This is a genomic window from Morganella psychrotolerans, assembly GCF_001676155.1.
GTDB lineage: Bacteria > Pseudomonadota > Gammaproteobacteria > Enterobacterales > Enterobacteriaceae > Morganella > Morganella psychrotolerans.
In genome coordinates, this window is sequence record NZ_LZEW01000001.1 from 57,672 (window position 1) to 288,357 (window position 230,686).

The window sequence follows — 230,686 nt, forward strand, 5'->3', positions numbered from 1 at the left end:
TCGGAAATCCTGTGCGCGAAGACCTGCTGGTGTTGCCGGCACCTGCGCAACGCTTTGCCGGGCGCGAAGGACCAATCCGGATACTGGTGATCGGCGGTAGTCAGGGCGCACGAATTCTGAACCAGACAGTGCCGGAAGTGGCGGAATTAATGGGTGATGCAGTCTGTATCCGCCATCAGGCCGGAAAAGGCAGTATGGAAAGCACACTGGCACTGTATAACGAACACAATTCAGCGGATAATGTCACTGTCACTGAATTTATTGATGATATGGCGGATGCTTATACCTGGGCGGATGTGGTTATCTGCCGCTCCGGTGCACTGACCGTCAGTGAAATTTCTGCCGTGGGTCTTGGCGCTGTTTTTGTGCCGTTTCAGCATAAAGATCGTCAGCAGTACCGGAACGCGCTGCCGCTGGAAAACGCCGGTGCCGCGGTTATCCTTGAGCAGCCTGCATTTACGGCGCAGGCGGTGGCAGGATACTTACAGGAGTGGGACAGACCGCGCCTGCTGAAAATGGCAGAGCAGGCAAACAGTGTGGCCATTACCGATGCCACCAAACGAGTGGCAGATGCAATTATTGCGGCTGCAAAAAAACACTAACGAATTGATATAGCGAATAATTAACGTGAATACACAGCAACTGGCGAAATTACGATCCTTCATCCCGGAAATGAAACGCGTCCGGCGCATCCACTTTGTCGGTATCGGCGGCGCCGGTATGGGCGGGATAGCGGAAGTGCTGGCGAATGAAGGCTATGAGATAAGCGGGTCTGACCTGGCGCCTAATGCAGTGACAAAACAACTGACTTATCTGGGCGCGACTATTTTCTTTAATCACCGCCCTGAAAATATTGCAGATGCCAGTGTTGTTGTTGTCTCCACGGCGATTTCACAGGATAACCCTGAACTTGTCGCGGCGCGTGAAGCTCGTATTCCGGTTATCCGCCGCGCGGAAATGCTGGCAGAACTGATGCGGTTCCGTCACGGCGTGGCAATTGCCGGGACTCACGGCAAAACCACAACTACTGCGATGATCTCCGGTATTTACGGACGCGGTGGTCTGGACCCGACTTTTGTTAACGGCGGACTGGTTAAAGCTGCCGGTGTGCATGCGCGTCTGGGATCAAGCCGTTACCTGATCGCGGAAGCAGATGAAAGCGATGCCTCTTTCCTGCATCTGCAACCGATGGTGGCTGTTGTTACTAATATTGAACCGGATCACATGGACACCTATCACGGCGATTTTGAAACGCTGAAAGATACGTTCATTACATTTCTGCACAACCTGCCATTCTACGGTCTTGCGGTGGTGTGCATGGATGACCCGGTTATCCGTGAGCTTCTTCCGCGAATCGGACGTTATGTGATTACCTATGGTTTTCATGAAGATGCTGATGTACGAATCGGTAATTTTGAACAGCGCGGCGCTCAGTGTTTCTTCACGGTTTATCGTGAAAACATGCCTGATTTGCATGTGGAACTGAATGCACCGGGTCGTCATAATGTGCTGAACGCGACTGCCGCGATCGCCGTGGCGTCCGAGGAAGGCATTGCTGATGACGATATCCTTGCATCACTGCGTGAATTCCAGGGAACCGGGCGCCGGTTTGATTTCCTCGGGAATTTCCCGCTGGAACACGTTAATCAAAAACCGGGCAGTGTGATGCTGGTGGATGACTACGGACATCACCCGACAGAAGTTGATGCAACCATTAAAGCTGCACGCGCAGGCTGGCCGGATAAACGCATTGTGATGATTTTCCAGCCACACCGTTATACCCGTACGCGTGATTTATACGAAGATTTTGCTAATACGCTGGATCAGGTGGATGTTCTGCTGATGCTGGATGTGTATTCTGCCGGTGAACCTGCTATTCCGGGCGCAGACAGCCGCTCATTGTGCCGGACAATTCGTCAGCGCGGCAAGCTGGATCCTATTTTAGCCACCGATCCCGGCAAAATTTCATCCGTATTAGCACAGGTTCTTGAAGATAATGATTTAATACTGGTTCAGGGCGCCGGAAATATCGGTAAAATAGCGCGTACATTGGCTGACACAAAATTGCGGCCGGTTTTGAGTGAGGATAACTAAGAATGACTGATAAAGTCGCGGTACTGATGGGCGGTACATCCGCAGAGCGTGAAGTTTCCCTGGCGTCGGGTGCCGCTGTACTTGCCGGGTTAAAAGAAGCCGGTATTAATGCGTTTGGTGTGGATACAAAAGAGTACGCGGTTACCCGTCTGAAAGAAGATGGTTTCACCCGTGTATTTATTGCGCTGCATGGCCGCGGTGGTGAAGACGGTACATTACAGGGCTGTCTGGAACAACTCGGTATTCCTTACACCGGCAGTGGTGTCATGGCGTCCGCACTCTCAATGGATAAACTGCGCACCAAGCAACTGTGGGCGGGAGCCGGTCTGCCGATCGCACCTTATTTTGCCATCAATGCTGCCCGTTTTGCGGTTATCAGTGATGATGAATTACAGCAGGGTGTTGCACCTTTAGGTTTTCCTGTCATTGTAAAACCAAGCCTGGAAGGCTCCAGCGTGGGTATGTCCAAAGTAGACAGCGCGCAGGCATTGCGTCCGGCACTGGAACTGGCATTCAAACATGACAAAGACGTACTGATTGAAAAATGGCTGAGCGGCCCGGAATTTACCGTCGGTTTTCTCGGTGAGCAAATGCTGCCGTCTATCCGCATTCAGCCTGCTGCTGTTTTTTATGATTATGAAGCCAAATATATCTCGGATGACACGCAGTATTTCTGTCCGGGTCTTGAAGGCGCGCGGGAAACTGAAATCCGCGACCTGGCAAAAGCAGCGTATAAAGCTGTCGGCTGTGAAGGTTGGGGACGCGTGGATGTTATGCTCGACAGTGACGGACAATTTTATCTGCTGGAAGTCAATACCTCACCGGGTATGACTAACCACAGTTTAGTGCCGCAGGCGGCACGCGAGGCAGGCATGAGTTTCTCCGTGTTTGTTGCCAACGTCCTGGCACTGGCGGACTGATATGTCACAGGCTGCACTGAATATGCGTGAACCGGAGCCGGAGTTCGACGGTTCACGTCCCAGTAACGGCACTTATCTCTCCGGCCTGTTGTTTTTCCTGATTGTATTGGGAACACTGGTCTGGGGCGGTCTGATGGTGCTGAACTGGATGAAAGATGCAGACCGTCTGCCTATGTCAAAACTGGTTTTAACCGGTGAGCGGCATTACACGAAAAATGATGATGTGCGCAAAGCGGTATTATCCCTCGGGACGCCCGGCACCTTCATGACACTGGATGTCAGTGAAGTGCAGCAGCAACTGGAGCGGATCCCGTGGTTACGTCAGGTGACTGTGCGTAAGCAGTGGCCTGACGAACTGAAAATACATCTGGTGGAGTATGTGCCTTATGCACGTTGGAACGACGCCCAGATGATAGATGACGCCGGACGGGTTTTCAGCCTGCCGGTGCAACTGACTGAAAAAGAATCCTTTCCCATGCTGTACGGGGCACAGGGCAGTGAAAAGGATGTATTGAAAGGGTATCGTGAGATAGCGCAGCAACTGGCGGGCGCGCAACTGAAGCTGAAATCAGCCTCAATGTCACCACGCCATGCCTGGCAGTTGGTTCTGGATAATGATATCCGGGTTGAACTGGGGCGCCTGGATACAGAAGGGCGGTTACGACGGTTTATTGAGCTGTATCCGACGCTGACCCAGGTTCAGGACAAACGGGTCGATTATGTCGATCTCCGCTATGACAGCGGCGCTGCGGTTGGCTGGGCACCATTACAGATCGATCCTTTCGCAAACGGAAATCAGGACTTTACAGGTAAAGAAGGCAGGCAGAATAACAATGATAAAAGCAACGGATAGAAAATTAGTCGTCGGCCTTGAAATAGGCACCGCCAAAGTATCTGCGCTTGTTGGTGAAATTCTGCCGGACGGTGTGGTGAACATTATCGGGGCGGGAAACTGCCCGTCACGCGGCATGGATAAAGGCGGCGTCAATGATTTGGAGTCGGTGGTGAAATGCGTTCAGCGCACCATCGACCAGGCAGAACTGATGGCCGACTGCCAGATTTCGTCTGTCTACCTGGCGCTGTCCGGTAAGCACATCAGTTGCCAGAACGAAATCGGTATGGTGCCGATTTCAGAAGAAGAAGTGACACAGGAAGATGTGGAAAATGTCGTGCATACGGCAAAATCTGTCCGTGTCCGTGATGATCACCGTGTCCTGCATGTTATCCCGCAGGAATACGCCATCGATTATCAGGAAGGTATTAAAAATCCGGTCGGATTATCCGGCGTACGGATGCAGGCGAAAGTCCATTTGATTACCTGTCATAATGATATGGCAAAGAATATTGTGAAAGCCGTTGAACGTTGCGGACTGAAAGTGGATCAGCTGATTTTTGCCGGACTGGCATCAAGCTTTGCCGTGCTGACAGAAGATGAGCGTGAGCTGGGCGTCTGTGTGGTCGATATCGGCGGTGGCACAATGGATATTGCAATTTACACCGGTGGTGCTTTACGTCACACCAAAGTTATCCCTTATGCAGGGAATGTGGTGACCGGGGATATCGCTTACGCATTCGGCACACCGCCGAATGATGCAGAAGCGATCAAAGTCCGCCACGGCTGTGCGTTAGGGGCGCTGGTCAGTAAAGATGAAACGCTGGAAGTCCCGAGTGTCGGCGGGCGTCCGCCGCGCAGTCTCCAGCGTCAGACATTAGCTGAAGTGATTGAGCCGCGTTATACGGAATTACTCAATCTGGTTAATGATGAAATTTTGAAAGTACAGGAACAATTACGTCAGCAGGGTGTCAAACACCATTTGGCCGCTGGTATCGTGCTGACAGGTGGTGCGGCTCAGATTAACGGATTAGTTGAGTGCGCCCAGCGGGTTTTCCATACGCAGGTTCGTATCGGACAACCGCTGAATATAACCGGCTTAACGGATTATGCGCAGGAACCGTATTATTCTACAGCGGTAGGGTTACTGCATTACGGAAAAGAATCTCACCTGGTCGGCGATACCGAGACGGAAAAACGTGCCTCGGTTGGCAGTTGGTTTAAAAAATTAACGGGCTGGCTCAGAAAAGAATTTTAATTTGCATTAAGGCTGGCGATAATAGCCGCTATTGCCGCTATTAAAGAAAGGCACAAAACGGAGAGAGATTATGTTTGAACCGATGGAATTGACCAACGATGCGGTGATTAAAGTCATCGGCGTCGGTGGGGGCGGCGGTAACGCTGTTGAGCACATGGTCCGCGAACGCATTGAAGGCGTTGAGTTCTTCGCTGTGAATACGGACGCTCAGGCGCTTCGTAAAACCGCCGTCGGGCAGACTATTCAGATTGGTAACGGGATTACCAAAGGGCTGGGCGCCGGTGCTAATCCGGAAGTCGGCCGTAATGCAGCAGAAGAAGATCGTGAAGCTCTGCGCAGCGCCCTGGATGGCGCAGATATGGTATTTATCGCAGCAGGTATGGGCGGTGGTACAGGAACAGGTGCTGCACCGGTTGTGGCTGAAGTTGCAAAAGAGCTGGGTATTCTGACCGTTGCGGTCGTGACCAAGCCGTTCAACTTCGAAGGTAAAAAGCGCATGGCGTTTGCTGAGCTGGGGATCACCGAGTTATCCAAACACGTTGACTCACTGATTACCATCCCGAATGACAAACTGCTGAAAGTGCTGGGTCGTGGTATTTCACTGCTGGATGCATTTGGTGCAGCGAATGATGTATTACGTGGCGCAGTGCAGGGTATTGCAGAACTGATTACCCGCCCGGGTCTGATGAACGTTGACTTTGCGGATGTCCGCACGGTAATGTCAGAAATGGGTTATGCAATGATGGGTTCCGGTGCGGCACGCGGTGAAGACCGTGCTGAAGAGGCCGCTGAAATGGCGATCTCCAGTCCGCTTCTGGAAGATATTGACCTGTCAGGTGCGCGTGGTGTGCTGGTTAACATCACGGCGGGCTTTGACCTGCGTCTGGATGAGTTTGAAACGGTGGGTAATACTATCCGTGCATTCGCATCTGATAACGCGACCGTGGTAATCGGGACATCTTTGGATCCTGAAATGAACGATGAACTGCGTGTGACTGTGGTGGCAACGGGTATCGGCATGGACAAGCGTCCTGAAATTACGCTGGTAACCAATAAAGCTGTCCAGACCAACAACATGGAACATCGTTATGCTCAGATGCAAAACAGCATGACAACAATGGATGAAAGCAAATCCGTCGCACAGGTTGTAAACGATTCATCAGTGCAAAGTAATAAAGAGCCGGACTATTTAGATATTCCTGCCTTTTTACGTAAACAGGCTGATTAATTGCGAAAAGGTTTGCATCTCCGCTTTTTGTGCTAAACTATCTCCCCTGCTGTTAGTTTATAATAGCAGGTGAGACAGTTAATCAAACGAGACAGACACGATGATCAAACAAAGAACATTAAAGCGTATTGTTCAGGCTACGGGTGTAGGTTTACATACCGGCAAAAAAGTTACGCTGACAATGCGTCCGGCTGCGGCAAACACCGGGGTCATCTATCGCCGTACTGATCTTAATCCGCCTGTCGATTTTCCGGCAGATGCGAAATCCGTGCGTGATACGATGTTATGTACGTGTCTTGTAAATGAAGACAATGTACGTATATCCACGGTTGAACATTTAAATGCAGCACTTGCGGGGCTTGGCATTGATAACATTGTTATCGAAGTCGACGCGGCTGAAATTCCTATTATGGATGGCAGCGCGAGTCCGTTTGTGTTTCTGTTACTGGATGCGGGTATCGAGGAGCTGAACAGCGCCAAGAAATTCCTGCGTCTGAAAGAAACCGTCCGTATTGAAGATGGCGATAAGTGGGCTGAGCTCTCTCCGTTCAACGGATTCAGCTTAGATTTCACAATCGACTTTAACCATCCGGCGATTGATGCCAGCACACAGCGTTACGCGATGAATTTTTCCGCGGAAAACTTTGTGAAAGACATCAGCCGTGCGCGTACTTTCGGCTTTATGCGGGATATCGAATACCTCCAGTCCAAAGGGTTATGCCTGGGCGGAAGTTTTGATTGCGCAATCGTTGTTGACGATTACCGCGTACTGAACGAAGACGGGCTGCGTTTTGAAGACGAATTTGTTCGTCACAAAATGCTGGATGCAATTGGTGACCTGTTTATGTGCGGCCATAATATCATTGGTGCGTTTACCGCATTCAAATCCGGTCATGCACTGAACAACAAGTTATTGCAGGCTGTTCTGGCAAAAGAAAGTGCCTGGGAACTCGTCACATTTGAAGACGAAGCTCAGATGCCGGTTGCATTCCGTGCGCCGTCAACCGTACTGGCATAATCAGTGTAATGGCACCACAACTTGTTGCTCTTACACTGACACTCTTGTCACTGACGTTATTAACTAAATAACCGTCTATTTATCAGCTGCACCGGTACTCTCTCCGGCCAGTGCAGCTAATCTTTCCAGTCTTTTCCTCAGTTTTTCCGGGCTTCTCTGCGCCAGCGCTTTCAGTGCATTGGCACTTTCAGTACTTAACTGACGCCCCGGTTCCTCTCTTTTTCCGCTTCCACCCTGCAAACTGCTGTTTTTTTCTCCGGTTGATGATGATATTGACTCTGATTTCATCAATGACGGGTTGATTTTGATGTCGATGGACGATAATGATGGTAAAATCTGCTGACGTAATGCGGAACGCAGCGCGGGAAGTTCGTAACGCAGGCGGGTCATCCAGCTTGCATTCGCCACTTCCAGTATTAACAGTTGTTTGCGATAATTAGCAACACGGCATTGTGGTTGCAGTTGAGCAGGTAAAAGCGCAATTACTGTACGGTTGAGTTTCAGTAAAGTGACCGCGCGCTGTTGAATACTTTTAAGCGTATTATTATCCTGAGTGCCTTTTTCAAACAGGCTTTCAAGGGAAACTGGCTGACTATCGCGCATCACATATACTCCGGATCTCGTGAGGGAAACACTATTTTAAATCTTTGGCGGCAACTTGGCAGGCGTTATTTCTGGTGCCATCTCTTTATAGGGATCGTGGCGACCGGTTTTGGCCTGCCTGCTGTACTGACTGGTGGTGATGTTACCACAGCCGGTGCCGGGACAACACAAAACCGCCAGAGCCAGGCATTATCCGTCTTTGACAGTATTTTTCTGCAAACCTCATCACCGGCGAGAACATCACAGAGTGTTAATTACTGGCAACAGCATGCAGTGCGCAATGCTATCCGTCAGATCTCGTTTGCCTTTTCCGGACCGGAAGATGCATCTGAAGATAATTCTCCGGTAAAAAACCGCCACTCCGCTTCTGCTCAGAATATGCTGGCGGCACTGCACGCTATTTTAACCAAATCCCCGGCGCTGCCTGTTTACCATCCGGCAGTTATGCCACAGGAAATCCTTGCCGATAACCCGGTTCCTTCTTTTTCTGTTCAGTGGATAGCCCGTACGGGCGGGATCCGCGCAGGCCCTGCACAATCAGCATAATTCCCTTTTTTACATTCTTTCTATATATACCCAACCATTTTATTTACCGGGCCTGATTGAGCCTGAACAGAGATGTTTAAATATGCTAGTTAAATTACTGACCAAAATCTTCGGTAGCCGTAATGACCGTACTTTACGCCGCCTGCGTAAATCAGTTGAAGCAATAACCCGTATGGAACCTGAGTTCGAAAAACTCAGTGATGACGAATTAAAAGCAAAAACACAGGAATTCCGTGCGCGTCTTGAAAAAGGCGAATCAGAAGAGAGTATTTTACCGGAAGCGTTTGCCACTGTGCGTGAAGCCAGTAAACGTGTATTCGGTATGCGTCACTTTGATGTGCAGTTAGTCGGCGGTATGGTTCTGAATGAGCGTTGCATTGCAGAAATGCGTACAGGTGAGGGTAAAACCCTGACCGCAACACTGCCTGCCTATCTCAATGCACTGTCCGGCAAAGGGGTTCATGTCGTCACCGTGAATGACTATCTGGCACAGCGCGATGCCGAAAATAACCGTCCGCTGTTTGAATTTTTAGGGATGACGGTTGGTATTAACCTGCCGAATATGCCGGCTGTAGCAAAACGTGAAGCCTATGCAGCAGATATTACTTACGGTACTAATAATGAGTACGGTTTTGACTACCTGCGTGACAACATGGCGTTCAGCCCGGAAGAGCGTGTTCAGCGCAAACTGAATTATGCGCTGGTGGATGAGGTTGACTCCATCTTAATCGATGAAGCGCGTACCCCGCTGATTATCTCCGGTCCGGCAGAAGACAGCTCTGAGCTGTATATGAAAGTCGATAAACTGATCCCGCACCTTGTGCGCCAGGAAAAAGACGACTCAGACACATTTAAAGGTGAAGGTCACTTCTCTGTGGATGAGAAAAGCCGCCAGGTCACACTGACTGAACGCGGTCTGGTGCTGGTGGAAGAATTACTGTCAGAAGCAGGTCTGATGAATGAAGGGGAATCCCTTTACTCACCGGCCAATATTATGCTGATGCACCATGTAATGGCCGGTCTGCGTGCGCACTCTCTGTTTGTCCGCGATGTGGATTATATTGTCAGCGAAGGTGAAGTTATCATCGTTGATGAACACACCGGACGTACCATGCAGGGTCGCCGCTGGTCTGATGGTCTGCATCAGGCAGTGGAAGCGAAAGAAGGGGTGGATATTCAGAATGAAAACCAGACCCTGGCGTCGATTACATTCCAGAACTATTTCCGTTTATACACCAAACTGGCCGGTATGACCGGTACAGCGGATACGGAAGCCTTTGAATTCAGTTCAATTTATAAACTCGATACCATTGTTATTCCGACAAACCGTCCTATGATCCGTAAAGATTTACCGGATCTGGTTTATATGAATGAAGCGGATAAATTTGCCGCCATTATTGAGGATATCCGTGAGCGCACAGCAGGCGGGCAGCCGGTACTGGTCGGTACTATCTCTATCGAAAAATCAGAGCTTATTTCTAATGCACTGAAAAAAGCGAAAATTGAACACAGCGTACTGAACGCTAAATTCCATGCTATGGAAGCAGATATTGTTGAACAGGCCGGTCGTGCCGGTCACGTCACCATCGCCACCAATATGGCAGGTCGTGGTACGGATATCGTGCTGGGCGGTAGCTTGCAGGCCGATCTTAATGCACTGGATGAGCCGACAGAAGAGAATATTGCTGCTGCAAAAGCGCAATGGCAGGCGCGTCATGATGAAGTACTGGTTTCCGGTGGTCTGCATATCATCGGTACTGAGCGCCATGAATCACGTCGTATCGATAACCAGTTGCGTGGTCGTTCCGGTCGTCAGGGGGATGCGGGCTCATCCCGTTTTTATCTCTCCATGGAAGATTCACTGATGCGTATTTTTGCGTCAGACCGCGTTACCGGCATGATGCGTAAACTGGGAATGAAAGAAGGTGAGGCAATTGAGCATCCTTGGGTGACAAAAGCTATCGCCAACGCACAGCGTAAAGTGGAAAGCCGTAACTTTGACATCCGTAAACAACTTCTTGAATACGATGATGTGGCAAGTGACCAGCGCCGTGCCATTTATACCCAGCGTAATGATCTGCTGGACAGTCAGGACATCAGCGAAACTATCGACAGCATCCGTGGTGATGTCTATACAACAGTGCTTGATTCTTATATTCCGCCGCAGTCTCTGGAAGAAATGTGGGATATCGAAGGGCTGGAAAAACGTCTGGAACAGGATTTTGATTTACATCTGCCAATCAAAGAATGGCTGGATAAAGAGCCTGAGCTGCACGAAGAAACATTACGTGAGCGTATCCTTGAACAAGCTGCTGAGGTATACAAGGCGAAAGAAGAGGTTGTGGGTGCAGAGATGATGCGCCACTTTGAGAAAGGCGTGATGCTGCAAACCCTGGATACACTGTGGAAAGAGCATCTGGCGGCGATGGATTACCTGCGCCAGGGTATCCACCTGCGTGGTTATGCGCAGAAAGATCCTAAGCAGGAATATAAGCGTGAATCATTCTCTATGTTCTCTAACATGTTAGAAGCACTGAAATATGAAGTCGTCAGTACGATTTCCAAAGTTCAGGTTCGCATGCCGGAAGAAGTGGAAGTTCTGGAGCAGCGCCGCCGTGAGGAAGCAGAACGTCTGGCACAGCGCCAGCAATTCAGCCACGGAAATGACAATGCGGCACTGATGACAAAAGAGGAAGCAGAAGTTGCCTCCGGAGTCCGTAAAGTAGGTCGCAACGACCCATGCCCTTGTGGATCAGGTAAGAAATATAAGCAATGCCACGGTGCGCTGAAATAATCAGATCCCGGTAAAAGTTAAAACAGGAAGACGGGGAAACCCGTCTTTTTTATGTCAGTAAAATGGATTGGTAATCATGGAAAAACAGCACTTATTCATTGCCGCCGGTGTTATCCGTAACCCGGAAGGTGATATTTTTATTGCTCAGCGTCCGGCTGATTCACACATGGGCGGATACTGGGAATTTCCCGGTGGTAAGCTGGAAGACGGTGAGTCACCGGAACAGGCACTTGTCCGTGAATTGGATGAAGAGCTGGGCATTATTGCAACACCGGGTGTTCGGTTACAGACAGCAGAGCACGAATTTCCTGAGCGTCTGATAACGATTTATTTTTTTCTGGTTGAAGAGTGGCAGAATACACCATACGGACGGGAAGGGCAGGCAACACGCTGGGTAAAACAGCAGGATCTTATTGCAGATGAGTTTCCGCCGGCTAACCGCGGTATTGTGGCATTGCTGACGAAATAACACGTTTAACTGTATTACAGACCGGTGATGGCGGCTGTTGAACAGCCGCCCGCCGGGCTCAGTACGGAGATGTATCTTCCGGTTCACTCCAGGCTTCAGTATCAGAAAGATCACTCTGACTCGCTATCCGCTTCTCTTCTGCCGCCCATTCCCCTAAATCAATTAACTGGCAGCGTTTGCAGCAAAATGGACGATAAGCACTCTCCGGCTCCCAGACCACCTCTTTTTTACAGGTGGGGCAATTGACAATGATGGCTTCAGACATAAAGGATTTCCTTTTAACAACAGGCGATTTCAAACGGTAACTGAGTTGGTATTATACCGTGTTCGCTGTCCATATGCAGAAAACGTATTGCAAATCGCGATTTATGTCCTGAAACCTGAGGGTAGATCCGGTAGTCCACCGGAATACGCAGGCGCAGTAAATCCGCACCTTCCGCATTATCCTGATAAAACCCGTTATGACTTTCGACCGCATTGAAACGGGCGGACTGGCGCAGCAGTGTCAACAGGCTGCCGAGTGCGTTCTTCAGTGGCTGTAAGCCTTCCAGCCAGCCGCTGAGAGTGGTGTCCCGCACATCCTGTGATAAATTAAGCCACAAATGAAGGTAGGGTAAATCAAAACCACAGCAGCCACCCGGGATACTCAGCCGCTGGCGGACGATAGCAATAATTTTATCGTCTTTCAGGTGTTGTGCTATGCGGGGGGCGTTGCTCAGTGCAGCGGACTGTTGTTTTAAATCATCAGATAAACCCTGAATAAGCGCCGGATCAGCATTAGGTGCTTCGGCCCACTTCATGAGTTTCTTCTGCTGTTTTTCCAGTTCTTTTAATATTTCGGAGCGGACTTCCCCGCGATCGGTCACTTCAATAAATTCAGCGGCAGCGCGAAAAAAGGCGAGGCTGGCGGGGAGCGAATCCAGTGGTGTCAGTGTATGCATCTGTTGCAGTGACGTTTCGATACGCAGCCATGAACGGGTTCGTTCGTTTAACGGATGTTCAAAAATGACTGACTGACAAGTTTCATTCATAGTGATCCCTATTTTGGCTGACGGGCCAAAGCTAAATATTGTTCATGTAATGCGCAGACGCGGGGCATCAGGGAATCATCATTATCATGATTCGTCAGTATGTCGTCAGCAATCGCCAGGCGTTGTTCCCGGGATGCCTGTGCCTGCAACATTTTTTCAGCAAGCTCTGCGGTGACGGCATCACGGCGCATTGTCCGGGCTATTTGCTCGTGTGGGTATACATCCACAACCAGTACACGGTCAGCAAGTGGCGCTAAGTTATTTTCAGCCAGCAAAGGTACAACCCAGAGGGCATAGGGTGCAGTGACATTATGTAACTGCTGCTGTGTTTCCTGATGGATTAGCGGGTGCAGCAACTGGTTAATCCATGTTTTATCTGCCGGATTATCAAAAATTTTCCGGCGCAGGGCCGCTCTGTCGAGATGATTATCCGCAGTCAGTATGTCATGACCAAAGTGCCGGGCTATGGCCTGTAAAGCAGACGTTCCGGGTTCAACGACCCGGCGGGCAATAATGTCCGCATCAATGACGGGGACGCCGAGACGGGAAAATATATCGGCAACGGTACTTTTTCCGCTTCCGATCCCACCGGTTAACGCAACGATATAAGCCATTGTGTTCCTGTATTGATTGCAACTATAGATAAATTGTACCTGATGAATTTAATTTCGCCTATGGTAAAAATAAATTAATACAGATGTATTTCACAGGATTGATATTTAATAATTCACAATAGTTTGTTCAGACTAAAATTTCACCTAGTTTGAATAGTGGTAAATACATGGAAATTAATAAGAGAGCGACGATAATTGCCAGCAGAAAAAAATAAAGCAGGTTTAAGTATCTTAAAAAAAATGTTGAATTTGATTTAAGGCGAGAGATTTAAACCAATCTGATGTATAGGTAAAGAAATGATCAAATTTTCCGGTTGCTTCACCGGTAGCAATGAATTCACAGCATAATTCAGGAAATAGCCCGGACTGTTTAATTGATTTACTGAATGATTGCCCTCTCAGCAATTCAGCTCTGATTGTGGTTAAGGCTTGTTTGTAAAGCGGGTGTTCAGTAGTCATAATCAGGGTATCCATACCCGCTATCAGCGTAATTCCGGCACGTTGTGTTATTGCCAGCATCTGAAATATTTGTGCGGTTTGAGTATAAATAATAATATTTCCAAAAAAATGGAGCAGATAAAAAAACAGCGGGACTCTTTTATTTTTATATATGTAAATTTCTTTCGTAATACCCGATAAATGGATAAAATAATAATAAGTAAACCTGAAAGGAGTAATGCGTAGTCAGTAATTGTTTCAGAAATAAGAATTAATTGTCGGGTCAACAGAGGTAGCTCGGCATTAAATGACTGATATATTTGTGCGAATTCAGGAATAACAAAGAGAAACATAAGTGTAACCATAAGTGTGCTGACGATTAATAAGGTAACAGGATAGCGGATTGCTGTTATTAGTGATGTGCGGTGATGTTGCTGATCATGAATATGCTTTGAAATATGGTGTAAACATTCAGGTAATTTACCTGTTTCTTCACCGACAGTAATCATCTGACAATAAAAAGAATTAAATATATCAGGATACAGACTGACTCCCTGAGTGAATGTTTTCCCCTGTTGTAATTGCCGGGTAAGATCATCAATAACCTGTTTCCAGAGCGGAAGCCGACATTCATTGTGAAGTAATACCAGCGCCCGTAACAGCGGCAACCCGGAAATAAGTAATGTTGCCAGTTGCTGTGTGAAATGCGGTAAATACAATTTTTCTTTGTGTGAATATGCCAGACGGCTGTGGCAGCGGAGTGAAACAGGTGTGATACTCTGCGAAATTAACTGGTGCATGGCTTCATTTTCTGTACGGGAAAGAATAGTACCGGACAGGATCTGATTAAGTTGTGTCAGACCGGACCAGTGATAAAGCCGGAAAATACGCATAGCATCACTCCTGTTTGTCAGGTCTCCTCAGATATCCTGCATATAATGAATTTCACTGAGTGTGGTTATGCCTGCCTCCGCCAGTTTGATACCTGCATCAAACAGGGAGTCAGGCGTGGTGCGGAGAGCGGGGGATATATTCTCAGTACATTCCGGTTCCCGCGCGTAAAACATGGTTCTCCCTGCGGGCGGGTTATCTTCCGGTGCCAGAAAGGCAAAGCAGGCGGTACGCCCGTAAAAACCGGAAAAACAGTCCCCGCATCCGTTTGCCTGCCACACAGTAATATTACGGATTTCCCCGTTGTGCCGTGTTACGGGCACCGGTTCTGATACCGGTGTTTTGCAGTGCGGGCACAGAACTCTGACTAATCGCTGGGCGATAACCAGTTTGATGCAGGTCCGGATAAAATAGTCATCAATACCCAGTTGTTGTAAACGGGAAAAGGTGTCTTCCGGAGAATTGGTATGCAGTGTGGACAGTACAAGGTGCCCGGTATGAGCCGCTTTAATCGCCATCTCTGCGGTGGCTTTATCCCTTATCTCACCAACCATGATGACATCAGGGTCCTGACGCAGAAGTGCGCGCAGTATAGTGGCAAAACCCAGTTCAATTTTCGGATTGATTTGTGTCTGCGTTATACCCCGCAGCGGAATTTCCACCGGGTCCTCAACACTGCAGATATTCCGGTTGTTTTGATTCAGATATTGCAGGCAGCCATAAAGTGTGGCGGTTTTACCGCTACCGGTCGGGCCTGTCAGCAGAATAATTCCCTGAGAACCATTCAACTGCGTGTGAAGTGTTGTCAACTGTGTCGCGGTCAGCCCGGATTTTTCCAGCGCCAGGTTTTGTGAGGTGCTCAGCAGACGAAGTACGATTTTTTCACCATAGATAGTCGGCAGTGTGGCGATACGCACGGCATAACGGACATCCCTTTCCAGCCATTCAAACTGACCATCCTGGGGTAACCTTTTTTCGGCAATATCAAGACCTGCAATAATTTTCAGTCTTATAGATATTTCACTGCTGATTTCCGGCGGTGGTGAGTTCAGTGTATGCAGTTGTCCGTCTATCCGCGCGCGGATCCGGTAACCTTGATGTATTGGTTCTATATGGATATCAGAGGCCCGTTTGGCAATGGCATGTGTTATCAGCTGATTCACAAACCGGACTGCCGCAGATTGCTGCTCTGCGGGATAATAATCTGCATCAGTCCGGGGGGGCTGGCTCTGCTGATGGTGAGCCTGCGGTGGATGACAACGCAGCAACGGGTGCCGCTTGTGACCGGAGCCGGTTTGCCGGAGAACTGGGCCCCGGTGATACGCCCGGAAAAAGTACCGGTTCCGGCAATGGTGTATTCTGCCGGCAATAGGCCAGTTTTTCACTGTGCCATAATTCAATATCAACGCGTTTCCCCGCAAGAAAACGGATGGCGGAAACAACATCCCTGCGGGGTTGTTGTGCGGCGGCTATCCGGACCGCATCCGGATTATAGTCAATCAGCATCAGCTCATTCCGTTCACAGAGAGCATGAACCTCAGCAAATAAAAGCTGGTCTTCCCCGTACAAGTGGGTAACGGGAGATACAGTACCCGGTTGCATAATGAATTCCTTTTCATATCAGTATGTTATTTTATGACATCGAGACAAAGTTTTTTCAGGCTTTCCTGAGGGGATTCACAGGCTGTTGTCCAGCGGGTGACTCCGTTCGCGTTGTTTCCGGCCGGTGTTGCGGTAAGTGTGAGGGAGGCGAGTGAACTGTTTCCCTCCGCTGAGATAACCCCGTTTTCAGCTTTAATTGTCCGGAGGTAACGCCCGGGTGAATCTTCAGGAATCGTTCCCTGACCACTGTTGCATCCGGCAAATAACGGGCTGTCAAAACTGCACAGCTCAATGCCGGTTTTAAATGCAGTGACGGTACGCAAAACATCGATAAGTGCGGCTTTGCGAATATAGTTTTGATAGCCGGGAACGGCTATCGCACTGAGAACAGCGACAATGGCAACAACGACCATCACTTCAATCAGGGTAAATCCGTGTTGATTCATACTGGCTCCTTTGTGTGTGAATGTGTATGTGAACGGGTTACTTAATTAGCGTGATGCACTTTATTCAATGACGGATCAGCAAAAAAGAGAGGTATATGTTTTTTTCGGTACGGATGGAAAACTGTGATGTAATAATGAAATTCAGCAAATTTTTTTGCGTTCTGAGCCGCAGAAAAAAGCGCGGGAAATTCAGGATATTCCTGACGGGGGCTCCGTTGCGTATACTGAGCAGCACAAATTTGTACTTACTATCCGGTTCAGCAGACAGACTATGTTCACAGGAGAGCAGATGGAAATTAAGGAAGGCAGACTGACAGTCGCCCGGCAGGTTATTTCACCGCACTGTGATACCCGCCCGGCAGATACGGTTCCCCGCCTGTTGGTTATCCACAATATCAGTCTGCCGCCGGGGCAATTTGGCGGCCCGTATATTGATCAGCTTTTTCAGGGAACATTGGATCCGGATGAGCATCCGTTTTTTGCTGAAATTCAGGCTCTGCGGGTATCAGCACACTGTCTTATCCGTCGTACCGGGGAGATTGTTCAGTATGTTCCGTTTCATAAGCGCGCCTGGCATGCGGGGCTTTCCTGTTATCAGGGAACAGAAAAATGTAATGATTTTTCTGTCGGAATTGAACTGGAGGGGACGGATACACAGGCGTTTACGGATGAGCAGTATCAGGCGCTGGCGCAGGTGACACAGGCGCTTTTATCTTACTATCCGCAAATAAAAGGGCACATTACCGGACACAGTGATATTGCCCCCGGGCGTAAGACGGATCCGGGCCCGTATTTTGACTGGAATCGATACCGGAAGTCATTGGCACAGACAGATACGCCTGCCACATTGCCGGTAAAATAGCGCAGAGACGGGTAAAAAAGGAGAAGTGAAAAACTACCTGTTTATGTATTTCCGGCTAAAATCAGTACAGCAGCAATATATTGCCAAATTTTTATTACTGCCAATGATAGTTACGGGCGTTGCGGGTAAGTAAGTGTGACGGCCGGTGATATCTGCGCTTATTTTGAGCGGCTAAAAATGCATAATAAAAGCTTAAATATTCACTTGGTTGGTTACTGTAACGGTTCAGTTTGCGTATTTATCTGAATTTTAAACGTTAAATCCTGTAACATCTGCGATACGACATGTAGCCGTATCGGTTATCAATTTATGCTAATTTTTAAAATAAATTGTTAAAACTTGCAGGTTTTTATGATTTAGCTCAAGGTCTTTATAGACAGTTGGTGAATACTTTGTTACTTTAAGAGCCTGTAAAAAGGAATTGGTATTACCAATTGACTACAAACCCATGAAGCACTATTTATCCATATCGATGGTTCTGATGCAATTATGGCTTACAGCAAAATCCGCCAACCTAAATTAGCCGACGTGATCGAACGGCGCCTGGAACACTTAATCCTCGATGGCTCTTTAAGCCCGGGGGAGAAGCTTCCGCCTGAACGCGAGCTGGCCAAACAGTTCGATGTCTCACGTCCCTCACTGCGCGAAGCAATTCAAAAACTTGAAGCGAAAGGCTTTTTGCTGCGCAGACAAGGCGGCGGCACATTTGTACAGAATAATCTCTGGCAAAGCTTCAGCGATCCGCTTGTCCAATTACTTGAAGGGCACCCGGAATCCCAGTTTGATCTGCTCGAAACCCGCCATGCCCTTGAGGGTATCGCTGCCTATTATGCGGCACTGCGCGGAACTGAAGCCGATTTTATCCGTATCCGCAGCAGCCATCAGGCGATTATTGATGCCAGTAATGAAGGCAATGTGGATACCGAATCTCACGCGGTACTTCAATATCAGCTGATTGTGACAGAAGCGGCACATAATGTTGTGCTTCTGCATTTATTACGCAGTATGGTGCCGATGCTGGAAAAAAATATCCGGCAGAATTTTGAATTTCTTTATACCCGGAAAGAGATGCTGATGATGGTCAGTGAGCACCGGGAGCAGGTTTTCCAGGCCATCATGGGACGGTCGCCGGAGAAGGCGAGGGAAGCATCCCACCGCCATCTGGCGTTCCTGGAAGATGTATTGCTGGATATGAGCCGTGAACATACCCGACGGGAACGTTCATTGCGTCGTCTTCAGCAGTACATGGAATAAGTAACATTTTTGGGGTTTACAGATCCGAATGCTGCGTCTGTAAGCTGACCTTAGCATCAGCGGCAATATATAGCCGGGCCTATCTTCACGTCGCCCGTCACGAATGGCGTGAAACGTGAAGATAGGCTCCGAATACATCAGAAACAAATAAACTATAAGGAATACACCATGTCAGACATTTTGAACAATGACGTGGATCCGATCGAAACTCGCGACTGGTTACAGGCGATCGAATCGGTCATCCGTGAAGAAGGTGTTGAGCGTGCACAGTTCCTGATCGATCAGGTTCTGAATACTGCACGTCAGGGCGGTGTTAGTGTTGCAGCAGGTGCTGTAAACCGTAACTATATCAACACGATTCCTGTTGAGGATGAACCAGCTTACCCGGGCAACCTTGAGCTGGAGCGCCGGATTCGTTCAGCTATCCGCTGGAATGCGGTCATGATGGTTCTGCGTGCATCCAAGAAAGACCTGGATCTGGGCGGCCACATGGCATCTTACCAGTCTGCTGCAACCATGTATGAAGTGTGCTTTAACCACTTCTTCCGTGCGCAGAACGCGAAAGACGGCGGTGATGTTATTTTCTTCCAGGGCCACTTAAGCCCGGGTTACTACGCACGCGCATTTATGGAAGGTCGTCTGACTGAAGAGCAACTGAACAACTTCCGTCAGGAAATTGACGGTAAAGGTCTGCCTTCATATCCGCATCCTAAACTGATGCCAAACTTCTGGCAGTTCCCGACCGTTTCTATGGGTCTGGGGCCGTTGTCTGCAATTTATCAGGCTAAGTTCCTGAAATACCTTGATAACCGTGGTCTGAAAGACACCTCAGAACAAACCGTTTATGCCTTCCTGGGCGACGGTGAGATGGATGAGCCGGAATCTAAAGGTGCGATTAACATCGCAGTCCGTGAAAGCCTGGATAACCTGATTTTTGTTATCAACTGTAACCTGCAGCGCCTTGACGGCCCTGTAAACGGTAACGGTAAAATCGTTAACGAAATGGAAGGTATGTTCTCCGGCGCGGGCTGGCAGGTCATTAAAGTCATGTGGGGCGGTCGCTGGGATGAACTGCTGAAGAAAGATACCAGCGGTAAACTTATCCAGCTGATGAACGAAACCGTTGATGGTGACTACCAGACCTTCAAATCAAAAGACGGTGCTTACGTTCGCGAAAACTTCTTCAATCGTTACCCGGAAACAGCTGCATTGGTCAAAGACTGGACTGATGAGCAGATCTTCGCACTGAACCGCGGTGGTCACGATCCTAAGAAAATGTTCGCAGCACTGAAAAAAGCGCATGACACCAAAGGCAAACCAACACTGATCCTGGCCCAGACCGTTAAAGGTTATGGCATGGGTGACACTGCTGAAGGTAAAAACATCGCGCACCAGGTGAAGAAAATGAACATGGACGGCGTCCGCCATCTCCGTGATCGTTTCGACATCAATGTTGCTGATGACCAACTGGAAAAACTGCCGTTCATCAAGTTTGACGAAAACTCTGAAGAGCAGAAATACATGATGTCACATCGTGAAGCGCTGCATGGTTCAGTTCCTTCACGTCGTTCGCACTTTGATGAAAAACTGGATATTCCTGCACTGAGCGATTTCAGCCAGTTACTGGAAGAGCAGAATAAAGACATCTCCACCACCATTGCATTCGTGCGCGCACTGAATGTAATGCTGAAAAACAAATCCATCAAAGAGCGTATCGTTCCGATTGTTGCGGATGAAGCACGTACCTTTGGTATGGAAGGTCTGTTCCGTCAGATCGGTATTTACAACTCCAAAGGTCAGCTGTACACCCCGCAGGACCGTGAGCAGGTTGCCTATTACCGTGAAGATGTGAAAGGTCAGATTCTGCAGGAAGGTATCAACGAACTGGGTGCCGGCGCATCCTGGTTAGCGGCTGCGACATCTTACAGCACCAATAACCTGCCGATGATCCCGTTCTACATTTACTATTCAATGTTCGGTTTCCAGCGTATCGGTGACCTGATGTGGATGGCAGGCGACCAGCAGGCGCGCGGCTTCCTGATCGGCGGTACATCCGGTCGTACCACACTGAATGGTGAAGGCTTACAGCATGAAGATGGTCACAGCCACATTCAGTCACTGACTATCCCTAACTGCCTCTCTTATGACCCGTCTTTCGCTTATGAAGTTGCGGTTATCATGCAGAATGGTTTAGAGCGTATGTATGGTGAAGCTCAGGAAAACATCTATTACTACATCACCACACTGAACGAAAACTATCACATGCCTGCTATGCCGGAAGGTGTCGAGGAAGGTATCCGTAAAGGTATCTATAAACTCGAAACACTGACAGGCGACAAAGGTAAAGTTCAGTTACTGGGTTCAGGTGCGATTCTGCGTCACGTGCGTGAAGCGGGCCAGATCCTGTCTTCTGAGTACGGCATCAGCTCTGATATCTACAGTGTTACCTCGTTCACCGAGCTGGCACGCGAAGGTCAGGATTGTGATCGCTGGAATATGCTGCATCCGTCAGAAACACCACGCGTGCCTTACATCGCTCAGGTGATGAATAACGCACCTGCGGTTGCATCTACTGACTGGATGAAACTGTACGCTGAACAGGTTCGTTCTTATGTGCCTGCAAGCGACTACCGCGTTCTGGGTACTGATGGTTATGGTCGTTCAGACAGCCGCGATAATCTGCGTCATCACTTTGAAATTGATGCCGGTTATGTTGTTGTTGCTGCACTGGGTGAACTGGCTAAACGTGGCGAAGTTGAAGTGAAAGTGGTTGAAGAAGCCATTAAGAAATTCAGCATCAATCCGGAAAAAGTTAACCCGCGCGTGGCATAAGAGGTAATTATTAATGTCTATTGAAATCAATGTACCTGATATTGGTTCAGATGAAGTTGATGTGACTGAAATTATGGTCAGTGTCGGCGATAAAGTAGAAGCAGAACAATCACTCATCACTGTTGAAGGTGACAAGGCGTCGATGGAAGTTCCGTCGCCGCAGGCAGGGATTGTTAAAGAAATTAAAATCGCTGTGGGCGATAAAGTCAGCACCGGTTCTTTCATCATGGTCTTTGAAGCAGAAGCAGGGGCAGCAGCTCCCGCTCCTGCAGCACAGGCGACTGCTCCGGCAGCACCGGCAGCGGCATCTGCATTACAGGAAGTTCATGTGCCGGATATCGGCGGTGACGAAGTTGATGTGACTGAAATTATGGTCAGCGTCGGCGATACAGTGACTGAAGAACAGTCTCTGATTACTGTTGAAGGCGATAAAGCCTCAATGGAAGTCCCGTCTCCGATGGCAGGTGTTGTGAAAGAGATTAAAGTGACTGTCGGCGATAAAGTCAGCACCGGTTCTCTTATCATGATCTTTGAAGTTGCGGGTGCTGCATCAGCAGCACAACCAGCCGCAGCTCCGGCTCCGGCAGCAGCGCCTGCTGTTGCGGCAGATAAAGAAATTCATGTTCCGGATATCGGCGCGGATGAAGTCGATGTGACTGAAATTATGGTCAGCGTCGGCGATACAGTGACTGAAGAACAGTCTCTGATCACTGTTGAAGGCGACAAAGCCTCAATGGAAGTCCCGTCTCCGATGGCAGGCAAAATCAAAGAAATCAAAGTCGCGGTCGGTGATAAAGTGAAAACCGGCTCGCTGATTATGGTCTTTGAAGTTGCAGGCGCCGCTCCGGCTCCGGTCGCTCAGGCGGCAGCAGCACCAGCGGCGGCAGCACCTGTTGCAGCACCGGCGGCGAAAGCGGCTCCGGCACCTGCGACCGGCAATGATTTTGTTGAGAATGACGCTTATATTCATGCAAGCCCGGTTATCCGCCGTCTGGCGCGTGAATTTGGTGTGAATCTGGCGAAAGTCAAAGGTACAGGCCGTAAAGGTCGTATCCTGCGCGAAGACGTTCAGGCTTATGTGAAAGATGCGGTTAAACGCGCTGAAGCGGCACCAGCTGCAACCGGCGGTGGTTTACCGGGTATGCTGCCATGGCCGAAAGTTGATTTCAGCAAGTTCGGTGAAGTGGAAGAATTGGAACTGAGCCGTATTCAGAAGCTGTCCGGTGCTAACCTGAGCCGTAACTGGGTCGTTATCCCGCACGTTACGCTGATGGATGAAGCGGATATTACGGATGTTGAAGAATTCCGTAAGCAGCAGAATAAAGAAGCTGAGAAAAAACAGCTGGGCGTGAAAATCACCCCGCTGGTCTTTGTGATGAAAGCCGCTGCCAAAGCGCTGGTTGATATGCCGCGTGTAAACAGCTCAATCACTGAAGACGGTCAGCGCCTGATTCTGAAGAAATATGTCAATATCGGTATCGCGGTTGATACCCCGAATGGTCTGGTTGTTCCTGTTATTAAAGATGTGAACAAAAAAGGCATTCTGGAGCTGTCCTACGAGCTGGCTGAAATCTCCAAAAAAGCGCGTACCGGTAAGCTGACATCGTCTGATATGCAGGGCGGGTGTTTCACTATTTCCAGCCTCGGCGGTATCGGAACAACCGGTTTTGCGCCGATTGTTAACGCACCGGAAGTTGCTATCATGGGTCTGTCACGTTCATCCATGAAACCGGTCTGGGATGGCAAACAATTTGTTCCGCGTCTCATTCTGCCAATGTCACTGTCCTTCGACCACCGTGTGATCGATGGTGCTGACGGCGCCCGCTTTATCACGCTGATTAATCAGTACATGAGTGATTTACGCCGTCTGACGATGTAATTTGTAAGTAACCTCACCGGGATCGGCATTGCGCCGGTCCCGCTGATGCAGGCTGAAACGAGACCATCCCGGAGAACGGGAGTCAGGTCACGGAACTGCGTCTTTTCAGGTTATTAACAATTCTGTAAACTACTCTCAGTGTGTACGTCCCGGTGGAGTATTATTTCGTCTGATCGCCGGACAAACAAATAAGAGGTCACGATGAGTACTGAAATTAAAGCCCAGGTAGTTGTACTTGGTGCGGGCCCTGCAGGGTATTCAGCGGCTTTCCGCTGTGCTGACTTAGGTCTGGAAACAGTTCTGATTGAGCGTTATTCAACTTTAGGCGGTGTGTGTCTGAACGTGGGTTGTATCCCGTCCAAAGCATTACTGCATGTTGCGAAAGTGATCGAAGAAGCAAAAGCTCTGGCTTCTCACGGTATCGTTTTCGGCGAACCTAAGACTGATATTGATAAAGTCCGCCTGTGGAAAGAGAAAGTTATTTCTCAGTTAACCGGCGGTCTGGCCGGTATGGCGAAAGGCCGTAAAGTAACTGTTGTGAATGGTCTTGGCCAGTTCACCGGTGCGAATACTATCGATGTTGAAGGTGAGAAGGGTAAAACCACAATCACATTCGACAACGCAATTATTGCTGCGGGCTCACGTCCGATTCAGCTGCCGTTCATCCCGCATGAAGACCCGCGTGTGTGGGATTCAACTGATGCACTGCAACTGAAAACTGTCCCGGGCCGTCTGCTGGTCATGGGCGGTGGTATTATCGGTCTGGAAATGGGGACCGTTTATCACGCGCTGGGTTCAGAGATTGATGTGGTTGAAATGTTCGACCAGGTCATTCCTGCGGCGGATAAAGATATCGTTAAACTGTTTACCAAACGCATCAGCGGCAAGTTTAATCTGATGCTGGAAACCAAAGTGACCGCCGTTGAAGCAAAAGAAGACGGTATTTATGTCACGATGGAAGGCAAGAAAGCCCCTGCACAGCCACAGCGTTATGATGCGGTTCTGGTGGCTATCGGCCGTACACCGAACGGTAAAACGCTTGCTGCGGATAAAGCGGGTGTTGAAGTTGACGATCGCGGTTTCATCCACGTTGATAAACAAATGCGCACCAATGTACCGCACATCTTTGCTATCGGCGATATCGTCGGTCAGCCGATGCTGGCACACAAAGGTGTTCACGAAGGTCACGTTGCCGCAGAAGTTATTTCCGGTCTGAAGCACTATTTCGACCCGAAAGTCATTCCTTCTATCGCGTATACCGAACCGGAAGTCGCATGGGTTGGTCTGACCGAGAAAGAAGCGAAAGAGAAAGGGATCAGCTACGAAACAGCTACGTTCCCATGGGCGGCTTCCGGCCGTGCTATCGCGTCTGACTGCGCTGAAGGCATGACCAAACTGATTTTCGACAAAGAATCTCACCGTGTTATCGGTGGTGCGATTGTCGGGACTAACGGCGGCGAGCTGTTAGGTGAAATCGGTCTGGCAATCGAAATGGGCTGTGATGCAGAAGATATCGCACTGACCATTCACGCTCACCCGACACTGTACGAGTCAATCGGTATGGCGGCAGAGATTTACGAAGGCAGCATTACTGACCTTCCGAATCCGAAAGCGAAAAAGAAAAAATAATCAGTTAATTATGATGATGTCCTGACATCATCAAAACAAAAATCCGGCTGCTGTTATGGCGCCGGATTTTTTTTGTTTATTATCCGTGTTACGGCAATCATTATCTGCATCCTGAATGACATTGGGTATACACCTGTCGGCATAGACAAATTGATATTATTCAGATATTAATAAATTATGTGCATCCTGATGGCGGATCAGCCGTTTTTCTTCATGCAGGCATAATGAATTATCGGGCAAAATCCTGCTTAAAGCAGCGCAACGCCGGGGTAACGGGTTAATCGCAAGTTTAATTCACTAATGTTATTCAGCTCACAAATTGTTTATGTTGCTTTAATGTGAATGAATTAACAATGTGTTTAAATTTTGATATGCTGAAACCCCGTTGCCGGGCACTCATAAAAAACAATGAAAGCAAGGAGTATGTCGTGCTGGAAAATTATCGTAAGCATGTTGCCGAGCGTGCAGCACAAGGGATCGCCCCTGTACCACTGAATGCGGCTCAGGTCGCAGGCCTGGTCGAACTGCTGAAATCCCCGCCGCAAGGCGAAGAAGCATTTCTTGTTGATCTGATTACCAACCGCGTTCCGCCGGGTGTTGATGAAGCGGCGTATGTTAAAGCCGGTTTTCTGGCTGCGCTGGCAAAAGGTGATGCCCGTTCACCGCTCATTTCAGCGGAAAAAGCGATTGAATTACTGGGAACAATGCAGGGGGGATATAATATTCATGCCCTGATTGACGCCCTTGATAACGAAAAACTTGCGCCTGTTGCGGCGAAAGCACTGTCTCATACACTGCTGATGTTTGATAATTTTTATGACGTGGAAGAAAAAGCCAAAGCCGGCAATCTTCACGCCAAAGCGATTATTCAGTCCTGGGCAGACGCCAAATGGTTCCTGGATCGTCCGAAATTAGCTGAAAAACTAACAGTGACGGTGTTTAAAGTCTCCGGCGAAACCAATACGGATGATTTGTCTCCTGCGCCTGATGCCTGGTCGCGTCCCGATATCCCGTTACACGCGCTTGCGATGTTGAAAAACCCGCGTGAGGGTATTGATCCGGATGAACCCGGCAACATCGGTCCTGTTAATCAAATTGATTTACTCAGCAAAAAAGGCTTTCCGCTGGCGTATGTCGGGGATGTGGTCGGTACGGGGTCTTCCCGTAAATCGGCAACCAACTCTGTTCTGTGGTTTATGGGCGATGATATCCCGTATGTGCCGAACAAACGCGGCGGCGGTATTGTACTGGGCAGCAAAATCGCCCCGATTTTCTTCAATACTATGGAAGATGCGGGCGCGTTGCCGGTAGAAGTGGATGTTAATAACCTGAATATGGGCGATGTCATTGATGTTTATCCGTATAAAGGTGAGGTCCGCAATCATGAAACCAATGAATTGCTGGCAACATTTGAACTGAAAACCGATGTACTGCTCGATGAAGTTCGCGCAGGCGGGCGTATTCCGCTGATTATCGGACGCGGGCTGACGGCAAAAGCGCGTGAGTCTCTTGGTCTGCCGCCGGCAGATATTTTCCGTCAGGCGAAACCGGTTGAAAAAAGCAGCCGGGGTTTCTCGCTGGCACAAAAAATGGTCGGGCGCGCCTGCGGTGTTGCCGGTATCCGTCCGGGTGAGTACTGCGAGCCGAAAATGGCCTCTGTCGGCTCTCAGGATACCACCGGTCCGATGACCCGCGACGAGCTGAAAGACCTCGCCTGTCTGGGCTTCTCTGCTGACCTCGTGATGCAGTCTTTCTGCCATACGGCGGCGTATCCGAAACCTGTGGATGTAAATACGCACCATACCCTGCCTGATTTTATTATGAATCGCGGGGGCGTTTCGCTGCGTCCGGGCGACGGTATTATTCACTCCTGGCTCAACCGTATGTTGTTGCCGGACACTGTCGGTACAGGCGGGGATTCTCACACCCGTTTCCCTATCGGTATCTCATTCCCGGCAGGCTCCGGTCTGGTGGCATTTGCCGCTGCTACCGGGGTGATGCCGCTGGATATGCCGGAATCTGTACTGGTTCGCTTTAAAGGTAAAATGCAGCCGGGTATTACCCTGCGCGACTTGGTTCACGCTATTCCGTATTATGCGATACAGGACGGGCTGCTGACGGTTGAGAAAAAAGGTAAAATAAATATTTTCTCAGGTCGTATCCTGGAAATTGAAGGGCTGCCTGAACTGAAAGTTGAACAGGCGTTTGAACTGGCCGATGCTTCTGCGGAACGCTCTGCGGCGGGCTGTACCATTAAGCTGGATAAAGCACCGGTCACCGAATACCTTAATTCCAATATTGTGCTGCTCAAATGGATGATCGCGGAAGGTTATGGCGATCGCCGGACTATCGAGCGCCGCATTCAGGGTATGGAAAAATGGCTGGCAGATCCGCAATTGCTGGAAGGTGATGCGGATGCAGATTACGCCGCCGTGATTGATATTGACCTTGATGCGATTAAAGAGCCGATTCTGTGTGCGCCGAATGATCCGGATGATGCACGTCTGTTATCTGATGTGGCGGGCAGCAAAATCGATGAAGTTTTCATTGGTTCCTGTATGACCAACATCGGGCATTTCCGTGCGGCGGGTAAACTGCTCGACAGCCACAAAGGCCAGTTGCCGACCCGTCTGTGGGTTGCTCCGCCGACTAAGATGGATGCAGCTCAGCTGACAGAAGAGGGCTATTACAGCATCTTTGGCAAGAGCGGTGCGCGGGTCGAAATTCCGGGCTGTTCACTCTGTATGGGCAACCAGGCACGGGTCGCGGATAACTCAACCGTCGTGTCCACATCCACGCGTAACTTCCCGAACCGTCTGGGAACCGGTGCTAATGTCTATCTGGCATCAGCGGAACTGGCAGCGGTAGCATCATTACTGGGACGTCTTCCGACACCGGCAGAGTATCAGACCTATATGAATAAAGTGGATGAAACGGCAGAAGATACCTATCGTTATCTGAACTTTGATAAGCTGGATCAGTATACGAAAGTGGCTGACGGCGTGATTTTCCAGACTACGTTATAAGCAGTAACTGACCGCTTCCGGCGGACAGAATAAAACAGGCACTCATGATGATGAGTGCCTGTTTTTTTTTGTGTGAATACCAAAATACATTTATATTTAATTAATTATGTTTGATTTATTGTGGTTGCCAGCTATATCAATATGTATTAATAGCGTCTTCTATAACAGGAGACGAAACCGCATGCAAATATCTGCTGTATCCGGAGCAACATCTGCCAGTCCGGAAATAATGAATGATAAAACGACTAATCTATGTAAATTTGGGGCAGAGATTAGCTGTGTGAGAAATACATCAGAGCCGGCAGGTTCACCAAAAACACACTCACTTTCTCTTATTGAAAGCATCAAAATGCTGTTTGAGAAACTGAAATCAATAATATGCGGGAAAAATGACAGCACAGGTCATCTGAGCAAGCCCGTTTCTTCACCACAACGGTATGAAGCTAAGAGTGCTGACCTGAGCCGGTTATCGCCTGCATTCCCGGATGTCCCGGATAAGCCTGAATTGTTCTCTGCCGGGGATCATAAAGACATTTATTCTGATTATGATTTTAATCTTTACCTTAAACAGGATAATAATTATTACCCCGTCAGTTTTGCCGGTGAAGATCAACGTATTATCCATATAGGCCTCCCCGGGGAAGAACGCATCACCTGCATTCGTAACCCTGACGGGACACTAAAACCGGCGGGAAAGGGAGTGAGTGATAAAACGCTCACATTTAATAAAACGATGAATCTTTATAAACAATCTGAACCGGATGGCAAAAAAACGGTTTTTTTACGATTCGATAAAGCAGCAAATGAATTAATGAAAACGGATGTCAGCAATATTACGCAGTTGGATAGCAAGGTCACACAGGTTTCATTCAGACATTTTGATATTTTTGTGCCGGGAAATGCGCCTTCAGAGGTGTATATTGCCGCTCATGGTGAACAGGCATTGTTTGCAAAAAACACTATTCCGGACAGCATGTCTCTCAGTTTTTATACAGAGAAAGGAAAGGCGCTGGATGGTCATATGGATGACATCCTTAAGCTGGCTGAAGGTCAGTTTTCGGCGACAGAGCGTCATAATGCCGGAGAAAGGCTTGAGGGATATAATATTACTCAGGGGAATGAAGAAAACATTGATTATGCCGCGCTGACAAAGAAAACCGGTAATACACTTATCAGTATGAAAAAAGGCGAAAGTGATACGCTGAGTAATGTGATGAAATCGGTTTCAGATATTTTCCATGATAAAAAAATAAATCTGAATCTCTATATGTGTCGTACTTCTTTATAATTGCTTAACAGCCGATCGGCATCCAAACGGACTTTCTCAGGAATGTCCGTTTTTTTTTTGTGCCGGAAAGCGTGATAACCCGCTAATATAGAAGTATATGACAGAAAATATTGCGCTAAAGCATCAATAAGAGGTACACAGCGATGGAGTATGAATTTTTACGGGGAATCGACGGGAACGTGGTAGTTAAGCTGTCAATGGATCACGAAGCGGTCGGTCACTGGCTGAATGAAGAAGTAAAAGGGGATCTCTCAGTCCTTGATGAGATAGTCAGCGCCCGCGAGCTTGTCAGAGGGCGGGAGCAGCAATGGCAGCGGGTGGGGCATGAATATACGCTGCTGCTGGATGATGAGGAAGTGATGGTTAACGCGAATCAAATCGTGTTTGAAACTGACGAACCGGAAGATGGCATGAGCTATTACGATAATGAAAGTATTGCCTTTTGCGGAATCGATGACTTTATGATTTTACTGGAAAATTACCGTAAATTTGTTACGACTGACCGGTGAGGGTGACACCTTTTATTCTGAATTTTTCATTTTTTACGGTAATATAAATCAGTAATTTAATCATCCGGCATAATCAAACTGATTATAGTCGTGACTATTGTTGTGAATAGCATTTTGCTTTTTTTTTGATAACACATTGAGGTGGAAGAATGAATGAACAACTCCTGACGGATGGCCTGAATCAGGCTACCGGCTGGCTGGCAAATAACCAGACATTATTGCTGGAATATGCTGTGAACCTTGTTGCCGCAGTTCTGATCCTGATTATTGGTCTGTTTGTCGCAAAAATGGCAGGTAAAGCGGTATCACGCCTGCTGGCTATACGCGGCGTTGATATCACCGTTTCTGATTTTCTCTCGGCTATCGTCCGTTATGCGATGATTGCATTTACGCTGATTGCTGTACTGGGTCGCCTTGGTGTGCAAACGACATCGGTGATTGCGGTCATGGGTGCGGCAGGTTTAGCCATTGGTCTGGCCTTGCAGGGCTCACTTTCAAACCTGGCGGCGGGTGTATTGCTGGTCGTTTTCCGCCCGATCCGTGCCGGTGAATATGTGGTGATTGGTGCCGCGGAAGGGACTGTTCAGACGGTACAGATTTTCTCCACAACACTGCGCAGTGCTGACGATAAAATCATTGTTATCCCGAATGGTAAAGTTATTTCCGGTGATATTATCAATGTGACCCGCGAGCCAAACCGTCGCCGCGATATTATTGTGGGAGTGGCGTATAACGCGGATATTGACCTGGTGAAGAAGATCCTGACCGATATTGTAGAAGCCGATCCACGCGTGCAGCAGGATAAAGGTATCGTGGTCCGTCTTAATGAAATGGCGCCGTCTTCCCTGAACTTTATTGTCCGTTACTGGACGGTTAACGGCGATTTTCTGAGTGTGAACTGGGATTTACTGGAAAATTTCAAACGCGCACTGGATAAACACAATATCGGCATTCCGTTCCCGCAGCTTGATGTTCATATCAATCCAAACGGCAAACAAGAAAACGCATAATGGTATTATATTATAAGCGGCACCAATTCGCAGGTGCCGCTTTTTTTGACCGTACCGGTGGCAATCTGGTGAGCGAACATTTGCTCCATTTCATTCCTGTGTCACTGACCTATATTCCGGACGCTGAGCAGCAGCAGGCGGCAGAGCAGTATCTGAGTGAATGGATGGCGCCGGAAGATATCACGCATCAGACACAGACCGACTTAATCCTCTGGTCCGGCAGCGAAAATTTTCGTTACCCTCTTTGTCCTGCCTGTCGTTATGCCGTTTCCGGTTTATGGTGGAGCGCACAGGTGAATGATATTGTCAGGCATGAAGGACAGGCACGTATTTCTGCTGCATTATCACCCCGCCAGACGCCCTGTTGCGGCGCACCGGCGGTGATCCCGGATATGGATTATGATGAAACTGCCGGTTTTGCCTGTTACGGGCTGACCGTCCGCTATAACAACAGTTTCGTTGTTTGCATGAATAACGGGCGGGATGAAATCATCAGCCGTGTGAGCCGGTATCTGGGCACACCGGTGCGTCTGGTTTGGGAGTGGATCTGACGTTTGGTATATACCCTTATTCATTCAAGCTGCAGGTTCGTTGGCGGTACTCAGCTAGTCGGGTCACATACTCATGTATGCTCCCCGTCTATCTTCCCTTGCCGCCTGCCTGCATCTGGAATGACGTTGGGTATAGGATATTAGGCATGTTAATGACCCATTAATTGTATTAATTTCACTAATAATAAAATCCCGGTAATATTCATTCCATCTGAAGCGAAATGAATATTTATCGGGATTTTTTGCATGTTACAAACGTATTTTCAGGGATTATTGCTTGGTGCGGCAATGATATTGCCGCTGGGACCACAAAATGTATTTGTTCTGCAACAGGGCTGCCGGAAGCAGTATCACCTGATGAGTGCATTTTTATGCACGCTCAGTGATGTGTTACTGATCGCAGCCGGTGTCTTCGGCGGCAGTGCGCTGCTGAGTCAGTCTGTCTGGTTGATGGCGCTGGTGACCTGGGGCGGGGTGGCGTTTCTGTTGTGGTATGGATTCGGGGCATTACGCTCAGTTTTTACAAATGATATTGCACTGACAATACAAGAGCAGGTTGTCCGCAGCCGCTGGCGGGTGATTATGACGCTGGTGGCAGTGACCTGGCTCAATCCGCATGTCTATCTTGATACCTTTGTGGTGCTGGGCAGTATCGGCGGGCAACTGGGCGCGGATCTACGTATCTGGTTTACCGCCGGAGCTGTGTGCGCCTCTGTTCTGTGGTTTTTCGGACTGGCGCTGTTATCTGCCTGGTTCTCTCCGGTATTGCAAAAACCGGTATCACAGCGGATTATCAATCTGTTTGTCGGTTCAGTTATGTGGTATATCGCAATACAATTGGCCTTAAAAGGATTGGATATTTCTTATTAATCCGAAATATTCTTTTGTTAATCTATGTTAGTGTTAATGATTCCGGCATAACGTTCTGTTATGTGACCGGATCTTAACAGAAGGAGGATATGTGAAACTTAAATCTCTTGCCCTTGCCGCCATGGTTGCTTTAGGGAGTTATTCGGTTGCTGCGCAGGCAGCGGAAACCCCGGCTGGTCCGCATATCTCAACTTCCGGTAGTGCGGTCATTCAGGCTGAGCCTGATATGGCGACACTGTCTATCAATGTGACAGTGAAGGATAGCGGGGCAGCGGGTGCCAAAGCACAGGCAGATAAACGCGTTGCACAGTATTTTGATTTCCTGAAAGCGCAGGGAATTGAGAAAAAAGACATCAATGCGGCAAATATTAATACCAGCCCTGACTATGTCTATGATAAAGAAAAAGAAGAGTCGGTTATCCGTGGTTACAATGCGTCCCGCTCTGTGACGGTAAAAGTGTACGACCTTAATAAGTTAAACACATTGCTGGATGGCGCACTGAAGAGTGGTCTGGATGATATTCGCTCTGTGGAATTCGGGGTGAATAATCCGGAAAAATATCGCGCGGATGCACGTCAGAAAGCCATTGATGATGCGGTATCACAGGCAAAATCCGTCGCAAAAGGTTTCGGCTCTGAGCTGGGTGCCGTGTACAGTATCGGTTATAACGCACCACAGCCGGTTCCGGTTATGGCACGCGGTAAAATGATGATGAACATGGACGCGGCACCTGCGGGTGCAACGGCCGATGAAACCTATGAACAGCAGACCGTTGATTTCCGTGATCAGGTGGATGTTGTGTTTGAACTGAAACGTTAATCTGTTTCGGGCGGCGCCTGCCGCAATGTCTGACGCCCGTGTTTGATCAGGGCGTCAGTCACCCGGCGCATGGTGGCGCTTTCCGGTGAAAAACGGTGCCAGTACAGCATCCGGCGCTGGAACAGACCCGGTGTCAGATCGACCAATTCTCCCCGCTCCAGCTCGCCCGCAATCTGTAAATGCGGGATCATACAACAGGCCGAACTCTGCTTTGCCAACTGCACAAAAGCTTCTGATGAGTTAAGAACGTGGCTCGGCACACTGCCCGGCGCCAGGTCAAAATTGGTCTGCAGGAATGCCATGTGCATATCATCAAGATAGTCAAACGCCACCGCCGGAGCTTTGAGAAGCGCACTGCGGCTTACGCCGTCAGGAAAATAACGCGCGGCAAATTCCGGGGAGCCGACAAACAGGTAATCCAGCGCACCCAGTTGATCCGCAAGGCATCCCGGTAACGGGCGCGGCTGAATACTGACTGCACCGACCACCTCTCCGCGCCGCAGGCGTTCATGCGTACGTGATTCATCTTCCACCTGAATATTCAGCCGGATAGCAAGATCTGCCAGCACATGACGCAGCGCCGGAAGCAACCAGGTCGCCAGGCTGTCTGCGTTGACGGCAAGTGATATCAGCGGCGGTTCAATATTTCCGGCATCGTCGCCCAGCCATTCGGCTTCCAGCAACTCCACCTGATGCAGTAATCCCAGTAATTTTTGCCCTTCTTCTGTCGGGCGCGGCGGCACGGTGCGTACCAGCAGCGGCTGACCAAACAAATTTTCCAGCTGTTTGATCCGCTGTGACACCGCAGACTGGGTAATACACAGTTTCTGTGCTGCCCGCTCAAAACCGCGTTCACGGATAACTGCATCCAGCGCCTGAAGAGCCCGGTAGTCCGGTCGTCTCATTACTGCCGTCTCCTCTTTTCATTGGTAAGCGAACAGATTGAAAATCTGTAGTGAAAAATGATTTCATTTGTGACTAAGTCACAATATGCCACAATTCGCATTCTGCCGGAGAAATAATTGCTATACCCAACGTCATTCAAGATGCAGGCAGGCGGCAAGCTCCGATTGCCGGGGAGCATACATCAGTATGTGACCCGGCTGGCGGAGTGAAGCTAACGAACCTGCAGTTTGAATGAATAAGGGTATATAATTAATCTGGGCTATGCGGTGACATCTCATGAATAATAAAGGGCAAAACAATGAATCAGGATGAATTAAAAAAAAGCAGTTGGCTGGGCGGCATTAGACTACGTGAAGCCGGGAACCATTGTCGGAGTGGGTACGGGTTCTACCGCATCACACTTTATTGATGCACTCGCCACGATGAAAGGTCAGATTGACGGTGCAGTGTCCAGCTCTGAAGCATCTACTGCAAAACTGAAAAGCTACGGCATCCCGGTATTTGACTGCAACGATGTCGACGGTCTGGATGTGTATGTGGATGGTGCGGATGAAATCGACCATCATATGAATATGATCAAAGGCGGCGGTGCAGCACTGACCCGCGAAAAAAATTATTGCGGCAATCGCAAAAACCTTTATTTGTATCGTTGATGACAGCAAGTATGTGGATTTACTGGGTAAATTTCCGCTGCCGGTTGAAGTTATTCCGATGGCGCGTTCTTATGTTGCCCGTGAACTGGTCAAACTGGGCGGACAGCCGGAATATCGTCAGAATGTGGTGACAGATAACGGCAACGTGATCCTGGATGTATATAATCTGGAAATTCTCAACCCGGTTGAGATGGAAAACAAAATTAACGCGATTGCAGGCGTTGTGACTGTGGGTTTATTTGCTAACCGTGGCGCTGATGTGGTGCTGATGGGGACGCAGGATGGCGTGAAAACCATCAAATAAATCAATGTGATATATAATGTGATAGGTATTGATATCAGCATTACGGAAAGGAGCGGATAACCGCTCCTTTTTTTATTTTTTTTTAAATCATAAATTTCGGTGATATATATCACAATTTTGTCTTTGATATGACCAAAATATCATCACTCTCCGGCATTTTTTCATTTTCTCCTGTAAATCCCTTCTTTTCCTGCGATTTGTGCTGAGCACCTACGGAGACGTGTATTGCGGAGCCGTCATTTTTTGTTATTTTGGTGTATACCCAACGTCATTCAAGATGCAGGCGGGCGTCGTTCCGCCAACGAACCTGCAGTTTGAATGAATAAGGGTGTGGGGACAGACACATTCGGGAACTAATAAAGGGCAGGGTCATGGTAAAAGTATCACTGGAAAAAGAGAAAATTAAATTTCTGCTATTGGAAGGCGTACACCAGAGTGCAGTAGACAGCCTTAAAGCAGCGGGTTACAGCAACATTGAATACCATAAAGGGGCATTGTCCACGGAAGAATTAAAAAACGCGATCCGTGATGCCCGCTTTATCGGGATCCGCTCCCGGACTCAACTGACGGAAGAGATTTTTGCCTGTGCCGAAAAACTGGTCGCTGTCGGGTGTTTTTGCATCGGCACCAATCAGGTTGATCTGACTGCGGCAGCAAAACGCGGTATTCCTGTCTTTAACGCACCTTTCTCAAACACCCGTTCCGTGGCTGAGATGGTACTGGGACAGTTATTACTGCTGCTGCGCCGTATTCCGGAAGCCAATGCCAAAGCCCACCGTGGTATCTGGGATAAACAGGCGAAAGGTTGCTATGAGGCGCGGGGTAAAAAACTGGGGATTATCGGCTACGGGCATATCGGTACGCAACTGGGTATCCTTGCGGAATCCATCGGAATGAATGTCTATTTTTATGACATAGAGAATAAGCTTCCTCTCGGCAATGCCACCCAGGTGCGCCATCTCTCTGAGCTGCTTAATATGAGCGATGTGGTGACGCTGCATGTGCCGGAAATAGATTCCACTAAAAATATGATTAGTAAACATGAGTTTGAGCTGATGAAGCCGGGCTCCATTTTTATTAATGCTTCACGCGGGACGGTTGTTGATATCCCGGCACTGAGCCAGGCGCTGGCATCAAAGCACCTTTCCGGGGCTGCTGTGGATGTGTTCCCGTCAGAACCTGCGGCAAATAATGACCCGGCCGATCCGTTTATTTCTCAGCTGATTGGTTTCGATAATGTCATTCTGACGCCGCATATCGGCGGCTCCACGCAGGAAGCTCAGGAAAATATCGGTTTTGAAGTGGGCGGCAAACTGGCGAAATACTCAGATAACGGCTCGACGCTCTCTGCGGTCAATTTCCCGGAAGTTTCATTGCCGGGTCATGCCCAAAATGCTAATCGTCTGCTGCATATCCATGAAAACCGTCCGGGAATGCTGACCAGTATCAACCAGATATTTACTGATCGCGGGATTAATATCGCGGCGCAGTATTTACAAACGGCGGGCGAGTTGGGTTATGTGGTTATTGATATGGTGGCGAATAACCCGCAGGAAGCTGATGAGGTATTACTTCAGTTAAAAGCCTTGCCGGGAACGGTTCGCGCGCGCCAGCTTTTCTGATATTAGTCGTTTTTGTTATTGATAGTTAAAGTACACGAACGGTAACGGGCAGAGGAACGAAAAGCATCCGCGCCATGGATGGCGCGGCTGAGCTTACACGGATGTATTTACAGCGTCTTTTCGTTTTGCCCGTTGCCGGTAGCTTATCCGGCGTAAAGACATACGCTGTGCAATCTCATAACGTTACATCTTATTTATTTATGTTCAGTCCACAACCACCGGCGTGACGGTGTGAGTATTTCCGGCAACGGAATGTCCCATTGTGCGGCGGGTAATTCACTGACCTGCTGACAATCATGTGCCAGCCCCACCGGGTAAAATCCTTTCGTTTGCCAGTTAGTCAGCATACGGTCATAAAAACCGCCACCCATTCCCAGCCGTTCTCCCTGTGAATCAAATGCCACCAGCGGAATAAACATCAGATCCAGTTTTTCCGGCGGAAGCACTTGTGTGACATCCAATGCCGGTTCTGAAATTGAAAATTTATTTTTAATCAGCGGGGTATCAGGGCGATAAGCCAGAAATAACAGGTGATGGCGGCTGAACGGGTGCAAAACAGGTAAAAATACGTGCTTTCCCTGTGACCACAGCCATTCTGTCAGCGGACCGGTATCAATTTCACCATCAAAAGAAAGAAACAGGGCAATATTATTTGCATCACTGATATCAGGATGATGAACGATTTGCTGAAGCAGTGCGTGAGCGGCATCAGATTGCTGTTGCGGATTGAGTGCACGGCGCTTTTGGCGGATTGACTGACGCAGATGATGTCGCGTTTGTAACAACGTTTCATTAGTCATAGTAAGGTCAGGGAGTAAACGAAGAGTGGAGATGGAGATCTCCGGAATGCCGTCGCAGGCTGTTACCCTTGAACCCTTGGTTCAAGGTGAACGCAGTGTTGCTTCCATTAGGCTGCCTGAACGAATCAGGTATGCTCACCGGTGACAAATCACCACATTCTGTCTGTATCAATATCGGCTCAGGGGACTCGCCCGCTGACAAACATTCCAGAGAATTTTTTGAAACTTTCGTTAAATCTTTTCTTAGGTTCATTGTATGAATCTGCGCTGAGATTGCAACCTAATTTCACTATTTTTTTTTGTCTAGTGACTGATTTCTAAACAAATTTACTCAATAGATGTTACCTGGCGCTCAGTGATTCGTGTTTGATCATGAAGTGCCTGCTCGATAGTCTGCTGTAACAATTTTATCTTCTGTTCCATGTTATAGGCATAATCGCGCGTTTTCAATTTTTCTTGTGTCAGTTCGTGACAAATGTTCAATGCGACGATAAAAACGAGCTGCTCGGTATTAGTCACTTTACTGCGTACTTTCAGGTCCTGCAGCCGTTGTTCAAGCTCCGCAGCAGAAGCAACCAGTGCTTCTTTCTGTTCCGGTGGACAATTAACGCGCATGGAACGCCCGAATATTTGGATATCAACGGGTTGTGCAGACATGACATCTTCCTTTAGTTCTGCTACAGGATATTTTATCCTGTGTATCGTGGATTTTGTACGATATACCAGCAGGCTGAAGCCCTAATCTGGTACAGCGGCGCCTCTTGATGGTAGCATATCACGAACTAAAACCCGACTGGTGAGCAAAATAATGACCCCGGATAAAACACTGCCTGATTTTAAAACACTTGATGAACTATTACGCCAGCAGGCCGTCGCAATGACTGCGTCGGAAATGCATGGCCTTATCACGGGCTTACTGTGCGGCGGGAATACTGATGATACCTGGCAGGCACTGGTTCATGACCTGACGAATGAAGGAATGGCATTCTCTCAAATTTTATCACAGCCGTTACGCGCTCTGTTTAACACCACATTTGAACTGCTGGATGACACCGAATGTCAGTTCAATCTGTTACTACCGGATGATGATGCCGGTGTATTTGCCCGTGCAGATGAACTGGCGGGCTGGGTGAATCACTTTTTATTGGGTCTGGGTGTGGCGGATCCAAAACTGAGTGAGCGTAAAGAAGTGCAGGAGATAGTCACAGATTTACGTGAAATCGGTATGCTCGGCTATGATGAGGCAGAAGATGCGGAAGAGCTGGCTGAGGCGCTGGAAGAAGTTATTGAGTATATTCGCGTAGTGGTGCAACTTTGCTATATTTCACTGGCAAAACCACGCAGCGCACAAACGGCTGATGCGGTGGAGCAGAAACCCACATTACACTGAGTCTTACTCACACATGTTCCGGTCTGACTGCGCTGATAAATTATAATCTGCCGGTTTCAGGAAAACCGGGGCAGTCTGAACACTCACATTACACGGCTGAATATCATGTATACCCAACGTCATTCAGGATGCCACCAACGAACCTGCAGTTTGAATGAATAAGGGTATAGTACAAGGAGAGCGGATATGAACAGGCAAGAATTTATCTCACGTCGTCAGGCATTGCTGGAAAAAATGGTACCGGCGAGTGCGGCGGTTTTTTTTGCAGCACCACCGGCGCAGCGCAATGCGGACAGTGAATATCCCTACCGCCAGCACAGTGACTTTTTGTATCTCACCGGATTCAGTGAGCCGGAAGCGGTATTGGTACTGATTAAAAGTGATGAAACCCATAATCACAGTGTCCTGTTCAACCGTGTGCGTGACCTGACTGCCGAAATCTGGTTCGGGCGTCGTCTCGGTCAGGATGCCGCCCCTGAGAAACTGGGGGTTGACCGTGCGTTGCCGTTTGATGATATCAATGAACAGTTGTATCAGCTGCTCAATGGTCTGGACACGCTCTATTTCGCACAGGGTGAGATGGCGTATGCGGATACGATTGTCTTTAATGCCCTTGAAACGCTGCGTCAGGGAAGCCGTCGTAATCTCTGCGCACCCGCCACGCTGGTTGACTGGCGTCCGGTTGTTCACAATATGCGTTTGTTTAAATCTCCTGCGGAGCTGGATATTATGCGCCGCGCCGGAAAAGTCAGCGCACTTGCTCACACCAGAGCAATGAAAATCTGTCGTCCGGGCATGTATGAATATCAGTTACAGGGTGAGATTGAACACGAATTTGTCAGCAATGGTGCGCGTTTTCCGTCTTATAACACCATTGTCGGCAGCGGCGAAAACGGCTGTATTCTGCATTACACCGAAAATGAAAGCCGGATGAAAGACGGCGATCTGGTTCTGATTGATGCCGGATGTGAGATTGAAGGATACGCAGGTGATATTACCCGCACCTTCCCGGTCAGCGGGAAATTCTCAAAAGAGCAGCGCGAAATTTACGATATCGTCCTGAAAACGCTGGATGTGTCTCTTGAACTCTATCGTCCGGGCACCTCTATTGCGGCGGTGACAGACCGGGTGGTTGAAATTATGACCGAAGAGCTGGTGAAACTCGGATTATTAACTGGTGATGTACCGCACTTGATCGAAACCAAAGCGTACCGCGCGTTTTTCATGCATAGTCTGAGCCACTGGTTAGGGCTGGATGTGCATGATGTCGGGCATTACGGCACAGACCGGGATCGCATTCTGGAACCGGGTATGGTGCTGACTATCGAGCCGGGGCTGTATATCGCGCCGGATGCCGATGTGCCGGAAGCCTACCGCGGGATTGGCATCCGTATTGAGGATGACATTGTTATCACAGAGCAGGGTAATGAAAACCTGACCGCCACAGTGGTGAAAACGGCTGATGAGATAGAAGCTCTGATGGCGAAAGCAAAACAGGCTGAATAATTAATGAGTGTTATTATCGCCGGAGGCGGAATGACCGGTGCGACACTGGCACTGGCACTTTCCCGCCTCAGTCACGGCAGGCTTCCGGTCGCGATCGCGGAAGCAAAACGACCGGATGACAGTCACTCGGGCTTTGATGCCCGGGCGATTGCGCTTGCTCACGGCACCTGTCAGCGGCTGGACAAAATCGGTCTGTGGTCTTATCTGAAACCTTATGCCGCACCAATCACCCGGGTTCATGTGTCCGATCAGGGACATACCGGCTGTGTGAATATGGCGGCGGCAGATTATGATATTGATGCCCTGGGTCAGGTTATTGAATTGCATGATGCGGGACAGGCGCTGTTTGCCCGTCTGGCACAGGCGGAAAATGTCACATTATATTGTCCGGATACCGTAAAAAGCATTACGCGGACAACCGATGCGGTTACCGTCCGGCTGAATGACGACCGGGAACTGACCGGACACATTCTGATTGCCGCCGACGGCAGTCATTCTGCCGTTGCGCAGCAATGCGGCATACAGTGGACTGATACGCCGTATGAACAGGTGGCGGTGATAGCCAATGTGATGACAGAGCTGGACCCTGCCGGGCGTGCGTTTGAGCGATTTACCCCGCAGGGACCACTGGCGATGCTGCCGATGACACAAGGACGCAGCTCGCTGGTCTGGTGTCATCATGCAGACATGGCGGACACAGTGCGCGGATGGGATGATGAAACATTCCGCCGTGAATTGCAGAAAGCATTCGGCTGGCAACTGGGTGAAATTCTGACTGTCGGCACCCGGCACAGCTATCCGCTGACACTGAGTGCGGCACAATCACAGATTTCCCACCGTCTTGCACTGGTGGGAAATGCCTCCCAGACACTGCATCCGATTGCCGGACAGGGTTTTAATCTTGGCATGCGTGATGTGATGGCATTGGCTGAGGTTATCAGTCAGGCATTCTTATCACAGGAAGATATTGGTCAGTACCGCGTGCTGATGCAATATCAGGCAGCGCGTGAAGCCGATCGCCAGACGACCATGACCTTAACAGATGGTCTTGTCCGTCTGTTTTCCAACCGTTGCTTTCCGCTGGCAGCAGGGCGGAACCTGGGTCTGATGGCAATGGAAATGCTGCCGTTTCTGCGCAACCGGCTGGCACAACAGACTCTTGGCCGGACACAAAATTCCGTTCACCCCACCACAAAATAAGGATAAACAATGCAGTCGTATGATGTGGTTATTGCCGGTGGCGGCATGGTTGGTCTGGCACTGGCCTGCGGATTGCAGGGCAGCGGGCTGCGGATTGCCGTTATTGAAAAACAGGCGCCGGATACCCGGTTTGACCCGCAGTCACCGTTTTCTGTCCGGGTTTCTGCCATTAACAGCGCCAGTGAGCGCTTACTGGGACGCCTTGGTGTCTGGCAGGATATTCTGGCAAAACGTACAGCACCCTATCAGGGTATGGAAGTACGGGATAATAACAGCTTCGGGCGCATTGCATTCAGTGCGCAGGAGGCTCACTGCGGGCATCTTGGTCACATCATTGAAAATGATATTATCCGCAATACGCTCTGGGAACACGCACAGAAACTGCCGGATATCACATTGCTGACCGGCACGCAGATCCGTCAGGTGGCGTGGGGTGAAAATGATGCCTTTATCACGCTGGAAAATGATGAAATGCTCAGTACGCGGCTGGTTGCAGGTGCTGATGGTGCTAATTCGTGGTTGCGTCAGCATGCGGATATTCCGATCTCTTTTTGGGATTATGAACATCACGCGCTGGTCGCGACTATCCGCACTGAATTACCGCATGAAAATATCGCGCGGCAGATGTTCCACGGCGACGGCATTCTGGCCTTTCTGCCGCTGCCGGACGCACATCATTGCTCGATTGTCTGGTCACTGCCCGGGCTTTCTGCACAGCACTGCCTGGATCTGACTGATGCTGAGTTTAATCACAAACTGGCAGCAGCGTTTGATGTACAGCTGGGGTTATGTGAGGTTGTCAGTGAGCGGCTGGCTATCCCGCTGACCGCGCGCTATGCCCGTCAGTTTGCCGCACCGCGTCTGGCGCTGTTGGGGGATGCCGCGCACACTATTCATCCGCTGGCAGGTCAGGGGGTGAATCTCGGCTTTATGGATGTTGCTGAACTGATCGGAGAGATCCGCCGTCTGACTGCTGAAGGAAAAGATATCGGTAACTATTTCTGGCTGCGCCGTTTTGAACGCCGCCGCAAACAGAGTGCCGCACTGATGCTGGCGGGTATGCAGGGTTTTCGTGAACTTTTTGAGGGTAATAACCCGCTGAAAAAACTGGTACGCGATGTCGGTTTAGTGCTGGCAGACACATTGCCCGGGATAAAACCGGCGCTGTTGCATCACGCCCGGGGTCTGAGTGATATGCCGGACTGGCTGCGCGAATCTGACACGGTATCAGTTGAAAAAATCTAATCTCAGGCTATTTTTCACATTAGTTTTATTCATAATGCACTAAAATTTAACCGGCAGATCCGTCCGGTGTTTTAGTGCAATCCCGCCGCATAATTCAAAACTATCTTCCGTTAATACTGTTTTGCGTATTAAGCCGCAGAATGGCAGATGAAAAAACTGCATACTAAGCGCTCATATTTTTCCGCCCGATTACACGGTCACAATTTTTCCTTATGGTTACGTTTGTGATTCGGTGATAACGTCAGGAAAAGGGTATCGTTTGCGCGGTACAGGCTGCGCACTATGTCTGACTGAAAGGGGATAGAATGGCACAACACACTCCACTGTCCGGTGAGCATGTTGCCTGCGGGGCAAAAATGGTGGATTTTCATGGCTGGATGATGCCGCTGCACTACGGCTCCCAGATAGAAGAGCACCATATTGTCCGCAGCGACGCCGGTATGTTCGATGTTTCCCACATGACAATCGTTGACTTTCACGGTCCGCAATGTCAGCCGTTTCTCCGTTATCTTCTCGCCAATGATGTGGCAAAACTCACCGAAAAAGGTAAAGCGCTCTACACCGGGATGCTCAATGCCTCCGGCGGGGTTATTGACGATCTTATCGTTTACTATTTTTCGGATGATTTTTACCGGCTGGTGGTGAACTCCGCCACCCGTGAAAAAGATTTGGCGTGGATTGATGAGCATCGCAAAAACTTCGCTCTTGAGATGACAGTCCGCGATGATTTAGCGATGATTGCGGTTCAGGGACCCATGGCGAAAGCCAAAGTGGCAACTATACTGAACGCGGAACAAAACGCCGCTGTTGCCGGGATGAAACCGTTTTATGGCGTGCAGAGCGGCGACTATTTTATTGCCACCACCGGTTACACCGGCGAAGAAGGTTATGAAATAGCACTGCCCGCAGAGCAGGTTGTCAGCCTCTGGCAAAAATTACTGGCAGCAGGCGTGAAACCGGCGGGATTAGGCGCGCGGGATACATTACGCCTGGAAGCCGGCATGAACCTCTACAGCCAGGAAATGGATGAAACCGTTAATCCGCTGGCAGCGAATATGGGCTGGACGATTGCCTGGCTGCCGGAAGATCGCAAATTTATTGGTCGTGAGGCGCTGGAAAAAGCCCGCCGTGACGGAACGCAGAAACTGGTCGGTCTGGTGATGCGGGAAAAAGGCGTACTGCGCGGTGAGATGGAAGTTCGTTTTACGGATGATCTTGGTAAGCAGCAAAGCGGAATAATCACCAGCGGAACGTTTTCGCCGACATTAGGGTTCAGTATCGCCCTTGCGCGCGTTCCGCAGGGAATTGGTACCACCGCCGTCGTTCAGGTGCGTAATCGCGAAGTGCCTGTTGAGGTTGTGAAACCGGGGTTTGTCCGTAACGGAAAAAAAATTAGTCTGAAACTGAATAACAGGAGCGGTTGGTGATGAGTAATGTACCTAAAAATCTGAAATATACAGAAGAGCATGAGTGGGTTCGTCACGAGGGTGGCGATGAATATGTTGTCGGGATCACTGACCAGGCTCAGGAATTGCTGGGTGATGTTGTGTATGTTGAATTACCGGCAGTTGGTGATGAGATAGTATTTGGTGATGCATTCGGCTCTGTTGAGTCGGTAAAAGCGGTTTCTGACCTGTTTGCACCGCTCTCCGGTATCGTTCTGGCCGTCAATGACACGCTGGAAGATCAACCCGAGCAGGTTAACAGTGAGCCTTATGAAGGCGGGTGGATAATCCGCGTCAAAGCTTCTGATCCGGACGAGTTTGAAGGTCTGATGGATGCGGAAAATTACGCGCAATTGCTGGAAGAAGAAGACGACTAACGAATACCAAAACCCTGTTCTGCTTGCATAACAGGGTTTTTTTTCGGGATTTTATCGATTAAGTAACTTCAGGAACCGGAGAACAATGACTCAAACATTAACCCAGCTTGAAAACCAGGGGGAGTTTATCCGCCGTCACATCGGTGCATCCCCTGAACAACAACAAAACATGCTGACCACTGTCGGTGCCGTGTCACTTGACGACCTTATGCACAAAATTGTGCCCCGCGATATTCAGCTTGAGATCCCGCCCGCAGTGGGTGACGGCGCGACAGAACAAGATGCGCTGACTGAACTGAAAACCATTGCCGGTCTGAATCAGCAGTTTACCTCTTATATCGGGCAGGGATATTCACCGACTATTCTGCCTGCGGTCATTCAGCGTAATCTGCTGGAAAATCCGGGTTGGTACACGGCGTACACGCCGTATCAGCCGGAAATCTCCCAGGGCCGCCTGGAAGCACTGCTGAATTTTCAGCAGGTGACGATTGATTTAGCCGGGCTGGAGCTGGCTTCTGCCTCACTGCTGGACGAAGCCACTGCCGCTGCGGAAGCAATGGCAATGGCAAAACGCATCAGCAAAAAGAAAAATGCCAACCGCTTCTTTATTGCAGATGATGTCCATCCGCAAACACTGGATGTGATCCGCACCCGTGCCACCTATTTCGGGTTTGAACTGACCATCGACAGTGCTGAGAAAGCGCTTGATTATGATGATATTTTTGGCGTATTGCTGCAACAAACCGGTACGACCGGGCAAATTCATGACTACCGTGAATTACTGGCGCAATTACATCAGCGCCAGGTAATAACCAGCGTGGCGGCTGATATTATGGCGCTGGTGCTGCTGGAAGCGCCGGGTAAACAGGGTGCGGATATTGTATTCGGCTCCGCCCAGCGCTTTGGTGTGCCGATGGGCTACGGTGGTCCGCATGCGGCTTTCTTTGCCTGCCGTGATGAATATAAACGCGCAATGCCGGGACGACTTATCGGGGTGTCCATTGATGCCGCCGGAAACCGGGCGCTGCGTCTGGCGCTGCAAACCCGCGAGCAGCATATCCGCCGCGAAAAAGCCAACTCCAACATCTGTACTTCCCAGGTTCTGCTCGCCAATATTGCCGGGATGTACGCGGTGTATCACGGGCCGGAAGGTCTGAAGCAGATTGCCACCCGCATCCACCGTCTGACAGACATTCTGGCGAAAGCCGTAACCGACGCCGGTCTGCATCTGCGCAATACCACCTGGTTTGATACCCTGACCATTGAAGTAAAAGATAAACCGGCGGTGCTGGCGCGGGCAAAAGCCGCGCGGATTAACCTGCGCACCGATCTCCATAATGCTGTCGGGGTTACGCTGAGTGAAACCACACAGCGTGAATGTCTGGAAAATCTGTATGCGGTACTGACCGGACATGAACCGGTATTAGATATTGATGCGCTGGATGCACAGGTTGCAGGCGTGTCCGGATCTATTCCTGCGGCAATGTGCCGTGAAGGTAAGATTCTGGTTCATCCGAACTTCCACCGCTATCACAGCGAAACAGACATGATGCGCTATCTGCACAGTCTGGCACGAAAAGACCTGGCGCTGGATCAGGCAATGATCCCGCTCGGCTCCTGTACCATGAAACTGAATGCGGCAGCGGAGATGATCCCGATCACCTGGCCCGAATTCGGTAACATGCACCCGTTCTGCCCGCCGGAGCAGGCGCAGGGCTATTATGTGATGATTGAACAGCTCTCCCGCTGGCTGGTTCTGCTGACCGGATATGATGCCATGTGTATGCAGCCGAACTCCGGCGCGCAGGGCGAATACGCGGGTCTGGTGACTATCCGCCGTTACCAGGAGAGCAAAGGCGAAGGGCATCGCACTATTTGTCTGATACCAAGCTCGGCGCACGGCACCAATCCGGCGTCTGCCAATATGGCGGGCATGGACGTGATCGTGGTGGGCTGTGATGAAGACGGCAACATTGACCTGGCTGATTTGCGTGCAAAAGCAGAGCAGTACAGTGAAAAGCTCTCCTGTGTCATGATTACCTATCCGTCCACTCACGGCGTGTACGAAGAGGGTGTGCGCGAGGTGTGTGAGATTATTCATGAATTCGGCGGACAGGTTTACCTTGATGGCGCAAACATGAATGCTCAGGTCGGGATCACCACACCGGGCTTTATCGGCGCGGATGTTTCTCATCTTAACCTGCACAAAACATTCAGCATTCCGCACGGCGGCGGTGGTCCGGGTATGGGACCTATCGGGGTGAAAAAACACCTTGCACCGTTTGTGCCGGGACACACCATTGTGGCTTCAGAACTGCTGACGTCACAGGGTGCGGTATCAGCGGCCCCGTTCGGCAGCGCCTCAATTTTACCGATAAGCTGGATGTATATCCGTATGATGGGCGCGCAGGGTCTGCGTCAGGCAAGTCAGGTGGCTATTCTTAATGCCAACTATATCGCCGCACGGCTGAAATCTGCTTATGATGTGTTATATGCAGGGCGTAATGGTTATGTGGCGCATGAATGCATCCTGGATATCCGTCCGCTGAAAGCGAAGTTCGGCATAACAGAAATGGATATTGCCAAGCGACTGATTGACTATGGTTTCCATGCACCAACCATGTCCTTCCCCGTTGCAGGAACCCTGATGGTGGAGCCGACTGAATCAGAAAGTCAGGCTGAACTGGATCGCTTTATTGATGCGATGCTGGGAATTCGCAGTGAAATGGAGCGGGTCGGCAGTGGTGAATGGACAGCGGATGATAACCCGCTGGTCAATGCACCACATGTTCAGACTGAACTGGCAGAGGTTTGGGCGCATCCGTACAGCCGTGAAACAGCGGTGTTCCCGACTCAGGCAACCCGTGAAAATAAATACTGGCCGACAGTTAAACGCCTGGACGATACTTATGGTGACCGTCATCTTCAGTGCTCCTGTGCACCGATGAGTGATTATGAGTGACCGACAGGATAGCGGGAGCGATGAGAGTCGCAAAATAGTGTAAACTCTCCTGTTATTGCTGCAAGGCTGTAACAAAAAATCCGGAAATGTACATTGTTTCCGGATTTTTTGTTTAAAAGCAGCCTGTTAATAAAGGAATTTATCATGCTGGTCTTCAACTGCACCAAAGCGGCCGTAGAGTTTTTTACGGTTACCCGGCACGGCAAACAGCATTCTCCGCTGCAGGCACCGCAAACAGACACGGTGGACGATTCCGGCACGGAGACACAGCCGGTCAGCCAGTGGCTGGTACATGCAATTAAAGTCAGGCGCAAACATGTCTTGATTGCAATGCACATCCATACCCGTTACGCGATGGTGTTCTGCGATTTAAAAAAAAGCGGATAAGAGCACATTTCTCACTCTGTTCACGGAGCGGCTGTTTAATAATATGCTGTTTTTCGCAGAGGAATTTGCGTTATGCGATGAAAGTGATTTCAGGCAGATATTCGCCGGGTTTGATGAATATCACCGCGATGTCTGTTTTTGCCTGCGGGGAGATCGCAGTGTACAAAATCACATCAATGATGTGGCATGGCAATTTGAAGAGTCCGTAAATGATGTCGGGAGCTTTCCGGATAATTACGCAGAGGGTGCATTATTTGATGAATGGGTAAACAGTACAATCCGTTCAGTCAGACAGAGTAAAGACTATTTTTTCCCTGATGAAGCCATGTTTACCCGGTGGTTTACGCGCTACAGCGGACGGGGTAACAGCGATGAAGCAGTCATACTCCGCAGTTTTGATGCGTTACGCAGACGACCATTGAGCCATGAAGAAAGTGACGAAGAAAGTCATGAGGAAAGCTGTAACGTAAGTCATGATAAACATCACGATGAGCTGCTTCCTGACAATGTGATTGATCTGGCAAAAGCACGCGCAGAGCGAAATAAGCGATAATTTACTGTTTTTTATTGTATAAATATCCGGCGCTACTCTAAATGATTCGGAGTGCACTCAATATACCCGGCATCCTGAAGTATGACGGGTATATTGAACGCCGGATGCTGAATTACCGGATTACTTCAGCCAGCCTTTCTCCTGTGCCGCGTCCAGCTCAGGGCGCAGCCAGTCCCAGAATTGCGGATGTACATCAGCGATAAACTGTGTCCGGTCAATCACCTGCGCCAGGGAAATATTATGTTCCACCCAGCTCTGACCTTCATTATGCAGATTCATCAGTACCGGCATCACGCGATCCAGCATATTTGCAATGCGTGATTCACGGGTTTCTCCGGCATCATACTCATTCCACAGCGCCAGAAATTCATCTGCCTGCGGCTGTGGCAATAAGCCGAAAATACGATGCGCTGCCGCGACTTCCTGTTCCGCAATGGCTTCGCGTGCCGCTAAATCAAACACCAGCACATCACCGGCATCAATCTCCACCACATCATGCAATAACGCCATTTTCAGGATCCGCAGCATATCTGCATCCTGCACATAAGGGGCAAATGCCATTGCCATCATAGCGAAATGCCAGCTGTGTTCGGCTGAATTTTCCTGACGCTCGTTATTCAGTAACCGGGTTTTGCGGTAAATACTTTTGAGCTTATCCAGCTCCATGACAAAGGTGATTAATTGTGAAAACGGAATAACCTGCGGTGTGACTGGTGCGGAAACTGCTGATGACATAACAACCTCAGATATACCCTTATTCATTCAAACTGCAGGTTCGTTGGCTGCATCCTGAATGACGTTGGGTGTAAATCATACAAAATACAAGCGCATTAACAGCGCGTTTTACGGCACCGTTAATGCGCGGGTAACGGAAAATCAGGCTTCTTCGTTAAAGGAGTACGGCAGCGGGAAAAGCGCCAGGCGGCTATCTTCATCTTCCCGGATACGGAAAACGCTGTCTGCTTCCATATCATTATTCATAACAATCTGCACCAGTACGCGCGCATCCTGCAAACGGACTGCCGCCAGCACGGTTCCTGTCCGCCGCCAGTTTTCACCTAACTGCCACTCAGCATCGTTTCCGGGCTGCGGCACATGGCTGCTTTCGCCAATCAGAGTGTACATGGCGCGTTTATTGGCTCCGCGGAATTTGGCGCGGGCGACCATTTCCTGCCCGGTATAGCACCCTTTTTTAAAGCAGATCCCGCCCGGTAAGGACTGTAAATTGGTTGCCTGCGGAATAAACTGATCAATATTCGCAGGATCAATAACCGCATAACCGGCTTCAATATCCAGGCTCAGCCATTGCTCACCGGTGATACGCGGCAGGGAAAGTACAGCAGAGAGTGCATCTGCCTGTGTTTGTGTGTGGATCAGCACAAAACGCGCCTGCGGCAGTGGCAGATAAAGCACGGTGCAATCTTCGCTGTTTACCACCTGCGTGTCCGCATCCGGCAACTGCGCCACATGCGCACGCAGTGCATCAGCCGCACCGGCACCGGCAAGCCCGGTTAAGGTAACGGTTTCATCAGCGGCAATCGTTACTTTGGAAAATACCGCGTATTTTTTCAGCTCGGCAAGCTGGGTATCCAGCGCACTCCGGCGGATAAGATAAGCATACCCGTCTTTGTAATGAAACAAACGCAGGTCACTCCACATTTTGCCTTTTGCATCACAATGGGCGCAGAGCACATGCTGACTGTCGGTCAGGGCATCAATATCCGCCGTGACCTGACCCTGAAGATATTTCTGACTGTCCGGGCCTGTGATAGTGACCAGTGCAAGGTCATTCAGGGCCATCAGTGTCAGGGGAAGTGCATCACTCAACTGAGGGAGCATTACAGTCGTTTCTGAATTCATGTGTGTTACCTGTCCGGAGAACAATAATAATTATACCCTTATTCATTCAAACTGCAGGTTTGTTGGCTGCATCCTGAATGACGTTGGGTATATGGTAAAAGAGATAACAGACATTGCAAGGAAATATATTGCCCCTTTGTGCGCTGCAACTGTGTGCTGCGACCGGTGCGGAGAAAACATGAAACCGGGCAGAGAAAATGACATTATTTTTCCGGATATACTGTATTTTTTACCGGTGTGTGCGGCAGACGATTTTCTTTATACTCAGGGCTTGATAGGCTGTGTTGGTACCGATATACCATCTTCAATAACATAAAAGGATATTCAGGTGCTGGATATTGAAAATAAACCCCGCATCCACTGGGCCTGCCGTCGCGGCATGCGGGAACTGGATATTGCGGTTATGCCGTTTTTTCAGCATGAATACGATACACTGACGGATGAACAAAAGCGGAATTTTGTACAGTTACTTACAAGTCCTGATCCGGACTTGTTTAACTGGCTGATGAATAAAGGCCGACCGGATGATGATGCGCTTTATGAGATAATCAGGCTGATTCAGGAACGCAATCAGGCACGAATGGCTGCACAGACTGCGGCATATTATCCCGACTGACCGCCGGAGTTGTCTCTGTGGTATGACCCGGATAACCGGGTCACTGTCTTTTCACAGAACGGCTGCACAGAACTGCTGCACGGTACTGTTGCATACAATCGTTGTACGGATAGCAATCGCAGGGTAATAACTGGTCACAGTTATTATTTAGTATTTATACCCTTATTCATTCAAACTGCCCTGAATGACGTTGGGTCTGTACGCTGCATGGCTTATATTGCCTTTGTGTGTCAGGTAACGATATCGTTGTATATAATTAACCGTGCGGCGAATTGCGCTGCTGTTTTTGATGATGACGGAAGGAGCCTGATCGGTGATTTTGTGGAAATCAGTATTACGCGTCTCATTTAAGACACAGGTTTACTCTACACTGATTTATGGTGCGCTTGCGATGGGGCTTTTATTTGCACCGTGGCCGGCTGAAACCTCGTTTATATGGCTGCCGGTTATCCTGCTGATTATTGCCGGATGGGGACGGACGCAACATAAAATCAGTAAGCGGACAGGGTCTGTCAGCCTGTATAATCAAAACCGGATCCTGTGGCGTAAAAATGAGTGGGAGATAATTAAACCCCCCTATATTACCCGGTTTGGTATCCGCCTGCTGTTGCGCTCACTGGCCTCAAAACGGCAAAAACACCTCTGGATTGCCTCTGACAGCCTGCCGAAAGAGGCATGGCACAGTCTTAATCAGCTGCTCCCGCAATATCCTGATATTTAAACTGACGCCGGTTACCGCTTTAATGAATGCTATTTACAGATTAGTGCCATTTACACACGTGGTGGTTTACAACAGGGCTTCTGTTTCTTCCAGCACCTGCATACACCAGGTTGCAATGCGCTCTTCGCTTTCGTCATATTGATTGACATCATCCAGTGCCAGGCCGACAAAGTGCTTTCCATCCGGCGTGAGCGCCTTCGGGCTGGTAAAGGTATAGCCGTCAACCGGCCAGTAACCGACAAACTGTACGCCGGTTGCCAGTAATTGCTGATGCAGATAGCCCAGAGCATCCAGGAACCAGTCACTGTAATCCACCTGGTCACCCATGCCGTACAGGGCAACAATTTTACCGGAAAGATTAAGCTGCGGCAGGCTTTCCCAGATAGCCAGCCAGTCCTCCTGAATCTCCCCGAAATCCCATGTCGGAATACCTAAGATCAGTACCGGATAGGTTTCCATCAGCCCGGGCGCGGCGTCTTTCACATCATGGAGTTCAACAAGATCTTCACCTAAAATATCGCGGATTTTTTCTGCCGCCATTTCGGTGTAGCAGGTACTGGAGCCATAAAAAAAGACCAATTTTCATTTATTTATTCTGCTGTATGTCAGGTCAGAGAATGAGAGCATGCCTGTCACCGGCGCTGCTTTCACGGCAATATTAAGGTATTGTAACAGAAGATAAGTGAGTTCTGACACGGGTAATTCAAACGGGAGGGCGGTCGTGAACGACGCCGGACAACACAGAGAAAGTGATGCACTGACAGAGTTGTTTCTTGATACTATCTGGCTCGAACAGAATTTATCAGAAAATACTCTGGCAGCTTACCGCCTGGATCTTCAGGCACTGGCGGACTGGCTTGCGCCACAAAATCTGGACTGGTTATCGCTGACCACAATGGATTTACAGGCATTTCTCGCCGTCCGGATGGACGGCGGCTATAAAGCAACCAGTTCTGCCCGGCTGCTGAGTTCCCTGCGACGCTTTTTCCAGTACTGCTACCGGGAAAAGCTGCGCCCGGATGACCCGACCATTCAGCTTGCTGCCCCGAAATTACCGGCGCGGTTGCCGAAAGATTTAAGTGAAAGCCAGGTGGATGACCTGCTCAGCGCACCGAATCTGTCTGATCCGATTGAACTGCGTGATAAAGCGATGCTGGAAGTATTGTATGCATGCGGTTTGCGTGTCACGGAGCTGGTATCGCTTTCGCTGCCGGATATCAGCCTGCGTCAGGGCGTTATCCGCGTTATCGGTAAAGGCAATAAAGAACGGTTGGTGCCGATGGGTGAAGAAGCTGTTTACTGGGTCGAGGTGTATCTGGCACAGGCGCGTCCGGCGTTATTAAACGGACAGACGCAGGACGTGCTTTTCCCGAGTAAACTCGGGCGGCAGATGACCCGCCAGACATTCTGGCACCGGATCAAACGCTATGCGGTTGTCGCGGGGATCGCGACTGAAAAATTATCTCCCCATGTTCTGCGCCATGCATTTGCCACACATCTGCTTAATCACGGCGCAGATTTGCGCGTGGTACAGATGTTGCTGGGACACAGTGATTTATCCACCACACAAATTTATACTCATGTGGCAACCGAACGGTTACGCACACTGCATCAACAGCACCACCCGCGGGGCTGATAAGGAATAACGGAACAGTATTATGATGAAAAAATTATTATCCGTGCTGGCTTTTCTGCTGGTGGTCAATCAGAGCGCACTTGCCGGGGAAAGTGAGATTAAAGCCGCCTTTGCCAAAATGGACATAACAGTGCAGCAGATCCAACCTTCGCCGGTTACCGGTGTTGCTGTGGTGAGCACGTCACAGGGCATTTTTTTATATCAGTGATGACGGTCGCTATCTGGTGCAGGGACCTATGTTTGATATGAGCGGAAAAACACCGAAAAACATAACAAATCAGGTATTAGTGGATGAACTGAACAGCCTGAAAAATGAAATGATCATTTATAAGTCTCCCCATGAAAAGTATATCATTACGGTATTTACCGATCTGACTTGTCCGTATTGCCTTAAATTGCATAATGAAAACAATGAACTGAATAATAAAGGCATTACTGTCCGTTATCTGGCGTTTCCGCGCAAAGGGCCGGGTTCGGTTGTCGGAAAAGAGATGCAGTCTGTCTGGTGTAACGGCTTTAAAACCAAAGCGTTGAACGGTGCCTTTAAAAATGAGCCTATTGCGCCGATTGAAAAATGTAATATTGATATCAGCAAACACTATAATCTGGGTCTTAAATTTGGGATCACCGGCACACCGGCCATTGTGCTTGAAGATGGTACGCTTATTGCCGGCTATTTATCTGCGGATAAACTGGCTGAAGTAGTAGCAAGTAAATGAAATATCATCAATATAATTAGGTTGTTATGATTAAAACTGAACTCCGCCGCCGCGATGTGGCGGACGGCTCTGCATTGTCAGCGCCTGAACGTTCTCCGCTGCTGTGCCGCCTGTATGCGGCGCGCGGAATATCCTCTCCTGAGCAGTTAGATCGCGGCGCCCGCGGGTTGCTGAATTACCGGCAACTGAACGGAATTGAACAGGGCGTTGCACTGCTGAAAGAGGCGCTGCATCAGAACCTGCATATTGTTATTGTCGGCGATTTTGATGCAGATGGCGCGACAAGCACCGCGCTCTCTGTCCGCGCCCTGCGCCTGATGGGATTTCGCCGTATTGATTTTCTGGTGCCGAACCGGTTTGAAGACGGGTACGGGCTCAGCCCGCAGGTTGTGGAGGAAGCCCGCAAAAAAGGGGCGGAACTCATTATGACCGTCGATAACGGTATCTCTTCCCATGATGGCGTTAGTGCCGCGCATGCTGCGGGAATTCGCGTCATTGTGACTGACCATCACCTGCCGGGCGAGACTCTGCCGCCGGCGGAAGCCATCATTAACCCGAACCTGGCTGACTGTGAGTTTCCGTCCAAATCGCTGGCGGGTGTCGGCGTGGCGTTTTACCTGATGTCTGCGCTGCGCGCGTCACTGCGTACCGATAATTGGTTTGCGGAGCAGGGGATCACTGAGCCGAATCTGGCTGAGTTGCTGGATCTTGTGGCGCTGGGTACGGTGGCGGATGTGGTGGGATTGGATCAGAATAACCGCATTCTTGTGCATCAGGGGCTGAACCGTATCCGTGCCGGGCGCTGTTGCGCGGGTATCACCGCACTGCTGGAGATAGCCAAACGAAATGCTCCTGCGCTGGTGGCAAGTGACCTCGGCTTTGCGCTGGGACCGCGCCTGAATGCGGCCGGACGACTGGATGATATGTCTGTCGGCGTGGCATTACTGCTGACAGACGATATGGCTCAGGCGCGTATGGTGGCGCATGAACTTGATGCGCTGAACCAGACCCGGCGTGAGATTGAGCAGGGGATGCAGCAGGAAGCGCAGGTCTTATTTGATAAAATCGAACGCAGCACAACGCAGATGCCATCCGGTATTGCGCTGTATCATCCTGAATGGCATCAGGGCGTGGTCGGCATTCTGGCATCACGCATTAAAGAGCGTTATCACCGCCCGGTGATTGCCTTTGCACCCTGCGGTGACGGGATGCTCAAAGGCTCCGGGCGCTCAGTACAGGGATTGCATCTGCGCGATGCACTGGAGCGGCTGGACACGCTGAATCCGGGAATGATCCCCGCGTTCGGCGGACACGCGATGGCGGCCGGTTTGTCGCTGCCGGAAACCTGTTTTCCTGATTTTCAGGAAAAGTTTGCCGCGCTGGTCAGCGAAATGGTGGATCCCGCACAGCTTCAGGGGGTTATCTGGAGTGACGGCGCACTGGATACACAGGAAATGACACTGGAAACCGCCGGGCTGCTGCGGGAAGGTGGTCCGTGGGGGCAGGGCTTCCCTGAACCGTTGTTTGACGGATACTTTCGCCTGCTGCAACAGCGCATTGTCGGTGAAAAACACCTGAAAGTAATGGTGGAGCCGGAAGGCGGTGGTCCGCTGCTGGACGGTATTGCCTTTAATGTCGATGTGAATTACTGGCCTGATAACAGTGTACAGCGGGTCAGGCTGGCTTATAAACTGGATGTGAATGAGTTTCGCGGACAGCGCAGCGCGCAGTTATTAATTGAGCATATCTGGCCGGATTAATTTTAGTCTGAAAGCGGCTCCCGGTGCTGTCATGATGGGCGGATATTCGTTACAATGTCCAGCTCTCACATTATTAGCCGATAATCAACAAAAAGATAAAAGACATGTTTGAAATTAACCCGGTAAAAAATCAGATCCAGGATTTGACTGAACGTACTTCGGTACTTCGGGGGTATCTTTGACTACGATGCCAAGAAAGAGCGCTTAGAAGAAGTTAACGCCGAGCTGGAACAGCCCGATGTCTGGAACGAGCCGGAACGTGCGCAGGCACTCGGTAAAGAGCGCGCCTCACTGGACGCTATCGTAGAGACCATTGATGTGTTGGATCAAGGGCTTGAAGATGTCAGCGGACTGCTGGAACTCGCCGTTGAAGCTGACGATGAAGAAACCTTTAACGAAACGATTGAAGAGCTGCGCGGGCTGGAAGAGAAGCTGGCGAAGCTGGAATTCCGCCGGATGTTTTCCGGTGAATATGACAGTGCGGACTGCTACCTTGACCTCCAGGCAGGCTCCGGCGGCACAGAAGCCCAGGACTGGGCGAGCATGTTGCTGCGTATGTATCTGCGCTGGGCAGAAAGCCGTGGTTTCAAAACGGAAATTATTGAAGAATCTGACGGCGATGTCGCCGGTCTGAAATCAGCAACAATTAAGATTATCGGCGAATACGCATACGGCTGGCTGCGGACTGAAACCGGGGTTCACCGCCTGGTGCGCAAGAGTCCGTTTGACTCAGGCGGCCGTCGTCATACCTCATTCAGCTCTGCATTTATCTATCCTGATGTGGCTGATGAAATTGATATCGAAATCAATCCGGCTGATATCCGTATTGACGTCTACCGCGCCTCCGGTGCCGGTGGTCAGCACGTAAACAAAACAGAATCCGCTGTGCGCATCACGCATATTCCGACCGGACTTGTCACTCAGTGCCAGAACGACCGTTCGCAGCATAAAAATAAAGATCAGGCTTTCAAACAAATGAAAGCAAAACTTTATGAATATGAAATGCAGAAGAAAAACGCTGATAAACAAGAAATGGAAGATAATAAATCAGATATCGGCTGGGGCAGTCAGATTCGCTCCTACGTTCTTGATGATGCACGCATTAAAGATCTCCGCACCGGCATTGAAACCCGTAATACCCAGGCGGTATTAGATGGTGATCTGGATAAATTTATTGAGGCCAGCTTAAAAGCAGGTTTATAAGGATTAAAAATGTCACACGATCAACAACCTGCTGAGCAGGCACCTGATTTAAATAACGAATTAAAAGTACGCCGTGAGAAATTAGCGCAGTTGCGTGAAAAAGAATCTGTTGCGTTTCCGAACGATTTCCGCCGTGATGCCGTCTCTGGTGAGCTGCATGAAAAATATGGTGAGAAAACAGCGGAAGAGCTGGAAGCACTGAACATTGAAGTCGCGATTGCCGGTCGTATGATGACCCGCCGCATCATGGGTAAAGCCTCTTTTGCCACATTACAGGACACTGCGGGTCGTATTCAGATCTACGTTTCCCGTGACGACCTGGCGGAAGGCATTTATAACGAGTCCTTTAAAAAATGGGATTTGGGCGATATCCTGGCAGCTCGCGGTAAACTGTTTAAAACTAAAACCGGTGAACTGACGGTTCACTGTACCGAAGTGCGCCTGCTGACCAAAGCACTGCGCCCGTTACCGGATAAATTCCACGGTCTGAATGACCAGGAAACCCGCTATCGCCAGCGTTATCTGGATCTCATCGCCAATGATGACTCCCGTCATACTTTCGCTGTCCGTTCACGCATTATGGCGGAAATCCGCAAATTTATGGTGAACAAAGGCTTTATGGAAGTTGAAACGCCAATGATGCAGGTTATCCCGGGCGGGGCAACCGCGCGTCCGTTTGTCACGCATCACAATGCGCTGGATATCGATATGTACCTGCGCGTTGCGCCGGAACTGTATCTCAAGCGTCTGGTTGTCGGTGGTTTTGAACGTGTGTTTGAAATCAACCGTAACTTCCGTAATGAAGGTGTGTCACCGCGCCATAATCCTGAATTCACCATGATGGAACTTTATATGGCGTATGCCGATTATAAAGACCTCATCGTGCTGACGGAAGAATTGTTCCGTATCATTGCGCTGGATGTCACCGGTAACCCGGTTGTGAAATATGGCGAGCAGGAATTTGATTTCGGTAAGCCGTTCGACAAACTCACAATGAAAGAAGCCATTTGCAAATACCGTCCGGAAACCAATGTGGCAGACCTGGACGATATGGATAAAGCCGTTGCGATTGCTGAGTCTCTGCGTATTAAAGTAGAGAAATCCTGGGGTCTGGGTCGCGTACAGTGTGAAATCTTTGAGGAAGTGGCAGAAAGCCATCTGATCCAGCCGACATTCATTATTGAATATCCGGCAGAAGTGTCACCTCTGGCGCGCCGCAATGACGATAATCCGTTTGTAACGGACCGTTTTGAGTTCTTTATCGGCGGTCGTGAAATCGGTAATGGTTTCTCTGAACTTAATGATGCAGAAGACCAGGCAGAACGCTTTGCTGAACAGGTTCGTCAGAAAGACGCCGGTGATGATGAAGCGATGTTCTACGACGAAGACTACGTTGTTGCGCTGGAGCACGGTCTGCCGCCGACAGCGGGTCTGGGTATCGGGATCGACCGTATGGTGATGCTGTTTACCAACAGCCACACTATCCGCGATGTCATCCTGTTCCCGGCAATGCGCCCGGGTAAATAAAATCGTATTTTATTTTAAAAGAAACCAAGCCTCACAAATTTGTGAGGCTTTTTTTTAACTATCCTCTTGATATACAAGATAACCAGCGTATAATCCTTTCATCCCAAGCGGGCGTAGTTCAATGGTAGAACGAGAGCTTCCCAAGCTCTATACGAGGGTTCGATTCCCTTCGCCCGCTCCAGATTTCCTTCTTCAGCACCCATCTTATTGAATCCTTTAGGGACATGGCATAAAGCCTTCTTTCAGTAGCGGACTGTAACCTACTGTGTCACCCTTATCAGGGCTGAAACATTGGTTCAATCACACTCCCGGTTCTGTCAGCGTAATGGTATCTACTATTTCAGGCTCCGGTTTCGTAATAGATTATGTAAATAGCTAACATTAATTATCAAAATTAGATTAATTATCTAATCCGTAAGTACCTGCCATCGGATCTTCCCACGAATTATCTTTTTGGAAAAAATAAATTGAATCGTCATTATCCAGGATGACCATACCAAGACCACTGGATTGCAGAACCCACTCTCCGGACACGCCATTTTTGAATTCAACATTTCCGGTTGATACACATGAAGAATAATATTCATGCAACCATTTATTTTCTTTCGATACTTCAGATGATTTAAAAAATTCTATAAGTTGGTTTTTATTCGGTTTGAACTTTTTACAGGCACTTATTTCACCTTCGCCGGGAGCTTTAGTAACCGTAATACCAGTGTTTTTAATTTCTATATTTTTCACAGCCATAGCATTCAATAAATTAGGTATTATAGCTATTAAAAATATTAAAATGTATTTCTTCTTTACCATGATGCGGTGCTCGCTTCGGTTTCATTTTTTTCTGCCAACGTCAGGATGTCTGTACACCTCAGATGCTGAAATATCCATAGAATCTATTAATTCAGACACAAGCCATCTAAGGGATGCATTTTGTTTTGGATTAATATTCTCATATTCTTCTACAGTTTTTCCTTTAATACCGTATGCTTTACCGACTATTTCGATACCAATACTATCAATGTTACCCGGATAACGATCTGGAAATGGTCTGATTTTTTCTATATCAGAAATTTCCTTGGTTTTTCCTTTTAATTCAAGGTTGGCCATTTTTGTTAACTCTGAAGGCTCACATTTTTTTTCAATCAAACAGCGTGATTTCATTTTTCCTACATGCCATGTTACCTTAAACAAAGAGGCAGTTTGATAAATAACACCATCTTTATCTATTAAAAAATGAGCGCCATTACTACCAGCGTGACTATAACTGTTAAAAACATGAGTCTCCGCGGGAGTATTGGTTTGGTGAACAACAATGCCGTTCACCTTATCCATTCTTCCTCGTTCAATATGGCTAAATATCTTGGTTTTTATACGATTTGATTTTACGATTCCATTATCATCTATATACAGCATATATAACCATCCTATAGTAAAGCACCTTACTAACTTATATCATATCGCCATATCAGCAACTATAGGGTGGTTACGTAATAAAGCCTTCTTTCAGTAGCGGACTGTAACCTACTGTGTCACCCTTATCAGGGCTGAAACATTGGTTCAATCACACACTCCTTTTCCTGTCAGTGGAATACGGAAAACTGTTATTTCTAGCTCGTCAAAAATGTCGAAATCCGATATAAAACCTCTTCTTTAAATCATATCCAACTGATTATTATCTATATTTTCATTGGCACATAATATGCATGCCTGATATTTCTTTTCTTACTCTTTTACTCCCTGGTCAGGGGAAAGGATGTCAAATGAATAAAGTCATATCTGTATGCCCATACTGCGGCGCTGGTTGTAAATTAAATCTCTGTGTCGAAAACGGCAAAATAATTAAAGCTGAAGGTGCTGATGGTGTTACTAACCAGGGGCAACTGTGCCTGAAAGGGTTATATGGCTGGGATTTTCTGTACGATAATAAATTGCTGACAGCCAGGTTAAACCAACCGATGATCCGCCGGACAAAAGGTGGGCCGTTTGAAGTGGTCAGCTGGAGAGAAGCGATTAATTATACCGCGCATAAACTGAAAGAAATAAAAGAAAAGTATGGCGCAAAATCAATTATGTGTACCGGCTCCTCCCGCGGAACCGGTAATGAAACCAATTTTGTGATGCAGAAATTCGCCCGCGCCGTGTTGGGTAATAATAATGTGGATTGCTGTGCCCGAGTTTGTCATGGTCCTTCCGTTGCCGGATTGCAGGTCACATTAGGTAACGGCGCGATGAGTAATTCCATTGCGGATATCGAAAACTCAGATTGCTTATTGGTATTCGGTTATAACTGTGCGGATTCTCATCCGATTGTTGCCCGCCGGGTTATCAAAGCCAAAGAGAAAGGAGCGGAGATTATTGTTTGTGACCCGCGAAAAATAGAAACAGCCAAAATAGCCACACAGTATCTGCCGCTGAAAAACGGGTCGAATATGGCGCTGGTCAATGCCTTTGCTTATACCCTGATAGAAGAGAATCTTTACGATAAAAATTATGTAAATCAGCATACTGAAGGCTTTGAAGAGTATAAAAAAAGCGGTTCAGGGCTACAGCCCGGAAGCGGTTGAGGAGATTGTCGGTCTTTCTGCATTACAAATCCGTCAGGCGATGAGAACCTATGCGAAAGCGAAATCGGCAACCATTATGTGGGGGATGGGGGTTACACAGTTCGGGCAGGCGGTGGATGTGGTTAAAGGTCTTTCCGGTCTGGCTCTGCTGACAGGAAACCTGGGCAGACCGGGTGTCGGCGTGGCACCGGTCAGAGGACAAAATAATGTCCAGGGCGCGTGTGATATGGGCGTATTGCCTGATACCTTCCCCGGATATCAAAAAGTAACAGATGCAGATGCCCGGCAGAAATTTGCCCGCGAATGGGGGATCCCGTTTGAAGATATGGATCCCGATGTCGGTTATCGTATTACAGAAGTTCCTCACCTGGCGATAGAAGGTAAGGTAAAAGCTTATTACATCATGGGAGAAGATCCGTTACAGACAGAAGCGGATTTACAGCTTGTCCGTAAAGGCTTTGATGCCCTTGAGTTTGTTGTTGTACAAGATATTTTTATGACGAAAACGGCGGAGCAGGCCGATGTTATTTTGCCGTCCACAAGCTGGGGTGAGCATGGCGGTATCTTCACATGTGCTGACCGTGGATTTCAGCGGTTTGAAAAAGCGATTGAGCCACAGGGAAATGTAAAACGGGACTGGGAAATTATCTGCTTGCTGGCAACAGAAATGGGCTACCCGATGTCCTATGCCGACAATAATGCTATCTGGGATGAAGTCCGGAAACTCTGCCCGCTGTTTTATGGCGTAACATATGAAAAACTGGCGGGACTGGCTCATATTCAATGGCCATGTCTGACAACAGAGAGTCAGGGAACACCTTACCTGTATCAGAATAATGTGTTTGATACACCGACCGGTAAGGGGCAGTTATTTGCCGCAGAATGGCGCAAGCCTGCTGAGCTGCCTGATGACGAATATCCGCTTATCCTCTCAACAGTGCGTGAAGTCGGACACTATTCCTGCCGTTCTATGACCGGAAACTGCAAAGCATTAGCCTCCCTGGCGGATGAACCGGGCTATGTTCAGATTAACCCGGAAGCGGCCGGTAATTTAGGTATAAAAGATCAGGATATTGTCTGGGTGGAGTCACGCAGGGGAAAAGTGATGTCCCGTTGCAGTATCAACGATACGATTAATAAACCCGCGATTTATATGACATATCAGTGGTGGATTGGTGCCTGTAATGAATTAACGCAGGATAATCTTGACCCCGTATCTAAAACACCGGAAACAAAATACTGCGCTGCAAGAATAGTAAAAATTGATGACCAAAGAGCAGCCGAAGATCTTGTAAAAGAAAAATATTCGGGTATGCGGACCCGGCTAATCGGTTTGGTTGAGTCGGCAGAGAGGCTGATTTAATTAAAACGGGTAAAGTATAAAAATAATTAAAAGGGTCACTTATATTAAGTGATCCTTTTTTTTATTTCCCGGGCTGCTGTTTCTTTCGTATTATATAGCGTAAATTTGGATAAATAACGGACAGCAGAATAATTAAAATGCCTGCAATTTGTACCAATGTTATTTCTTCATTCAGTAAAATATAAGCAAAAATAATAGCAGAAGGCAATTCAACAGAGGAGAGTATTCCGCCTAATCCGGGACTTAACTGCGGCATTCCTTTGCTGAAACAAATTAAAGGAAAAACAACTGAAAATATGGCGATAACAGGTGCCCATCTGAATACAACCAACTGGTCATTAAATTCAATCTGATTCCCCAGAAACAGAATAAGAAAAAAAGACAGCACCAACAGAGACATACATTGCTCTCTGTATAGGATCGGCATCTTTAACAACAGAATTTGTTATCATCATCATACAGGCGTAAGCACAGGCAGAGCCAAATGCTAACATCACTCCAATCACAGATAACGTCATGTCAGCCGTAAAAATCTGTGTCGCCAGGACAGTGCCGATCATAATAAAAATAACGGCAATCATTTGATTTTTAGAGGGAATATTTCGTTTAAAAATAAAACCTAAAATCATTGTTATCCAGACTGATTGCATTAAAAGAACAGCTGAAACCGTCACTGATATAAACTGTAATGATGCAAAATATAATGTATTTGTACTGGCCATTGCTAATCCGGACAGCAGTAATTTTCCCCGCTGAATATTATTTAATGTGAATAGCCGTGAGTTTCTGCGGGTGAAATTAAGACATATCAGGATGAGGGCCGCACAAAAAACCTGAGAAAGTAATAAATTAGCCGGTAATGCGCCATTGCCTGCCGCCATTTTAAATAAGGAGGCGGGGATCCCGTAGCTTACCGCACCCAAAAAGACAATAACACTGGCATTTGTTTTCATTAATTTTTCCGGGTAATCATGATGTTATGTACATTATATACTATAAATAATTCGGGAGGCTATGGCATAGTTAATACCTAAGCATCCTGAAGTATGACGAGTATAGGCATTTAAGTCCCTCACTATCCAATATAAAGTGCGATATGTTTTATCACCCACATTAAATCGGATGTTCCCGGCTCAAATATTTTCGGATAGCATGAGTAGTGACTTTTAGATAACATCGTCGGTATATGAAGAAAAATAACGTTACAAGCATGATTGCAGGTGGCACTGTTCTGCTGACTCTGCTTATATTGTTGTCAGGTTTTATCCTGTCAATGAACAAAATATCGGGCAGTGATATTGATGATGGTCAGCAGATAGGTCACAGCATTTTTACCCTCTATGAAGGCAAAATGTATGCCGGCGTTCCGTCTGATGGTCAATATGTTATTGAGGCGGCAGATCCCGGGAGCTTTAAGGTATTATCTGATGATTATAAAGCACGCCAGTTTGCTGTTGATAAACACCATGCCTATTGCGGTAATCTGATTATTCCGGACTTTAATCCCGGAGCTGCAAAATCAATCGGAAATGGTTATTTTACGGATAACCAAAATACTATTTATTGTGCGCCGTTTACTAAACAAAATGAGGCAATTACAGGTTGGAAAAAGTTACGTGAGACCTGGCTTTATGGTTGGGATCTTGGTGGCAAACCACAGGCTTTTTATTATCCGACAGAAGTATTGCCTGCATCTGTGACACCTTACCAATTATTACCTGAAACCAGATTAGCCGGTAACGGAACCTCTGTTTTCTTTAACGGAAAACAAATGCCGGATGCTGACCCGAATACACTCACTGCGATTGATGTACAGCAAAGCGACCTCTCTGTACGTAAGAGCCATGTTTTTTATCGTGATAACCGTAATGTCTATTATCAGCATGATAAATTACCGCTAAAAAGCAATGCGTCATTATATGGTTTTTACATTGGTAATTTATTTCAGGACGCGTATCTTTTTGATCCGCAGTCAGGTCTGGTTGCGATGAATAATATCGTATTCCCTACAAAATTTGCACCTTATAAGGTTATCAGCCGCTATGGCGGGCATGTGAATCATGCTCTGTTTCTGTCGGAGCAGGGTGTTTATTTCTACGACAGGAAAAAAGAAAAAATAAGCAGGGCGGGCGATAATCCTTTTCCGGATAATAGTTGTCAGGAAATAGCGCCCATGATTTTTAATTGTAATAATAAAACCTATTATTTACAGGGTTCAGAGAGTTGGGGAACAAATAAATCTCCCGGTCTTATTTCCCGCAGTACGCATATTTGCCTTTTTGAGGGACACTCACCAGAAGCATGGGAGAAAACAGGCGATGTTATGAATCACCGTTATGGTGAAGTCTGGAAAAAAGGAAATAAATATTATTATTTTGACAGGCTGGGTGCAACCCAACTGGTTAGCCATACAATTTATGAAATTACTAATAATCAGACGCTTAACAGTCTGCTTAATGACAATTTACGACCAGACAATATACGTAAAATGGTGAAAGATGGCTATTTACAGCCGGTAACCTGTACAAGTGTTTTAAAAGCAAAAACACACTATAAAAAAAACATTTATGAGTGCTTTGGATATTTTTAGTGATGATTAGGTTTATAACAATCCGGCTAACCGGACAGGCTGCACTATACCCCGGGTAAAATAATATTTGACAAGTAAATGTAAATTCATAGAATATCACTTTCAAGGTCTTATTGACCCGTAAGCGTTTACGTTAATCAACGCATATAACTTTGTGCATTACAACGGTTATATGTTGTTATGTCGTAAATATACGGAGTCGTCTATGTCTTTTCAGGACAAAAATTATATCTTAGGTATTCCTAAACTTCCTCAGCGCGCCCTGATTTTTTTTAGTGCCATTTTTCTTATCTCTGGTAATGAGCGGAATTGTTTCCCTTATCAGTACGATTAAAGCCCTTGGTTTTTCATGGATTTTAGTCTCTCCATGGCTGACATCATGGGGATTATCATGGATGGTGGCATTTCCAACGGTCTTATTTGTACTGCCGTTTGCCCGTAAATTATCATTACTCTTAGTCAGGAATTCATAATATTTCACGGTAGGTTAAATATGCGCCGGAAGTGTGTTTTACCTTTTTCTGTAATAGTCACTTCCCGGTAGCCCGGTGTCCGGGTCAGCCAGCCTTTTTGTTCACAGTGTGTAAAAAATGCTGCACCGAGGTAACCGCCCAGATGAAAGCGGCGTTCACTCCAGTCCAGACAGCCGCAGCAAAAAACGCGTTTTGTGGCGGGGGTAAGTGATAATCCCAGTTGTGTCAGTGCCGTTTCACCTTCGGGGGTCAGCCCGTAACCCTCCGGCGTCAGCCAGTTTTTTTCCTGCATAGCCGCATAGATAGCAACAGCGGTTTCACCCGCCAGATGGTCATAGCATGTCCGCGCCAGTCGCAGATTGTCCGGAGTGGATGATTTGCGTGTAACAGCCGTGACCGGCATCTCGGTCAGTGCCATCATTTTCTCAAGTAATTCAGCCACATCCTGACCCGCAAGATGATAATAGCGGTGTCGTCCCTGCGGCAGGCAGGTGATTAGCTTACCCGTAACCAGCTTTGTCAGGTGGGCACTGGCAGTGGACGCACTGATTTCTGCGGCAATGCTCAGCTCAGTGGCAGTCCAGGATCTGCCGTCCATCAGCGCACAGAGTATTTTTATGCGTGACGGATCAGCCAGTGCCGCCGCGACTGTTGCGAGAGCACTTTCTAATTCAGGGGGCTGTTCCGTTATCATCATTTTTCCGGTTATTTATCTTCACGCGTAAAGGCGTATTCGCGACCGATTTCGGCAATGCGGATACGATAAAATGAGAATATATCTGCCTTGCCTTCCTGTTGCGCCTGTTGGTGTTGCTGATTTTGTTTCCATTTCAGTAAAGAGGCTTTATCTTCCCATAAAGAAAGTGACAGCAGTTTGCCCGGTGTGCTCAGGCTTTGAAAACGCTCAATCGAAATAAAACCTTCTGCATTTTCGAGCAACGGACGTAATGTTGCCGCAATTTCCAGGTAACGGGGTTGTTTATCTTCCGGCATTGATACTTCAAAAATAACAGCAAACATTTTATTCTCCTTTTACGGGGTGAGAAGGAGCATAACGGAAACGAATAAAAAACACTTTGATGAATAGCGAAATATGGATTATTTCATTAATTCAGCCTGAACCTGTTTCAGGCTGCGCACCCAGGGTTTGTTTGCTGTGATAGCTGCCGGTAGATTTTTGAGTGCGCGGCGGGCTGATGTTAAATCGGGATAATCGCCATAAACCAGAACATACCACTGACGCCCGTGACGGACAGTTTCATAGACTACGTAATTGGATAATTTATAGTGACGGGCGGTATCATATAGCCCTTCCGGCGTTGCGGCACTGCTGAGTTGCAATGTGTAATAGCGACCGGGGGCTGTGCGCAGATTATTGCCTGAATTCACGGCAGAAAGTGATTTTGTTTTCGGTGCAGCCGGGGATTTTATTATTTCTTGTGTCTTTTCCGGTGCGCTGCTCACCTGTACAGGTAGCGCCGGTGGATAAACGGTTTCTGACGGATAAATGGTCACCGGTGGCGGAAGGACAATGGTAATAGTTATTTCCTCCGGTATTTCCGGAGTGACCGGAGTTGCTTTGCGGGTCATCAAGTTTGCCTGTAATAATGAAAGAGGGTTGTTAAGATATATTTTTATCTGTTCAGCCTGTTTTTTTCCGCGATTAATTTGTGCCAGAAAAGGCGGCGTCACCGGAGTAGATTCTGCAACAGATAATATATATTTCATACCCTGAATGGCGGCAGCAGAATACGGGCTTTCCGGTAATCGCATACATTTTTGGATATCAGTTGGTTTGGTCAGGATCTCTTTTTGTGTAGGATCAGAAAGAATATCTTCTTTTATATCCTGCAATATATGTTGAGCGCGGTTAGCGGTTTCATCACCGGAAAGTGCGGATTTACCCAGCCACCAGCGCGCGCAGGAAATATCCTTGTCACCACCAACACCTGTATAAAATAATATGCCAAGATGAAATTTCCCAAGCGGATAACCCCGCAGGGCAGACTGATGGATATAATAACGCCCCTTTTCAGGGGATACGCTAATACCATCACCATTGATATATTGCACACCGAGATCATGAAGGGATTCAACGGTATCTTGTTTTTCATTAATAGTAATACTGAATGAACAGGGTATTACAGAGAGAGACAGTAGGGCTGCTGTTATACGGATAAAGCGTGTATTAAAAAAAGACCGTACAGATTTTTTTTCATAATAGTCTGGTTTTTTAAGTGTTATAACAGGGCAAAAAGATAAGTGCGTATACAGACACTTATCTTTTGTTATTATTTCAGTCCCAGTTCAGGATGAGCTTTGCAGAGCCGGTTGCCTGACCGGTTTTATTTTGCCCTTTGGAGCACAATACCCAATTGTATTTATTGGCTCCCGGTGTGAGTTTCATTTTTTCCAGCCCGGCGTTAGGGATAAAATAGACAATGCCGGGATAGCCATCCAACCGCCCGTTACATTGACCGGTCAGCGGAATATCTTTGCCGATAAAACCACGAACTTCTGCCGGGGCATCACTGCCGTCTTTCATGGTGAGAGCCATAGCATCAGTATAGCGACCTTTGGGTCCCTGAATTTCAACCGTGACCGGCGCATTTGTTGCATCATCACAATTAACAGTTAAATTACCGGTTTTATTTGCCAGCACCTGGTTATTTTTGGCATTACTTACATCTACCGGCGGGAAGGTAATAGTGTTATCTGTGCTGACGGTGCAATTACGGGGTCGGATAACATTAATTTCCATTTGGTCTGAAATTTTAATATTATATGCACCTGTTTGCGGTGCAACCTGAGCATAAACAGCACTGATTATTTTTTTCCCTGAGGTTGCATTCGGACCGATATACAATCGTAATGTACCTGATTGCATTGCTCCTCTTATCTCATCAAGATACAGTAAAGATCGGGTGCCGGTATTTATCGCACCACAAAATGGCCGGGTATTTCCGGATGTCACCATGCTGCCTGTATAGGTTAATGCATTGCTGTTGAATGAGGAAACCCAACCGCCCGGACCATAACTATATTTTTGAGCATTATCAGATAGTACAATTCTGTCCGTCGAGGATATTCCTTCAACGCCAACAATGACATCCTCATCAAATTTAAAACCAAATATTTTTTTATCTGAGCTCCAGCCATATAAACTACTATTATATCCATTGCACTGTATGAGTGGTGTGGGTTCTATAGTAATTGCTCCTGCTGTTGGTTTGCCTGATGGTGTATTGTAATAAGGTGACCAATTACCTGTATCCCTTTTCTGTGATGGATAAGTTACGGAATATGGAATATCCAGCGCTTCTCCGACTTTTATATCTTTTGCTATTGCTGATACAGAACCTGACATCAGTAAATAAAGTAAAATTATTTTGGTACGATTTTCGTTATTTTTAATTTTCATATTATCCTCTGATTTACTGTGCAGTGGTTATTAACCAGCGTGATTTAGAGTTTGGTGTAACTGAGGGGCTGGTAGTTTTGGTTGTAACATTGATTACCTCAGTTTGTGCCTCACCGCCCGCGCACTTATATGTCACCTGGCGGACAGGCATATCGTCTGTTGTGGTCAGATGGCGTAAATCGAAACTGACCTGACATTGCTGTTCATCGGATTCTCCCCACTTCACCTGCAATTTCCCGGTTTCCGGCAGCCCGGTCAGATAGACCTGACCCGCATCACCAACGATACTGCTGATACTTTCCCCTGCATTATCATCAATAAGCGTGGCAATCGCCCCGAACGGAACACTTTTTGCGCCGTGTCTGAGGGTCATCAGTACCTGATACCCAATCCGTGTGGCAAAATTTGCTTTTACAACAGCTCCTTTTGTCGGGTAAACATTGATGTTTGATTGTGTTAAATCGACATCATCCGGAAGTGTGGACGGATCAAGCCCGATGCTGTTTTTATTGTAATCAGCAAGATAAGGTGCGACGGCATAACCCCCGCTGTCAGTAACGGCACTTCCGCCGTTAACACTGGCACCGGCAGCGCCCGGGGCGCTGACTAATGCCACTGAATCACCCATTGAGCGACCGAATGTGACACCTTCGGAATGGATCAACATACCGCCTGACGCACTCATATTGACTGCCTGAGTATTGTCGCTGTAGCTGTAACCGGCACTGATATTGCCTTTATTTCCCTGATAACCGGTATTCAGATTTGTATTTGCAACCTGTCCCTGATTACCCCAGCTTTGCGTTGCGCCATAGGAGAGTTTGCTGTCCATCAGGCTGCCGCTCAGTCCGGTATTGTTTTGTGTTCTGCCGTTATTATCATGGGTCACAGAATAGGTGGCATACATGGATTGCAGATTCTGCCCGTAGCCGAACAGGCTGAACGGCACACTGACATTCAGGGATAACTGACGGTTTTCCGGCCAGTTATTGTTACTGTCTTTTACGCGGTCAATGTTGTAGTTCACGCCGTAACTGATGCCTTTGATACTGGTACTGTACCCGAGAGACATCCCGGTCAGTTTGCGGTCACTTCCCCAGTAATCATCGCGGTTGGCACGAAAATGCAGTGAACCGTAATCGCCCATCTGCTGGCTCAGCTGTGTCTGGAAGCTGCTGCGGCGGCGCTGTAATGTCCAGGGGCTGACTCCGTCCTCAAGACGATAGCCGTGACTGTTAAATTCACTGAAGTTATAGAAATGCTCAGTAGAGTAACGCAGAGCGGTTAAATCAACCGATGTTCCGGTCGACATCATACTTTTTGAGTAGCGGATCCGGTATGACTGACCGGTTTTGCGATCATCATCCTGCTTATTATCTCCGCCGAAGCGGACAGTTGAATGTGTCACATCAGCAGAAACCGCACCGAAATCGCCCAGGGAGATCCCGCTGCCCGCATTGAGCGCCTGATAATCTTTTGCCAGTAATGCACCGCCGAATAATGTCACATCATTATGCAGACCATAGATAACCGTCCCCATCATAAAATCGGAGCGGCGTGAGCTGGTGGTGATGTTGCCGTCATAGCGACCGGCGGCCATTTCATATTTCCAACCGCCCGGGCGCAGCATTACCGGCAGTGACGAATAGGGCACCACAAACTGACGTTCAGTGCCGTCTGCTTCGGTCACCGTGACATCATAGTCCCCTGATAATCCGGCCTGCTGAATATCATTTATGTAGAATGCGCCCGGGGCGACATAGGTTTCATAAACAATGTTGCCGTTCTGGCGCACGGTGATACGGGCATTACTGTTTGCTACGCCGCTTATCGCCGGAGCATAGCCGCGTAACTGACCGGGCAGCATCTGCTCATTGGAGGTCAGTTTTATGCCTTTAAAGGAAACACCGTCGAAAACATCACTGCCGGTACTGGTTTCACCGATTTGTAATGACGAGCGCAGCGCACGGATATCCCGGGCTATATAGGTATTGGAAAAATAGGTTCTGTTTTCACTGGTTGCGGATTGATCCCGCCCGCCGCTGTATTCAAAACGGGTATGGGTAATGTTGCTGCGCAGACGCCACGGACCTGCATTGGCTCCCGCACGGACGGAGGCGAACAGGTTGTTATTATGGGTTTTCATCCCGCCGTCATAGCTGTTGGTTGTGCGCCCGGCGCTCAGGTTATAGTTCGCCATCAGCGCGGGAATACCGTCATCCCATAAAGCAGGATCACTGTTACGGTTAATGACAGATTGCATGGCAACCTGCGGAACACTGATATCCAGACGCAGACGTGCCAGATCCAGCCGTGTCTCTGCCTGCGGGATAAGCGCGCCTAAATCGGTTACCGGCAAATCAGACGGCAGATTTTTTAAATCCGGGATCTGCGGAACATTAACACCGAATGTTTCCAGCTGCGCCGGTGTCAGTTCCGGCGCTATCTGACCTTTTGTGTTTTTGACAAAACTGAGTGTGTACTGACCTGTATCTTGCTGATTGATAAAAACGGATACCGTATATTCTCCCTCAGCCACGCCGCCCGCCTGTGAGAATGCGGACAAATCAACATCACTGTTTTCACCCGCAACACCTAAAAAGCCCGGGTCGAAATAATCATCTGCCATCACCGGCGAAGCGGCGGCAAATAACAGCCATGCCAGCGGACGGTAACGGAAAAAAGGGCGCCGGGGCGGTGTATTCATCATATTACGGGATACTTTCATTCTCTTCCTCTCTCCTGCGGATGCAGGAAACCCGCCGTTGCACCGGGAACGGGTTAATGTTTTATGCTTATTATGTGTTATCGGGCGGAGGTCAGCGGGCTGCTTATTATCTTACCCGGGCGACCGTCATCAGTTATTAACTGCCAGCGGATGTCGCCGGAAATACCCGGTTGCAGTGACCATTTTTGTTCAGAAAAAGGGGCAATCATCCGGTTATTACCTAATTCAGTTTCTGTGTTTCCGATAAAAAGTGTATTAAACGTGATGTAAAAGGGCGTCGGGTTTTTAACCGTCAGTTCGTTATTACTGCGCAGGAATTCAATTTGTTTTGCAATCTGTTCAATATCCGCTGGTGGCAGACCCGACGGGCGATAGAACAGTTTTAAATTATTTTGTGTGCTCATCACCAGACTGGTTTGTGTCTCATCACTGTTATGTTGTGCCGGAATCGCATTGAGTGCCAGGGTAAAAACAGACTCGCGATCGTGCGGCAGCGTATTTTTTGTCAGGCGGATACGCAGGGTCAGGGCGGTATCCGGTTCAAAACGGGTTAATGGCGGCAGCACAATAAAGGGTGTTTGTTCCGCATCATCATCACTGTTTTGCTGTTGCCCCGCATCCCGTGAAATTACCCTGGACTGCAATAAAAACGGGCGCAGAGTATTATTCGTCAGCGTATAGGTAATGCCGTTGCGGACGTCACCCGGATAAATGACCCGCGTTGTACTGAGCGTGATCCCGTCCTGTGCGGAGGCGATGTTTCCGGCGGTGGCAAAAAAAGGTACCGCACTGACACTCAAAACAGATAACAGACTGATGGCGCGATAAAAATTACGGGGACTCATGAGTGAATTCTCCCGAAGTTACCGCTGCTGTTAAGGTCTGACCGGCATCACCGAAATCAGTGATAACAGACCACTGCACCTGTGATGGCGTACCACTGACCGCATAAGTATTGGCGGAGAAGGGCGCTATCATCGGATTGGCATCCTGTACATTGACCGGCTGCTGATTAACTGACAGTGCCGCCAGGGTCAGATAGTACGGCGTCGGGTTATTTACCTGAATCTGCCCGCCGTGTTGACGGAAAGTCAGTTTTTCTGCCGCTTCCTGAAAACCGGGTTTTAATCCTGCCGGGCGGTAAAATAATTTAATCACATTGCGGATCCCGACAGAGACCTGCGCGCTGGTCATATTTTCCCCGGGCGTACCGGTTTTACTGACTGCGGGGATCGCCAGCAGGCTGAGATAAAAAACAGACTCACGGTCTGCCGGTAACTGTGCGGTGCCGTTGCGGACAATCAGTGCGGTACTCTGACTCTCTTTTTCCAGCCGGAACATCGGCGGGGTAACAATAAAAGGCGGTGTTATTAACTGCGGATTATTGCCATCCGGTGTGTTCATCACTTCTGTTTTAATCAGATACACCTGCTGACCATTATTTTTAATGACCGCTTTGGCGGTGTTGTTTTGTCCGCTAAATATCACGCGTGTCTGACCCAGACGAAGTCCGCCTTCCGCCGCGTGTACAGCGGTTGTCAGCGACATCAGGGTTAATGTCAGTATTGCGAAGTGGCGGAAAAAATGGATTTTTGTCATAACATCCCCGGTATCAGTCGTATAAAAAGGCAAAAGTGACAGTTGCTTTAAGCTCGCCGCCCTGTAAACCGGAGGCTGGCGTACAGGTTCCGCAAGATAAATAGCCTTTGAATTCCAGCGGGCCGTTTAGTACCGTGACAGCATTATTGCCGTCTGCCGGCCAGTTTTTTGCCTTAATCAGCCCGTTGGCAGCGGTATTACTGTTTGCCTCAAAGCGGGTATTTCCGTCGGTCGCCAGCCGGATGCCATATCCTTTTGTGGTACTGGCTGCATCGGCAAATAATTTTGTGTCACCGCTGCCGGTTATGGTATTTCCGGAGACGGATAATTTCGGCGCCATAAAATATCCCTGACAGCCGGAGAGCGTGACACTGAATTGCCGGAAACGTTTATCACCCGCGATGGAATCATCGGCAACCGGTGCGCCGTCAGCAAACGGGAGTTCCGCCGGAGCGGTAACTTCACAACTGCCGCCGTAAAACGTGGCATTGAAGTTAATCACCTGTGAGTTGCTGCCTGCCCGGGCGGTGGTCAGGGATAAAAACAGCATGGTTGCCAGGGCGGAAATACGTAATTCAGGTGTCATCATCATGGGTATGTAGCCCGTGGTCAGTTATATTCAAATTTAAAGGCAACAGAGGCTTTCAGTTCACCACCCTGAATATCGGCATCAGCAGCACAGTCGCCGCAACTGACTGAGGCTATAACAGGGATCGTCCCGTTCAGTGATGACGCCATTGTGGTGGCCCATGTTTTAGTTTCTGCGGTAATTTTCATATCAGCAGCAAGGTTGTCACTCGTCTTGAAATTGGTATTGCCCTTTGTGGTCAGCAAAATACCGTAACCTTTGGTGGTACTGGTATTACTGAGAAATAACGGCTTTCCTGATGTATTGCTGACATCACCTTCCAGTGTGATTGACGGTACCAGACCATATCCTTTGCAGCCTGACAGGGTCAGATTGAAAGAGGCTTCAGGGCCGGTACCGGCGGCGATATCTTCTGATGCAATGACAGCACCGCTGTTAACGGACACAGTCGGTGGGGCGCTGATATTACAGGCTCCGCCGACAATGGTGGCGGTAAAGGCCGTTGTCGCAGAAGTGGCTGCCTGTGCGCTCGGAAGTAAAGCGAAAACCAGTGCGCCCGGCAGGGTAAAAACAAAAAATAACTTTCTAATCAAATGCATAATGGTATTCCGCTATCAATCGGTTACTGAAATATCAGATTAAACGTGAGTGCTGCCGAAAATGTGCCCGCCGTTGCGGGACCATCAAGCGGACCTACCAGTCCGACCAGGAAGGTTTCTTCTGTACGGTACTGATTTTCAGCATTCACCGGACTGAGAGAGATCTGTTTGCCGCGTTTAACTGCCTTGCCGGTATCGTAAAAATCACTCAGAGACAACGGCTGCCCCTCACTCAGGCGCAGCATAAAACCGGCGCTGTTGGGTGTACCATCCAGAAAAACGGTATCGCTGTTGTAAGGGGTATTCCCCTGCAATGTGACTTTGGGTGTCAGTTTTCCGGTTTTACCGGTGCAGGTAAAAACAGCCTGCAACGGTTTGATTTCATGTGTTGTCACCGCGCCCTGAAAATCAGATGTGCGCTGCGGTGTGAATGTCAGTACAGACGCAACTGTCATGCCGCACCCGATATCGTCGGTGATAACCGCACTGATTTCGGTAACATCAGCACGGGCGGTCAGTGATGCACTGAACAGCGCCAGACACAGCACCGGCAGATATTTACCGGACCTGACCATAAAACACCTCCGTTGCGCCGTAGTCATTGATGGCTTTCCATTCGGCGCGTCCCTGATGCGGTGCGTTGACGAAGGTATTGCTGGCAAATGGTGCGACCATGGTGCTGCCGTTTTTAATACTCATCGCAACTTTACGCCCATTAATATTCAGAGTGTCCAGCGAGACGTAATACGGCGACGGATTGGTGACTTTCAGTCCGTTTCCGGCAGCTGAAAATTGCAGTGACTGCATCGCCTGCTGTTGCGTCATGCCAAGACCGGCAGGGCGATAAAATAATTTGATAACATTACCGGTTGAAACCTGTAGCGTACCGCCGATATGACTCTGCTGACTGCTGTTATCTTTTTCACCGGCCGGTACAGCGATGGTGTGCAAATAAAAGACAGATTCTTTGTTTTGCGGTAATTCCCCGGGTTTTTTCATAATCCGGATTTGGTTGGTTGATCCCGGTTCCAGACGGAACAGAGACGGTGTTACTAAAAACGGGGTATCCGCATTGTCGCCTGTTGGTGTCTGCAATATCTGCGTTTTGACCAGATAGGGTGTCAGTGAGTTTGATGAACTGGTTATCCCGACACTTTTTCCTGCGGTGTCGTCAGCTGCCTGAAAAATAACCCGGGTGTTATCAATGGCTATCCCGGCAGAGGCTGATGCGGAGAGTAAAACTAAACTTCCGATAACATAATGAATTACAGTGATTTTTTTCATATTTCTCTCCGTGTCACTCTCAGGAACAGGGCAGAGCGGTAGACCGCTCTGCCGGAACAACAGATATCAGTTATCAGTTAACGATATAAGCCACCAGGATTGGTGCGCTGTAAGCGCCCGCTACAGGAGAACTGTTGGTTGTTGCCATACCCACTTTAAATGTGTACTGACCGCTGGTTTCTTCTGCATCAAGGGCGACGATTGCACCTTTACCGTTAGTCAGGCTCTGACCGTTAGTGTCCTGAATCATAAAGCCGGTAGTCTGGGTATCCTGAGCAACAAAGACGTTTTGCTCGTTGTTACCGGTGGACGTAACGCCCTGAACAATTAATTCACCGTTTTCGCCTTTCGCACAACCGGTCAGGGTAACCGGCATATCAACCTGCTGATTTGTAATTGCATTTGCCGCGGTGAAGCTGGCATCGGCACCGCCGACTTTGGTATTGAATACGCCCACGTTCAGAACAGATTTACCGCCGTTGATCGTAACGTCACAGGTGGTATCAGTCAGAATGCCCTGAAGAGTGACTTCCGATGATGGCGCGGCAACCGCATTCAGGCTGACAGCAGACATACCGGTAATCAGTGCAACAGAAAGTAATTGAGTTTTAAACGTCATATAAAATTCCTATCAATATTCTAGTTAAAATAAAAAGTGCAGGTGAAACAATGGGCATCAATTATCCCTTAGAGATAATAATGTTATTGATGTCATTGTTTTGTGTTTGCTTAATTATGTTGATATTTTTATGTATCAGGTATAATTATGTAAATTAATGTTCAGTCCGTAATAACATTAATTTTTACAGGTATTCTTCGTCATCATTCATAGGCGATTCAGTCGCAATACTCTGCTTGTCGTACACGGACAGCATATCCCTGGTATCCGCAAAACCACACAGGATGCTGAGCTGGTAAAAAAAAATCTTCCAGCGTAACATCAAGTACTATCAGCATTTTTATCAGCAAATTTAATGTCAGGTGATTCCTGCCCCGCTCGTAACGGGATATCTGTTGCTGACTTAATCCTGTCAGCTGACCAAACTCATAACCGGATAATTGTTTTTTTTTTACGCAATAAACGGATAACCTCTCCGGCAGATTGATTAATCCTCCCGGAGTCCCGTTTTTTCATACCGGACATAATTAGGTGCCTTTAAAATAAATAAGTAACTTCAAATTGGTCGTGCTGTTTACACAATAAAAGGAATGAACCAAAACATAAAATAGAAACTAAAAATAAAAATCAGATTAATTAGTGGTGCTTTTCGGATGTGTTAATTCTACGTGTGATAAACGTCTCAATGCAATAGTCGTTATTTGTTCAGTTGGTTACTCATCGAAATTGTAAATCGGGTAAATAGTTTCATTGATATGTGAAATTTATGTTATAAATCATGATGGTGTGTCTGTTTTTCTTTATTTTTATCATTTAATTAAATTTAGATTTTAATGATATTTAATTCTAAAATAATCCGCATGAGGTGATTAAAATAACATAATATATCGTATATTTAATTTTTTTAAGAAAAAAAACACAAAACAGACACATTCGGTGGCTATATGTATCATTATGTGTCACAGGTACCGTGAGGCCTTGTCCTGACTGGATTTTATATCAGGTACAAAACCGGGGTGAGGCTTTTTGTGTGTATAATGTTATCAGAAATAAATAATTTATTGTCAGTCACCCCACTAACCATGATCCCGTAAAGGTTATTTACCCCGGTAACGCACGCCGATAGCGACAAGAATAAAGAGAATACGGGGCGGTTATTCTGCCCCGCCGGTTTTATTCAACCGCGTTGTTCATCAGAATAAAGCGTGGCTCATCCCGCTGATATTTATTGATAGCCGGCACCAGGCGCTGAAAATGTTCGCTGGCACAATGGATATCCAGTGCCGCCTGATCAGGCCAGGTTTCAATAAACACAAAATGTCCCGGATCCCGGCGGTCCACAAACAGATCGTAACTGATACACAGCGGCTCTTTGCGGGTGGCAGCGACTAATTCCTCATACATCGGCATCAGGATTTCAACGGCATCCGGTTGCATGAAATCTTCAGCGATCACTTTTAACATTCCTTACTCCTTGTTTGTGCACGGGTAGTCATGAAATATCTGCAACTGAACTTATGCAGCATGCAGTGTACCTTTATTCATTCAAACTGCAGATTTGTTGGTGGCATCCTGAATGACGTTGGGTATAGATTCAGTTTGTACACAGAGAATAAAACACATCACACTAAAAAGCACATACTAAGGGGACCTGATGTCATCATCATTAATTGACGCCGTCAAACTGTTAAAATCAAAAAAATGGGTTGATTTAACACATGCATTCAGCGCGGATTCGCCGCACTTTTTTTATGTTTGATCCGGCAGAATTTAAAACATTATTTGATTATCAGGATGGCTTTTTTGCTCAGCAATTTACGTTTCCCGGTCAGTACGGTACGCACATTGATGCACCTTGCCACTTTGTTGAAGGGCGGAGGTTTGTGCATGAGCTGGAACTGAAAGAATTAGTGTTGCCGCTGGTGGTTATTGATCAGTCTGCCCGCGCACAGCAGGATCCTGATTTTTCTCTGTCGGTCGCGGATATTCTGGAGTTTGAACAGGCGCACGGGCGTATTGATGCGGGCAGCTTTGTGGCCTTGCGGACAGACTGGAGTAAACGCTGGCCATCGCAGGCACTGATGGATAACAAAGATGCCGATGGACACAATCATATTCCGGGCTGGGGAATGGATGCACTGGAATTTCTGTTCCGCGGGCGTGGCATAAGCGCGGTAGGGCATGAGACATTTGATACCGATTCTGCGGTGGATTTTCGTAAAAACAAGGCATTGCAGGCAGAATATTTTGTCCTGGATCAGGATGCGTATCAGATAGAGTTGATGACTAATCTGGATCAGGTTCCGGCAAAAGGCGCTGTGATTTTTAATATCGTGGCAAAACCAGATAATGCCGGAGGGTTCCCTGTCCGGTCATTTGCTGTTTTGCCGGATTAAGCCGGCAAAATGAGTTTCAGTACCGTCAGTTGGTTATCCAGGGTGGCATGGATAACCTGTCTGCCCTGGCGGATAAGACAGTCTCCCGACAGGAGTGAGTTGTCTGTATCAACAAAAATATCTTCCGGCAACGGAATCGTCTCTTCTGCGGTCAGCCATTGATGCAGAAAATCCGCCTGATCCGGATGGACTGTCAGCGTCAGAGAAAACTGCGGATTTGTCCGGCTTAACCCCCCGCGCAGCGCAGCGCGCAGACGGGTTTGTACCGGTGCATCCTCCAGCAGGATATGTATCGTATGGCAGATAAGTGCCGTTATTTCGGCATCGAGCTGTGTGATAACCTCCCGGCAATGTTGCCGGGTTTCCAGCAGGATTTGTGTCCGCGCGCAGGCCAGTTCTTCTTCTGCATTCTTTCGGCGGGCAGCCATTTCATCATTGAGTTCGCTCTGCATTTTCAGACGCAACTGTTCTGTATCCGCTTTCAGGGTCTGACTATTGAGTAATACCCTGTAATCCGCTGCCCGGATAATACAAGGCGCGGTTGTCAGAGTATAAGAGTCTGTCGTCAGACGGCTGAGTGGCAGGCTGGTTGAGTCAGGGAGTGCAGTATCGTCAGGCATAATGTATTCAGTAATGGTGTCAGTTCGGCAGGAAAAGGAACCGGCGGGAAGAAGGTTGCAGGAAAACGCAGTTCAGCCCGCCGGCGAAACTGAAAACTGCTCTCTTGTATCAGATAAAACCACAATTGCTGACCCGTCATATGGATGATTAATTCATCATCAGAGGTATTTGTGAGTAGGCGCTGACAGTGTTGCAGGGGCAATAACAATCCTGACTTCCAGCGCAGCAGCAACGCAGCATCTTCCGCTGTCAGTGCGATGAACGGGCTCCGGAGTCCGGGAACCGGCCAGCGGGTTGTCAGATCCCTGAGATAAAAACAACTGCCGCAAAAGGTCAGGAAACGTTGTAATTCAGTGTCGCTGAGTAATATCGCCTGCTGTAAATCTGTTAACTCATCCGTATTTGCCGTAAGTGAAAAATGGTCAAACAACCGTTTATTGAGCAGTGGTTGTGTATGTTTAGCCGGTAGCTCCGCAAGTTGCCGATGCTGCGCAAGCGTATTCAGATGATCCGAATGGCAATAAATGGCCGGGCAAAAACGAAACTGAAAATCAGTCAGGGCGTTCATGACGGGGTTTTCGTTTGTTCAGAAAAAAATGCAGCAGGTGTGAGGAAATAAACAGGATAATAAACCCGGCGGCATAACTGAGTAGCTTAGTGTAAGAACCCGTTGTCACTTGTATATTCATAAGTGTTCGTAATTCAGGTGTGGTAATAACCGGTTTTGCTGTGATAGCGGGTATGAGTGTCAGACTGATATTTTCTGCTGTGAGTCCCTGAATGCTGTTTTTAACCAGGTGCTTAATTTGATCCCGGTAACGGAATACAGGAATATCAGGGGAATATTTGATAAAAATGGCAGCGCTGACTGAATGCTCAGGAGGCGTGTCTGAATCTGCTTTAAATTCAGGTCGGGTAAATAAAACTCTGGCAGTGATGACACCATCAATATCAGATAATACCTGCGCCAGCTCCTGTGATCTGACATAATTAAGTTTTGCAGCCTGTTCCTGCGGGCTGGGAATTAAACTGTCACCGGTAAAAATGTCATTGAGGGACTGGAACTGTCCTCGTGGATAACCACGTTGTCTTAATATCTCGATAGCCTTCGGAATGTGTGACTCTTCAACTAATAAAGAAGCCTTTCCCTCTTTACCGGATTTTTTCTCTGCAATAATATTATTTTCCAGCAGCAGGGAATACATTTCATTCGCTTCTTTTTGTGGTAATCCGCTATATAATTCTGTTTTACAGGCAGTGAGTAACAATGCAATAAAACAAAGCGTTATACAGCGGAATACAGGGCGATAAAAAGGAGTAGGGATCTGCATATTACTGGCTTTTTATCATCATATCGATATTCTGACTCACCTTCCCGACTGTTTTAGCCAGTAATTCCTCACGGAAATGAATTTTTGCCAGAGCCAACTGAGTCTGTAGTAATGCATCCGGAGATGTAAGTGCGTCACTATTGCGTAATGATGCTATCTTGTCTGTATCCTGTTTGATTGACTGATAAAAACCATCAAACAGTTTCTTCAGTGAGCGTGTTTCCTCGGCCTGTGGTATCGCTGAAAGCGTATTATCTTCCGGCGATACAGACAGATCCGTCAGTGAAAGTGTATGTGTGCGGGGAGCAGAGATCATTATCATTACCGGAGATTATATTGGCAGAAGGCCAGTTGATTATTGACTGAAATCTGTTGATTAAGTTCTGTGGATATCAGGGAAATAAGGTAACTATCAGCCAGTGATTCCGGTAACGCCTGCCATAGCTTCGATAAAATAAACTCCTGGCGGACACCATATTCATCATAGTTTAATAAAATTTTTGATAATGTTTCTCTGTCAATTTTTTCCGCGTAACTGAATTTTTTCAGGTCAGAAATAACAGGTGCCAGCAAATTATCACACAGCACGTTGTATTCCCTGCTTTCCGGGGTGGTGTGTTTTAATTTTTGCCATAATAACTGGCGGCTGTCTTCTGCTTTCTGCTCTTCAGTTTCATTTTCCACATATTCATTCATAAAAATAAATCCTCTTCAAATTGTTTGGCAAATGCCATTAATTCGTTATTTCCGTCGGATTTTAATGTTTTTATTGTATTTTTAAGGGTGTGATTCAAACCAATATGGTATTCACTTAATGCTTTAAACGGCAGCAGAGACGCAGAGCACTCTTCTGATAATAAATTAATTATATCGGTATATCTTTTACAGGCATGCCAGGACGTAACCATAATTAATTTACCACTTTCATGGTATTTTTTATCCTGTGTCAGCAGCCAGGTAGCTATACTCTCTGCCTCCTGATATTTCCCTGCCAGAATACCGGCCAGAGAAATTTCAGCGAGAAGACGTTCATCCGAATAATCAGTCATATTTTTTGTAATATATTCTGCATAATATCTTTCATAGATTTTACTAATGACGACGCAGTATTAAAAACAAGACTCCATTTGGTCGTTCTGTATTGTAACTCCTGTAACAGCGCAGGGTTGTCAGGGTTCTGTTTTAAATTTTCAATAGCGTCTTTCAGTTCATTTTCATTGGCCAGAGCCTGATCTTTTAAACTGAGGAGGATTTCATCCAGTATGCTTCCCGGCCTGGATGGATCAAAAATAATTGGCATAAGTTCCCTCTAACATAATGTATGCAGAATAATTTCAGCCGCAGTTAATGCCTCTGATTTTATCCGGAGCTGAGAAAAAATATGTTTACTGTTTGCCGCTGACAGCCGGGCGGTATTCTCTTCCTGCAATTTTTGTATCCGCATCAGAAACCCGGCATGATTTTTTATAAGGCAGTCAAACGCATCATCATTTTTTATCATCTGTGAATGTGATGGTGTACTGTTCATTTTTATACAGCAACACCATCTGCTCCTTATTTATAGAAATAATCCGGGTGTCTTTATCGGGTGCGGAGCCTGCCTGATATTTTTTCCCGTCATGTAAAATAACGTAAGGTACTCTTCCGAGTGAAATTGCCCTGACGACCAGTTTGGGTTTACTGACCGGCTGCACCCGGATATCCAGCTGATAATTAAACTTAAAATCCTGATTAAATTCATCAAGAAGTATATTCAACTGTTTTTTAACTGTATTATCTGCACTCTTGCTGAGAGTGACACTAAACAATTGAGCTGAAAACGTAAAATCGAGGATAACACTCTTGAGCTGAAGGGTATTTATCAGTGAATCTAACTTTTTTATATATTCGTCAGTGATTGTTGAGTTGTCATCAATAGATTCTTCTGATGATACAAGCATTACCGGCAGTACATTGGTAAGTGACTCATCCTGTTGATGCGGTGCCCGTATCCCCTGAATTTCAAGGTGCCCGCAGGCATTGCTTAATTCAGCGGTCAGATGATTATTGGGTCGGGAATTTAGCCAGTCATTCAATTTCCGTTGTTCGGTGTCCGGGGTTATGACACTCAGGCGGTAAGAAATATCCTGCTGCATAAAAAAGGCAATTAATTTTTCCTCCGCACTGGTTGTTACAAAACCATTTATAATCAATTGGTTATCCATAACCTCCCACGAGAGGCAACGATAAGGCTCCGCGGATAAAAATCGTTCGGTTAATGTGGCGGTGGCAGGCGTCCGAATAAAAAAGACTAAAATAATCAGTGAAATCAACATTATGGTACTAAAAAAAACAACAGCTTTCCGGCGGGAAAATGGTTTTACGCCGGATGCACACTGTGCTGTCAGACTGATTCCGGCACACTCAAATGGCTTCCCGTATAAAATATAATCACCGGGCTGAATGTTATGCAGTCCCCGGGACAAGGGGGTGTTGCCGTTGTTTTCATTGAGACACAGACCTTTTTGATCCGCTGTTAAACGACAGTGTACAGGCTGAATGCCGGGGTCCAGTAACGTGATATCAGTATTAAATGCATCTGCTCCTATCACAATGGGTGTAGTGCCGGAGGGCGGCACTGTAAAATGCGCCACCGCACCGCGATGCAGACCCGATAAAACAGATAAAGTAACTTTCATAGTATGACAATCATTTAGTGTATATACCCAACGCACCTGCAGTTTGAATGAATAAGGGTATAGTGTTGTTTTATAACGGGGCGGAAGGCTTGCCGTAGTCAATAATCCGGGGCTTGATAATAAACAGCCTGACGGCTTGGCGATCTTGTACTGTTTCACTGCGAAACAGAGCGCCAAGCCAGGGAATATCACCGAGTAACGGAACCCGTGATTCTGTTTTCCGTTCTTCATCACGGTAAATACCGCCGATCAGCAGTGATTGTCCTAATTCAACCCGCGCAATGGTATCAATAACGGTCCGGCTGATAGTCGGGATGGCATCATCACTACTATTTCCTGTTTTTTGATTGCCATCTTCAATATGCAGTGTCATATCCAGCAGCGTATTTTTTGTTTCCCGGATAATGCGCGGTGTTAATTGCAAAAGTGTACCGTAGGTGATGCTTTTTAATTCAGCAACCCGTTCACCGTTGATTTTGACATAATAGGTTTCATTATGGTCGATCAGTGCCGGATTGTTTTCCAGGGTCAGAATTGTCGGGCGTGATACCATTCGGGCATAACCTTTGCTTTGCAGCAGATGAACATTTGCCAGTAATTGATTCAGACCGCTCTGATTAAGTAATGTACCGATAGCCGAACTCTGCGGTGATAATGTTGATGAAATACTGATTTTTGTATTTCCGCTACTGAGTGTTCCGCCCCAGTCAATACCGAGGGATTCAGCATTTTGCGTATCTACATCGATAATATATAACGCAATTTCTATTCGTGATGTCGGAATATCCAACTGCCGGATTAATTCTTTATATAAGGTGATTTTTTCCGGTATATCACGCAGGATAATGGCATTCAGTGTCGGGTCGGCATTTATTACACCCTGAGATGTACTTTGTCCTTCGGGCGATTTATAGCCCGGCAGATGAACAGGACCGGAAAGAATACGCGACAAAATAGTGGCAACACCCGGTGCGGTTATCTTACTGTCCCGGTATTGAATAACCCGGTCTACGGCAGAACTGTATTTGAGAGGAATAATAGCAATAGTTTGTTCCGGGGAACGACGCTGTTCACTTAATTCATTTTCTTTGGCATCAATTACCAACCGGGCAAAATTAATATATGCAGGCGGGCCGGATAGCCGGAGCTGATCCGGTGAGCTGGTTGTCATTTTCCAGCGGTTATCTGCGATATCAGTTTCCTGCAACAGTGCTTGTGCCTGTCCGGTGGTGAGCGATTTCAGCCGGATGTTCTGTGTCCGGTTACTGTTTTTTTTACTGACATATAATGTATTGTTATAAAAATAGGTTTCCAGACGGTAAAGGCGGGAGAGATTATCCAAAAATTCTGTCGCGGTATCTGCTGTCAGGTGTCCGTTGGCAAAACTGGTAATATCAGGGCTGATGTCTGACTGAATGTCATTGTTGTCTGCAAAATCTTTCAGTACCTCAGCGAGTGGGGTATTGTTTGCAATAAAACTGTAGGGTTCATCTGATGTAAAAGAAGCGGCCTGACAAACAGAAAAAAGCAGGGATATTACTATCCCTGCTAAATAACGCCCTGTCAGATAATTCTTTTTCCGGATGAAATCAGTGCCAGCGCAATATGTCACCTTGCAGGCAGATATTTCTCTGATACAACCATTTATGCAAAAATTCATTATTATTATTTTCTTTCAGTAACAGAATGGAATCAATAACTGTTTGTAACTCTTCCGGAACAGCGGAATGTTGCAGTACATTGTTGTGATAAATAGCCGCACGAAATGCATCATAAAAATCACGCTGAGTAAACGGAACCGACTGATTAAATTTATCTATATCCATTTTAAGACGAGACAAATTATCGTTGCAGTCAGCTAATTTCCGTTCCGTTTGCGTGATCATATCGTCTCCCGTTAATGCTCTGTTTTTTGTATAAAGCATTATTAAAGCAGACAACTGATTACGTACGGTATCATATTTTTGATGCTGGTTTTTTAATGCATTTAAATCACCATAGTTATTATTCAACCAGTATTCATAGGTTTCTGTAATCAGCCAGTCAGTCCAATAACGTGATTCAGATAACAGGATAGTATCAGCGAGGTAATCTACCCAATTATCCGGATGGTGACGTATGGCGTTTCTTATCATGGTTAAATCATTATATTTGAATGGTATTTTCCATTTTTTTCTTTCGCTTAAACCACGGTGTTATTTTTAACGCATCTATATTTTCACGACAAATGTATTTTGATAATAAATAGTTTTCATCGTATAGTTCATTAAATATATGGATTTCATTATCGGACAAAAATACAGCATCTTTAGTTTTATTAAGCATAATTCCCTCTGGTCAGATATAAAGTATATCAAAAGGGTAGCCTAGCAGAACTCAGCCTGTATTAGTGTGATTTTTATTTTACCTTTTTATCACTATTCGTCATATTACATGACTGGACCTGGCTTTACTTGGTGTAAACCCGAAGCGCTTGCGATAGCTTTGTGTAAAATAGGATTGGCTTGAAAATCCGGCTTCCATTGAAATATCTACAATGCTCATCTGCGTGTTAAGCAATAACTGATGAGAAAAAAGAAGCCTGCGCTCGCTTATCCAGGCGCGGGGAGATGTACCGTAAACGGAACCGAATAATTCTTTAAATGTTGTCAGTCCCATCCCGAATTCTTTGGAAAACTCATTTAATTTCCAGTCATTAAGGTAATTCTTTTCCATAAATGTCTGTAAACGTTCAGCCTGGCGATTACTTAATTGGCGTAATACGGACATTAACCGTATTCCTTGTTCACTAAGCGCTATAATAAGTAATAGTTCTTCCAGCTTTAATTTCATCAGAGCAGCGGGCGTATTATTCTGATGAGCATTATACAATCCTGTAATACTGTCTTCCATCATATCTGAATGTGAAAAACAAATAATACCAGATGTTGGTTCTGTAATCCGTTGTAAATGACTCAGAGTATCAGAAAACCGCTGAAGAAAATCGCGTAAGAAATCACTGCTGAGAGGTATCCATAATAAACAAATCTCGCCGGATATATGTTGATAAGCATAGCTTCCCTGATTGGAGAAGATAACTTCATTCTTATTCAACGTGAAGGAATTAGTGCAATCCTGCCATTTCATTGATCCGGACATAAGGATATACAACCCTTTTTCCTGTTGTTCAATAATGTTGAATTCTGATGAATCAATAATAACAGGCTGTATACTGATAGTATTACTATCGGATAATGTACATAAGTTCATAGGCATCTCTGAGTGAACAATGCTGTGCAATAAAATAAGAGGAACAGATTCAATCCATTCAATATAGATAATTATATAGCTAATCACGATGCTTTCTACTTTTATAAGTAAATTTATGGCATTAGTGGCTTTATTTATGGCTTTGGATGGTTCTTTATTCACATGATGAATAAATTAAGTCATAATCAGATGATTAAGTAATTGTTAATGAGGTTATGATGTTAATTGTCATTTGCGGGACGGTTGTTATTTTAATGTTATAAAAACAAAAAATAAACATAGGCGCACTATTTTTAACAAGATACAGTAAAGTGACAGGTCAGAAGCTATTGAAATAAAAATAACGTAAGTTTTATGAATAAATTTTCATGTATTGTATTTATGATCTCATTAAATGTTATTTTATTGTTTTTATTTACAGCTAATTGTTGTAGCGCTAATCCGCTGATTCAGCTTTATCCTGATCACTTTTTTCCAGCCAGTATAGAATTTCTGCTATTAATTCCAGGGTCGCAGGAGGAACTGCACTGCCGGTATGACCAAATCGATAAAGATAACGGGCCAGATACTTTTTTTTCTATGAGGGGGATACCTTCCTCTCGGGCGATTTGGCGGATAATGAGGGCAATATCATTTTGCTCTTTAAAGGTAATGACGGGTAAAGGTGTTTTCTCTTCGCGGTAGTCAATACCAACGGCATAGTGGGTCGGATTGACAACAATACACCGGGATTTTTTGACCGCAGTCCGCATATCCTGCTGCTGTATCTCTTTATGAATTTGCCTGCGTTTGCTTTTTATCTCACTGTTTCCTTCAGATTCCTTATATTCATTTTTAATTTCCTCCCGTGACATCAGCATTTTTTTTACTGTGCCCGTACAGCGAAATAACAAAATCAGCCAGGACAATGATGAACAGCCCGGCAAAAAACAGATAAAGCAATATCATCCCGATATGATGGGTGACAACAAGATTCTCCTGAATATTGACCGTAACCAGCCGACTGAATGTCGGATAATGATAGAGCAGAACCCGGAAAAGCAGTACAGCCAGTAAGCTCACTTTAATAACGGATTTAATAAACTCCCATACATTGTTCAGCGATATGATTTTTTTAATACCTTTATGTGGTGAGATATTACTTATATCAACTTTCAGTGCAGATATGTTCATCAGCAAACCAAACTGAATAACATGGCTGATAATAATCCCGGCTATAAATATTGCAGCGAGAAAAAGTAACGGATGAAGTAATTCCTGAATAAACAGAGTGGCAGTATGAGAGATAACAAAAGTAAGTGACCCGGTAACGGACTGTTCAAGTATATATTGTAGCAGTACATAAAAACCGGCATACAATTGAGGTGCAAAAAATATCAGACCGGTAATCTGACACAATGAGGTCAGAAAAAGTAATAATTCGCGGCTTTTAAAAACCATTCCCTGCTTGCGGCTGTCACGGCGTTTTTTAGTGGTGGGCTGTTCAGTTTTTTCTCCGCTCATTATTTTTCTGAATTCATAATAGTGGAATGTTGAGAGTAGAAATGAGTGTGAATGTTTGTTTTATCAACGTTGTCAGCGGGTCATTCGCTATCATGACATAGCCGGTTGCAAAAAAAAAGTGCGACAGCGGATTTTACCGGCATTGCAATTACAAAAACATTTAATGCAGGTGCAAACTTATTGACGAAAGCCAGCGCAATTTCAGTCAGATACATGGGAATGATCAGCGGAAGAGCAAAATTTACAACAGCGTGGCTGTACAGTGTGATTAATTCAAAAAATAAGGAAATAAGCGTGGCCGGAAATATAAATTGTGAATTGAAAACCGGGAACCAGATAAATCCGCGTAAAAATAAAGCAATTAGCTGAAAGAATAAGCCGGACGTCAGATAAAACAGGATCAGATACTGAGAGAAAAAAATGCCGGTCAGCGATGCCTGCTGACCGGAAAGCGGATTGAGTATATTTCCTGTGGTTGCCCCGCGTTGCTGATCAATACATTGTCCGGCAGCTTCCATTGCCCAAAAGGGAATGACAGCAATGACACCAAATAGTAATCCGGTAAAAAAACTCTTTGATAATAATAAAGAAAAAGAACCATGTGCTCATCTCTGGTAAGGGTGTTGGCAGGTGCTGCCTGATAAGAAATCCCAGTGATAATACAATGGCATGATTGATGAGGCGGTGTCCGAACAGTGACTTATTCATCATCGGCAGTAGTAAAAAAAAAACCATACAGCCTGGGCAGCGCCAGAAAAAGTGAAGTAAAAAACGGATATATAAGGTCAGTGAATACCATCATAGCAGTGCAAATATCTGATTAAAAAATATCAGCAATTGCTGCCCTGACCAGCTCAGTGTCATAAACAAGGTTATAATAACAGCGGTGAGTTTACAGAGAAAACCCAGTGTTTGTTCCTGAATCTGTGTAATAGCCTGCACGATTGCCACGAGTACCCCGACGATAGTGGCTGCAAGAATTGTCGGCAGTGACAAAATAAAAATCAGCCAGAGCATTTTTCCGGCGTAGAAAAGCAGTTGTGGATCCATCATCAGAAGTGATAGCTGAAAAGCAGAGCACGGATTAATTTTTCCCAGCCATTAATCATTATAAATAAGAGTAATTTTAAGGGGAGGGATATTGTCATCGGAGATACCATCATCATTCCCATCGCCAGCAAAATATTTGAGATAATAAAATCGATGGCGAGAAATGGCAGATACAGTAAGAAACCGATTTTAAATGCACTGATGAGCTCACTGAGTGTAAATGAGGGTAACAGAATATAGAATGGCGGATTATCCTGCGCAGGATGATATTTTTCCGGCCAGATAGTCTGAATGGTTTGCTGAAAAAACTGGCGGCTCTCCGGTGCTGTGTTTTTTATTAAGAACCGGCTGTATATGTCACCTGCCCGCATAACGGTGTCTGCAAGGTAAACCGGGTCACCGGATAGTTTTTCAGTATCTATAATTTCTTTAATATCAAACAGTGTCGGCCCCATGACAAATAATGTCAGGATCAGCGCAAAAGAATGCATGGTGAGGTTAGAGGGTATTTGCTGAATACCAATCGCATTACGAAGAAGTGAGAATACAATCCCTATTTTTATAAAGGCAGTACCGGTCACGATAATAACAGGTATAAAAGAAAGAAATGCCAGAAGAGCAATCAAAAATAGTGGATCAGATAAATTCATGAGCCGGTGCCGGGAGCGGCCTGTAAGCCGGTAAATTCTTTTATCTGGACCGCCAGGCGTTGTTGGAAAGAGACAAGTATGCCATTGGCAATATGTGTTTCATCACAAAAAATACGGATGTAGTTTGTTGTTTTATCAGTTAATTCAATTAACGAATCCGTTTTCATTCCGGCGAGTTCAGCCAGGCTTATCTCCGTTTCAGCCAGTTCAAAATAAAGCCTGCCTTTCAGCGGTGATAATGATGTATGGTGCCGGGAGAGCGTTGTCATTTTTCGGATAGTCACCTTATTTGAAAGCTGTATACCTGCCGCAACAGAGTAGTGCCGGTAATATACTGACACCGCACTGTTATTATCTGCCAGCGGGCTGATTATCAGGTCATCAGCGTGTAATGTCAGTATCTCACTGTAGGCAAGATAAAAAGCGGGAGAGCAAAGGCGAATTTCAATGGGTATTTGCGCTATAGAGTCAGGAATAGATTTAAGGTGTGAATGAATCAGTGAAATATCAGAGAAAATAAAAATAGAACCGGAGTAAATAACAGAGATACCGGTGATTTCTTGTTCTTCTTTTTTTATCTTTTGGATGGATAGCCCGGCTGAGAATGCATTTAGCCATGCGGATACTAACGCAATCAGTATTTCATCCGGCAGCAGGCGGATATCTGTACCTGATAATGTATCCTCCAGTAAAATAGCAAGATCTGCATAAGAACAATAAATAAACCCGCTATGTCCCTGCCTGCTGACAGTCAGCGCCAATTCGGTTGTTTGTGTCTGATAACAAACTTCCGCGTTCTTTGTCCCGGCGCTATAGTGAGTCTGATAATGTTCCCGCAGGTAGATGGCAGCAATATCCTGTTCACTGAGAATGATGACCGGGCAGCTCAGCTTGTCAGTCATTTATCTGCGCCTTATGGCGGCGGGTGATCCGGACATATTACCGGTCAGCGTGATCGTCACGGGTTGCGGAATTTTTTGTGCCAGTCGTTCCTGTAACTGAGGCAGGCACGACTGAAGAAAAGCCTGTCCGCCCGTCGGACACTGAATGTGTATATGCAATCCGTCAGCACGGCTGCGGATAGTGAAATTAATCTCACCCAGTGCCGGAAAGGTTGCGTTGCAGGTGCTCAGTGTTTCAGTTGACCGCGAGATATGCGTTATCCCGGTAACCAGTGTGTCACTGATACGTGTAATAACATCTGCCTGTTTGATGTGAAGATGGGTTGTGACCCTTGTGGTGTCAGCCGGAAATGCGGTATCAGCAGGGACATCCGTAATACTGTCTTTGTGGTGATTGGTTTTTTCTGCTGTATCTCGCCGGGTAATATAGTGAGCAGCGATATTTTGGATCATGCGCAGTTCTTGTTTGTCCGGGATTTTACTGAATCCGGATATCCCGGTTTTGTATTGTGACTCATGCTCTTTTTTGCCTGTGTTACCGGCAGTATCCGGTACTGTTTTCGCTTTTGATGTTTTATTACCGCTCTGTTTTATGTCAGATAAAATGTGAGCCGGTAATAAAAATACCGGAGATTTTTTTTGCTCAGTGGGTCGGGGTAATTTTTCAGGTAATAACGGCGTTTTTCCGTTCCGCATTACCGATAAAAACAGCCGGACTTCGGCAGTCGTTGCTGTCACTGTGCCGGGTAGCCGCGCAGCCGGTTTCAGGGCGGGTGAGAGTACCGCGCCGGCAGATGGCATCACGAATGGCATAAATGATAAAAAATGTGCCATCAGGAAAAATGCCGGGAAATATGTTGTTGTTTCACATCAATTTGTTTCAGACGGCGTTGATGAATATTCAAATGTGCCCGGGCAGATTCTGTTATCTGCGCATGTTCCCGGAGTGCGCTTTCAGCACGTTCCGCATCGGCATTCAGGTCACTTAACTGCTGACAGAGGGTATTCAGCCTACAGGCAGGTGTGTCCGCCGTAATGCTGAAATGAGCCGTGAGTGCGCAGTGGCTCAGGATCAATGCCGCTTTATGCTGCTCCAGCTCCGCCTGCTGGCTGCCCAACTGTTGCAGGGCTTTGCGTGCGGCAGTCAGCAGTGCTTCTGTTTGTTCCGACTGATGCCGGTAATAGCGCAGAATACGGGCATGTCTGCTGTTAACTGCTCCGGTCATAATGCGGACTCCGTGATTTCCCGGCAGGTTTGAGCATAATCCTGTGATTCATCAGTACCCTGCTTCAGCCAGTGCATAATGGCGTGGTATCTGCGGATTATATTGTCATTATCCGGATTTTTACCGGGCTCATATTCACCAAGCTGAATAAGGAATTCCAGTTCATCATACTGAGCAAGAACCGTCTTTATGGAAGCGGCTGCTTTTTTCTGATTTTCGGGGATTATCCGGTTCATTACACGGCTAGCCGATTTCAGAACATCAATGGCAGGATAGTGCTGCATCTCCGCCAGTTTGCGGGTCAGGACTATGTGTCCGTCAAGAATAGAGCGGGTTTCATCGGCTACCGGTTCATTAAGGTCGTCGCCTTCCACCAGGACGGTATAGAGGGCGGTAATTGAACCTTTGTCAGATTGTCCGGCTCTTTCCATCAGCACCGGCAACTGTGCAAAAACGGATGGCGGATATCCCTGCCGGGCGGGAGGCTCTCCGGCGGCTAATCCAATCTCCCGTTGTGCCCTTGCAAACCGGGTGACTGAGTCCATCAACAGCAGTACCCGTTTCCCCCGGTCACGGAAATATTCCGCTATGCGCGTGGCAGTAAAACCGGCTTTGGCGCGCTCAATGGCGGGTCTGTCTGAGGTTGAAACGACTAGTACCGCTTTTTTCAGCCCCTCTTCACCGAGGTCGTGCTCAATAAACTCATTCAGCTCCCGTCCGCGCTCACCGACCAGTGCCAATACACAGATATCTGCCTGTGTATTACGGATAATAGCTGCCAGCAGCGTACTTTTTCCGCCGCCGGCTGCCGCAAAAATACCCATACGCTGTCCCTCTCCGCAGGTCAGCAGACCATCAATCGCTCTGATGCCCAGAGACAGCGGTGTGGTAATCATCTTCCGGTTCAGTGCAGACGGCGGGGGATTATTCAGTAATCCGTACGAGACATCCGGTGGCAGCGTAACCGGTATCAGCGATTCCCCCAGACCGTTGAGAATTTGTCCTGTCATCGCAGGCCACAGGGCAATCTGCAATGGGGAGCCGGTTGCTGTGACCGCTGTATTAGCAGAAATACCGGTGAGCTCACCGTAAGGTGCGAGTAACGCATCCTGACCATCCAGCCCGACAACTTCGGCTTTCAGCTGATTTTTTTGTGTCAGCAGAAGGCAGATTTCACCGATTTTAACGTGACTGACTGATGCGCGGATCAATGTACCGGTAACACTGAGCACCCGTCCGTGGGGGGTAAAAAATGCATTACCGGTGATGTCCTGCTGCTGCTGTTTCAGGCGGGTGCGTAGTGTGGTTATTGTCATGAAAACTCCTCCGCATCAGTCTGACTGAAATAAACCGGTCAGGCTGACAGCCACGGGGAAAATTTTAGTAAAAACGGTAAATGAAATATAAAAATAAGCGGATGTAACTGTCGGGATATTTCTGAGGAAATGCCGTTATACCCTTATTCATTCAGACTGCAGGTTCGTTGGCTGCATCCTGAATGACGTTGGGTATATCCTTTCTGAGGAGGTGACTGATGATTAATGGTATTCCTGCTTACGGGGCTATCCTGCCGGAAAGTGATCCGCAGGAAATGTCCGCCACAATGACACCTGTTGCAATGAAAACGGTGCCATCCGCTGAATACAGCGGGCATTTTCCGTCTGTATTGGCAGCGTTGTATGATGGCGGAGATATACGTGAAAGGTTGTATCTCGCCATACAGCCGGTAATTGATCCGCAGTTGATCGGACAACCGGCATTATTTTATGAATTATTAAGTGACCTCTGTTTATTAATAAAACCAGAGTCTGATCCTGACATCATTGCTGCTTTTTCGATCCTAAGCTCACTACTTGAAAATACGTTACTCCTGCTATCCCACAAAAATTTAATGATAAAAGTGTAATGTCATGAATCAATTACAAATTGAAGTATTACTCCAGCAATCCTGGCTACAATTTCAGTATGGGTTTATTAATAACAGTATTACGTTATTACGCACGTTACTTATTTATGAGCCGGATCATATCCGCGCCCGCAAAATATTAATTATTGCATTAATTGAAGATAAGCAGGGGCAGGAAGCGCTGTTTCAGTGCGCATTGCTGCATCAGAGCGGATATTGTGATGCTAATCTGCTGTTGTGTGAGGCGCTGGCTTTTCAGCAGGAGGGGCTGCATAGCGAAGCGCTGGAGGTCTATTACCGTTATCTGATTAAACGGGTGTGCTGTGGCTGATCCCCGTTCATTGCTTCTGCGTATTGCCGGCCGGCAGGATATTTTTCTCGCACTGTTATTGCTGGCTATTATTTTTATGATGATCCTGCCGCTGCCGGATTTTATGCTCGATATTCTGATTGCCATCAACATGATGATATCAATCACATTACTGATGATGGCGGTGTATATCCGGTCACCATTACAATTTTCTGCATTTCCGGTTGTTCTGCTGGTAACTACGCTGTTCCGCCTGGCGCTGGCGGTAAGTACAACGCGGATGATCCTGCTGGAAGCCGATGCCGGGCAGATTGTGGCGACATTTGGTGAATTTGTTGTCGGTGGTAATCTGGTGGTGGGCATTGTGATTTTCCTTATTATCACGGTGGTGCAGTTTCTGGTGATAACCAAAGGTGCTGAGCGTGTGGCCGAGGTTAGTGCCCGGTTTTCCCTTGATGCGATGCCGGGCAAACAGATGAGCATTGATGGTGATATGCGCGCAGGCGTTATTGACATGGATGAAGCCCGCGAGCGGCGTCAAAAAGTGGAAAAAGAGAGTCAGATGTTCGGTTCGATGGATGGTGCAATGAAATTCATCAAGGGCGATGCTATCGCCGGACTGGTGATTATCTGTGTCAATATTCTCGGCGGGCTGGCTATCGGCACAGGACAAAAAGGAATGGCGGCGGGGGATGCCCTGCAACTCTACAGCATTCTTACTGTCGGTGACGGAATGGTCTCTCAGATCCCCGCATTATTAATTGCGGTTACGTCAGGTATTATTGTTACCCGTGTTTCTTCCGAAGATTCCGCGGATCTCGGGAATGATATCGGGCGTCAGATAACCGGACAGCCGCAGGCTTTGCAGGTCGGTGGCTTTTTATTGTTCCTGTTTGGTATGGTTCCCGGATTTCCGGTACTGACATTTATGATCCTGGCGCTGATATTAACCGGCGGAGGATACCTGTTAAAGCGCCGGATACGGGATCAGGCAGGGGAGCAGGAACAATCATTGAGTGCAGCGGTGGCCGGTGGTGCCGGAGCCCCTGTGCTGCGTTCGGCAAATCAGGCGGCAAAATCCGGCAACAGTGATGATGCACTGGCTGAGCCGGAAACATTCGCACTGACTGTACCGTTACTGATGGAATTCAGCACATCATTACATGACAGACTGTATGCCGATGATTTTAATCAGGCTTTAGTACAGCTGCGCCGCAGTCTCTATCTCTCACTGGGAGTGCCGTTTCCCGGTGTTTATCTGCATTTTTCTGAGCATATCCCGGCTGATTCTTATCGGATCTTATTACAGGAGGTTCCGGTCGGAGAGGGGCTTTTACCGGAAGATAAGTTATTAGTGAGAGAAGAGGAGAAGCAACTGACCATGCTCGGTATTGTGTATGAGAAAGGCGAAGCATGGTTTGATGGTTCACCGGCTTACTGGATTGAGCGCAAGGGCGCTGAGCGTGCGGAAAAAACTGGTTTACGTTGTTTATCGTCTATGGCGATTATTAAAGCACACCTGGCGTTTATATTACAAAAATACGCGGCTGATTTTATTGGTATTCAGGAAACCCGCTATTTACTTGAACAGATGGAAGGAAGTTTCAGTGAGTTGGTCAGGGAAGCCCAGCGGGTGGTTCCGCTCTATAAAATGACGGATGTTCTGCAACGGCTGGTGGCGGAAGATATTTCTATCCGTAATATGCGCACCATTCTGGAAGCACTGACTGCGTGGGGACAGAATGAAAAAGATATTATTATGCTGACTGAATATGTGCGCGGTGAACTGAGTCGCTATATTTGTCACAAATACAGCAATGGTAATCATGTTCTGCCGGCCTTTTTATATGATCACGAACTGGAAGACCTTATCCGCAGTCATATCCGGCAGACTATTTCCGGTAGTTATCTGGCGTTGCCACCAATGGTGCATGAAACATTAATGGCGGCAATGAAAGCTATGCTGGGTGATTTACAAAAAAATGATGAATAAACCAGTGCTTATTGTATCAAGGGATATCCGCCGTTATGTAAAACGGTTTATTGAACAGGAATTTGCGGTATTACCGGTTCTTTCTTATCAGGAATTACTGCCAACGATGAACATTCAGCCTCTTGGCAGAGTGAAAATAGATGAAGTTATAAACTCGCAGATGGATAATGACATAAAATAAGGGGTTTTTACCTTATTATTCTTTGCATGGAAAACGAAAAAATAATAAAAAAAAACACTGGCTGATAGTATTTCAGTCCTCAGGGAATATGAAAATTATTATGAACAATATGCGAGGGTGTTAGTGCGATTAGCTATTCCTCAGGATATTATAAATTTGTACCTGAAAGAAGTGAACTCATCCGATAAATAAGGTGGCGCAATGGATGGTATTACAAGTATTAATCAATTGAATTTCAATGTTGCGGGTGATAATGATCCCTATAATGCCGGTAATTACAAACAAGTTGCAGATGTGCTTGATAAGTATGGTATCAAGTTACGAAATGATGAGTGTAAACAGATTTCTCCTGATATTATCATCGAACGCTTTTGTCATAAAAATAATATCACTATTGATAAAACTCAGCTGGATAAAAACATTAACAGTATTCTTTCGACGGTAGGTGATTCGATTGATATGAAGTCATTGCTGATGGTGATTAGCTCCGGCGCTCAGAAAAACAGTATCGCTGATGATATTTTGTCGGGTATGAATAACAGTGTGGATAGCACGCGGGAAATACGTGACAACATCAAAGAACAGTTACATGAACTGGCTATTGAATTAAAAATATTCAGTATTGTTCAGTCTAATGTTAATAAGGCGATGTCATCATCAAAACAGGAAATCACTATTGATAATAGTGGTATGAATCTTCTGGATCCATCATTGTATGGTATGACGGCAAAAGAATTTAACGGACCGCCGCCGTCAAAAGAGAAAGTATTTTTGGATAAAGTAGCGGGTAAGGAAACAACTACCGGAGATATATTGTCAATTAAGGACTTTTTACAGAGTGATAAAAAATCATCACCTGCAATGACAGGACTTGAAAACACATATGCCTATGATAAGAATAATAATAAATTAGGTCATTTTGCCAGTATGGTTGGCGATGTTTCCCGTCCGCTGAATGATCTGGTGAATGAAAAAAGCACTCAATTGAATGAAGCCAGTAATATATATAATTCATCAATTGAAGCATTGACCCGGTTTATTCAAAAACTCGATACGTTACTTCAGGATTTATCAAGATCTCTATAATTAAAGGAAAATAACATGGATGTTGCTGGTAATAACGCAGTAGAAACAGAGCTGAATGATTTTATTTCTGAGGGTGGTTCATTAGCCATGCTGAAAAACATCTCTGAAGCTGAATTGGAAAAAATATATGCCGTTGCATATGATTTTTATGAGTCAGGTAAATATCAGGATGCGGAGAGCTTATTTCAGGTGCTGTGTATTCTTAATCATTATGATTCCCGGTTTTTTCTTGCACTAGGTGCCTGCCGTCAGCATCAGGAGCATTATCATCAGGCACTGGAAACGTACAGTTATGCATCACTGATGTCACCGTCAGATCCACGTTTTCCATTCCATGCAGGCGAGTGCTTACTTCATATGAAAGAGTTCAGTACCGCAAAACAGGCATTTGCAGGCGCGCAGTTACTGGCAAAAACACAGCCGGGTTATGAATCACTGGCAGAAAAGGCCGGCGTGATGCTGACATCTGCCACAGAGCAGGCGGAGGCAGGTAATGCAAAATGTCACTGATTTACCCGGAGTCAGAGCCGCTTTTCCGGCAGAAACCAATCCGGTGACCGGAACTGCATCCTCTTCTGTGCAACAGAGTGGAAAAACACCGGTTGAGCCATTGCTTGTACCCCGGGAGACGGCGGAACAAGAGATAAAAAAAAGAGCTAATCCCGCTTGATAAACCGGATACCGTATTGCCGGATAACGCGGAGGAGGTGGCTGATAAAGCCAATAATATTGTTGATAAAGGCGCACACAGCAGTTGGCAGGCGCTGATCACCAGCAGAGATACAATTGAAAAAGCGTTGGCGAAAGGAAACTTTGAAACAGAGCTGGCGCTGCTGCTGACACAGATAAAATCTGACATGAAAGAGATGAAAGTCAGTCAGATTAGGCAGGCACGGGAAGAAAATACCCAGAAAATTGCCGAAAATCACGAACAGCTTAAAGAAGCAGAAACCCGTTTTGAGGAAGCAGAACGTTCTCGGACAGCAAACAAAATATTCGGTTGGCTGAGCACGGCTGTTTCTGCTATCGCGGGCGCGGTTTTGGTAGCAACGGGTGTGGGGGCGCTCGCCGGTGCCATGATGATAGCCAGTGCGGTAACCAGTGCATCTTCTCAGATTATCAATGAGATGGCAGAAGCCGGAATGATTGATGATGACGTAATGAAATATCTGGGGCCTGCTATGACCGGGTTGCAGGTCGCAGTGGGGATTGCAACCTGTGTTGTCACGTTCGGCGGCGGAGCTGTCAGTGCTGTTGCGCAGGAAGGTGTTCATGCCGGGCAGATGCTGGCACAGACCGGGTTATCCATTTCCGGCTCCGTTCTGGATGCGGGAGCGGTTATTTCAGGTACGACGGCATCTGTCCTGGCGAATATGGGCAATAAAGAAATTGCCGGTTCTCAGGAAACAAAAGGTCAGATGATGTTGTTACAGCAGGCAATGGAAAAACTTCAGAACGAGTTTGGCAAAATGATCTCGAAATACCAGGATGCGATGGCTGAGTTATCCCGTTTTTCTCAGGAAAAAGCGGATGTCACCCGGCTGGTTGCAACGGCTGCTACAGAAAAGTAAGACAGTAAGACAGTAAAAAGAAAGTAATCATCATAAAATCAATACATTAATTTATAAAATAGGGAAATAAATATGGATGCAATTCATGGACCGAAAACGGCTGTAATTACAATGAATGATATTCAGCAGCCGGATATTAAACCGGGGAAAGCGCCGGAGTCCGGCGTGAAAACGTCGGTGGAAATGGGGCATTCACCTGTGAAAAATGATGCGGCTCAGGGAGACATCACTATTGCGCCACCTAAAACATCCGCAGACGGAAAAGAGAGTGGCATTCTGGATAAAGCGTCATCGTCACTGGCCGATTTACAATCACTGCTCAGCAATATAAAAGATGCCAAAGATCAGATCAGCGAAAAACTGAATGAACTGAAAAACGCGGCGTCAGCAGATAATCTGAAAGCCTCTGCCTCTGAACTGAATCTGAGTTCAAACTGGCAGATTGCATTCTCCGTTATTTCCGGCGCACTGTCTTTGGGGACAATGATACTGAGCAGTGTGACTGAATATAAGGACAATGTTGCAGCACAACAGGAAAATACACTGAAAAGTGGCATTGATAAAACACAAGGTGATATTACCAAAACGACGGATGCATTGAAAAACCCCGATCTGACCGCAGAAAGCAAAACTGCGCTGGAAAGCCAGTTGTCAGAGCTGAAAGCGTCTCTGGTTTCTCAGCAGAGTGCATTAAGTGAATTACAGGCTGGTGCGGAAACCCGCAAAGCCTGGACAGATCTGGCGCTTAATCTGATGCAGGGTGCGTCTGGTTTTATTAATGACAATTTGATCACTCAGGGTAAAAAAGAAACAGAAACGACGGATAATGCGGCGAAAAATAAAGGTGATTCACTCACTAAGCTGGATGACATTATCAAAAAATCAGAAGCGGTGCTGGATAAAGTAAAAGACAATGCCGTTCAGGCAAAGGACTTTTTACAAGTTCCTGCAAGAGCATAAATATAATCACAATTTTTAACGCAAAGGGCGCAATAGCGCCCTTTTGCTATTTTTACGACGTTAATTATAAGTCCGGGAAACGGACGTTTTATACAATTCATTCTCTTTTTCTGCGGGGTGATGATGAAACGTTATTTCTTTTTGCCGGTGACTATTTTATCAATGATAGTTTTATCAATGATAGCATTGACAGGATGTGTGGCGGTCAGTCCGCCTCCCCCTGCGCGGCTCACCGGACATGTTGAGCTACAGGATTTTCGTTATGAGCAGCAGACACTGGTACTGACAGTATCTTCCGCAAAAAAAACCGGTGAAGCACCTGTTATACAGCAACGCGCCGGAGTCTCCGTTTTACCTTATTATTTTGATTTTGAATTGCCGTATTTCACACCAAAAGACCAGCCGCTGAAAATAAATGTGCAATTGCTGCGGGCGGATCATTCTGCGGTTGAGGCGGAGCAGGAGCAGCATGTTGTACCGGGAAATGCCGTTAACATAACGTTGAACCGTATTCCTGAATAAGCATTCTGTTGCTTTGTGCCGGCTGTAATGTCCGCATCGGTATAGGCACTGGCGCGGGCGCTTATTTCCTCTCCGTCACTTCTTTTACTGGATGAACCTTTCTCCGGGCTGGACCGGGCAACCCGCAGACAGCTATGGTCGCAGATTAATATGCTGAAAAATGAGGGGATAACGATCGTTTTGGTCACACATGAACCTAAAGAGTCAGATGCGCCGGCAGAATACTGTATACAAATAGAAGACGGAAAAATCCGAACGACGACAATAGGTTGAGAGAGATAAAATCCGGATGTAATAGTGATATTTTTGTCGCGTCATCTTCAGTAAGGTAGGTTACAGAGATGGCGGTGACGGATTATATTGAAGGGATGCTGTCACCGGATACCGGAGTGTATCTATATGTTGTCGCCGCTGTCTCTTCCTTATTTCCTCAATTACATACCGATACTCGTCTTAATCCGGTCTTTACCGGAGCGGCACCTGTTTACAATAATGACCGTATTTCCCAAAAAGCAGGAATGCCATCACTATAGGTCTGCCATGCTCAATATTTTACTGACGTCCTTGTGGTTTTTATGGGGATTGTTATTGTACGCGGCGATGACCGGGCACAAATTGTGGCCTGTGTATTTAATTGGTATCGTCGCAGTTATCTATTTCATTATGGTTATCTCGAAGAGGAAAAGGAAAAAATCCATGTTCGGAAAGAAAAAACAAGCTGAAACTCAGGCGGATGAGCAAGCCGCCGTAGCCGTCCCCGTACAGAAAACCAAAGAAGCTGAAGAGAAAAAAGCGGCAGAGATTAATGCCCAGGCAAATGAAATTTCTCAGTTACTGTCAGTCCGTGGTGATGAAAAACAGCCGCGTCCGCTGGCTTCCCTTGAATCCCGCCAGCCAACCGTTATCAGCAAAGAAACCCGCCTGACCGGGGATATCGATCTGAGCGGCAATCTGCAAATCTGGGGTAAAATTAAAGGTCAGATTAAAGCCCGTTCCGGAACCGTCAGTATTATGCAGTCCGGTGTGGTGGATGGCGATATCATTGCAGAAACACTGCTGATTGACGGCGTACTGAGCGGCACCTGTAGTGTGGAGCAACTGGAGATCCTGGAGCACGGCGAGCTGAACGGTATCTGCCGCGCATCTAATTTCTCTATCCGCAAAGGCGGGATTTTTATCGGTCAGTCCGAACCCTATGTTGCCCCTGCGGGAAGTAAAACAACGGCAGCACCACAGCCATCCCGTCCTGAGCCACTTAAAGTGCAGGCGGTATCTGAACCGGTACTGGATCTGAAACAGGAACAAAAGCAGGAACCGCAGCAGACAAAAGCACCTGAGCCGCAAAAATCATCATCTCAGCAGCCCTCTGCCGCTAAAGGCAAAGAGCCGCAGAAGGTGCCGTCTGTCTTTAAAAACGTGTGATTACGTCAATTGTGCATTAATTGACTATACTTGGTGTCATTCAGGATGCAGTCAACACCCGTGCATCCTGAAGTATGACGGGTATACTTCTCCGGTAGGTTTTATTTACACCATCACCGGAGGAAACCATGATTATTCTTGATACACCTGATTTGCGCCTGCGTCCGTGGAAACCGGAAGACTATGCGCCGTTCCGTGCACTGAATAGTGACACGGATGTGATGCGGTTTTTTCCTGCCTGTCTGAGTGGCGCGGAAAGTGATGCGCTGGCAGATGAAATTATCCGCCGTTTTAAGAAACAGAATACGTTCGGATTATGGGCGGTTGAAGAAAAGAGCAGCGGGGCGTTTACCGGGTTCACCGGTCTGAATATTCCGAAGTTACAGTTTGATTTCAGCCCGTGCACGGAGATTGGCTGGCGCCTTGCAAAGCAGTTTCAGGGTAAAGGATATGCGACACAAGCCGCAAAAGCAGTTTTGCATCATGCCTTCACTGAGCTTGATATGCCGGAAATTGTGGCATTCACCGCAAGTGTTAACCGTCCTTCAGCCCGGGTGATGGAAAAAATTGGTATGCACTATGAGCGCGATTTTGCTCATCCGGTGCTGGCAGAAGGGCATCCGCTGCAAACGCATGTGCTGTATAAGATCTCACAGGCAGATTACCGCGCACAGCAGGCTTGAGATATCAGTCGCGGGGCGTCCTGATGCGGGGCGGCAGGGGCGGAACCGGTTTTTTATCATCAATAAGATGCCGGATAGCCAGGATCGGGTGATGCCACAGCATCCTGGGTCCTGCCCAGCGCATAATCACTTTCATCTCTTCCCGTGGCTTGGGCTGATAACAGTGAACCGGGCACTGTTTACAGGCGGGTTTATCTTCCCCGTAGCGGCATTTCTCCAGACGTTTCGTTGCATAAATCAGCAGTTCACTGTAATACTCAGGCGCGTCTGCCGGTGCCGGATGTTTGCGCTCATAAAGCGCGACCATGCGGGTAACCGTCTCTATCTCCCGCGAAATACGTTTTCCGGACATCGTTTTTCCTCTTTCATGCAGCAACGAAATAATAAATTTTAATAATATGCTTAAAATTAGCTTTCTTTTTATTTCAAAATAAAATACTGTATATGCATACAGTTTATGGGAGCAGCATCATGCGTATTGAAATCTTATTAGATAAACGGAATGCGGTGCCTGAGCATGTACTCCAATCACTTGAAGTGCAGTTAAAACGTCTGATCCTGCCGGAATATCCGGAGATGCAATTTCGTATCGGGCAAAGCAGCCAGACCACTATCAATATCTCCGGTATGAAATCGGCTGATGAAAAACAGGTACTGATGGATACCATTCAGAATATCTGGGAAGACGACAGCTGGATGGGCGAAGAAAACGCACAATAACCCTTCTTTTTCCTGTCAGAGGAAACGCTATCCCCTCATTTTTTGTGTTTTCTGAGGTGATAGCGATTTTTTCATATCACTCAGTGGTTACAAATCAGTGGTTACAGATTTTATCCGCTGACGTGCTGAACCCTTCTTCATTACTGATAAATTTTCCGCGTGCAGCGAGAAAACTGACCAGGTCTTTTGCATCCATATTGTCGGCAGAGCAGGTATGAAAGCGTGTCTCTGCGCCAAATGTCGCATGGATATCCGCAATCAGTGATTCTGTAGTGTAGTTTTTGCCGTTGTCGATGATCATATTCATTACTTCATGACCATGAACGGATGGTTTCTCAGACATAATAGCCCCGGTTGTTTATTAAAGATGTAAATATTATGCATCTTTTCGGGCGCAATAGGTTGCGTCAGGTCAGCTTATTGTGAGATCAGGTGTAAAGCAGAGAGTGAAACCGGGGACATAAGATAACGCCTGTGACAGGCGTTATCTGTCAGTGAAGTGAAATTACCGGCACGTTTCCAGGATTCGTTGCATCTCATCTTTAGCATGCAATTTTTCTTTTTTGAGACGGGCAACACTATCGTTGTATCCTGCGCCGTTCGGGCCTTCGAGCTCAGCAATTTCACCATTCAACTGGTGATGCTTCAGGTACAGTGCGGCAAAACGAGGATTTGAGTCTTTAAGCTGCGCAATAAGGGCTTGTTGATCAAATGGCATATAAAACCTCCTGTTTGACGGGGAATGTAACCTTTTCAGTATAACAAACGCGCACTGAATTGCATGGAACATGTGGTTATAATCGTGATCATAATGGCATATTTACACTATATACCCTTATTCATTCAAACTGCAGGTTCGTTGGCGGCATGAAGCCAGCCGGGTCACATACTGATGTATGCTCCCCGTCTATCTTCCCTTGCCGCCTGCCTGCATCTTGAATGACGTTGGGTATAGGATTTTTGATGGCATTGATGCGGTCAATAGTCGGATTGATATCCATTGGTTTAATACACTGGTTTTGTTATTTTTTTGTCGTTACTATGCGCTGGATTATAAGAATAATCTGTCTTTTCGTCTGGCAATGAACTAATGCTTATTATAATGTTCTTATCAGTTAGTATGAAAATTATGAGATGAGTTCATAATTAAATGTACGTACAAAATAAGGTGATTACTTGATGAAAAAATTAATTCTTCCTGTGATGGCGATGCTTGTTGCCGCCGGCGCTTATGCGGAAGACACAAAATCAACGACACAGGTGCCAATGAAGATTGTGAAAACTGACACAACGAAAGCCGTGCCACTGATTGAAGTTAAAACCGACAACGGGATGAGTGAACTGAAACATTTCCCGCAGGCTGCATCTGATATGGTTCGCCATGTGATTGCGGTTGAGCCGAAAGCCGATGAAGGGCTGTACAAAATTGAACTCGTGGTCGGGAAAAAACAGATGGTGGATTGTAATCATCAGTGGTTCGGCGCCAGCCTGACACAAAAAACGGTTGAAGGTTTTGGCTATGATTATTATGAAACCAGCGCATTAACCGGGCCGATGTCCACGATGATGGGCTGCCTGAACAATGAAAAACGCGAAGCATTTGTCAGCGCCAATATGGGCGATGAAGCGTTTGTCCGTTACAACAGCCGTCTGCCGGTCGTGGTTTATGCGCCGAAAGATGTGGATGTTAAATATCGCATCTGGAGTACGGATAACCAGTTAGCGGACGCACCAGCGAAATAACGGTATTAGTCTTCTCTTCAGAAACACGGCTTCGGCCGTGTTTTTTTTATTCTGTTCTGTAATGATTTCGTCGTACACTAAATACCTCACTCTTTGTGGGTCTTACTGATGCTATTTTTACAGAGACACTAATTATGGAATTCCAGCCATCCCGCCAGATTGCCACTGTTTTGCAATGGATATTAAATATCGCACTGCTGATGCTCGGCGTACTCCTGATTATTTTTATGGGAAAAGAGACACTGACGCTGATGAGATTAGTCTTTTCCGTACAGGAAAAAACAACCTATTTGTTATTAGACAGTATTGTGACATATTTTTTTGTACTTCGAGTTTATTGCCCTGATTGTAAAGTATTTTTTATCCGGCTATCATTTTCCGCTGCGCTATTTTATTTACATCGGGATCACGGCGATGGTGCGTCTGATTATTGTTGATCATACGGATGCAATGGCAACATTCCTGCATACATTATCAATACTGGTACTGATCGTGGCGTTATATCTGGCGAATACAGATAAGTTAAAACGTGCCTGAGTTATTTTTATACCCTTATTCATTCAAACTGCAGGTGTGTTGGCTGCAGCTTGAATGACGTCGGGTATAGGATTATTTATCCGGGTTTACCGGACAACCATTACAGAGGTTTTGGCGTGACGGACAATACCTGAGGCCGTTGAGCCGAGCAGAAACGTTGCGGCATCCGGGCGGTGAGAGCCCATCAGAATTAAATCAGCATTAATCTCTTTGGCATAAGTCAGAATTTCATTTTTTGCCGAGCCGATTACGGCGTGCAGTGTGTATTGACGTGCCGGGACAGAAATATCTTTCAGTAAGTCCTGCAACGCAGCAAGTGCTAATTCAATACGCTCGCCGGATTCACGCAGACTGACCGGCAGTGAGGCATATTCCACACCAAAAAACATTTCCACATTCGGGATTACGGTCAAAAAGTGAATTTTCGGATTATCAATTTTTGCCAGTGCTTCCACATGGGGCAGCATTTTATCGGTCAGGTCATCTTCCAGAATATCAATAGGAACCAGAATCGTGTTGTACATATTGCCTCCTGTTAATTGAACTCTATACCCTTATTCATTCAAACTGCAGGTTCGTTGGCTGCACTCAGCCAGCCGGGTCACATACTGATGTATGCTCCCCATCTATCTTCCCTTGCCGCCTTCCCGCATCTTGAATGACGTTGGGTATATACCCTTATTCATTCAAACTGTAGCCAACGAACCTGCGTCTTGAATGACGTTGGGTATATCTTAGTATGGCAAAAAATGAACAGATATGTTGTGATCATTGTGCCAGCTTATTTAATTTATGAAATGAAAATAACTCTCGTTTATTTTCAGGATAATCAGATTTAATAAAAGAAGAATAAATTAAAAAAAGAGAAACTATACATCAGCGGAACAGTCGGAATAATCGTTTTTAAAAGCGATAAGAATAATGATTCGCAATTGTAAAAACCAAATGAAATCATAAAATTGGAGACGTTTTTGAATTGCTGTGGCATACTGTTTACCGTAAAATCTGATACAAAAAGCGGCGTGCCGTTATTCTTATATTGCATTGTTATCTGTGATTTTTTTATTTTTGTTCTGAAGAACGGCATAAGTCTGCCGGTTGAACTTAAATAGTATTAATTTATCGTATCCGTTTACCGGAACTATTAACCACAAAATTAATGTGGAATTAAATTATGTCAAATACACCTGTACATGCGGATAAAATCACAGCTGAGACCCCTGTGATTAATCAGGACATGAAATTTGCTGCGGCTAAAAAAAGTACCTGGATAAGTGTCTGGGTGAACGCGATTTTGTCTGTCTGGCAGATAGTTATCGGGGTATTTTCTCATTCGCAGGGCCTGATTGCAGATGGCATTCATACCCTGTCTGACCTGATTGCGGATTTTGTGGTACTGATTGCCAACCGGGGCAGCCGTAAAGCGCCGGATGAAGATCATCCGTACGGGCATTTCCGCTATGAAAATGTTGCCTCGCTGGTGCTGGGTGTGCTGTTACTGGTCGTTGGCGGCGGTATGCTGTGGACAGCCGGTTCGCGTATTATGTCCCCGGAAACGATTCCGGAAGTTCATTCAGTGGCATTATATGTGGCGCTGTTGGCGCTGATGGCAAAAGAGGGCTTGTTCCGCTACATGTTATATGTGGCGCGTAAAGTGAAGTCCAATATGCTGGAAGCGAATGCCTGGCATGCCCGCTCTGATGCGGCGTCATCTTTGGTGGTGGCGATTGGTATCACCGGCAGCCTGCTGGGATACCGGATTCTGGATCCGATAGCGGCCCTGGTCGTCGGGTTGTTTATTATGCGGATGGGGATCAAATTTACGCTGCAATCACTCCAGGATTTAATGGATCGCGGCGCAGATGAAGAGACGATTGCAAAAATTACCGAATCCGTCATGGCGACGCCCGGCGTGGAAGGTATTCATGATCTGAAAACGCGCAAGTCCGGGGATTATCTGCTGGTGGATGTGCACCTTGAGATTGATGAAAACCTGACGGTCAAAGAGGGTCATGAGATTGCCATTGCTGCAGAAATGAATATCCGGCGCGACCCGCAAATTCTGAGTGTGATGACACATATTGACCCCGCACAATCTGTCCGTGCAGGGCTGACAACCTGATATCCGGCATGGGTAAGAAATCAAAGGCGCACCTTTACGTGCGCCTTTTTTGTGTGCTTTACAGCGAGCCGCTGGAGAGGCGGATAAGCCCGGACTGTTTATCCCAGCGCAGAGAATAAAGTGCTTTATTATTCTGAGCTGACAGCCAGATTTCATCCCGTCCCTGATCCTGGATCCGGTAGAGATAATACCCGGCATTACTCAGGTAATTTTTCAGCGGGGCGGAATCCCCGGCATCACGGAACACAATGCTGCTCATTTCTGAAATAGACCCTTCCGTCGGAATATACTCAAACTGATAATTATCCGTTATCCGCGGAGCATTACGAATACCGCTGTCGGTATACAGATAATAGCGGTAAGTATCTGATTCATGATAAATAATCCTTCCTGTCTCATGAAAGAACAGAAACAAACCAAAAAGCAACAAAGGAATACAAAGAAGCGGTAATCCGATTTTTTTTCATACGCTGACCTTTAATACATTGTCGTGACTATTCTTGAATATCCGTATCCCGAATATAGTGTATAGATCAAACGATATCGGAGATGAATACTATCGTATTTATCTGATAATTATGGAAATTATCATTTCCGGAGAGTTGCTTAAAGTTGTTTAAAGTGTGACGGGACAGCAGATTATCCGGCAACAATAATCTGCTGTGTAAGCAGGGGCTGATTAGTGTTGCAATGCCTGCGGATTGACGCAGTTTTGGCTGATATCCCGGTTCAGGGCGCGGATCACATTATCGACAGCACAGGCCGCCATCGCATAGCGGGTTTCATGTGTTGCCGAGCCGATATGCGGCATCAGTACCACGTTTGGCGCAGACAGCAGCGGGGAGTCCGGGGAGAGTGGTTCCTGCTCAAAGACATCCAGACCGGCGGCAAGGATCGTATTATCTGCCAGCGCCTGTGCAAGTGCGGCTTCATCAATAACCGCGCCGCGTCCGATATTCACCAGAATGGCGCTGCGTTTCATTTTTTCAAATTGTTCACGACCAAACAGATGATGTGTCTCTTTTGTCAGCGGCAGCGTGATGCAAACAAAATCTGATTCTGACAGTAAGGCATCCAATGACCGGTATTGTGCCTGATACGCGCATTCTGTTTTTTCATGGCGGGAGCGGGCATTGTAGAGGATCTTCATACCGAATCCGCAATGCGCGCGGCGGGCAAGGGCATCACCGATGCGCCCCATACCGACGATCCCCATGGTTTTGTGGTGAACATCGCACCCGTACCAGTCCGGCGTAATACTCTGTGTCCACTCTCCGCGTTTCACCCGCTCTGAGCTGATAATCATCCGCCGCGCAGTCGCCAGCACCAGTGCCATCGTGGCATCAGCGACCGTTTCGGTCAGTACATCCGGAGTGTGCATCAGAACGACACTGTGTTCATTCAGGGCGCTGACATCAAAATTGTCATACCCGACTGTGATGGTGGATGCCACACGCAGCTTGGGTGCCATTGCCAGGAAACGGGCGTCAATCTTGCCGCCGGAGCCGAGAATAGCATCCGCCTGCGCGAGCAGGGGTTTTACGGACGGATCGATATAGGGGTCAATCTCCGGGACACGGTGAACATCACATTCAGCAGACAGGCGGGCGAGTAAATCATCAGGAATATCGCGGTAAACAACGACGGATGGTTTCATTATTACCTCACTGGGGGAATAATCCACAAGGTTACGGGATTTTGATAGTATGATCATTATCACGATACTAAAAATAATTCCGGTTTTGTACCCTTATTCATTCAAATTGCAGGTTCGTTGGCGGAACGACGCTTGTCTGCATCCTGAATGACGTTGGGTATCTATTCAAAAGGCGTTACCTCATGATTAAAATGCACAAAGACCACTGGCTCTCCGGTTTTCAGTGGTATTTCTTTATTTTCTGCAACACGGTACTTATCCCGCCGACGCTGCAATCTGCGTTTAATCTTTCTGACGCGGTGACACTGACAATCACACAATACAGTTTTATTGCCACGGCGCTGGGCAGCCTGGTTCAGGTATTTGCCGGGCACCAGCGGGCGATTATGGAAGGACCGACAGGGCTGTGGTGGGCGACAATCCTGGGGATCTCCGTAGCAGAAGCTTCTTTCGGCACCTCAGCGGGTGTGACCGGGGCAAATATAGCTATCGGTATTGCCTGCGCCGGACTTATCACGCTGGTGATTGGTATAACCGGAGCCGGGGCGCGGATCGCCCGTATTTTTACCCCGACCGTCATGGCGGTGTTTATGTTTATGATGGGCGCACAGCTTATCTCTATTTTTCTTAAAGGGATGCTGGGGCTGCCATTCGGGATTATGCCGCCGGATGCCGGTGTGAATTACCCGGTCTTTTTCTTTGCGCTGGCGACCTTGTTCCTGGTTTTGGGGCTGATTATCTATGCACCTGCGTCTGTCGCAAAATATGCTTTACTGATTGGTGTGTTACTGGGCTGGGGCGCGTATGCGCTGCTATTTTCGCCGCCTGCCGGGGATGTGGCTTCCGGTACGTGGCAGTTACTGCCGCTGGGGGGCACAACCGGGTTTGAATTGCGCTGGGGTGTGATTATCACCTGTATTCTGACCGGTCTGCTGAATATCAGTAACACCTTCGGGGCTATTCGTGCGACGGATGTGTTTTACATGGACCGGTTGCAGGAGAACAGCAAAATGTACCGGCGCAGTTTTATGGTGACCGGCACAGTGACATTACTGACGTCACCGCTGGCGGTCGTGCCGTTTGCGCCCTTTGTGTCATCGGTCGGATTAATTACCCAGACCAATGACAGCAGCCGGACTTCGCTGGTCGTCGGCGCGGGATTGTTTCTGCTGATGGGGCTGATTACGCCGCTGACGATCTTTTTCAGCGGGCTGCCGCTGGCGATAGGCAGTGCAGTGATGCTGGCAACTTATCTGCCGCTGCTGTTTTCGGCGCTTTCGTTTGTCGATAAAACGGTTCTCAATCCGCGTAATATTTATCGTCTTGCTGTGCCGCTGTTTACCGGGATTTTTTTGATTAACCCGCCGGCCGTTTTTATCACTGACCTGCCTGTGTTACTGCGTCCGCTGCTCGGAAACGGTATGCTGGTCGCTATTTTACTGGCGGTGGTGTCTGAGAATCTGGTGCGCTGGGATAAGATAAAATAGTCTGTCAGCGCCGGGTTTTGGTCAGGCGGACGGCATCTGCGGGCGCATCTGTTTCCAGTTGGAAATAGCTTTTTCCCCGTCCTTTCCGTGGCTCCCAAAGCGTTGTTCCGTCGAGGCGGCGCAGGACTTGTTCATAACCGAGCGTGTTCAGATAAGCACCGATTTTATCGGTTTGTATCGTGCCGGTGAAGGTAATGCTGTTGATTGTGGTGTCATTATCACCCCGCGAATAATCAAAATAAAAATCATCTGAGATACGCGGCACACTGCGGATATCACTGTCGGTATGCAGGAAATACATAAACCGGTTATCTTCCCGGTAGCGCCCCTGTAAATCAGCCTGTGCAAACTGATAAATAAAAACAGACAGTATTATGGCTATCACAAGAAAGGGCAGAAACGGGAGATAACGGGTGAAAGGAGGCATGAGTAACATCCATGTAGACAGCAGAACCGCTTATTATGGGAATGAACAGCGTATATTCAATGAGATAACTCCATAAAAGGTGAAAATATCATCGCTAAAGGTTCCGTTTTCCGGATGATGGCGAAAATATGGTAAGCTCTCTGTCTGTTCCGGACCCGGAAAATGGACTGACAAAAGGATATTTATGACGCGGAAACTCTGGCTGGCAACCGCACTGCTCCCGATACTGCTCAGCGGCTGTGCCGCACCTCTGCCACCGGCACAGACACAGGCAGATTGCCCTGATTTTACCGGCGTTTATAAGCTGCCTGTTCGTGGCGATGCGCAGAATATCGGACTGGTACGGTTGGATAAATCCACCAATCAGTACAGTGTGGCGGTTCAGGATAAAGGCGGAATTGATTATTTCACCTCCCGTCCGTATCAGGGCGATATGATCCGGATGGATCAAAAAGAGATGAACGGTCAGCTGGCCTGTAGCGTGATGATTGATCAGGTTGGTTTGATTAAACAGGTTGAGAAAGGCGGATCAATGCCGGGCTTCCCGGGAATTACCCGCGATGACAAAATCAAAATGGCGACAGATTACGCGCTGTTTATTTTCAGTCCGGAAGGCATTGATTTTATTAACCTGATTAAGACAGCAGATACTGTTCCGGCTGAATTACAGCCACCACGCTGATGGCGCGGTCTATTATTTTATTCAGAATTGAGTCTGAGAGGTTTATGTGGAAATTCTTGTCACCGGTGGCATGGGGTATATCGGCAGCCACACCTGTGTTCAGTTAATTCATGCCGGAATGACCCCCGTTATTATTGATAACCTGTGTAATGCCAATAAAAAAAGTGCTGGACAGAATAAAAGCAATCACCGGGAAAGAGCCTGTTTTTTATCAGGGTGATGTCCGTGATGAAGCTTTTCTGGACACTGTATTTGCCGCACATCAGATTAATGCCGTTATTCACTTTGCCGGTCTGAAATCCGTCGGGGAATCTGTCAGTAAACCTGTTGAATACTATGATAATAATATCAATGGCACACTGGTATTGCTGCGCAGCATGGCGCGGGCACAGGTCAGACGGATTATTTTCAGTTCATCAGCAACCGTTTACGGCGATCCGGCAAGTGTGCCGATTACCGAAACATCTGAAATTGGTAATACCACCAATCCTTACGGCACCAGTAAATACATGTCCGAGCGGGTTCTCAGTGATGTATGGACCGCAGATAACACCTGGTCTGTTTCTCTGCTGCGTTACTTTAACCCGGTCGGCGCACACCCGTCAGGAACGATGGGCGAAGATCCTGCCGGTATTCCGAATAACCTGACGCCGTATATTACTCAGGTTGCTATCGGACGCCGTGAGAAAGTTTCTGTTTATGGTAATGATTATCCGACACCTGACGGAACCGGCGTGCGTGATTATATTCATGTGATGGATTTGGCCGACGGGCATGTGGCGGCACTGAATACCGTCGCGCAATCATCCGGACTGCACATTTATAACCTGGGAACTGGCCGGGGAACCAGTGTGCTGGAAATGATCAGCGCCTTCAGTAACGCGGTGGGTAAACCTGTCCCGTATGCGATTTGTGATCGTCGTCCCGGTGATATTGCCGAGTGCTGGTCAAGCCCGGAAAAAGCGGCGCGTGACATGCAGTGGCGTGCGATTCGTTCTGTGGATGATATGGCACAGGATGCCTGGCGCTGGCAGTTGCAGAATCCTCAGGGGTATGCGGACTGACCGCACGATTTATCCGCCGGGTACAGATAAAGATACGTTATGCTGTCAGTATTGTCGGTTCAGTCACATGTTGTTGATGTGATGAACAGAAATCCCTGATGTATATGCGTTAATTTTATTTATCAACTATCCCTCATTATTAATATTGGTATTTCATTAGAAAGCTGTAATTTCACCCGAAATTACAGCATTTTTTTTTATATTTTTTTCCTTCCGCTAATCAATCATCCAGATTTTCTTCATTTTTTTAACGATAAATAATCAAATAATCATCATTTTCATAATAATTACTATTATTGATTATATTCTCATTGGCGGATATCAATGATAGGATTAATCATTCTCATTTAATATTTCTTATAAAAAATATCAATCTTGTCAGGGATTTTTATGCACACTTCATTCAAACGCTCATTACTGGCGGTCGCGGTTATGACCGCAGCCACCACGGCTTACGCCGAAAATAAAAAAGAAGATACCATTGTTGTTACGGCATCCGGTTTTGCGCAGGAAATGCGTGACGCGCCTGCCAGCATTACGGTTATCACCAAAGAACAATTGCAGAATAAGCCCATCAGTAATCTGAACGATGCCGTCAAAGATGTGGAAGGCGTCAGTATTATCGGCGGCAGCATGAAGCCGGATATCAGTATCCGCGGGCTGTCCGGTGATTACACCCTGATCATGGTGGACGGACGTCGGCAGAACAGCCGCGAATCCCGTCCGAACGGCAGCGGTGGCTATGAATCCGGTTTTATCCCGCCGGTTGAAGCTATTGAGCGAATCGAAGTTATCCGCGGACCTATGTCATCCCTCTATGGGTCTGATGCTATGGGCGGCGTGATTAATATCATCACCAAATCTGTTGCCGAAGAATGGCACGGCTCGATGGGGATGGGCGGCATCCTCCAGGAGAGTAACGAGTACGGAAATTCTGCTAATACCGATTTTTATGTTTCCGGTCCGCTGATTAAAGACAAGCTGGGTTTACAGGTTTATGGCGGAATGAACTATCGCCGTGAAGATAAGTTACTGGAAGGTACACCGCGTCGTGATGATAAAAACATCACTGCCAAACTGGCGTTTACCCCGGTTGAAGGGCAAAAATTCTTAGCCGAAATGGGGCGCAGTACGCAGGAGCACACCTCTACGCCGGGTAAATCTATTGATGAGTTCAGTATCCGTGACGGTAAAGTGCAACCTAATAAAAAAATCAGAAACACATAATGATCGTAACCACTGGGCACTTACCTGGAAGGGGGATTTTGATGAAGTTAACAGTGAATTAAGTGTTTATCAGGAAAATACTGTTCGAAAAACCCGTTCAGGTAAGCAGGCAAAAGACAGTGAAGAATGGTTGATGGAATATGAAGCCCGTCGTCCTGAAATTACGAATACGGTAGTTGATGGTAAAATAACAGCATTTCTGCCATCGAATATACTGACTATTGGTGGACAGTATCAATACGCTAAACTGAAAGATGACTCTGTTATTGACTCGATTATTGTGCCGGATGGAAAAGGTGGCACTAAATTATCGCCAATTTACGCAAGTGAAAAAGTAACGGCTGAACAAAAAGCACTGTTTATTGAAAATGAATACAGCATGACGGATTTTCTGACGCTGACCGGCGGTCTGCGTATGGATGACCATGAATTTTATGGTAAACACTGGAATCCGCGTGCGTATGCGGTGTACAAACTGACCGATGAAATCACCATTAAAGGCGGCGTGGCGAAAGCGTTCCGCGCACCATCATTGCGTGAGCTCAGCCCGAACTTCGGGACGTCCACTCAGGGCGGGGCAGCAATTATGTACGGTAACCGCGACCTGAAACCGGAAACTAGTGTCACAGAAGAGCTGGGTATTGCGTATGACCATGAATCCGGTTTTTCTGCCAGTGCAACACTGTTTAATACAGAATTTAAAAATAAGCTGACAAGTTATCGGATTGCCGGTGAAACCGATCCGCTGACCGGGCTGAATATGTTTATCTACGATAACGTGGGTAAAGCGAATATCCGTGGTGTCGAAATGGCAACACGCATTCCGGTGGCACAGGACTGGAACCTGGGCATGAATTACACCTTTACAGACTCAGAACGTAAAAGTGATGATGAAAAGCTGAACGGGCAATCTCTCAAAGGTCAGCCACTGGAAATGACACCGCGTCATGCCGCAAATGCAAATCTCGACTGGCAATTCCGTCCTGATATTAATTTTTATACCCGCGCCAATTATACCGGCAAACAGATCTGGGCCGCCCAGCGCAATGGGGCATCACAACCACGTGAACGCAGCGGTATAACCACAATGGATCTGGGAATGACCTACAAAGTGATGCCAAATGCCCTGCTGAACCTCGCCGTCCTGAATATCGCCAATGAAAAAGGCGATGATATAAGCAAGGATGGCAACTGGCAAATCGATGAAGGGCGCAGGTATTGGGCTAATCTGAAAATCAACTTCTAATTACGCGTCATCCTTCGCCCTGTGGCGGCGTTGGCCGCCCTCAAAAAGCCGGGTCACATACTTGTGTATGCTCCCCGGTTTTTTTCGGTTGCCGCCTTGCCACAGAACGAATGATCTAGCGTAATATCTGATGTGGCTGATGTGTGTCTTTTTATAATTTCCGGGGTTATGTGATGTGGAAAAAAGTAATTGTGCTCAGTTGCCTGATGGCGGCTTTTCCGCTGATGGCGCGTCCTTCACAGGAGATAACACCTCTGAGTGAGGCGGCAGAGCAGCAGTTTACTGTGACGCATCATGAGATGAATAACAGCGGGCGGGCTTACCGGCTGTATATCGCGCAGCCGAAACAGCCGCAGGCGGCTTATACCGTGGTTTATATGCTGGATGGTAACGGACAGTTTCCGATGATGCTCAATCAGCTCAGCGCCGGGAATATCCGCACGCTGCCGCTGGTGGTCGGGATTGGTTATCCGTCTGATATTGCTTATCCGAAAACACGCACGTTGGATTATACGCCCGCAGCGGCTGGTGAGCAGTTTGCTGATGGCGGCGGTGAAGTCGCTTTCCGGCAATTTGTCCGCCAACAGGTTATTCCGTGGATAAATAATCACTATTCTGTTGATAACCAGCGGCGATATTTCTTCGGACACAGTCTGGGCGGGTTATTTGTATTGCGCACCGCCATGTCAGCGCCGGATCTCTTTACCGATTATATCAGCGCCAGCCCCTCGCTCTGGTGGGGACACGGCACTTATATTACACCGGAACGTATTGCGGCAGTTTCGCCGGATATCCGCCTGACCATCACACAAGGCGGGCTGGAGGAAAAACCAGATCCGGCACGCATGAGTGATGAACAAAAACAGAATCTTGCTGCCCGTTACAGTGAGATTACGGCGCGTGAAGTTTGTGAGCAATTACAACAGCAGGGAAAACAGTGTCAGTTGCGCAGCTTTGCCGGTAAATCACACGGCAGTGTTATTCCTGATGCGATTAATACGGTCATTTTGCAGCTTCCGTAAATCCGAAAATTACGTTGATGTTTTGTTAATTTTCATTTAAAAGTATCGTTAATGGCAGGGAAAACCACATTTTTCCCTGTTATCTCCCCGCATGACAAAAACTATTCGTCAGCATTAGTTTTTTTTGATTTCATTTCTCTTTCATAACAGTCTATATTCCGCAGCGTTTCTGATATAAATCCACTGCTTCCGGCCAACACCTGCCATTAACTATTTTGGCGATGGATCAACCTGAGAAAAAAGCAGCGTCATTTTTTTTTGGTTTTTTTTTATTTATACCAAACGTCATTCAAGATGCAGGCAACGAACCAGCAGTTTGAATGAATAAGGGTATAGGTGGAGATAGAGCAGTGATTCATAGTACCAGCGCACCGCGTCATGACAGCGTGTTAATCCCTGTCGCGGGTCTGACCCTGTTTGCAATTGCATCCGGTTATCTGATGAGCCTGATCCCGTTGTCGCTGGGTAGCTTTGCTATCGGCAGTGAATACGCAGGCTGGTTAGCCAGTGCTTACTATGTCGGTTTATTACTCGGCTCAATGTTGATTGAACCGGTTATTGCCCGCATTGGTCATCGCCGGTCATTTATTCTGTTCGCCCTGGCACTGGCTGCCACGGTCGTTATTTTACCGTTTTATACTGAACTCAGTGCCTGGCTGGTATCCCGCCTGCTGGCAGGATTTGCGGTTGCCGGTATTTTTGTGGTGATTGAGTCCTGGTTACTGATTGGTGATAACCCGGCTGTCCGGGCCAAACGCCTGAGTTTCTATATGACTGCGCTGTACGGCGGAACCACACTGGGGCAACTGGCTATCGGTGTGTTCGGTACGGCAGGTGTGGTGCCGTTTGCAGTGGTCATCGCCTTACTGTTAATAGCTGTTCTGCCACTGCTGTTCTCCGATGCGCAGCCGGTCTGTCATGGCGGACACAAAAACCTTTCCCTGAAGCAAATTTTTCGGCTGAGTAAACCGGCAATGGTCGGTTGTATGACATCCGGCATCGTGATGGGAACGATTTACGGGCTGATGCCGCTGGCGTTACAGGAAAAACAGTACAATACAGAGCAGGTCGGCGGATTGATGGCGGCAATTATTCTCGGCGGAATGATTATTCAGCCGGTGATCAGTAAATTATCTTCCCGGATGAGTAAAGTATTATTGCTGGCAATGGTGTCTTTGCTTGGCGTATTTGCCATGGGGATCATTTATATTTCCGGGCATTATCTGGTGATGGTTGCCGGGCTGGCATTGCTGGGTATGTCTTCATTTGCGCTTTATCCGGTGGCGATCACGCTGGCGTGTGACGCACTTACTGCAAATGTGATTGTGGCTGCGACTCAGGTTATGCTGTTTTGTTACAGCGTCGGTTCTGCGGCAGGTCCGCTGGTTGCCGGGCAATTTATGAAACAGCCTGATGGCATTATGAATTTCTTTTTTATAGTCCTGTTGTCCACCGCAATTTATATGCTGCTGTCAGCAGTGCGCCGCAAGTCACACATTCTGGCAAGCTGATTGCTCTGCTATACCCTTATTCATTCAAACTGCAGGTGTGTTGGCTGCGGAAAGCCCGCCGGGTCACATACTGATGTATGCTCCCCGTCTGTCTTTCCTTGCCGCCTGCCTGTATCCTGAATGACGTTGGGTATATATCAAAAAAAACGCCGCATTGATAAATGCGGCGTTTTTTTTTTAAATCAGTGGATTACTGTGCGGTGTTAACCGGCAGAATCTCAACAATGCTGGTGCGGACATAATACTGCTGACCGCTTACCGGTGCCGGTACATCACCTGCCATTTTTGTCAGTGCATCTTTTGGTGCATCTGTTGTGACAGATGATTGGTATATCTGGTTGTTGTTCATGTCGCGGACACTGGCGCGTGCATAATATTGTTTACCGTCTTTATTCACGGCCGGGGCATCTGAAATCATTTTTTTCAGGGTTTCACCCGGTGTGGCGGTAGTTTGTGATGCCTGGTAGATCGGTGCGCGGTTGTTATGATTACCACGACCATTGTGATTGTTATTGCCGTTGTGGTTACCGCGCATCATGCCGTGGCGTCCACCGTTACCATCACAATAACCATTATTATTACCACGATGGTAATTACCGTTATCATTCATCTGCTGTGTATTTTGCTGTTGCTGATTAACCGGAGCCGGTGCTGCAACTGCTGCAAAACCTGCGCCTAATAAGCTGAGACTGATAACGCCTGCAATCATTTTATTCATGTTAATTTTCCTTCTGTATTAATTTGAATGAATCTTCGTGTTGCTGTTGGCGCTATCATTAAACATTCCGGAACTGCTGACAATCCGTTTTACCCTTTCTGACGGTGAAATCATAATCCCTGCACAATTCATCATAATTACTTCATAATCCTCCATTTTATCTCCTTATTTTGCCGGGCAGGGAGGCCGGTGAATAAACATATAATTTATAAAAATTTATATTTTCTTACATAAAAAATAAGTTAATACGATTAATTTTCTTATTATTGATGTTATTACTAAACATGATGATTTAGCCCGATAACCTGAGGAACTGACATGAAAAAAAATGATTTTGATTGCCGGTATCACGGCGTCTGTATTTTCATATTCTGCCCTGGCAGAGACAAATACACAGTCCGGTACTATTACGTTCACCACACAGGCTGAAAGTGTACAGGCCGGCAATACGGCAGATTATCTGATTGGCAAAACCTGGGTGACAACACAGGCACTGGATCAGAACGGTAAAGATATACCTGCAACCGATGAGAGTGTGGCGGGTTTCTTCGGACTGGCTGATTATGAAAAAGACGGCACGGTCAAAATGTATACGCCGGAAGGAAAACTGAAATTGCAGGGTGACTGGTCATTCAGTAAAGATGGTAAAACCCGCTCACTGACCGGCAAAAATGATAAAGGTGAGGTTTTATTCACCCGCGTTGTGGAGAATATTAAAGTCACACCGGATGAATATATTTACCGTGTCTATCCGAAAGCAGATGATAAAACACACTATGCGGATATTGTTCATAAACCTAAAGCCGCAGAATAAGTACTGATTTGCAGAGAATAAGCGCCATTACGGCGCTTTTTTTGTTTTTACAGCCGGGTCACAGTATCAGTGCTGTTTCCAGTGCCAGTTCGATCATATTGTGCATCGCATTCTGGCGTTGATCGATAGTCAGTTTTCCGCCGTTTTTAATATGATCGGAGGTGGTCAGTATTGCCAGCGCCCGCGCACCGAGTTCTGCCGCTACGGTATACAGCCCGGCAACTTCCATATCCACCCCGAGAATGCCGTATTGTTCCATCACCTTAAACAGTTCAGGGCGGGTGCTGTAAAACAGGTCGGCGGTGAAGACATTGCCGACTTTTACCGGCTGCTGTAGCCGCTCCGCTGTTTTCACCGCGCAGGAGAGCAAATGCCAGTCTGCGATCGCTGCCAGGTCATTGTTATAAAAGCGGTCGCGGTTTACTTTTGAGTCGGTACTGGCACCCATGGCAATGACCACATCCATCAGTTCAACGTCATCACGTACCGCGCCGCTGGTACCGATACGGATAAGGTTCTTAGCGCCGAAATCGTTAATCAGTTCATAGGCATACATAGAAATTGAGGGGATACCCATGCCGTGTGCCATGACCGAGACACGCTTACCTTTATACTCACCGGTATAGCCCAGCATATTACGGACGTGATTGACCTCCCGCGCTTTCGTTAAATAATGTTCAGCAATAAACTTGGCGCGCAGGGGATCTCCGGGCATAATAATGGTTTCAGCGAAATCGTTTGCGTCTGCCTGAATTGCAACTGCCATAAAGGTGCTCTCCTCTCAATCAAACTGTGTGCGGGGGCGGTATTTGTCAGCCAGCATGTTAGCACGGTTTGCTTTTTGTACCGCCGTTTGCGGCGGGATTTTTAGCTTAGATTTTTCACCCAGGGATTTCTACCGGATACATATTATGAATACAGCAATCGGCATTATGGGGATAGTGGTGTTGCTGGGGATCGGATATTTATTATCTGAGAACCGGCGTGCGATTAATTTTCGCACAGTAGGGCTGGCTTTTATTATTGAATTGATTCTGGGCGGATTAATTTTGTATTCCCCGGTCGGGCAGAATGTCCTTCTCGTGATGGCCGACGCGGTTACCACGGTGATCAACTTTAATAATGCGGGAACGAAATTTATTTTCGGCGGGCTGGTCAGCGATAAAATGTATGAAGTGTTCGGCAGTGGCGGTTTTATTATCGCACTGCGGGTGCTGCCGATTATTGTCTTTTTCTCTGCGCTGTCTGCGGTGCTCTATTATCTGGGGATTATGCAATTTATTGTGCGCTGGGTCGGCGGGGGATTACAAAGGTTGCTGAAAACCAGCCGGGCAGAATCCATGAACTCGGCGGCAAATATTTTCCTTGGCGTAACAGAAGCGCCGTTACTGGTTAAACCGTATCTCGGCAGTATGACCCGCTCTGAATTGTTTGCCGTGCTGTGCGGCGGGCTGGCTTCTATTGCCGGTACGATGCTGGTGAGCTACGCACAACTCGGTGTAAAAATGGAGTATCTGCTGGCAGCGTCATTTATGGCAGCACCCGGCGGCTTATTATTCGCCAAACTGATGATCCCGGAAACGCAGGAGACAGCGGATGAATCCAATGCCAAACCGGTACAGGAAAATCGTCCTGCCAATATTATTGATGCGGCAGCGGAAGGGGCAATGAACGGCTTAAATATGGCGCTGGCAGTGGGCGCAATGCTTCTGGCGTTTGTCAGCCTGGTCGCGTTACTGAACGGGTTGCTCGGCGGGGTCGGGGGCTGGTTTGGTTTACCTGAACTCAGCATGGAACTTGTTCTGGGATATGTGTTGTCGCCGATGGCATGGCTGATGGGCATTCCGTGGAATGAAGCGCTGACCGCAGGCGGAATTATTGGTCAGAAAGTGGTTATCAATGAATTCTTCGCGTATGTGAATCTGGCTGAATATTTGAGAGGTGATGCTGTTGTGGCTGCCACCGGATTACCGATGACAGCGCGTACACAAATTATTCTCTCTTTTGCATTATGCGGATTTGCCAACTTCGGTACTGTCGCGATAGCCATCGGCGGGATAGGCAGCCTTATCCCGGAGCGGCGCAAAGAGATTGCCACACTGGGTATGAAAGCATTGGTCGCGGGGGTGTTATCTAATCTGATGGCCGCGACGATAGCCGGATTGTTTATCGGCGGCTGATGGATCCGGATTGAAACAACGGTAATGGCAGGTGAATTGATAACGGGCAGGCGGACGAAAAGCATGCGCGTCATGGATGACGCGCCTGAGCGCACAGGGATGTGTTTACAGCGACTTTTCGTTTTGCCCGTTATCAGTGAACCGGGAGAGTGGCGCCGGACTTAACACCGCGCCATGTTGTATACCGGACTGTTACTTATAATCCCCTTTCAGGTAGCGGAAAAAGGACGGATTTACCCACACTTTTTCACTTTTTACCTGCATACTACTTTTTGCTTTGCGGATATTCTCTGCCTGCTTTTCTGCATTTTCCGGCAGAGCCATTAAATCCGCCTGATAATGACCTTTTGTTACACGGGTTTCAGTCACTTCATCATAACCGGTCACCGGTACATAGCTGCGGTAGAATGGCTGCCACCAGGCCGCGCGGATAAGCCCTTTCTGATCAGCACTGTTTTTCTTGGCGTATTGGTCAATCAGTGCCTGAAAACGATCCCGTTCTGCAATAGTCGGAAATTCAAAATCGAGATTATATTCGCTGGCGATAGCCACTTTTTTCCCGCTTTTCAGTGTGGTTACCGGATAATCAGATTCACCCCATTCCTCCAGATAGACAAATGCAGAGGACTTTGGCGTAAGCTGTATTTTCGGGTCAAACCCTTCGCGTTTGAGCAGATAAACTAACTGTGCTGCATGATTGATATCATTGTGTCCGTAGCGGATCATCCGTGTTTTATCAAAGCCGGATTCTTCCCGCACATCCACAAGGTTATAACCGCTGGTATAGCCTTTATCAATAAATTTATTCAGAGATATCAGTGTCTTTGAGTCATTCGGGAAGACGGCGGTTTCCCATGCGGCAAGCAGGCGCGGGACAATGTTTTTATCCGAAACATTACCGAGATAGCGGGTTTTGCTCTGCTGCGCATCAACAAACGCCTGAAGTTTGTCGCTGTTTGCCGCAGGGTTTTTCAGGTCCATTGGGGTCAGTGCGCCGATAGTGACCATCAGTGCATCATATTTGTCTGTGTCCGGTTGTTGTGTCAGTGATGAAATCTGAGCGGTACTGTAGGTTTCTGCCAGTTCTGTCAGTGACAATGCATCCGCTGTCTGTTGTGAGGTCAGCGCAAGGGCCGGGTGTAAACTACTGAAAAAGAATACAGATAGTAATGTGCCGATAAATAAGGGTTTTTGCATAACTTATCCCGTAAAATGCTGCGAACAAACGATTGCATCACAATATCATATTGTTGTGCGGTGAGTGATTAAGTGTCGTGATTTTTTTTACAGTGAACAGGATGAAAAAAGTACGGGGAAAACTTGCAGGAAAGGGTGGGATGAGTAAGATACACCGGATGTGACGTGATGCTTATCACGGTTTTGGAGATATTATGAAAGCGCTTTACCGTAAGTTAATGGCAAAAATTGATCAGTTTTCCGTACTCATTCCGATGCGTTTTTTCTGATCCGCCACGCCCGTCTCTCTCTGCGTGTCATGTGTATGGCGCGCTGTAACTGAACAAGCAAACGCAGAGTTTGCCGGCGGGTAAACAGCGGGTGTTGCCAGTGCAACAGAGAGAAGTACATAATTTGCCTCCCGGCAGAGTAGCCTGTGTAGTGTGGTAAAAGAGGCCGGATCCTTTTCAGCATCCGGCCGTCAGTAACACACGCTTATTTAAAGGTCGGCAACCAGCCGAATACATCCAGGATCACGGTTAAGTAAACCACCGCACCGCAGACAATCACCAGGTTCAGTACCGCGTTATTACAAGGTGCGGTATATATGGCGCTGCTGTAGCGTTTACGGGATGCTTTAACCAGGAATGGCGGTAAAATCACACTCCAGATAGTAAAGGCCAGACCGGCGTAGCCGATGGCGTACACAAATCCGTTCGGGAAGAAAAAGCACACCACAGCAGGCGGCAGATATGTCACCACGGCAGTTTTAAAGCGACCGGCGCTGTCGTTTTTAAACTTCAGCAGGTCAGCGATATAATCAAACAACCCCAGTGTTGCAGCTAACAGTGAGCTGGCGACGGCAAAGTTTCCGAAGAATGTCAGGATGATTTCCATGGTTTTGCCGGACATCACACCGCCGATTGCTTCAACGAACACATCAATATTGCCGCCTTTTGCAATAATAGGCGCAAAGTTTGCCCGGCTGATATTCCCCATCGTGACACCCAGCCAGAAAATATACAGCAGCAGTGCAAACACGGTGCCGATAATAATTGAGCGGGTGATGAAGCGGAATTTCGTTTTGCCGTACAGTTTGACCAGACTCGGCACATTACCGTGGAAACCAAACGAAATAATACAGAACGGTAATGTCATCAGCACATAAGGCAGATAGCTGGTGCCTTTAATGGCAACGGATGCGGAATCAAACAGATTCGCAATTTCCACATGCGCAACCAGTCCTGAAAATGTGGCAAAAAAGGCAATAAATTTACCAAAAATCAGGATGGTGGTAATGCGGCCGACCCACAGAGAGCTGTACCAGACAATCACACCGACCAGACAGGCAACAATCGCCACCGCGGCTTTAATCGGAATTGCGGTCCCTGTGTATTTTAGTATTGTCTGTGAAATGACGGCAGACGAGCCGGAAATATAGGCGTATGTCAGAATATAGAGTACAAACCCGAAGGCGATACCCACGACGACATTCCATTTTTTGCCCAATAATTCAGTTGTAAAGGTATTAAAACTGGCGCCCGGTTCGAAGTGAAGATTTACTTCAACTAACATTAATCCGGTCATTAACATCATGACGGAGACTAACAGTAAAATAATGGTCGCACCGGAAAACCAAACCCCGGCCATTGCAATGGGTAATGAAAACATACCGCCGCCAACGACTGTTGCAATAACAAGCATTGTTCCGCTGGTCAGTCCGGGTGATTTATTTGTATCGGAACTATGAACACTCATAATAAAAGTTTCCTATTAATGATCAATATCACCAACAGCATTCATATCTATCGATTTTATTTGTTCGTTATTGTTATACCCTTAATCATTCAAACTGCAGGTGTGTTGGCTGCGGTCAGCCCGCCGGGTCACATAGTTTACCTATGCTCCCCGTCTGTCTTTCCTTGCCGCCTGCCTGCATTCTGAATGACGTTGGGTATATAAGATGCAGAGACAAAAAAGCCCCATTAAAGTAATGAGGCCGTTGTCATCAATTGGTTACACGTAATCAAAGCGTGCAGTAAAGAAGCGCAGCTGCTTAGGCTCATAAATGAACTTCAGCCCTTTAATATCTTCTTTATGTTTGAACAGCTTGATAATACCGTCAGCAACCAGGTCCATGTGCGCGTAAGTGTAAACACGACGTGGAATAGTCAGACGAACAGTCTCAAGCTTAGGACGGTGATGGTCGCCGGTTTCTTTATTACGGCCTGCGGAAATAATACCGCGCTCCATTGAACGGACACCGGTTTCCATATAGATGCTGGCTGCCAGACTCTGCGCCGGGAATTCATCCTGGGTCAGGTGAGCGCAGAAACGACGTGCATCCAGGAATACTGCGTGACCACCGACAGGTTCAACAATCGGCACACCGGCAGCTTTCAGTTTGTCACCCAGATAACGAACCTGCTTAACGCGGTGCTCGATATATTCAAACTGCATTGCTTCGCGTAAACCAATCGCCATTGCTTCCATATCACGACCGGCCAGGCCGCCGTAAGAAGGCATTCCTTCATAAACCACAACCAGTTCGCGTGCTGCTGAGAACAGGTCGTCGTCGTTCATACACAGGAAACCACCAATGTTCACCAGACAGTCTTTTTTACCACTCATGGTACAACCGTCAGCGTAGCTGAACATTTCATGGATGATGTCTTTGATGGAGACATCTTCAAAACCGGCTTCCTGCTCTTTGATAAAGTAGGCATTTTCAACACAACGGGTTGCATCATAGAACACGTTGATTTTGTGTTTATTACATAATTGACGGACTTCACGCATGTTTGCCATGGAAACCGGCTGACCACCTGCCAGGTTTACTGTTACTGCCAGGCAGATATACGCAATATTTTCCGCGCCTTTTTCTGCAATCAGTTTTTCCAGCTTTTTAAGGTCAATGTTGCCTTTAAATTTCACATCCAGACCGGCATCGTGTGCTTCATCACGCACGATATCAACGAATGTGGCACCGTTTTTTTCCTGATGGTAACGGGTGGTTGTGAAATACATATTCCCGGCAACATACTGACCCGGTTTAATGGCTAAAGAAGAGAGTAAATTCTCTGCGCCGCGGCCCTGGTGTGTAGGAATAATGTGTTTAAAGCCAAATAATTCCTGAACGGTTCTTTCCAGGTGGAAGAAGTTCTCACTGCCCGCGTAAGCTTCGTCACCCATCATCATGCCCGCCCATTGCTTATCGGACATGGCGTTGGTGCCGCTGTCTGTCAGTAAATCGACATAGACATCTTTGGAATTTAACAAGAATGTGTTGTAACCGGCCTCTTTCATTCTGTTGATACGCTCTTCGCGAGGGATCATGGAAACAGTTTCAACACTTTTAATACGATACGGTTCTGCTGGATACATCATGGTAAAATCTCCAATTATTTATAATAATAACTCGATAGTTTACACAGGCATTTACTTGGTTATAAATAGCATGCCCGGTGAATGATATAGCATTTGTAAATCTGGTAATCTTTTTGCGCTAATTCAAATTTTATTTATTTACTTTTATTGCTGCTGGTGTAGATGACGTTCTTGTCTGGCTTGAAATCATCATGCTCGAAGTGAATTGAAAAGGGAATAGAAGCGATATAAATAAAAAAAATCAGCATTAATTAAAAGTGTAAACAAGGTGATCTATATCACCAATGTTGAAATAATCGTTATTATTCAATGGGGTGCTGGTTGTTAATGCATTGTTGTATTTTGATTTACTATTTGAGGTAAATTTATTTTTTAAAATGATGAAAATAGTGATAACTCAATAGTTCCCGATATTTATATGGTGCATTCATTCTGTCTTTACTTCCCGGTTATTTATATAGCCATCTGAAATACAAATAGTGATTTATGAAAAATAAATACATCTACCTTTACAGGTATAATAAATTATCAGATGTATTATATTACAATACGCTTTTATAAATTATGCATGCATCTTCTTTTTACATCACTATTGAATAGTAAATTTAATATATAACTATAGTTATAATTTCATGTGTATTTTTTTGATCAGGCGGAAACACATTGTGATCACGGGGATTTATTAACCTGATTTTAAGATAAAAATAAAAGTGTGACCCGGATAGGATAAATCTGATGATGGGGATCACAGAGATTATGCATCGTTACATTTCTCCCTGACATGTACGACAAGGGAATAACAAAAATATCTAATAAAAGAAGTGAATTGTTATGCAATTTCAATCTTTTCTGTTTAGTGATGTATTTCACGGATTTCACTTTACAGGCATGTTAGTAAAGAAAAATGATGTACCTAAAAGTTTACACATGAGATTGGCGGGCTATAACTGAATACCCACTATTGAGCTAACAGCAGAAAGACTATACCTGATGAATGGGTCATCCATAAGCAATATATTTGGTTATTAAGTCTTGAATTGTTTGTTTTTATAGCTTTTGCATCTTGGTTTTTTTATTTTTTTACAGAAGATGATGAGGGATGTCACTACGTAATTATAGTTACGCGGTTCTGTATCCGATTCTGTGAATACAGACGATTATATAAATACAAGAAATGTTAATTATGCAGTAAAGATCACGTTTTACTTATTGATCCCGGCAGAAGAAATGCGGTTGTTTATCTTCACACTGTGGATTTTGCCCGAAAAGCGGAGGGAAGGGGTCATGTATAAAGTATATCGTCCCGCAAAATTGCGGGACATTTAACTATCACAGCAAAATATTAATCAGCACGGATAACGCTCAGCGGAACTGACTGTGCGACCAGCCTGTGCCCTGCATTGTTGAGATGGAGGTGATCGCCTGAGTCATACTGCCCGCTGAGTTGCCGGGGACATGCCGGATCACGCACCAGCAGGTCACTGTCAATAACAGCGTCAAATTCACCGCTTGAACGTATCCAATGGTTAACCTCCTGCCGGACAACCTCTTTTTCAGGCTGATAAAAATGGTCCATACCATATTCACAGGTTCCCCGCAGCGGTACCAGTGTCACACCGGTCATACGGATATTTTTTCCCCGCGCCATACTCAGTAATTGCCGGTAGGCATTGATCAATACATCGGCTGCCGGAACGGGGCTTTGCGGATCTAATACGGTTCCCGCTAACCCTATGTCATTTAATCCGACTTGAACAATACAGGCGCTGACGCCGGGCTGATGAAGGACATCGCGCTCAAAACGTGACAATGTACTGATGCCTATCCCGTCTTTCAGTAACCGGGAGCCCGACTGACCGGCATTAACCACCGCGATATTCTCTGAAATAAAGCGCTCTGCCAGAAAATCTGTCCAGCGGCCATAAGTGTCCATTTCTACGCCGTTGCCATCAACCATCGAATCACCGATAACCACCAGTGTACTGTCTGCGGATCCGGGCTGAACCTGTACACTTTCCACTAAAAGACGGGAACTGATTGTCTGACCTTCTCCGCTTTCCTCTTTGATTGCCTGATTGCCCGCCTCCAGTAAAGAAAAATGACGGGCATCCCAATGGAAAGTATTCACCGCGACCGGCTCCGGTAGAAAGGTGCGCAGACTGATCACGGATAATGGCGGAATGTTCAGCAGAATCTCATCACTGTACAGAACGTCCCCGGCAGGAATTGTTGTGCCTGCCTGCCTGCCCGTTAAATGTGACAGGAACAGCACTGAATAAGCCGGGTACTGAAATATAGCTCTCTCCCGATATCAGCGGTTGTGTGCCGTAACGGTTGGAAAAAAGCAGACGCAGCTTTTGCCCGCCCATGCTTATCCGCAATGTCTGGCGGAGAGTCTGATTACCTGTGATTGACGGAATTTCCGGCGGAAAGGGAAAAGCATCGCCCGATGCCGGTTGAGACGTTGACAGCCATGTGCATATCCACCCGCCATGCAGCGGCGGGGCAAAAGAAACTGAAGATGACATCCGGGCCTCCTGAAAATAAAAAAAGATTTAATGTGTGCCCGGGGAGGCAGTCATTACATCAAACGTGCGCATAGCGATATCTGTCATTGCCAGCAAGCGTGTCCGGCTGACACCATCACGCGCCTGGATTGAGATCCCGTGCAGCAGTGTTGCGATATAATCGCCGAGAGCCTGTATATCCGTGTTTTCCGGCACATCACCAGACTGAACACCTTGCTCAATACGCTGTATGATGCCGGCTGTCCGTTCCCGGCGGCTGTCAGCAAGCCAGGTCATGAGCGCTTCATTGTCACTGGTGTAATTGGTCAGTGACAACACCACCATGCAGCCGTGGGGCTGGTTCTCACGGGTATAGATTTCAACTGCCCTGCCAAGAAGCTGCTTTATAGCCTGACGGGTATCCGGCTCCTGCATTGCGGCATCAGCAAAGGCGCCTTCCTCAGACAGATAAAGGGCAACCGCCTCACGGAACAGGTTCTCTTTTGAGCCGAATGCGGCATAAATCCGTGCAGAGGCAATTCCCAGTACAGCAACCAGATCAGATATGGATGTACCTTCATAGCCGCGCTGCCAGAACACCTGTTTTGCTTTGCGTAATGCCTCTTCACGATCAAATTCTCTTGGTCTGCCTGCCATGTCATATTCTCCGCCTGAGTAGTGTCAGACAAATACTATCAGTTCTTTGTCGATTAACAAATAATTATTTTTTAATGATTGACAAAGAATTGGAGATCGCTTTAATCTATTCGTTGTCGATTGACAAACAATTGAATTTTATTCCTTATAAGCGATATACCCAACGTCATTCAGGTTGCAGGAAGGCGGCAAGGGAAGACAGCCGGGGAGCATACATCAGTATGTGACCCGGCTGGCTGACCGAAGCCAACGAACCTGCAGTTTGAATGAATAAGGGTATACAACGGAACAACTATGAATACATTATTTGGTAAGGTATTACTGGCGACAGCCATGACGTTCGCACTGTACGGCACCGCATCAGCGGAAAGTGTAAAAAATCCGGATGTGGCATCCGGCGCCGTGTCTGCTCAGTTTAATGAGGCTGATTTTCAGCATCACTATGCCGACGTTGCAGGTCAGCGGATCCATTATGTGACGGCGGGCAAAGGTGAGCCGGTTTTACTTATTCCGGGCTGGCCGCAAACCTGGTATGCATGGCGCTATGTTATGGCGGGACTCGCGGCACAAGGGTATATGGCGATAGCTGTTGATCCGCCGGGAACCGGTTATTCTGCCCGTCCGGAGAGTGGTTATGATACCGGTGCGGTGGCAACCACGTTGCATACTATGATGAAGCAACTGGGTCACACTAAATATTCGGTTGTCGGTCATGATATCGGTATGTGGGTGGGCTACGCACTGGCTGCTGATTATCCTGCGGATATTAAAAAAATAGCATTAACGGAAGCGGTAATACCGGGTTTGGCACCGGCACCGTCCATCTTTGTTGAGCCGGAAGACAATATTTTTCTCTGGCACTTTATGTTTAATCAGGTGCAGGATTTACCTGAAATGCTGACTGCCGGAAAAGAGCAGGAATATCTGAATTTTATTTTTGATCACTGGTCTTACCGTCGTGACCGGGTCGCGGCACAAACCTATATAGATGCCTACTCATCACCGGGCGGGTTGCGGGCTGGATTTGCCTATTATCGTGCTATCCCGCAAACTATCAGTCAGAATAAACGGCGCGCAGAGAAAAAACTGACTATGCCGGTTCTGGCAATTGGCGCAGATCACGCTACCCGTGATGCACCGTTGCAGACGTTGCAGGGCAGGGCGGTGAATTTACAGGGTGTGATGCTCAGTGAATGCGGTCACTTTGTTACTGAAGAGTGTCCGGAACAGCTTATGGCGGCTTTGTTGCCATTTCTGAATAAATAGATGTACCGGTTGCCCGTGAATATGTATTTGTGTGCACTGCCGGGACAGGGGGGGACGGGATATGCCTATCCAGACAACGAGAGCACCTTCTGATTATTAATTTTTATACAACTATACCCAACGTCATTCAGGATGCAGGCAGGCGGCAAGGGAAGACAGACGGGGAGCATACATCAGTATGTGACCCGGCTGGCTGAGTGCGGCCAACGAACCTGCAGTTTGAATGAATAAGGGGATAATCAGAAGGAAATAACATGAACTACACCAAGGTAGATCTCAATACATGGGATCGAAAAGAGCATTTTGAATTTTACCGCCACCGTGTCCGGTGTGGATTTAGTCTGACAACAAAACTGGATATTACCGAATTACGGGCATCGCTGACTGAAACAGCGTATCAATTTTATCCGGTGATGATTTATCTGATAACCCGGGTGGTTAATCAGCTGCCGGCATTTCGTCTCGCGATAAAAGAGAATGACTTGATTTGCTGGGAGAGTGTTGACCCGGTGTTTACGGTGTTTCATAAAAAGACAGAAACATTCTCTACATTATGGAGCCGTTACTCAGAAGATATAACCTGCTTTATGTCGGATTATACGGTAATGATGGCAGAGTATCAGGATAATACACGGATGTTTCCGCAGGGTAATCTGCCGGAAAATCATCTGAATATATCGTCATTACCGTGGGTTGAATTTGATGGGTTTAATTTAAATATAGCTGATTTTACTGATTATTTTTCGCCAATATTTACCATGGCAAAGTTTTATCAGGAGGGCGACAGAATATTGTTACCGCTTTCAGTACAAGTTCACCATGCCGCCTGTGACGGGTTTCATGTAGCAAAATTTATTAATAAGCTACAGTGTGCGTGTGATAACGTTATGAAATAAAACAATTAGTTTTATTGAAAACCGTCTTCCGATCCCGGATAGATGGTTTTTTTTTTATAAATTTTGCGTAATCTGTTATTTCGTTTCAGAACGGTTCAATATTAATATAGGATAATCATCCCGCAGTTTGGTAATACCCATAACAATAAACAAGATATAAAAGCATACATTAAGTATGCAATGACAATATTAACGACACCAGTATCAGCAACACCAGAAGCAGTTATAATAATAGTATTAGTAACACCAGTATTAACAACACCAGATGCAGTTATAATAATAGAATTAACAACACCACTATTAACAACACCAAAATTAACAGCACCAGAAAAATCAGTATGATAGCGTTGTTACGCCTGATTGTTGATTAAACAATAAATAAACAGCCATAGATAACGGAAGAGTATATTCTGAATGGCATGTTATTCTGTTCAGCACAATGATATTTTTATTTTTTGATGTTTAATAAGTAATAATGAAACATCAGCTGAACAGTAATTTTATTAGATTATAAAGTAAGTACGAACCAATAAGTCAAAGCGGGGTATATTTATATACTCCGCTTTTTTGGCTTATTCAGGTTACGGGCGGGGGTAATGAATTAAATTATGCAGAGTAACAATACTCTCTCCCGGATTGGCATAAGCATGAGGAATATCGGCATGAAAGCGCAATGACTCTCCTGCACTGACAGCATGCCACTCATCACCGAGGCGTAATTGCAATACACCATCCATCACAATCACATGCTCAATAACGCCTTTTTCATGAGCACTGGACTCACTGAGTGCGCCGGGCAATAAATCAATTTTTAATAAATCGACCCGCAATTCATCATCGAACGGAACAAGGGGAGTTACGCGCATCCCGGAATGGGTTTGTTCAAATACCGGCAACTGTGCGAAGCGGTGAAGTTGCGGATCAGGTTGTGGTTGTGCGCCTTCCAGAAAAACAGAAAATGCGACATTAAACCCGGTCGCTATTTTCCAGAGTGTTGCGACAGTCGGCCCGGATTGTCCGCGCTCTATCTGTCCGAGCATGGCTTTGCTGACCCCGGTCAGTTGTGCCGCCTGGCTGAGGCTCAGTCCGCGCTCTGCCCGCAGTTGTTTAAAGGTTTCGGCGATAGTCGGTGTGATGTCCTGCATAAAATAGATTTATTCCTGCTGAAATACATTGTCCGTTATAGCATCCGATGATACGCTCACGCCGTCTGTTATAACATCCGATGGTGTGTCCCTATGAGTAAGTTAACATTTTTTCGTGCCTTTTCACCAGCAATGATGATGACAGGGCTGGTTGCGGTACTGATTGGCTATGCCAGCTCGGTGGCAATCATTTTACAGGCGCTGGGTGTGGCAGGGCTTGATGCTGCGCAAACCGGTAGTTGGTTGATGATGCTGGGTATCGGTATGGGGGTGACAACGATCGGGTTGTCGCTGTGGTACAAAATGCCGGTTCTGACCGCATGGTCGACCCCCGGGATAGCCCTGCTGGTGACCAGTTTGTCCGGTGTGACCATAAATGAAGCGGTCGGTGTGTTTATTTTTGCCTCCGGTCTGATGTTTCTTTGTGGCATCACCGGTATTTTTGCCGGGCTGATGGCGCACATTCCCCGCTCTATTGCCTCTGCGATGCTGGCGGGGATACTGCTGCGTTTCGGGCTGAATGCATTTGATGCGCTTGAGGTTAATTTTATTCTCTGTGCCGCGATGCTTGCCGCCTATGTTCTGACGCGCCGCCGGTTTCCGCTGTATGCCATTATCGCGACACTGATAACAGGGATTGCGGTTGCCGCGTTGCGTGGTGAACTGCATTTTGTACACAGCGGTGCACTATTTACGCTGCCGTCATTTGTGATGCCGGAATTTACCCTGACATCTGTTGTCAGTGTCGGGATCCCGTTTTTTATTGTGTCACTGGCGTCACAGAACGCACCGGGCATTGCGATCTTACAGGCGAACGGTTATCCACCGCATACCTCAGCATTACTTACCTGGTCATCCCTGGCGGCACTGATACTTGCACCGTGGGGCGGGTTCAGTATCTGTATCGCTGCGATCACGGCTGCTGTCTGTATGGCGCCGGATGTCCATCCGGATCCTGCAAAACGTTATATCGCATCTGTCTGGGCAGGGGTATTTTATCTGTTGGCAGGTGTTTTCGGCGGCGCTGTTTTTATGTTGTTTAACGGCTTTCCGCCGGTGCTTATTCATGTGCTGGCAGGGCTTGCGCTGCTGACAACCCTGATGAACAGTCTGCATCAGTCACTGGCTGATGAAAACGGGCGGGATGCGGCAATTATCTGCTTTTTACTGACCGCATCCGGGATAACATTACTGGGAATCAGCTCTGCGTTCTGGGGGTTACTTGGCGGGATAGCAGCGCATTATCTGCTGGTCAGACACCGCCGGTAAAGCGGCTGTGTATCATCTTAACATTGGGGTAAGGTATGTGATTGACCATGCTATAGACTGTATCAATTAAATGCCTGTTTTACCGGAAGCGGAGAAAGAATGAATTTACAGGGTTATCTGGTGACTGAACGCCATTTCTGGCGCAGTATTGCGCAGTCCTATACTGATATCGGCGAATATGCGCAGTGCTACCTGACGCCGCTGCCGGTCCCGGTTTTTAATTATATTTACTTGCAGGCAGGAGCCGGAGAAGCGGAGTTGGTACAGGCACAGGCTGTTTTTGATAATGGCAGCAAGCCACACTGTCTGGTTGTGGAAAAAACAGCAGCAAAAAGCCTGAATCTTCAGATTGTGGCTGGCGGCTATGAAGCTGACGGTGAAACCAGCGCGATGTACCTGAATATCGCACAGTGGCAGCCTTTATCTGTACTGCCACAGGGATGTGAAGTTCACGAAGTGAATGAGCAGCTCACTCTCTGGGCTACTCCGCTGGAGGCGGCATTTCCGACAGATGATGGCGCAGATGATACGCCTGATTTCAGTATTATCAGTGATTACATCAGTTATCATCAGCGTGCTATGGAAAAAGGCACCGAATTGCACCACTTTGTGCTGATGTACAATAATGAGCCGGTGAGCTGCATGACACTCTCTGTTTTGGATAATATGGCGCGGATTGATGATCTGGGGACTATTCCGGCTTATCAGGGAAAAGGGTTTGCATCATTGTTGCTGGATAACGCACTGACATTGTGCCGTACCGGGGGAGTGAGCGATTGCTATCTGGAAGCCTCCTCTGAAGGTTTGGGTTTATATAAAAAACACGGCTTCCGGACATTGTTTGAGTACTGCTTTTATATCAAAGGGTAAATACATCATGAGAGCACTATACTCAACGTCATTCAGGATGCAGGTTCGTTGGGTATATAAGACAAACGCCCGTAAAAACGGGCGTTGAGTCAGGTATTGCCGGTAATCAGCGGACAACCAGAACAGAGGTGTGTGCGTAACGCACAACAGCCGCAGCATTGGAGCCGAGCAGATAAGTCGACATATCCGGACGGCGTGAGCTGATGACAATCAGGTCGCTTTCCAGGGTATCAGCCAGCTTCAGGATCTGATCTTTTGGTGAACCGGATACCACATGCAGCTCAACCTGCTCAGGTGGCAGTCCGAAATCACTGATCATTTTCGCCAGTTGCTCTTTTGCACTGTCTAATATCTCATCTTTTTCCGGCAGTGTTGCCGCGTAAGCGATACCAAAAGAGGCAAAATGAGAGAACGACGGAATGACACTGATAAAGTGAACTTTTGCGTTTTCAAATTTGGCTAATGTCTGAATCGTCGGAATAACTTCGCGGGTAAGTCCGGTTTCTGAAATATCGATTGGCACAATAATCGTTTTATACATACATCCCCCTCAATCTGAAAGCAGGTTAATCACTAAAAGCAATAATAACCGGTGTTTGATGCACTATACGTGAAAACGATCATACTTCACAATTAAACCCCTTAACGGGGCTTAATTGTGTGATGTGGTAATTAATTAAAGATGAAACGATCGGATTTATCATCGAGGATCAGTTTCAGCTGTGCGGTCAGTGTGCCGGGAGTACTGTCCGGCCAGACCTGCCATTTGTTATTTTCCACATAAAAAAGCTGCCAGGTATCATCTGATTCTGACCACGTCAGCCGGGCAATTTGTTTTTCAATGATTTGCGGGGAGCCGCATGGGCAAACGAGTTGTTTCTGATAAATCAGTACGTTGTGCTCATCGGTGCGGTACTGAACATCAAATTCATCAGGGATATGACCATTCGGCCAGAGGCGCTCGGTAAACAGGCGCATATTTTGTTTTATCTGCTGTGTCTGAACTGAGTTAAATTCCATAGCATTACCATTTTGTGACGAACGAAAATTAGAACAACCCGCTATATCAACCGGTTTACGCTGATTGATAAGGTCGTTTCAGGCAGAGCATTATCTGCGTGATTCAGGGACCGCCACGGGAGATCATGTTAGCGCATTTCACGAAGTTGAGAAATACTTTTTCAAGCTATACCCAACGTCATTCAAGCTGCAGGAAGGCGGCAAGGGAAGATAGACGGGGAGCATAGATAAACTATGTGACCCGGCTATCTGAATGCAGCCAACGAACCTGCAGCTTGAATGAATAAGGGTATATCCTTTTTAACGGGTATATAACCCTACAACTATATTAATCAATCAAAGGAAAACGAACCGTTAACGGCGGGTGAGAAAATACGGGGAATGGTAAGGCTGGTACAGGAAAACAGGGGTTGTGCATAAAAAAACGGCTTTCCTCAGAAAGCCGCTCTTTTACCGGATTCAGACGCAGGTCAGAATCGGCTTATTTTTTGATTTTAATAATCACCGTCTCACCGACAGTGACAGAGCCGGTCATTTTGACCATCTCTTTTATTTCATCCATATTGGAAATAACCACCGGTGTCAGTGTGGATTTAGCTTTTTCTTCCAGCAGTGCCAGGTCAAACTCAAGCACTAAATCACCTTTCTGTACACGCTGGCCTTCTTCCGCAATACGTTTGAAGCCTTCACCTTTGAGCTCAACGGTGTCGATACCAAAGTGAACAAACAGTTCAATCCCGCTGTCCGACTCAATAGAGAACGCGTGATTGGTTTCAAAAATCTTGCCGATAGTACCGTCAACCGGTGCGACAATCTTGTTACCCGTAGGTTTGATGGCAATACCATCACCAACAATTTTTTCAGCAAAAACAACGTCAGGCACATCTTCGATATTCACAATCTCACCAGAAAGCGGGGCGACGATCTCAATCGTGCCGCTGTCTTTTTTATCGTCTGAAACCAATGATTTCAGTTTGTCAAACAGACCCATGAATACTCTCCTAAGTGTTGATACGGGACCGGGCGTGAATTTGGCTTAGTGCAATGTCCTCAAAAACCGGATCCTCAGAACCCGGTTTTCAAATCTGATGTTCAGCACAGCGTTTTTTCTTTGGTGAATGTGTCCACCAACGCCATCAGTTCTGTGGCCGTAGGCTGAGTCAGCGCCAGTTCCGCCAGCGTTTTCGCATCCTCGTAATGGGTATTACGGATCAGCTTTTTGATACGCGGAATAGCTATCGGACTCATACTAAATTCATCTAAACCCATGCCCAGCAACAATAATGTCGCACGCTCATCACCCGCCAGCTCACCACACATACCCGTCCATTTTCCTTCCGCATGGGAAGCATCAATGACTTGTTTGATAAGGTTCAGCACCGCAGGAGACATCGGGTTGTAGAGGTGGGAAATCAGTTCATTTCCGCGATCCACTGCCAGAGTATACTGCGTCAGGTCGTTGGTTCCAATACTGAAAAAATCGACTTCTTTTGCAATGTGACGTGCATTCACTGCCGCCGCCGGGGTTTCGACCATGATACCAACTTCGATAGTTTCATCAAAAGGTTTCTGCTCGTCACGTAATTGCTGTTTCATTTCTGCCACGATTTTGTTGAGTTCGCGGACTTCTTCGACGGAAATCACCATCGGGAACATGATGCGCAGTTTTCCGAAAACAGAGGCGCGTAAAATCGCACGCAGCTGAGTATCAAGAATTTCACGGCGATCAAAACAGATACGGATTGCACGCCAGCCGAGGAACGGGTTTTCCTCTTTCGGCAGATTCATATACGGCAGGTCTTTGTCACCGCCGATGTCCATGGTGCGGACAATAATCGCTTCATCCGGCATCGCCTGTGCGACGTCTTTATAGGCGCGGAACTGTTCTTCTTCGGTAGGCAGGGAATCCCGGTCCATAAACAGGAATTCGGTGCGATATAAACCGACGCCTTCCGCACCGTTGCGCTCAGCACCCGGCATATCGCGTACGGTACCGATATTCGCACACACTTCGACCTGATGTCCGTCCAGCGTGATAGCCGGGAGGTCTTTGAGTTTTGCCAGTTCTGCTTTTTCAGCCAGATAATCATCGCGCACCTCTTTCATGCGCTCGATGTCATCATCAGACGGCTGAAGATAAATCTGGTTATTGACGGCATCCAGGATCAGATAATCGCCGCTTTTAATATTTTCAGTGGCATTCACGGTGCCGACAATCGCCGGGATTTCCAGCGAGCGTGCCATGATTGATGTATGAGATGTACGCCCGCCGATATCGGTAATAAAGCCCAGCACGTTTTTCAGATTGAGCTGCGCGGTTTCTGACGGTGTCAGATCTTTGGAGACTAAAATCACTTGTTCAGAAATGGCGCTCAGGTCAACAATCGGCATACCGAGAATATTTTTCAGCAGGCGTTTGCCGATATCACGGACATCAGCGGCGCGCTCTTTCAGGTATTCGTCGTCCAGACCTTCAAGGGCAATCGCCTGTTCTTCAATCACATGATTAGCTGCGTAGTCAGCCGTTCTCTTGCTTTTGATGATATCGACGATTTCATTTTCCAGCTCTTCGTCTTCGAGCAGCATGATGTGGCCTTCAAAAATATCGGCTTTATCAGCACCGAGACTTTTTTTCTGCCATTTCTTTGATTGCATTCAGCTGCACGGACGCTTTATCGCGACCGTCGGTAAAACGCCGGATTTCAGCATCAATCTGTTCAGCAGAAATCGATTTCTGGCTGATAATGATAGGTTCTTCTTTGAGTAACAACGCTTTACCAAAAGCGATACCCGGTGAAACAGAGATTCCTGAAACCATAATAAATACCTTTCAGCTTACTGGGGGAGCGCAGCACAGCGGGTGTGTGCGGTACCCGGAAACGGGTAATCCCTGAACCCGTTAAACAGGTTCAGGGATACTGACAGGGAGGACGGTTAGCGGATTACTCCAGCTCACCCATCAGTTTGACGAGATGTTCCACTGCTTTCTGCTCATCTTCGCCTTCTGCGGCGATAGTCACAACGGTGCCCTGAGTCAGACCTAATGTTTGCAGCTTGAACAGGCTTTTCGCGCTGGCGCTTTTGCCGCCGGAAGTCAGTGTAATGTCAGATGTGAATGTTTTTGCTTCTTTGACAAACTGAGCCGCAGGGCGTGTGTGCAGACCGTTAGGTGCAGTAATGGTGACTTCTTGCTGATACATAGGGTTACCTCATCGTTAGTAATTTTTGCCGGCGGTATGGCGGTTATTTAGTGTGTATTACTGTAATCATAGCCGGAGCAGATAAAATAGCACAACCCGGAGATTCGACATACGTTATCGGTGTCATTATTTTGGGCTGTGAAATAATTACATTTTTAATACTAAACAACCGCGCAAAAATCACCCCGGAGAGTGTCAAAATTTGATCTGTTGCACAAAAAAAAGCACCCGGAGAGGGTGCTTTCGGTGTCAGACAGGACGGGAACTGAATCCGTTCAGTCGATTATTTTTCGTCAATATCGGCGAATAATGCTGTACTCAGATAACGTTCACCGGAAGATGGCAGGATAACCACAATATTTTTGCCTTTAAATTTATCTTCTTTTGCCAGACGTTCAGCAGCAATGACTGCCGCGCCGGAAGAGATACCGGCGAGAATACCTTCGCGCTCCATCAGTTTGCGGGCAGTGGCAAAGGCGTCTTCGTTACTGACCAGCTCGACACGGTCGATCAGGGATAAATCCAGGTTGCCCGGGATAAAACCTGCGCCAATGCCCTGAATTTTGTGCGGACCGGGTTTGATTTCTTCACCGGCCAGCGCCTGGGTGATAACCGGTGAATCTTCCGGTTCAACGGCGACGATTGTCACGTCTTTTTTGCCTTTGATGTTTTTCAGGTAACGGGCAATACCGGTGATGGTTCCGCCGGTGCCGACACCTGCCACAATCACATCGACATTACCGTCTGTGTCTTCCCAGATTTCCGGACCGGTGGTTTTTTCATGGATAGCCGGGTTTGCCGGGTTACTGAACTGTTGTAAAACGATATAACGGGACGGGTCGCGTGCGCTGATTTCATCCGCTTTTTCAATCGCGCCTTTCATGCCCTTTGCGCCTTCGGTCAGTACCAGGTCAGCACCCAGTGCTTTCAGCAATTTGCGGCGCTCAATACTCATGGTATCGGGCATGGTCAGAGTCAGTTTATAACCCCGGGCAGCTGCAACATAAGCCAGTGCAATTCCTGTGTTACCACTGGTTGGTTCAACCAGTTCCACACCCGGTTTTAAGATCCCGCGCTTTTCCGCGTCCCAGATCATATTGGCACCGATACGGCATTTCACACTGAAACTCGGGTTACGGGATTCCACTTTTGCCAGGATATTACCGTGACCGAAATGCTTCAGGCGGACCAGCGGTGTATGACCAATGGTTAACGAATTATCTTCATATATCTTACTCATCGGTTTTCCTTAAAAAATCATTCATAATCGGACTATACCCAACGTCATTCAAGATGCAGGCAGGCGGCAAGCTCCGATTGCCGGGGAACATACATCAGTATGTGACCCGTCTGGCTGAGTGCGGCCAACGAACCTGCAGTTTGAATGAATAAGGGTATAAATATGAATCAACATTACCCTCTGGCAAGGGGAAAGGAAATACATAATCGATCTAACCTTATAACCATATGAATCCGTTATACCAAAATAGAATATATAATCGTTGCATATAACAAGGCAGGAAAAAAACGGCAGGGCGGAATAATTACCGCCCGGCGCGGGAAAATGGCGGGGTATCAGTCGCGGACAAACTGTGTGCGGTAGCGGTCCACCCACAGCGCAGTTGCGCCGCAGACCGCAGCAGGCATGATAAACAGGTTCACAAACGGGATCATCGTCAGCACGCTGACCAGTGAGCCAAACTGGAGGCTGGTCATGTTATCGCGGCGCAGCGTCTGTTTCATATCCGGAAAACTAATTTTATGGTTATCGAACGGGAAATCTCCGTACTGAACCGACATCATCCAGGCACCAAAAATAAACCAGAGCACCGGGGCTACCGTCTGACCAATGCCGGGAATGAAAAACAGGACCAGGAGAACAAGGGCGCGGGGAATGTAGTACAGTAATTTGACCATTTCCCGTTTCAGAATACGCGGAATATCTTTTACCAAATCCGCATAGCCCTGATCTGGCGCCGGGCGTCCGGTAAGCTCTGCTTCCAGTTTTTCTGCCAGCCAACCGTTAAACGGAGAGGCAATAATATTAGCTATCGTACTGAAAAAGTAGGTAAATACCAATAAAATGGAGAGGACGGCAACCGGCCAGATAAGGTAGTCCAGCCATTGTAACCAGCCCGGAATTTTTGCCATCAGCCATGAGATCCAGCCGCCGAACCGGCTGAACAGCCACCAGAGCGCACCGCCCATAACAATAATATTGGCGAGCAGCGGTAAAATAACAAAGGCCCGGATACCCGGACGCATCATCAGCCGCCATCCTTGTGCGACATACGCAAAGCCGCTGAGCGACCTGACAGGATTTATCATACTTCCTATTCACTCCTATGATTGGAAAACGTTATACTAACAGATGAAACAAAAAATTTGTCTTACCGCCAACGAAATGTCAGGATGTAAATCAGTCAGAAAGAGCAATTAAATGATCTTTATTGCAAGAAATGCGTGCCGGGACTTGAACTTAACATCGTTGACAAATACTCTGGTAATCAAATGATAGTATTTTGCCATGGTGGCCTTTAATTTAAACAACAGAGATAGCACTGATGCAAGATTTGCGTCTGATATTAATCGTTGTGGGTGCGGTAGCAATCATCGCTTTGTTACTTCACGGACTGTGGACGAGCCGCAAAGAGCGCTCATCCCTGTTTCGCGCGCGTCCCATGAAGCGTCGAAAACACGAACCGCAGGATGATGCCGCTGATGAACAGTCAGAGGCGCGGGGTTCCCGTCATTCTGCTTTGCCGGAAAATACGTCGTCGCAGACAGACTCACAGGATCCTCTGTTATCTGCGGGTAATAATATGTATCCGCCGTCAGAGCCGGTTGTGCCTTCCGTTTTGCCGAAAGCGGCTGCTGAACGCCGTCCGGCTAAATCCCCTGAATCTGAGCCACAGATTGGTTTATTTGATGCCATAGAGCAGGAAGCTCACACTGAGCCTGTTGCACAAGTGCTGACTACCGGTGCGGTGATTACTGCGGCAGAAACAGCAGAACCGGATGTGCCGCAGGATAATGATAATGAACCAGCACCCGTATCCGCACCGCAGGAGCAGGAACAGCCTGCTGCTAAAAACAGCGGCGCGGAAAAGGAACTGGTGCTGGCGCTGTTTGTTGCTGCGCATCAGGGACAGCTTATCGCCGGTGAGACACTGCGTATTGCTGTCGAACAGGCAGGCTTTCGTTTCGGTGCCATGAATATTTATCACCGCCATGTTGATCCTGCGGGCAGCGGACCTGTGCTGTTCAGTCTGGCAAACATGGTGAATCCGGGAACTTTTGTGCCCGAGCAGATGGACGCCATTGAAACACCCGGTGTGGCGATGTTTATGATGGTACCGTCTTACGGCGACGCGAATCAGAACTTTAAGCTGATGTTGCAGGCCGGACAGCGTATCGCCTCTGACGTGGGCGGCGTGGTACTTGATGATGAACGCAGAATATTAACACCACAAAAAATTGAGGTGTATAAAGCGCGTATCAGGAAAGTCCTTGTCTGCACTCAGCCTGACGGATATATACCCGACGTCATTCGTGATGCAGGCAGGCGGCAAGGGAAGATAGACGGGGAGCATACATTAGTATGTGACCCGGTTAGCTGAGCGTAGCCAACGAAGCTGCAGTTTGAATGAACAAGGGTATAACAATGCATTATCAAACCCCCCCCGCTTGCCGGGGGTTTTTTTTTAGCTGTAGTCAGGTATAATCAGGTATAAAACAGACTGACAGATAACGATCATGCCAAAAAATAACGAAAACAACATCGAAAACGATATAGAACAACTGCGCGCCACGCTGCGCCATCACGAGTACTGTTATCACGTGCTGGATAACCCGCAGGTACCGGATGCGGAATATGACCGTCTGATGCAGCGCCTGAAAGCAATGGAAGCGGAAAATCCGGCACTGATCACCCCTGATTCTCCGACACAGCGTGTCGGTGCGGCACCGCTGGGTGCATTTGAGCAGGTGCGCCATGAAATTCCTATGCTGTCACTCGATAATGTCTTCGATGAAGAGAGCTATCTGGCATTTGACAACCGCGTACGCGACCGCCTGAAAGATACACAGGATCTGACATTTTGCTGTGAACTGAAACTGGATGGTCTGGCGGTCAGTCTGCTTTATGTCAACGGCAGCCTGGTTCAGGCAGCAACCCGGGGTGACGGCACCACCGGCGAAAATATTACGGCAAATGTCCGGACTATCCGCGCTATCCCGCTGAAACTACGCGGGGATAATATCCCGGATCGTATTGAGATCCGCGGGGAAGTCTTTATGCCGCTGAAAGGCTTTGAGGCAATGAATGACGAAGCACGGCGCACCGGCGGAAAAGTATTTGCCAATCCGCGTAATGCCGCTGCCGGTTCATTGCGCCAGCTTGATCCTCGCATTACCGCCAAACGCCCGCTGACCTTTTTCTGTTACGGCGTTGGTGTAACTGAGGGCGCAGTATTGCCCGGCAGCCATTATGATCGTCTGCAACAATTTAAAGAGTGGGGATTACCGGTCAGTGACCGGGTTCAGCGCTGCACCGGCAGTCAGGCGGTACTGGATTTTTATCATCAGGTGGAAGAGAGTCGTCCGCAACTGGGTTTTGATATCGACGGTGTGGTCATAAAAGTGGACTCTGTCGCGCAGCAGGAAATACTGGGCTTTGTGTCCCGCGCACCGCGCTGGGCAACCGCGTTTAAATTCCCCGCACAGGAGCAGATGACGATTGTCCGCGATGTGGAATTCCAGGTCGGCAGGACAGGGGCAATTACCCCTGTGGCACGCCTTGAGCCGGTTCTGGTGGCGGGTGTCATCGTCAGTAATGCCTCACTGCATAATGCAGATGAAATCAGCCGCCTGGGGCTTAAAATCGGCGATACCGTGGTTATCCGCCGTGCCGGTGATGTTATCCCGCAGGTTGTGGGCGTGGTTGAATCAGAACGTCCGGATGATGCGCGTGAGATAGTCTTTCCGCTGCATTGCCCGGTGTGCGGGTCTGATATTGAGCGGGTCGAAGGCGAAGCGGTGGCGCGCTGTACCGGCGGGCTGATTTGCGGTGCGCAGCGCAAAGAAGCGCTCAAGCACTTTGTCTCCCGCCGTGCCATGGATGTTGACGGGCTGGGTGATAAAATTATCGATCAACTGGTGGACGCTGAGTATGTACAGACACCGGCAGATTTATGGCGTCTGACCCCGGGAAAACTCACGGGGCTGGACAGGATGGGACCAAAATCGGCAGAAAAACTGACCGATGCACTGGCGGCGTCAAAGCAGACTACGTTTGCCCGCTTTCTTTATGCCCTGGGGATCCGTGAAGTCGGGGAGTCCACGGCAGCGAACCTGGCGGAGCACTTTAGAACCCTTGATGCATTACAGGCCGCAGATACCGATGTACTGAAAACAGTACCGGATGTGGGAGACGTAGTTGCAAAACATGTTGTGAATTTCCTGCGGGAAACGCATAACCGGGATGTAATTACCGATCTGACACAAAATATCGGTATTCACTGGCCGGAGGTTGTGGCTGTGGATGCTGCCGCGCTGGATAATCCGTTTGCCGGAAAAGTCGTGGTACTGACCGGGTCATTACAGATACTGACCCGTGATGAGGCAAAAGATCGCCTGACCGCGCTGGGGGCAAAAGTGACCGGCAGTGTGTCTAAGAAAACCGACCTTGTGATTGCCGGTGAAGCGGCGGGCTCTAAACGGGCAAAAGCCGAAGAACTGGGTATCCGCGTGATAGATGAAAATGAATTTATTGCGATGCTGAACTGATGTTCTGAACGGACGTGACAGAATAAAAAAACGGTCTTCTGAGGAAGACCGTCAGGCCGTTGACAAACCTGCAGGGTTTGGCTGCGACCGTCAAAGGTTGTAAAAATAAACAAGGAAAATCACTTTATTGATTTTCGGCTGATAACACAAAGCAGGAAAAACCCCGTTTTATCCTGCTTTGTCAGCAATCTTACGGTCTTCTGAGGAAGACCGTTTAAACCACCTCAGGTGAGATGATGAATAAAGAAGATTTAGTGGCCATCGCGAACACCGCTATGCCTTTTGGTAAGTACAAAGGTTGCTGTTTAATCGACCTGCCCGAAGAGTATCTGCTTTGGTTTGCGCGTAAAGACAGTTTTCCCGAAGGGCGTTTAGGTCAGCTGATGCAAATTACCCTCACCATTAAAATTGAAGGTTTAAGTGGTCTGATAAAACCGCTCAAACGACCGTCTCACTGATCACGGGTCAGTGCATCGATAACCTTCTGGCTCAATATACGAAACTGACGCTGCTCATCTTCATCAAGACTTGCAAATACCTTTTCCGCATTACGGGTTCGTCCGATCGCCGCATGTGAAAGAAATTCCTCACCTTCCGGTGTCAGTTGGGTAACCAGCTCGCGTTTATCCATTTCAGACTGATACTGAGAAACAAACAGATGCTTTTTCAGTGCCCGCAGTGATTTAGAGACATTCTGGCGTGAAATTCCCAATTTCTGACTCAGATCTGACGGCGTCAGGTCACCCTGAAGGCGCAACATTTCCATCACATCATACTGTGCCCATGTCACCTTTTCCGGTGAGTAAATAGTACGTTGTGCTACTAATGTACACTGTAACAATGACAGTGTATTTTCCAATTCCTTGAATGACATAACTCCTCCCTTTTATTGTCGCCTTTAGTGTAGCTGAAAGGCAAAAATAGGAAAAGAAAGTTGATTAACGAAAGTTAATTAATTATGCTATTAATTAAAGAAAGTTAATTAAAAGGGGACTGCATGAATGATTTCAAACAGAAGATTATCCTGATCACCGGTGCCAGTACCGGTGTTGGTGAAGGAATCGCGCGTGAATTACTCAGTCGGGGCGCTAAAATTGCGATTACCGGGCGTAATTCTGATAACCTCAAAAAGGCAATAAATGAGTGGGATCCTACGGGGGATAGCGTGCTGCCTATCACAGCAGATGTACGTAATTTGAGCGATTGTGAACGTGTGGTGACTACTGTGTTAGAAAAGTTTGGTGCATTACACGGTTTGGTGAACAACGCAGGTGTGACCGGTCCGCATGGTGTCAAAATTGAAGACTATGATTTTGAGGCCTGGCAGGACGTGATAAATACGGATGTCACCGGGACATTTCTGGGGATGAAATTCGGGATACCGGCGATTGTTAAAAGCGGCGGTGGTGCTGTGGTTAATTTATCCGCCTGCAATGGTATTACGGGAATTGCCGGTATTGCACCTTATACGGCAGCCAAGCATGCTGTACTGGGACTGACCCGCGCGGTGGCACTCGAATATGCAGAGCAGGGCGTGCGGGTGAATGCGGTCGGACCGGGCTATGTGGCGACCCCGAATATTCTGGCATTACCACAAGATGTTCAGACGATGATGGCTGAAAGTCATCCGATGAAGCGTATGGCAACAAGGGAAGATGTCGCCAAAATGGTTGCATTCTTATTGTCAGATGACAGTCGTTTCTGTACCGGCGGATTTTATCCGGTTGATGGCGGATATACGGCACAGTAGCCTGCAAAAACGAAAACCCCGGTCAGAGACCGGGGTTTGAATTTGGTGGAGCTAAGGGGGATCGAACCCCTGACCTCTTGCATGCCATGCAAGCGCTCTCCCAGCTGAGCTATAGCCCCGATAAAATTAACCGGACGCTGCGCATAATAGGCAACGTTCCCTGAGCTGTCAACGGCTTAATATGAAAATCGTGTGCGACCGATGAAAAAGCCGTCAATCGGGATAAATAACATAAAAGCAGTATTATCGTTATGAAAACGCCCTGCAAAAAGCAGGGCGCTATCTAGCTATCTATCTATAGATATAGCAGACCGGACGGCAGGACAGATAATTACTGTGCTTCGCGCTCAGCAATAAAGGCCAGCGCCATGTCAATGCGGGCGAGGGAACGAGCTTGTCCGATAGCATGAACAGTGACATCAAGACCCGGAGACTGACCGGCACCGGTCACGGCAACACGCAGTGGCATCCCTACTTTACCCATTCCGATTTCCAGCTCATCAGCCGTTGTCTGAATGGCGTTATGAACCTCTTCAGGTGTCCAGGTTGTCAGTGCAGCCAGTTTGGCTCTCACCAGTTCCAGCGCCTGACGGGCAACCGGGCGCAGGTGTTTTTTCGCGGCATCGGCATCAAAGCTGTCAAAATCTTCATAGAAATAGTGACAGGTTTCTGCCATTTCTTTCAGTGTTTTGCAGCGCTCGCCGAGCAGACGAACCAAATCAGCCAGTTGCGGACCATTACGGGTATCAATTCCGGCTTGTTCGATATGCCATTGCAGATACACCGCCACTTCTTCAGCAGGCATACTGTTAATATAGTGATGGTTCAGCCACTGTAATTTTTCAGTATTAAAGGCACTGGCGGATTTGCTGACGGCATCCAGGGTAAATAATTCAGTCATCTCTTCGATGCTGAAAATTTCCTGGTCACCGTGTGACCAGCCGAGGCGTACCAGATAGTTCAGCAGCGCGTGCGGCAGATAGCCATCATCACGGTATTGCATCACACCTACGGCGCCGTGGCGTTTGGATAATTTTTTGCCGTCGTCGCCATTGATCATGGAGACGTGTGCATAAACAGGAACCGGTGCGCCGAGCGCTTTAAGAATATTGATTTGGCGCGGGGTGTTGTTGATATGGTCTTCACCACGGATGACATGGGTGATTTCCATATCGCGGTCATCGACAACCACACAGAAATTGTAGGTTGGGGAACCATCAGTACGGCGAATGATTAAATCATCCAGTTCCTGGTTGCTGAATTCAATCGGTCCGCGGATTTTGTCATCAAAAATAACTGAGCCTTCCTGCGGGTTCGCAAAGCGCACCACATGTGGTTCATCCGCACTGTGATTATGGTTGTTACCACGGCAGCAACCGTCATAACGCGGCTTTTCATTATTAGCCATCTGGTTTTCACGCAGAGTTTCCAGGCGCTCTCTGGAACAGTAACAGCGATATGCTGTTCCTTTTTCGATCATGGTGTCGATCACTTCATTGTAGCGATCAAAACGTTTGGTCTGATAATACGGACCTTCATCCCAGTCCAGGTTTAACCAGTTCATTCCGTCCATAATGGCGTCGATCGCTTCCTGAGTTGAACGCTCAAGATCGGTATCTTCTATACGTAAGACGAACTCACCGTGGTTGTGGCGGCTGTACAGCCAGGAATAAAGAGCGGTACGGGCACCGCCCACATGCAGGTAGCCGGTCGGGCTGGGTGCAAAACGGGTTTTTACTTTACTCATTGGAATGCCTTTCATAACGTCTGTGTCAGACGTAGTAGATGATGAAGTAGTAAGTATGCTGGGGATATTTTAGCACTGAGACATAATTCCTCAATGAAAAGGGCAAAAGAAGGTCGAAAAAGTCCTTTTCTGCGGCGCAATACGAAAAATATATGATAAAACAGGTTGTTTTTGCAGCGCCAGACCCGAAGGCTGTCACGAATTGCCCGGTTTTTGCTTACTATCTGTGCGGGGGCGATGATAATTAGATCAGGGTGACTAAAATTAGAACGAACGATCATTTTCTTTCGAAAAATCGTTGACTCAAACTCAGGTATCCCTATAATGCACCTCCATCACGACGGGCGATTAGCTCAGTTGGTAGAGCATCTCCCTTACAAGGAGGGGGTCACTGGTTCGAACCCGGTATCGCCCACCACTCTTGTTATAAGAGTGAACGTTGTGACAGGAAGTAAAGGCAGTAAAGCGTTATGAATGGGCGATTAGCTCAGTTGGTAGAGCATCTCCCTTACAAGGAGGGGGTCACTGGTTCGAGCCCGGTATCGCCCACCATTCATAATGAGCGTTGTATTGATGTTCGTTGTAGTCATCCTGAAGTGGGCGATTAGCTCAGTTGGTAGAGCACCTCCCTTACAAGGAGGGGGTCACTGGTTCGAGACCGGTATCGCCCACCACTTCACATGATTCTTCCGCATCAGCAGGTATGGGGCGTTAGCTCAGTCGGTAGAGCAGTTGACTTTTAATCAATTGGTCACAAGTTCGAATCTTGTACGCCCCACCATCTTACTGTTATTCCTCCCTTGCTTTACACTCTCCCATAGTTTTTGATAAAAACCATTCTGTTTCGTGATCTATTTCACGCTATTTCAATTAAAGTTTTTAATCATTCTGCCGTTATTTCCTTATGTTAGTCACGATTTTTAGTGATCTGTCTTTTTATAACAAGAAATGACGTCGGTTTGGGGAAATCCAATGCCGGACGCTTTTTTTTCTTTCAGCATGGAGCATTATTCCGATGGCGTGGCCTGTTCCTGAATTTCCGGTTAAACGTAATGTGCCGGGCGCTAGAATTACGCTGTGGCTGGGGCTATTGATCGTTGTTCTGGCAATTATTTTTTTACTCGATTTTTATATTTTTAAGCTTCCGCTGACGGAAGTGCTTATTTTTATTTATCTTCCGTACATTTTGCTGTGGATGTGTTTATTTACCTACGCAATGCATCGTCATGAGCAGTCACGGATAGCCTGTCAGAGCTGGAATGCCTCGATTAATTTCAGACGTAATGAATGGGTAAACTGGTGTCAGCGCAAACTGATGGTCACCGGGGTGGCACTTCTGATGCCGAAAGGGGTAAAGCAGGTATCGGCTCAGGAGAAAAAACAGCACACGGAAGATGAGGATAAACAGGCGTTGGCGGGCTACGACCATTCGGTTGATAACATGCTGACGGCGTTGCATAACTCACTGAACCAACAGCACGAAGGTTATCAGACAAAAGTTAAAACGGTTTATGTCATCACACCGAACACATTGCAAAATGGTGAAATCGAGCGCAGTGTCACTAAAATATGGGAATGTGGCACGAAATTTATTCAGACGCCGGATGACATCGGACATTTGTTTGATGAGGATAATAATAATGCAATGTGGTTGCTGGTCGGGCTGAATATCTGGCAGGCGGGACAAATCCCCGCCTATCATGAAATGGCAAGCGCTGTTTTGCTGACGTCCTGTTACTATTTTGAGCGAAATACATTTCCGTTCAACGGCAGTCTTTCCCGGTTTATGCCGATCAACGAATTACAATTGTCTGATGATATCCCTATGCTGGAAAAAATGAATCTGCTGGATAAAGAAGAAGAGAAATCTTTCTGGCTGATGCGGGAAAATGAACTGGCGCAGGATGTTATTTATCAGTTTTGTAATAAAGCACAGCGCCGTACTTTCCTGAAAAATAATATTTATATTGCCGATAATCAGGTCAGTGCAGACAGAGAAGCTGTCTTTGTTCTGGCGATGATGCTGATTAAATCGAAAGAAATGCTCAGCCCGCAATGTCTGTTAATGATGGATGCTGACGGACTGGGTTATTCAACAGTGGTTGGTTGCGAAGTACATTAAAACAGATTGAAGCAAAATCTGAAACAGGAGCCGGTGGTTATTATAACTGCCGGCTTTGTTTTATGATAAATATCATTATTTTCAATAAGATAATTTAATGGATGAACGTTCATAACAACAGGCGGTTTATTATGCGGGCTGTATGCTGCATAAAAACAGAGTGCGCTAAGAAAAGGGGCTGAGGCCTCTTTTTTGATATATAAACAGGGAATGCACTCGCAACCGGCAACGATCCTGTTTATGCTGCCAATAAAACTATTCAGCAAAATTATCACGGCAGGGTACTGATGGATTATCTGTATTATGCGGGTCAGGGGTTCGGGATTGTCGCGTTTTTTATCGGGATAACGGTTTTTATCCAGCGCAACGAGCGGAAGCTCAAAATCCGCCTGTCCATTTACACCGCCATTATGGCCACTCACTTTTTTCTGCTCGGCGCTTATCCGGCAGGGATCAGTGCCACACTGAACAGCATCCGGACGTATGTTTCTATCACTCACCGCCAGCGTTGGGTGCTGTATCTGTTTGTCATGCTGACGCTGGTTCTGGCTGTTCCGAATATCCGTGTCTGGCAGGAAGTATTGCCGGTCGCGGGTACGTTGATGAGTACATTCGCTTTTTTCCTGCTGGCCGGGATCCGCATGCGCTATGTGCTCTGGTGCTCGACAGCCTGTTGGGTTGTCTATAATGCCTGGCTGGGAACCGTTGGCGGCACATTGATTGAATCCACTTTTTTACTGATAAACGGGTGGGCGATTTATCGCTTTCGAAAACTGATAAAGCAGGGCATAAATCCGTTCAGCTGAGAACAGGTCAGCGGGAGGGCGGGGTATTCTCCGGGGTATCTGAGTGTGAGTCATCTGTGGGATCAGAACCGGTTTCGCGCATCACCTCATTACACATAAAATAGAGGTTAGGACGCCGTTTGGCGATATATGTCAGACGTGTTTCACACTCTTTCTGTGTATAAAGATCTTCAGTGACCGGCAGTGCCTCACAGGCATCATTGCCACAGGTACTGACCAGTAACACAAATCCGATAGTTTCTAACATAGACTCCCGCCGGTTTTATTTCAGAAACATTATTATGTCGTAAATGGTTGCCTTTCGTCCAGTTTTTACACGGCACAGGGCAGATTGACAGCATTATTGTAGCGGGTGAACTCACAGAACCGGGTTATTTCCTGTCAGATATTGCCGTTCCGGATTTATTTCATAGTTGAATGCAGACAGACACATCCCGTTTTATTGAAAAATATGACCGGAAACGATAACTTTTGCTTGTGCAAGTGAAATGATAATGATTATTATTGTCAGCACTATTTGTATAATGTGTATTTTGTCTAATGACGATGAGGAATCAGCATGCGTATCGGGATGAGTGTGGCAGCAGCATTACTGGGAGTGGTTTCAACGTCCGCTATGGCGCTGGAATATCCGCTGGGACAGCCTGTAATCAAAAACGGAATGGAAATTCAGGGTGTTTATCTGCAACCTATCACCATGGCGGTGGAAGGTAAGCATGAAATGCATCATCTTGACGCTGATAAATCAGACGTTCATCTGGAAGCGGACATTCACGCCGTGGAAGAAAATCCGAACGGCTTCGCGGAAGGGGACTGGATCCCGTATCTGAAAGTGGATTATAAAGTAACCAAACTGGATGACACGAAAAAAAACACAATCCGGGACATTTATGGCGATGGTTGCCAGTGACGGTCCACACTATGGTGATAATCTGAAACTGGACGGCTACGGAAAATACCGCGTGGAATACCGAATTTCACCGCCGAGCATGAATGATAATGTTGCATTCGGCCGCCATATTGATAAAGAAACCGGTGTTGCTCCGTGGTTTGAGCCGTTTGATGTCTCCTGGGACTTCGATTACGCCGGAACAGGGCGTAAAGGCAGCTACTAAGTTTATTTCTCAGGAAAACAGCAGGCTGCATAAATGCGCCTGCTGTTCTGACACCGGACGTCATTATCCCGCTGAGGTCACTCATGAAATCCCTTTTAATTGCACTGTGCATGACGGTGCTCTCTCTGGCATCTCTTCCCGTCAGTGCGGCGGCGGAGAAATTCACTGTTGAACTGGAAATGAATAACGGCGTACTGACGCCGCCGGTACTGCATGTTCCGGCGAAAACGCCTGTCCGCATTAAAATCCGTAATACCGGTACAGAGCCGGTTGAATTTGAAAGTACCCAGTTACGCAAAGAAAAAGTGCTGGCGCCCGGCGCATCTTCTGTGGTGGTCATTGCGCCGCTGAAACCCGGAAAATACACTTTTTTTTGATGATTTTCACCTTTCGCATCCGGCCGGTGAGATCATCGCGGAATAAGTGTCAGGTCACAGGAATTGATTATGGGACAGGTTCTTTTTGTAGTATGGCGTGAAAGTTTTGAAGCGCTCCTCGTGGTCGGCATTATCTATGCGTGGATCAAACAACATCCTGACGCCGCAGCCGGACGCCGCTATCTCTGGGGCGGTGTCGCCCTGGGTGTTGCATTGTCACTCTTTCTGGCGTTGCTGATTTACGGCGTATTTAATGTGCTGGATGACAGCGGACAGACCTGGTTTATGATCGGGATGTCGCTCTTTGCCTGTGTGCTGATCGTGCAGATGGTGTACTGGATGCAAAAGCACAGCGCCTCTCTCAAATCCGGCATTGAACAGGAAATGGATAACAGCGCCCGGCAGCACTCCTGGTGGGGCGCCTTGTTTATCGTCGCTATTGCTATTGCCCGTGAAGGCAGTGAAATTGTGGTTTTTCTCTCCGGTATTGTAATGAGTCTGACTAAAGAGACGATGTGGTCATTCACCGGTGAGGTTCTGGGCGGGATTGCGGTTGCGGCACTGACGCTGTGGGTCTTTCTGTTTACTTACCGCAAAATGGCATGGAAATGGTTTTTCCGTATTACCGGGATTGTCCTTTTGTTCCTCGCCTGCTCTCTGCTGCTTAAAGGTACCGAAGAGATAGTCAATGTACTGACTGAGCATGATATTGAACTGAATGATTTTCTTATCTATCCGTTGTGGGATACCGGCAACTGGCTGGATGACTCCGGCGCGGTGGGTAATTTCCTCGCGACATTGTTTGGCTATCGCTCACAACCTATCGGGCTGAGTGTTATTACGTTTGTGGTGTACTGGCTCATTATTCTTGTGCTGTTCCGCCGCCGGGAGAAACAGCATGCGGCGTAATTATCTCCTGATAAGCCTTGCGCTCTCAGCGCTGTTTCTCAGCCGGATTGCGGTGGCTGAGAAATACCGTGCCGGAAACCCGGACACCGGCAGTGGCGTGGTCATTGCCAGAGGCGATATCCCGACGCCGGAAAAATATCTGCCCATGATTGCGGGCTACATGAAGATGATGAGCGGGCAGGTTGCTGCAACAGAGCAGCAACTAACCCTGTTACAGCAGGCACTGAATAAAGGGAATATGGCGGCGGCAAAGCAGGCTTATATTCAGGCGCATTATGAATATGAAGTTATCCGCGCGGCAGTCGTGGTATTTGGTCACGCCGACCGCGTGATAAACCCTCATGCGGGCTATTTTACTGAGCGGGAGCGCGACCCGAAATTTACCGGTTTCCATCGCATAGAATATGCACTGTTTGCTGAGAATGACCAGGCTGCGGCGCAGGCTGCCACTCAGGATTTACTGCGCAATATTCAGGATTTAAAACAGCGGGTTGGCGTTGAAACACTGCCGGTGGCAAAACTGGTGCAGTCAGCAGATGACAGTATCGAACTGATTTTAAGCACCAAACTCGGGGGTGATGAAAACCGCTACAGCCGTTCTGATGTGTCTGATATCGCCGCTAACATCGAAGGTGCCAGGCATATCGCCACAGCGATTTCACCATTTTTATCAGAAAAAACAAACACATTACTGAAACAACAGTTTGCAGAACCGGATGCGGTACTGGCACGCTACCGTGATTCGCAGGGGCGTTATGCGCCTTATGAAAAACTGACAGCGGCGGATAAACAACAGCTTTATGCAGGGCTGACAATCCTGGCGGAATCCCTTGCACAACTGCGCGCTGAACTGAATATTGATGTGTATTACAAATACCGGAAAGAACCATGAAACGCGGAAAAGAATGCAATACAGGCGGTGACGAAACAGTCAGCCTGAGTAAACGCAGTACACTGAAATGGCTTGGCGCGGGAAGCGTACTGTTATCCGGCGGGGTGTTTGCCCTTCCTGCTGTTGCAAAATCTGACAATACTGCGTGTGATAACACACCACGCCTGCGTGAAATTCCGTATCTGGGAAAACATCAGGCGGGTGTGATAACTCCGGAACAAAAAGAAGCCGTTTTTCTCTCGCTGAATCTGACGGTAAAAACCCGGGATGAAGTTGACGGCGTATTTAAGCGCCTGACAGCCTGTATAGCGGATCTCACCCGTAACCGGAAAGCAGGAAAAACAGCCGGTGACCGGATGCCGCCGGCAGAATCCGGAATACTCGGCACCTACCTCACTGCAGATGAACTCACCGTAACGGTTTCACTGGGTCATTCACTGTTTGATGACCGCTTCGGTTTTTCTCATGTCAAACCACAGAACTTTGTTGAAATGACGGCATTTCCGAATGACCGTCTTGATCCGGACTGGTGCGGCGGCGATATTTTATTACAGTTTTGTGCCAACAGTCGTGAGACAGTGATTTATGCGTTGCGCGAAGTACTGCGCCGTCTCTCAGGTTCTGTGGCACCATTGTGGAAAATTGACGGTTTTCTGCCTGCGCGGGATATTGAGTGCCGGACTACCCCGGTTAATTTATTTGGTTTCAAAGACGGAACCGGAAACGGGGATGCCGGTGATGCGGCACTGATGGATGACCTGGTCTGGATAACCAAACCGGAACCATCCTGGATTGAAAACGGCAGTTATCAGGCAGTGCGCCTGATCCGTTTTGAACTGGAATTCTGGGACAGAACCCCGCTGGAAGATCAGGAAAATGATTTCGGGCGTCATAAAGCAACAGGTGCGCCGATGGGCAAAGCCCGCGAGCATGATGATCCTGAGTTTCAGCGCGATCCCCACGGTGACCGTGTACTGTTTGACTCTCACATGCGCCGCGCCGAACCCCGGACTACAGAAAGACATGTTTCAAAATTGCGTCGTCGTAGTTATAGTTACTCCCTGGGGCTGACGCCGTCAGGGCAACTTGATATGGGTCTGATTTTTATTTCATTTCAGAATGATTTAAAAAAAGGATTTATCAGCACGCAAAAACGCCTGAACGGCGAACCGCTTGAGCGCTATATCAAACCGTTCGGTGGCGGCTATTATCTGGTCTTGCCCGGGATCTCATCCGCACAGAATTATATCGGCGAAAGTCTGATGAACGCGGCACGGACACAGGCGGTATCACCGGCAGACTAAACGGACAGGGACAGCATGGGCAACAACGGAACTCTTCATCTTTTTGACAGTACAAATTTTGCCCGCTGTACATTAACGGATCATCCGTATTACCCGATGATCCGTATCATGCTCTCTTCTCAGTTACCGGCACTGATCCCGAATCTGCCCCTCAATACCTCACTGTATGCACTACAGGTCGATGACCAGCTCACACTGCTGGCACAGGTTGACGGAGAGGCGGGGCGCACTTACACCGCGTCTTTTATTACCCACTATTTTGATTATCTGATGGCGGAGATCCGGATGATGATGCCGGGGTTTTCCGGGCGTTGTCTGCTGCCGCTGCTCAGCGGGATAAAACGGTTTTTTATCCGCCAGAAACTGGATAACATCCTTTATATCGGCAATTTTTTTCTCTCCACCAACATTCACCTTCCCTGGCGTGATGATCAACTGACCCGGTTGCATCAGTTTATTACCACCCGTTTTACCGCTCACCGCCTGGTTTTCCGCTCATTGACCGCTCCGCTGGATCAACCGCTGATGAGCGGACTGACGCAACTGGGTTATCAGCCCATTATTTCACGCCAGGTTTTTCTCACCCGCAGCCGTTTTGCAGGTCTGAAGAAAAACCGCAGTGTCATGCGTGATTTGGCGTTGCTGCGTAAAACATCATTTACCGTACGGGATATCACATCAGAGATTGAACAATGGGCGGGCGATATCGCGCGTTTATATCAGAGTCTTTATGTGAAAAAATATTCTGATTTTAATCCGCAATTCACAGCTGAATTTTTTCAACAGATGGTTTCTCACGGAGGCTGGCGGGCAACGGGCGTGTTTGATGGTGAAAAACTGGTGGCATTCAGCACGCTGATGACAATCGGTAGTGTCACCACGGCTGCCGGTATCGGATATGATGACAGTTATCCGCAATCTGACGGACTGTATCGTCTGGCGGGACTCTCTTCTTATCTGTGTGCGGATGAACAGCATTGGGTTAATCTCAGCTCCGGGGTGGGAAAATTCAAAATGGGGCGCGGCGCACAATGTTATCCTGAATACAGTTACTGCTATTCACATAAGGCCCCCCGGCTGAGCCGCGCCGGGTTTGCACTGTGGCGCAAGTTACTCAATGCAGTGGCTGAGCGCTACGGACGGGAACGGATATTTTGAAACACGTCATACTCGCCGGCGGGCGATCTCCGGTTTGTCTGGTTCTGGCCCGTGCTTTTTACCGGCTTGGCTGGCAGGTTATCATTATTGAGCATCTTACGCTGACACTGTGCCGCGTCTCCCGCGCAGTCTCCCGTTACCATAAAATAACCGCACCCGTCACGGATTTTGACCGCTTCCGGGAAGACGCTCTGGCCGTTATGGCACAGTACCGGCACGCCCTGTTTATCCCGGTAAATGAAGATATTCTGCATTACAGTCGTTTTCAGGATGAAATTCGTGCTGCGGGGATTTATTTTGATGTGGTGGCACATCCGCAACTGACAGCGTTGCATCATAAAATCGACAATATTCAGATGGCGGCAGATGCCGGATTAGCGGTGCCGGAAACCCGGCGCTGGCAGGGGGAACACATTGATTTCACCCGGTGGGTCTTAAAACCGATTTACTCCCGCTTTGGTAATCAGTTGATTGATTGTAAAACACAGAGCCCGAACCATCCGCCGGATTGCTATGTACGCCAGCAGCGTATCCGGGGCGTACAGATTTGTGTTTACGCACAGGCCACAGAGGGCGGAATGAAGGCGTATGCCGCGTATAAAACAAATTTCGGGGTATCCGGCGGAGCGAGCCTGGTTTTTTTGCCGTATAAATCACAACAGGTTTATGACCTGACAGCACGTTTTATTCGTCATCATTCACTGAGCGGCACAATTTGTCTGGATTTTTTGTTCGACGGACAAACCTATTGGTTTATTGAATGTAATCCGAGGATGACACACGGTGCTGCAATGCTGACGGACGGGCAGCTTGTTACTGCATTAAGCACAACCTGCACAGCAAAATGCCTGCATGGCGGGCTGCGGACAGCGATGAAAGCCGGTTGGGTGTATATGTTGCTTACTCAGCCACGGCGCTGGTGGAAAACATTACGTTTTGTCCGTCATTGCCGGGATATGATTTGGCAGCCGGATGATAAGAAACCTTTTCTGATGTTGCCTTTTCTGGCGGTCTGGCTGGTTATCCGTGCCGTATTGCAGCGGGAGAATGTACCGGATTCGCTGACGCGGGATATTATATTTGATGAGCGGCATGACGGGCGGGAAAATGAGGATCCCGGACGGCGATCCTCAGATATACATTAATCAGAGCCGCGCTTCCGGTGACTCCGGCAGGATCTGCCCGCCATCGATAATAATGGTTTGTCCGGTAATGTATTTGGCTTCATCTGAAGCAAGAAAAGCGGCAGCATAGCCGATATCTTCAGGCTCACCCAGCGTATGTGTCGGAATAGATGCCTTCATCTGATCCAGGTAGGTCTTGCCCTGTGCTTTAAGACCTTCTGTCAGAATATTTCCCGGTTGTACGGCATTAATGGTGATACCAAGGCGTGCATATTCCAGCGCCGCACTGCGCATAAACCCGAGTTGTGCTGCTTTACTTGCCCCGTAATGGCTCCATCCCGGAAATCCGGTCACCGGACCGGTAATCGATGATGTGATAACTATCCGCCCGTATTTCTGTACTTCCATGACACCCAGCGCGGCCTGAACCAGGAAAAACATCCCTTTGACATTGACCTTCTGCATGGTATCCCAGTCCTGCTCAGTCATGGACTTGATTGTGCATTGCGGGAAGATCCCCGTATTAGAGCAGAGAATATCCAGGCGGCCATACTTTTCACTGATGGTACGGATAACAGACTGACACTGAGTTTGTGAGGTAACATCCAGTGCAATAAAGTCTGTACCGAGCTCTGTGGCGGTTTTTCTGCCGGTTTTTTCATCAATATCGGCGATAATGACAGTGGCGCCGCTTTTTTTCAGTGCGGTCACAATACCGCGTCCGATACCTTTGGCGCCGCCTGAAACGACAGCAATCTTACCTGTTAAGTCGAACATTTACATTCTCCTGTTTACCGAGGTTAACACTTGAGTCGTAAATCATTACAGCATGACCGGCTCTGAATGCAATGACAACACCGGCACTATTGATAAAGTATGACGACTATCACATAAGAAAGCGGATACCGGATTATTACGCAATAAAAAAAACATAATAGTGTGTGAATGGCAGAAAGCCATTCTTATGACTGAATCGATTTTAGTAAAATACTATTTTATCCGGTTCTCCGGTGATCTGATGTGGCACGCAGAAAGGGAAAAGGCATTCGTGTCGCAGTGATAACCGCTTAAAAGTTGTGTTATTTGAGAGTTATCAACCTTACTGGTTGGTCATAGTTGGGTTACGTAACTATCAATCACTATGTCCGTATTGCGGGATAGGGTATTTATAACATAAAGAAATAAAATGAATTACTTTAAAAATAAAAAACACATATAAAATATCTTTTTTAAATTATTAATTAAGATATCAGTCAATTTATTTTCGTATAACGTTTAATCTTCATTTAAATAGATCGGGCAAATAGAACGATAATAATTTAAATATATAATCTATTAATTTCCGGTTTAAAAAATAGGCATTTCAGACCAGAAAAACAGCGATTTAGCTGTTTCCTAAAGTGAACACTTTTGGCGGATAAAAGGCAGGAAAACGTTACGAATTATGTCATGAGAAAATAACATTTTGTCTATAAATGCGAATTATTAACATGTAAATGAATGATTTGCTGTTTTTTTGTCCGAATTCCTGTGGCAGGAAATGCCGGGAATAATACATATCACTCTGGTGAACATGTTACGCGCAGCGATAAATACAGATGAGTTTGGTTAAAAAATATACAACTAAATTGAATTCAGTATGTTACCGATTTTTTTAGTGATGTGTGTCACATCTAATTTTCAGTATTGTTAAGATAATCAGGATAATTAGCTGTGAGATGGGTACTTGGTAAGATTAATTTTTGCTAAAACGCCCCCTTTTTTTTACTGTTTATAGCCATTGTCCGTATCAATACAGTCATATTCAGGTTTCATTTTTGCAGCATGAAGTGTAAAAAAAAAAGCAATGAATCAAAAAAACATAACGGGTGGTTAATTTATCGCCCTATAATTAACAAAAATATAACATTAAGTCATTTTCATTTAACTTGAAATGAAATATAAAACATTAAAAAAGACAGAAAACAGGAAGAAGTTTGGATTGGATCACACGTTGAGAAAGTTTTTCAGGAATATTTTAAAAATATGATTTGAAATACAGTTGTTTTTAAATTTATCGGTATAGTTAGTCTCAATTCTAATATATATATAAAAAGATAGGACGAGGTTTGTCATGATTACATATGATCTTCCAGTAACCATTAAAGATATCATCGATGCTCAGAAAACCATCAGAGGGCATGTTTATAAAACTGGGATGCCTAAGTCAAACTATTTAAGTGAGAAGTGCAACGGCACAATCCACTTAAAATTTGAGAACATGCAGCGTACAGGGTCGTTCAAACTCCGTGGTGCATTTAACAAATTAAGTTCGCTGACACCAGAAGAAAGAGCACAGGGCATTGTTGCCTGTTCAGCAGGTAACCACGCACAGGGCGTTTCATTATCCTGTGCCCTGTTAGGAATCAACGGCAAAGTTGTTATGCCTACCGGTGCACCTAAATCTAAAATTGCCGCGACATCAGACTATTCAGCAGAAGTCATTCTGCACGGTAATAATTTCAACGATACTATCGGTAAAGCAAGAGAAATCATCGAAGCTGAAGGCCGTATCTTTATCCCGCCTTATGATGACGCAAAAGTCATTGCAGGGGCAGGGACTATTGGTCTGGAAATTCTGGAAGACCTCTATGACGTTGATAACGTCATCGTTCCGATTGGCGGCGGTGGTCTGATTGCAGGTATCGCTATTGCACTGAAATCTATCAATCCAACTATTAATGTGATCGGTGTCCAATCTGAAAACGTTCATGGTATGGAAGCATCATACCGTGCTGGTAGTATCACCACTCATCGCGTCAACGGTACAGTTGCCGATGGTTGTGATGTGTCTACCCCGGGCAGTATCACGTATGAAATCGTGAAAGAGCTGGTAACAGACATCATTCTGGTAACAGAAGAAGAAATCCGTGAAAGTATGGTTGCGTTAATCCAGCGTAATAAAGTCGTGACAGAAGGTGCCGGTGCATTGGCGTCTGCTGCGATTCTGAGCGGAAAACTCAAAAAATATATTGAGCATAAGAAGACAGTCAGCCTCATTTCCGGCGGGAACATTGACCTGACTCGTATCTCTGAAATTATTGGTACCCACGAAAAATAATATTTGCATTGTCTTTTAAAAGGAAAAGCAACATGAGTACTGACAAAACCCAGATTCCGGCTGAGTATAAGAGCTGGCGTAAGACGGATACGACCTGGACACTAGGTCTGTTCGGAACTGCTATCGGTGCAGGGGTACTATTCTTCCCTATTCGTGCAGGTTACGGTGGTCTGATCCCTATTCTGATCATGCTGGTCCTGGCATACCCAATCGCATTTTTATGCCACCGTGCATTAGCCCGTTTATGTTTATCCGGCAGCAACCCGTCAGGCGATATCACAGAAACAGTTGAAGAGCATTTTGGTAAAGGCGGTGGTGTTATCATCACATTCCTGTACTTCTTTGCAATTTGTCCGCTGCTGTGGATCTACGGCGTAACCATCACGAATACCTTTATGGCATTCTGGGAACAGCAGCTTGGTTTACCAGTGCTGAACCGTGGTGTGGTTTCTCTGGTTCTGCTGTTAGCGATGGCTATCATTATTTACTTCGGTAAAGATCTGATGGTCCGCGTGATGAGCTACCTGGTATTCCCGTTCATTGCCAGCCTGGTGCTGTTATCTCTGGCACTGATCCCATACTGGAACACTGCAGTATTTGATAACGTCAATGCAGACAGCTTCGAACTGTTCGGTCACAGCGGTATCCTGGTAACTGTATGGCTGGGTATTTCCATCATGGTGTTCTCCTTTAACTTCTCACCAATCGTTTCTTCTTTCGTTGTATCAAAACGTGAAGAGTACGAAGCGGCGTGTGGTAAAGATTTCACAGAGCAAAAAGTTAATAAAATCATCTCCCGTGCCGGTATGCTGATGGTGGGTGTGGTTATGTTCTTCGCATTCAGCTGCCTGTTCGCGCTGTCTCCGGCTAACATGGCTGAAGCAAAAGACATGAACGTTCCTGTTCTGACTTACCTGGCGTATCACTTCAATAACGTCGGCGGCGAGAACGGTACTCTGGCTACAATCCTGGTCTGGGCTGCTCCAATCATTGCGTTAGTTGCTATCTTCAAATCTTTCTTTGGTCACTATCTGGGTACCCTGGAAGGGATGAACGGTCTGTTACTGAAATTTGCTTACAAAGGCGACAAAAGCAAAGTCAGCATTGGTAAACTGAACCTGATCTCCATGGTCTTCATCATGGGTTCAACCTGGTTCATCGCGTACCTGAACCCGAATATCCTTGACCTGATTGAAGCTATGGGCGCACCAATCATTGCATCACTGCTGTGCTTACTGCCAATGTATTCAGTTGCCCGTGTACCGGCTCTGAAAAAATATAAAGGTCAGATTTCTAATATCTTTGTTACGGTCATCGGTCTGCTGACTATCGGTAACATCGTATTTAAACTGGTACTGTAGTTCTCTGATTATTCATTGAAATACAAGTAAAAGTACAGATAAGCCCGCGCTCTGATGAGTGCGGGCTTTTTTTTATATTCGTTAGTCGGCAGGCGTGAATGAATGGTATGGTGTGGATAAACCATCCAGGTACTGAATATTTAAAATAGGAACATATATGAATGTTATTGATGCTGTGCGACAACGCCGTGCAACCAAAAAATTTGATCCTGACTTTGTTATCCCGTTGAATGAAAAAAAAGCGTTGCTGAGCCTGGCAATGGAAACTGCACCGAGTGCGTTTAACTTACAGCACTGGCGTCCGTTGCTGGTGGAAGACCCCGCACAGCGCCGGAATATTCGTAAAGTAGGCTGGGATCAACCGCAGATGACGGATGCGTCCATGCTTATCGTGTTGTGCGGTGATATGGCAGCCTGGAGCTCCCGTACCCGGGAAATCTGGCACGAGGCTGATCCGCTGGTACGGGACTTTATGGTAAATGCGGTTGATAGTTACTATCGCAATAAGCCGGAAACTCAGCGTGATGAAATTATGCGCAGCGCCGGTATTTTTGCGCAGACACTGATGCTTCTGGCGAAAGCACAAGGTTATGACAGCTGTCCGATGGATGGTTTCGATTTTAATGCTGTTGCTGAAGTTATTGATTTACCGGAAAACTATGAAATTTGTCTGATGATTGCAATTGGCAAATCGGCAGGTGATGCTTATCCGCGTATTGGTAAACTACCGTTTGAGCAGTTGGTCACTATTGATCGTTTTCATCCGGACATGCTATAGAGTTGGTTTTTCTGATCATGATATTACCAGTATCAATGAATTAGACACACCTCAGTGTAACATCACTGGAATCTATCTTTTTTTCTATAATATTTTCTTGTTATTCATGTTGTTATCGGGTTTATTTCGTTTTTATTAAATAACGGTTTAACCCGGACTTGTATAATTTCCGGTAAATTTATTGAAAATTCAGAAAGGAGTTCTGTGTGATTTCAGTATTGGTAGCAAATATCAATGAGTTTTACCGTGCCGGCGTTGGTGCCATTATTTCGGCGACAACAGGGATGAAAATCGTCGGGGAAGTAAAAGACAGTACCGGTGCTGTGCGCTGGTGTCGTGATCATCATGCGGACATTGTACTGCTTGATATCGGATTTCCGTCTATGAGCGGACTGGACGCGGCGCGGAAAATAAGCCGTTATGCTTCTGAAACTAAAGTTATTATCCTGACCGACGAACATGCTCTGATTTCACCGTATAAAGTGATGAGCAGTGGTGCCGCCGGTTATCTCTATCAAAGCAGTGACCGGATGGATTTACTGCATGCAATCCGGATCATCAGCCGTGGTCAGCGTTATGTTGACTCTGACATTGCACAGCAAACTATTCTGGATACCCGGTTGCATGCTCACGACAGCAATCCGCTGGATAAGCTCAGCCATCAGGAGCGTCAGGTCATGGTGATGATTTCACAGGGCATAAAAGTCACACAAATTGCCGATAAAATGTGTCTCAGCAGCAAGACGGTGAACAGTTATAGATATAGAATATTTAGTAAGCTAAATATTGATGGGGATATTAAACTAACCCATCTGGCACTCCGTTACGGATTGATCCATATTGATAGTGTTGTACCCCCTGTATCCGCAGATAGCGGCGGGCACAACGAATACATTCCCGCTGTAAGCAGAGAGTAGAGAGCCTGTACCCCGCATGGAAAAACCGGTTGTTACTGAATTTGATGCGAAAGCATTTTTAAAAACTGTGACCAGTCAGCCCGGTGTTTACCGGATGTATGATATTGATGAAACAGTGATTTATGTCGGAAAAGCCAAAGATCTTAAAAAACGGCTTTCCAGCTATTTCCGGACTCAGGTTTCCGGCAAAAAAACGGAACAACTGGTTAAACACATTGCACAGATTGATGTCACGGTAACGCATACGGAGACGGAAGCGTTACTGCTGGAACACACCTACATCAAAAAATATCAGCCGCGTTACAACGTGTTGCTGCGGGATGATAAATCCTATCCGTATATCTTTCTGAGCAGTAATGACAAACATCCGCGGCTGGCTATCCACCGCGGTGCAAAACATGCCAAAGGGGAGTATTTCGGGCCTTTCCCGAATGCGTATGCGGTGCGTGAAACCCTGGCACTGATGCAAAAACTTTTCCCTATCCGCCAGTGTGAAGACAGTGTTTACCGCAACCGTTCCCGTCCGTGTCTGCAATATCAGATTGGCCGCTGCCTGGGCCCGTGTGTAAAAGGGCTGGTAAGTGATGAGGATTACAGCCGCGAAGTGAATCTGGTCAAATTATTTCTCGAAGGGAAAGATCAGCAGGTACTGACTGAGCTGGTGGAAAAAATGGAGCAGGCGAGTCAGTCTCTGAATTTTGAAGATGCCGCCCGCCTGCGGGATCAGATTCAGGCGGTGCGTGCGGTGACAGAAAAACAATTTGTCACCGGCACCGGAGATGATCTTGATGTCGTGGGTGTGTATTTTGACTCAGGACTTGCGTGCATTCATGTTCTTTTTATCCGTAACGGACGCGTGCAGGGGAGCCGGAGTTATTTCCCGAAAGTGCCTGCCGGTACAGAGCCGGACGAAGTTGTACAGACCTTTATCGGGCAATTTTATTTGCAGGGCAGTGAAAACCGCTCGTTGCCGGATGATATTCTTCTGGACTTCCCGCTACCGGAAAAAAATATTATTGAAGAAACTCTGTCTCAGTTTGCCGGACGGCGGATCCTCATCCAGCCCAAACCGCGCGGCGACCGTGCCCGTTATCTGAAGCTTGCCCATACAAATGCGGTGACTGCCCTGATGACAAAACGGGCGCAGCAATCCACGATTACAACACGGATGAGTGCATTATCTGAGGTGCTGGGGCTGGAAAAAATCAATCGTATGGAATGTTTTGATATCAGCCATACGATGGGGGATCAAACCGTGGCATCCTGCGTGGTATTTGACAGTAACGGACCGGTTAAATCAGAATACCGGCGCTATAATATCACCGGTATTACACCAGGGGATGATTATGCGGCAATGGATCAGGTTCTTGCCCGCCGCTACGGTAAACATATTGACGGTGAAAAAATCCCGGATATTATTTTTATCGATGGCGGGAAAGGGCAGTTAGGCAAAGCGATTGAGGTATTTGACAGCCTGGATGTTGACTGGGATAAGCAAAAACCAAAGCTTATCGGGGTTGCGAAGGGAAGTGACCGTAAGGCCGGGTTGGAAACACTGTTCTTTATCGCCAGCGGAGAGGGCATGTCGTTGCCGCCGGACTCACCGGCGCTGCATGTTATCCAGCATATCCGTGATGAATCCCACAATCATGCTATCACAGGGCACCGCCGGCAGCGGGCTAAAGTCAAAAACACCAGTGCGCTGGAATCGATTGAAGGCATCGGACCTAAACGCCGGCAGATGCTGCTTAAATACATGGGGGGGATTACAGCCTCTGCGTAATGCAAGTATTGACGAGATAGCAAAAGTGCCGACAATTTCGTACGCATTAGCGGAAAAAATTTACCATGCGCTCAAGCAGTAAAATCAGATTTATCTGTGGACGCATAAAGAGAATTTTTTCAATAACAGCGGTGAGTTATCTTTAACTGTGGTAGTATACTTTTATCCGGTAGGATTGCGCAGAACCTGAAAATCACGCAACGCCCCTGAGTTACCGGGGCGGCAAAGCAAAATTTACCGGCAGATGTGCAAGCGGCTTATTCATCTGACTTATAAAATAATGGCTCCGTTATGCGATTAAATATCCCCACATGGCTGACTCTGTTTCGTGTCATACTGATACCGTTCTTTGTGCTCGCCTTTTATCTGCCGTTCAGTTGGGCGCCTGTCATGAGTGCGGGTATTTTTGTTTTTGCCGCAATGACAGACTGGTTTGATGGTTTTCTTGCCCGTCGTTTAAAACAAACAACCCGTTTCGGTGCTTTCCTTGATCCTGTCGCGGATAAAGTCATGGTGGCGACGGCTCTGGTGTTGGTGACGGAATATTACGCTGTCTGGTGGATAACATTACCCGCCATTACTATGATTGCGCGGGAGATTATTATCTCTTCACTGCGTGAATGGATGGCTGAACTGGGAAAACGAAACAGTGTTGCCGTTTCCTGGATGGGTAAGGTGAAAACAACCGCACAGATGGCGGCGTTATTAGGGCTAATCTGGCGGCCAAATGACGTGATAGAAATGGCCTCTTTCGTCCTTTTCTACATTGCAATGATCCTGACTTTCTGGTCCATGTTCCAATATTTACGCGCGGCATGGGCGGATCTGAGCGAAGCGTGATCGATGTGGTGTAAAAAACAGCGAACGATCATTTTTCGCGAATTAAGCGGTTGACTCACAGGCTTAAATCAGTAGAATGCAACGCATCGAACGGCGCTGTGGTTTGTGAAAACAAACAAGTAAATCAGTTAGTTCAGATAGGCGGGAATAGCTCAGTTGGTAGAGCACGACCTTGCCAAGGTCGGGGTCGCGAGTTCGAATCTCGTTTCCCGCTCCAATTTAATCTTAGTGATTAAATTGACAATATGGCGCGTTGGCAGAGTGGCCATGCAGCGGATTGCAAATCCGCGTACCTCGGTTCGACTCCGGGACGCGCCTCCAAATTAGCCAGATGGTGAAATCGGTAGACACAAGGGATTTAAAATCCCTCGGCTGTAAGGCTGTGCGGGTTCAAGTCCCGCTCTGGGCACCATGTTTAAATTCATTGAGTTTTCAGTGAGTTAGAGTTAAGAAAAGCCACCTGATAGGTGGCTTTTTTGTGCCTGAAATCACACTTCGCTTTTGTTTCGCTATTAACTTTCGCTATTATTCACAGATGAGTCTTTTTATTTAATCAATCAGATGGGCTTAGCTACGACCTGACCGGACTGCCCGGCTTTTTTCTTAGCCAGCAGGAAACGCTGAAGTATTTCATTCTTCTGTGTCTTGATAGCATCGTAGTCGATTTCAGCGTTCCTCCCAGTTTTCTGTTCGTATGACATAACCGGCTCCTTCTATATGTGCTTTCAGCCACCGTCTGCCCGTGTTCATCTCAGCGATCCTTACAACATTATTTTCGGATTTTTACGCCACACGCAGCCGCATAGCGAGCTAATGTCTCAACCGTTGCTTTTTCGGCATTGCGTTCTGTCCGCGATACTGCCGCAGGTGTGATCCCCGGACGTGCAGCGACCTGTGAGCTGGTCAGCACGGCAGAACTGCGCCATGACTGTAACTGTTCCCTGATTCGTTCCGCCCGCAGTTCTGCTTCATAGATCGCATTAACTTCGGGGTCGGATAAAATGTCTTCGCGGGCTGTTGCCCACGGAATGGATTTTTTACGCATCGTTCAGCATCTCCTCTAACCGCCGTGCAGCGGTAGCTAACATGGATGAAGGGAGTTTCGCGGTACCTGATAGGCTTTGTGTCCGGTTCACGGAGTGATGTGCCGTATGCAGCGGGATTATCAATTTGCCTGAGCGACAGGTATTGAGCGGAGCATCTTAAATAAAATATTTGGTTTCTTATCTATTTTTTGGATAAAAAATCTTGTTTATATCTGATTTTAAGATTTAATAAAGTTAAGTTTCAGTTTTAAGCAGGTAAATTAATCAATCTGATATAAAGGAGCGGTTATGCACAAGACGATACTTATCCCGATTGACCTGAATACAGGTGCGTTATCACCAAATGTAATTGCTGAAGTTAATGATTACGCCCGGGACAAAAATATTAAATTCCATTTTGTTACTGTGATTTTACCGTCAGAACAGCTTTTTGATTATGGGCTGACATTCCCTATTATGACAGATAATGCAAAATCTGAAGACCAGCGCATTAAACTTTTATTAGAAAAACTTGAAACAATGACTGATAAATTTGATGTGCCGAAAAATCAAATTTCCACCGGTGTGCTGCTCGGCAGCCCGGCAGAAGCCATTATTGAAAATGCAGAAAAAATCAAAGCTGATCTGATCATTATCGGGTCAAAAAATCCGACATTGAAAAGTCGTCTCCTTGGTTCAACAGCATCTGCGCTGATTCACTACGCAAATATTTCTGTGCTTGTTGTCCGATAAATACAAGCCCGTTAAATCGGGCTTTTTCACGTTTTTACGTCAATGTCCACGCTTGTTTTATTTATAATCACTCAGGTAAATCACTGCATCATTCAGGCAGTGAATGTCAGCGAATAATAATTGTATTTTTCGGGATACTTTCCTGCTAAATAATCAATGCATTTCCGCAATTTCCGCAAATGAATCGTTCCGGAGAGTATTTAGTCGCAAGCATATGAGATAAGGGGGCAATCTGTCGTTTTGAATAACAGCAAGGGCAGAAGTAGTGCTCATTTGAGGTTTCATCAGATTTTTCTTTACTGACATAAACTAAAGTACCGGATCTTAGTATAAGAGGTTCGTAATGTGCTTCATTGGTATTAAATTCATTGTGGTAGCGTACTTTTAACTCAAATGTAATGGCTTTTTCTTCAAATGAATTCAGTGACTGAACAAGTAACAGTGCATTATCTCTGCATGCAATCCCGTTACGAAGTAAATGGGTATACACCGCTTTCACATCAGCAGGTGTTTTGGCTTCTGATAAATCAGAAATTAGCTTAAGCATTTCATTATGAAGTTCTGTTGATTTTTCTTTTTCGGTGTTCATTAAATGATTTTCTCCGGTGTAATAGTGGCTATATTAGCGGATTTTTTTCTTTCTGACGAGAGTACAGATACGTATGCCTTGCCGGATAGGTGTATTCTTAATAGGTAGTGATTCTTCTGTTCCCTGCGTTATTGTGTTATCAGGCAGAGTGGTTGTAAATCAACGGGATATATATCTTTATGGTTTGTCGTTTATTTTTCATTGCACTATAAAATATTGAAAATGTTATTTTGTTTAAAGTGAAACATATCTATATATAGATGATTATTATCTGCTAGACTTAAAACTATCAGGTCGGGTAATGGATGCCTGTCATAAAGTGGAAAGTATAATGAAAAAGAGTCTGATTTTTGTTTTAGGTATTTTATTTTTATCTGGTTGCCAGAGTAAGGATCAGGTGTCTGAAAATGAAACTGTTTCAGATAAAGCATCTGATAAATGGGGAAATTGCCTGGTACGTTATACTGTCGGGAAGGCAGCTATTACGGCTGACAGCAAACAGGTTATTGTCGATGATGCGTATACGACCTGCAAAAAAGAAATGAATGAGGCTATTGAGGTGTTAGTTGCTGATTTATCAGCGGATAAGTCAGTTTCTGAACCGATGAAACAAGCGGCAAGACAAAAAGCGGTCGAGTTATTAGAGGTCGGTTATAAAAATGAGATTGTACCTGAGTTATATTCGGCTATTGATGAAATAAGAAAATTGAACTAGTGGCAACTGTACATAACCAGCGGTCAGTGTAATGTGTTTATAGCATATGTAATTTTCTGTATTTTTTTTATCGGAGAGAATGTCACATAAAAAATCTGCCAGAGTTATCCACTATAAACTGTGAATATTAAAAATATAATCAATAAAATGAAAGTATCATGCCCTTTATTTAAGAAAAGAATAATACATAATATTAGTGTATGATTATTGGTCGGAATTTAATTAAAATATATGGAAATATAAGGTCAAAGGTGTTTTATGGATAATGTATCGTCACAGAATGTTCAGATTCATGAATTTGTGGAACGGTTAAAAACAATTTCGGGGCAACAGTTTTTACGTTATCTGAATGAGAAAAAGATTAAAACAACGTGTCAGATGTGCGGACATAATGGTAAACAGGTTATTGATGAAACCAATTATACCACGGCACAGGATCGCCTTGAGAATAGAGAGCCGCACACATTTGTTACCTTTTTTTACCATACGCCGGGGATACCCGTTGACAGTACAAATAATTATTATTATCGGCTGACGTGTGATAACTGTGGCTTTATTACACAGCATAGTGCCAAACATGTATTGAGATGGCTGGATGAAAAAGAACATTTTGATCAAGAGTTAGTGCTCGCTATGCAGACAGAAGAAAAACCGGAAATAATGACAGAGAATGTACCCGCCGGTGAAACTGAAAAATAATTGATTTTTTAGCTGAACACCGGATATTTTTGCATTGGTGTTCAGCTCTGTTTTATTGCATACATACACCAGTCTTGATTTACTCATCATCTTCTTGCAATTTAACCAGAATGTTATGATTTTTTAGAACTTTACTTTGAGCGGCTGACAGGGTTATATGTTATACGCAGAAATACCTGTAATAAAAATAAACGGAGGGGTGTATGGAAGATGGTTTAATGGTAATTGCCGCATTAGCACTGATTGCATTAGTTGTCGGAGTGATAAAGCCTTCTCTGGTAGGAATGAAGAGTCGGATTGGCGCAGTTATTGGCTATACGATTATTTTTATTATTTTTTTAGTGCCGGCATTGATTTTATCACCGGACGGATATTTTCTAAAATAAAAAATTATTATTTATCGTTATTCAGACATTGTTCAGACATTGTGGAGAGAATTTAATTTAGTGTAAATAAGGTAAAGTTAGTTCCTGCCAGATTGACCTTTCCCTTAGGTCAACGTTTATAGTTAATTCCATCAAGCAGATATTAAATACAAAGGAATTAATGATGAAAAAAAACACTTCTTATTACTGTACTTCTCTCCGGTTTTATCACGTTCGGTGCTGCGGCATCAAATACAATGGTATTGAGCGGGGATATGCACGTTGTCAGTACACCGGTACAGAAAGAACTGGGTGATTCAATGATGCGTATGCATGATGATATGGCAAAAACACTTTCTGAACAAAATGCCGATATTGCCTTTACTGAAGGAATGATTGCACATCATAAAGGTGCAGTTGAGATGGCGAAAATAGAATTAAAATACGGTTCTGATGCGGAAATGAGAAAGCTGGCACAGCAAATTATAGATGCTCAGGGGCCGGAAATAAAACAAATGCAGGATTGGCTGGATAAAAATAAGCCTGCTAAGAAATAATACAATCAATAATATCACTGCATAATAATATATATTACTATGCAGTGATTTTTTATTTACGAAACCCTGCCTATTTACCATTTATGTGGTATCAACGTGCTATTCAGATCGCAAAAAAAACATTATATCAGCTCCGGGTCTCTTTAGTTTATAGACAATTAAAAGGTATCTGCGTATTACATAGTCTGTATTAAAAACTGACTCATATAACGGAATGATTGAGTGTAATCATAAGGGATGTACTATGACAGATCCGGCAATTACTGCATTTCTTGCAGAACGTAAAACAGAGTGGTTGAAAAAAAAAACTGAGAGGGTTAACAAAAAAAAACGGATATTGATGGGTTAAGGCAATACAGTGAAGTCGTTTTTTCTTTGGCTCAGTGGTTACCGCGTGCGGCAGTACGTGCCGGTCAGATATCCCTTTCGACTCATCCGTGTACATTTACGCACCCCTGCGCTCGTCAAAATAGCATGAATACAGGTGGTATTGCCGGTAATAACACGGTTACCGCTGTTATTGCGCAGGCAAAACAAGAGAATGATGGTTTTTTGCGTTCCGGTAATATACCGACGGAGCCTGATGCGCTGGGTAATGCCGCCGCACTGGATATATACAGATTTCTGATGCTGAAAATGCAGGATAACCGCACATTACTGACGCATATAGATGAAGAAAGTTCTCTGGCAAAATTACTGTTGAGTCACGGGGACTACAGTGTATTGCGCAAAGGTTTTCTACAGGTGGTAACCGGTAAAAAATCAGCGGTGACCAGTTCAAAAGTAAAACAAGTTTATTTCCCTGTTTTTGACAATATAGCCGGAGATAATTACCATTTACTTTCTGTCCTGACACCATCCGGTATATTGTTTGAATTACGTCGGCGTATTGAGTTTATCAGGCGGTCAGCCGTAGATAAAATAGAACAGAATAAGAATAACAAAAGAAATATTGAATCATTCCGAACTATTGATGGCGTTACTATTATCCGGTTTGGCGGAGGTAAACCTCAGAATATTTCTGTGTTTAATAATGATAATGCAGGGAAAGCCTGTTTGTTATTATCTGTTCCTCCGGGATTTAAATGTCAGGAGGTGCAGGATAGTGTCCGCTGATTATATTTTACTACCCCGTATTAATATTCATAATGCAAATGCGTTATCAGGACCATTCACTGTTGGCTTTCCGGCAGTAACTGCCTGGATGGGATTTATTCATGCACTGGGGAGAAAACTATCAGATGTCGGGTTTCCTTTTATCCGGTTGAGTTACACCGGCATTGTCTGCCACAGTTTTAATTTACAGGTTTATAAGTCACCTGAGGATATAACCTATTTGATTACCGGAAAAGGAAAGCCATTAAATAGAAATGGCAGAAAGGCATCATTTATTGAAGAAGCCCGGTGTCATTTAAATGTGTCATTATTTATCTATTGCAACCATCAAAATATGGATAAGAGTCGGTTACAGGACGTTGTTTATGATTTATTGCTGACTATGAAAATAGCCGGCGGGGATATATTGTCTGTATCAGCACCGGTTATCGGGACGTTGTCGGATGATAACCGTGACAATAATCGTCTGCTGCGCAAAATGATGCCCGGTTATGCATTACTTGAGCGCCGTGACCTGATGTCGGATGCGATGGATCGCGGAGAAGATGCAATGGATGCACTGCTCAATTATATCGCTGTCACCCGGGAGTATGTCGGAGAAAAAAACAGCAAAGGGAAGAAAAGAGTTAAATGGCACAACCGGCGTAAAGCGCCGGGGTGGATAATCCCTGTTGTGACCGGTTTTCAGGGTATTTCTGCACCCGGAAATGCGGAAAATCAGCGGGCAGAGGGCGTTATTCATCGTTTTGCCGAGAGCGTTGTGACATTGGGGGAGTTCAGGCGGGTTGATAAATTACGCCATCCTGCTGATATGTGGTGGGAGTATTCATATCAAAAAGAAAAAAACCTTTATTTGTGTCAGCAGGTTCGTTCTTATTTTCCGGGCCGGGGAGAACATTGATGGATGAACACAGGGATGTGGTGTCTGTTTTATCATTTGAGAAAAAATTAGTGCCATCTGATGGTGTTTTTTATGGCACAAATTGGCAGGAGGAGAGTCCGGTTATTCCGCTGAAATTACAGGAAAAATCAATTCGGGGAACCTTGTCGTTCCGGCAGAAAAAAAGGTCAGAAAGTCAGTTGCCGGAGGCTGGCGGGTATATGGGCAAACCCAACTTACAAACAGTGGATACCTGTGCGCTGGGACCGGAGCTGGACTCTCTGTTGTTTCGTTTTACTCTGAAGGTGATTGGCGGGCTTCAGTACCCCTCGGCGTGTAACAATGCTGCATTCAGGCAGCGTTATGAAAAAGTGGCAGCGGACTATCTGGCACGGGAAAAATGCAGGGAGCAGGGGCATCGCTATGCACTCAATATTGCGAATGCCCGCTTTCTTTGGCGTAACCGGGTGGGTGCTGAACATATTGAGGTGGTGGTTAATATCCTTAATAAAGGGCGGGAGCAGCAGTGGCTTTTTGACGCATGCAGATACAGTATCCGTGATTTTGACCAACGGGATGCTGATATCAGTACTCTGGGTGAAAAAAATAGCACAAGCACTCAGCGGTAATAAAGGTGCGTTATTACTTGAAATTTCAGCCCGTGTTCAGTTGGGAAGAGGGCAGACGGTGTATCCGAGTGGTGAACTGATACTGAATAAAGGAAAAGGCACTAAAAGTAAGGTGCTTTATCATATTGACGGAACAGCGGCGATGCATTCACAGAAAATTGGTAATGCATTGCGTTCTGTCGATACCTGGTATCCTGCGTATTCTGATCCGCTTAACAGTGCCGGAGCGATTGCAGTTGAGCTGTTTGGTGCGGTGACTCACCTGGGGATGGTCTTTCGCCCGCCCGGCTCCGGACAGGATTTTTATACCCTTTTTTATAAGTGGGTGTACGGGGAATTATTACAGGAAAATGAGGAGCACTATGTCGTCGCGGTATTGATCCGCGGAGGGGTATTTGGTGAGGGGGATAAATAAAACAGCATATGAATTATTATCAGACTATCACTATATTATCTGAGGCGACTGTCTCTCCGGTATTTATCCGGCAAAAAGTCTGGCAGCGAATACATATTGCGCTGGCTGATAATAAAATAGCAAAAAACAGCAGTGCCATTGCTGTTGCATTTCCTGATTATAGTAGCCGGGAGCCTACACCGGGGCACCGGTTAAGATTGCTGGCAATGAAATATGACGAATTGATAAAACTGAATATAACAGAACGATTAGCGGGTATGTCCGGTTATATTGCAATTAGTCCTGTATTACCTGTGCCGGAGCAAAATATACCGGTCAGCTATATCCGTGAGCATGTTAAAGGGCGGGCGCGTATTAACAAAGATATGCAGTTAAAAGCGGTACGGTGGGCAGTACAAACCGGGCAATCTTTGGATATATGTCTGGCAGCACTGGAAAAATCAATGCCCCGCACCTGTACGTCGCTGCCGTTTATCCGGACAGAATCGTGCTCAGGACAAATGTCATATCGCCCGTTTCCGTTATTTATCAGACGGTTGGTTTTTAGTTCGTCGCAGCAGGGGGAATTTACCTGCTACGGGCTGAGTCATAAGCGTGCTGTGCTTTCTGCTGTTGCGACCGTGCCGCATTTCTGATGATATTTACTGCCACGCAGGCAGCTTAGAAATAATTATGATAGAGAGATTATTTACTGCCATACAGGCAGCCGTTCTTATTAGATTATGTGTGTTGATACAGCGTGTATTAAAAACAAAACGTCCTTGTCATATGCTACAGGGCAAGGACGTTTTTGTTATTTATTCAGCCGGCGAGGCGTAAATTTCCGGGAGAGGAGGGCAGTGAGGATCCGGACTGACGACAAAGGTTACATCAGTGGAGAAACGACGTTTTGGTGCCAGTTCCCAGACAACCCGTAATGAAAATTCACCACTTTCGGTCGGTTTTCCATACAGCGTGCTGGTTCTTTCATTAAAACTCAGTCCGATGCTGCTTTGAAAATAGATACCAAGGACGGTGACTTGTCTGCCGTCATGCAACATTGCCGTGACCGGAGAGTTAAACGGTTCATTCTGACGGGCGCGTGCGACTTCGATCCGGATTGTCGGTCGTGCAGGTGCCTGTGGTGCAAGCGGCATCAGGGGATCTGTCTGCGCGTCGCTATGGACCGTGATGATATCCGCAGGATCAGCAGGCGGGAGGTGGATATGTTCCGATCCCGGTTCGTTTTCCGGGGCAGTTACGGATTTGCTGTCTTCTGTTACATCTTTAAAGACAGGGCCGGCAGGCGTTGCGGTGGGTTTATCTTCATTATTACCGGATGATTTTCCCGCCGCGAGTAATGCGGCCAGCCCCCAGGGTTTAGGATCGGCGGCATCTGTATCATCTGCAAATAACCAGTTTTCTGCCAACAGGTCATTGTCCTGTTGTTTGGTTGTCGGCGGCAGGCTGTTAAACAGCGTGGTTCCGGTCGGCTCCGGTTGCACCGGCGTTACGGGGATCGCGGATGGCGTACTCTGTGAATGTGTGCCGGTATCGGGCTCATCAAACAACCATGCGCCACTGCGCATGTGTGATCCATCGGCGGAGAGATCGCCGATCGCGGGGATCTCTGAGTCATCGGTATCAAGGTCTTCAAATAACCAGCTGTGATTTTTCAGCTGATCATGTTTTTCTGTTGGCTCCGGGAATTCAGGAAAGAGGGATTTATCACCAAAAATAGACGCAATATGGTCGGCAACTTCTGCTGCCGTGTCTTCTGCTGTATCTTCTGTACTCTCTTCAACCGGCATTGTGATAGTGTCGGTCGGTGTTTCACTTTGCGCCGCTTCCGGTATTACCGGGGCGTTCACCGGTTCGCTTTGTGGCACAGATGGCGAGCCGGAAAAACTGAATATATCGCTGAGTACCACCGCTGCCGGTTGCCCGGGTTTGTCTTCAGACTCAGTCACTGTGTCTTCGACAGGTTCAGTAATTATTTCTTCCGGTGTGGCTTCCGGCTGCTCAGTCATTTCATCTTGTTTTTCAGTTGGTTCTGAAAATGTGCCGAATGGCGGAAGGTCGGTATCATCTGCCTCAGTGTCTTCAAATAACCAACTGTGATTTTTCTGTGAAACCGGTGTTTCTGTCGGCTCTGAGAATTCAGGGAAGAGGGATTTATCACCAAAAACAGACGCGATATGGTCAGAGACTTTTGCTGCCGTATCTTCTGTTGTCTCTTCTGTACTCTCTTCGGCATTCTCTTCAACCGGCATTGTGATAGTGTCGGTCGGTGTTTCACTTTGCGCCGCTTCCGGTATTACCGGGGCGTTCACCGGTTCGCTTTGTGGCACAATTGGTGCGCCGGTAAAACTGAAGATATCACTGAGTACCACAGCTGCCGGTTGCCCGGGTTTGTCTTCAGACTCAGTCACTGTGTCTTCAACCGGCTCAGCAATTATTTTTTCCGGAGTGGCTTCCGGCTGCTCAGTTATTTCATCTTGTTTTTCAGTTGGTTCTGAAAATGCGCCGAATGGCGGAAGGTCGGTATCATCAGTCTCAGTATCTTCAAATAACCAACTGCGGTTTTTCTGTGGGTCCTGTGTTTCTGTTGGTTCTGAGAATTCAGGAAAGAGGGATTTATCACCAAAAATAGCGGCGATATGGTCAGCGACTTTTGCGGCGGTGTCTTCTGCTGTCTCTTCTGTACTCTCTTCGGCACTCTCTTCAACCGGCATTGTGATAGTGTTGGCTGGTGTTTCACTTTGCGCCGCTTCCGGTATTACCGGGGCGTTCACCGGTTCGCTTTGTGGCACAGATGGCGCGCCGGTAAAACTGAAGATATCACTGAGTACCACAGCTGCCGGTTGCGCAGGTTTGTCTTCAGACTCAGTCATTGTGCCTTCGACCGGCTCAGCCATTATTTCTTCCGGTGTGGCTTCCGGCTGCTCAGTCATTTCATCTTGTTTTTCCGCCGGTTCTGAAAATGCACCTAATGGCGGAAGGTCTGCATCATCAGTCTCCGCGTTTTCAAATAACCAACTGTGATTTTTCTGCGGGTCTTGTGTTTCTGTTGGCTCTGAGAATTCAGGGAAGAGAGATTTATCACCAAAAATAGCGGCGATATGGTCGGCGACTTTTGCCGCAATATCGTCTTCTGTCTCTTCTGTGTTGTCTTCAATACTCCCTTCAACCGGAGTATCACTCACTGCAATTTCCGGTATGGCGGGTTCTGTTTCTGCGGTTTCGTTGTTCAGGGCGGAGAGTGTGCTGCCACTGAGAAGGCTGCCCATTACCATCTGTGGATTTTGTGATTGCAGCTCAGCTAATTCGGTTGCCTGCGTGGCGGCAATTTCGCTGTGTTTTATCTCAATAAGGCGGGTAAGAAAGTCCAGAGCTGCGGTGATGGTATCGTCATCACACAGTGCAGTTAATTCTGTGTTGCGGACACGGCGTCCGGCCTGTTCCACCAGTATTGTGCAGATTGCACGCTTCTGATCGGGTGTTATCTCCATTAACCTTTCCCTCTGTTAACATCTGAATTATCACTGTGATTAAAACGGATACCCCATTCGTATTACGGGTCATATATCCGGTATCGTCCTGACTGACAGGGTAAGTGCATTCCCTTATCCACATTGGTCAGGGAATTGTTTAACCATCATACTGCAAAACGTACAGGGCAAAATATGGGGGAAGTCTGATTGACGCAGGATGCTACATAATAAAATAATGGCAATCTTATTAATCCTAAATTTATGTTATTTAATATCAAATTAAGTAATAACAACTAGTCCCTGGTATCGGATATGGGTTTCTTTTCAGGTGCCTGTTCTATTTTTCATGATATTAAACAAAGATTCAGGTATCGCTGATTGTTTCTGACCTGAAGAAAGCTAAGATGAGCATTCCACTTAAGGGGAGATGGTCGTGCGGGCAAATATACCGGAGGAGACGGCAGGATGACGTATCGCGCATATTTTCAATCTGTAAAAAGTTTATCGCAGGCGCAGCGTCAGAAAATGGCCTCACTCTATTTTGCGTATTACACCGGTAGTGACAGCACGCAATTTTTGTCTGACCTTGCTCATAAGCAGGAAGTTCTGTTTCTGATGTACGGTGATGAGATTGCCGGGTTCAGCACGTTACAGTTTTATCCGTTCCGCGGACACCGGATTGTCTATTCCGGCGACACAATTGTGCATCCCTCCCACTGGAAACAACAGACACTGCACGGTGCCTGGCTGCGGCGTATTGCCCTGCTGCGGGAAGAGTATCCGGATGAGCGCGTATTCTGGCTTTTGCTGGTCAAAGGTGTGCGCACCTATCGTTATATGAGCACGCTGGCGCTGACGTTTTATCCGCACAGGGACGGCAATATTAAAGAGCCGGAACTGGCGAAATTAGCAGCTGATTTGGCAAAAGATAAATTCGGTGTGCTGTATAACCCCGCCCGGGGTGTGGTGGAGTGCCCGACGGCGTTTGGTTATCTGAACCGGACTATGGCGGCGGTTTCTGATGCGCAGCGCAGCAAGCCGGATGTCGCTTTTTTCCTGCATAAAAATCCGCACTATGTTTGCGGTCATGAATTGGTCTGCCTGTGTGAAATCACACCGGACAATATCCACCCACGCTTTCAGTCACTTTTTACCCGGCCCGATGTTGAGTTCTGTCATGGATAACGCATGGCGTCATTTCCGGCGCTGGTCACCTCCCCGTACTGAAAAATACTCACTGCGCGAATGCCAGTCCCGGTGGCTGGCAGCCTGCCTTGCTGCTAATAAAACCTGTGCTTACGGGCAGTTACATCATTTTGATACTGTAATATCCATGTCTGATTACCAGCAGACGGTCCCTCTGACCACCTATCATGACCTTGCACCATGGATAACCCGTGTGGCAGAAGGTGAGGACAATCTACTTTATAACGCACCGACTCTGGCATTTGAAATGACCGGCGGCAGCCACAGCGGCGGCAAATTACTGCCTTATACGGCCGCCGGTCTGAATGATTTCCGTCTGGCCATGATTGGCTGGTTACATGATGTGGCAGATAATTTTGATCTGACTCACGGGCGGGTCTACTGGGCGCTGAGCCCGGCGGTTACCCGGATAACGCAGACTCCCTGCGGATTACCGGTCGGTGGCGGTGATGCATTGTATCTGGGAGACGAAAATATCACGGCATTCAGTACATTATCAGCGGTTCCCCTGAGCCTGGGGCAAGTGGAAGACCCGGCAGACTGGCAGTTGCTTACACTGGTTTATCTTTTGTATTGTGACGATTTACGCCTGATGTCTGTCTGGAGCCCGGCATTTTTGTTTCCGCTGCTTAATGCACTTGATTCACGCCGGGCTGAGATTACCGCACTGCTGAGCCGGGGCGGAGAGCTTGCGGGACATTCGCTGACGGCAAACCCGGCGGCGCTTTCGCGTTACCGTGATTATCTGGACAACCATAATACAGAGGTGTTATGGCCCGCGCTGACACTGATCAGCTGCTGGGATCAGGCCTCTTCCGGGCCGCTGGCGCGTGCGCTGATGGCGCGCTTTCCGTCAGTGACACTTCAGGGTAAAGGGCTGCTTTCCACCGAAGCGGTGATCACCATCCCGTCTGTCGGGGGTGATCCGCACCTGAGTATTGACAGTAATTTCTATGAATTCAGCCACCATTCCGGGCATCTTTTTCTTGCAGATGAACTGGAGTGCGGTGAAACATACAGTGTGATTGTGACCACCAACAGCGGGCTGTACCGCTATCAGACAGACGACCGGGTGTTATGCACCGGGCACAGTGAAGAGGGTATCCCCCGGCTGCGTTTTATAGGGCGCGATGGTGTTAACAGTGATTTGGTCGGGGAAAAACTGACTGAACCCTTTGTCTGCGCCGGGTTATCTGCATTACAGGATTTTGCCGTGCTTGCCGCCGATCCGGATGCGCCGGGCTATGTCCTGCTGCTCAGTGACTCAACTATGAATGATGAGCAGGCGCAGGAGAGCTGTGACGAGGTTGAACATTACCTGTGCAGCAATCCGCAATACCTTTATGCGAGACGCCTCGGGCAGCTTAATCCGCTGACATATTACCGCCTGCATGAGCCGGTGGAGCACTATTTCCGCTTACAGTTACAACAGTCGAAACGGCTGGGAGAGATAAAAATCCCGGTCCTGCTGACAACACCGGATTGGCGGACCATGTTTGACCTCAGGGAGTTTCCGTGATGACACAGACTATGTATTCGCCACAGCGTCCGCTTGATCTGGTGCTGCTTTCGCCTAAAGGACCGCTGTACCGCAAGCGGGGCGGAATTTTCAAACGTTCTCTGCGTTATCAGCCGCTGACGCTGACGACTCTCGCGGCATTAGTGCCGAAATCTCTGCCGGTGACTATCCGGCTGATTGATGAAAGTATTGAAGAGTTGCCGGACGATTTCACCGCCGATCTTGTTGTGATGACGGTGATCACCGGAAATGCGCCACGCGCTTATGATCTGACCGCGCAGTTCCGGGCAAAAAAGATCCCCGTAGTGCTCGGCGGACCGCATGTGACATTGCTGCCGCAGGAAGCATTACAGCACGCCGATACTGTCTGTATCGGCTATTCAGAGCAGAGCTGGCCGCAGCTTATCCGTGATTTTATGGATGGCGCGATGCAGCGGGAATACCGGCAGAGTGCGGATTTCACACTTGATATACCTGATTTGCCATTTCCTGAGCGCGAGCGTTTTGATGCGAAGCATTTTCTCACTCAGGGGGTATTTGAAGCCACACGTTCCTGTGCGCATAACTGTGAATTTTGTGTCGCGCCGAGTGCCTGGGGACGTAAACAGTTCCAGCATCCGGTGGAATGGGTGACGGAAGATATCCGCCGCTATGTGGAACGCACCGGCAAACGGAAAGTCATTTTTGTCGATTTAAACCTGGTGTCTGATATCGGCTACGCCAAACGGCTGTTTACGGCGCTGATCCCGCTGAATATTCAGTGGTTCGGATTATCCACGGTACTGATAGCACATAACCACGAATTGATGGAGCTGATGGCTCGCAGCGGCTGTAAAGGGTTGTTGCTGGGGCTGGAAACCGTCAGTGACGGCAGCCTGAAAGATGCCGGGAAGAAATTTAACGGATCGGTGGATTACAAAGAATTAATCGGCGATTTGCACCGCTTAAAGATAGCTATTCAGGGCTGTTTTGTGTTCGGACTGGATCACGATACCACGGATGTATTTGATCGCACGGTTGATTTGGCGATCGATGCCGGAATTGATTTACCGCGTTTTTCTGTTCTGACGCCGTTTCCCGGTACGCCGCTGTTTAAGCGCCTGGAAGAGGAACAACGGATCTTAACTACGGACTGGTCGTTGTATGACGCGCAGCATGTGGTATTCCGTCCGGCGCTGATGAGTGCACGCGACCTGGAGCTCGGTCATGAGCGCGCCTGGAAAAAAGTGTACCGCTACAGCAGTATTGCGCGGCGCTTATGGCAGGCGCGTAATTTTAAACCGCTGGCGCTGACGGCAAACCTGGGTTACCGATTCTATGCGCATCATTTACATCAGTATTACACCTGTGACTGGCCGATTGAGCATCATCCGGCAAAGTCGGGTAACAACTGATGCGGCTGACCTTTATTCATCCGGCGATTGGTCACCGGCGCGGTGAGGCGTATCTGCGCTCCTGGCAGATGGAGCCGTTGCCGGTGGCAACACTGAAAGGGTTGACCCCGGCGGATATCGATACCCGTTTTTATGATGATCGCCTGGAGACAATCCCGTTTGATGAGCCAACGGATTTAGTCTCCATTTCGGTGGAAACCTACACAGCGAAACGTGCGTATCAGATTGCAAGCGAGTACAGAAAGCGCGGGGTACCTGTGCTGATGGGCGGTTTTCATGCCACGCTGGTGCCGGAAGAGGTAAAACGTTTTGCCGATACGATTGTTACCGGTGAGGCGGAATCTGTCTGGGAAACACTGATTGATGACTGGCGCCACGGTACGTTGCAGCGGGAATACCACGGGGAACAGACAGATCTCCGGGGTGTTCGTGTTGATCGCAGCTTATTTGCAGGCAAGCGCTATCTGCCGATAGGGCTGATAGAAACCGGGCGCGGCTGCCGTTTTCACTGTGAATTCTGCGCGGTTCAGGCATTTTATCAGCAGCGTTACCGGCGGCGTGATCCTGACCATGTCCTGCGGGAGCTGGCTGAGCTGAAAGGTACAAAAAATCTGTTTTTCTTTGTGGATGATAATTTCGCGGGCAGCCTGAGGGAAAGTGGTGATGTCTTACCGGAACTGGCAAAAGCCGGTGTCCGCTGGGTGACTCAGATGAGTATTGATGCCGCCCATGATGAAGAATTTGTCCGCGCGCTGTCACAGGCGGGCTGCCGTGGTGTTTTGATTGGGTTTGAATCCCTGAATGAAGCCAATTTACGGCAGATGAAAAAAGGCTTTAATACTATGAAAGGCGGCTTCAGTCAGGCGCTGGCAAATTTGCGCCGTCATAGTATTGCAGTCTACGGCACCTTTGTGTTCGGCTATGATCATGATACGCCGGACTCTTTTGGTGAAGCCGTGGCTTATGCCCGGGAGCAGAGTATGTATATCGCGGCGTTTAATCATATGACGCCGTTTCCGGGCACACCGCTTTATGAACGACTGGCGCAGGAAAAACGCCTGCGTTATGAACAGTGGTGGCTTGATGATAACTATCGTTATAACGAGCTGCCGTTTTATCCGGCACAACTGTCTCCTGAGGCAGTCACGCAGGGATGCCTCTCGGCACGGAAGGCATTTTATAGTTCACGATCGATTTTTCAGCGCAGCTGGCGTAACCGGGGTGATTTTTTTATGTTTCGCAATTACTTCCCGATTAACTGGCTGCATCACCGCGAAATAAGCAGCCGTAACGGCTATCCGCTTGGTGATGAAAATTGGCAAGGTAAATTATCAGAGGTGAAATGATAGAGGTCATTGACGCGACAACGGAGCATATCGCAGAGTTACTCGGGCTCCTTGAAGATAACGCCATGCAGGGTGAATGGGAACTGATTATGACCCGTCGCCCGGGCTATTTTTCGCCCCGGGATGATTTCGGGGATGTGTATCCGGCACTGGCCAGAGACGGTGATACTCTGGTCGGTATGTGCCAGCTCACTGTACAGACCGGCTGGGTGAACGGGGAAGACGCGCAGATGGGCTATCTCAGCAGCCTGCGTATTGTACCGAAATACCGCAATCATCTGAAAGTATTACAGGCAGGATTTTCCTACCTGCGGCAGCTACCGACACCAGATCACTGCTACACCAGTATTGCGGAAAATAATCTGCTGGCGCGCCGGTTACTGGAGCGGGGTGTGGAAGGTTTACCGCTTTACCGGCATCTGAGCAACATGACTACCCTGGCGATGAATAAACACCGGGGTAAAAACCGCGGGCTGTGGAAAGTGGTTCCGCCGGAAGATTATACGGATGTTATCCGTTTTTTTGCTCAGGAAGCAGAGTCCCGCCAACTGGCCCCGGCACTGAATCTCAAGGCGATGCAGCAGGTCGGGATCACGGTTTTGGGCAGTTATCAGAACGGACAACTGGTGGCGTGCGGGATGCTCTGGGATCAGCGGGCATTCAAGCAGGTGGTGGTCGCGAGTTACTCCGGAAAAATGAAGATGCTGCGCCCGGTTTATAACGCGTTTGCAGGCATGACAAAGCGTCCGCAGATGCCGGCAATTGGTGATGTTATCCCGCAGAGCTTCCTCTCATTCCTTGCGTGTACGGATGACACACTGCTTCCGGATCTGATTGAGGAAGCTATGCTGTTTTGTACCACGCCAATCATGACGGTCGGGCTGCCGTCCAGCCATATCTGCACAAAAGATGTGATTGCCCGTACCGGTGCATCCGTGTATTGCACCCGGATCTATGGTGTGGATCTCACCGCAGCGCCAATGTGGGACGGGCGGATTGTGTGGCCGGAGGTGGCTCTGTTGTGAACATCGTGCTTATCTACCCGAATATGGGAGATTACCGCACGAAAGATGCAATGACGCCGCTGGCGATAGGTATTCTGGCGGCGCTGTCACCGGGGCACCGCCTGACATTTTATGATGATCGTCTGGAGAAAATTCCGGACTCCCTGCCGGACGCGGATCTCATTGCGATATCGGTTGAAACCTTTACTGCCCGGCGCAGTTACCAACTGGCGGATAAATTTCGTCAGCAGGGCAAAAGAGTGGCGCTCGGCGGCTGTCACATTACGTTTATGCCGGATGAGGCTGCAAATCACGCAGATACGCTTCTGCTGGGTGATGCAGAGGGCGCATGGGAGCAGATGCTCGCGGATGCTGAACGCGGCAGACTGCGTTCCTGCTATCAGGGGGATCACACGCGCCCGCTGACAGAGTATAAACTTGACCGGCAGATTTTTACCGGCAAGCGTTACGCGCCTATCTCGCTGGTGCAGTATTCGCGGGGCTGCCGTTTTGCCTGTGATTTTTGCTCCATTCATGCGTTTTATCCGGGCGGCGTGCGTACCCGTCCGGCAGTACAGGTGCGTGAAGAGATCCGTTCTCTGCCTGCCAATCGCTTCATTTTGTTTGTCGATGACAATCTGTTTTCCGGTCGCCGGTCGCTGAATGATTTTTTACAGATGCTTGCGCCGCTGAAACGGTGTTGGGGCTGTCAGATAAGCATCGATATAGCGCGTGATGAAAGCATGCTGGATGCATTGGCGCAGGCGGGCTGCGGTTTTGTGCTGATAGGCTTTGAAAGCCTGAACAGTGCGAATTTACGGCAGATGGGAAAATCCTGGAATCATTCAGCGGGTGATTATGCCGCTGTTGTGGCGGCGCTGCATCAGCGCGGGATCGGCGTTTACGGCACTTTTATTTTTGGTTACGACGGCGATACACCCGATACCATTGCGCAGTGTCTGCATTTTGCACAGGAAAACCGGCTGGAAGTCGCGAATTTTAATTTACTGAACCCTACTCCCGGTACAGCGCTGTACGACAGACTAAAATCACAGGGAAGGCTGTTGTCACCGCACTGGTGGATTGACCCGGATTACCGCTACGGTGACCCGGTCTTTACGCCCGGCGGCATGAGTACGGAACAACTGACCGAACTCTGTTTTCAGACCAAAACCCGGTTTTACCGGTTTGGCTCTGTTATCCGGCGGCTCTGCCGGTTTAGTCCGCGACGGCGCTGGCGCACATTGTGGGTGGCGTGGCTGGTCAATATTGTTTCCCACCGGGAAATAGCCCGCAAACAAGGGAAACAGCCGGGGGGAAAAGCATGAAGCTGATACTGATCAAACCCAATATCGGACGGCGCGAACACAGTCTTTATGTTGATGAAGGGCGGATGGAGCCGCTGATGCTCGGCATTCTGGCCGCACTTACGCCACCGGATGTCGAGGTTGTGCTGTATGACGACCGCATGGAAAGCATTCCTTATGATGAACCCGCCGATCTGGTCGCTATCACTGTTGAAACCTTTACTGCCCGGCGCGCTTATGAAATAGCCGCGCAATTCCGCGCCCGTGGTGTGCGGGTGGTGATGGGCGGTATTCACGCCACACTGCTGCCGGAGGAAGTGGCACTGTATGCCGATAGCGTCTTTACCGGTGACGCGGAAACCCGCTGGGCAGAAATGATTGGCGATGCACGGAGAGGGCGGCTGAAGCCGCGCTATGATGCGCCTGCCGGTGTCGGACAAATCGATCACAATCAGTGTGGCTGTCTGCCCCGGCGTGATATTTTCAAAGGCAAAGGGTATCTCCCGATCAGCCTGATGCAGTTTACACGGGGTTGCCGGTTTGCCTGCCGTTTCTGTGCGGTCAGCCGCTATTTCGGACGGCAGCATTATATCCGCCGTATTGATGAAGTGGTGCGTGAGATTGAAACGCAGAAGCCAAAATTTATCTTTTTTGTCGATGACAATATCGCGTCTGATCATGGCGCGCTCAGTGAGTTATGCAGCGCGCTTACTCCCCTGAATATTCACTGGATAAGCCAGGCAAGCCTGGATGTCACCCGCAACCGTCCGCTGATGACCAGGCTACAGCAAAGTGGCTGCTGGGGGAATGTGATGGGATTTGAGTCCATTAACCCGGACAGTTTGCGAGATGCACGAAAATCGCCGAATTTACGCGAATTTTCGCAATATCGTGAAGAAATTGCCGTATTGCGTGATTTCGGGTTACAGACCTGGGCGGCGTTTACCCTCGGCTATGATCATGATACGGCTGAGAGTGTGGAACAAACGACAGAGTTTGCCCTGAAAAACCGTTTTGCGTTTGCTGCCTACAATATTCTGATGCCGTATCCCGGAACACCGCTTTATCAGCAACTTGCGCAGGAGAACCGCCTGTTGTTTGACGGGAAATGGTGGCTGCATCCGGAATACCGTTTTAATCAGGCGGCATTTCAGCCTGCGCAGATGAGCCCGGAAACCCTGACAGAACTGTGCCACAACGCCCGCAGCCGGTTTAATAGTGTGCCGTCGATTATCCGCCGCTTTTCTGATCTGCGTTTGACTCTGCAATCTCTTTCCCGCATGGCGACATTCTGGCGCTATACCTTATTGTTTCGCAAAGAAGTGCATAAGAAGCACCGGATGCGGTTCGGGCTGAAATAACAATAGAGGAAACGGCTGATGATCGGCGGATCTGACTCTTTCGCGCAGCGTGCGCTCAGTTACCTGCTGTGGTGTATCCCGGTCAGTGTGGTGTTTTTTACCCTTTATCCGCTGATGAATATGTTTACCGCCGGGCGGGAAACGCTGTATTCCTTATGGGTTACGGCTGAACTTGGCATCCCCTTTGTGCCGGAATTTATCTGGGTGTATTGCTCATTTTACCTGATTATCCTCGCACCATTGTGGTTTGTGCCGCGCCGCGAACACCGGCAACTGGCGTTTACTTTTATCGCGGTGACGCTGATTGGCGGACTGATATTTTTTCTGCTTCCGGCACAGCTTGGTTTTGTACGGCAACTGCCGGATAACCCGCTTTACCGGGCGATGTATCAGACACTGTTTGAACTGGATCAGCCGCATAATCTGGTGCCGTCGCTGCACGTTGCCTGGTCGTGTGCGGCAGTTATGGCGATTATCCGTCATACCGGAAAAGGGCTGACAGCGCTGTTTTTACTGTGGCTGGCGCTGATCGCGCTCTCCACATTACTGGTTCATCAGCACCATGTGGCGGATGTTGTCACCGGGTTGCTGCTGGCTGTGATTGTTTCATCTGTAATGAGGAAATTATTATGAAAAGGATCATTATCAGTGCATTGATGGTATTGAGTTTTTCACTCCATGCGCAGCCCGGTGAAGAAGATGGCGCTATTCATGACGAGTTGCGTCAGGTGATCGCCACTGTCGCCGGTGCTATCAACAGCGGGGAGTATGACAAAATGCTGCCGGTGATGAGTGACAATCTGCGGGCAACACCGATTACGCAGGAGTTTATTTCAGGCAAAGAAGCGATAAAACCCTATTTTGAGTCCTGGTTTGGTCCGGATAAATTCCTGAAAAAGCTGAATATCAGTTTTAATGCTGATGCGGTGACAGAACTGTCAGCGGATAAAACCTGGGGTATTGCATACGGCAGCGGGCTGGAAAAATATCAGCTGAGCGACGGGCGCACATATGATTTCCCGACCCGCTGGACAGCCGTTGTTGCACCGGAAGAGGGCAAGTGGAAAATTCGCGCTATTCATATCGGGACAAATTTTACGGATAATCCGCTGCTGAATGAAACGACTGCCGCTTTGCATGGCATGATGTACGGCGCAGGCGGGCTGGTAATTGGTCTGCTGGCAGGGATTTTCCTGTTCCGCCGCAAATGTGCGGGTAAACCGGAAACGGCAACGGATAAAAAATAACAGCGGAGTTTCTTTGCTGAATCCGGGGGCGGCTGATAACGGGCAAAACGAAAAGACGCTGTAAATACATCCGTGTAAGCTCAGCCGCGCCATCCATGGCGCGGATGCTTTTCGTTGTTCTGCCCGTTATCGCCGTAGCACCTGACCGGCAGAGTTATCAATAAAAAACACGTTCCCTTATTTCCCCGGCGGAAATAAAAAATCCAGATCCGCCAGTGCGCCCATTTGTGGTGCAGGGCGCACGCCATAACGCCACAGACTGAAATAAATCCGCCAGAATGTCGGGCGCGGCTGGTCATCCACCAAAGATGGTAACTGATACCAGGGAGCCTGAGGATGCTGGTGGTGCGCAAGGTGACAGTGATAATTAAGGGCTATCCAGCGGGAAAGCGGCAGAACTTTCAGGTTCCAGGCTCCATTTATCACATCGCGGCGGCTCCATGCGTGATCAACATATTGCAGTGCCGACCAGTGCAGTGCGAATGCCCACAGGCAGAGAAAATATCCCGCCGCACTTAAATCCAGCGACCAGAACAGCAGCGCCTGCCAGAGAAACGCACCGAGCAATTCACTCCAGACCGTCAGCGGCGGCAGTTTCGCCAGTTCGGGAACCTGGGAGCCGAACCCCAGCGCCGGGGCGATTTTTGTGACAAATACCTGCGAGCGGTAAACACCCGGCGCAAAGAACCAGATAAGGTTACCGAGCAGCACACAGAAATAGTAAAGCCCCAGCAGATTTCCTGCGTAGAGCCAGATATTGCGCAACCAGCGGGGCTGATGTGACAGATAATAATCATACAGCTCATTATCAGTGCGGTTATTTTTGTGATGATTTAAATGCGCCCGGCGCTGGAGGGTAAAAGAGGTCGGAAATGCCCAGGCAGCAATCACACCAATCACGCGGTTCTCTGTTGCAGAATGTGCAGCCACGTCATGAACCGCCTCATGCAGGATGGCAAATGGCATATTGTTGATCAGCATAAAGCCAATCAGAGCGGGAAGCGCCCAAAACCAGGAAAGATGACTGACCGCCCACAGGCACACAGCCGCTGCCGTCATTGATAAAATCAGTAAAACAGCGTTAAGCAAAAGGCGCATCAGTCAGACTTCCTTGTGTTATCAGTGACTACCAAAGGACTAAACAGGGCGGGGTTTTCCCGGCGCAAACGACGGCCATAGAGACGGAAACCGAGGTTTGCCGCCAGGCGGATCAGACGGTTTCCCGGATGGCTGAAAATCCGCCGCCCGATAGCGGACAGGCGGTATGTTTCACGCCAGGCTTCATGCAGCAACGCGTGCAGTTCTTCCGGCGACATCTGTTTGGGCTGGAAAACAACATGTTCGTTGTCATATAAACTCAGGTCTTGTGTGATTAACCGGCCTTCCTGCTTCATTCTTTCCCACAACCTGGTTCCGGGCAGCGGCGTCAGGACAGAAAAACGCACCAGATCCAGCCCGAGAGCCGGTATCCGGCGGAGAGTGTCGCGGATACTCTCCGGGGTATCTTCATCAAAACCCAGAACAAAACAGCCGAGTGCGGCGATTTTATTATCACGCAGAAGGCGGATCTGCCGCTGGTATTCACTGACCTGATTACAGCGCTTTCCGACAGCGCTCATGGTGTGCTGACTGAGATTTTCGAGCCCGATCAATAATCCTTCACAGCCACTGTCACACAGGGCGCGGAATACCTCTTCGTCATCGGTCACATTAAGCGTTGCCAGCCCGGACCAGCGGATATCCAAGGGGCTCAGAGCGCGAAAGAGCGCGAGGCTGTATGCGCGATCGGCATACAGATTCGGGTCAAGAAAAATCCAGCGTCGTTCACCGCTGAGTTTTATCTCTTCAATGACCTCTTCAACCGGGCGGGCTGTCCCTTTTCGTCCCCACTGATGCTGTATCGAACAAAAGTCACAGGACAGCGGACAGCCGCGATCGGCAATAATCGTCGGAATTTTCATATAAGTACGGCGGGGAAGCAGATCACGGCGCGGTACCGGCATTGGCAGATAACCCCGCTCCGGTGTGTGCTGATAGCGGGTAAGGGGATGTCCGTCCGCAAAGTCCTGCAAAAATTGCGGCCAGATGTGTTCACCTGCGCCGATCATGACGGTATCTGCATAATGTGCAGATTCATCAGGTTGCAGCGTGACATGTGCCCCGCCCATTGCAACATATGCTCCGCGCTGCCGCCAATAATGGCACAGCGCATAAGCACGCGGAGAAGAAGAGGCGGTGGCGGTGATAACCACGAGATCAAAATCGCCGGTGGTGACAGGCGGGGAAACACCTTCATCTGTCAGTGTCAGTTCTGCGTTCAGGTGTGGCGGAACAAGGGCGGCAAGTGTGATAAGGGTCAGCGGGGCATAACTGATGGCAACAGAAAACGCACTTTTCCGGTAACGGTACGTTCTGTCAAACGGCAAAATCAGTAAAATATTCACCGCTGTATCCTGTTCCTGAATTTGACATAAGTAAGGCAACAATGACACAGCGCGCAGGTGTACGCACTGTGTCTGATCAATTATCAGGCTTTAACCACTTCCAGGATGGAGACATAACAGCCGGTCGGGATCAGCCGGTTGATTTTCAGTCCGGCTTTTGCCAGCAATGCCTCAAATTCAGGTATGGTCCGTTCACCGCCGTTCGGGAAGGCGGTCAGACAGAGGATATCCATCGCATGACGGGAGTCCAATTCTTTTACCGGATAGATAACCGGCTCAATAATCAGTAGCTTACTGTCTTTGCGCATGGATTCCCGGCAGTTGTTCAGTATCACCAGCGCCCGCTCATCCTGCCAGTCCTGCATAATATTTTTCAGAATATAAATATCGGACTCAGGCAGGGCTTCAAACAGGTTACCGGATACGGCAGTCCACCTGTCGTCCATTCCCTGTCCCGACAGCCGGTTGTCCGACAGGACATGCGGACGGTCAAGTAATATGCCGTGAAGTGTCGGGTTTGCCCGCAGGATCCGGAGCAACAACCCGCCCAGACCACCGGCGATATCCATCACACGGCTGTTTTCAGGGAATTCATAAGTATTGACGACAAAATAGTTTTCCACTTCAGACAGGGCGGACATTCCGGACGGGAAATTGTAGTCACCGCCCTGATGTTTTTCGTGGTATTCGTAGAACGATTCACCAAAACAGTCTTCAAACGGTGGTGTGCCCTGAATGGCATCAGTCACCCGGCCAACAGGTTTCCACAGTGTTTCATCTGTCAGCATCAGAATGGTGTGGCGCTGTGAATAGGGATGATCCGCTTTCAGAAACTCAGCTTCTGTATTCAGCCCGTAAAGATCATTGTCATGAGCGGTAAAAATGCCGTTAGCCGTCAGCATCCGGAAGACTTTATGCAGCAGAGCCGGCTGTGATTTTGTCCGTTCAGCCAGTGTATTAACAGAAAGCGGTTCCTTTGCAAGGTGATCGGCAAGATGCAGTTGTGATGCTGTACGCAGACATCCGGGCAGAGTAAAGCTCATCGCGATATCCATAACACGTAGCGCGGCTTTCTCTTCAGCGGGCGTCATTGGTATATTTTGTGACATAAAGCGACTCCTGTTTTAGTTAAATAAAATTAAACAATCAGAAGAAGCATAGCCCGGCTAAAAAATATTACCGCAGCAAATCATAAGTATTATTAATTATTTTATAGATAATTATTCGGATATTAAATATTTGGTATGGATGTCACGATTCAGCGGTATGCATTGCTAATCCGCAACCCGCGCATCATACAGAGCCAGGCGCCTGCGGAGACACCGATCAGCATCAGCCATAAGGTATCAGGCGGGAAACTGGTCAGAACACCGCCGGTGAACAGCGGATTAAATGCGCCGCCCAGCCAGCCGAGGGATTGTGCAGAAAAGTAGCTCGATTTCATGCCATCCGGGGCAATACCGTCGATCAGCATATATTCACCCGGTGCATAAATCAGTTCACCGAGGGTAAACACGAAGGCTGCCAGCCCCCAGAACACTAAATTACTGCCCGCCATCATAAACCCGGCAAGTCCGCCCATAAAAAAGAGAGTACCGAGCGTCATCAGTTTTTTCAGATTCTCCTGACGCAGCCGCCGTCCGACCATGTACTGCAATGACACCACGACAGCAGCATTGACCGGCAGGACCACACCAATCACTTTTTCCGCGAGTGTCGAGTCCGCGACTGTCAGTACATATTGTGAAATACAGGTGGAAAAAGAACCGAAGACGAGGGAGCCCATAAAGGCCGACAGTGTGAACCAGAGCAGCGCTTTATCATGAAGCATAACGGAGGGCTGCCAGGTCGTGCCGCTGCCGGTTGCGGCAGACGGGGGAACACTGCGGACAAAGCGCTGAATAAATAAGACAGGGAACGCGGCGGAGCAGGCGGCAAGCCAGAAGGGCAGGTTAGCGCTGTACATCAGCAGTGCTGTGCCGACAGGCGGGCCGACTGTCCAGCCCATGTTGACAAAGGTGTAGTTCAGGGAAAACACCTTTGTTTTACGCGCAGGCGGCAGTGTATCGGCAAAATAGGCTTTCAGGACGGTGGCAAAAACGGAATAGGCGCAGTTAACCAGGGAGAAAAAAAACAACCACAAGTGCAATATTGTGTGTAAGCGGAATGGCGATAAATCCTGCGATATAAACCAGAATTGAAACCAGCATATAGCGTTTTTTATCAAATTTATCCGCAATAATTCCGAAGCCAAGACTGAAAAGCACGCCGGTAGTAAGTGCAACGGTTAATGCGATACCCACCTGATCGACTGCCATACCGTACTGGCGGCTGAGATAAATCGCCATAAACGGAATGGTGGCACCGCGTCCGATGGTAATTAAAAATGAAGAGGCTAACAGAGCAATAGTCGAGCGTGTGGCGGCTTGCATGGTGACAGTCTCAATAATAATATTTTTTTATATTCAGGTAATCAATATCATGCAAATCAGGCGCTGTACAGCGCCTTTCCGGTTATGGCAGCACCGCCTGCGCTTCTATCTCAATCAGCCATTCCGGCAGGGACAATCCGCTGACAATAATCCAGGATGACGCCGGGGCTGAGGCACCAAATTTTTCTTTCAGCACATCCGCAATTGCCATTTGTTCATCATGTGAATCAGCCCCGGCACGGATATAAATCCGCAGCATAACCACATGAGAGAGGTCACCGCCGGCAGCCGCAAGTGCGCGGGCAATATTATCCACAGATTGCACCGTTTGCTCCCGCATTCCGCCGGGTACGGTGATTTCCCGGTGATCAACACCGACCTGACCGGACAGAAACAACTGACGGGTGCCGGTGGTTTCCACCGCCTGGCTGAACCCGTATTGCAGTGAATTAAACAAGTCGGGCGGATTAATGAGTTTTTTTATGCATAATGACCTTTCTGCTGAATTTTTTTTGTTGGCTAAATAAGAGAAAATACCGCCTTTATCATAAAATGTTTTATTGCAGTATAAATTAACGCAATATTAACCGCGATGAGTGTCATAAAATAAAGCAAAAATAGTTTCGATAGATAATTCCTAATGGGTAATACGATTATTTATCTCCGTTATCCCGTCAGGCAGAATATTTCTATATTCTTTCCCGTAAAACACGTAGCATTGAGACAATAACCGGGCATTATTCTGATATCTGTTCAGCGCATGCTTTAAAGGGAATTTATTTTTAAATTAAGGATATATCAATGTCGAATTTTGATAAGACTGACGGACAATTCCATGAGTTTACATCGCCGCTGAATGAAGGGGATTTTTTTGCATTACCGGTTGAGTCATCTGTACCTGAAGGTGTAACACCTATTATTGATGAATCGACAGGGCTGTGTATTGGTTATCTGTATGGCATGAACGGGGTTTATCATATTTATGATATTAATGGCCACTACCAGACAGTGTATGAAATGCCGCTGGAGTCGCCGTTGTTTGACCCGCTGGATCTCCTGCTGGCAGGCGGTGTGGTGGCGAAACTGTGCGGGCGAACTTCTTTACTGATGCGCGGCGGTGCCACCCGGGCTGTCAGCAGCGGCGGCGTGAAACTGAGTATGCAAATTGTCTCATCACTGAAAAGCCGTCTGACACTGAGTGCCACGGCAACAAAAATGAGATATTCGCCGCAGGCCGTCAGAGCCATGAGTGATCGCAGCCGTTATGTGCCGGATTATATTCTCAGTAAAGTTATCAGAAATGGCAGGCAGACCGAGGTATTAATTGCGGCATCCGGTGAGCAACTGAGTAAATATTCGATGACAATTAAAAAATACCGTTATAACGGACAGTTTGCGGATATTTATCTGAACGTTATTGTTGATACAAATAAGAAAATAATAAAAGAATTTAATTATTGAGTGTGGCGGATGTCATTATAAGGTGATGTAAAAACGCATCACCTTATGTCTTTATCAGTGTAAAAATAACAACCGGGAGAACCGGATAAAATACAATGCAATAAATTATTTAATATAAGAGTCCAGCACTTTCAGCACGATATCCAAATCATCCTGACGCTTTTCCTCATCTTCCTGATGAACAACATGTTCTGTCAGGTGTCCTTTAATCACTTCCCGCATTAACCCGTTAACCGCGCCGCGTATCGCCGCAATTTGTTGCAGAACAGCCGCGCACTCATGAGGTTCATCCAGCATTTTTTTTCAGTGAATTTACCTGCCCCTGAATTTTACTGGCCCGGTTCTGAAGCTTCTGTTTATCCCTGATGGTGTGTGACATAGCAGCCCTGTGAGATAAGGAAATATAGAGTTAACGGGTAAAATAGTAGCACTTTAGTCAGACAAAGAGGTAGTTTATTTATACTGGGGGGGAGTATACTGCGTTCACTCTTTTTTCTTTCTGAAAATACAGGCGCACAGGTATGACGGATTTTGCTTCTTTATTACAGCAGGGTAATGCGTGGTTTTTTATCCCCGGTGCGATTGCGCTCGGTGCATTACACGGGCTGGAGCCGGGACATTCAAAAACCATGATGGCGGCATTTATAATTGCTGTAAAAGGCACTGTCAGGCAGGCGGTATTGCTGGGGCTGGCAGCGACATTGTCACACACGTTGATTGTCTGGCTTATTGCTCTCGGGGGCATGTATATAAGTAAGCGTTTTACCGCCGAAGCGGTGGAGCCCTGGTTACAGATGGTTTCCGCTGCCGTTATTTTAGCCACCGCGTTCTGGATGTTTATGCGGACTTACCGCGGTGAAAAAGGCTGGCTGGCGCAAATGCAGGGGGATAGTCATCACCATCATGATGGTACACATGATGCGCATCACGACCATGCTCATCACGACCATCATCACGACCATCATCACGACCATCATCATGACAGTGAATATCTTGATGCACATGCCAAAGCACATGCGGATGAAATCAAACATCGTTTTTCGGATGGTCGCGCGACAAACAGCCAGGTTTTACTGTTTGGTCTGACCGGCGGGCTGATCCCGTGTCCGGCGGCAATAACGGTGCTGCTTATTTGTCTGCAACTGAAAGCGTTTACCCTGGGGGCGACGATGGTGCTCAGTTTCAGTATCGGGCTTGCGCTGACATTAGTCACGGTAGGGGTTGTGACGGCAATTGGTGTCAGGCAGGTTAACCGCCGCTGGCAGGGATTGGGTGAGGCGGCAAAAAAAGCACCGTATTTTTCAGCAGCACTTATCGCAATTGTCGGGCTGTATATGGGGATCCACGGCTATATGGGGCTGGCAGGGTGATGAATGATATTCCCGCCGTCTCCGGGAATATTTCCCCTTTTTTATTAAATTAAGCAAAAAATGATTTGCGTGAAGGGAATTCATGTGGTTTAATACTGCCACTGGTTTGGAAGTGCAGACCTATTTATGTCAGTCCGGTTAGTCATTCTGCGTTAAGTGTTTCTGTTTAGTTACCTTAACATAGCGAATTCCTTCTAATAGTTCCCATAAGTAAATCGAAATCAAACCGCAAATACGCCTTATGGCAACAAGATAAATTAAAGGAAATACAAATGTCTAACACAATCACTGGTACTGTAAAATGGTTTAACGATGATAAAGGTTTTGGCTTTATCACTCCAGCTGACGGTAGCAAAGACGTGTTCGTTCACTTCTCTGCAATCCAGAGCGACAACTTCAAATCACTGGCTGAAGGCCAGAAAGTTTCTTTCACCATTGAAAATGGTATGAAAGGCCCGGCAGCGGGTAATGTGGTAGCGCTGTAATTCAGCCACCCATTAAGCAGATTTAAGAACCTCACTTCGGTGGGGTTTTTTTATGTCTGTCGATCAGGAACATCCCCGGTATTTATTAGGTAAGGCGTAACATATGTCTCAGAATATTTATGATGATCCGGATTTTTTTACCGGCTATGCCTCGCTGCCCCGGTCTGTAGAGGGATTGAACGGTGCGCCGGAATGGGCCGCAATGCAGGCTCTCTTGCCATCACTTGCCGGAAAATCAGTTATCGACCTCGGTTGTGGCTATGGCTGGTTTTGTCGCTGGGCGCGGACACAACTTGCTTCACAGGTTAGCGGGTTTGATCTGTCTGAAAAAATGCTGATAAAAGCAGCATCCATGACACAAGACAGCGGTATCTTATATCATCGTGCTGATCTGGAGACCCTTTCATTGCCTGCCGCACAAAGCGATGTGATTTACAGCTCCCTTGCTCTTCATTATCTGCGGGATATTCCGGCACTGTTTACAACATTGTTCCGGGCACTGACACCCGGGGGCATGCTGATTTTCTCAGCAGAACATCCGATCTATACTGCACCGGTTGTGCAGGCATGGAGCACGGACAGCGAAGGAAACAGAGCCTGGCCGGTAAATCAGTATCAGCAGGAAGGTGTGCGCATCAGTAATTGGTTTGCTGATGGCGTGGAGAAACAGCACCGGAAGTTATCCACATGGATAAACCTGCTGATTGCATCTGGTTTTGAAATAGTCGCGATGGATGAATGGGGGCCGTCAGCAGAACAAATTGCTGAAAATCCGGCACTGGATGAAGAAAAAGAGCGTCCGATGATCTTCCTTCTGAGCGCCCGCAAGCCGGATTAATGGCGGCGGGCTTAACGATTACTCTTTTTCCATACTCACATGAAATATTTCCCAGTAATCTTTATAAGAGCTATAACTAATACATATTAATGAGTGCGAAATATGAGCAATATTGAGCAACTCTATAATCCTCGGATCTTTGGCAGAAAAACTCCATGAATTACTTTTTGGATATAAAACATCATGCGTATCTCTCAATTGAAAGCGGTAGTATCCTGATTTTTCTATTGCAGTACTATGGACATAATAACTACACTTATTTAGAAATGTATCAGCATTTGCATTAAATATAAATGACATTAGTAAAGTAAAAATCATAGATAATAATATATTTTTCATTGTGGCATCCTAAATTTGCAAGTTATCCGTCAATTAAATAATCATCAAACATTCTATTTATAATATAACTCCCACCTGTGTCAAAATATTCTACACAGAGTTTTTTTATTAAGAACATAAGCTGTTTTTATAAAGTTATAGGAGTGAGTATTTAATGGAAGAACGAAACCAAATTTATTTTTAAATAAAATTTCTCGGTCATTTAATTTATCATAAAGAAAAAGTGTCATTCTGTACTCTGTATAGTTCTGTGAGAAGTTCTTTATACTCAGTCGGCATTTTGTTAATGTTTCTGACCGTTCTTCAGCATGTGTTGATATAGTAAATAAGATACTAAATATTGCAGGTATAACTATAATTTTTCGCATTTTATTCCTATTAAAATAAAGTTGTGTAACTAGTAATAATATGTCATTGCATAATTTATATACATGAATTGATTTTCAGGGAAATATGTTCTTTCACCAAGGATATCAATGTAATAAAGTTTATGTGATTTTTCTGATAATTCGTTATCTCTCTTGGGAGTATCAGGTATATAATTGGCATAATCGCATAGGTTATGTATATTAGTACTGTTATAAGGTTGAGGATGGTCCATCATATTTCCAAATTTAAAGGAGTAATTAAATCTATTATTACTGTGGGAACCATATATTTTTTTTAAAATCGTTACTTATCATAGACCAGTCATTAGTGAGTTTTCTATATTCAAGACCAAAAGGTGTAGTGGTAGTGTTAACTTTTTTTTAAATGCTCACTATTCCATTTTCTTATTGGAGGGAACCTTACTGATTCAGAAGTGAGCAAAATTAATTGAAGCATAGATTTTTTTTAGATCAGCAGAAGTTTTATCATCATATTTTTTATTTTCATGGTGTTTGCTTAAAATAGTGACAGCTGTTTCTACAGATGACATATTGGTAATCATTTTTTCTCTTGGCGTTGATTTTCTTTCTAGATCAGTATAATTACCACTAAAAGGAAGTGTAAAAGTAGTTATATTGTTAATATCTATTAGATCTGATTTTTTATCCTCATTAAATCGATAGTATTTTTCTTTTATAATATTATTCTCTTTGTTGCTGGTGATAAACCCAAGCATATAGGCATTCCTAGCATTGAATACTAAATGTATGTATGTATTATTATTTTTTATCAGCATTTATTTTCATTTTATATATCTTGTTTTCCTTTTCAGATATATATACATATTTACCGTAGCTATTGTTATGGTCGCTGAGAGAGTATCTTAATGTGTCAATTGATTTTAGATACATAGCGTCATTTCTGAAATTAAAGTCTTTCTCTATTGTTTGAATGTCTAATCCTGAATAAGCATGCAGTGGAATACTCAAGGCGATAATGAGTATGATTTTGTTAAACATAATACCATCCTATTCAATTAGTGGTTGATAATATTACTGCATACTAACGGAATATATATTCCAGTAATTCGAGGTGGTTCTGTAATTGATACAGATAGGTGATAGAGATAAGTGCGCCATATTTAACATTTCAATAATCATCAAATTTGTTGCAGTAAAGCTCCATGAGTTACTACCATCAAATGGAGTTCCATCTTTATTAACTAATTTAAATCGATAGTCAGAATTTGAATCTATATAGGTTTCTTTAACATAAGCCCCACATCGATCAGAAAAATCCTTAGCGTAGCATAATGGGGTGAATGTAATTCCAAATGCTAACGGTATAAATAATAAATATTTTTTCATGGTATTTCCTTTGCTTTATTAATTCTATAATGAATGGTCATGTATGTTTTTTATGTAATTTATTTGGTTATCACCGGTACCTTCCTGTTTGTATTCAACACATAGTGGTTTGTTATATAAATATGCTGTTTTGATAAAGTTAAAGGCGGACAATGATGCTGGGAGAATAAAAGATAAATGAGGTGCAAGTAATTCATATTGACTGGTATTAGTGTTATAATATTTTATTGTTACTCTATGGTTTACGCTTCTCTCCATTTTTGTTATTTTGGCATCACAGACTAATAAATTAGTTTCTTCCGCTAAGGTGTTCATGCTTGGGAAGTAAGCTAATGACATTACTATAAATATAGGTTTTTTTAAGCATAATGATATCCTTTTGGATATTAATGTAAATTACATTACATATAAAATGGCGATTTTTATACGTGATGGGTTTTATGCAGTATACATATAGTGTTACCTGTGCAGTATAATAACATTTATTAAGGCATGCTGTAATTAAGGTTTTATTTGAAAATTAACAAATTAGTTATGGTGGTTTAAATGAAAAATACAAGTGTACGGGGAGCGATAAATATCCGAAAAATCATAACGATTAACTATATAATCTCATTGATTATGTTAGGTGTAAATAATTAATGAGATTTGTTATTGTATGCTCATTATTTATATTGAACGTCATTCAAGGTACAGGCTGAGGGCAAAGGAAGATAGAAGAAAACATTGGTACAATATGTTTCACGGTAAGCTTTGTCCAGCTAACTCCGTCATTGGTTGTTGTTTACCCTCAGCTCATTAAAATAACCCGGCTGAAATATTGATGCATAAACCCAATATAGCCATATTAAAAATAAAAGAGACAATGGATTGTAATATTACAGCGCGACGCATTGGTGTTGAGGCAATTTCAACGTCTGCCGTTTGTGATGCCACAGCAATGGTAAAGGAAAAATACATAAAATCAGAATACCCGGGCTCCGCAGGTTTATCCGGAAATATCAACCAGGGCTTATCTTGTTCGTCATTGTTATAATAAAGATGGGCATAGTGCATCGTAAATCCGGCCGGCAGCAGCAGCCAGGATGAAATAAGCGTGGAGGCTGTCAGTATATACGGATAAATTTTATCATGCCCGGTGAGATTTCCGTGTCCGCCTAATGCAAAGAACAGAACCAGCAAACTTACACAGCAACCGGCCAGCAGAAAAAATATAACCATCCGCGCACTTTCATCCTCGATTTTCGTGAGTTTACGGATATCTTTTACATTTTTACTGATCATCCGTTCAAACAAAAACAGCAGATAAACCCATGAAAAGGCGTTCCAGCCCAGGATCAGGCACATCAGCGTGCTTTGTGTGGGAAGTAATACGAAAAAGGTGACCAGGGCCACAAACAATGAAACCACAAAACGCGGACGTGAATGAAGAGTATGACGAACAATATGAGTGATGCGGATGCCGTAACGTAACATATCAATGCCCTGTCAGAAATCACTGTTTCCAGTGTACTACAATACAAAATATTTGACATAGATAGCCTGTATCCGCCACATATGTTGATTTACCGGCATCAGGTCACAGCTGTACGCTTTTTATTCATAACATTTTCCGTAAAGATCACTTTTTATCGGCTGTTTTATATTTATACTGGCCAACATCATAATATTAAAAGTAACTTTCCATGAGCATAACATTTCTTGTTATCATGTTTTTTGTTGCGGTTGCCGCCGGTTTTATTAATGTAGTTTCAGGCGGGGGTGGATTTCTTTCCATCAGTGCATTACTGATTTCAGGTTTACCTCCCGCTAACGCACTTGCTACAAATAAGATGCAGGCACTGGGCAGTTCATTAACATCCGGAATCTATTTTTTACGCCATGGACGAATTGATTTAAAAAATAATAAATGGGTTTTTATTGCTACATTCTTTGGTGCGGCTTCCGGTACTATTTTTGTTCAGTTTATCGATCCCTCATTTTTAAAAAAAATTACTTCCGATATTAATTATCGGCGTGACGCTTTATTTTATTTTTTCGCCTGATATTACAAAATCAAAAGAAAAACAGCGTGTTTCTTATTTTTTATTTTCATTTATCTGTGGCGGAGGTATCGGGTTTTATGATGGTTTTCTGGGTGCAGGAGCGGGCACTTTCTATACAATAGGTTATATGTTGTTACTGGGTTATCGTATCGATAAGGCACAAATACATTCTAATTTTCTGAATCTGGCATCTAATGCCTCGTCGGTTATTTTTTTTCATTGCAGGTGGAAAAATGATCTGGACATTAGGACTGCTCATGTTTGCCGGGCAGGTGATTGGCGCCAGACTGGGAGCGGGGGTAGTGCTGTCATCAGGTCAAAAAATAATCAGGCCAATGATTATTTTAGTCTCAGCAGGTATCAGTATAAAGATGCTGATTGATATGTATTATTGACATAAGGCTTATCTGCCGGGGAAATGTCTATTCTTTGCTAAATCCGCCACGAAATTGCGTTGTGTACCGGAAAAGTATGAATTTAGTGAACATTAAATACTTGTTGAAAATAAAAAATATTATAAAATGACTTTTATTGATTAATGTAGTCTAATTTCACTAAATCTTAAAGGAAGGTCTTTTAAGCCTCTGAAGGACTCTTGTCTGTGTATTCTAAAAATTCGTTCTCGTTAAAATTACTTCATCCGAAATATTTTCTGACCTGGTTTGGCGTTTCTGTTTTGTTCTTATTGGTTCAACTACCTTATGCGTGGTTGCTTTTCATCGGTAAGCGCTTAGGTAAATTCTCCCGGTTCTTTATAAAAAGACGCGTATCTATAATCAGGCGAAACCTGGAATTATGCTTTCCTGAAAAAACAAATTCTGAAATTAATGATATGGTTATGGATAATCTCGCTTCTCTGGGGATTGCATTATTTGAAACCGGTATTGCCTGGTTCTGGAGTGACAGAAGGATCAGTAAGTTATATTCCATCAGTGGATTGTCCAATTTTACTGATGCAAATAAGAAAAATGCAGGCATTTTGCTGATTGGTACGCACGCGATGTTGATGGAGCTTGGTGGCCGGATTATGGGGTTAAGTCTTCCGGTCAATGCGATGTATCGCCCGCATAATAATAAAGCGATGGAATACATTCAGACAAAAGCACGGTGCCGTTCAGGTAAAGGAATGATCGACAGAAAAAACCTGAGATTTATGGTGAATGAGCTGAAGAAAGGTCAGGCGATATGGTTTGCACCTGACCAGGATTTTGGTGTCAAAGGAACGGTATTTGTTCCTTTCTTTGCCGTTGAAAATGTCTCCACATCAAAAGGTGCGGTGATATTGGCAAGCTTATCCGGATCACCTTCACTGACGGTTTCTCTGGTCAGAAATGACAGTAAAGCGGATAAGCATTACAGCTTAATTATTAGTCCTGAAATAGAAGGCTTTCCAAGCGGAAATGAGCGGGATGATGTTCATAAAATGAATAAAATCATAGAAGCTGAGATAATGAGAGCGCCTGACCAGTATCTTTGGGCGCACCGGCGCTTTAAAACAAGACCGAAAGGCGAGCCCGGCGTATATTGATTAATAAAAAATCATATATACCCAACGTCATTCAGGATGCCGGCCGGCGACAAGAGAAGACAGATATAAAAAAACCAACCTGAGCAGGTTGGTTTTTTTATATCTGTCGTCACACAGTTTCAGTGAGCGGGCTAATCTGCGGGGTTAATCCGTATCAATAAACCGTTTTTGCTCAGTCAGAACCTGTAATAATTCTGCCATATCCGGCTTGGCATGCTTAATTGTGTCATCATTTTCATCGAAACGCTGGTATTTTCCCTGCGATGTCAGAACAGAAGCTGAGTCCGGTTTGATAATTACCAGGTTGTTGTTATCTCCGGTAAATATCCATGGTTTACGGCGCGTCGGGCTGAAAAGGTCTTCGCCCTGAGTATATTCACTCTGCGGATTGCTGACGTGCAACAGGCGCTGCATCAGCGTTGCCATAATATCAGGGTGCGCGGTCAGTTTAGTGATAACCTGCGCAGGTGTTTCAGGCCAGTGGATAAGCAACGGTACGCGTAACTGTCCGCGGTTAAATTTCCCGTCGGTGACCCAGGTGCTCTGTAATTCATTCACGTCGTCATTAGCACCGGCAGTAATGATAATGACGGTTTTATCCCACTCACCCCGCGCCCGGATATCCTGTATCAGTACGCCCAGGACATCATCAATATCAGTCATATCAGAATTAAGCGGCACAGGTGCGCTCAGATTAACCAGCGCAAACCACGGCTGTCCCTGACGGGTTTGTTTCAGCCAGGCACTCCAGCGGTAAGCCACATCAGTAATACTGCTGTTTTTCTTACCGGCTTCTTCGGTGTCCCGCAGTGGCGGCAGGCTGTAGTCTGCCAGCAGGGCATAGCGATAGAGCGGCGACGTAAAGTTCTCTGTTGAGAAAAAGCCGGTCTGATAGTTTTGTGCGCTGAGCGCGGACATCAGCGCCGACGGAACACGTCCGTTCAGTATGCCGTCATAATAGGTGCCGGAGATCCCGTAATACAGCCCGAACTGGGCTTTTTCCGGATCAATCTCACTGCTGTAGTGCTGGGAAAATTGCGTACTTTCCTGTGCGAAATGCGCCAGCTTCGGCATCGACTTGCTGATATCGTCCTGATCGAGATAAGAGAGTGTGATGAGAAGCAAATTATACCCGCTGCCGGTGTCCGCATAGCTCAGTTTATTGACCGGATATTCCACACCCTGCGCAGTCGGATCGCCGTGCAAAAGCAGTTGTTGTTCATAACTGCTGGTGTCAATCAGCCCGTGGCGCTCGAGGAATTTGCGCGCGGTCATCGGGTAGGAAACCGGCAGATTGTAGCGTTGCATTGTTACCGGACGATAGAAATTGGCATCTGCCCAGATATACATAATATGAGAGGTAATAAAGGCGGTGATAAAAACCACAGCAACCGGTTTACCGAATTTTTGCCGGTTCAGGCTGCGCAGTTTCTGCCAGCTCCAGGTGCCGAACAGCATTTCAACAAGAAAAATAACCGGGATAGCAATAAAGATAAATTGCCAGCGCCGCGCCATTTCACCCTGTACAGGGTTTATCACCAGATCCCAGACGACCGGGTTCAGGTGGAGGCGGAATTGTTCATAAATCCCGATATCAAACAGCAGCAGTGTCAGTCCGGCGGTTCCGATAGCGGCAGAGAGAAACCTGAGCAGACGTTGCGACATCACCACAAAGGTGAGCGGGAAGATAATCAGCAGATAGAGGGCAAACGCCAGAAAGCTGAAGTGACCAAGCCAGCTGCTGATGGCATAAATGCGACCGGTCAGAGTGCCCGGCCAGTCAGAAATAAACAGGTAACGGCTGCTGAGTGCGAGGCTCAGCAGTATATTAAACAGGGTGAACCAGTGCCCCCAGCTTATCATCTGGGAGACTTTGTCACCGTATTTCGGACGATACGTTACCATAGTGTTTCGTTATCAGCCGGAGTGCGGTTAATGCGCTTTATCTTCACTGACGGAAGATTTCAGTGCACGGGCAAAGGAGTCAGCAATATGCACACGCTGCGATGGTGCAACACTGGTATTGATGAGATTGGTTACCATATTTCCTAATACCATAAGCGAGAGGTCGGTTGGTGTCCGGTTTTTTTTCGAGCACACTGACCAACTCAGCCAGTAACTTTTCAACGCGTTCATCACTGTAGCGGGATGACTGTGGCATAAACGTATATATCCTGATTGTACAAAGCTCTATATCATAACTGATGAGCGCGCGTATTTCTGCTTTTTGCAGAAAATTATTTCAATTATGGTTGCGGTTACGCAGGAAGAAACATTTTTTTTATTCTGCATTCAGTCGGTTGCCATGTTGTGGCGTATTCTGGTGCGGATGAGACTTGCACGCGTATCATAACGATGTTTGAATACGCGCAAACGAGGCCTGAGGAGCAAAAAATGAGTCTGGATATTATTCAGATTGCGTTACATCAATTGATTAAACGCGATGAGCAGACACTGGAAGTAGTACTGCGGGACACACCGCTTGAAAAAACCGCCATTGTTGAAGAGATGATGGCAGAACTGCACCGGGTCTACAGCGCGAAGAGTAAAGCGTATGGTGTATTTAATGAAGAGAGTGAGTTATCGGCTTCACTGCGCTTACAGCGTCAGGGAGAGGAAGAATTTCACGCTTTTACCCGTGCGGCAACAGTGCGGCTGAAAGATGAACTGGCAAAATACCCGTTTGCCCAGGGCGGAGTGGTGTTATTTGCCCATTACCGCTACCTGGCGGTGGAATATCTGCTGGTCGCGGTTCTGGACAGTTGTCAGAGTATGCTGGTAAATGAGAGCCTGGAGCTGAACAGCACACATTATCTGGATATTCCGCATGCGGATATTATTGCCCGTATTGATTTGACGGAATGGGAAACAAACCCGGAATCAGTCCGTTATCTGACCTTTCTGAAAGGCCGGGTAGGGCGGAAAGTCTCTGATTTCTTCATGGATTTCCTGGGTGCTGCCGAAGGGTTTAACGCCAAAGTGCAGAACAAAGGTCTGTTACAGGCGCTGGATGATTACTGTGAAGAGACGCAGGCCGGTAAGCAAGAGCGTCAGGCGTACCGCAAACAGGTCTCTGAATACTGTAATGAGCAGTTGCAGAGCGGGGAAGAGATCCGGCTGACTGAGTTGTCCGCAGAGCTGCCGCCATTGGGTGAACAGAGCTTTGCTGAATTTACACAGGAAAAAGAGTACGGGCTGGAAGAATCCTTTCCGGCCGATCGCAGTACACTTCGCCAACTGACTAAATTTGCCGGCAGCGGCGGCGGAATGACGATCAATTTCGATGCAATGTTACTGGGTGAGCGGATTTTCTGGGATGCGGTAACAGACACGCTGACGATTAAAGGTACACCGCCGAATTTGCGGGATCAGTTACAGCGCAGAGGTAATAAAGGATAGCAGGGCAGAAATAAATAACGCCGCAAAAGCGGCGTTATTTACTCGGCGTCCCGATAAAGCTCGATAGTTGGCGTTAATTAAGCGCGCAGGAAATCGATATGTGTCAGTTTAGGCTTGAACGGGTGACGTTGCACAGCCTGTACTTTCACTTTAGTTTCTTTACCATCGACAACCAGAGTCAATACATCGTAGAAACCAGGTTTGTTTTCTTGGTTGATCAGTTTATCGTGATCAAGTTCGATGGAAACAGGCTCCTGGTTGCCACCGTAAACGATAGCAGGGAACTTGTTTGCGCGACGCAGGCGGCGGCTCGCACCCTTACCCTGATCTTTACGTAATTCAGCATTAATAGTAATCATAACTTTTCTCTTTGAAAAGAGTAAAAAAAATCTCTGCTACAGGCGACCCAGCAGCAAAGTCGGTATTTGGCTCCCGCCCGGATTTCCCGGGATGAAGCGGCGTACATTTTACCGAAAATGCGGACAAACGGCAAACGAAACCCGGTATAAAAGCGGAAAAGCGGAGTATAAGATTATGCCAGACTATCAGATTTACGAAAACGCCCATGATAATCAAAGATTTTTTCACGAATTTGCCAATACGGTTCTTTTTTGCGCGCGACAATAAAATCAGGGTAGCGCAGCAGGATTTGCTGGCTGATCACCGATTGTGCATCCTGCCAGTTAAACGGCACACCCGGCGCACGTAAATGCTGCGCCAGAAACTGTTTTTCAAATACAAAACGCTGCGCCGGGGTTGTCAGACGGAAACGTTCACTGACGGATGTGCCATCCTCGTCATAATAATTCACGGATAACCATTCACCACGATTATCCGTGCCGGGGGTGAGCGTCATGCCACCGCAGCGTAATACCAGCGAATTTTTCAGGCGCAGTGCGGCTTTGAGCATATCATCAGGATCACTGAGGATGTCATCACAGTGGCAGCAACGTCGGGCGGCAATATCATTTTCGCCGTTGCAGGACGGGCAGAGTTTGAAGCGGAAGCGGAAATCACACTGATGGCGGGCGCAATCATCATCGGCATCAATAATTCCCTGACAGCGGCGGCCATAGTGCTCAATAATATGCCCGTCGTCGGTACATATTCCCCAGAAGAGGTTGGCAAATCCGCAGAGCGGGCAGAATACCTGCACCGGCTGACTTTTGCTGTTTGGTTTGTGAGTCCCTACTTCCGGCATAAAGAGATCATGCGGATTTCCGGCATAGTCGAGGATAAGACACTCTGTTTTTCCGGGGGACAGGCGCAACCCGCGTCCGGCAATCTGCTGGTAAAGACTGACAGATTCAGTCGGGCGCAAAATAGCGATGACATCCACATGCGGTGCATCAAACCCGGTTGTCAGAACGGAGACATTCACCAGATAGTGCAGTTCGCGGGCTTTAAAGGCACGGATCACCGCTTCACGCTCCTGTGCCGGGGTATCGGCGCTGATAAGCGCAGCTTCTCCTGCCGGCAGCAGAGTGACTATCTCTGCTGCGTGCTCCACGGTGGCAGCAAATACCATACAACCCTGACGGGGTGCGGCGTATTCAATAATCTGGCGGACAATCTGTGGTGTGATGCGTTTTTGTTTTTTCAGCTCACGGTTCAGTGCCTGTGTGTCAAAAATACCAAGGGAACTGACCGGCACCTGACTGAAATCATAATGCAGAACCGGCATATCCAGGCGTTGTGGCGGCACCAGATAGTGATGGTTTATCATGTAGCGAAGCGGCAATTCATAGATGCAATCGCGGAAGAAGCACGAATCTTCTCCGCGGATCATGCCATGGTAGTGATATTGATAGATCCAGCCGCTGCCGAGCCGGTAGGGGGTGGCGGTCAGCCCCAGGATCCGAAGACCCGGATTGGTTTTGCGCAGATGCTGTATGACCTGCTGGTACTGACTGTCTTCACTCAGGCTGATGCGGTGGCATTCATCTATAATCAGCAGTGAAAAGGCGCCGCCGAAATCGTCAGTATTACGCGCGACGGATTGCACACTGCCGAATATGACTTTTTGTGAGGATTCTTTTTGTGCCAGCCCGGCTGAATAAATCCCTGCATTTAATCCATAGGCATGATATTTGCTGTGATTTTGTTCAACCAGTTCTTTCACATGGGCAAGCACCAGCACCCGTCCGCGCGCAAGCCTTGCCAGTTCTGCAATGACCAGACTTTTCCCGGCACCGGTCGGTAAAACAATGACTGCCGGTGTGGTGTGCTTGCGGAAATAGTGCAGTGTGGCGTCGACAGCCTCCTGCTGATAAGGGCGCAGGGTGAAAGCCATGAATAACTCCGGCGGGTTGGTACAGAAAACAGGGTAATAAGCATATCATACTTCAGGCGCGATAATTGACTGCGCACCGGGAGATAAACTGCGGGAAAGACGCTGCTATTCTGATGCTTTGTTGTTATAATTATTTCTGCTGTTATTATCAAAATAAATCTTTCACTATATCTGCCAGTTGCGCTCACGGGCGCGTCATTTTAAGAGACAATCATGCGATTGGATAAATTCCTTGCCCATCAGACGGGCATCAGCCGGACCCTTGTTGCCAGAGAACTGCGCACAGGGCTGGTTACTGTTGATGGTGAAGTTGTGAAAAGCGGCTCACGTCAAATCAATGCGGACAATGAAGTGGCCTATGACGGCAATATCATGTCGCACGTTACAGGTCCCCGTTATTTTATGCTGAACAAGCCACAGGGCTATGTCTGCTCTACGGATGACCCGATCAACCCGACAATCCTCTATTTTGTGGATGAACCGGTTGCTCATAAATTACATGCTGCCGGACGGCTGGATATTGATACCACCGGGCTTGTGCTGATGACAGATGACGGCCAGTGGTCCCACCGTATCACTTCGCCGAAACATCACTGTGAAAAAACCTACCGCGCGACTCTGGATGCACCGGTGGCGGACAATACTGCAGCTCTGTTTACTGAAGGTGTGATGCTCAACGGTGAGCAGCATCCGACCAAACCGGCTCAACTTGAGATTATTACAGCGCAGGATGTGCGTCTGACTATCTCAGAAGGGCGTTATCATCAGGTAAAACGGATGTTTGCGGCGACCGGAAATCATGTCAATGCGCTGCACCGCGAGCGGGTAGGTGGCATTGTACTGGATGAAACCCTGGCGCCGGGAGAGTACCGCCCGCTGACTGATGAGGAAATTCAGTCAATTCTCTGAAGACCTTATAACGAATTAAATACGGAGTAACTGGCGTGCAATCGCAACGTTCGACTTATTTCGGCCTGATTTTTATTCTGGGCCTGTTATCGATGCTGATGCCACTGGCAATCGATATGTATCTGCCAAGCATGCCGACCATCGCCCGTGACTTCGGTGCCTCTGAGGGTGATGTTCAGATGACCCTCAACAGCTACCTGATTGGCTTTGCCACCGGGCAACTGGTGTACGGACCGATGGCGGATGCCCTCGGACGAAAACCGGTTATTCTCGGCGGAACGCTGATTTTTGCGCTGGCCTCTGCGGGATGTGCGCTGTCGCAGGATATCGATACCTTTATCGGTATGCGCGGGCTGCATGGTTTCGCTGCGGCGGCGGCCAGTGTGGTGATCAATGCATTGATGCGGGATATGTTCACGAAAGATGAATTCTCCCGCAGTATGTCTTTTGTTGTGCTGGTGATGACAATTGCCCCTCTGATTGCGCCGATTATGGGCGGTTTGCTGATGTTGTGGTTCAGCTGGCATGCTATTTTCTGGACAATTATGGTGGCAGCATTGATCGCCGCCGTACTGGTGCTCTTTTTTATCCGGGAAACCCTGCCGAAAGAGCGGCGTCAGCCGTTTCGGATGCGCACGATGCTGGGGCAGTTTGTTGTCCTGTTCCGCCAGAAACAGGTGCTTTGCTATATGGTGGCCTCCGGGTTTTCATTTGCGGGTATGTTTTCGTTTATCTCTGCCGGCTCTTTTGTGTACATTCAGCTTTATGGTCTGACGGAGCTGGAATTCGGCTATTGTTTTGCACTGAATATCGTTTTCCTGTTTATTATGACAACGATTAACAGTCGCTATGTCCGGCGCTTTGGTGCGCTGAATATGCTGCGTACCGGGCTTGTGGTGCAGCTTATTGCCGGATGCTGGCTGATGTTTGCCGCTATCGCTGATCTTGGTTTTATTGCCATTCTGATTGGTGTTGCCTGTTATGTGGGAAATATCGCCATGATCACCTCAAACGCTATGGCAGTTATCCTGGATGACTATCCGCACATGGCGGGCACAGCATCATCTCTGGCCGGTGTACTGCGTTTTGGTATTGGTGCCGGTGTAGGTGCGGTGGTGGCATCGTTTGAAATGACCACTGTCTGGCCGATGGTCGGCGCGATGGCATTGTGTATCCTGCTTGCGGCGTCATTAGTATTGTACGCCCGGCGTTTTGCCTGATTATTTTCCCCCCTGCCGGCTTGGGTATTCACCTGAGCCGCAGATCCCGGCGTAAGATCAGTAATTGTCGAGTGATTACCCGGCTTAATTATCTGCAGGATATTACGTTGATCTGAATCATGAAAAGTTACACTTATGTAAAGGCATTTTCTGGTTGAAAACCGCGCATAAACCCACGCATTAATACCCCGTTTTTATAATTAACTGATTTTAAATTACATTTACGGGTATACACGTGTTTTCACCGGGAGATTATATCCTTATAAATTCAATTCAGCCTATATGATATAAAATAAACAAGTTGAGAAAATTAACAAAACAGTATACAAATAGGGTCAAATGAATTGATGATGTTAATATTCAGCTAAAAAAACATAATGTGTTTGCTGGCTGAGTCTGAAGTCTATAACCGGTGTTTTACTTTGTCTGATCATTTAATGTTCGCTTTTCCCGTGCAATGGTACCGGAAAAAGTAACGTCAGATAATCCACCGGCACAGCATGACAGGATGATAGTGTGAATAGTAATGCGCTTTCGGTTGTTACCCGCTTACCACAACATTACCGGCTATCCGGTCATGATACCGGACAGTGGGTGGAAGCTTTACCGGAGACCGTACGTACGGGGAAGATAGCCTGAGAGGCTTAAAATTACTGAGCCATGGCCATAAATCAACACATGATGCGCTCTGTATTATCCGGGCGCATCTGGAAGGATTACAGATTGACAGCGTGATCCTGACCTGGGAAGGTGAGCCGTGTTTGTTTTTGCGCAGTGGTGATGAGGGGATGGCACTGTGTGCGCTGAAAACCGCCGGTGCTGCGATTGCGGAAAATATATCGGCTCTTTACCCGTTCTGAGTTGTTATTAACAGAACACCTTCGGTGTTGCAGTCGGAATTAATGAGCCAGACATAAATAAAAAAGCTTCCTGAAAAGGAAGCTTTTTTATTTATAAAGAGATGTTGCAAGGGAAGTACAACATTACTTCATTAAACGACGTCCGTCATAATAACGGTTGTTCCAATACTTATCTGTCATATTCGACACCATTACACCGTTTGATGTGGATGCATGGACGAATTTATCGTTACCAACATAGATACCGACATGACGCTGATATTTACCGGTCTTAAATAAGACCAAATCGCCTGCCTGTAATTTTGTGCGTTTTACACTTTTACCGGCACTTTGTTGTTCTGCTGTGGAGCGGGGCAGATCCATACCAAATTGGTCACGGAAAGTCTGGCGGACAAAAGCAGAGCAATCAATACCTGAACGGGTAGTGCCACCGAGGCGGTAAGACACGCCTTTCCAACTGGCATACTGAGACATCAGTTTAGATTTTACATCAACATTATTAACTAACTGTTCGAATTCATCCTGAGACGCTTGCAAGGCAAAATTAGTTGTACGGGTTTCAGATTGAACTTGACGTGCTGTATTCGGTGATGTGCTGCATGCCGATAACGTCGCTGCGATAATCAAAGCCGGAACTAACCGGATGACATATCTCAGAATTGGTTGAGATGTGACCATGTATGCGTTTTCCCTTGCAGTCCTTATGTGACAAATGCCACTGAAATAAACAAAACATATTCACATTAGTTAAATACACTGAGATGCGCAATACGTTTATATAAAAAAACGTGTGGAACAACACATTTTATATTCAGCACAATTATTTAGCACAGAGCCAGCCGGCATCAGATAATGATGTATTATTGATGAAACTAATCTATTCATAATAATCGAACGGATTGATACTACATAAAGGAACCTGAAATGGCGATAGGTAAAGGCGGTTATTTACAAAACATTAAACTTGTCAGTAAAAACAATCAGAAAAGGATGCTAAATATGTTTATTTAATGTGAAATAATCTTTGTTATATCGGAAATACGGGGCATCCGCTGAACCAAAAAATTAACACATAAGTCACTCAGAGGGGTCAGAAGCAGCCAGCTCATACTGATTAGTGTCAGGGATAACGACCCTACTATAACATCAGTAAACCAGTGGGCACCTGCCATAATTCTGGGCAGAGAGAACATAATCATTACCAGCACAGCGGCAGGAACGTAACGAAATCCGCCGTAGCGCCAGACAAAAGCCGAGAAAATCATCAGCATCAGCCCGTGATCGCCCGGGAAACTGCTTTTGGATGCATCTTTTGTATAGATACCCGTGATATCGCCGACCCGGTTCGCCTGCTCAACTGATAGTGTCGGGCTGAGGCGGTCAAAAGGGAGTGCCTGACCAATCTGGTTGATAATAACCGCACTGACCACCATCACAATACCTGCCATGACTAACCTGCGCTTACCTGCGGCATCTTTGCGGCGAAATATTGCGTAATACAGTGTTCCCATCATCAGTAGTGAGGCGAGATCAAATGCCCGGTTATTAATAATGGCAATAAAGGTGGCCAGAGAATGCCGGGTGGCGAGCGGGTCGTTGAAAAAATGAAACACGGCGTTGTCAGGATATGCCCAGAGGCCATAGCCGACCGGCAGATACCAGGACATAAACAGTAACACCGCTGTCAGACTGAGGGTGAGGGGGACGGTGAGGCGTTGCACGGTCATTCTTTAATCCGCTGATAATACCGGGAAATTGAGTAAAAAATTACCTCTCTACTCTGGCAGAATTCCGGTGAAAACAGGTAGGCAAAAAGAGGGAAAAAATAAATGTTATTTTAATGTAAAAAGTGTTAATTTTAAGATCTGCACTATAATAATGTTATATGAACAGCAAATGGATAATACGTACAAGACGGAGTGTCAATAAAGGATGCTTCAGGACAAAGCTCCGGAAGGACACTAAAAAAACAGGGCTGAATGTTATATAACGGTAAAGATTAGTGACATATTGTCGATAAAGAATAAGTGAATTTTTTTCATTGCGGCGGCAAACGGACTGCTCCGCAACAGACTACCTAACGAGGTATACCATGAAAAAGCTACTATTCTTTATCTCTGTTTTCGGTTTGTTACTCAGTAGTATTACATCAGCATCAGAGACTAAAAATCGTGGATCGTCAGGCATTATCATATTCCACGGAGCTATTGTTGAGGGTCCCTGCATGATGGACTTTCAGACAAATGATATCAGCTCCCGTTGTTACCGCTCAGGGATGAAGAAGGAACAACTCAATACAAAAACGATTACCAAAAAAACCACATCACTCGCAAATCTGATCCCCGCAAATGTAGGGCATGCAAAACTGCAATGGATAGATGACAGCAAATCATTGGCAATGGTGGTTGTCAGTTATCTTTAATACAGAACAAAGCTCACTGTCAACTGTAAGCAGAGGAAACCGGTGATCGTGTGATGTAACGCACCGCGATACCGGTTTTCTCTTCTTTTCTTTCACTTTCCGCGCTATAACAAAGATAACGTTAACAGGCGTTTGTCAGAATGAAAGTAACAGCGGGGTGCCTGTGTGAGTCATCTGAAAACGATTATCATTGGTATATTGTTCAGCTTATCTGCAACTGTGACATCTGTGCCCGCAATGAATGAAGGCACTATTTTGCTGGCAGGCAGTGTGGTGAATGCGGCGTGTGAGGTACGTGTACTGACGCCCGGCAAGCAACAGTCCGGAAAACAACCGGACAGGCAATCACCTGCTTTCGAATATAGCTGTTTGCGTGATGGCAGGTCAGACAATATCCGCGATACCATAACGGACGGTGAATTATCGGAGGGACGACTGCCACAGTCGGCGGGGCGGACATCCTATGTTGTGCTGAGTGAACAGCGCGGCGAGGCGTATTTGCGGGTGGATTATTTCTGAGCGCAAGTGAGCGGAAGTATGAACGCACCTGAGTTATCCGGTTTCCGCCGGTGGCAGAAAACCGGTAACCCGGATAACAAACCGTTATTTATTGACTACGCGAATTAATCTGCGCGACTCATATAACGGCGTTCCGCGATGTGAATACGGATTTTTTCACCGGCACTCATATATTCAGGCACCTGAACAACCAGTCCGGTCGGCATTGTTGCCGGTTTTGTCCGTGCGCTGGCTGATGCCCCTTTGATCCCCGGAGTCGTTTCAACGATAGCCATATCGACTGTCTGAGGTAATTCCAGCGCCAGAACCTGGCCATCCATTGTCAGCACCTGCATTCCCGGTAAGCCTTCTTCGGGAATAAACAGCAGTTCGTCTTCGATCTGGTCTTTTTTTCATCGGATACGGAGTGAAATCTTCATCATCCATAAACACATACTCATCGCCATCCACGTAGGAGAGCTGAACCGCGCGGCGGGACAGTGTGATGGTATCCAGAACATCATCGCCTTTAAAACGCTCTTCCACTTTCTGCCCGGTACGGACATCGGTGAAACGCATTTTATACAGTGTGCTGGCACCACGGGCGCTTGGCGTCTGGACATCGACATCCTTGACGATCAGCAGTTTGCCGTTATAGCTGATTGCACTACCCCGTTTGATTTCATTGGCCTTAGCATAATATGTCCTGTTACCTGATGATGCCCTTATTCATTCAAACTGCGGGTTCATTGCCTGCATCCTGAATGATGTTGGGCATATATTGATTATAAAAGAAGCCGGAACAGCCTCCCGATTGGCGACAAAATTACGCGTAGTTTTTCCAATGTGCAAGCCTAAATTACAACTGCGGTGCTGAGAATGAAAAACACCCGCATACCTTACGGTTGCGGGTGTTAACAGGTCGGTAATCAGCGGTAAACAGGCAGTAAATTCATCATCGATAAAATATGGGTTACTGCGTTAATGACACCGAACAAAATAATAAAGATGATCATGGCATCGCCGCCCGGCACCCGGTATGCCGCCATCGGGTTGCGCCGACGTGTGGCTTTTGCCATCAGTGCGGGAACAATGACCGCCCAGATAGTCGCTGCCAGCCCGGCAAAGCCGATGGCATACAGGAAACCGTCCGGATACAGCACGGCCAGTATTGCCGGTGGAATAAAGGTAAACAGGGCTGATTTAAGGCGGCCGGTGCCGTTATCCTTAAATTTAAAGAAGTCGGCAAGGTAGTCAAATAATCCCAGCGATACCCCTAAAAATGAGCTTGCCAGCGCCATATAACTAAATAAATTCAGGAGATTGACAGTAGCATCACTGCGGATCACGGCTTTCATCTGACCTAACAGCGCGGTGATATTACCGCCTTCAGCCATGACCTGTTTAAAGTTTGCGCGCGGCACATTACCCTGCGCGGCAAACTGCCATAAAATATAAATAACCAGAGAAATCAGGGAGCCGATAAACAGGCTGCGCACCACAGATTTTGCATCTTTCTGATAATATTTTACCAGCCCCGGCACATTTCCGTGGAACCCGAAAGAGGTCAGAAGGAACGGCAGTGCCACCAGCGCATAAGGCAGATAATGTGCATCCGGGTCTGCGGTATTGAATAAAATAGCCGGTTTAAACTCAGTTACCATTCCGCCCGCGGACATCACAAACGCGATAACCATACCGCCGATAAGAATGGTACACAGGCGGTCAACGGCTTTGGTCGAGATCCAGACTATCACAGCAACAACGCCGGCAAACAGGAGCCCGCTCATCGCAGGTGTTATCGACAATCCCCGCGCAGACAGGTTTTCCTGAAGCATCGAGCCGCCCGCAGAAATATAAGCGTAAGTCAGGATATACAGGACAAAGGCAATAGACAGCCCGTTAATTGTCGCCCAGCCGTTACCGAGTAAATCTTTGGTAACAGTGTGAAAGCTGGAGCCGGTCGGGTAATTCAGGTTCGCTTCCAGGATCATCAGTCCGGACATATACATGCAAAACCAGGTGTAAATCAGCAGCAGCACAGAGCCTGTGAACCAGACACCTGCCGTCATAACCGGAATGGAAAACATACCGGCACCGACTGCGGTACCAGCGATAATCATGGCACCGCCGAGGACAGAAGGGCGTTTGGTCTGGGTTATTGCGTCACTGCTCATAAAATTCTCCGGTTATTTGGTTCTGTATACGTTAGTTCTGTGTACTAGCTTGATGATACGGTTGTATTTAAATGTTGTAAAGCAGATAAACCGGTAAATTCATGAATTATGATACGAATGAGTAATTAATGAGCACCTTCCGCACCTGACTGAGCAGAGCAGGAAGGTTCAGCGTGTTATTTTTTCAGATAAAACTGCTGCGTCTTCCACAGATGAATGGCGTTACGGCTGGCTTCAAAGTGTGGCTCGGGCAGGGTATCAGGACAGCACCATATAATAGCGCTGAATTTATCCGGCTCCTGAATAACCGGCAGAGTATCACTGTCATATTTTGCCAGCAGACAAACAGACACCGTGTGTTTTCCCTCTTCCTGATAGGTTTGCAGGTTATTGCACAGCCCGATAACCTGCGGGTTGTGCAGGGTAATACCAACCTCTTCCTCAATTTCACGGATAGCACAGGCTTCAAAGGTTTCCCCGGGATCAACATGGCCGCCGAAGATTGACCAGTAAGGCGCATGTTTTCCGCTGCGTTTTCCCAGTAAAACCTCACCTTTGTTATTGATAATGATGACACCGGTGCCGACAACGACTGACATTATTCTGTCCTTATTTTCAATCAGATTACAGGTGCTATGTTACACTGCGGCCCGCCGGTCTGACAGTATGTTTTGTTTTGACAGGGTCTTCCTGCAAATTGAATGATTCAGAGCATAGAATATCCCGTCGGGTGTGTTATAACTGAAACGATTCAAAAGTGGCTTATTTGTCACGCCACTGAATATTAATAATGTTTATAGCCGCTTAGCCAATAATAACTGAGGGAGCCTCCGGCTGATGACCCGTCGAGTAGCCACTATTACCTTAAATCCGGCCTATGACCTGGTGGGGATGTGTTCATCCCTTGAGCTGGGCGAGGTGAATCGTGTCAGAACTGTCGGGTTACATCCTGCGGGAAAAGGCATCAATGTGGCAAAAGTTCTGCGCGATCTTGGCGTGGATGTCACTGTCAGTGGTTTTCTGGGAAAAGAAAATCAGGAAGAATTTCAGTATTTTTTCAGTGAAAACGGGTTGGCAAACCGTTTCCATGTTATTCCCGGGCGCACCCGGATTAATGTCAAACTCACGGAAAACAGCGGGTCAGTGACTGATCTTAATTTCTCCGGTTTCCGTATCGCGGAAAGTGAATGGCAGAAATTTATGACCGATTCGCTTACCTGGCTCGGGCAGTTCGACATGGTGGTGGTCAGCGGTAGCTTGCCGGAAGGGGTTGATCCGGCGTGGTTTACTGCCTGGATGAGCAAGCTGCGTCAGTTATGTCCGTGCATTATTTTTGACAGCAGCCGGGAAGCACTGGTAGCGGGGCTGAAAGCCACTCCGTGGCTGGTGAAACCCAACCGTCATGAACTGGAAATCTGGGCAGGTAAACCCCTGCCGGAACTGGCTGATGTTATCACCGCCGCTCATGCGCTGCGGGATAAAGGCATTGCCCATGTGGTGATTTCATTAGGGCAGGAAGGCGCGTTATGGGTTAATGCTTCCGGTGCCTGGCTTGCCAAACCACCGCACTGTGAGGTGATAAGTACCGTTGGTGCAGGCGACTCGATGGTCGGCGGGCTGGTGTATGGTCTGCTGATGAGCCAGAGCAGTGAGCACACATTGCGGATGGCGACAGCCGTTTCCGCGCTGGCGGTGAGCCAGCCCGGCGTCGGTGTTCGCGACCGCGCTGAACTGGCTGCCATGATGGCACGAATTACGCTCAACCCGGTCTGAACCAGGCTATTTTTCCAGAGACTTCAGCCACGCAATTTCCTGCGGCCAGATATCGGGATTAACGGTTTCCAGTACCATCGGGATACCGTTAAACCGTTTATCTTTCATAATAAATTCAAACGGTGCATTACCGATTTTTCCGATACCCAGACTGTCGTGGCGATCAACGCGGCTGGCGAATTCACTTTTTGCATCATTAAGGTGCATACCTTTCAGATACTCAAATCCGACTACGCGTTCAAATTCATCAAACGTCGCTTTACAGGTTTCAGCCGTCCGTAAATCATATCCGGCGGCGAAGGCGTGACAGGTATCGATACAAACGCCGACCCGTGATTTATCCTCCACGCCGTCAATAATGGCGGCAAGCTGTTCAAAACGAAATCCGAGATTGGTGCCCTGACCGGCGGTGTTCTCTATTACAGCAATCACGCCGCTTGTCTTATCCAGCGCAATATTAATGGATTCAGCAATGCGTTTCAGGCAATCATCAACCGCGATTTTGTTCAGAAAACTGCCGGGGTGAAAGTTGATGCGATCAATCCCTAACTGCTCACAGCGCTGTAACTCATCCAGAAAGGCATCGCGGGATTTATCCAGCGCTTCCTGCTCCGGGTGTCCGAGGTTAATCAGGTAACTGTCATGAGGCAGGATCTGACCTTTTCCGTAACCGTATTTTTTGCAGTTGGCTTTGAATGCGGTAATGACTTTTTCTGACAAGGGAGCCGCTTTCCACTGGCGCTGATTTTTGGTGAACAGGGCGAATGCTGTGGCACCTATCTCATGTGCGCGTAAAACGGCCTGATCAACACCCCCGAGGGCGCTGACGTGTGCTCCTACATATTTCATTTTTTTATTCTCCTTCTTTGTGTCGATTATGGCATAAGAAAAAGGAGATTGCAGTGGCAGGCGATCCCGGTCGCACAACCGGGATAACCGGTTCAGCTCAGGAGTGACGGTATAACCAGGTTGATTGCCGCGCCGCCGATAATCAGCCAGATGAAGAGCACCAGCGCCATCAGCATCGGTTTAATCCCCGCCTGACGGATAGCACTGACGTGTGTGGTTAAGCCCAGCGCCACCATTGCCATTGCCAGTAAAATAGTATCGAGAGTGATTATGTAGCTAACAATCACTTCAGGGATCAGATGGAATGAGTTAAATCCTGCCACAAGAATAAAGAAAACGGCAAACCACGGAATGGTGATTTTTGATTTTTCCTGTGTGCCATCGCCGGTTTTGTTGTTCAGGCGGCTCAGGTATTGTGACAGGATAAGCAGGAACGGCGCGAGCATCATCACGCGGATCATTTTACTGATCACCGCTGCATTTTCCGCATCCGGGCTGATGGCATGACCAATCGCCACAACCTGTGCCACTTCATGCACGGAAGACCCGGCATACACCCCGAAATTCATGTCATTAAACGGCAGCCAGCCGAGGGTGGCATTCAGGTGAAACAGCCACGGATACAGGAAGATCCCGAGTGTCCCGAAAATAACCACGGTTGAAATAGCAACGGCAACCTTACTGGCGGGGGCTTTTACGACCGGCTCTGTTGCCATGACGGCAGCGGCTCCGCAAATACTGCTGCCGGCACCGATTAGGATCACCGTTTGTTCATCCAGCCCGAACCATTTACGCCCGATATACATCGCGATAAAAAAATGTGCTTATCAGCATAACGGCATCGACAATAACGCCACTCAGACCAACATCGGCGATTTGCTGAAAGGTCAGGCGGAAGCCGTACAAAATAATACCTGCACGTAAAAAATAGTGTTTGGCAAACCCCACACCGTGTTCACATTGCGGCTTTAAGCTCGGATATACCGTATTGCCCGCCACAATTCCCAGCAAAATAGCCAGTGTCAGTGCGCCCAGCCCCAGGTTAATAAACCACGGCATCTCACCGAGTAACATGGCGGCGGTTGTCAGAACCCCCGCGAGGGCTAAGCCCGGAATCAGTCTCAGCCACGTTGATGTGGCGGTGTTTTTAGTTTTTTCTGTTTTCATATTACTCTCTGACATGTGTGGTTCTCACAAACAAATAACGATGGGCAACAGCATAGCGAAAAGCGTAATATTTTAAAAATTGATAATAATTCTATAATCAATCGAAAAATCAGGTTAGCGGTAATGGCAATGTTAAATTATAAGTATAATGTTAATATGATGATAAAAATCGGGATAAAATAAGGGATCGCTGCCATGCGCATCACACTGAGACAACTTGAAGTTTTTGCAGAAGTTCAGAAGTCCGGTTCGACGACACAAGCTTCCCTCCAACTGTCACTCTCACAGTCCGCTGTGAGCGCCTCGCTGACTGATCTGGAAAACCAGCTGAATGTTCAGCTATTCGACCGGGTCGGAAAACGTCTGGTCACTAATGAGCACGGGCGCTTATTATACCCCAAAGCCGTTGCTCTGCTGGAGCAGGCAGGCGAAATTGAACAACTGTTTAAAACCGATGCGGGCGCATTACGTTTCGCCGCCAGTACAACAATCGGTAACTATATGCTGCCGAAGATCCTGGGGGCATACCGGGCGATGCATGAAAATACCCCGTTAGAACTCTATATATCCAATACTGAGGACGTTATTAAATCAGTACTGGAATTTCGTGTGGACATGGGGCTTATCGAAGGCGCGTGCCACTCCCCTGAACTGATTACCGAACCCTGGCTGGAAGATGAGCTGGTGATTTTTTGCAGCCCGGATAACCCGCTGAGCCGGAAAAATAGTGTGACGCTGGATGATTTGCAGAGTGCGTCCTGGATACTGCGTGAGCGGGGGTCCGGTACAAGAGAAGTGCTGGATCAAATCTTGTTTACCCGTCTGCCGGGCTTTCGTGTGGAGATGGAACTGGGTAATTCCGAGGCTATCAAGCATGCGGTACGTTTCGGGCGCGGTGTCAGTTGCCTGTCCCGGAGGGTGATCGATGAGCAACTGCATAACGGGCTGCTGGCGGAGGTAAGTGTCGGCGGGCTGAGCCTGACCCGTACACTGTTTCGTATTTATCACCGCCAGAAACATATCTCCAATGCACTTAATACCTTCCTGACATATTGCCGCTGAGGCGGCGGGTTGCTCTCTGCCGCCGGTTATCCGGCAGGCAATTATAAGCCGGGTGCTTATAATCCCGTATCAATTATGCAGGTATCTTATAATACCGCATATTTGCTGGGTACTGCCCCGGGATTTCGCTACAATCGTGCACAGTGGATCAAAAAGAACAACATAAAACAGGATTGTAATGTCTCAGCAAGCGAATCAATCTGCGGGTGAGCAACCCCGGACACTGCGCCGTGAATTAAAAGCGCGCCATCTGGCAATGATTGCCATCGGGGGTTCCATCGGAACCGGGTTATTTGTTGCGTCCGGTGCAACGATTGCCCAGGCGGGACCGGCCGGAGCGCTGTTAACCTACGCGATTATCGGCTTAATGGTCTATTTTTTAATGACCAGCCTGGGCGAACTGGCAGCATATATGCCGGTCTCCGGGTCTTTTGCCACTTATGGCGCAAAATATGTCGATGAGGGTTTTGGTTTCGCGCTGGGCTGGAACTACTGGTACAACTGGGCGGTCACTATTGCCGTTGACCTGGTGGCGGCTCAGTTGGTGATGACCTACTGGATCCCGGCGGAAGAAATTCCGGGCTGGGTCTGGAGTGCGTGTTTCCTTGCGATTATGTTCCTTATCAACTTCATTTCGGTGAAAGGGTTTGGTGAAGCGGAATACTGGTTCTCATTAATTAAAGTTACTACCGTTATTCTGTTTATCATTGTGGGTGTCATGATGATCAGCGGAATTATGAAAGGTGGTGAGGGAACGGGCTGGCACAACTGGACCATCGGGGAAGCGCCGTTTAAAGGCGGATTCGCGGCGATGATCGGGGTGGCAATGATAGTCGGTTTCTCTTTCCAGGGAACGGAGCTTATTGGTATTGCGGCGGGTGAATCAAAAGACCCGGCTAAAAATATCCCGAAAGCGGTGCGTAAAGTGTTCTGGCGTATCCTGCTGTTTTATGTGCTGGCTATTTTAGTGATAAGCCTGATCATTCCGTATACCGACCCGAACCTGCTGCGTAATGGTACATCGGATATCAGCGTCAGTCCGTTCACCCTGGTCTTTGAACGTGCCGGTTTACTGTCTGCTGCGGCGGTAATGAATGCGGTTATCCTGACCGCCGTTTTGTCTGCGGGTAACTCAGGTATGTATGCATCAACCCGTATGCTGTATACCCTGGCGCGCTCCGGTAAGGCACCGAAAATATTCGGTAAATTATCCAAAGGCGGTGTGCCGCGTAACGCGCTGATTGCCACAACCGTGGTTGCCGCACTCTGTTTCCTGACCTCTATGTTTGGTAATCAGTCTGTTTATCTGTGGTTGCTCAATGCGTCGGGTATGACCGGGTTTATTGCCTGGCTGGGTATTGCTATCAGTCATTACCGGTTCCGCAGAGGCTATATTGCCCAGGGCTATGACCTGAAAGATCTTCCGTATCGTTCCGGCTTTTTCCCGGTGGGTCCTATCTTTGCCTTTATTTTGTGTCTGGGCATTACCCTGGGACAGAACTATGAAGCCTTCCTTCAGGATCAGATTGACTGGGTAGGCGTGGTCGCCACGTATATCGGGCTGCCGCTGTTCCTCGCTATCTGGTTTGGTTACAAAATTACCAAGCGCACCCGTTTTGTCCGCTATGGTGAAATGGACTTTCCCGGAAGCTATAAAGAACCGGGTTCTGCCGGATAGTGTGACTTATCACGTAAATTGATAAAAAACCTGACTTTATTAGTCAGGTTTTTTTTTGTCTGTATGTAACAGACACTGTTGGTGTATCAGTGACATTGAAACTAATTTTATCGATTAAGTCAGATGTTTTATCTGTTTATTGTATAAATACAATTGCGTTATCTTTCGATATATCGTTATCTCAGGAAAGGTAGACAGATTGTAATGAGGAAGATAATTATTCCGTATTGATAAGAGTTCTTATTTGCTTTATTGTTATCGCCAATTTCTGACAGATAACAGGAGTCGGTAACGTGAAATTAGTTTCTGTAGCAAAGGGGCTCAGCCTGAGTCTGGTGGCAGGTGCCGTACTGATGAGCAGTACCGCATGGGCTGAAACAGTGGTTGATGCCGCAGGGCGCACAGTTCAGGTTCCGGAAAAAGTGGAGCGCATCCTGTTAGGGGAAGGGCGCATGATCCACGCCGTGGCACTGCTGGAAGGTGATAAACCGCTGGCGCGCATTGCCGGGTGGCAGGGGGATTTCCGCAAACTCGATCCGCAATCTTATGCTGTTTATAAAGCTAAATTCCCTGAAATCGACAATATCCCGCTGATTGGCAACACCACATCAGACAGTGTCAGTTCAGAAAAAGTATTAACGCTTAATCCGGATGTGGCCATTTTTGGTCTGGCCGGTCACGGACCGGGTAAAAACAGCGAACTCGTCGGGCAACTGGAAAAAGCCGGTATCCCGGTTGTGTTTGTTGATTTCCGTAATGAGCCGCTGAAAAATACGCTGCCGGGCATGCGTGTGCTGGGTAAAGTGCTGCACCGCGAAGAGAAAGCCAAAGCCTTTGAAGATTTCTATCAAAAGCAGATGAAATTAGTGACGGATGTGACAGATAGCATCCCGGAAGATAAAAAACCAACAGTCTTTATTGATCTGCGCGCCGGGTCATTCCCTGACTGCTGTGGTACTGCCGGTGATGGTAATCTCGGTAACTTTATTGATCTTGCCGGGGGCAAAAATATCGCTAAAGCGGTATTGCCTACCCCGCTGGGGACAATGAACCTGGAGAAAGTGATTGCAGTTGACCCGGATATCTATCTGGTCAGTGGTGCAAAAGCACCGGGCAGTACAGATGCCGGTGTGCAACTGGGTGCGCAAGCGACAGAAGCAGAGGCAAAAGCCAGCCTGAAAGCCATTACAGAGCGTCAGGGTATTAATACACTGACAGCGGTAAAAGAAGGGCGTGACTATGCCATCTGGCACAACTATTATAACTCCCCTTATAACGTGCTGGCCGCGCAGATGTTCGCCAAGTGGTTTTATCCGGAGCAGTTTAAAGATTTAGATCCGAAGAAAACCATGGATGAGATGTACAGCCAGTTCCTGGCAGTCGAACCGACAGGAACATACTGGGTCAGCGGAAAATAATATTAAGTGTCAGCAGGTATTTGAAGAATGAGTGTTACCACCGAAGCCATGTTACAGACCACGCCGGGTAAGACAGACGGTAGTTTGAGTTGTGATGTTAAATCACATTACCGGAACTTGCTGCGCAGGCGGCTGATGATGATGTCAGCCGTGATAGTGGTTATTATCTGTACTGTGCTGCTGGATTTCACAATGGGACCCTCCGGGCTCTCTCTTGAGGCGCTGTGGCAGACTCTGATGTCGCCGGAAAGTGTCTCTGCGGGAACCCGTGTGATTGTCTGGGATATCCGTCTGCCGTATGCCCTGATGGCGGTGGTGGTAGGTCTGGCTCTTGGTCTTGCCGGTGCTGAAATGCAGACCATTCTCAATAACCCGCTGGCAAGCCCGTTTACCCTCGGGGTGTCCAGCGCCGCATCATTTGGTGCCGCGCTGGCGATTGTCCTCGGTCTGGGTATTCCGGGTGTGCCGGATCAGTGGCTGGTTTCGGCTAATGCCTTTGTGTTTGCACTGCTCTCGGCAATGATGCTCGACGTCATCACCCGCTGGACGCGCGTGGCAACCTCCGGAGTGGTCCTGTTTGGTATCGCGATGGTCTTTACCTTTAATGCCCTGGTGTCCATGATGCAATTTATTGCCACGGAAGATACCTTGCAGGGACTGGTGTTCTGGACAATGGGCAGCCTGGCGCGCGCCACCTGGATTAAACTGGGTGTGATGGCGCTGGCTTTTGCCATATTACTGCCGATTTCCATGAGTAACTCCTGGAAACTGACGGCGTTGCGCCTGGGTGAAGATCGTGCGGTCAGTTTTGGTATTAATGTGCGCCGTCTGCGTCTCGGGACATTACTGCGCATCAGTATTCTGACGGCGCTTGCGGTGGCATTTGTCGGACCGATTGCGTTTATCGGTCTGGTTGCTCCCCATATTGCCCGGATGATGTTCGGTGAAGATCACCGCTTCTATTTACCGGCAAGTGCATTAATAGGGGCGCTGGTGTTATCGATGGCGTCAATTGCCTCGAAAAACCTGATCCCGGGCGTCATTATTCCGGTTGGTATTGTTACATCATTGGTAGGTGTGCCGTTTTTCCTGAGCATGATCCTGCGTCATAAAGGGAATATGTAAGATGGATATCAACACACTGTCTGCCAATGGATTAAAAATTAATAATTTTTACGCGGGTTATCCGAAACGTAAAATCATTGAAAACCTGAATGTGGCTCCCTTGCCGCGCGGAAAAATCACCGTGCTGCTCGGACCGAACGGCAGTGGTAAATCCACACTGCTGCGTGCGCTCGCCGGGCTGAATAAAGCCAGCGGTGAATTGCTGCTGGACGGGCATGACCTGACCATGATGAATTTTGCACAGCGTGCAAAGCAGGTGGTTTATCTGCCGCAGACATTACCGGCAGGTGTGCATCTGCATGTGCTGGAGTCCGTGATTGTGGCACAGCGCGCATCCGGCGGAGTATCGGACAGTGACAGTGAAAATGATGTCATGTCTTTGCTGTCACAATTAGGTATTGAACATCTGGCGTTGCATTATCTGGATCAATTATCCGGCGGACAAAAGCAATTAGTCGGGTTGGCTCAATCCTTAATTCGCAAGCCGTCATTATTATTACTGGATGAACCACTGAGTGCGCTGGATTTAAATTATCAATATCATGTGATGGATTTAGTTAAACGTGAAACGCAGCGCCGGAATATTATAACCGTTGTTGTTGTTCATGATATTAATATCGCGCTGCGTCATGGCGACCATATATTAATGCTGAAAGACGGTAATTTAATTGCGGAAGGTGAACCGGAAGCAGTTATTACCCCGGACAGTCTGGCACGGGTTTATGGTGTGCGCGGGCGCATAGAGCACTGCACGCAGGCTGTCCCGCATGTGGTGATTGATGGTCTGGTGCCGAGAACAGAGGCATCTCTGTTATAATAAACCGAATGGTAATGTGATTTTTTTCTTTTTTCCTGCGAAAATTATTTTCGCAGGAAAGCATAATCTCAGGTGTTATTCAGGCTGTGTCGGTCTGATATTGTTGTATCATTTTCTATATAAATATAATTAGCCTTATTAAAGGTAATAAAATAATTATTAATGTCGGAAACGGCAGGGGTAATTATTATTAAAATAAAGGGACATACCCAACGTCATTCAAGATGCAGGAAGGCGGCAAGGGAAGACTGACGGGGAGCATACATAAGTATGTGACCCGGCTGGCTGAGTGCAGCCAACACACCTGCAGTTTGAATGAATAAGGGTATAAAGCCCTCAGAGCAAATGTCGATTGTCCATAAATAATATTTCTTTCTTGGAGAATCAAAAATAATGGTTATTTTTTCAAAACGAAAAGTGGCGTTAAGTGTTATCGCAGCACTCACCGCACAGGTATCCGCAGTACAGGCAGCCGCTAAAGAGGATGTGATTGTGGTGACCACCGCATCCGGCTTTCAGCAGAAAATCGAAGATGCCGCAGCCACCATTTCAGTGGTGTCGCGTGAAGAGCTGGAAGGTAAAGCTTACCGTGATGTCACCGATGCACTGAAAGATGTGCCGGGTGTGGTGGTTACCGGTGGCGGGAGCTCTTCTGACATCAGTATCCGCGGGATGGATCCGAAATACACCATGATCCTGGTTGACGGTAAGCGCGTTGCCAGCCGTGAAACGCGTCCTAATAGTGATAACTCCGGTATTGAACAGGGATGGTTGCCGCCACTCACTGCGATTGAACGCATTGAAGTGGTACGCGGCCCGATGTCGTCATTGTATGGCTCGGATGCCATGGGCGGGGTTATCAATATTATCACGCGTAAAGCACAGGGTGAGTGGCACACCAGCATCCGGACTGATGCGACCATTACAGAAAGCAAAAACAGTGGTAATACCGGGCAGGGTAGTTTTTATGCCGCCGGTCCGCTGATCGATAATCTTCTGAGCATGAAAGTGAATGGTCAGTATTCTCATCGTGGTGAAGATAATTTTTCAAACGGATTTAACCGTCAGATCATGAGCAGCGGCGGCGGTACACTGACACTGACGCCGGATGAGCAGAACAGCATTGATTTCGATTTCAAAAAAGATAACCAGCACCGTGATTCCCGCTGGGAAAAGAGTGCCTCAGAATCAAGCAAGAAGAAAAAATCCAGCGGCTTCAGCAAATATGAAATGATGCAATACGCGCTGACCCATGATGGTCAGTATGACTGGGGCAGCATGAACAGCTATGTTCAGCGTAACGAAACCAAAAACCCCGGTCGTGATATGGAATATTACGACACTATTGCCCGCAATCAGACTGTAGTGCCATTGGGCGACCATATGTTAAGCCTCGGCGGTCAGTATCGCTTTGAGGAATTGAAAGATAACAACAATAAACTGGACGGTAATAAGCTGGAACGTTACAGCTGGGCACTGTTTGCGGAAGATGACTGGGCGCTGACCAATGACTTTACGCTGACCGGCGGTCTGCGTATGGATGAGGATGAAAACTTCGGCACGCACTGGACACCGCGTGTTTACGGCGTCTGGCATCTTGATGAAAGCTGGTCAGTCAAAGGCGGTGTATCAACGGGCTATCGCTCACCGGATCTGCGCCAGGCGACAGCCTCCTGGGGTCAGGCAACCGGCGGCGGCAACTCGAATGCCGTTATCTTTGGTAACCCGGAGCTGAAACCGGAAAAAACCGTTACTGAAGAAATCAGTGTGATGTGGAACAATCAGGATAACCTCAATATGAGCCTGACTGTCTTTAACACTGACTTTAAAGATAAGATCACGGAAATCCGCCGTTGCGGTACAGGAACGGATATAAAATGTACTGAAAAAGACCCGGAAGGTAACGATTATATTTTCGTCAGTGACCGTATCAATGTCGACAAAGCCAATATGCGCGGCGTGGAAGCGATAATGAACTGGGAAATGACAGATACACTGTCATTATCAGCAAACTATACCTTCACGGATTCCGAGCAGAAAAGCGGTAAATTCAAAGGTAAAGCGCTGAACAAAACCCCTAAACATATGGCGAACGCGACACTTGACTGGGATACCACGCAGGATGTGAAAAGCTGGAGCCGGGTTAACTTCCGCGGTAAAACATCTGATTATCTGTCACGCACCAATATGGCGTCAGGAACCGGTTCTTATGCAACAGTCGATATCGGTGGCAGCTATCAGTTGAGTAAAGACCTGAATTTTGTGGCGGGTGTGTATAACGTGCTGGATCGCCGCATTGATATGGATGATTATGGCGCAACGTTAGATGGTCGTCGTTATAATATTGGTATGAATTATAATTTCTGATATACCCTTATTCATTCAAACCGCAGGTGCGTTGGCTGCGTTCAGCCAGTCGGGTCACATAGTTTACCTATGCTCCCCGACTGGCGGAGCTTGCCGCCTTCCTGCAACTTGAATGACGTTGGGTAGGGCATCAGTTATTACTGAGTACAAAACACGGCTCCCTGCCTGCGGAGCCGTGTTTTTTTTTATGGCGTCAGTATCACTGAAAAACACGATATCAACCGGATTTTTTAACGTTTTTGCTATAAATTTTCAAAGTTTCGTCACAGAAATTCTGTGAATAAAACGCTATATAAAAAAAATTGCCTGATAAAGGCGATCAAGGCTTGAAATTTATGACGGGGGGGTGCAAAATGCGCCATCCAAAAAACAACTGATGCATTTATCCGCATCGGTTTTTTTTTTGCACTAAAAAACTGTCATTGACAAAAAGGGGCCGCAAGGCCGGATAACTATTACGAATTTTACCGGGTTGTAAACCCCGGATCTGAGGATGCGATAAATGGCGCACTTTTCTACTTTTGCACCTGTGCCTATCGGCGCCGGCTGCTGCTGCAACGACGACTACGGAGCCAAATGCTCCCGTACAGCACTTCCAACCCCTTCTTTCTTCACTGCCTACAGGCAGATGCGAAGTCTTCCCGGTAACACGCCATCTGATAGTAGTATCAGTATGATTGTCGGTGTTACGGGGGGATTCGCTCATGTCAGATAATATCGCCCTCAATATTGGCCGCAATCGTACTGGTGCCAATAACCGCGTTCAACTCGCAAAAACACTGACTCTCGTCCAGGTTGTCATGATGGGGCTTGCCTATCTGCAGCCGATGACTATCTTTGATACTTTCGGGATCGTGTCAGAAATTACCAGCGGTCATGTCGCGACGTCTTATGCTATCGCACTGACAGCCATTCTTTTTACTGCGCTGAGTTACGGCAAACTGGTCAAACGGTTCCCGTCCGCAGGCTCTGCGTATACCTATGCCCAGAAATCCATGAGTCCGCATATCGGCTTTATGGTAGGTTGGTCATCTCTGCTGGACTATTTGTTCATGCCGATGATCAATATTCTGCTGGCAAAAATTTATCTTCAGGCCATTTTCCCGGAATGCCCGACATGGGTCTTTGTCGGCGGGCTGGTCTTTTTGATGACATTATTCAATCTGCGCGGCATTAATG

General features: G+C 47.2%; 220 protein-coding genes, 9 tRNA genes, 1 other RNA gene and 19 pseudogenes (2 of these 249 only partly in view). 141 read left to right on the plus strand and 108 right to left on the minus strand.

The window, feature by feature from the left end; all coding sequences use genetic code 11:
- The 7 genes from murG to lpxC form a co-directional block, all read left to right on the plus strand.
- On the plus strand, positions 1 to 602 hold the 3' portion of the coding sequence (gene murG / locus AYY16_RS00225) for an undecaprenyldiphospho-muramoylpentapeptide beta-N-acetylglucosaminyltransferase (protein ID WP_067360517.1). Its footprint begins 472 nt before the window's first position; the window shows 602 of its 1,074 coding nt (coding positions 473-1,074); the start codon falls outside the window, past its left edge; its stop codon occupies positions 600 to 602.
- Between the two features lie 25 nt (positions 603 to 627).
- Positions 628 to 2,094: a UDP-N-acetylmuramate--L-alanine ligase gene (gene murC, locus AYY16_RS00230; RefSeq protein ID WP_067360520.1), complete on the plus strand. Its 1,467-nt coding sequence runs from the start codon at positions 628 to 630 to the stop codon at positions 2,092 to 2,094.
- A 2-nt stretch (positions 2,095 to 2,096) separates the two neighbouring features.
- Positions 2,097 to 3,014, plus strand: a complete 918-nt coding sequence (locus tag AYY16_RS00235) for a D-alanine--D-alanine ligase (protein WP_067360523.1) — start codon at positions 2,097 to 2,099, stop codon at positions 3,012 to 3,014.
- A gap of 1 nt (position 3,015) precedes the next feature.
- On the plus strand, positions 3,016 to 3,867 hold the full coding sequence (gene ftsQ / locus AYY16_RS00240) for a cell division protein FtsQ (RefSeq protein ID WP_067360526.1): 852 nt from the start codon (positions 3,016 to 3,018) through the stop codon (positions 3,865 to 3,867).
- The gene (gene ftsA / locus AYY16_RS00245) at positions 3,848 to 5,104 is read left to right on the plus strand and encodes a cell division protein FtsA (protein WP_067360529.1); all 1,257 of its coding nucleotides are present in this window, start codon (positions 3,848 to 3,850) and stop codon (positions 5,102 to 5,104) included. The genes ftsQ and ftsA overlap by 20 nt, the downstream gene beginning before the upstream one ends.
- A 70-nt stretch (positions 5,105 to 5,174) precedes the next feature.
- Positions 5,175 to 6,332, plus strand: a complete 1,158-nt coding sequence (gene ftsZ, locus AYY16_RS00250) for a cell division protein FtsZ (RefSeq protein ID WP_067360533.1) — start codon at positions 5,175 to 5,177, stop codon at positions 6,330 to 6,332.
- A gap of 100 nt (positions 6,333 to 6,432) precedes the next feature.
- Positions 6,433 to 7,350, plus strand: coding sequence for a UDP-3-O-acyl-N-acetylglucosamine deacetylase (gene lpxC, locus AYY16_RS00255; RefSeq protein WP_067360536.1), 918 nt, complete (start codon positions 6,433 to 6,435; stop codon positions 7,348 to 7,350).
- A gap of 75 nt (positions 7,351 to 7,425) precedes the next feature.
- On the opposite strand, the gene AYY16_RS00260 is transcribed toward lpxC, so the two are convergent.
- The gene (locus tag AYY16_RS00260; RefSeq protein WP_067360539.1) at positions 7,426 to 7,953 is read right to left on the minus strand and encodes a DUF721 domain-containing protein; all 528 of its coding nucleotides are present in this window, start codon (positions 7,951 to 7,953) and stop codon (positions 7,426 to 7,428) included.
- A 33-nt stretch (positions 7,954 to 7,986) separates the two neighbouring features.
- On the opposite strand from AYY16_RS00260, the gene secM reads away from it, so the two are divergent.
- The 3 genes from secM (at position 7,987) to mutT (ending at position 11,762) form a co-directional block, all read left to right on the plus strand.
- A complete protein-coding gene (gene secM / locus AYY16_RS00265) occupies positions 7,987 to 8,499 on the plus strand; it encodes a secA translation cis-regulator SecM (RefSeq protein WP_082970644.1) in 513 nt (170 codons plus the stop codon).
- Between the two features lie 82 nt (positions 8,500 to 8,581).
- A complete protein-coding gene (gene secA, locus AYY16_RS00270) occupies positions 8,582 to 11,293 on the plus strand; it encodes a preprotein translocase subunit SecA (RefSeq protein WP_067360542.1) in 2,712 nt (903 codons plus the stop codon).
- Positions 11,294 to 11,369: 76 nt separating this feature from the next.
- A complete protein-coding gene (mutT, locus tag AYY16_RS00275) occupies positions 11,370 to 11,762 on the plus strand; it encodes an 8-oxo-dGTP diphosphatase MutT (RefSeq protein WP_067360545.1) in 393 nt (130 codons plus the stop codon).
- Between the two features lie 58 nt (positions 11,763 to 11,820).
- On the opposite strand, the gene yacG is transcribed toward mutT, so the two are convergent.
- The 8 genes from yacG to ppdD form a co-directional block, all read right to left on the minus strand.
- Positions 11,821 to 12,027: a DNA gyrase inhibitor YacG gene (gene yacG / locus AYY16_RS00280; RefSeq protein WP_067360548.1), complete on the minus strand. Its 207-nt coding sequence runs from the start codon at positions 12,025 to 12,027 to the stop codon at positions 11,821 to 11,823.
- A gap of 13 nt (positions 12,028 to 12,040) precedes the next feature.
- A complete protein-coding gene (gene zapD, locus AYY16_RS00285; RefSeq protein ID WP_067360551.1) occupies positions 12,041 to 12,793 on the minus strand; it encodes a cell division protein ZapD in 753 nt (250 codons plus the stop codon).
- An 8-nt stretch (positions 12,794 to 12,801) separates the two neighbouring features.
- Entirely contained in the window at positions 12,802 to 13,407 is a 606-nt protein-coding gene (gene coaE / locus AYY16_RS00290; RefSeq protein ID WP_067360554.1) for a dephospho-CoA kinase, read from the minus strand.
- Positions 13,408 to 13,638: 231 nt separating this feature from the next.
- Positions 13,639 to 13,926, minus strand: a complete 288-nt coding sequence (locus AYY16_RS20680; RefSeq protein WP_328585657.1) for a type II secretion system F family protein — start codon at positions 13,924 to 13,926, stop codon at positions 13,639 to 13,641.
- On the minus strand, positions 13,914 to 14,738 hold the full coding sequence (locus AYY16_RS00295; RefSeq protein WP_235846171.1) for a type II secretion system F family protein: 825 nt from the start codon (positions 14,736 to 14,738) through the stop codon (positions 13,914 to 13,916). Before AYY16_RS00295 ends, AYY16_RS20680 begins: the two co-directional genes overlap by 13 nt.
- Positions 14,739 to 14,765: 27 nt before the next feature.
- Entirely contained in the window at positions 14,766 to 16,004 is a 1,239-nt protein-coding gene (locus AYY16_RS00300; RefSeq protein WP_235846172.1) for an ATPase, T2SS/T4P/T4SS family, read from the minus strand.
- A complete protein-coding gene (locus AYY16_RS20685) occupies positions 15,946 to 16,338 on the minus strand; it encodes a hypothetical protein (RefSeq protein ID WP_235846173.1) in 393 nt (130 codons plus the stop codon). The genes AYY16_RS00300 and AYY16_RS20685 overlap by 59 nt, the downstream gene beginning before the upstream one ends.
- A gap of 26 nt (positions 16,339 to 16,364) precedes the next feature.
- The gene (ppdD, locus tag AYY16_RS00305; protein ID WP_067360557.1) at positions 16,365 to 16,784 is read right to left on the minus strand and encodes a prepilin peptidase-dependent pilin; all 420 of its coding nucleotides are present in this window, start codon (positions 16,782 to 16,784) and stop codon (positions 16,365 to 16,367) included.
- Positions 16,785 to 17,073: 289 nt separating this feature from the next.
- On the opposite strand from ppdD, the gene ampD reads away from it, so the two are divergent.
- From ampD to AYY16_RS00365, 12 genes are all read left to right on the plus strand, one after another.
- A complete protein-coding gene (ampD, locus tag AYY16_RS00310; protein ID WP_067364485.1) occupies positions 17,074 to 17,646 on the plus strand; it encodes a 1,6-anhydro-N-acetylmuramyl-L-alanine amidase AmpD in 573 nt (190 codons plus the stop codon).
- A 489-nt stretch (positions 17,647 to 18,135) separates the two neighbouring features.
- Positions 18,136 to 18,900, plus strand: a complete 765-nt coding sequence (pdhR, locus tag AYY16_RS00315) for a pyruvate dehydrogenase complex transcriptional repressor PdhR (RefSeq protein WP_067360560.1) — start codon at positions 18,136 to 18,138, stop codon at positions 18,898 to 18,900.
- A 168-nt stretch (positions 18,901 to 19,068) separates the two neighbouring features.
- On the plus strand, positions 19,069 to 21,732 hold the full coding sequence (gene aceE / locus AYY16_RS00320; RefSeq protein WP_067360563.1) for a pyruvate dehydrogenase (acetyl-transferring), homodimeric type: 2,664 nt from the start codon (positions 19,069 to 19,071) through the stop codon (positions 21,730 to 21,732).
- Positions 21,733 to 21,745: 13 nt separating this feature from the next.
- Entirely contained in the window at positions 21,746 to 23,611 is a 1,866-nt protein-coding gene (gene aceF / locus AYY16_RS00325) for a pyruvate dehydrogenase complex dihydrolipoyllysine-residue acetyltransferase (protein ID WP_067360566.1), read from the plus strand.
- Between the two features lie 201 nt (positions 23,612 to 23,812).
- Positions 23,813 to 25,240 (plus strand): dihydrolipoyl dehydrogenase, encoded by a 1,428-nt coding sequence (lpdA, locus tag AYY16_RS00330; RefSeq protein WP_067360569.1) that lies wholly within the window; start codon positions 23,813 to 23,815, stop codon positions 25,238 to 25,240.
- Positions 25,241 to 25,668: 428 nt separating this feature from the next.
- Positions 25,669 to 28,266, plus strand: a complete 2,598-nt coding sequence (gene acnB, locus AYY16_RS00335) for a bifunctional aconitate hydratase 2/2-methylisocitrate dehydratase (protein ID WP_067364488.1) — start codon at positions 25,669 to 25,671, stop codon at positions 28,264 to 28,266.
- 280 nt (positions 28,267 to 28,546) lie between these two features.
- Positions 28,547 to 29,554, plus strand: a complete 1,008-nt coding sequence (locus AYY16_RS00340; protein ID WP_150384804.1) for a putative adhesin — start codon at positions 28,547 to 28,549, stop codon at positions 29,552 to 29,554.
- Between the two features lie 143 nt (positions 29,555 to 29,697).
- A complete protein-coding gene (locus tag AYY16_RS00345) occupies positions 29,698 to 30,063 on the plus strand; it encodes a YacL family protein (protein WP_067360576.1) in 366 nt (121 codons plus the stop codon).
- 149 nt (positions 30,064 to 30,212) lie between these two features.
- Positions 30,213 to 31,073 carry a small-conductance mechanosensitive channel MscS gene (gene mscS / locus AYY16_RS00350; RefSeq protein ID WP_067360579.1) on the plus strand — a complete coding sequence of 287 codons (861 nt, stop codon included), beginning with the start codon at positions 30,213 to 30,215 and terminating at the stop codon, positions 31,071 to 31,073.
- A gap of 68 nt (positions 31,074 to 31,141) precedes the next feature.
- Positions 31,142 to 31,624: a hypothetical protein gene (locus AYY16_RS00355; RefSeq protein ID WP_223861179.1), complete on the plus strand. Its 483-nt coding sequence runs from the start codon at positions 31,142 to 31,144 to the stop codon at positions 31,622 to 31,624.
- Positions 31,625 to 31,870: 246 nt separating this feature from the next.
- Positions 31,871 to 32,494, plus strand: coding sequence for an arginine exporter ArgO (gene argO, locus AYY16_RS00360; protein ID WP_067360582.1), 624 nt, complete (start codon positions 31,871 to 31,873; stop codon positions 32,492 to 32,494).
- 91 nt (positions 32,495 to 32,585) lie between these two features.
- Positions 32,586 to 33,314 carry an oxidative stress defense protein gene (locus tag AYY16_RS00365; RefSeq protein ID WP_067360585.1) on the plus strand — a complete coding sequence of 243 codons (729 nt, stop codon included), beginning with the start codon at positions 32,586 to 32,588 and terminating at the stop codon, positions 33,312 to 33,314.
- Here AYY16_RS00365 and AYY16_RS00370 read toward each other — a convergent pair.
- On the minus strand, positions 33,311 to 34,219 hold the full coding sequence (locus AYY16_RS00370) for a LysR family transcriptional regulator ArgP (protein ID WP_067360588.1): 909 nt from the start codon (positions 34,217 to 34,219) through the stop codon (positions 33,311 to 33,313). The genes AYY16_RS00365 and AYY16_RS00370 overlap by 4 nt on opposite strands.
- Positions 34,220 to 34,518: 299 nt before the next feature.
- On the opposite strand from AYY16_RS00370, the pseudogene rpiA reads away from it, so the two are divergent.
- Both rpiA and serA read left to right on the plus strand, forming a co-directional pair.
- Positions 34,519 to 35,177: pseudogene (gene rpiA / locus AYY16_RS00375) on the plus strand (ribose-5-phosphate isomerase RpiA).
- Between the two features lie 371 nt (positions 35,178 to 35,548).
- The gene (gene serA / locus AYY16_RS00380; RefSeq protein WP_067360591.1) at positions 35,549 to 36,799 is read left to right on the plus strand and encodes a phosphoglycerate dehydrogenase; all 1,251 of its coding nucleotides are present in this window, start codon (positions 35,549 to 35,551) and stop codon (positions 36,797 to 36,799) included.
- Between the two features lie 194 nt (positions 36,800 to 36,993).
- On the opposite strand, the gene AYY16_RS00385 is transcribed toward serA, so the two are convergent.
- The 3 genes from AYY16_RS00385 to zapA all read right to left on the minus strand — a co-directional run bounded on the left by AYY16_RS00385 (position 36,994) and on the right by zapA (position 38,256).
- Positions 36,994 to 37,599 (minus strand): 5-formyltetrahydrofolate cyclo-ligase, encoded by a 606-nt coding sequence (locus tag AYY16_RS00385; RefSeq protein WP_067360594.1) that lies wholly within the window; start codon positions 37,597 to 37,599, stop codon positions 36,994 to 36,996.
- A 34-nt stretch (positions 37,600 to 37,633) separates the two neighbouring features.
- A non-coding RNA gene (gene ssrS, locus AYY16_RS00390) (6S RNA) lies at positions 37,634 to 37,816 on the minus strand.
- Positions 37,817 to 37,926: 110 nt separating this feature from the next.
- Complete coding sequence (gene zapA / locus AYY16_RS00395; RefSeq protein ID WP_067360597.1) at positions 37,927 to 38,256, minus strand: cell division protein ZapA; 330 nt, start codon at positions 38,254 to 38,256, stop codon at positions 37,927 to 37,929.
- 151 nt (positions 38,257 to 38,407) lie between these two features.
- On the opposite strand from zapA, the gene AYY16_RS00400 reads away from it, so the two are divergent.
- From AYY16_RS00400 to AYY16_RS20575, 9 genes are all read left to right on the plus strand, one after another.
- Positions 38,408 to 38,989 carry a YecA/YgfB family protein gene (locus AYY16_RS00400; protein WP_067360600.1) on the plus strand — a complete coding sequence of 194 codons (582 nt, stop codon included), beginning with the start codon at positions 38,408 to 38,410 and terminating at the stop codon, positions 38,987 to 38,989.
- A 186-nt stretch (positions 38,990 to 39,175) separates the two neighbouring features.
- On the plus strand, positions 39,176 to 40,495 hold the full coding sequence (gene pepP / locus AYY16_RS00405) for a Xaa-Pro aminopeptidase (RefSeq protein WP_067360603.1): 1,320 nt from the start codon (positions 39,176 to 39,178) through the stop codon (positions 40,493 to 40,495).
- A 3-nt stretch (positions 40,496 to 40,498) separates the two neighbouring features.
- Positions 40,499 to 41,695: a 2-octaprenyl-6-methoxyphenyl hydroxylase gene (gene ubiH, locus AYY16_RS00410; protein ID WP_067360606.1), complete on the plus strand. Its 1,197-nt coding sequence runs from the start codon at positions 40,499 to 40,501 to the stop codon at positions 41,693 to 41,695.
- Positions 41,696 to 41,704: 9 nt separating this feature from the next.
- Complete coding sequence (gene ubiI / locus AYY16_RS00415; protein WP_067360608.1) at positions 41,705 to 42,940, plus strand: FAD-dependent 2-octaprenylphenol hydroxylase; 1,236 nt, start codon at positions 41,705 to 41,707, stop codon at positions 42,938 to 42,940.
- A 305-nt stretch (positions 42,941 to 43,245) separates the two neighbouring features.
- Entirely contained in the window at positions 43,246 to 44,367 is a 1,122-nt protein-coding gene (gcvT, locus tag AYY16_RS00420; RefSeq protein ID WP_067360611.1) for a glycine cleavage system aminomethyltransferase GcvT, read from the plus strand.
- The gene (gene gcvH, locus AYY16_RS00425; RefSeq protein ID WP_067360614.1) at positions 44,367 to 44,762 is read left to right on the plus strand and encodes a glycine cleavage system protein GcvH; all 396 of its coding nucleotides are present in this window, start codon (positions 44,367 to 44,369) and stop codon (positions 44,760 to 44,762) included. Before gcvT ends, gcvH begins: the two co-directional genes overlap by 1 nt.
- An 85-nt stretch (positions 44,763 to 44,847) precedes the next feature.
- Complete coding sequence (gcvP, locus tag AYY16_RS00430; protein ID WP_067360618.1) at positions 44,848 to 47,724, plus strand: aminomethyl-transferring glycine dehydrogenase; 2,877 nt, start codon at positions 44,848 to 44,850, stop codon at positions 47,722 to 47,724.
- Positions 47,725 to 47,868: 144 nt separating this feature from the next.
- Positions 47,869 to 48,111 (plus strand): DUF6933 domain-containing protein, encoded by a 243-nt coding sequence (locus tag AYY16_RS20570; protein ID WP_208020711.1) that lies wholly within the window; start codon positions 47,869 to 47,871, stop codon positions 48,109 to 48,111.
- Between the two features lie 43 nt (positions 48,112 to 48,154).
- Entirely contained in the window at positions 48,155 to 48,664 is a 510-nt protein-coding gene (locus AYY16_RS20575; RefSeq protein ID WP_208020712.1) for a hypothetical protein, read from the plus strand.
- Positions 48,665 to 48,784: 120 nt separating this feature from the next.
- Here the strand turns inward: AYY16_RS20575 and AYY16_RS00440 are convergent, their stop codons facing one another.
- Positions 48,785 to 49,399, minus strand: a complete 615-nt coding sequence (locus AYY16_RS00440) for an HD domain-containing protein (protein WP_067364494.1) — start codon at positions 49,397 to 49,399, stop codon at positions 48,785 to 48,787.
- A 141-nt stretch (positions 49,400 to 49,540) separates the two neighbouring features.
- Positions 49,541 to 50,524 (minus strand): tRNA-modifying protein YgfZ, encoded by a 984-nt coding sequence (ygfZ, locus tag AYY16_RS00445; RefSeq protein WP_067360626.1) that lies wholly within the window; start codon positions 50,522 to 50,524, stop codon positions 49,541 to 49,543.
- 331 nt (positions 50,525 to 50,855) lie between these two features.
- On the opposite strand from ygfZ, the gene sdhE reads away from it, so the two are divergent.
- Positions 50,856 to 51,140: an FAD assembly factor SdhE gene (gene sdhE / locus AYY16_RS00450; RefSeq protein WP_067364497.1), complete on the plus strand. Its 285-nt coding sequence runs from the start codon at positions 50,856 to 50,858 to the stop codon at positions 51,138 to 51,140.
- Positions 51,141 to 51,453: 313 nt separating this feature from the next.
- Complete coding sequence (locus AYY16_RS00455) at positions 51,454 to 51,861, plus strand: protein YgfX (protein WP_067360629.1); 408 nt, start codon at positions 51,454 to 51,456, stop codon at positions 51,859 to 51,861.
- 66 nt (positions 51,862 to 51,927) lie between these two features.
- Here the strand turns inward: AYY16_RS00455 and fldB are convergent.
- Positions 51,928 to 52,447, minus strand: a pseudogene (gene fldB / locus AYY16_RS00460) (flavodoxin FldB).
- Between the two features lie 135 nt (positions 52,448 to 52,582).
- Between fldB and xerD the strand changes: the two are divergent.
- From xerD to AYY16_RS00490, 7 genes and pseudogenes are all read left to right on the plus strand, one after another.
- Complete coding sequence (gene xerD, locus AYY16_RS00465; protein ID WP_067360635.1) at positions 52,583 to 53,497, plus strand: site-specific tyrosine recombinase XerD; 915 nt, start codon at positions 52,583 to 52,585, stop codon at positions 53,495 to 53,497.
- Between the two features lie 118 nt (positions 53,498 to 53,615).
- A pseudogene (locus AYY16_RS21595) lies at positions 53,616 to 53,715 on the plus strand (disulfide isomerase DsbC N-terminal domain-containing protein); the annotation flags it as partial.
- A gap of 27 nt (positions 53,716 to 53,742) precedes the next feature.
- Positions 53,743 to 54,216 (plus strand): bifunctional protein-disulfide isomerase/oxidoreductase DsbC, encoded by a 474-nt coding sequence (gene dsbC, locus AYY16_RS00470; protein WP_235846175.1) that lies wholly within the window; start codon positions 53,743 to 53,745, stop codon positions 54,214 to 54,216.
- A gap of 26 nt (positions 54,217 to 54,242) precedes the next feature.
- Complete coding sequence (gene recJ, locus AYY16_RS00475) at positions 54,243 to 55,976, plus strand: single-stranded-DNA-specific exonuclease RecJ (protein ID WP_067360638.1); 1,734 nt, start codon at positions 54,243 to 54,245, stop codon at positions 55,974 to 55,976.
- A gap of 104 nt (positions 55,977 to 56,080) precedes the next feature.
- A protein-coding gene (prfB, locus tag AYY16_RS00480) for a peptide chain release factor 2 (protein WP_150384799.1) occupies positions 56,081 to 57,179 on the plus strand; the annotation gives its coding sequence in 2 pieces (ribosomal slippage) (positions 56,081 to 56,155 and positions 56,157 to 57,179; 1,098 coding nt in all).
- 9 nt (positions 57,180 to 57,188) lie between these two features.
- Complete coding sequence (gene lysS, locus AYY16_RS00485) at positions 57,189 to 58,706, plus strand: lysine--tRNA ligase (protein ID WP_067360644.1); 1,518 nt, start codon at positions 57,189 to 57,191, stop codon at positions 58,704 to 58,706.
- Between the two features lie 107 nt (positions 58,707 to 58,813).
- Positions 58,814 to 58,887: transfer RNA gene (locus tag AYY16_RS00490), tRNA-Gly, on the plus strand.
- A 218-nt stretch (positions 58,888 to 59,105) separates the two neighbouring features.
- Here the strand turns inward: AYY16_RS00490 and AYY16_RS00495 are convergent.
- Together AYY16_RS00495 and AYY16_RS00500 are read right to left on the minus strand one after the other, a co-directional pair.
- Positions 59,106 to 59,516, minus strand: a complete 411-nt coding sequence (locus AYY16_RS00495; RefSeq protein ID WP_150384798.1) for a hypothetical protein — start codon at positions 59,514 to 59,516, stop codon at positions 59,106 to 59,108.
- A gap of 21 nt (positions 59,517 to 59,537) precedes the next feature.
- On the minus strand, positions 59,538 to 60,119 hold the full coding sequence (locus AYY16_RS00500) for a peptidoglycan recognition protein family protein (RefSeq protein ID WP_082970533.1): 582 nt from the start codon (positions 60,117 to 60,119) through the stop codon (positions 59,538 to 59,540).
- Positions 60,120 to 60,466: 347 nt separating this feature from the next.
- On the opposite strand from AYY16_RS00500, the pseudogene fdhF reads away from it, so the two are divergent.
- A pseudogene (gene fdhF, locus AYY16_RS00505) lies at positions 60,467 to 62,633 on the plus strand (formate dehydrogenase subunit alpha).
- 61 nt (positions 62,634 to 62,694) lie between these two features.
- Here the strand turns inward: fdhF and AYY16_RS21600 are convergent.
- Both AYY16_RS21600 and AYY16_RS00515 read right to left on the minus strand, forming a co-directional pair.
- Complete coding sequence (locus AYY16_RS21600) at positions 62,695 to 63,060, minus strand: EamA family transporter (RefSeq protein WP_082970534.1); 366 nt, start codon at positions 63,058 to 63,060, stop codon at positions 62,695 to 62,697.
- Positions 62,978 to 63,586, minus strand: coding sequence for an EamA family transporter (locus AYY16_RS00515; RefSeq protein WP_067360653.1), 609 nt, complete (start codon positions 63,584 to 63,586; stop codon positions 62,978 to 62,980). Before AYY16_RS00515 ends, AYY16_RS21600 begins: the two co-directional genes overlap by 83 nt.
- 320 nt (positions 63,587 to 63,906) lie before the next feature.
- Here AYY16_RS00515 and AYY16_RS00520 point away from each other — a divergent pair, with 320 nt between their 5' ends.
- Both AYY16_RS00520 and AYY16_RS19455 read left to right on the plus strand, forming a co-directional pair.
- Complete coding sequence (locus AYY16_RS00520; protein ID WP_235846177.1) at positions 63,907 to 65,223, plus strand: DKNYY domain-containing protein; 1,317 nt, start codon at positions 63,907 to 63,909, stop codon at positions 65,221 to 65,223.
- A 205-nt stretch (positions 65,224 to 65,428) separates the two neighbouring features.
- Positions 65,429 to 65,696: pseudogene (locus tag AYY16_RS19455) on the plus strand (DUF2798 domain-containing protein).
- 4 nt (positions 65,697 to 65,700) lie between these two features.
- On the opposite strand, the gene AYY16_RS00530 reads toward AYY16_RS19455, so the two are convergent.
- The 14 genes from AYY16_RS00530 to AYY16_RS00590 form a co-directional block, all read right to left on the minus strand.
- Positions 65,701 to 66,390, minus strand: a complete 690-nt coding sequence (locus AYY16_RS00530) for an ArsR/SmtB family transcription factor (RefSeq protein WP_067360662.1) — start codon at positions 66,388 to 66,390, stop codon at positions 65,701 to 65,703.
- An 11-nt stretch (positions 66,391 to 66,401) separates the two neighbouring features.
- Entirely contained in the window at positions 66,402 to 66,716 is a 315-nt protein-coding gene (locus tag AYY16_RS00535; protein ID WP_067360665.1) for an antibiotic biosynthesis monooxygenase family protein, read from the minus strand.
- 78 nt (positions 66,717 to 66,794) lie between these two features.
- Positions 66,795 to 67,991 carry an SPOR domain-containing protein gene (locus AYY16_RS00540; protein ID WP_328585664.1) on the minus strand — a complete coding sequence of 399 codons (1,197 nt, stop codon included), beginning with the start codon at positions 67,989 to 67,991 and terminating at the stop codon, positions 66,795 to 66,797.
- A 1-nt stretch (position 67,992) separates the two neighbouring features.
- Complete coding sequence (locus AYY16_RS00545) at positions 67,993 to 69,117, minus strand: hypothetical protein (RefSeq protein ID WP_067360670.1); 1,125 nt, start codon at positions 69,115 to 69,117, stop codon at positions 67,993 to 67,995.
- 13 nt (positions 69,118 to 69,130) lie between these two features.
- Positions 69,131 to 71,845 carry a fimbria/pilus outer membrane usher protein gene (locus tag AYY16_RS00550; protein ID WP_082970536.1) on the minus strand — a complete coding sequence of 905 codons (2,715 nt, stop codon included), beginning with the start codon at positions 71,843 to 71,845 and terminating at the stop codon, positions 69,131 to 69,133.
- A gap of 77 nt (positions 71,846 to 71,922) precedes the next feature.
- The gene (locus AYY16_RS00555) at positions 71,923 to 72,690 is read right to left on the minus strand and encodes a fimbrial biogenesis chaperone (protein ID WP_067360673.1); all 768 of its coding nucleotides are present in this window, start codon (positions 72,688 to 72,690) and stop codon (positions 71,923 to 71,925) included.
- The gene (locus AYY16_RS00560; RefSeq protein ID WP_067360676.1) at positions 72,677 to 73,444 is read right to left on the minus strand and encodes a fimbrial biogenesis chaperone; all 768 of its coding nucleotides are present in this window, start codon (positions 73,442 to 73,444) and stop codon (positions 72,677 to 72,679) included. Before AYY16_RS00560 ends, AYY16_RS00555 begins: the two co-directional genes overlap by 14 nt.
- 13 nt (positions 73,445 to 73,457) lie before the next feature.
- Entirely contained in the window at positions 73,458 to 74,036 is a 579-nt protein-coding gene (locus AYY16_RS00565) for a fimbrial protein (RefSeq protein WP_223861176.1), read from the minus strand.
- Between the two features lie 17 nt (positions 74,037 to 74,053).
- Positions 74,054 to 74,632: a fimbrial protein gene (locus AYY16_RS00570; protein WP_067360679.1), complete on the minus strand. Its 579-nt coding sequence runs from the start codon at positions 74,630 to 74,632 to the stop codon at positions 74,054 to 74,056.
- A 23-nt stretch (positions 74,633 to 74,655) separates the two neighbouring features.
- Positions 74,656 to 75,207, minus strand: coding sequence for a fimbrial protein (locus tag AYY16_RS00575; protein WP_067360682.1), 552 nt, complete (start codon positions 75,205 to 75,207; stop codon positions 74,656 to 74,658).
- Positions 75,191 to 75,916, minus strand: a complete 726-nt coding sequence (locus AYY16_RS00580) for a fimbrial biogenesis chaperone (protein ID WP_067360685.1) — start codon at positions 75,914 to 75,916, stop codon at positions 75,191 to 75,193. Before AYY16_RS00580 ends, AYY16_RS00575 begins: the two co-directional genes overlap by 17 nt.
- Positions 75,917 to 75,989: 73 nt before the next feature.
- Positions 75,990 to 76,535: a fimbrial protein gene (locus AYY16_RS00585; protein WP_067360687.1), complete on the minus strand. Its 546-nt coding sequence runs from the start codon at positions 76,533 to 76,535 to the stop codon at positions 75,990 to 75,992.
- Between the two features lie 218 nt (positions 76,536 to 76,753).
- The gene (locus tag AYY16_RS21605) at positions 76,754 to 77,023 is read right to left on the minus strand and encodes a helix-turn-helix domain-containing protein (protein WP_082970537.1); all 270 of its coding nucleotides are present in this window, start codon (positions 77,021 to 77,023) and stop codon (positions 76,754 to 76,756) included.
- 685 nt (positions 77,024 to 77,708) lie between these two features.
- Positions 77,709 to 77,999 (minus strand): putative quinol monooxygenase, encoded by a 291-nt coding sequence (locus AYY16_RS00590; RefSeq protein WP_067360690.1) that lies wholly within the window; start codon positions 77,997 to 77,999, stop codon positions 77,709 to 77,711.
- Positions 78,000 to 78,189: 190 nt separating this feature from the next.
- Between AYY16_RS00590 and AYY16_RS00595 the strand changes: the two are divergent.
- Positions 78,190 to 78,931: pseudogene (locus AYY16_RS00595) on the plus strand (cyclase family protein).
- On the opposite strand, the gene AYY16_RS00600 reads toward AYY16_RS00595, so the two are convergent.
- The 21 genes from AYY16_RS00600 to AYY16_RS00700 form a co-directional block, all read right to left on the minus strand.
- A complete protein-coding gene (locus AYY16_RS00600; RefSeq protein WP_067360693.1) occupies positions 78,928 to 79,551 on the minus strand; it encodes an HrpE/YscL family type III secretion apparatus protein in 624 nt (207 codons plus the stop codon). The pseudogene AYY16_RS00595 and the gene AYY16_RS00600 sit on opposite strands and share 4 nt — an antisense overlap.
- On the minus strand, positions 79,497 to 80,120 hold the full coding sequence (locus AYY16_RS00605) for a SctK family type III secretion system sorting platform protein (RefSeq protein WP_067360695.1): 624 nt from the start codon (positions 80,118 to 80,120) through the stop codon (positions 79,497 to 79,499). The genes AYY16_RS00600 and AYY16_RS00605 overlap by 55 nt, the downstream gene beginning before the upstream one ends.
- Positions 80,104 to 80,883 carry a type III secretion system inner membrane ring lipoprotein SctJ gene (gene sctJ, locus AYY16_RS00610; protein ID WP_067360697.1) on the minus strand — a complete coding sequence of 260 codons (780 nt, stop codon included), beginning with the start codon at positions 80,881 to 80,883 and terminating at the stop codon, positions 80,104 to 80,106. The genes AYY16_RS00605 and sctJ overlap by 17 nt, the downstream gene beginning before the upstream one ends.
- Position 80,884: 1 nt before the next feature.
- Entirely contained in the window at positions 80,885 to 81,199 is a 315-nt protein-coding gene (sctI, locus tag AYY16_RS00615) for a type III secretion system inner rod subunit SctI (protein WP_067360700.1), read from the minus strand.
- A gap of 5 nt (positions 81,200 to 81,204) precedes the next feature.
- Positions 81,205 to 81,579: a YopR/YscH family type III secretion effector gene (locus tag AYY16_RS00620; RefSeq protein ID WP_067360703.1), complete on the minus strand. Its 375-nt coding sequence runs from the start codon at positions 81,577 to 81,579 to the stop codon at positions 81,205 to 81,207.
- Positions 81,576 to 81,932, minus strand: a complete 357-nt coding sequence (locus AYY16_RS00625; protein WP_067360706.1) for a YscG family type III secretion protein — start codon at positions 81,930 to 81,932, stop codon at positions 81,576 to 81,578. The genes AYY16_RS00620 and AYY16_RS00625 overlap by 4 nt, the downstream gene beginning before the upstream one ends.
- Positions 81,929 to 82,183 carry a type III secretion system needle filament subunit SctF gene (sctF, locus tag AYY16_RS00630; RefSeq protein ID WP_067360709.1) on the minus strand — a complete coding sequence of 85 codons (255 nt, stop codon included), beginning with the start codon at positions 82,181 to 82,183 and terminating at the stop codon, positions 81,929 to 81,931. The genes AYY16_RS00625 and sctF overlap by 4 nt, the downstream gene beginning before the upstream one ends.
- 187 nt (positions 82,184 to 82,370) lie before the next feature.
- Positions 82,371 to 83,561 carry a SctD/MshK family protein gene (locus tag AYY16_RS00640; protein ID WP_067360715.1) on the minus strand — a complete coding sequence of 397 codons (1,191 nt, stop codon included), beginning with the start codon at positions 83,559 to 83,561 and terminating at the stop codon, positions 82,371 to 82,373.
- A 70-nt stretch (positions 83,562 to 83,631) separates the two neighbouring features.
- Complete coding sequence (sctC, locus tag AYY16_RS00645; RefSeq protein WP_067360719.1) at positions 83,632 to 85,173, minus strand: type III secretion system outer membrane ring subunit SctC; 1,542 nt, start codon at positions 85,171 to 85,173, stop codon at positions 83,632 to 83,634.
- Positions 85,151 to 85,573 (minus strand): hypothetical protein, encoded by a 423-nt coding sequence (locus tag AYY16_RS00650; protein ID WP_156664935.1) that lies wholly within the window; start codon positions 85,571 to 85,573, stop codon positions 85,151 to 85,153. Before AYY16_RS00650 ends, sctC begins: the two co-directional genes overlap by 23 nt.
- Positions 85,574 to 85,706: 133 nt before the next feature.
- Positions 85,707 to 85,886, minus strand: coding sequence for a hypothetical protein (locus tag AYY16_RS00655; protein ID WP_067360725.1), 180 nt, complete (start codon positions 85,884 to 85,886; stop codon positions 85,707 to 85,709).
- 99 nt (positions 85,887 to 85,985) lie between these two features.
- Complete coding sequence (locus AYY16_RS00660) at positions 85,986 to 86,810, minus strand: helix-turn-helix transcriptional regulator (protein ID WP_067360728.1); 825 nt, start codon at positions 86,808 to 86,810, stop codon at positions 85,986 to 85,988.
- A gap of 464 nt (positions 86,811 to 87,274) precedes the next feature.
- Entirely contained in the window at positions 87,275 to 87,670 is a 396-nt protein-coding gene (locus tag AYY16_RS19465) for an EscU/YscU/HrcU family type III secretion system export apparatus switch protein (protein ID WP_082970540.1), read from the minus strand.
- Positions 87,645 to 88,313: an EscU/YscU/HrcU family type III secretion system export apparatus switch protein gene (locus AYY16_RS19470; protein WP_082970541.1), complete on the minus strand. Its 669-nt coding sequence runs from the start codon at positions 88,311 to 88,313 to the stop codon at positions 87,645 to 87,647. Before AYY16_RS19470 ends, AYY16_RS19465 begins: the two co-directional genes overlap by 26 nt.
- An 80-nt stretch (positions 88,314 to 88,393) precedes the next feature.
- Positions 88,394 to 88,855 (minus strand): EscT/YscT/HrcT family type III secretion system export apparatus protein, encoded by a 462-nt coding sequence (locus AYY16_RS21610; RefSeq protein ID WP_412778953.1) that lies wholly within the window; start codon positions 88,853 to 88,855, stop codon positions 88,394 to 88,396.
- 256 nt (positions 88,856 to 89,111) lie between these two features.
- A complete protein-coding gene (gene sctS / locus AYY16_RS00675) occupies positions 89,112 to 89,366 on the minus strand; it encodes a type III secretion system export apparatus subunit SctS (protein WP_067360733.1) in 255 nt (84 codons plus the stop codon).
- Positions 89,366 to 90,013 carry a type III secretion system export apparatus subunit SctR gene (sctR, locus tag AYY16_RS00680; RefSeq protein WP_067360736.1) on the minus strand — a complete coding sequence of 216 codons (648 nt, stop codon included), beginning with the start codon at positions 90,011 to 90,013 and terminating at the stop codon, positions 89,366 to 89,368. Before sctR ends, sctS begins: the two co-directional genes overlap by 1 nt.
- Complete coding sequence (locus AYY16_RS00685) at positions 90,010 to 90,915, minus strand: FliM/FliN family flagellar motor switch protein (RefSeq protein ID WP_067360740.1); 906 nt, start codon at positions 90,913 to 90,915, stop codon at positions 90,010 to 90,012. Before AYY16_RS00685 ends, sctR begins: the two co-directional genes overlap by 4 nt.
- Complete coding sequence (locus AYY16_RS00690; RefSeq protein WP_067360742.1) at positions 90,916 to 91,749, minus strand: hypothetical protein; 834 nt, start codon at positions 91,747 to 91,749, stop codon at positions 90,916 to 90,918.
- On the minus strand, positions 91,749 to 92,141 hold the full coding sequence (locus AYY16_RS00695) for a hypothetical protein (RefSeq protein WP_067360745.1): 393 nt from the start codon (positions 92,139 to 92,141) through the stop codon (positions 91,749 to 91,751). The genes AYY16_RS00690 and AYY16_RS00695 overlap by 1 nt, the downstream gene beginning before the upstream one ends.
- Positions 92,138 to 93,457: a FliI/YscN family ATPase gene (locus tag AYY16_RS00700; RefSeq protein ID WP_082970542.1), complete on the minus strand. Its 1,320-nt coding sequence runs from the start codon at positions 93,455 to 93,457 to the stop codon at positions 92,138 to 92,140. Before AYY16_RS00700 ends, AYY16_RS00695 begins: the two co-directional genes overlap by 4 nt.
- 218 nt (positions 93,458 to 93,675) lie before the next feature.
- Here AYY16_RS00700 and AYY16_RS00705 point away from each other — a divergent pair, with 218 nt between their 5' ends.
- The 12 genes from AYY16_RS00705 (at position 93,676) to AYY16_RS00755 (ending at position 102,775) form a co-directional block, all read left to right on the plus strand.
- The gene (locus tag AYY16_RS00705) at positions 93,676 to 94,047 is read left to right on the plus strand and encodes a hypothetical protein (RefSeq protein WP_067360748.1); all 372 of its coding nucleotides are present in this window, start codon (positions 93,676 to 93,678) and stop codon (positions 94,045 to 94,047) included.
- 4 nt (positions 94,048 to 94,051) lie between these two features.
- Positions 94,052 to 94,378: a hypothetical protein gene (locus tag AYY16_RS00710; protein ID WP_067360751.1), complete on the plus strand. Its 327-nt coding sequence runs from the start codon at positions 94,052 to 94,054 to the stop codon at positions 94,376 to 94,378.
- Entirely contained in the window at positions 94,371 to 96,350 is a 1,980-nt protein-coding gene (gene sctV / locus AYY16_RS00715; RefSeq protein ID WP_328585658.1) for a type III secretion system export apparatus subunit SctV, read from the plus strand. Before AYY16_RS00710 ends, sctV begins: the two co-directional genes overlap by 8 nt.
- Entirely contained in the window at positions 96,340 to 96,531 is a 192-nt protein-coding gene (locus AYY16_RS21490; RefSeq protein WP_328585659.1) for a hypothetical protein, read from the plus strand. Before sctV ends, AYY16_RS21490 begins: the two co-directional genes overlap by 11 nt.
- Before the next feature lie 201 nt (positions 96,532 to 96,732).
- On the plus strand, positions 96,733 to 97,617 hold the full coding sequence (locus AYY16_RS00720; RefSeq protein WP_067360754.1) for a virulence-associated V antigen: 885 nt from the start codon (positions 96,733 to 96,735) through the stop codon (positions 97,615 to 97,617).
- A gap of 15 nt (positions 97,618 to 97,632) precedes the next feature.
- Positions 97,633 to 98,127 (plus strand): SycD/LcrH family type III secretion system chaperone, encoded by a 495-nt coding sequence (locus tag AYY16_RS00725; protein ID WP_067360758.1) that lies wholly within the window; start codon positions 97,633 to 97,635, stop codon positions 98,125 to 98,127.
- Positions 98,111 to 98,287 carry a hypothetical protein gene (locus AYY16_RS20070; RefSeq protein WP_156664936.1) on the plus strand — a complete coding sequence of 59 codons (177 nt, stop codon included), beginning with the start codon at positions 98,111 to 98,113 and terminating at the stop codon, positions 98,285 to 98,287. The genes AYY16_RS00725 and AYY16_RS20070 overlap by 17 nt, the downstream gene beginning before the upstream one ends.
- A 16-nt stretch (positions 98,288 to 98,303) precedes the next feature.
- Positions 98,304 to 99,188 (plus strand): type III secretion system translocon subunit SctE, encoded by an 885-nt coding sequence (gene sctE, locus AYY16_RS00730; RefSeq protein WP_067360762.1) that lies wholly within the window; start codon positions 98,304 to 98,306, stop codon positions 99,186 to 99,188.
- 72 nt (positions 99,189 to 99,260) lie between these two features.
- Positions 99,261 to 100,148 (plus strand): type III secretion system translocon subunit SctB, encoded by an 888-nt coding sequence (gene sctB, locus AYY16_RS00735; protein ID WP_067360765.1) that lies wholly within the window; start codon positions 99,261 to 99,263, stop codon positions 100,146 to 100,148.
- A 120-nt stretch (positions 100,149 to 100,268) separates the two neighbouring features.
- The gene (locus AYY16_RS00740; protein WP_150384784.1) at positions 100,269 to 100,670 is read left to right on the plus strand and encodes a hypothetical protein; all 402 of its coding nucleotides are present in this window, start codon (positions 100,269 to 100,271) and stop codon (positions 100,668 to 100,670) included.
- A 696-nt stretch (positions 100,671 to 101,366) separates the two neighbouring features.
- Entirely contained in the window at positions 101,367 to 102,092 is a 726-nt protein-coding gene (locus AYY16_RS00750; protein ID WP_067360774.1) for a bactofilin family protein, read from the plus strand.
- Between the two features lie 128 nt (positions 102,093 to 102,220).
- Positions 102,221 to 102,775 (plus strand): GNAT family N-acetyltransferase, encoded by a 555-nt coding sequence (locus tag AYY16_RS00755; protein ID WP_067360777.1) that lies wholly within the window; start codon positions 102,221 to 102,223, stop codon positions 102,773 to 102,775.
- Positions 102,776 to 102,779: 4 nt separating this feature from the next.
- Here the strand turns inward: AYY16_RS00755 and AYY16_RS00760 are convergent, their stop codons facing one another.
- Positions 102,780 to 103,127, minus strand: a complete 348-nt coding sequence (locus AYY16_RS00760; protein WP_067360779.1) for a nitrous oxide-stimulated promoter family protein — start codon at positions 103,125 to 103,127, stop codon at positions 102,780 to 102,782.
- Positions 103,128 to 103,246: 119 nt separating this feature from the next.
- Between AYY16_RS00760 and AYY16_RS00765 the strand changes: the two genes are divergently transcribed.
- Positions 103,247 to 103,495: a DinI-like family protein gene (locus tag AYY16_RS00765; RefSeq protein ID WP_082970544.1), complete on the plus strand. Its 249-nt coding sequence runs from the start codon at positions 103,247 to 103,249 to the stop codon at positions 103,493 to 103,495.
- Positions 103,496 to 103,589: 94 nt separating this feature from the next.
- Here the strand turns inward: AYY16_RS00765 and AYY16_RS00770 are convergent, their stop codons facing one another.
- Positions 103,590 to 103,838, minus strand: coding sequence for a YecH family metal-binding protein (locus AYY16_RS00770; RefSeq protein WP_067360782.1), 249 nt, complete (start codon positions 103,836 to 103,838; stop codon positions 103,590 to 103,592).
- Positions 103,839 to 104,000: 162 nt separating this feature from the next.
- The gene (locus AYY16_RS00775; protein WP_067360785.1) at positions 104,001 to 104,213 is read right to left on the minus strand and encodes a DUF465 domain-containing protein; all 213 of its coding nucleotides are present in this window, start codon (positions 104,211 to 104,213) and stop codon (positions 104,001 to 104,003) included.
- Between the two features lie 461 nt (positions 104,214 to 104,674).
- On the opposite strand from AYY16_RS00775, the gene eco reads away from it, so the two are divergent.
- Positions 104,675 to 105,238: a serine protease inhibitor ecotin gene (eco, locus tag AYY16_RS00780; RefSeq protein WP_082970545.1), complete on the plus strand. Its 564-nt coding sequence runs from the start codon at positions 104,675 to 104,677 to the stop codon at positions 105,236 to 105,238.
- Between the two features lie 134 nt (positions 105,239 to 105,372).
- Positions 105,373 to 105,775: pseudogene (gene psiE, locus AYY16_RS00785) on the plus strand (phosphate-starvation-inducible protein PsiE).
- An 86-nt stretch (positions 105,776 to 105,861) separates the two neighbouring features.
- Here psiE and AYY16_RS00790 read toward each other — a convergent pair.
- Positions 105,862 to 106,299 (minus strand): universal stress protein, encoded by a 438-nt coding sequence (locus tag AYY16_RS00790; RefSeq protein WP_067360788.1) that lies wholly within the window; start codon positions 106,297 to 106,299, stop codon positions 105,862 to 105,864.
- A 650-nt stretch (positions 106,300 to 106,949) separates the two neighbouring features.
- Here AYY16_RS00790 and AYY16_RS00800 point away from each other — a divergent pair.
- Positions 106,950 to 107,897, plus strand: a complete 948-nt coding sequence (locus AYY16_RS00800) for a cation diffusion facilitator family transporter (protein ID WP_082970546.1) — start codon at positions 106,950 to 106,952, stop codon at positions 107,895 to 107,897.
- Positions 107,898 to 107,955: 58 nt separating this feature from the next.
- Here the strand turns inward: AYY16_RS00800 and AYY16_RS20075 are convergent, their stop codons facing one another.
- Positions 107,956 to 108,156, minus strand: coding sequence for a hypothetical protein (locus tag AYY16_RS20075; RefSeq protein WP_156664937.1), 201 nt, complete (start codon positions 108,154 to 108,156; stop codon positions 107,956 to 107,958).
- A gap of 420 nt (positions 108,157 to 108,576) precedes the next feature.
- Complete coding sequence (gene ghrB / locus AYY16_RS00810; RefSeq protein WP_067364515.1) at positions 108,577 to 109,554, minus strand: glyoxylate/hydroxypyruvate reductase GhrB; 978 nt, start codon at positions 109,552 to 109,554, stop codon at positions 108,577 to 108,579.
- 182 nt (positions 109,555 to 109,736) lie between these two features.
- Here ghrB and AYY16_RS00815 point away from each other — a divergent pair, with 182 nt between their 5' ends.
- Positions 109,737 to 111,041, plus strand: a complete 1,305-nt coding sequence (locus AYY16_RS00815; RefSeq protein WP_067360796.1) for a uracil/xanthine transporter — start codon at positions 109,737 to 109,739, stop codon at positions 111,039 to 111,041.
- Between the two features lie 4 nt (positions 111,042 to 111,045).
- Here the strand turns inward: AYY16_RS00815 and AYY16_RS00820 are convergent, their stop codons facing one another.
- On the minus strand, positions 111,046 to 111,468 hold the full coding sequence (locus AYY16_RS00820) for a hypothetical protein (RefSeq protein ID WP_067360799.1): 423 nt from the start codon (positions 111,466 to 111,468) through the stop codon (positions 111,046 to 111,048).
- A gap of 184 nt (positions 111,469 to 111,652) precedes the next feature.
- Between AYY16_RS00820 and AYY16_RS00825 the strand changes: the two genes are divergently transcribed.
- From AYY16_RS00825 to AYY16_RS00845, 5 genes and pseudogenes are all read left to right on the plus strand, one after another.
- Positions 111,653 to 112,150: a hypothetical protein gene (locus tag AYY16_RS00825; protein WP_067360802.1), complete on the plus strand. Its 498-nt coding sequence runs from the start codon at positions 111,653 to 111,655 to the stop codon at positions 112,148 to 112,150.
- Positions 112,151 to 112,196: 46 nt separating this feature from the next.
- Positions 112,197 to 113,214: pseudogene (galE, locus tag AYY16_RS00830) on the plus strand (UDP-glucose 4-epimerase GalE).
- Positions 113,215 to 113,604: 390 nt separating this feature from the next.
- A pseudogene (locus AYY16_RS00835) lies at positions 113,605 to 115,687 on the plus strand (TonB-dependent receptor domain-containing protein).
- Positions 115,688 to 115,860: 173 nt separating this feature from the next.
- Positions 115,861 to 116,709 carry an alpha/beta hydrolase gene (locus AYY16_RS00840; protein ID WP_067360804.1) on the plus strand — a complete coding sequence of 283 codons (849 nt, stop codon included), beginning with the start codon at positions 115,861 to 115,863 and terminating at the stop codon, positions 116,707 to 116,709.
- A 350-nt stretch (positions 116,710 to 117,059) separates the two neighbouring features.
- Positions 117,060 to 118,220: an MFS transporter gene (locus tag AYY16_RS00845; protein ID WP_223861174.1), complete on the plus strand. Its 1,161-nt coding sequence runs from the start codon at positions 117,060 to 117,062 to the stop codon at positions 118,218 to 118,220.
- 190 nt (positions 118,221 to 118,410) lie between these two features.
- On the opposite strand, the gene AYY16_RS00850 is transcribed toward AYY16_RS00845, so the two are convergent.
- Complete coding sequence (locus AYY16_RS00850) at positions 118,411 to 118,938, minus strand: hypothetical protein (protein ID WP_067360809.1); 528 nt, start codon at positions 118,936 to 118,938, stop codon at positions 118,411 to 118,413.
- A 328-nt stretch (positions 118,939 to 119,266) separates the two neighbouring features.
- Here AYY16_RS00850 and AYY16_RS00855 point away from each other — a divergent pair, with 328 nt between their 5' ends.
- Entirely contained in the window at positions 119,267 to 119,752 is a 486-nt protein-coding gene (locus AYY16_RS00855) for a DUF4822 domain-containing protein (protein ID WP_067360812.1), read from the plus strand.
- A 58-nt stretch (positions 119,753 to 119,810) separates the two neighbouring features.
- On the opposite strand, the gene deoD is transcribed toward AYY16_RS00855, so the two are convergent.
- Positions 119,811 to 120,518 carry a purine-nucleoside phosphorylase gene (deoD, locus tag AYY16_RS00860; RefSeq protein ID WP_067360815.1) on the minus strand — a complete coding sequence of 236 codons (708 nt, stop codon included), beginning with the start codon at positions 120,516 to 120,518 and terminating at the stop codon, positions 119,811 to 119,813.
- Between the two features lie 145 nt (positions 120,519 to 120,663).
- Here deoD and AYY16_RS00865 point away from each other — a divergent pair, with 145 nt between their 5' ends.
- Entirely contained in the window at positions 120,664 to 121,932 is a 1,269-nt protein-coding gene (locus AYY16_RS00865) for a NupC/NupG family nucleoside CNT transporter (RefSeq protein WP_067360818.1), read from the plus strand.
- A 192-nt stretch (positions 121,933 to 122,124) separates the two neighbouring features.
- Here the strand turns inward: AYY16_RS00865 and AYY16_RS00870 are convergent, their stop codons facing one another.
- The 7 genes from AYY16_RS00870 to AYY16_RS00890 all read right to left on the minus strand — a co-directional run bounded on the left by AYY16_RS00870 (position 122,125) and on the right by AYY16_RS00890 (position 129,659).
- The gene (locus AYY16_RS00870; protein ID WP_067360821.1) at positions 122,125 to 123,129 is read right to left on the minus strand and encodes a hypothetical protein; all 1,005 of its coding nucleotides are present in this window, start codon (positions 123,127 to 123,129) and stop codon (positions 122,125 to 122,127) included.
- Positions 123,130 to 123,375: 246 nt separating this feature from the next.
- A complete protein-coding gene (locus AYY16_RS20080) occupies positions 123,376 to 123,519 on the minus strand; it encodes a hypothetical protein (protein WP_156664938.1) in 144 nt (47 codons plus the stop codon).
- 84 nt (positions 123,520 to 123,603) lie between these two features.
- Positions 123,604 to 124,866: an aromatic amino acid transporter gene (locus tag AYY16_RS00875; protein ID WP_067360824.1), complete on the minus strand. Its 1,263-nt coding sequence runs from the start codon at positions 124,864 to 124,866 to the stop codon at positions 123,604 to 123,606.
- Between the two features lie 258 nt (positions 124,867 to 125,124).
- A complete protein-coding gene (locus AYY16_RS00880) occupies positions 125,125 to 126,495 on the minus strand; it encodes a tyrosine phenol-lyase (RefSeq protein ID WP_067360826.1) in 1,371 nt (456 codons plus the stop codon).
- Between the two features lie 1,342 nt (positions 126,496 to 127,837).
- Complete coding sequence (locus AYY16_RS00885; protein ID WP_223861173.1) at positions 127,838 to 128,767, minus strand: SGNH/GDSL hydrolase family protein; 930 nt, start codon at positions 128,765 to 128,767, stop codon at positions 127,838 to 127,840.
- Entirely contained in the window at positions 128,694 to 129,023 is a 330-nt protein-coding gene (locus AYY16_RS20705) for a hypothetical protein (protein WP_223861171.1), read from the minus strand. The genes AYY16_RS00885 and AYY16_RS20705 overlap by 74 nt, the downstream gene beginning before the upstream one ends.
- A gap of 27 nt (positions 129,024 to 129,050) precedes the next feature.
- Positions 129,051 to 129,659, minus strand: a complete 609-nt coding sequence (locus tag AYY16_RS00890; protein WP_067360830.1) for a TetR/AcrR family transcriptional regulator — start codon at positions 129,657 to 129,659, stop codon at positions 129,051 to 129,053.
- Positions 129,660 to 129,953: 294 nt separating this feature from the next.
- Here AYY16_RS00890 and AYY16_RS00895 point away from each other — a divergent pair, with 294 nt between their 5' ends.
- The 3 genes from AYY16_RS00895 to AYY16_RS20085 all read left to right on the plus strand — a co-directional run bounded on the left by AYY16_RS00895 (position 129,954) and on the right by AYY16_RS20085 (position 132,163).
- On the plus strand, positions 129,954 to 130,925 hold the full coding sequence (locus AYY16_RS00895; protein WP_067360833.1) for an alpha/beta fold hydrolase: 972 nt from the start codon (positions 129,954 to 129,956) through the stop codon (positions 130,923 to 130,925).
- 254 nt (positions 130,926 to 131,179) lie between these two features.
- On the plus strand, positions 131,180 to 131,821 hold the full coding sequence (gene catA / locus AYY16_RS00900) for a type A chloramphenicol O-acetyltransferase (protein ID WP_067360836.1): 642 nt from the start codon (positions 131,180 to 131,182) through the stop codon (positions 131,819 to 131,821).
- Between the two features lie 180 nt (positions 131,822 to 132,001).
- Positions 132,002 to 132,163 carry a hypothetical protein gene (locus tag AYY16_RS20085; protein WP_156664939.1) on the plus strand — a complete coding sequence of 54 codons (162 nt, stop codon included), beginning with the start codon at positions 132,002 to 132,004 and terminating at the stop codon, positions 132,161 to 132,163.
- A gap of 239 nt (positions 132,164 to 132,402) precedes the next feature.
- Here AYY16_RS20085 and AYY16_RS00905 read toward each other — a convergent pair whose 3' ends face one another.
- Positions 132,403 to 132,966: a helix-turn-helix domain-containing protein gene (locus tag AYY16_RS00905; protein WP_067360840.1), complete on the minus strand. Its 564-nt coding sequence runs from the start codon at positions 132,964 to 132,966 to the stop codon at positions 132,403 to 132,405.
- Positions 132,967 to 133,059: 93 nt separating this feature from the next.
- Here AYY16_RS00905 and AYY16_RS00910 point away from each other — a divergent pair, with 93 nt between their 5' ends.
- Positions 133,060 to 134,235, plus strand: coding sequence for a benzoate/H(+) symporter BenE family transporter (locus tag AYY16_RS00910; RefSeq protein ID WP_208020713.1), 1,176 nt, complete (start codon positions 133,060 to 133,062; stop codon positions 134,233 to 134,235).
- 99 nt (positions 134,236 to 134,334) lie between these two features.
- Positions 134,335 to 135,105: a GNAT family N-acetyltransferase gene (locus AYY16_RS00915; RefSeq protein ID WP_067360843.1), complete on the plus strand. Its 771-nt coding sequence runs from the start codon at positions 134,335 to 134,337 to the stop codon at positions 135,103 to 135,105.
- A 106-nt stretch (positions 135,106 to 135,211) separates the two neighbouring features.
- Here the strand turns inward: AYY16_RS00915 and uspF are convergent, their stop codons facing one another.
- The 7 genes and pseudogenes from uspF to cysZ form a co-directional block, all read right to left on the minus strand.
- A complete protein-coding gene (gene uspF, locus AYY16_RS00920; RefSeq protein ID WP_067360846.1) occupies positions 135,212 to 135,646 on the minus strand; it encodes a universal stress protein UspF in 435 nt (144 codons plus the stop codon).
- A 131-nt stretch (positions 135,647 to 135,777) separates the two neighbouring features.
- Positions 135,778 to 136,125, minus strand: coding sequence for a DUF3024 domain-containing protein (locus tag AYY16_RS00925; protein WP_067360849.1), 348 nt, complete (start codon positions 136,123 to 136,125; stop codon positions 135,778 to 135,780).
- A 481-nt stretch (positions 136,126 to 136,606) separates the two neighbouring features.
- Complete coding sequence (crr, locus tag AYY16_RS00930) at positions 136,607 to 137,116, minus strand: PTS glucose transporter subunit IIA (protein ID WP_067360852.1); 510 nt, start codon at positions 137,114 to 137,116, stop codon at positions 136,607 to 136,609.
- 101 nt (positions 137,117 to 137,217) lie between these two features.
- Positions 137,218 to 138,943: pseudogene (gene ptsI, locus AYY16_RS00935) on the minus strand (phosphoenolpyruvate-protein phosphotransferase PtsI).
- Positions 138,944 to 139,067: 124 nt separating this feature from the next.
- Positions 139,068 to 139,325: a phosphocarrier protein Hpr gene (ptsH, locus tag AYY16_RS00940; RefSeq protein WP_067360856.1), complete on the minus strand. Its 258-nt coding sequence runs from the start codon at positions 139,323 to 139,325 to the stop codon at positions 139,068 to 139,070.
- 283 nt (positions 139,326 to 139,608) lie between these two features.
- Positions 139,609 to 140,565, minus strand: coding sequence for a cysteine synthase A (gene cysK / locus AYY16_RS00945; protein ID WP_067360859.1), 957 nt, complete (start codon positions 140,563 to 140,565; stop codon positions 139,609 to 139,611).
- A gap of 335 nt (positions 140,566 to 140,900) precedes the next feature.
- Positions 140,901 to 141,653, minus strand: coding sequence for a sulfate transporter CysZ (cysZ, locus tag AYY16_RS00950; protein WP_067360862.1), 753 nt, complete (start codon positions 141,651 to 141,653; stop codon positions 140,901 to 140,903).
- Between the two features lie 233 nt (positions 141,654 to 141,886).
- Here cysZ and zipA point away from each other — a divergent pair, with 233 nt between their 5' ends.
- The 3 genes from zipA to AYY16_RS00965 all read left to right on the plus strand — a co-directional run bounded on the left by zipA (position 141,887) and on the right by AYY16_RS00965 (position 145,570).
- Positions 141,887 to 142,945 (plus strand): cell division protein ZipA, encoded by a 1,059-nt coding sequence (gene zipA / locus AYY16_RS00955; RefSeq protein ID WP_208020728.1) that lies wholly within the window; start codon positions 141,887 to 141,889, stop codon positions 142,943 to 142,945.
- 136 nt (positions 142,946 to 143,081) lie between these two features.
- The gene (gene ligA / locus AYY16_RS00960; protein ID WP_067360865.1) at positions 143,082 to 145,112 is read left to right on the plus strand and encodes an NAD-dependent DNA ligase LigA; all 2,031 of its coding nucleotides are present in this window, start codon (positions 143,082 to 143,084) and stop codon (positions 145,110 to 145,112) included.
- A gap of 236 nt (positions 145,113 to 145,348) precedes the next feature.
- Entirely contained in the window at positions 145,349 to 145,570 is a 222-nt protein-coding gene (locus AYY16_RS00965) for a DUF3820 family protein (protein WP_067360868.1), read from the plus strand.
- On the opposite strand, the gene AYY16_RS00970 is transcribed toward AYY16_RS00965, so the two are convergent.
- Positions 145,564 to 145,986: a MarR family winged helix-turn-helix transcriptional regulator gene (locus tag AYY16_RS00970; protein ID WP_067360871.1), complete on the minus strand. Its 423-nt coding sequence runs from the start codon at positions 145,984 to 145,986 to the stop codon at positions 145,564 to 145,566. The genes AYY16_RS00965 and AYY16_RS00970 overlap by 7 nt on opposite strands.
- Positions 145,987 to 146,109: 123 nt before the next feature.
- Between AYY16_RS00970 and AYY16_RS00975 the strand changes: the two genes are divergently transcribed.
- On the plus strand, positions 146,110 to 146,862 hold the full coding sequence (locus tag AYY16_RS00975) for an SDR family NAD(P)-dependent oxidoreductase (RefSeq protein ID WP_067360875.1): 753 nt from the start codon (positions 146,110 to 146,112) through the stop codon (positions 146,860 to 146,862).
- A 43-nt stretch (positions 146,863 to 146,905) separates the two neighbouring features.
- On the opposite strand, the gene AYY16_RS00980 is transcribed toward AYY16_RS00975, so the two are convergent.
- Together AYY16_RS00980 and gltX are read right to left on the minus strand one after the other, a co-directional pair.
- Positions 146,906 to 146,981: transfer RNA gene (locus tag AYY16_RS00980), tRNA-Ala, on the minus strand.
- A gap of 212 nt (positions 146,982 to 147,193) precedes the next feature.
- Positions 147,194 to 148,609 carry a glutamate--tRNA ligase gene (gene gltX, locus AYY16_RS00985; protein ID WP_067360878.1) on the minus strand — a complete coding sequence of 472 codons (1,416 nt, stop codon included), beginning with the start codon at positions 148,607 to 148,609 and terminating at the stop codon, positions 147,194 to 147,196.
- Between the two features lie 342 nt (positions 148,610 to 148,951).
- On the opposite strand from gltX, the gene AYY16_RS00990 reads away from it, so the two are divergent.
- The 6 genes from AYY16_RS00990 (at position 148,952) to AYY16_RS01020 (ending at position 151,537) form a co-directional block, all read left to right on the plus strand.
- Positions 148,952 to 149,027, plus strand: a tRNA-Val gene (locus AYY16_RS00990).
- A gap of 58 nt (positions 149,028 to 149,085) precedes the next feature.
- Positions 149,086 to 149,161 (plus strand) — tRNA-Val (locus tag AYY16_RS00995).
- A gap of 46 nt (positions 149,162 to 149,207) precedes the next feature.
- Positions 149,208 to 149,283, plus strand: a tRNA-Val gene (locus AYY16_RS01000).
- A 31-nt stretch (positions 149,284 to 149,314) separates the two neighbouring features.
- Positions 149,315 to 149,390: transfer RNA gene (locus AYY16_RS01005), tRNA-Lys, on the plus strand.
- A gap of 234 nt (positions 149,391 to 149,624) precedes the next feature.
- Positions 149,625 to 150,731, plus strand: a complete 1,107-nt coding sequence (locus AYY16_RS01010; protein ID WP_067360881.1) for a hypothetical protein — start codon at positions 149,625 to 149,627, stop codon at positions 150,729 to 150,731.
- 287 nt (positions 150,732 to 151,018) lie between these two features.
- On the plus strand, positions 151,019 to 151,537 hold the full coding sequence (locus AYY16_RS01020) for a YgjV family protein (RefSeq protein ID WP_067360886.1): 519 nt from the start codon (positions 151,019 to 151,021) through the stop codon (positions 151,535 to 151,537).
- A 7-nt stretch (positions 151,538 to 151,544) separates the two neighbouring features.
- Here AYY16_RS01020 and AYY16_RS01025 read toward each other — a convergent pair whose 3' ends face one another.
- Positions 151,545 to 151,784: a hypothetical protein gene (locus tag AYY16_RS01025; protein WP_067360889.1), complete on the minus strand. Its 240-nt coding sequence runs from the start codon at positions 151,782 to 151,784 to the stop codon at positions 151,545 to 151,547.
- Positions 151,785 to 152,096: 312 nt separating this feature from the next.
- Between AYY16_RS01025 and AYY16_RS01030 the strand changes: the two are divergent.
- The 7 genes and pseudogenes from AYY16_RS01030 (at position 152,097) to AYY16_RS01060 (ending at position 158,437) form a co-directional block, all read left to right on the plus strand.
- Positions 152,097 to 152,652, plus strand: a pseudogene (locus AYY16_RS01030) (iron transporter).
- Positions 152,653 to 152,762: 110 nt separating this feature from the next.
- A pseudogene (locus tag AYY16_RS01035) lies at positions 152,763 to 153,075 on the plus strand (cupredoxin domain-containing protein).
- Positions 153,076 to 153,098: 23 nt separating this feature from the next.
- A complete protein-coding gene (locus AYY16_RS01040; RefSeq protein WP_067360892.1) occupies positions 153,099 to 153,938 on the plus strand; it encodes an FTR1 family iron permease in 840 nt (279 codons plus the stop codon).
- The gene (locus tag AYY16_RS01045; RefSeq protein ID WP_067360895.1) at positions 153,928 to 154,830 is read left to right on the plus strand and encodes an EfeM/EfeO family lipoprotein; all 903 of its coding nucleotides are present in this window, start codon (positions 153,928 to 153,930) and stop codon (positions 154,828 to 154,830) included. Before AYY16_RS01040 ends, AYY16_RS01045 begins: the two co-directional genes overlap by 11 nt.
- Complete coding sequence (gene efeB / locus AYY16_RS01050) at positions 154,827 to 156,134, plus strand: iron uptake transporter deferrochelatase/peroxidase subunit (protein WP_067360899.1); 1,308 nt, start codon at positions 154,827 to 154,829, stop codon at positions 156,132 to 156,134. Before AYY16_RS01045 ends, efeB begins: the two co-directional genes overlap by 4 nt.
- Positions 156,135 to 156,149: 15 nt before the next feature.
- The gene (locus tag AYY16_RS01055; RefSeq protein ID WP_067360901.1) at positions 156,150 to 157,292 is read left to right on the plus strand and encodes a hypothetical protein; all 1,143 of its coding nucleotides are present in this window, start codon (positions 156,150 to 156,152) and stop codon (positions 157,290 to 157,292) included.
- Positions 157,289 to 158,437, plus strand: coding sequence for an ATP-grasp domain-containing protein (locus AYY16_RS01060; RefSeq protein ID WP_067360904.1), 1,149 nt, complete (start codon positions 157,289 to 157,291; stop codon positions 158,435 to 158,437). The genes AYY16_RS01055 and AYY16_RS01060 overlap by 4 nt, the downstream gene beginning before the upstream one ends.
- Here the strand turns inward: AYY16_RS01060 and fabG are convergent, their stop codons facing one another.
- Positions 158,438 to 159,193 (minus strand): 3-oxoacyl-ACP reductase FabG, encoded by a 756-nt coding sequence (gene fabG, locus AYY16_RS01065; protein ID WP_067360907.1) that lies wholly within the window; start codon positions 159,191 to 159,193, stop codon positions 158,438 to 158,440.
- 1,336 nt (positions 159,194 to 160,529) lie between these two features.
- On the opposite strand from fabG, the gene tdcB reads away from it, so the two are divergent.
- The 9 genes and pseudogenes from tdcB to AYY16_RS01110 all read left to right on the plus strand — a co-directional run bounded on the left by tdcB (position 160,530) and on the right by AYY16_RS01110 (position 167,607).
- Positions 160,530 to 161,516: a bifunctional threonine ammonia-lyase/L-serine ammonia-lyase TdcB gene (gene tdcB, locus AYY16_RS01070; RefSeq protein ID WP_067360910.1), complete on the plus strand. Its 987-nt coding sequence runs from the start codon at positions 160,530 to 160,532 to the stop codon at positions 161,514 to 161,516.
- Positions 161,517 to 161,548: 32 nt separating this feature from the next.
- Positions 161,549 to 162,877 carry a threonine/serine transporter TdcC gene (gene tdcC, locus AYY16_RS01075; RefSeq protein ID WP_067360913.1) on the plus strand — a complete coding sequence of 443 codons (1,329 nt, stop codon included), beginning with the start codon at positions 161,549 to 161,551 and terminating at the stop codon, positions 162,875 to 162,877.
- A gap of 157 nt (positions 162,878 to 163,034) precedes the next feature.
- The gene (locus AYY16_RS01080) at positions 163,035 to 163,655 is read left to right on the plus strand and encodes a nitroreductase family protein (protein ID WP_067360916.1); all 621 of its coding nucleotides are present in this window, start codon (positions 163,035 to 163,037) and stop codon (positions 163,653 to 163,655) included.
- A gap of 206 nt (positions 163,656 to 163,861) precedes the next feature.
- Complete coding sequence (locus AYY16_RS01085; RefSeq protein ID WP_067360918.1) at positions 163,862 to 164,572, plus strand: response regulator; 711 nt, start codon at positions 163,862 to 163,864, stop codon at positions 164,570 to 164,572.
- Positions 164,573 to 164,588: 16 nt separating this feature from the next.
- Positions 164,589 to 166,437 (plus strand): annotated as a pseudogene (gene uvrC, locus AYY16_RS01090) (excinuclease ABC subunit UvrC).
- A gap of 209 nt (positions 166,438 to 166,646) precedes the next feature.
- On the plus strand, positions 166,647 to 167,195 hold the full coding sequence (gene pgsA, locus AYY16_RS01095; protein ID WP_067360922.1) for a CDP-diacylglycerol--glycerol-3-phosphate 3-phosphatidyltransferase: 549 nt from the start codon (positions 166,647 to 166,649) through the stop codon (positions 167,193 to 167,195).
- A 141-nt stretch (positions 167,196 to 167,336) separates the two neighbouring features.
- Positions 167,337 to 167,412: transfer RNA gene (locus tag AYY16_RS01100), tRNA-Gly, on the plus strand.
- Positions 167,413 to 167,442: 30 nt separating this feature from the next.
- A tRNA-Cys gene (locus tag AYY16_RS01105) sits at positions 167,443 to 167,516 on the plus strand.
- Between the two features lie 5 nt (positions 167,517 to 167,521).
- Positions 167,522 to 167,607 (plus strand) — tRNA-Leu (locus AYY16_RS01110).
- A 145-nt stretch (positions 167,608 to 167,752) separates the two neighbouring features.
- Here AYY16_RS01110 and AYY16_RS20520 read toward each other — a convergent pair.
- Together AYY16_RS20520 and AYY16_RS01115 are read right to left on the minus strand one after the other, a co-directional pair.
- Positions 167,753 to 167,896 (minus strand): hypothetical protein, encoded by a 144-nt coding sequence (locus AYY16_RS20520; RefSeq protein ID WP_166417010.1) that lies wholly within the window; start codon positions 167,894 to 167,896, stop codon positions 167,753 to 167,755.
- Between the two features lie 68 nt (positions 167,897 to 167,964).
- Positions 167,965 to 168,240 carry a helix-turn-helix domain-containing protein gene (locus AYY16_RS01115; protein ID WP_067360924.1) on the minus strand — a complete coding sequence of 92 codons (276 nt, stop codon included), beginning with the start codon at positions 168,238 to 168,240 and terminating at the stop codon, positions 167,965 to 167,967.
- 289 nt (positions 168,241 to 168,529) lie between these two features.
- On the opposite strand from AYY16_RS01115, the gene AYY16_RS01120 reads away from it, so the two are divergent.
- Positions 168,530 to 168,973, plus strand: a complete 444-nt coding sequence (locus AYY16_RS01120) for a universal stress protein (protein WP_067360927.1) — start codon at positions 168,530 to 168,532, stop codon at positions 168,971 to 168,973.
- A 145-nt stretch (positions 168,974 to 169,118) separates the two neighbouring features.
- On the opposite strand, the gene AYY16_RS01125 is transcribed toward AYY16_RS01120, so the two are convergent.
- A complete protein-coding gene (locus tag AYY16_RS01125) occupies positions 169,119 to 169,562 on the minus strand; it encodes a hypothetical protein (RefSeq protein ID WP_067360930.1) in 444 nt (147 codons plus the stop codon).
- A gap of 331 nt (positions 169,563 to 169,893) precedes the next feature.
- Here AYY16_RS01125 and AYY16_RS01130 point away from each other — a divergent pair, with 331 nt between their 5' ends.
- The 9 genes from AYY16_RS01130 to cas6f all read left to right on the plus strand — a co-directional run bounded on the left by AYY16_RS01130 (position 169,894) and on the right by cas6f (position 175,573).
- The gene (locus AYY16_RS01130) at positions 169,894 to 170,277 is read left to right on the plus strand and encodes a hypothetical protein (RefSeq protein WP_067364521.1); all 384 of its coding nucleotides are present in this window, start codon (positions 169,894 to 169,896) and stop codon (positions 170,275 to 170,277) included.
- Between the two features lie 258 nt (positions 170,278 to 170,535).
- Positions 170,536 to 170,976 carry a hypothetical protein gene (locus tag AYY16_RS01135; RefSeq protein WP_223861167.1) on the plus strand — a complete coding sequence of 147 codons (441 nt, stop codon included), beginning with the start codon at positions 170,536 to 170,538 and terminating at the stop codon, positions 170,974 to 170,976.
- A gap of 203 nt (positions 170,977 to 171,179) precedes the next feature.
- Entirely contained in the window at positions 171,180 to 171,362 is a 183-nt protein-coding gene (locus AYY16_RS01140) for a hypothetical protein (RefSeq protein WP_067360933.1), read from the plus strand.
- Between the two features lie 182 nt (positions 171,363 to 171,544).
- The gene (gene copM, locus AYY16_RS01145; RefSeq protein WP_067360936.1) at positions 171,545 to 171,898 is read left to right on the plus strand and encodes a CopM family metallochaperone; all 354 of its coding nucleotides are present in this window, start codon (positions 171,545 to 171,547) and stop codon (positions 171,896 to 171,898) included.
- A 375-nt stretch (positions 171,899 to 172,273) separates the two neighbouring features.
- Positions 172,274 to 173,014 (plus strand): type I-F CRISPR-associated protein Csy1, encoded by a 741-nt coding sequence (locus tag AYY16_RS01150; RefSeq protein WP_162271032.1) that lies wholly within the window; start codon positions 172,274 to 172,276, stop codon positions 173,012 to 173,014.
- Entirely contained in the window at positions 172,938 to 173,915 is a 978-nt protein-coding gene (csy2, locus tag AYY16_RS01155; protein WP_082970549.1) for a type I-F CRISPR-associated protein Csy2, read from the plus strand. The genes AYY16_RS01150 and csy2 overlap by 77 nt, the downstream gene beginning before the upstream one ends.
- Positions 173,915 to 174,523 (plus strand): type I-F CRISPR-associated protein Csy3, encoded by a 609-nt coding sequence (gene csy3, locus AYY16_RS21315; RefSeq protein WP_268874107.1) that lies wholly within the window; start codon positions 173,915 to 173,917, stop codon positions 174,521 to 174,523. The genes csy2 and csy3 (AYY16_RS21315) overlap by 1 nt, the downstream gene beginning before the upstream one ends.
- A complete protein-coding gene (gene csy3 / locus AYY16_RS21320) occupies positions 174,492 to 174,938 on the plus strand; it encodes a type I-F CRISPR-associated protein Csy3 (protein WP_268874108.1) in 447 nt (148 codons plus the stop codon). The genes csy3 (AYY16_RS21315) and csy3 (AYY16_RS21320) overlap by 32 nt, the downstream gene beginning before the upstream one ends.
- Positions 174,939 to 174,946: 8 nt before the next feature.
- A complete protein-coding gene (cas6f, locus tag AYY16_RS01165; protein WP_067360946.1) occupies positions 174,947 to 175,573 on the plus strand; it encodes a type I-F CRISPR-associated endoribonuclease Cas6/Csy4 in 627 nt (208 codons plus the stop codon).
- A 162-nt stretch (positions 175,574 to 175,735) separates the two neighbouring features.
- On the opposite strand, the gene AYY16_RS20090 is transcribed toward cas6f, so the two are convergent.
- The gene (locus AYY16_RS20090) at positions 175,736 to 178,429 is read right to left on the minus strand and encodes a prolipoprotein diacylglyceryl transferase (protein WP_150384771.1); all 2,694 of its coding nucleotides are present in this window, start codon (positions 178,427 to 178,429) and stop codon (positions 175,736 to 175,738) included.
- A gap of 447 nt (positions 178,430 to 178,876) precedes the next feature.
- On the opposite strand from AYY16_RS20090, the gene AYY16_RS01175 reads away from it, so the two are divergent.
- From AYY16_RS01175 to AYY16_RS01215, 9 genes are read left to right on the plus strand one after another with little or no spacing between them, the layout of a single operon-like run.
- The gene (locus AYY16_RS01175) at positions 178,877 to 179,596 is read left to right on the plus strand and encodes a hypothetical protein (RefSeq protein ID WP_067360949.1); all 720 of its coding nucleotides are present in this window, start codon (positions 178,877 to 178,879) and stop codon (positions 179,594 to 179,596) included.
- Positions 179,589 to 181,136, plus strand: coding sequence for a GH3 family acyl-acid amido synthetase (locus AYY16_RS01180; RefSeq protein WP_067360952.1), 1,548 nt, complete (start codon positions 179,589 to 179,591; stop codon positions 181,134 to 181,136). Before AYY16_RS01175 ends, AYY16_RS01180 begins: the two co-directional genes overlap by 8 nt.
- Entirely contained in the window at positions 181,136 to 182,530 is a 1,395-nt protein-coding gene (locus tag AYY16_RS01185; protein ID WP_067360955.1) for a B12-binding domain-containing radical SAM protein, read from the plus strand. Before AYY16_RS01180 ends, AYY16_RS01185 begins: the two co-directional genes overlap by 1 nt.
- Entirely contained in the window at positions 182,530 to 183,876 is a 1,347-nt protein-coding gene (locus AYY16_RS01190) for a B12-binding domain-containing radical SAM protein (RefSeq protein WP_067360958.1), read from the plus strand. Before AYY16_RS01185 ends, AYY16_RS01190 begins: the two co-directional genes overlap by 1 nt.
- Positions 183,873 to 184,901: a hypothetical protein gene (locus AYY16_RS01195; protein WP_067360961.1), complete on the plus strand. Its 1,029-nt coding sequence runs from the start codon at positions 183,873 to 183,875 to the stop codon at positions 184,899 to 184,901. The genes AYY16_RS01190 and AYY16_RS01195 overlap by 4 nt, the downstream gene beginning before the upstream one ends.
- Positions 184,817 to 186,208: a B12-binding domain-containing radical SAM protein gene (locus AYY16_RS01200; RefSeq protein ID WP_235846180.1), complete on the plus strand. Its 1,392-nt coding sequence runs from the start codon at positions 184,817 to 184,819 to the stop codon at positions 186,206 to 186,208. Before AYY16_RS01195 ends, AYY16_RS01200 begins: the two co-directional genes overlap by 85 nt.
- Complete coding sequence (locus tag AYY16_RS01205; RefSeq protein WP_067360966.1) at positions 186,205 to 187,548, plus strand: B12-binding domain-containing radical SAM protein; 1,344 nt, start codon at positions 186,205 to 186,207, stop codon at positions 187,546 to 187,548. The genes AYY16_RS01200 and AYY16_RS01205 overlap by 4 nt, the downstream gene beginning before the upstream one ends.
- An 18-nt stretch (positions 187,549 to 187,566) precedes the next feature.
- Positions 187,567 to 188,181, plus strand: coding sequence for a phosphatase PAP2 family protein (locus AYY16_RS01210; RefSeq protein WP_067360969.1), 615 nt, complete (start codon positions 187,567 to 187,569; stop codon positions 188,179 to 188,181).
- Positions 188,178 to 188,795 carry a YybH family protein gene (locus AYY16_RS01215; RefSeq protein ID WP_067360972.1) on the plus strand — a complete coding sequence of 206 codons (618 nt, stop codon included), beginning with the start codon at positions 188,178 to 188,180 and terminating at the stop codon, positions 188,793 to 188,795. The genes AYY16_RS01210 and AYY16_RS01215 overlap by 4 nt, the downstream gene beginning before the upstream one ends.
- 177 nt (positions 188,796 to 188,972) lie before the next feature.
- Here AYY16_RS01215 and AYY16_RS01220 read toward each other — a convergent pair whose 3' ends face one another.
- The 5 genes and pseudogenes from AYY16_RS01220 to AYY16_RS01240 all read right to left on the minus strand — a co-directional run bounded on the left by AYY16_RS01220 (position 188,973) and on the right by AYY16_RS01240 (position 194,128).
- Entirely contained in the window at positions 188,973 to 189,893 is a 921-nt protein-coding gene (locus tag AYY16_RS01220; RefSeq protein WP_067360975.1) for a fatty acid desaturase family protein, read from the minus strand.
- Positions 189,893 to 191,239 carry a B12-binding domain-containing radical SAM protein gene (locus AYY16_RS01225; protein WP_190973074.1) on the minus strand — a complete coding sequence of 449 codons (1,347 nt, stop codon included), beginning with the start codon at positions 191,237 to 191,239 and terminating at the stop codon, positions 189,893 to 189,895. The genes AYY16_RS01220 and AYY16_RS01225 overlap by 1 nt, the downstream gene beginning before the upstream one ends.
- 83 nt (positions 191,240 to 191,322) lie before the next feature.
- The gene (locus tag AYY16_RS01230; protein WP_067360978.1) at positions 191,323 to 192,348 is read right to left on the minus strand and encodes a methyltransferase; all 1,026 of its coding nucleotides are present in this window, start codon (positions 192,346 to 192,348) and stop codon (positions 191,323 to 191,325) included.
- A gap of 149 nt (positions 192,349 to 192,497) precedes the next feature.
- Positions 192,498 to 193,671: pseudogene (gene ydeE, locus AYY16_RS01235) on the minus strand (efflux MFS transporter YdeE).
- An 82-nt stretch (positions 193,672 to 193,753) separates the two neighbouring features.
- Positions 193,754 to 194,128: a RidA family protein gene (locus tag AYY16_RS01240; RefSeq protein WP_235846181.1), complete on the minus strand. Its 375-nt coding sequence runs from the start codon at positions 194,126 to 194,128 to the stop codon at positions 193,754 to 193,756.
- Between the two features lie 344 nt (positions 194,129 to 194,472).
- Here AYY16_RS01240 and AYY16_RS01245 point away from each other — a divergent pair, with 344 nt between their 5' ends.
- Entirely contained in the window at positions 194,473 to 195,132 is a 660-nt protein-coding gene (locus AYY16_RS01245; protein WP_067360984.1) for a hypothetical protein, read from the plus strand.
- A gap of 105 nt (positions 195,133 to 195,237) precedes the next feature.
- On the opposite strand, the pseudogene rcnR reads toward AYY16_RS01245, so the two are convergent.
- Positions 195,238 to 195,511 (minus strand): annotated as a pseudogene (gene rcnR, locus AYY16_RS01250) (Ni(II)/Co(II)-binding transcriptional repressor RcnR).
- Between the two features lie 142 nt (positions 195,512 to 195,653).
- On the opposite strand from rcnR, the gene AYY16_RS01255 reads away from it, so the two are divergent.
- The 3 genes from AYY16_RS01255 (at position 195,654) to AYY16_RS01265 (ending at position 197,825) form a co-directional block, all read left to right on the plus strand.
- Positions 195,654 to 196,502, plus strand: coding sequence for a nickel/cobalt efflux protein RcnA (locus AYY16_RS01255; RefSeq protein WP_067360986.1), 849 nt, complete (start codon positions 195,654 to 195,656; stop codon positions 196,500 to 196,502).
- Positions 196,503 to 196,774: 272 nt separating this feature from the next.
- On the plus strand, positions 196,775 to 196,987 hold the full coding sequence (gene cspE / locus AYY16_RS01260; protein WP_067360990.1) for a transcription antiterminator/RNA stability regulator CspE: 213 nt from the start codon (positions 196,775 to 196,777) through the stop codon (positions 196,985 to 196,987).
- 103 nt (positions 196,988 to 197,090) lie between these two features.
- Entirely contained in the window at positions 197,091 to 197,825 is a 735-nt protein-coding gene (locus AYY16_RS01265; RefSeq protein WP_067360994.1) for a class I SAM-dependent methyltransferase, read from the plus strand.
- Positions 197,826 to 198,960: 1,135 nt separating this feature from the next.
- Here the strand turns inward: AYY16_RS01265 and AYY16_RS01270 are convergent.
- The 3 genes from AYY16_RS01270 to AYY16_RS01280 all read right to left on the minus strand — a co-directional run bounded on the left by AYY16_RS01270 (position 198,961) and on the right by AYY16_RS01280 (position 201,376).
- Complete coding sequence (locus tag AYY16_RS01270; protein ID WP_067360997.1) at positions 198,961 to 199,329, minus strand: ribosome-inactivating family protein; 369 nt, start codon at positions 199,327 to 199,329, stop codon at positions 198,961 to 198,963.
- A gap of 256 nt (positions 199,330 to 199,585) precedes the next feature.
- Positions 199,586 to 199,900 carry a hypothetical protein gene (locus AYY16_RS20095; protein ID WP_150384766.1) on the minus strand — a complete coding sequence of 105 codons (315 nt, stop codon included), beginning with the start codon at positions 199,898 to 199,900 and terminating at the stop codon, positions 199,586 to 199,588.
- A 798-nt stretch (positions 199,901 to 200,698) separates the two neighbouring features.
- The gene (locus AYY16_RS01280) at positions 200,699 to 201,376 is read right to left on the minus strand and encodes a DUF1345 domain-containing protein (RefSeq protein WP_067361003.1); all 678 of its coding nucleotides are present in this window, start codon (positions 201,374 to 201,376) and stop codon (positions 200,699 to 200,701) included.
- A 233-nt stretch (positions 201,377 to 201,609) separates the two neighbouring features.
- Here AYY16_RS01280 and AYY16_RS21500 point away from each other — a divergent pair.
- Together AYY16_RS21500 and lpxL are read left to right on the plus strand one after the other, a co-directional pair.
- Positions 201,610 to 202,340: pseudogene (locus tag AYY16_RS21500) on the plus strand (TSUP family transporter).
- A gap of 206 nt (positions 202,341 to 202,546) precedes the next feature.
- Complete coding sequence (lpxL, locus tag AYY16_RS01290; protein ID WP_067361006.1) at positions 202,547 to 203,473, plus strand: LpxL/LpxP family Kdo(2)-lipid IV(A) lauroyl/palmitoleoyl acyltransferase; 927 nt, start codon at positions 202,547 to 202,549, stop codon at positions 203,471 to 203,473.
- Between the two features lie 144 nt (positions 203,474 to 203,617).
- Here lpxL and yejM read toward each other — a convergent pair whose 3' ends face one another.
- Both yejM and AYY16_RS01300 read right to left on the minus strand, forming a co-directional pair.
- Complete coding sequence (gene yejM / locus AYY16_RS01295; RefSeq protein WP_067361009.1) at positions 203,618 to 205,378, minus strand: LPS biosynthesis-modulating metalloenzyme YejM; 1,761 nt, start codon at positions 205,376 to 205,378, stop codon at positions 203,618 to 203,620.
- Between the two features lie 27 nt (positions 205,379 to 205,405).
- Positions 205,406 to 205,634 (minus strand): annotated as a pseudogene (locus AYY16_RS01300) (YejL family protein).
- Positions 205,635 to 205,867: 233 nt separating this feature from the next.
- On the opposite strand from AYY16_RS01300, the gene yejK reads away from it, so the two are divergent.
- Positions 205,868 to 206,872, plus strand: a complete 1,005-nt coding sequence (gene yejK / locus AYY16_RS01305) for a nucleoid-associated protein YejK (protein WP_067361012.1) — start codon at positions 205,868 to 205,870, stop codon at positions 206,870 to 206,872.
- Between the two features lie 77 nt (positions 206,873 to 206,949).
- Here yejK and rplY read toward each other — a convergent pair whose 3' ends face one another.
- On the minus strand, positions 206,950 to 207,231 hold the full coding sequence (rplY, locus tag AYY16_RS01310) for a 50S ribosomal protein L25 (RefSeq protein WP_067361015.1): 282 nt from the start codon (positions 207,229 to 207,231) through the stop codon (positions 206,950 to 206,952).
- Positions 207,232 to 207,404: 173 nt separating this feature from the next.
- On the minus strand, positions 207,405 to 209,165 hold the full coding sequence (locus AYY16_RS01315) for a DEAD/DEAH box helicase (RefSeq protein ID WP_067361019.1): 1,761 nt from the start codon (positions 209,163 to 209,165) through the stop codon (positions 207,405 to 207,407).
- A 213-nt stretch (positions 209,166 to 209,378) separates the two neighbouring features.
- Between AYY16_RS01315 and rsuA the strand changes: the two genes are divergently transcribed.
- From rsuA to AYY16_RS01330, 4 genes are all read left to right on the plus strand, one after another.
- Positions 209,379 to 210,074 carry a 16S rRNA pseudouridine(516) synthase RsuA gene (gene rsuA / locus AYY16_RS01320; RefSeq protein ID WP_067361022.1) on the plus strand — a complete coding sequence of 232 codons (696 nt, stop codon included), beginning with the start codon at positions 209,379 to 209,381 and terminating at the stop codon, positions 210,072 to 210,074.
- Between the two features lie 35 nt (positions 210,075 to 210,109).
- The gene (locus AYY16_RS01325; RefSeq protein ID WP_067361025.1) at positions 210,110 to 211,294 is read left to right on the plus strand and encodes a Bcr/CflA family multidrug efflux MFS transporter; all 1,185 of its coding nucleotides are present in this window, start codon (positions 210,110 to 210,112) and stop codon (positions 211,292 to 211,294) included.
- A gap of 516 nt (positions 211,295 to 211,810) precedes the next feature.
- Positions 211,811 to 211,933 carry a YejG family protein gene (locus AYY16_RS21335; RefSeq protein ID WP_268874110.1) on the plus strand — a complete coding sequence of 41 codons (123 nt, stop codon included), beginning with the start codon at positions 211,811 to 211,813 and terminating at the stop codon, positions 211,931 to 211,933.
- Positions 211,885 to 212,154, plus strand: coding sequence for a YejG family protein (locus tag AYY16_RS01330; RefSeq protein ID WP_268874111.1), 270 nt, complete (start codon positions 211,885 to 211,887; stop codon positions 212,152 to 212,154). The genes AYY16_RS21335 and AYY16_RS01330 overlap by 49 nt, the downstream gene beginning before the upstream one ends.
- 123 nt (positions 212,155 to 212,277) lie before the next feature.
- On the opposite strand, the gene mepS is transcribed toward AYY16_RS01330, so the two are convergent.
- Positions 212,278 to 212,832: a bifunctional murein DD-endopeptidase/murein LD-carboxypeptidase gene (gene mepS / locus AYY16_RS01335; protein WP_067361028.1), complete on the minus strand. Its 555-nt coding sequence runs from the start codon at positions 212,830 to 212,832 to the stop codon at positions 212,278 to 212,280.
- Positions 212,833 to 213,161: 329 nt separating this feature from the next.
- Positions 213,162 to 213,881 (minus strand): phosphatase PAP2 family protein, encoded by a 720-nt coding sequence (locus tag AYY16_RS01340; RefSeq protein WP_067361031.1) that lies wholly within the window; start codon positions 213,879 to 213,881, stop codon positions 213,162 to 213,164.
- Between the two features lie 365 nt (positions 213,882 to 214,246).
- On the opposite strand from AYY16_RS01340, the gene AYY16_RS01345 reads away from it, so the two are divergent.
- The gene (locus AYY16_RS01345; RefSeq protein WP_067361034.1) at positions 214,247 to 214,576 is read left to right on the plus strand and encodes a hypothetical protein; all 330 of its coding nucleotides are present in this window, start codon (positions 214,247 to 214,249) and stop codon (positions 214,574 to 214,576) included.
- Positions 214,577 to 214,741: 165 nt separating this feature from the next.
- Positions 214,742 to 215,095 (plus strand): type 1 fimbrial protein, encoded by a 354-nt coding sequence (locus AYY16_RS01350; protein ID WP_067361037.1) that lies wholly within the window; start codon positions 214,742 to 214,744, stop codon positions 215,093 to 215,095.
- Positions 215,096 to 215,199: 104 nt separating this feature from the next.
- On the opposite strand, the pseudogene yeiP reads toward AYY16_RS01350, so the two are convergent.
- The 3 genes and pseudogenes from yeiP to AYY16_RS01365 all read right to left on the minus strand — a co-directional run bounded on the left by yeiP (position 215,200) and on the right by AYY16_RS01365 (position 217,850).
- Positions 215,200 to 215,803: pseudogene (gene yeiP, locus AYY16_RS01355) on the minus strand (elongation factor P-like protein YeiP).
- A 200-nt stretch (positions 215,804 to 216,003) separates the two neighbouring features.
- Positions 216,004 to 217,251, minus strand: a complete 1,248-nt coding sequence (mtr, locus tag AYY16_RS01360) for a tryptophan permease (protein ID WP_067361040.1) — start codon at positions 217,249 to 217,251, stop codon at positions 216,004 to 216,006.
- 176 nt (positions 217,252 to 217,427) lie between these two features.
- Complete coding sequence (locus AYY16_RS01365) at positions 217,428 to 217,850, minus strand: nucleotide triphosphate diphosphatase NUDT15 (protein WP_067361043.1); 423 nt, start codon at positions 217,848 to 217,850, stop codon at positions 217,428 to 217,430.
- Positions 217,851 to 218,088: 238 nt separating this feature from the next.
- On the opposite strand from AYY16_RS01365, the gene fruK reads away from it, so the two are divergent.
- Positions 218,089 to 219,024: a 1-phosphofructokinase gene (gene fruK, locus AYY16_RS01370; protein WP_067361046.1), complete on the plus strand. Its 936-nt coding sequence runs from the start codon at positions 218,089 to 218,091 to the stop codon at positions 219,022 to 219,024.
- Positions 219,025 to 219,030: 6 nt separating this feature from the next.
- Here fruK and nfo read toward each other — a convergent pair whose 3' ends face one another.
- Positions 219,031 to 219,873: a deoxyribonuclease IV gene (nfo, locus tag AYY16_RS01375; RefSeq protein WP_067361049.1), complete on the minus strand. Its 843-nt coding sequence runs from the start codon at positions 219,871 to 219,873 to the stop codon at positions 219,031 to 219,033.
- Between the two features lie 92 nt (positions 219,874 to 219,965).
- A pseudogene (locus AYY16_RS01380) lies at positions 219,966 to 221,055 on the minus strand (YeiH family protein).
- A gap of 180 nt (positions 221,056 to 221,235) precedes the next feature.
- On the opposite strand from AYY16_RS01380, the gene yieE reads away from it, so the two are divergent.
- The 7 genes from yieE to AYY16_RS01420 form a co-directional block, all read left to right on the plus strand.
- Positions 221,236 to 222,102, plus strand: a complete 867-nt coding sequence (yieE, locus tag AYY16_RS01385; protein ID WP_067361052.1) for a DNA-binding transcriptional regulator YeiE — start codon at positions 221,236 to 221,238, stop codon at positions 222,100 to 222,102.
- Positions 222,103 to 222,280: 178 nt separating this feature from the next.
- Positions 222,281 to 223,780, plus strand: coding sequence for an amino acid permease (locus tag AYY16_RS01395; RefSeq protein ID WP_067361058.1), 1,500 nt, complete (start codon positions 222,281 to 222,283; stop codon positions 223,778 to 223,780).
- Between the two features lie 353 nt (positions 223,781 to 224,133).
- Complete coding sequence (locus AYY16_RS01400; protein ID WP_396672816.1) at positions 224,134 to 225,198, plus strand: ABC transporter substrate-binding protein; 1,065 nt, start codon at positions 224,134 to 224,136, stop codon at positions 225,196 to 225,198.
- 27 nt (positions 225,199 to 225,225) lie between these two features.
- Positions 225,226 to 226,323: a FecCD family ABC transporter permease gene (locus tag AYY16_RS01405; RefSeq protein WP_067361064.1), complete on the plus strand. Its 1,098-nt coding sequence runs from the start codon at positions 225,226 to 225,228 to the stop codon at positions 226,321 to 226,323.
- A 1-nt stretch (position 226,324) separates the two neighbouring features.
- Positions 226,325 to 227,140, plus strand: coding sequence for an ABC transporter ATP-binding protein (locus AYY16_RS01410; protein WP_067361067.1), 816 nt, complete (start codon positions 226,325 to 226,327; stop codon positions 227,138 to 227,140).
- Between the two features lie 393 nt (positions 227,141 to 227,533).
- Entirely contained in the window at positions 227,534 to 229,507 is a 1,974-nt protein-coding gene (locus AYY16_RS01415) for a ligand-gated channel protein (RefSeq protein WP_067361070.1), read from the plus strand.
- A gap of 704 nt (positions 229,508 to 230,211) precedes the next feature.
- A protein-coding gene (locus AYY16_RS01420; protein WP_067361073.1) for an APC family permease crosses the window boundary here: on the plus strand, positions 230,212 to 230,686 show its 5' end (the start). Its footprint extends 905 nt past the window's final position; the window shows 475 of its 1,380 coding nt (coding positions 1-475); its start codon is at positions 230,212 to 230,214; the stop codon falls past the right edge of the window.

What these genes read in the sequence shown, in the direction of transcription:
- gcvP (WP_067360618.1), top strand. Translation starts at nt 44,848, where the DNA reads ATGACTCAAACATTAACCCAGCTTGAAAACCAGGGGGAGTTTATCCGC.
- pgsA (WP_067360922.1), top strand. Translation starts at nt 166,647, where the DNA reads ATGCGATTAAATATCCCCACATGGCTGACTCTGTTTCGTGTCATACTG.
- ghrB (WP_067364515.1), bottom strand. Translation starts at nt 109,554, where the DNA reads ATGAAACCATCCGTCGTTGTTTACCGCGATATTCCTGATGATTTACTC.
- AYY16_RS00500 (WP_082970533.1), bottom strand. Translation starts at nt 60,119, where the DNA reads ATGCTGTATATAGATGATAATGGAATCGTAAAATCAAATCGTATAAAA.
- AYY16_RS00970 (WP_067360871.1), bottom strand. Translation starts at nt 145,986, where the DNA reads ATGTCATTCAAGGAATTGGAAAATACACTGTCATTGTTACAGTGTACA.
- AYY16_RS21490 (WP_328585659.1), top strand. Translation starts at nt 96,340, where the DNA reads ATGATGAATAAACCAGTGCTTATTGTATCAAGGGATATCCGCCGTTAT.
- zapA (WP_067360597.1), bottom strand. Translation starts at nt 38,256, where the DNA reads ATGTCTGCACAACCCGTTGATATCCAAATATTCGGGCGTTCCATGCGC.
- AYY16_RS00260 (WP_067360539.1), bottom strand. Translation starts at nt 7,953, where the DNA reads ATGCGCGATAGTCAGCCAGTTTCCCTTGAAAGCCTGTTTGAAAAAGGC.
- secA (WP_067360542.1), top strand. Translation starts at nt 8,582, where the DNA reads ATGCTAGTTAAATTACTGACCAAAATCTTCGGTAGCCGTAATGACCGT.
- AYY16_RS00515 (WP_067360653.1), bottom strand. Translation starts at nt 63,586, where the DNA reads ATGAAAACAAATGCCAGTGTTATTGTCTTTTTGGGTGCGGTAAGCTAC.
- AYY16_RS00820 (WP_067360799.1), bottom strand. Translation starts at nt 111,468, where the DNA reads ATGCCTCCTTTCACCCGTTATCTCCCGTTTCTGCCCTTTCTTGTGATA.
- AYY16_RS20705 (WP_223861171.1), bottom strand. Translation starts at nt 129,023, where the DNA reads ATGTCATCTTCAGTTTCTTTTGCCCCGCCGCTGCATGGCGGGTGGATA.
- AYY16_RS00690 (WP_067360742.1), bottom strand. Translation starts at nt 91,749, where the DNA reads ATGGCACATTTTTTATCATTTATGCCATTCGTGATGCCATCTGCCGGC.
- AYY16_RS00705 (WP_067360748.1), top strand. Translation starts at nt 93,676, where the DNA reads ATGATTAATGGTATTCCTGCTTACGGGGCTATCCTGCCGGAAAGTGAT.
- AYY16_RS00370 (WP_067360588.1), bottom strand. Translation starts at nt 34,219, where the DNA reads ATGAGACGACCGGACTACCGGGCTCTTCAGGCGCTGGATGCAGTTATC.
- AYY16_RS00880 (WP_067360826.1), bottom strand. Translation starts at nt 126,495, where the DNA reads ATGATGTATCCAGCAGAACCGTATCGTATTAAAAGTGTTGAAACTGTT.
- AYY16_RS00655 (WP_067360725.1), bottom strand. Translation starts at nt 85,886, where the DNA reads ATGCTTAATAAAACTAAAGATGCTGTATTTTTGTCCGATAATGAAATC.
- yieE (WP_067361052.1), top strand. Translation starts at nt 221,236, where the DNA reads ATGCGCATCACACTGAGACAACTTGAAGTTTTTGCAGAAGTTCAGAAG.
- AYY16_RS20685 (WP_235846173.1), bottom strand. Translation starts at nt 16,338, where the DNA reads ATGCAACCGGGTACTGTATCTCCCGTTACCCACTTGTACGGGGAAGAC.
- mtr (WP_067361040.1), bottom strand. Translation starts at nt 217,251, where the DNA reads ATGAGCAGTGACGCAATAACCCAGACCAAACGCCCTTCTGTCCTCGGC.
- coaE (WP_067360554.1), bottom strand. Translation starts at nt 13,407, where the DNA reads ATGGCTTATATCGTTGCGTTAACCGGTGGGATCGGAAGCGGAAAAAGT.
- AYY16_RS00580 (WP_067360685.1), bottom strand. Translation starts at nt 75,916, where the DNA reads ATGAAAAAAATCACTGTAATTCATTATGTTATCGGAAGTTTAGTTTTA.
- AYY16_RS20090 (WP_150384771.1), bottom strand. Translation starts at nt 178,429, where the DNA reads ATGGAGATAACACCCGATCAGAAGCGTGCAATCTGCACAATACTGGTG.
- AYY16_RS01190 (WP_067360958.1), top strand. Translation starts at nt 182,530, where the DNA reads ATGCGGCTGACCTTTATTCATCCGGCGATTGGTCACCGGCGCGGTGAG.
- AYY16_RS01120 (WP_067360927.1), top strand. Translation starts at nt 168,530, where the DNA reads ATGCACAAGACGATACTTATCCCGATTGACCTGAATACAGGTGCGTTA.
- fabG (WP_067360907.1), bottom strand. Translation starts at nt 159,193, where the DNA reads ATGTTCGACTTAACAGGTAAGATTGCTGTCGTTTCAGGCGGCGCCAAA.
- ftsZ (WP_067360533.1), top strand. Translation starts at nt 5,175, where the DNA reads ATGTTTGAACCGATGGAATTGACCAACGATGCGGTGATTAAAGTCATC.
- AYY16_RS01395 (WP_067361058.1), top strand. Translation starts at nt 222,281, where the DNA reads ATGTCTCAGCAAGCGAATCAATCTGCGGGTGAGCAACCCCGGACACTG.
- AYY16_RS00890 (WP_067360830.1), bottom strand. Translation starts at nt 129,659, where the DNA reads ATGGCAGGCAGACCAAGAGAATTTGATCGTGAAGAGGCATTACGCAAA.
- sctI (WP_067360700.1), bottom strand. Translation starts at nt 81,199, where the DNA reads ATGATCTCTGCTCCCCGCACACATACACTTTCACTGACGGATCTGTCT.
- AYY16_RS00545 (WP_067360670.1), bottom strand. Translation starts at nt 69,117, where the DNA reads ATGAAAATTAAAAATAACGAAAATCGTACCAAAATAATTTTACTTTAT.
- AYY16_RS01185 (WP_067360955.1), top strand. Translation starts at nt 181,136, where the DNA reads ATGACACAGACTATGTATTCGCCACAGCGTCCGCTTGATCTGGTGCTG.
- AYY16_RS01010 (WP_067360881.1), top strand. Translation starts at nt 149,625, where the DNA reads ATGGCGTGGCCTGTTCCTGAATTTCCGGTTAAACGTAATGTGCCGGGC.
- AYY16_RS00535 (WP_067360665.1), bottom strand. Translation starts at nt 66,716, where the DNA reads ATGTTTGCTGTTATTTTTGAAGTATCAATGCCGGAAGATAAACAACCC.
- AYY16_RS00440 (WP_067364494.1), bottom strand. Translation starts at nt 49,399, where the DNA reads ATGTCATCAGCAGTTTCCGCACCAGTCACACCGCAGGTTATTCCGTTT.
- AYY16_RS00590 (WP_067360690.1), bottom strand. Translation starts at nt 77,999, where the DNA reads ATGTTAAAAGTGATCGCTGAAGATTTCATGCAACCGGATGCCGTTGAA.
- pepP (WP_067360603.1), top strand. Translation starts at nt 39,176, where the DNA reads ATGAACAGGCAAGAATTTATCTCACGTCGTCAGGCATTGCTGGAAAAA.
- AYY16_RS00550 (WP_082970536.1), bottom strand. Translation starts at nt 71,845, where the DNA reads ATGAAAGTATCCCGTAATATGATGAATACACCGCCCCGGCGCCCTTTT.
- AYY16_RS01405 (WP_067361064.1), top strand. Translation starts at nt 225,226, where the DNA reads ATGAGTGTTACCACCGAAGCCATGTTACAGACCACGCCGGGTAAGACA.
- gltX (WP_067360878.1), bottom strand. Translation starts at nt 148,609, where the DNA reads ATGAGTAAAGTAAAAACCCGTTTTGCACCCAGCCCGACCGGCTACCTG.
- sctJ (WP_067360697.1), bottom strand. Translation starts at nt 80,883, where the DNA reads ATGCAGATCCCTACTCCTTTTTATCGCCCTGTATTCCGCTGTATAACG.
- AYY16_RS00720 (WP_067360754.1), top strand. Translation starts at nt 96,733, where the DNA reads ATGGATGGTATTACAAGTATTAATCAATTGAATTTCAATGTTGCGGGT.
- AYY16_RS00975 (WP_067360875.1), top strand. Translation starts at nt 146,110, where the DNA reads ATGAATGATTTCAAACAGAAGATTATCCTGATCACCGGTGCCAGTACC.
- gcvT (WP_067360611.1), top strand. Translation starts at nt 43,246, where the DNA reads ATGGCACAACACACTCCACTGTCCGGTGAGCATGTTGCCTGCGGGGCA.
- AYY16_RS20070 (WP_156664936.1), top strand. Translation starts at nt 98,111, where the DNA reads ATGCAAAATGTCACTGATTTACCCGGAGTCAGAGCCGCTTTTCCGGCA.
- AYY16_RS21600 (WP_082970534.1), bottom strand. Translation starts at nt 63,060, where the DNA reads ATGCCGATCCTATACAGAGAGCAATGTATGTCTCTGTTGGTGCTGTCT.
- cspE (WP_067360990.1), top strand. Translation starts at nt 196,775, where the DNA reads ATGTCTAACACAATCACTGGTACTGTAAAATGGTTTAACGATGATAAA.
- AYY16_RS00585 (WP_067360687.1), bottom strand. Translation starts at nt 76,535, where the DNA reads ATGACGTTTAAAACTCAATTACTTTCTGTTGCACTGATTACCGGTATG.
- recJ (WP_067360638.1), top strand. Translation starts at nt 54,243, where the DNA reads ATGATTAAAACTGAACTCCGCCGCCGCGATGTGGCGGACGGCTCTGCA.
- ubiH (WP_067360606.1), top strand. Translation starts at nt 40,499, where the DNA reads ATGAGTGTTATTATCGCCGGAGGCGGAATGACCGGTGCGACACTGGCA.
- AYY16_RS01400 (WP_396672816.1), top strand. Translation starts at nt 224,134, where the DNA reads ATGAGCAGTACCGCATGGGCTGAAACAGTGGTTGATGCCGCAGGGCGC.
- AYY16_RS00235 (WP_067360523.1), top strand. Translation starts at nt 2,097, where the DNA reads ATGACTGATAAAGTCGCGGTACTGATGGGCGGTACATCCGCAGAGCGT.
- dsbC (WP_235846175.1), top strand. Translation starts at nt 53,743, where the DNA reads ATGAGCGGAAAAACACCGAAAAACATAACAAATCAGGTATTAGTGGAT.
- AYY16_RS00855 (WP_067360812.1), top strand. Translation starts at nt 119,267, where the DNA reads ATGATTTTGATTGCCGGTATCACGGCGTCTGTATTTTCATATTCTGCC.
- AYY16_RS01270 (WP_067360997.1), bottom strand. Translation starts at nt 199,329, where the DNA reads ATGCTGATAAAAAATAATAATACATACATACATTTAGTATTCAATGCT.
- ptsH (WP_067360856.1), bottom strand. Translation starts at nt 139,325, where the DNA reads ATGTATCAGCAAGAAGTCACCATTACTGCACCTAACGGTCTGCACACA.
- AYY16_RS00765 (WP_082970544.1), top strand. Translation starts at nt 103,247, where the DNA reads ATGCGTATTGAAATCTTATTAGATAAACGGAATGCGGTGCCTGAGCAT.
- AYY16_RS20085 (WP_156664939.1), top strand. Translation starts at nt 132,002, where the DNA reads ATGACAATATTAACGACACCAGTATCAGCAACACCAGAAGCAGTTATA.
- AYY16_RS00965 (WP_067360868.1), top strand. Translation starts at nt 145,349, where the DNA reads ATGAATAAAGAAGATTTAGTGGCCATCGCGAACACCGCTATGCCTTTT.
- AYY16_RS00530 (WP_067360662.1), bottom strand. Translation starts at nt 66,390, where the DNA reads ATGATAACGGAACAGCCCCCTGAATTAGAAAGTGCTCTCGCAACAGTC.
- AYY16_RS01020 (WP_067360886.1), top strand. Translation starts at nt 151,019, where the DNA reads ATGGATTATCTGTATTATGCGGGTCAGGGGTTCGGGATTGTCGCGTTT.
- AYY16_RS20075 (WP_156664937.1), bottom strand. Translation starts at nt 108,156, where the DNA reads ATGAGCAGCATTGTGTTCCGTGATGCCGGGGATTCCGCCCCGCTGAAA.
- lysS (WP_067360644.1), top strand. Translation starts at nt 57,189, where the DNA reads ATGTCACACGATCAACAACCTGCTGAGCAGGCACCTGATTTAAATAAC.
- AYY16_RS01040 (WP_067360892.1), top strand. Translation starts at nt 153,099, where the DNA reads ATGGGACAGGTTCTTTTTGTAGTATGGCGTGAAAGTTTTGAAGCGCTC.
- AYY16_RS01280 (WP_067361003.1), bottom strand. Translation starts at nt 201,376, where the DNA reads ATGTTACGTTACGGCATCCGCATCACTCATATTGTTCGTCATACTCTT.
- mscS (WP_067360579.1), top strand. Translation starts at nt 30,213, where the DNA reads ATGAATGAACAACTCCTGACGGATGGCCTGAATCAGGCTACCGGCTGG.
- ubiI (WP_067360608.1), top strand. Translation starts at nt 41,705, where the DNA reads ATGCAGTCGTATGATGTGGTTATTGCCGGTGGCGGCATGGTTGGTCTG.
- AYY16_RS00740 (WP_150384784.1), top strand. Translation starts at nt 100,269, where the DNA reads ATGATGAAACGTTATTTCTTTTTGCCGGTGACTATTTTATCAATGATA.
- AYY16_RS01365 (WP_067361043.1), bottom strand. Translation starts at nt 217,850, where the DNA reads ATGTCAGTCGTTGTCGGCACCGGTGTCATCATTATCAATAACAAAGGT.
- yejK (WP_067361012.1), top strand. Translation starts at nt 205,868, where the DNA reads ATGAGTCTGGATATTATTCAGATTGCGTTACATCAATTGATTAAACGC.
- AYY16_RS20570 (WP_208020711.1), top strand. Translation starts at nt 47,869, where the DNA reads ATGCTGGTCTTCAACTGCACCAAAGCGGCCGTAGAGTTTTTTACGGTT.
- AYY16_RS00915 (WP_067360843.1), top strand. Translation starts at nt 134,335, where the DNA reads ATGAATTTACAGGGTTATCTGGTGACTGAACGCCATTTCTGGCGCAGT.
- ppdD (WP_067360557.1), bottom strand. Translation starts at nt 16,784, where the DNA reads ATGAATCAACACGGATTTACCCTGATTGAAGTGATGGTCGTTGTTGCC.
- mepS (WP_067361028.1), bottom strand. Translation starts at nt 212,832, where the DNA reads ATGGTCACATCTCAACCAATTCTGAGATATGTCATCCGGTTAGTTCCG.
- AYY16_RS00660 (WP_067360728.1), bottom strand. Translation starts at nt 86,810, where the DNA reads ATGAACTTATGTACATTATCCGATAGTAATACTATCAGTATACAGCCT.
- rplY (WP_067361015.1), bottom strand. Translation starts at nt 207,231, where the DNA reads ATGATTACTATTAATGCTGAATTACGTAAAGATCAGGGTAAGGGTGCG.
- pdhR (WP_067360560.1), top strand. Translation starts at nt 18,136, where the DNA reads ATGGCTTACAGCAAAATCCGCCAACCTAAATTAGCCGACGTGATCGAA.
- AYY16_RS00895 (WP_067360833.1), top strand. Translation starts at nt 129,954, where the DNA reads ATGAATACATTATTTGGTAAGGTATTACTGGCGACAGCCATGACGTTC.
- aceF (WP_067360566.1), top strand. Translation starts at nt 21,746, where the DNA reads ATGTCTATTGAAATCAATGTACCTGATATTGGTTCAGATGAAGTTGAT.
- catA (WP_067360836.1), top strand. Translation starts at nt 131,180, where the DNA reads ATGAACTACACCAAGGTAGATCTCAATACATGGGATCGAAAAGAGCAT.
- AYY16_RS00685 (WP_067360740.1), bottom strand. Translation starts at nt 90,915, where the DNA reads ATGACTGACAAGCTGAGCTGCCCGGTCATCATTCTCAGTGAACAGGAT.
- AYY16_RS01265 (WP_067360994.1), top strand. Translation starts at nt 197,091, where the DNA reads ATGTCTCAGAATATTTATGATGATCCGGATTTTTTTACCGGCTATGCC.
- AYY16_RS01130 (WP_067364521.1), top strand. Translation starts at nt 169,894, where the DNA reads ATGAAAAAGAGTCTGATTTTTGTTTTAGGTATTTTATTTTTATCTGGT.
- ampD (WP_067364485.1), top strand. Translation starts at nt 17,074, where the DNA reads ATGGAAATTAAGGAAGGCAGACTGACAGTCGCCCGGCAGGTTATTTCA.
- AYY16_RS00495 (WP_150384798.1), bottom strand. Translation starts at nt 59,516, where the DNA reads ATGGTAAAGAAGAAATACATTTTAATATTTTTAATAGCTATAATACCT.
- AYY16_RS00575 (WP_067360682.1), bottom strand. Translation starts at nt 75,207, where the DNA reads ATGGTCAGGTCCGGTAAATATCTGCCGGTGCTGTGTCTGGCGCTGTTC.
- AYY16_RS00815 (WP_067360796.1), top strand. Translation starts at nt 109,737, where the DNA reads ATGATTAAAATGCACAAAGACCACTGGCTCTCCGGTTTTCAGTGGTAT.
- AYY16_RS00770 (WP_067360782.1), bottom strand. Translation starts at nt 103,838, where the DNA reads ATGTCTGAGAAACCATCCGTTCATGGTCATGAAGTAATGAATATGATC.
- AYY16_RS01055 (WP_067360901.1), top strand. Translation starts at nt 156,150, where the DNA reads ATGGGCAACAACGGAACTCTTCATCTTTTTGACAGTACAAATTTTGCC.
- ftsQ (WP_067360526.1), top strand. Translation starts at nt 3,016, where the DNA reads ATGTCACAGGCTGCACTGAATATGCGTGAACCGGAGCCGGAGTTCGAC.
- AYY16_RS00620 (WP_067360703.1), bottom strand. Translation starts at nt 81,579, where the DNA reads ATGAATGAATATGTGGAAAATGAAACTGAAGAGCAGAAAGCAGAAGAC.
- AYY16_RS00555 (WP_067360673.1), bottom strand. Translation starts at nt 72,690, where the DNA reads ATGAGTCCCCGTAATTTTTATCGCGCCATCAGTCTGTTATCTGTTTTG.
- AYY16_RS01205 (WP_067360966.1), top strand. Translation starts at nt 186,205, where the DNA reads ATGAAGCTGATACTGATCAAACCCAATATCGGACGGCGCGAACACAGT.
- crr (WP_067360852.1), bottom strand. Translation starts at nt 137,116, where the DNA reads ATGGGTCTGTTTGACAAACTGAAATCATTGGTTTCAGACGATAAAAAA.
- serA (WP_067360591.1), top strand. Translation starts at nt 35,549, where the DNA reads ATGGTAAAAGTATCACTGGAAAAAGAGAAAATTAAATTTCTGCTATTG.
- AYY16_RS00565 (WP_223861176.1), bottom strand. Translation starts at nt 74,036, where the DNA reads ATGATGATGACACCTGAATTACGTATTTCCGCCCTGGCAACCATGCTG.
- AYY16_RS00825 (WP_067360802.1), top strand. Translation starts at nt 111,653, where the DNA reads ATGACGCGGAAACTCTGGCTGGCAACCGCACTGCTCCCGATACTGCTC.
- AYY16_RS00560 (WP_067360676.1), bottom strand. Translation starts at nt 73,444, where the DNA reads ATGACAAAAATCCATTTTTTCCGCCACTTCGCAATACTGACATTAACC.
- AYY16_RS00760 (WP_067360779.1), bottom strand. Translation starts at nt 103,127, where the DNA reads ATGTCCGGAAAACGTATTTCGCGGGAGATAGAGACGGTTACCCGCATG.
- yejM (WP_067361009.1), bottom strand. Translation starts at nt 205,378, where the DNA reads ATGGTAACGTATCGTCCGAAATACGGTGACAAAGTCTCCCAGATGATA.
- AYY16_RS00295 (WP_235846171.1), bottom strand. Translation starts at nt 14,738, where the DNA reads ATGCGTATTTTCCGGCTTTATCACTGGTCCGGTCTGACACAACTTAAT.
- sctB (WP_067360765.1), top strand. Translation starts at nt 99,261, where the DNA reads ATGGATGCAATTCATGGACCGAAAACGGCTGTAATTACAATGAATGAT.
- AYY16_RS00925 (WP_067360849.1), bottom strand. Translation starts at nt 136,125, where the DNA reads ATGGAATTTAACTCAGTTCAGACACAGCAGATAAAACAAAATATGCGC.
- AYY16_RS01125 (WP_067360930.1), bottom strand. Translation starts at nt 169,562, where the DNA reads ATGAACACCGAAAAAGAAAAATCAACAGAACTTCATAATGAAATGCTT.
- ligA (WP_067360865.1), top strand. Translation starts at nt 143,082, where the DNA reads ATGCCAAAAAATAACGAAAACAACATCGAAAACGATATAGAACAACTG.
- lpxC (WP_067360536.1), top strand. Translation starts at nt 6,433, where the DNA reads ATGATCAAACAAAGAACATTAAAGCGTATTGTTCAGGCTACGGGTGTA.
- AYY16_RS00850 (WP_067360809.1), bottom strand. Translation starts at nt 118,938, where the DNA reads ATGAATAAAATGATTGCAGGCGTTATCAGTCTCAGCTTATTAGGCGCA.
- AYY16_RS19465 (WP_082970540.1), bottom strand. Translation starts at nt 87,670, where the DNA reads ATGCTGATGTCACGGGAGGAAATTAAAAATGAATATAAGGAATCTGAA.
- AYY16_RS00600 (WP_067360693.1), bottom strand. Translation starts at nt 79,551, where the DNA reads ATGCCTGACGATACTGCACTCCCTGACTCAACCAGCCTGCCACTCAGC.
- AYY16_RS00775 (WP_067360785.1), bottom strand. Translation starts at nt 104,213, where the DNA reads ATGCCATTTGATCAACAAGCCCTTATTGCGCAGCTTAAAGACTCAAAT.
- AYY16_RS01220 (WP_067360975.1), bottom strand. Translation starts at nt 189,893, where the DNA reads ATGCGCCTTTTGCTTAACGCTGTTTTACTGATTTTATCAATGACGGCA.
- AYY16_RS01230 (WP_067360978.1), bottom strand. Translation starts at nt 192,348, where the DNA reads ATGTCACAAAATATACCAATGACGCCCGCTGAAGAGAAAGCCGCGCTA.
- AYY16_RS00625 (WP_067360706.1), bottom strand. Translation starts at nt 81,932, where the DNA reads ATGACTGATTATTCGGATGAACGTCTTCTCGCTGAAATTTCTCTGGCC.
- efeB (WP_067360899.1), top strand. Translation starts at nt 154,827, where the DNA reads ATGAAACGCGGAAAAGAATGCAATACAGGCGGTGACGAAACAGTCAGC.
- AYY16_RS00385 (WP_067360594.1), bottom strand. Translation starts at nt 37,599, where the DNA reads ATGACTAATGAAACGTTGTTACAAACGCGACATCATCTGCGTCAGTCA.
- AYY16_RS01135 (WP_223861167.1), top strand. Translation starts at nt 170,536, where the DNA reads ATGGATAATGTATCGTCACAGAATGTTCAGATTCATGAATTTGTGGAA.
- AYY16_RS01175 (WP_067360949.1), top strand. Translation starts at nt 178,877, where the DNA reads ATGACGTATCGCGCATATTTTCAATCTGTAAAAAGTTTATCGCAGGCG.
- fruK (WP_067361046.1), top strand. Translation starts at nt 218,089, where the DNA reads ATGACCCGTCGAGTAGCCACTATTACCTTAAATCCGGCCTATGACCTG.
- rsuA (WP_067361022.1), top strand. Translation starts at nt 209,379, where the DNA reads ATGCGATTGGATAAATTCCTTGCCCATCAGACGGGCATCAGCCGGACC.
- AYY16_RS01180 (WP_067360952.1), top strand. Translation starts at nt 179,589, where the DNA reads ATGGATAACGCATGGCGTCATTTCCGGCGCTGGTCACCTCCCCGTACT.
- AYY16_RS01115 (WP_067360924.1), bottom strand. Translation starts at nt 168,240, where the DNA reads ATGCGTAAAAAATCCATTCCGTGGGCAACAGCCCGCGAAGACATTTTA.
- AYY16_RS01080 (WP_067360916.1), top strand. Translation starts at nt 163,035, where the DNA reads ATGAATGTTATTGATGCTGTGCGACAACGCCGTGCAACCAAAAAATTT.
- tdcC (WP_067360913.1), top strand. Translation starts at nt 161,549, where the DNA reads ATGAGTACTGACAAAACCCAGATTCCGGCTGAGTATAAGAGCTGGCGT.
- AYY16_RS00700 (WP_082970542.1), bottom strand. Translation starts at nt 93,457, where the DNA reads ATGACAATAACCACACTACGCACCCGCCTGAAACAGCAGCAGCAGGAC.
- AYY16_RS20080 (WP_156664938.1), bottom strand. Translation starts at nt 123,519, where the DNA reads ATGTACTTCTCTCTGTTGCACTGGCAACACCCGCTGTTTACCCGCCGG.
- sctF (WP_067360709.1), bottom strand. Translation starts at nt 82,183, where the DNA reads ATGCCAATTATTTTTGATCCATCCAGGCCGGGAAGCATACTGGATGAA.
- AYY16_RS00570 (WP_067360679.1), bottom strand. Translation starts at nt 74,632, where the DNA reads ATGCATTTGATTAGAAAGTTATTTTTTGTTTTTACCCTGCCGGGCGCA.
- AYY16_RS00725 (WP_067360758.1), top strand. Translation starts at nt 97,633, where the DNA reads ATGGATGTTGCTGGTAATAACGCAGTAGAAACAGAGCTGAATGATTTT.
- tdcB (WP_067360910.1), top strand. Translation starts at nt 160,530, where the DNA reads ATGATTACATATGATCTTCCAGTAACCATTAAAGATATCATCGATGCT.
- zapD (WP_067360551.1), bottom strand. Translation starts at nt 12,793, where the DNA reads ATGAATGAAACTTGTCAGTCAGTCATTTTTGAACATCCGTTAAACGAA.
- cysZ (WP_067360862.1), bottom strand. Translation starts at nt 141,653, where the DNA reads ATGATAAATCCTGTCAGGTCGCTCAGCGGCTTTGCGTATGTCGCACAA.
- AYY16_RS01140 (WP_067360933.1), top strand. Translation starts at nt 171,180, where the DNA reads ATGGAAGATGGTTTAATGGTAATTGCCGCATTAGCACTGATTGCATTA.
- ftsA (WP_067360529.1), top strand. Translation starts at nt 3,848, where the DNA reads ATGATAAAAGCAACGGATAGAAAATTAGTCGTCGGCCTTGAAATAGGC.
- deoD (WP_067360815.1), bottom strand. Translation starts at nt 120,518, where the DNA reads ATGGCAGTTGCAATTCAGGCAGACGCAAACGATTTCGCTGAAACCATT.
- sctR (WP_067360736.1), bottom strand. Translation starts at nt 90,013, where the DNA reads ATGAATTTATCTGATCCACTATTTTTGATTGCTCTTCTGGCATTTCTT.
- AYY16_RS01025 (WP_067360889.1), bottom strand. Translation starts at nt 151,784, where the DNA reads ATGTTAGAAACTATCGGATTTGTGTTACTGGTCAGTACCTGTGGCAAT.
- AYY16_RS00400 (WP_067360600.1), top strand. Translation starts at nt 38,408, where the DNA reads ATGACCCCGGATAAAACACTGCCTGATTTTAAAACACTTGATGAACTA.
- csy2 (WP_082970549.1), top strand. Translation starts at nt 172,938, where the DNA reads ATGCAGGGAAAGCCTGTTTGTTATTATCTGTTCCTCCGGGATTTAAAT.
- AYY16_RS00520 (WP_235846177.1), top strand. Translation starts at nt 63,907, where the DNA reads ATGAACAAAATATCGGGCAGTGATATTGATGATGGTCAGCAGATAGGT.
- AYY16_RS20095 (WP_150384766.1), bottom strand. Translation starts at nt 199,900, where the DNA reads ATGAAAAAATATTTATTATTTATACCGTTAGCATTTGGAATTACATTC.
- lpdA (WP_067360569.1), top strand. Translation starts at nt 23,813, where the DNA reads ATGAGTACTGAAATTAAAGCCCAGGTAGTTGTACTTGGTGCGGGCCCT.
- AYY16_RS20575 (WP_208020712.1), top strand. Translation starts at nt 48,155, where the DNA reads ATGCTGTTTTTCGCAGAGGAATTTGCGTTATGCGATGAAAGTGATTTC.
- AYY16_RS00755 (WP_067360777.1), top strand. Translation starts at nt 102,221, where the DNA reads ATGATTATTCTTGATACACCTGATTTGCGCCTGCGTCCGTGGAAACCG.
- AYY16_RS00865 (WP_067360818.1), top strand. Translation starts at nt 120,664, where the DNA reads ATGAATACAGCAATCGGCATTATGGGGATAGTGGTGTTGCTGGGGATC.
- AYY16_RS01210 (WP_067360969.1), top strand. Translation starts at nt 187,567, where the DNA reads ATGATCGGCGGATCTGACTCTTTCGCGCAGCGTGCGCTCAGTTACCTG.
- ygfZ (WP_067360626.1), bottom strand. Translation starts at nt 50,524, where the DNA reads ATGAATTCAGAAACGACTGTAATGCTCCCTCAGTTGAGTGATGCACTT.
- AYY16_RS00710 (WP_067360751.1), top strand. Translation starts at nt 94,052, where the DNA reads ATGAATCAATTACAAATTGAAGTATTACTCCAGCAATCCTGGCTACAA.
- argO (WP_067360582.1), top strand. Translation starts at nt 31,871, where the DNA reads ATGTTACAAACGTATTTTCAGGGATTATTGCTTGGTGCGGCAATGATA.
- AYY16_RS01340 (WP_067361031.1), bottom strand. Translation starts at nt 213,881, where the DNA reads ATGACCGTGCAACGCCTCACCGTCCCCCTCACCCTCAGTCTGACAGCG.
- AYY16_RS01415 (WP_067361070.1), top strand. Translation starts at nt 227,534, where the DNA reads ATGGTTATTTTTTCAAAACGAAAAGTGGCGTTAAGTGTTATCGCAGCA.
- AYY16_RS01045 (WP_067360895.1), top strand. Translation starts at nt 153,928, where the DNA reads ATGCGGCGTAATTATCTCCTGATAAGCCTTGCGCTCTCAGCGCTGTTT.
- AYY16_RS00695 (WP_067360745.1), bottom strand. Translation starts at nt 92,141, where the DNA reads ATGACCGGAGCAGTTAACAGCAGACATGCCCGTATTCTGCGCTATTAC.
- sctS (WP_067360733.1), bottom strand. Translation starts at nt 89,366, where the DNA reads ATGATGGATCCACAACTGCTTTTCTACGCCGGAAAAATGCTCTGGCTG.
- AYY16_RS01345 (WP_067361034.1), top strand. Translation starts at nt 214,247, where the DNA reads ATGAAAAAGCTACTATTCTTTATCTCTGTTTTCGGTTTGTTACTCAGT.
- AYY16_RS00905 (WP_067360840.1), bottom strand. Translation starts at nt 132,966, where the DNA reads ATGCAGGACATCACACCGACTATCGCCGAAACCTTTAAACAACTGCGG.
- AYY16_RS01215 (WP_067360972.1), top strand. Translation starts at nt 188,178, where the DNA reads ATGAAAAGGATCATTATCAGTGCATTGATGGTATTGAGTTTTTCACTC.
- mutT (WP_067360545.1), top strand. Translation starts at nt 11,370, where the DNA reads ATGGAAAAACAGCACTTATTCATTGCCGCCGGTGTTATCCGTAACCCG.
- AYY16_RS00875 (WP_067360824.1), bottom strand. Translation starts at nt 124,866, where the DNA reads ATGAGTGTTCATAGTTCCGATACAAATAAATCACCCGGACTGACCAGC.
- eco (WP_082970545.1), top strand. Translation starts at nt 104,675, where the DNA reads ATGAAAAAATTAATTCTTCCTGTGATGGCGATGCTTGTTGCCGCCGGC.
- AYY16_RS01410 (WP_067361067.1), top strand. Translation starts at nt 226,325, where the DNA reads ATGGATATCAACACACTGTCTGCCAATGGATTAAAAATTAATAATTTT.
- yacG (WP_067360548.1), bottom strand. Translation starts at nt 12,027, where the DNA reads ATGTCTGAAGCCATCATTGTCAATTGCCCCACCTGTAAAAAAGAGGTG.
- AYY16_RS01255 (WP_067360986.1), top strand. Translation starts at nt 195,654, where the DNA reads ATGACGGATTTTGCTTCTTTATTACAGCAGGGTAATGCGTGGTTTTTT.
- gcvH (WP_067360614.1), top strand. Translation starts at nt 44,367, where the DNA reads ATGAGTAATGTACCTAAAAATCTGAAATATACAGAAGAGCATGAGTGG.
- AYY16_RS20520 (WP_166417010.1), bottom strand. Translation starts at nt 167,896, where the DNA reads ATGTCATACGAACAGAAAACTGGGAGGAACGCTGAAATCGACTACGAT.
- nfo (WP_067361049.1), bottom strand. Translation starts at nt 219,873, where the DNA reads ATGAAATATGTAGGAGCACACGTCAGCGCCCTCGGGGGTGTTGATCAG.
- csy3 (WP_268874107.1), top strand. Translation starts at nt 173,915, where the DNA reads ATGGATGAACACAGGGATGTGGTGTCTGTTTTATCATTTGAGAAAAAA.
- AYY16_RS20680 (WP_328585657.1), bottom strand. Translation starts at nt 13,926, where the DNA reads ATGCTGGCAATAACACAACGTGCCGGAATTACGCTGATAGCGGGTATG.
- AYY16_RS00800 (WP_082970546.1), top strand. Translation starts at nt 106,950, where the DNA reads ATGTCAAATACACCTGTACATGCGGATAAAATCACAGCTGAGACCCCT.
- AYY16_RS00910 (WP_208020713.1), top strand. Translation starts at nt 133,060, where the DNA reads ATGAGTAAGTTAACATTTTTTCGTGCCTTTTCACCAGCAATGATGATG.
- cysK (WP_067360859.1), bottom strand. Translation starts at nt 140,565, where the DNA reads ATGAGTAAGATATATGAAGATAATTCGTTAACCATTGGTCATACACCG.
- AYY16_RS01195 (WP_067360961.1), top strand. Translation starts at nt 183,873, where the DNA reads ATGATAGAGGTCATTGACGCGACAACGGAGCATATCGCAGAGTTACTC.
- AYY16_RS00750 (WP_067360774.1), top strand. Translation starts at nt 101,367, where the DNA reads ATGTTCGGAAAGAAAAAACAAGCTGAAACTCAGGCGGATGAGCAAGCC.
- AYY16_RS00840 (WP_067360804.1), top strand. Translation starts at nt 115,861, where the DNA reads ATGTGGAAAAAAGTAATTGTGCTCAGTTGCCTGATGGCGGCTTTTCCG.
- AYY16_RS01245 (WP_067360984.1), top strand. Translation starts at nt 194,473, where the DNA reads ATGTCGAATTTTGATAAGACTGACGGACAATTCCATGAGTTTACATCG.
- AYY16_RS00870 (WP_067360821.1), bottom strand. Translation starts at nt 123,129, where the DNA reads ATGCAAAAACCCTTATTTATCGGCACATTACTATCTGTATTCTTTTTC.
- AYY16_RS01315 (WP_067361019.1), bottom strand. Translation starts at nt 209,165, where the DNA reads ATGGCTTTCACCCTGCGCCCTTATCAGCAGGAGGCTGTCGACGCCACA.
- AYY16_RS00345 (WP_067360576.1), top strand. Translation starts at nt 29,698, where the DNA reads ATGGAGTATGAATTTTTACGGGGAATCGACGGGAACGTGGTAGTTAAG.
- AYY16_RS00605 (WP_067360695.1), bottom strand. Translation starts at nt 80,120, where the DNA reads ATGAACGCCCTGACTGATTTTCAGTTTCGTTTTTGCCCGGCCATTTAT.
- uspF (WP_067360846.1), bottom strand. Translation starts at nt 135,646, where the DNA reads ATGTATAAAACGATTATTGTGCCAATCGATATTTCAGAAACCGGACTT.
- AYY16_RS00640 (WP_067360715.1), bottom strand. Translation starts at nt 83,561, where the DNA reads ATGAAAGTTACTTTATCTGTTTTATCGGGTCTGCATCGCGGTGCGGTG.
- AYY16_RS19470 (WP_082970541.1), bottom strand. Translation starts at nt 88,313, where the DNA reads ATGAGCGGAGAAAAAACTGAACAGCCCACCACTAAAAAACGCCGTGAC.
- AYY16_RS00790 (WP_067360788.1), bottom strand. Translation starts at nt 106,299, where the DNA reads ATGTACAACACGATTCTGGTTCCTATTGATATTCTGGAAGATGACCTG.
- aceE (WP_067360563.1), top strand. Translation starts at nt 19,069, where the DNA reads ATGTCAGACATTTTGAACAATGACGTGGATCCGATCGAAACTCGCGAC.
- cas6f (WP_067360946.1), top strand. Translation starts at nt 174,947, where the DNA reads ATGAATTATTATCAGACTATCACTATATTATCTGAGGCGACTGTCTCT.